This window comes from Pseudoalteromonas sp. KAN5 (assembly GCF_022846535.1).
GTDB classification, from domain to species: Bacteria; Pseudomonadota; Gammaproteobacteria; order Enterobacterales; family Alteromonadaceae; genus Pseudoalteromonas; species Pseudoalteromonas haloplanktis.
Map to the genome: position 1 here is coordinate 1,614,804 of NZ_AP025589.1, position 230,686 is coordinate 1,845,489.

Annotated in this window: 182 protein-coding genes, 18 tRNA genes, 3 rRNA genes and 4 pseudogenes (2 of these 207 only partly in view); 76 read left to right on the forward strand and 131 right to left on the reverse strand. The window is 40.9% G+C overall.

Translation table 11 applies throughout. The features are described 5' to 3' along the window. The 3 genes from carB to dapB form a co-directional block, all read right to left on the reverse strand. Window positions 1–919: the 5' end (the start) of a carbamoyl-phosphate synthase large subunit gene (gene carB, locus KAN5_RS07090; RefSeq protein WP_016709284.1), read on the reverse strand. 2,300 nt of this gene lie to the left of the window's left edge; 919 of the gene's 3,219 nt are visible here — the first part of the coding sequence; it begins with the start codon at window positions 917–919; its stop codon lies beyond the left edge, outside the window. A 16-nt stretch (window positions 920–935) separates the two neighbouring features. Continuing rightward, on the reverse strand, window positions 936–2,072 hold the full coding sequence (gene carA / locus KAN5_RS07095; RefSeq protein WP_016709283.1) for a glutamine-hydrolyzing carbamoyl-phosphate synthase small subunit: 1,137 nt from the start codon (window positions 2,070–2,072) through the stop codon (window positions 936–938). 207 nt (window positions 2,073–2,279) lie between these two features. Continuing rightward, a complete protein-coding gene (gene dapB, locus KAN5_RS07100; protein WP_016709282.1) occupies window positions 2,280–3,077 on the reverse strand; it encodes a 4-hydroxy-tetrahydrodipicolinate reductase in 798 nt (265 codons plus the stop codon). Between the two features lie 266 nt (window positions 3,078–3,343). Between dapB and KAN5_RS07105 the strand changes: the two genes are divergently transcribed. After that, window positions 3,344–4,657, forward strand: coding sequence for a Na+/H+ antiporter NhaC family protein (locus tag KAN5_RS07105; RefSeq protein ID WP_016709281.1), 1,314 nt, complete (start codon window positions 3,344–3,346; stop codon window positions 4,655–4,657). 95 nt (window positions 4,658–4,752) lie between these two features. Then, window positions 4,753–5,529: a nucleoside-binding outer membrane protein gene (locus tag KAN5_RS07110; protein ID WP_016709280.1), complete on the forward strand. Its 777-nt coding sequence runs from the start codon at window positions 4,753–4,755 to the stop codon at window positions 5,527–5,529. A 70-nt stretch (window positions 5,530–5,599) separates the two neighbouring features. Here KAN5_RS07110 and KAN5_RS07115 read toward each other — a convergent pair whose 3' ends face one another. Together KAN5_RS07115 and pssA are read right to left on the reverse strand one after the other, a co-directional pair. Then, entirely contained in the window at window positions 5,600–6,127 is a 528-nt protein-coding gene (locus tag KAN5_RS07115) for a GNAT family N-acetyltransferase (protein WP_244390815.1), read from the reverse strand. Window positions 6,128–6,228: 101 nt separating this feature from the next. After that, the gene (pssA, locus tag KAN5_RS07120) at window positions 6,229–7,554 is read right to left on the reverse strand and encodes a CDP-diacylglycerol--serine O-phosphatidyltransferase (RefSeq protein ID WP_016709278.1); all 1,326 of its coding nucleotides are present in this window, start codon (window positions 7,552–7,554) and stop codon (window positions 6,229–6,231) included. Window positions 7,555–7,843: 289 nt separating this feature from the next. Here pssA and trxB point away from each other — a divergent pair, with 289 nt between their 5' ends. The 5 genes from trxB (at window position 7,844) to infA (ending at window position 13,828) form a co-directional block, all read left to right on the forward strand. Further along, window positions 7,844–8,794 (forward strand): thioredoxin-disulfide reductase, encoded by a 951-nt coding sequence (gene trxB, locus KAN5_RS07125; RefSeq protein WP_016709277.1) that lies wholly within the window; start codon window positions 7,844–7,846, stop codon window positions 8,792–8,794. A gap of 334 nt (window positions 8,795–9,128) precedes the next feature. Next, window positions 9,129–11,942 carry a bifunctional aconitate hydratase 2/2-methylisocitrate dehydratase gene (locus KAN5_RS07130; RefSeq protein ID WP_080571543.1) on the forward strand — a complete coding sequence of 938 codons (2,814 nt, stop codon included), beginning with the start codon at window positions 9,129–9,131 and terminating at the stop codon, window positions 11,940–11,942. Between the two features lie 163 nt (window positions 11,943–12,105). Beyond that, window positions 12,106–12,822 (forward strand): leucyl/phenylalanyl-tRNA--protein transferase, encoded by a 717-nt coding sequence (aat, locus tag KAN5_RS07135; RefSeq protein ID WP_016709275.1) that lies wholly within the window; start codon window positions 12,106–12,108, stop codon window positions 12,820–12,822. Further along, window positions 12,815–13,519 carry an arginyltransferase gene (locus tag KAN5_RS07140; protein ID WP_016709274.1) on the forward strand — a complete coding sequence of 235 codons (705 nt, stop codon included), beginning with the start codon at window positions 12,815–12,817 and terminating at the stop codon, window positions 13,517–13,519. Before aat ends, KAN5_RS07140 begins: the two co-directional genes overlap by 8 nt. Window positions 13,520–13,609: 90 nt before the next feature. Then, window positions 13,610–13,828: a translation initiation factor IF-1 gene (gene infA, locus KAN5_RS07145; protein ID WP_002962494.1), complete on the forward strand. Its 219-nt coding sequence runs from the start codon at window positions 13,610–13,612 to the stop codon at window positions 13,826–13,828. Between the two features lie 174 nt (window positions 13,829–14,002). On the opposite strand, the gene clpA is transcribed toward infA, so the two are convergent. After that, on the reverse strand, window positions 14,003–16,267 hold the full coding sequence (clpA, locus tag KAN5_RS07150; RefSeq protein WP_016709273.1) for an ATP-dependent Clp protease ATP-binding subunit ClpA: 2,265 nt from the start codon (window positions 16,265–16,267) through the stop codon (window positions 14,003–14,005). 69 nt (window positions 16,268–16,336) lie between these two features. Further along, on the reverse strand, window positions 16,337–16,645 hold the full coding sequence (gene clpS / locus KAN5_RS07155) for an ATP-dependent Clp protease adapter ClpS (protein ID WP_171039010.1): 309 nt from the start codon (window positions 16,643–16,645) through the stop codon (window positions 16,337–16,339). Window positions 16,646–16,854: 209 nt separating this feature from the next. On the opposite strand from clpS, the gene cspD reads away from it, so the two are divergent. Both cspD and KAN5_RS07165 read left to right on the forward strand, forming a co-directional pair. Then, complete coding sequence (cspD, locus tag KAN5_RS07160; protein WP_016709271.1) at window positions 16,855–17,070, forward strand: cold shock domain-containing protein CspD; 216 nt, start codon at window positions 16,855–16,857, stop codon at window positions 17,068–17,070. A gap of 447 nt (window positions 17,071–17,517) precedes the next feature. Further along, window positions 17,518–19,740 carry an NADP-dependent isocitrate dehydrogenase gene (locus tag KAN5_RS07165; protein ID WP_016709270.1) on the forward strand — a complete coding sequence of 741 codons (2,223 nt, stop codon included), beginning with the start codon at window positions 17,518–17,520 and terminating at the stop codon, window positions 19,738–19,740. A 422-nt stretch (window positions 19,741–20,162) separates the two neighbouring features. On the opposite strand, the gene KAN5_RS07170 is transcribed toward KAN5_RS07165, so the two are convergent. From KAN5_RS07170 to KAN5_RS07180, 3 genes are all read right to left on the reverse strand, one after another. Next, entirely contained in the window at window positions 20,163–21,398 is a 1,236-nt protein-coding gene (locus KAN5_RS07170; RefSeq protein WP_016709268.1) for an amidohydrolase family protein, read from the reverse strand. A gap of 12 nt (window positions 21,399–21,410) precedes the next feature. Beyond that, window positions 21,411–22,793, reverse strand: a complete 1,383-nt coding sequence (locus tag KAN5_RS07175) for an amidohydrolase (protein WP_029216184.1) — start codon at window positions 22,791–22,793, stop codon at window positions 21,411–21,413. A 104-nt stretch (window positions 22,794–22,897) separates the two neighbouring features. Next, complete coding sequence (locus KAN5_RS07180; protein ID WP_016709266.1) at window positions 22,898–23,683, reverse strand: hypothetical protein; 786 nt, start codon at window positions 23,681–23,683, stop codon at window positions 22,898–22,900. 343 nt (window positions 23,684–24,026) lie between these two features. Here KAN5_RS07180 and KAN5_RS07185 point away from each other — a divergent pair, with 343 nt between their 5' ends. Further along, the gene (locus KAN5_RS07185; RefSeq protein WP_232321815.1) at window positions 24,027–24,398 is read left to right on the forward strand and encodes a DUF3718 domain-containing protein; all 372 of its coding nucleotides are present in this window, start codon (window positions 24,027–24,029) and stop codon (window positions 24,396–24,398) included. Window positions 24,399–24,468: 70 nt separating this feature from the next. Here the strand turns inward: KAN5_RS07185 and KAN5_RS07190 are convergent. Further along, a pseudogene (locus KAN5_RS07190) lies at window positions 24,469–25,163 on the reverse strand (DUF445 domain-containing protein). Window positions 25,164–25,293: 130 nt separating this feature from the next. Here KAN5_RS07190 and KAN5_RS07195 point away from each other — a divergent pair. Beyond that, window positions 25,294–26,154, forward strand: a complete 861-nt coding sequence (locus KAN5_RS07195) for a fructosamine kinase family protein (RefSeq protein ID WP_244390816.1) — start codon at window positions 25,294–25,296, stop codon at window positions 26,152–26,154. Window positions 26,155–26,337: 183 nt separating this feature from the next. Next, window positions 26,338–26,541 (forward strand): CPXCG motif-containing cysteine-rich protein, encoded by a 204-nt coding sequence (locus KAN5_RS07200; protein WP_016709262.1) that lies wholly within the window; start codon window positions 26,338–26,340, stop codon window positions 26,539–26,541. A 23-nt stretch (window positions 26,542–26,564) separates the two neighbouring features. Here KAN5_RS07200 and KAN5_RS07205 read toward each other — a convergent pair whose 3' ends face one another. Then, a complete protein-coding gene (locus KAN5_RS07205) occupies window positions 26,565–27,197 on the reverse strand; it encodes a riboflavin synthase subunit alpha (protein WP_244390817.1) in 633 nt (210 codons plus the stop codon). Between the two features lie 161 nt (window positions 27,198–27,358). Here KAN5_RS07205 and KAN5_RS07210 point away from each other — a divergent pair, with 161 nt between their 5' ends. The 5 genes from KAN5_RS07210 to KAN5_RS07230 all read left to right on the forward strand — a co-directional run bounded on the left by KAN5_RS07210 (window position 27,359) and on the right by KAN5_RS07230 (window position 30,197). Beyond that, window positions 27,359–28,714, forward strand: coding sequence for an MATE family efflux transporter (locus tag KAN5_RS07210; protein WP_016709260.1), 1,356 nt, complete (start codon window positions 27,359–27,361; stop codon window positions 28,712–28,714). Then, on the forward strand, window positions 28,692–29,759 hold the full coding sequence (locus tag KAN5_RS07215; protein WP_244390818.1) for a DUF3080 family protein: 1,068 nt from the start codon (window positions 28,692–28,694) through the stop codon (window positions 29,757–29,759). Before KAN5_RS07210 ends, KAN5_RS07215 begins: the two co-directional genes overlap by 23 nt. A gap of 109 nt (window positions 29,760–29,868) precedes the next feature. Next, window positions 29,869–29,945, forward strand: a tRNA-Val gene (locus tag KAN5_RS07220). A gap of 44 nt (window positions 29,946–29,989) precedes the next feature. Then, a tRNA-Val gene (locus KAN5_RS07225) sits at window positions 29,990–30,066 on the forward strand. A gap of 45 nt (window positions 30,067–30,111) precedes the next feature. Then, window positions 30,112–30,197: transfer RNA gene (locus tag KAN5_RS07230), tRNA-OTHER, on the forward strand. Between the two features lie 728 nt (window positions 30,198–30,925). Here KAN5_RS07230 and KAN5_RS07235 read toward each other — a convergent pair. Next, on the reverse strand, window positions 30,926–33,289 hold the full coding sequence (locus KAN5_RS07235) for an alkaline phosphatase D family protein (RefSeq protein ID WP_244390819.1): 2,364 nt from the start codon (window positions 33,287–33,289) through the stop codon (window positions 30,926–30,928). A 574-nt stretch (window positions 33,290–33,863) separates the two neighbouring features. Between KAN5_RS07235 and KAN5_RS07240 the strand changes: the two genes are divergently transcribed. From KAN5_RS07240 to KAN5_RS07250, 3 genes are read left to right on the forward strand one after another with little or no spacing between them, the layout of a single operon-like run. After that, entirely contained in the window at window positions 33,864–35,852 is a 1,989-nt protein-coding gene (locus tag KAN5_RS07240; RefSeq protein WP_244390820.1) for a methyl-accepting chemotaxis protein, read from the forward strand. 12 nt (window positions 35,853–35,864) lie between these two features. Beyond that, entirely contained in the window at window positions 35,865–36,887 is a 1,023-nt protein-coding gene (locus tag KAN5_RS07245; protein WP_244390821.1) for a VCBS repeat-containing protein, read from the forward strand. 4 nt (window positions 36,888–36,891) lie between these two features. Then, on the forward strand, window positions 36,892–37,794 hold the full coding sequence (locus KAN5_RS07250; protein WP_244390822.1) for a CRTAC1 family protein: 903 nt from the start codon (window positions 36,892–36,894) through the stop codon (window positions 37,792–37,794). A 52-nt stretch (window positions 37,795–37,846) separates the two neighbouring features. On the opposite strand, the gene KAN5_RS07255 is transcribed toward KAN5_RS07250, so the two are convergent. Continuing rightward, on the reverse strand, window positions 37,847–39,286 hold the full coding sequence (locus KAN5_RS07255; protein ID WP_244390823.1) for a sulfatase-like hydrolase/transferase: 1,440 nt from the start codon (window positions 39,284–39,286) through the stop codon (window positions 37,847–37,849). A 251-nt stretch (window positions 39,287–39,537) separates the two neighbouring features. Between KAN5_RS07255 and KAN5_RS07260 the strand changes: the two genes are divergently transcribed. Further along, the gene (locus tag KAN5_RS07260; protein ID WP_244390824.1) at window positions 39,538–40,998 is read left to right on the forward strand and encodes an AraC family transcriptional regulator; all 1,461 of its coding nucleotides are present in this window, start codon (window positions 39,538–39,540) and stop codon (window positions 40,996–40,998) included. A gap of 58 nt (window positions 40,999–41,056) precedes the next feature. Here the strand turns inward: KAN5_RS07260 and KAN5_RS07265 are convergent, their stop codons facing one another. The 13 genes from KAN5_RS07265 to KAN5_RS07325 all read right to left on the reverse strand — a co-directional run bounded on the left by KAN5_RS07265 (window position 41,057) and on the right by KAN5_RS07325 (window position 60,630). Further along, window positions 41,057–41,827, reverse strand: a complete 771-nt coding sequence (locus tag KAN5_RS07265; RefSeq protein WP_016709253.1) for a ThuA domain-containing protein — start codon at window positions 41,825–41,827, stop codon at window positions 41,057–41,059. Window positions 41,828–41,969: 142 nt separating this feature from the next. Continuing rightward, window positions 41,970–43,421, reverse strand: a complete 1,452-nt coding sequence (locus KAN5_RS07270) for a hypothetical protein (protein ID WP_016709252.1) — start codon at window positions 43,419–43,421, stop codon at window positions 41,970–41,972. A 7-nt stretch (window positions 43,422–43,428) separates the two neighbouring features. Then, window positions 43,429–44,811: a c-type cytochrome gene (locus tag KAN5_RS07275; protein WP_244390935.1), complete on the reverse strand. Its 1,383-nt coding sequence runs from the start codon at window positions 44,809–44,811 to the stop codon at window positions 43,429–43,431. Further along, the gene (locus KAN5_RS07280; protein ID WP_244390825.1) at window positions 44,777–46,663 is read right to left on the reverse strand and encodes a TonB-dependent receptor; all 1,887 of its coding nucleotides are present in this window, start codon (window positions 46,661–46,663) and stop codon (window positions 44,777–44,779) included. Before KAN5_RS07280 ends, KAN5_RS07275 begins: the two co-directional genes overlap by 35 nt. A gap of 77 nt (window positions 46,664–46,740) precedes the next feature. Continuing rightward, a complete protein-coding gene (locus tag KAN5_RS07285) occupies window positions 46,741–50,199 on the reverse strand; it encodes a TonB-dependent receptor (protein ID WP_244390826.1) in 3,459 nt (1,152 codons plus the stop codon). Between the two features lie 206 nt (window positions 50,200–50,405). Next, window positions 50,406–52,745 carry an alkaline phosphatase D family protein gene (locus tag KAN5_RS07290; RefSeq protein WP_016709248.1) on the reverse strand — a complete coding sequence of 780 codons (2,340 nt, stop codon included), beginning with the start codon at window positions 52,743–52,745 and terminating at the stop codon, window positions 50,406–50,408. Window positions 52,746–52,763: 18 nt separating this feature from the next. Next, entirely contained in the window at window positions 52,764–53,747 is a 984-nt protein-coding gene (locus tag KAN5_RS07295; RefSeq protein WP_016709247.1) for an aldose epimerase family protein, read from the reverse strand. A 2-nt stretch (window positions 53,748–53,749) separates the two neighbouring features. Beyond that, the gene (gene galE / locus KAN5_RS07300; RefSeq protein ID WP_016709246.1) at window positions 53,750–54,772 is read right to left on the reverse strand and encodes a UDP-glucose 4-epimerase GalE; all 1,023 of its coding nucleotides are present in this window, start codon (window positions 54,770–54,772) and stop codon (window positions 53,750–53,752) included. 11 nt (window positions 54,773–54,783) lie between these two features. Then, complete coding sequence (galK, locus tag KAN5_RS07305; protein ID WP_016709245.1) at window positions 54,784–55,938, reverse strand: galactokinase; 1,155 nt, start codon at window positions 55,936–55,938, stop codon at window positions 54,784–54,786. Continuing rightward, complete coding sequence (locus KAN5_RS07310; RefSeq protein WP_016709244.1) at window positions 55,935–56,990, reverse strand: UDP-glucose--hexose-1-phosphate uridylyltransferase; 1,056 nt, start codon at window positions 56,988–56,990, stop codon at window positions 55,935–55,937. Before KAN5_RS07310 ends, galK begins: the two co-directional genes overlap by 4 nt. An 11-nt stretch (window positions 56,991–57,001) precedes the next feature. Then, the gene (locus tag KAN5_RS07315; protein ID WP_138554838.1) at window positions 57,002–58,090 is read right to left on the reverse strand and encodes a family 43 glycosylhydrolase; all 1,089 of its coding nucleotides are present in this window, start codon (window positions 58,088–58,090) and stop codon (window positions 57,002–57,004) included. Between the two features lie 9 nt (window positions 58,091–58,099). Beyond that, a complete protein-coding gene (locus KAN5_RS07320; protein ID WP_244390827.1) occupies window positions 58,100–59,038 on the reverse strand; it encodes a sugar kinase in 939 nt (312 codons plus the stop codon). Further along, entirely contained in the window at window positions 59,035–60,630 is a 1,596-nt protein-coding gene (locus tag KAN5_RS07325) for an MFS transporter (RefSeq protein WP_016709241.1), read from the reverse strand. Before KAN5_RS07325 ends, KAN5_RS07320 begins: the two co-directional genes overlap by 4 nt. Window positions 60,631–60,950: 320 nt before the next feature. On the opposite strand from KAN5_RS07325, the gene KAN5_RS07330 reads away from it, so the two are divergent. The 4 genes from KAN5_RS07330 to KAN5_RS07345 all read left to right on the forward strand — a co-directional run bounded on the left by KAN5_RS07330 (window position 60,951) and on the right by KAN5_RS07345 (window position 65,292). Continuing rightward, window positions 60,951–63,287 carry a beta-galactosidase gene (locus KAN5_RS07330; protein ID WP_016709240.1) on the forward strand — a complete coding sequence of 779 codons (2,337 nt, stop codon included), beginning with the start codon at window positions 60,951–60,953 and terminating at the stop codon, window positions 63,285–63,287. A gap of 106 nt (window positions 63,288–63,393) precedes the next feature. Further along, window positions 63,394–64,008 carry a GntR family transcriptional regulator gene (locus KAN5_RS07335; RefSeq protein WP_244390828.1) on the forward strand — a complete coding sequence of 205 codons (615 nt, stop codon included), beginning with the start codon at window positions 63,394–63,396 and terminating at the stop codon, window positions 64,006–64,008. Window positions 64,009–64,745: 737 nt separating this feature from the next. Continuing rightward, the gene (locus KAN5_RS07340; protein WP_016709238.1) at window positions 64,746–64,988 is read left to right on the forward strand and encodes a type II toxin-antitoxin system Phd/YefM family antitoxin; all 243 of its coding nucleotides are present in this window, start codon (window positions 64,746–64,748) and stop codon (window positions 64,986–64,988) included. Between the two features lie 7 nt (window positions 64,989–64,995). Further along, a complete protein-coding gene (locus KAN5_RS07345) occupies window positions 64,996–65,292 on the forward strand; it encodes a type II toxin-antitoxin system RelE/ParE family toxin (RefSeq protein WP_016709237.1) in 297 nt (98 codons plus the stop codon). A 470-nt stretch (window positions 65,293–65,762) separates the two neighbouring features. On the opposite strand, the pseudogene KAN5_RS07350 reads toward KAN5_RS07345, so the two are convergent. Beyond that, window positions 65,763–66,875 (reverse strand): annotated as a pseudogene (locus tag KAN5_RS07350) (transposase). 225 nt (window positions 66,876–67,100) lie between these two features. On the opposite strand from KAN5_RS07350, the gene KAN5_RS07355 reads away from it, so the two are divergent. Next, window positions 67,101–68,570 (forward strand): arylsulfatase, encoded by a 1,470-nt coding sequence (locus KAN5_RS07355; RefSeq protein ID WP_244390936.1) that lies wholly within the window; start codon window positions 67,101–67,103, stop codon window positions 68,568–68,570. 326 nt (window positions 68,571–68,896) lie between these two features. Here KAN5_RS07355 and KAN5_RS07360 read toward each other — a convergent pair whose 3' ends face one another. The 4 genes from KAN5_RS07360 to KAN5_RS07375 all read right to left on the reverse strand — a co-directional run bounded on the left by KAN5_RS07360 (window position 68,897) and on the right by KAN5_RS07375 (window position 75,131). Further along, entirely contained in the window at window positions 68,897–69,616 is a 720-nt protein-coding gene (locus tag KAN5_RS07360; protein ID WP_244390829.1) for a SapC family protein, read from the reverse strand. Window positions 69,617–69,637: 21 nt separating this feature from the next. Continuing rightward, window positions 69,638–71,206 carry a tryptophan halogenase family protein gene (locus KAN5_RS07365; protein ID WP_244390830.1) on the reverse strand — a complete coding sequence of 523 codons (1,569 nt, stop codon included), beginning with the start codon at window positions 71,204–71,206 and terminating at the stop codon, window positions 69,638–69,640. A 76-nt stretch (window positions 71,207–71,282) separates the two neighbouring features. After that, window positions 71,283–74,054, reverse strand: coding sequence for a TonB-dependent receptor (locus KAN5_RS07370; RefSeq protein ID WP_244390831.1), 2,772 nt, complete (start codon window positions 74,052–74,054; stop codon window positions 71,283–71,285). 306 nt (window positions 74,055–74,360) lie between these two features. Then, window positions 74,361–75,131, reverse strand: a complete 771-nt coding sequence (locus tag KAN5_RS07375) for an IclR family transcriptional regulator C-terminal domain-containing protein (RefSeq protein WP_244390832.1) — start codon at window positions 75,129–75,131, stop codon at window positions 74,361–74,363. Between the two features lie 235 nt (window positions 75,132–75,366). Here KAN5_RS07375 and KAN5_RS07380 point away from each other — a divergent pair, with 235 nt between their 5' ends. The 3 genes from KAN5_RS07380 to KAN5_RS07390 all read left to right on the forward strand — a co-directional run bounded on the left by KAN5_RS07380 (window position 75,367) and on the right by KAN5_RS07390 (window position 79,761). Next, window positions 75,367–76,131 carry a phytanoyl-CoA dioxygenase family protein gene (locus KAN5_RS07380; protein ID WP_244390833.1) on the forward strand — a complete coding sequence of 255 codons (765 nt, stop codon included), beginning with the start codon at window positions 75,367–75,369 and terminating at the stop codon, window positions 76,129–76,131. A gap of 82 nt (window positions 76,132–76,213) precedes the next feature. Beyond that, the gene (locus KAN5_RS07385) at window positions 76,214–77,323 is read left to right on the forward strand and encodes a 6-bladed beta-propeller (RefSeq protein WP_244390834.1); all 1,110 of its coding nucleotides are present in this window, start codon (window positions 76,214–76,216) and stop codon (window positions 77,321–77,323) included. A gap of 86 nt (window positions 77,324–77,409) precedes the next feature. After that, window positions 77,410–79,761, forward strand: a complete 2,352-nt coding sequence (locus KAN5_RS07390) for a beta-galactosidase (RefSeq protein WP_244390835.1) — start codon at window positions 77,410–77,412, stop codon at window positions 79,759–79,761. A gap of 56 nt (window positions 79,762–79,817) precedes the next feature. Here the strand turns inward: KAN5_RS07390 and KAN5_RS07395 are convergent, their stop codons facing one another. Then, a complete protein-coding gene (locus KAN5_RS07395; protein WP_244390836.1) occupies window positions 79,818–80,636 on the reverse strand; it encodes a hypothetical protein in 819 nt (272 codons plus the stop codon). Window positions 80,637–80,741: 105 nt separating this feature from the next. Between KAN5_RS07395 and KAN5_RS07400 the strand changes: the two genes are divergently transcribed. After that, window positions 80,742–81,605, forward strand: a complete 864-nt coding sequence (locus KAN5_RS07400) for an AraC family transcriptional regulator (RefSeq protein WP_244390837.1) — start codon at window positions 80,742–80,744, stop codon at window positions 81,603–81,605. 6 nt (window positions 81,606–81,611) lie between these two features. Here the strand turns inward: KAN5_RS07400 and KAN5_RS07405 are convergent, their stop codons facing one another. The 10 genes from KAN5_RS07405 to KAN5_RS07450 form a co-directional block, all read right to left on the reverse strand. Continuing rightward, entirely contained in the window at window positions 81,612–82,889 is a 1,278-nt protein-coding gene (locus KAN5_RS07405; protein ID WP_244390838.1) for an FAD-dependent oxidoreductase, read from the reverse strand. 18 nt (window positions 82,890–82,907) lie between these two features. Next, window positions 82,908–83,216: a 2Fe-2S iron-sulfur cluster-binding protein gene (locus tag KAN5_RS07410; protein ID WP_244390839.1), complete on the reverse strand. Its 309-nt coding sequence runs from the start codon at window positions 83,214–83,216 to the stop codon at window positions 82,908–82,910. 40 nt (window positions 83,217–83,256) lie between these two features. Beyond that, window positions 83,257–84,429: a cytochrome P450 gene (locus KAN5_RS07415; protein WP_016709225.1), complete on the reverse strand. Its 1,173-nt coding sequence runs from the start codon at window positions 84,427–84,429 to the stop codon at window positions 83,257–83,259. Between the two features lie 202 nt (window positions 84,430–84,631). Beyond that, on the reverse strand, window positions 84,632–86,080 hold the full coding sequence (gene aldA / locus KAN5_RS07420; RefSeq protein WP_244390840.1) for an aldehyde dehydrogenase: 1,449 nt from the start codon (window positions 86,078–86,080) through the stop codon (window positions 84,632–84,634). 4 nt (window positions 86,081–86,084) lie between these two features. Continuing rightward, on the reverse strand, window positions 86,085–86,849 hold the full coding sequence (locus tag KAN5_RS07425) for an SDR family oxidoreductase (RefSeq protein WP_138554824.1): 765 nt from the start codon (window positions 86,847–86,849) through the stop codon (window positions 86,085–86,087). 11 nt (window positions 86,850–86,860) lie between these two features. Next, window positions 86,861–87,883 (reverse strand): alcohol dehydrogenase catalytic domain-containing protein, encoded by a 1,023-nt coding sequence (locus KAN5_RS07430; protein WP_016709222.1) that lies wholly within the window; start codon window positions 87,881–87,883, stop codon window positions 86,861–86,863. A gap of 10 nt (window positions 87,884–87,893) precedes the next feature. Continuing rightward, a complete protein-coding gene (locus tag KAN5_RS07435) occupies window positions 87,894–89,003 on the reverse strand; it encodes a mandelate racemase/muconate lactonizing enzyme family protein (RefSeq protein WP_244390841.1) in 1,110 nt (369 codons plus the stop codon). 176 nt (window positions 89,004–89,179) lie between these two features. Further along, window positions 89,180–90,166, reverse strand: coding sequence for an SMP-30/gluconolactonase/LRE family protein (locus tag KAN5_RS07440; protein ID WP_244390842.1), 987 nt, complete (start codon window positions 90,164–90,166; stop codon window positions 89,180–89,182). Further along, window positions 90,156–92,477 (reverse strand): agarase, encoded by a 2,322-nt coding sequence (locus KAN5_RS07445; RefSeq protein ID WP_244390843.1) that lies wholly within the window; start codon window positions 92,475–92,477, stop codon window positions 90,156–90,158. The genes KAN5_RS07440 and KAN5_RS07445 overlap by 11 nt, the downstream gene beginning before the upstream one ends. A 141-nt stretch (window positions 92,478–92,618) precedes the next feature. Further along, window positions 92,619–93,956, reverse strand: a complete 1,338-nt coding sequence (locus tag KAN5_RS07450; RefSeq protein ID WP_244390844.1) for an RICIN domain-containing protein — start codon at window positions 93,954–93,956, stop codon at window positions 92,619–92,621. Between the two features lie 594 nt (window positions 93,957–94,550). Between KAN5_RS07450 and nirB the strand changes: the two genes are divergently transcribed. The 4 genes from nirB (at window position 94,551) to KAN5_RS07470 (ending at window position 99,897) form a co-directional block, all read left to right on the forward strand. Further along, window positions 94,551–97,121, forward strand: coding sequence for a nitrite reductase large subunit NirB (nirB, locus tag KAN5_RS07455; RefSeq protein ID WP_244390845.1), 2,571 nt, complete (start codon window positions 94,551–94,553; stop codon window positions 97,119–97,121). Further along, on the forward strand, window positions 97,108–97,455 hold the full coding sequence (nirD, locus tag KAN5_RS07460; protein ID WP_016709215.1) for a nitrite reductase small subunit NirD: 348 nt from the start codon (window positions 97,108–97,110) through the stop codon (window positions 97,453–97,455). Before nirB ends, nirD begins: the two co-directional genes overlap by 14 nt. 23 nt (window positions 97,456–97,478) lie before the next feature. Then, entirely contained in the window at window positions 97,479–98,342 is an 864-nt protein-coding gene (cobA, locus tag KAN5_RS07465) for a uroporphyrinogen-III C-methyltransferase (RefSeq protein ID WP_016709214.1), read from the forward strand. Between the two features lie 283 nt (window positions 98,343–98,625). After that, window positions 98,626–99,897: a nitrate- and nitrite sensing domain-containing protein gene (locus KAN5_RS07470; protein WP_244390846.1), complete on the forward strand. Its 1,272-nt coding sequence runs from the start codon at window positions 98,626–98,628 to the stop codon at window positions 99,895–99,897. Between the two features lie 51 nt (window positions 99,898–99,948). On the opposite strand, the gene KAN5_RS07475 is transcribed toward KAN5_RS07470, so the two are convergent. From KAN5_RS07475 to gltB, 5 genes are all read right to left on the reverse strand, one after another. Next, window positions 99,949–100,632, reverse strand: a complete 684-nt coding sequence (locus KAN5_RS07475) for a response regulator (protein ID WP_244390847.1) — start codon at window positions 100,630–100,632, stop codon at window positions 99,949–99,951. A gap of 12 nt (window positions 100,633–100,644) precedes the next feature. After that, complete coding sequence (locus KAN5_RS07480) at window positions 100,645–100,842, reverse strand: hypothetical protein (protein ID WP_016709211.1); 198 nt, start codon at window positions 100,840–100,842, stop codon at window positions 100,645–100,647. A gap of 110 nt (window positions 100,843–100,952) precedes the next feature. Beyond that, window positions 100,953–103,133 carry a tetratricopeptide repeat protein gene (locus KAN5_RS07485; protein WP_244390848.1) on the reverse strand — a complete coding sequence of 727 codons (2,181 nt, stop codon included), beginning with the start codon at window positions 103,131–103,133 and terminating at the stop codon, window positions 100,953–100,955. A 385-nt stretch (window positions 103,134–103,518) separates the two neighbouring features. Then, window positions 103,519–104,934 carry an FAD-dependent oxidoreductase gene (locus KAN5_RS07490; protein ID WP_016709208.1) on the reverse strand — a complete coding sequence of 472 codons (1,416 nt, stop codon included), beginning with the start codon at window positions 104,932–104,934 and terminating at the stop codon, window positions 103,519–103,521. Window positions 104,935–104,943: 9 nt separating this feature from the next. Next, a complete protein-coding gene (gltB, locus tag KAN5_RS07495; protein ID WP_016709207.1) occupies window positions 104,944–109,401 on the reverse strand; it encodes a glutamate synthase large subunit in 4,458 nt (1,485 codons plus the stop codon). Window positions 109,402–110,183: 782 nt separating this feature from the next. Between gltB and KAN5_RS07500 the strand changes: the two genes are divergently transcribed. The 6 genes and pseudogenes from KAN5_RS07500 to KAN5_RS07525 all read left to right on the forward strand — a co-directional run bounded on the left by KAN5_RS07500 (window position 110,184) and on the right by KAN5_RS07525 (window position 117,439). Further along, window positions 110,184–111,437 carry an HlyD family efflux transporter periplasmic adaptor subunit gene (locus tag KAN5_RS07500; protein ID WP_244390849.1) on the forward strand — a complete coding sequence of 418 codons (1,254 nt, stop codon included), beginning with the start codon at window positions 110,184–110,186 and terminating at the stop codon, window positions 111,435–111,437. Between the two features lie 27 nt (window positions 111,438–111,464). After that, a complete protein-coding gene (locus KAN5_RS07505; RefSeq protein WP_016709205.1) occupies window positions 111,465–112,175 on the forward strand; it encodes an ABC transporter ATP-binding protein in 711 nt (236 codons plus the stop codon). 3 nt (window positions 112,176–112,178) lie between these two features. Continuing rightward, the gene (locus KAN5_RS07510) at window positions 112,179–113,492 is read left to right on the forward strand and encodes an ABC transporter permease (RefSeq protein WP_016709204.1); all 1,314 of its coding nucleotides are present in this window, start codon (window positions 112,179–112,181) and stop codon (window positions 113,490–113,492) included. A 9-nt stretch (window positions 113,493–113,501) separates the two neighbouring features. Then, window positions 113,502–114,707, forward strand: a complete 1,206-nt coding sequence (locus KAN5_RS07515; RefSeq protein ID WP_138555480.1) for an FtsX-like permease family protein — start codon at window positions 113,502–113,504, stop codon at window positions 114,705–114,707. 92 nt (window positions 114,708–114,799) lie between these two features. Further along, a pseudogene (locus KAN5_RS07520) lies at window positions 114,800–116,129 on the forward strand (sigma-54 dependent transcriptional regulator). After that, the gene (locus tag KAN5_RS07525) at window positions 116,129–117,439 is read left to right on the forward strand and encodes an ATP-binding protein (protein WP_244390850.1); all 1,311 of its coding nucleotides are present in this window, start codon (window positions 116,129–116,131) and stop codon (window positions 117,437–117,439) included. Before KAN5_RS07520 ends, KAN5_RS07525 begins: the two are co-directional and overlap by 1 nt. A 72-nt stretch (window positions 117,440–117,511) precedes the next feature. On the opposite strand, the gene KAN5_RS07530 is transcribed toward KAN5_RS07525, so the two are convergent. After that, the gene (locus tag KAN5_RS07530; protein ID WP_016709200.1) at window positions 117,512–117,850 is read right to left on the reverse strand and encodes a Grx4 family monothiol glutaredoxin; all 339 of its coding nucleotides are present in this window, start codon (window positions 117,848–117,850) and stop codon (window positions 117,512–117,514) included. A gap of 276 nt (window positions 117,851–118,126) precedes the next feature. On the opposite strand from KAN5_RS07530, the gene KAN5_RS07535 reads away from it, so the two are divergent. The 4 genes from KAN5_RS07535 to KAN5_RS07550 all read left to right on the forward strand — a co-directional run bounded on the left by KAN5_RS07535 (window position 118,127) and on the right by KAN5_RS07550 (window position 123,662). Next, on the forward strand, window positions 118,127–118,708 hold the full coding sequence (locus tag KAN5_RS07535; RefSeq protein WP_016709199.1) for a Fe-Mn family superoxide dismutase: 582 nt from the start codon (window positions 118,127–118,129) through the stop codon (window positions 118,706–118,708). Window positions 118,709–118,886: 178 nt separating this feature from the next. Beyond that, window positions 118,887–120,809, forward strand: a complete 1,923-nt coding sequence (locus tag KAN5_RS07540) for a PrkA family serine protein kinase (RefSeq protein ID WP_016709198.1) — start codon at window positions 118,887–118,889, stop codon at window positions 120,807–120,809. Window positions 120,810–120,839: 30 nt separating this feature from the next. Next, window positions 120,840–122,126 carry a YeaH/YhbH family protein gene (locus KAN5_RS07545; protein WP_016709197.1) on the forward strand — a complete coding sequence of 429 codons (1,287 nt, stop codon included), beginning with the start codon at window positions 120,840–120,842 and terminating at the stop codon, window positions 122,124–122,126. A gap of 21 nt (window positions 122,127–122,147) precedes the next feature. Then, window positions 122,148–123,662, forward strand: a complete 1,515-nt coding sequence (locus tag KAN5_RS07550; RefSeq protein ID WP_016709196.1) for a SpoVR family protein — start codon at window positions 122,148–122,150, stop codon at window positions 123,660–123,662. 53 nt (window positions 123,663–123,715) lie between these two features. Here the strand turns inward: KAN5_RS07550 and KAN5_RS07555 are convergent, their stop codons facing one another. Beyond that, window positions 123,716–124,687, reverse strand: a complete 972-nt coding sequence (locus tag KAN5_RS07555) for a diguanylate cyclase (protein WP_016709195.1) — start codon at window positions 124,685–124,687, stop codon at window positions 123,716–123,718. Between the two features lie 4 nt (window positions 124,688–124,691). Beyond that, entirely contained in the window at window positions 124,692–125,696 is a 1,005-nt protein-coding gene (locus tag KAN5_RS07560) for a response regulator (RefSeq protein WP_016709194.1), read from the reverse strand. A gap of 202 nt (window positions 125,697–125,898) precedes the next feature. On the opposite strand from KAN5_RS07560, the gene tpx reads away from it, so the two are divergent. Continuing rightward, window positions 125,899–126,480 (forward strand): thiol peroxidase, encoded by a 582-nt coding sequence (tpx, locus tag KAN5_RS07565; RefSeq protein WP_016709193.1) that lies wholly within the window; start codon window positions 125,899–125,901, stop codon window positions 126,478–126,480. Between the two features lie 69 nt (window positions 126,481–126,549). Here tpx and adk read toward each other — a convergent pair whose 3' ends face one another. The 8 genes from adk to KAN5_RS07605 form a co-directional block, all read right to left on the reverse strand. Next, a complete protein-coding gene (gene adk / locus KAN5_RS07570; protein WP_016709192.1) occupies window positions 126,550–127,194 on the reverse strand; it encodes an adenylate kinase in 645 nt (214 codons plus the stop codon). Between the two features lies 1 nt (window position 127,195). Beyond that, window positions 127,196–127,600: a hypothetical protein gene (locus KAN5_RS07575; protein WP_244390972.1), complete on the reverse strand. Its 405-nt coding sequence runs from the start codon at window positions 127,598–127,600 to the stop codon at window positions 127,196–127,198. Beyond that, window positions 127,540–128,886 carry an IS1182 family transposase gene (locus KAN5_RS07580; RefSeq protein ID WP_244389844.1) on the reverse strand — a complete coding sequence of 449 codons (1,347 nt, stop codon included), beginning with the start codon at window positions 128,884–128,886 and terminating at the stop codon, window positions 127,540–127,542. The genes KAN5_RS07575 and KAN5_RS07580 overlap by 61 nt, the downstream gene beginning before the upstream one ends. 122 nt (window positions 128,887–129,008) lie before the next feature. Continuing rightward, the gene (gene htpG, locus KAN5_RS07585) at window positions 129,009–130,922 is read right to left on the reverse strand and encodes a molecular chaperone HtpG (protein WP_016709191.1); all 1,914 of its coding nucleotides are present in this window, start codon (window positions 130,920–130,922) and stop codon (window positions 129,009–129,011) included. 132 nt (window positions 130,923–131,054) lie between these two features. Further along, window positions 131,055–131,771, reverse strand: a complete 717-nt coding sequence (locus tag KAN5_RS07590; protein WP_016709190.1) for an RluA family pseudouridine synthase — start codon at window positions 131,769–131,771, stop codon at window positions 131,055–131,057. Between the two features lie 529 nt (window positions 131,772–132,300). Continuing rightward, window positions 132,301–132,415: ribosomal RNA gene (gene rrf, locus KAN5_RS07595) — 5S ribosomal RNA — on the reverse strand. Between the two features lie 258 nt (window positions 132,416–132,673). Then, window positions 132,674–135,560: ribosomal RNA gene (locus KAN5_RS07600) — 23S ribosomal RNA — on the reverse strand. 295 nt (window positions 135,561–135,855) lie between these two features. Further along, window positions 135,856–137,395: ribosomal RNA gene (locus KAN5_RS07605) — 16S ribosomal RNA — on the reverse strand. The 16S, 23S and 5S rRNA genes sit together here, the layout of an rRNA operon. A 603-nt stretch (window positions 137,396–137,998) precedes the next feature. Here KAN5_RS07605 and KAN5_RS07610 point away from each other — a divergent pair. Then, window positions 137,999–139,420, forward strand: coding sequence for a sodium:alanine symporter family protein (locus KAN5_RS07610; RefSeq protein ID WP_016707673.1), 1,422 nt, complete (start codon window positions 137,999–138,001; stop codon window positions 139,418–139,420). Between the two features lie 59 nt (window positions 139,421–139,479). On the opposite strand, the gene KAN5_RS07615 is transcribed toward KAN5_RS07610, so the two are convergent. From KAN5_RS07615 to KAN5_RS07675, 13 genes are all read right to left on the reverse strand, one after another. Next, entirely contained in the window at window positions 139,480–139,920 is a 441-nt protein-coding gene (locus KAN5_RS07615; RefSeq protein ID WP_016707674.1) for a hypothetical protein, read from the reverse strand. Window positions 139,921–140,033: 113 nt separating this feature from the next. Beyond that, window positions 140,034–140,120, reverse strand: a tRNA-Leu gene (locus KAN5_RS07620). 37 nt (window positions 140,121–140,157) lie between these two features. Next, window positions 140,158–140,231 (reverse strand) — tRNA-Cys (locus tag KAN5_RS07625). Window positions 140,232–140,249: 18 nt separating this feature from the next. Continuing rightward, window positions 140,250–140,325: transfer RNA gene (locus tag KAN5_RS07630), tRNA-Gly, on the reverse strand. A 51-nt stretch (window positions 140,326–140,376) separates the two neighbouring features. Continuing rightward, window positions 140,377–140,463, reverse strand: a tRNA-Leu gene (locus KAN5_RS07635). 39 nt (window positions 140,464–140,502) lie between these two features. Beyond that, window positions 140,503–140,578, reverse strand: a tRNA-Gly gene (locus KAN5_RS07640). 96 nt (window positions 140,579–140,674) lie between these two features. After that, window positions 140,675–140,761: transfer RNA gene (locus KAN5_RS07645), tRNA-Leu, on the reverse strand. Window positions 140,762–140,797: 36 nt separating this feature from the next. Further along, window positions 140,798–140,871: transfer RNA gene (locus tag KAN5_RS07650), tRNA-Cys, on the reverse strand. Between the two features lie 30 nt (window positions 140,872–140,901). Beyond that, window positions 140,902–140,977: transfer RNA gene (locus KAN5_RS07655), tRNA-Gly, on the reverse strand. Between the two features lie 215 nt (window positions 140,978–141,192). Then, the gene (pgsA, locus tag KAN5_RS07660; protein WP_138555770.1) at window positions 141,193–141,738 is read right to left on the reverse strand and encodes a CDP-diacylglycerol--glycerol-3-phosphate 3-phosphatidyltransferase; all 546 of its coding nucleotides are present in this window, start codon (window positions 141,736–141,738) and stop codon (window positions 141,193–141,195) included. 42 nt (window positions 141,739–141,780) lie between these two features. Then, window positions 141,781–143,604, reverse strand: a complete 1,824-nt coding sequence (uvrC, locus tag KAN5_RS07665) for an excinuclease ABC subunit UvrC (protein ID WP_244390851.1) — start codon at window positions 143,602–143,604, stop codon at window positions 141,781–141,783. 9 nt (window positions 143,605–143,613) lie between these two features. After that, on the reverse strand, window positions 143,614–144,264 hold the full coding sequence (uvrY, locus tag KAN5_RS07670) for a UvrY/SirA/GacA family response regulator transcription factor (protein ID WP_016707677.1): 651 nt from the start codon (window positions 144,262–144,264) through the stop codon (window positions 143,614–143,616). 109 nt (window positions 144,265–144,373) lie between these two features. After that, on the reverse strand, window positions 144,374–145,525 hold the full coding sequence (locus KAN5_RS07675; RefSeq protein ID WP_138555768.1) for a dicarboxylate/amino acid:cation symporter: 1,152 nt from the start codon (window positions 145,523–145,525) through the stop codon (window positions 144,374–144,376). A 438-nt stretch (window positions 145,526–145,963) separates the two neighbouring features. Between KAN5_RS07675 and cysK the strand changes: the two genes are divergently transcribed. Both cysK and KAN5_RS07685 read left to right on the forward strand, forming a co-directional pair. Continuing rightward, window positions 145,964–146,932: a cysteine synthase A gene (cysK, locus tag KAN5_RS07680; RefSeq protein WP_016707680.1), complete on the forward strand. Its 969-nt coding sequence runs from the start codon at window positions 145,964–145,966 to the stop codon at window positions 146,930–146,932. A gap of 140 nt (window positions 146,933–147,072) precedes the next feature. After that, a complete protein-coding gene (locus KAN5_RS07685; protein WP_016707682.1) occupies window positions 147,073–147,513 on the forward strand; it encodes a hypothetical protein in 441 nt (146 codons plus the stop codon). A gap of 101 nt (window positions 147,514–147,614) precedes the next feature. Here KAN5_RS07685 and KAN5_RS07690 read toward each other — a convergent pair whose 3' ends face one another. Continuing rightward, window positions 147,615–149,891 carry an acyl-CoA dehydrogenase gene (locus KAN5_RS07690; RefSeq protein WP_244390852.1) on the reverse strand — a complete coding sequence of 759 codons (2,277 nt, stop codon included), beginning with the start codon at window positions 149,889–149,891 and terminating at the stop codon, window positions 147,615–147,617. A gap of 181 nt (window positions 149,892–150,072) precedes the next feature. On the opposite strand from KAN5_RS07690, the gene KAN5_RS07695 reads away from it, so the two are divergent. Continuing rightward, window positions 150,073–151,920, forward strand: a complete 1,848-nt coding sequence (locus KAN5_RS07695; RefSeq protein ID WP_244390853.1) for a M2 family metallopeptidase — start codon at window positions 150,073–150,075, stop codon at window positions 151,918–151,920. 85 nt (window positions 151,921–152,005) lie between these two features. Here KAN5_RS07695 and KAN5_RS07700 read toward each other — a convergent pair whose 3' ends face one another. From KAN5_RS07700 to KAN5_RS07760, 13 genes and pseudogenes are all read right to left on the reverse strand, one after another. Continuing rightward, on the reverse strand, window positions 152,006–152,800 hold the full coding sequence (locus KAN5_RS07700; protein WP_244390854.1) for a putative porin: 795 nt from the start codon (window positions 152,798–152,800) through the stop codon (window positions 152,006–152,008). 202 nt (window positions 152,801–153,002) lie between these two features. Beyond that, window positions 153,003–153,377 carry a PH domain-containing protein gene (locus KAN5_RS07705; protein WP_016707686.1) on the reverse strand — a complete coding sequence of 125 codons (375 nt, stop codon included), beginning with the start codon at window positions 153,375–153,377 and terminating at the stop codon, window positions 153,003–153,005. Continuing rightward, window positions 153,377–154,291 carry an ABC transporter ATP-binding protein gene (locus KAN5_RS07710; protein ID WP_244390855.1) on the reverse strand — a complete coding sequence of 305 codons (915 nt, stop codon included), beginning with the start codon at window positions 154,289–154,291 and terminating at the stop codon, window positions 153,377–153,379. Before KAN5_RS07710 ends, KAN5_RS07705 begins: the two co-directional genes overlap by 1 nt. Next, the gene (locus KAN5_RS07715) at window positions 154,288–155,106 is read right to left on the reverse strand and encodes an ABC transporter permease subunit (protein WP_016707688.1); all 819 of its coding nucleotides are present in this window, start codon (window positions 155,104–155,106) and stop codon (window positions 154,288–154,290) included. Before KAN5_RS07715 ends, KAN5_RS07710 begins: the two co-directional genes overlap by 4 nt. A 124-nt stretch (window positions 155,107–155,230) precedes the next feature. Further along, window positions 155,231–156,410: pseudogene (locus tag KAN5_RS07720) on the reverse strand (cystathionine beta-lyase). Window positions 156,411–156,456: 46 nt separating this feature from the next. Then, the gene (gene nudC, locus KAN5_RS07725; RefSeq protein WP_016707690.1) at window positions 156,457–157,380 is read right to left on the reverse strand and encodes an NAD(+) diphosphatase; all 924 of its coding nucleotides are present in this window, start codon (window positions 157,378–157,380) and stop codon (window positions 156,457–156,459) included. A 134-nt stretch (window positions 157,381–157,514) separates the two neighbouring features. Then, the gene (gene nagB, locus KAN5_RS07730; RefSeq protein ID WP_016707691.1) at window positions 157,515–158,309 is read right to left on the reverse strand and encodes a glucosamine-6-phosphate deaminase; all 795 of its coding nucleotides are present in this window, start codon (window positions 158,307–158,309) and stop codon (window positions 157,515–157,517) included. Window positions 158,310–158,522: 213 nt separating this feature from the next. After that, on the reverse strand, window positions 158,523–159,662 hold the full coding sequence (locus KAN5_RS07735) for a DUF5009 domain-containing protein (protein WP_244390856.1): 1,140 nt from the start codon (window positions 159,660–159,662) through the stop codon (window positions 158,523–158,525). Window positions 159,663–159,727: 65 nt separating this feature from the next. Beyond that, window positions 159,728–160,846, reverse strand: a complete 1,119-nt coding sequence (nagA, locus tag KAN5_RS07740; RefSeq protein WP_016707693.1) for an N-acetylglucosamine-6-phosphate deacetylase — start codon at window positions 160,844–160,846, stop codon at window positions 159,728–159,730. Beyond that, window positions 160,846–161,760, reverse strand: a complete 915-nt coding sequence (locus KAN5_RS07745) for a BadF/BadG/BcrA/BcrD ATPase family protein (protein WP_016707694.1) — start codon at window positions 161,758–161,760, stop codon at window positions 160,846–160,848. The genes nagA and KAN5_RS07745 overlap by 1 nt, the downstream gene beginning before the upstream one ends. A 381-nt stretch (window positions 161,761–162,141) precedes the next feature. Further along, entirely contained in the window at window positions 162,142–162,354 is a 213-nt protein-coding gene (locus KAN5_RS07750; RefSeq protein WP_016707695.1) for a helix-turn-helix transcriptional regulator, read from the reverse strand. A 1-nt stretch (window position 162,355) separates the two neighbouring features. Then, window positions 162,356–162,784: a hypothetical protein gene (locus KAN5_RS07755; RefSeq protein WP_138555760.1), complete on the reverse strand. Its 429-nt coding sequence runs from the start codon at window positions 162,782–162,784 to the stop codon at window positions 162,356–162,358. A gap of 125 nt (window positions 162,785–162,909) precedes the next feature. Beyond that, a complete protein-coding gene (locus tag KAN5_RS07760; protein WP_016707697.1) occupies window positions 162,910–163,416 on the reverse strand; it encodes an NYN domain-containing protein in 507 nt (168 codons plus the stop codon). A gap of 149 nt (window positions 163,417–163,565) precedes the next feature. Here KAN5_RS07760 and KAN5_RS07765 point away from each other — a divergent pair, with 149 nt between their 5' ends. Together KAN5_RS07765 and KAN5_RS07770 are read left to right on the forward strand one after the other, a co-directional pair. Further along, window positions 163,566–164,195 (forward strand): hypothetical protein, encoded by a 630-nt coding sequence (locus tag KAN5_RS07765; RefSeq protein WP_244390857.1) that lies wholly within the window; start codon window positions 163,566–163,568, stop codon window positions 164,193–164,195. Beyond that, the gene (locus KAN5_RS07770; protein WP_244390858.1) at window positions 164,192–164,938 is read left to right on the forward strand and encodes a DUF3307 domain-containing protein; all 747 of its coding nucleotides are present in this window, start codon (window positions 164,192–164,194) and stop codon (window positions 164,936–164,938) included. Before KAN5_RS07765 ends, KAN5_RS07770 begins: the two co-directional genes overlap by 4 nt. A 49-nt stretch (window positions 164,939–164,987) precedes the next feature. Here KAN5_RS07770 and KAN5_RS07775 read toward each other — a convergent pair whose 3' ends face one another. Then, on the reverse strand, window positions 164,988–166,394 hold the full coding sequence (locus tag KAN5_RS07775) for a DEAD/DEAH box helicase (protein WP_244390859.1): 1,407 nt from the start codon (window positions 166,392–166,394) through the stop codon (window positions 164,988–164,990). Window positions 166,395–166,524: 130 nt separating this feature from the next. Here KAN5_RS07775 and KAN5_RS07780 point away from each other — a divergent pair, with 130 nt between their 5' ends. Then, window positions 166,525–166,947, forward strand: coding sequence for a DUF1801 domain-containing protein (locus KAN5_RS07780; RefSeq protein ID WP_244390860.1), 423 nt, complete (start codon window positions 166,525–166,527; stop codon window positions 166,945–166,947). 43 nt (window positions 166,948–166,990) lie between these two features. Here the strand turns inward: KAN5_RS07780 and KAN5_RS07785 are convergent, their stop codons facing one another. Next, a complete protein-coding gene (locus KAN5_RS07785; RefSeq protein WP_138555756.1) occupies window positions 166,991–167,830 on the reverse strand; it encodes a 2OG-Fe(II) oxygenase family protein in 840 nt (279 codons plus the stop codon). 261 nt (window positions 167,831–168,091) lie between these two features. On the opposite strand from KAN5_RS07785, the gene KAN5_RS07790 reads away from it, so the two are divergent. Next, a complete protein-coding gene (locus KAN5_RS07790) occupies window positions 168,092–169,294 on the forward strand; it encodes a bifunctional alpha/beta hydrolase/OsmC family protein (RefSeq protein WP_244390861.1) in 1,203 nt (400 codons plus the stop codon). Window positions 169,295–169,357: 63 nt separating this feature from the next. On the opposite strand, the gene KAN5_RS07795 is transcribed toward KAN5_RS07790, so the two are convergent. From KAN5_RS07795 to KAN5_RS07805, 3 genes are all read right to left on the reverse strand, one after another. Further along, complete coding sequence (locus KAN5_RS07795; RefSeq protein WP_244390862.1) at window positions 169,358–170,077, reverse strand: hypothetical protein; 720 nt, start codon at window positions 170,075–170,077, stop codon at window positions 169,358–169,360. A gap of 80 nt (window positions 170,078–170,157) precedes the next feature. After that, a complete protein-coding gene (locus KAN5_RS07800) occupies window positions 170,158–171,342 on the reverse strand; it encodes a DUF2207 domain-containing protein (protein ID WP_244390863.1) in 1,185 nt (394 codons plus the stop codon). A gap of 33 nt (window positions 171,343–171,375) precedes the next feature. Then, window positions 171,376–172,110 (reverse strand): alpha/beta fold hydrolase, encoded by a 735-nt coding sequence (locus KAN5_RS07805; protein ID WP_244390864.1) that lies wholly within the window; start codon window positions 172,108–172,110, stop codon window positions 171,376–171,378. Window positions 172,111–172,278: 168 nt separating this feature from the next. On the opposite strand from KAN5_RS07805, the gene KAN5_RS07810 reads away from it, so the two are divergent. Then, complete coding sequence (locus KAN5_RS07810) at window positions 172,279–172,602, forward strand: hypothetical protein (protein WP_138555753.1); 324 nt, start codon at window positions 172,279–172,281, stop codon at window positions 172,600–172,602. A gap of 30 nt (window positions 172,603–172,632) precedes the next feature. Here KAN5_RS07810 and KAN5_RS07815 read toward each other — a convergent pair whose 3' ends face one another. The 3 genes from KAN5_RS07815 to aspS all read right to left on the reverse strand — a co-directional run bounded on the left by KAN5_RS07815 (window position 172,633) and on the right by aspS (window position 175,322). Beyond that, complete coding sequence (locus KAN5_RS07815) at window positions 172,633–173,223, reverse strand: pentapeptide repeat-containing protein (RefSeq protein ID WP_244390865.1); 591 nt, start codon at window positions 173,221–173,223, stop codon at window positions 172,633–172,635. Beyond that, window positions 173,223–173,432, reverse strand: coding sequence for a hypothetical protein (locus tag KAN5_RS07820; protein ID WP_016707706.1), 210 nt, complete (start codon window positions 173,430–173,432; stop codon window positions 173,223–173,225). Before KAN5_RS07820 ends, KAN5_RS07815 begins: the two co-directional genes overlap by 1 nt. A 111-nt stretch (window positions 173,433–173,543) precedes the next feature. Then, window positions 173,544–175,322, reverse strand: a complete 1,779-nt coding sequence (gene aspS / locus KAN5_RS07825) for an aspartate--tRNA ligase (RefSeq protein WP_016707707.1) — start codon at window positions 175,320–175,322, stop codon at window positions 173,544–173,546. 213 nt (window positions 175,323–175,535) lie between these two features. On the opposite strand from aspS, the gene KAN5_RS07830 reads away from it, so the two are divergent. Further along, window positions 175,536–176,384 carry a DUF72 domain-containing protein gene (locus tag KAN5_RS07830; protein WP_138555772.1) on the forward strand — a complete coding sequence of 283 codons (849 nt, stop codon included), beginning with the start codon at window positions 175,536–175,538 and terminating at the stop codon, window positions 176,382–176,384. A 23-nt stretch (window positions 176,385–176,407) separates the two neighbouring features. Then, window positions 176,408–176,926: a YgjP-like metallopeptidase domain-containing protein gene (locus tag KAN5_RS07835; RefSeq protein ID WP_244390866.1), complete on the forward strand. Its 519-nt coding sequence runs from the start codon at window positions 176,408–176,410 to the stop codon at window positions 176,924–176,926. Here KAN5_RS07835 and KAN5_RS07840 read toward each other — a convergent pair. The 4 genes from KAN5_RS07840 to KAN5_RS07855 all read right to left on the reverse strand — a co-directional run bounded on the left by KAN5_RS07840 (window position 176,923) and on the right by KAN5_RS07855 (window position 180,928). Next, window positions 176,923–177,474 (reverse strand): GGDEF domain-containing protein, encoded by a 552-nt coding sequence (locus KAN5_RS07840; protein WP_244390867.1) that lies wholly within the window; start codon window positions 177,472–177,474, stop codon window positions 176,923–176,925. The two genes, KAN5_RS07835 and KAN5_RS07840, sit on opposite strands and share 4 nt — an antisense overlap. A gap of 127 nt (window positions 177,475–177,601) precedes the next feature. After that, entirely contained in the window at window positions 177,602–178,693 is a 1,092-nt protein-coding gene (locus KAN5_RS07845; protein ID WP_244390868.1) for a hypothetical protein, read from the reverse strand. A gap of 194 nt (window positions 178,694–178,887) precedes the next feature. Beyond that, entirely contained in the window at window positions 178,888–179,901 is a 1,014-nt protein-coding gene (locus tag KAN5_RS07850; RefSeq protein ID WP_016707710.1) for a DUF5924 family protein, read from the reverse strand. Window positions 179,902–180,031: 130 nt separating this feature from the next. Next, complete coding sequence (locus tag KAN5_RS07855; RefSeq protein WP_244390869.1) at window positions 180,032–180,928, reverse strand: LysR family transcriptional regulator; 897 nt, start codon at window positions 180,926–180,928, stop codon at window positions 180,032–180,034. Between the two features lie 121 nt (window positions 180,929–181,049). On the opposite strand from KAN5_RS07855, the gene KAN5_RS07860 reads away from it, so the two are divergent. Then, on the forward strand, window positions 181,050–182,306 hold the full coding sequence (locus tag KAN5_RS07860) for an adenylosuccinate synthase (protein ID WP_016707712.1): 1,257 nt from the start codon (window positions 181,050–181,052) through the stop codon (window positions 182,304–182,306). 127 nt (window positions 182,307–182,433) lie between these two features. On the opposite strand, the gene KAN5_RS07865 is transcribed toward KAN5_RS07860, so the two are convergent. Further along, window positions 182,434–183,123 (reverse strand): DUF3334 family protein, encoded by a 690-nt coding sequence (locus tag KAN5_RS07865; RefSeq protein ID WP_244390870.1) that lies wholly within the window; start codon window positions 183,121–183,123, stop codon window positions 182,434–182,436. Between the two features lie 116 nt (window positions 183,124–183,239). Here KAN5_RS07865 and cmoA point away from each other — a divergent pair, with 116 nt between their 5' ends. From cmoA to KAN5_RS07890, 5 genes are all read left to right on the forward strand, one after another. Further along, complete coding sequence (cmoA, locus tag KAN5_RS07870; RefSeq protein ID WP_016707714.1) at window positions 183,240–183,965, forward strand: carboxy-S-adenosyl-L-methionine synthase CmoA; 726 nt, start codon at window positions 183,240–183,242, stop codon at window positions 183,963–183,965. Between the two features lie 15 nt (window positions 183,966–183,980). Next, window positions 183,981–184,949 (forward strand): tRNA 5-methoxyuridine(34)/uridine 5-oxyacetic acid(34) synthase CmoB, encoded by a 969-nt coding sequence (gene cmoB, locus KAN5_RS07875; protein ID WP_016707715.1) that lies wholly within the window; start codon window positions 183,981–183,983, stop codon window positions 184,947–184,949. 198 nt (window positions 184,950–185,147) lie between these two features. Next, window positions 185,148–186,203, forward strand: coding sequence for a phosphoribosylformylglycinamidine cyclo-ligase (purM, locus tag KAN5_RS07880; protein ID WP_016707716.1), 1,056 nt, complete (start codon window positions 185,148–185,150; stop codon window positions 186,201–186,203). Then, window positions 186,203–186,850, forward strand: coding sequence for a phosphoribosylglycinamide formyltransferase (gene purN, locus KAN5_RS07885; RefSeq protein WP_016707717.1), 648 nt, complete (start codon window positions 186,203–186,205; stop codon window positions 186,848–186,850). The genes purM and purN overlap by 1 nt, the downstream gene beginning before the upstream one ends. 55 nt (window positions 186,851–186,905) lie before the next feature. Next, on the forward strand, window positions 186,906–187,601 hold the full coding sequence (locus tag KAN5_RS07890; protein ID WP_244390937.1) for a DUF3108 domain-containing protein: 696 nt from the start codon (window positions 186,906–186,908) through the stop codon (window positions 187,599–187,601). 113 nt (window positions 187,602–187,714) lie between these two features. Here KAN5_RS07890 and KAN5_RS07895 read toward each other — a convergent pair whose 3' ends face one another. Next, window positions 187,715–188,479 carry a class II glutamine amidotransferase gene (locus KAN5_RS07895; protein ID WP_016707719.1) on the reverse strand — a complete coding sequence of 255 codons (765 nt, stop codon included), beginning with the start codon at window positions 188,477–188,479 and terminating at the stop codon, window positions 187,715–187,717. Window positions 188,480–188,785: 306 nt separating this feature from the next. On the opposite strand from KAN5_RS07895, the gene fadE reads away from it, so the two are divergent. Next, window positions 188,786–191,242, forward strand: a complete 2,457-nt coding sequence (fadE, locus tag KAN5_RS07900) for an acyl-CoA dehydrogenase FadE (protein ID WP_016707722.1) — start codon at window positions 188,786–188,788, stop codon at window positions 191,240–191,242. Between the two features lie 11 nt (window positions 191,243–191,253). On the opposite strand, the gene KAN5_RS07905 is transcribed toward fadE, so the two are convergent. Both KAN5_RS07905 and KAN5_RS07910 read right to left on the reverse strand, forming a co-directional pair. Next, window positions 191,254–192,369 (reverse strand): DUF6136 family protein, encoded by a 1,116-nt coding sequence (locus tag KAN5_RS07905; RefSeq protein WP_244390871.1) that lies wholly within the window; start codon window positions 192,367–192,369, stop codon window positions 191,254–191,256. Beyond that, window positions 192,366–192,956, reverse strand: coding sequence for an ATP-binding cassette domain-containing protein (locus KAN5_RS07910; RefSeq protein WP_016707724.1), 591 nt, complete (start codon window positions 192,954–192,956; stop codon window positions 192,366–192,368). The genes KAN5_RS07905 and KAN5_RS07910 overlap by 4 nt, the downstream gene beginning before the upstream one ends. Window positions 192,957–193,146: 190 nt before the next feature. Between KAN5_RS07910 and KAN5_RS07915 the strand changes: the two genes are divergently transcribed. Then, on the forward strand, window positions 193,147–195,093 hold the full coding sequence (locus KAN5_RS07915) for a S9 family peptidase (protein WP_244390872.1): 1,947 nt from the start codon (window positions 193,147–193,149) through the stop codon (window positions 195,091–195,093). 170 nt (window positions 195,094–195,263) lie between these two features. Here the strand turns inward: KAN5_RS07915 and KAN5_RS07920 are convergent. The 9 genes from KAN5_RS07920 to dnaQ all read right to left on the reverse strand — a co-directional run bounded on the left by KAN5_RS07920 (window position 195,264) and on the right by dnaQ (window position 198,216). Continuing rightward, window positions 195,264–195,340 (reverse strand) — tRNA-Asp (locus tag KAN5_RS07920). Between the two features lie 53 nt (window positions 195,341–195,393). Beyond that, window positions 195,394–195,470: transfer RNA gene (locus tag KAN5_RS07925), tRNA-Asp, on the reverse strand. A 37-nt stretch (window positions 195,471–195,507) separates the two neighbouring features. After that, a tRNA-Asp gene (locus KAN5_RS07930) sits at window positions 195,508–195,584 on the reverse strand. 37 nt (window positions 195,585–195,621) lie between these two features. Next, window positions 195,622–195,698, reverse strand: a tRNA-Asp gene (locus tag KAN5_RS07935). Between the two features lie 30 nt (window positions 195,699–195,728). Further along, window positions 195,729–195,805 (reverse strand) — tRNA-Asp (locus tag KAN5_RS07940). 41 nt (window positions 195,806–195,846) lie between these two features. Then, window positions 195,847–195,923: transfer RNA gene (locus KAN5_RS07945), tRNA-Asp, on the reverse strand. 27 nt (window positions 195,924–195,950) lie between these two features. After that, window positions 195,951–196,027: transfer RNA gene (locus tag KAN5_RS07950), tRNA-Asp, on the reverse strand. Window positions 196,028–196,126: 99 nt separating this feature from the next. Further along, the gene (locus tag KAN5_RS07955) at window positions 196,127–197,470 is read right to left on the reverse strand and encodes a TIGR03503 family protein (protein WP_244390938.1); all 1,344 of its coding nucleotides are present in this window, start codon (window positions 197,468–197,470) and stop codon (window positions 196,127–196,129) included. 41 nt (window positions 197,471–197,511) lie between these two features. Then, on the reverse strand, window positions 197,512–198,216 hold the full coding sequence (gene dnaQ, locus KAN5_RS07960; protein WP_016707727.1) for a DNA polymerase III subunit epsilon: 705 nt from the start codon (window positions 198,214–198,216) through the stop codon (window positions 197,512–197,514). Between the two features lie 68 nt (window positions 198,217–198,284). On the opposite strand from dnaQ, the gene rnhA reads away from it, so the two are divergent. Together rnhA and KAN5_RS07970 are read left to right on the forward strand one after the other, a co-directional pair. Beyond that, window positions 198,285–198,752, forward strand: coding sequence for a ribonuclease HI (gene rnhA / locus KAN5_RS07965; protein WP_244390873.1), 468 nt, complete (start codon window positions 198,285–198,287; stop codon window positions 198,750–198,752). A gap of 86 nt (window positions 198,753–198,838) precedes the next feature. Beyond that, on the forward strand, window positions 198,839–199,705 hold the full coding sequence (locus KAN5_RS07970; RefSeq protein WP_244390874.1) for an MBL fold metallo-hydrolase: 867 nt from the start codon (window positions 198,839–198,841) through the stop codon (window positions 199,703–199,705). Here KAN5_RS07970 and KAN5_RS07975 read toward each other — a convergent pair. Further along, window positions 199,676–200,434, reverse strand: coding sequence for a class I SAM-dependent methyltransferase (locus tag KAN5_RS07975; protein WP_244390875.1), 759 nt, complete (start codon window positions 200,432–200,434; stop codon window positions 199,676–199,678). The two genes, KAN5_RS07970 and KAN5_RS07975, sit on opposite strands and share 30 nt — an antisense overlap. 52 nt (window positions 200,435–200,486) lie before the next feature. Between KAN5_RS07975 and gloB the strand changes: the two genes are divergently transcribed. Both gloB and KAN5_RS07985 read left to right on the forward strand, forming a co-directional pair. Beyond that, window positions 200,487–201,272, forward strand: coding sequence for a hydroxyacylglutathione hydrolase (gene gloB, locus KAN5_RS07980; protein WP_244390876.1), 786 nt, complete (start codon window positions 200,487–200,489; stop codon window positions 201,270–201,272). Window positions 201,273–201,467: 195 nt separating this feature from the next. Further along, window positions 201,468–203,054, forward strand: a complete 1,587-nt coding sequence (locus tag KAN5_RS07985; protein WP_016707733.1) for a LysM peptidoglycan-binding domain-containing protein — start codon at window positions 201,468–201,470, stop codon at window positions 203,052–203,054. A gap of 53 nt (window positions 203,055–203,107) precedes the next feature. Here the strand turns inward: KAN5_RS07985 and KAN5_RS07990 are convergent, their stop codons facing one another. Genes KAN5_RS07990 through KAN5_RS08000 form a run of 3 tightly spaced genes read right to left on the reverse strand, consistent with a single transcriptional unit; the run spans window position 203,108 to window position 204,634 of the window. Beyond that, window positions 203,108–203,557: a flavodoxin gene (locus KAN5_RS07990; RefSeq protein ID WP_244390877.1), complete on the reverse strand. Its 450-nt coding sequence runs from the start codon at window positions 203,555–203,557 to the stop codon at window positions 203,108–203,110. After that, on the reverse strand, window positions 203,557–204,321 hold the full coding sequence (gene truC, locus KAN5_RS07995) for a tRNA pseudouridine(65) synthase TruC (protein ID WP_244390878.1): 765 nt from the start codon (window positions 204,319–204,321) through the stop codon (window positions 203,557–203,559). The genes KAN5_RS07990 and truC overlap by 1 nt, the downstream gene beginning before the upstream one ends. Continuing rightward, complete coding sequence (locus tag KAN5_RS08000; RefSeq protein ID WP_016707736.1) at window positions 204,314–204,634, reverse strand: YqcC family protein; 321 nt, start codon at window positions 204,632–204,634, stop codon at window positions 204,314–204,316. The genes truC and KAN5_RS08000 overlap by 8 nt, the downstream gene beginning before the upstream one ends. Before the next feature lie 102 nt (window positions 204,635–204,736). Here KAN5_RS08000 and KAN5_RS08005 point away from each other — a divergent pair, with 102 nt between their 5' ends. Continuing rightward, window positions 204,737–205,765, forward strand: a complete 1,029-nt coding sequence (locus KAN5_RS08005) for a DUF3549 family protein (RefSeq protein ID WP_016707737.1) — start codon at window positions 204,737–204,739, stop codon at window positions 205,763–205,765. Beyond that, complete coding sequence (locus KAN5_RS08010) at window positions 205,766–206,065, forward strand: DUF3301 domain-containing protein (protein ID WP_244390879.1); 300 nt, start codon at window positions 205,766–205,768, stop codon at window positions 206,063–206,065. 824 nt (window positions 206,066–206,889) lie between these two features. On the opposite strand, the gene KAN5_RS08015 is transcribed toward KAN5_RS08010, so the two are convergent. Next, window positions 206,890–207,531: a GNAT family N-acetyltransferase gene (locus tag KAN5_RS08015; protein WP_016707741.1), complete on the reverse strand. Its 642-nt coding sequence runs from the start codon at window positions 207,529–207,531 to the stop codon at window positions 206,890–206,892. A 154-nt stretch (window positions 207,532–207,685) separates the two neighbouring features. Here KAN5_RS08015 and KAN5_RS08020 point away from each other — a divergent pair, with 154 nt between their 5' ends. From KAN5_RS08020 to KAN5_RS08030, 3 genes are all read left to right on the forward strand, one after another. After that, entirely contained in the window at window positions 207,686–207,919 is a 234-nt protein-coding gene (locus KAN5_RS08020) for a DUF2789 domain-containing protein (RefSeq protein ID WP_016707742.1), read from the forward strand. 89 nt (window positions 207,920–208,008) lie between these two features. After that, complete coding sequence (locus KAN5_RS08025; protein WP_016707743.1) at window positions 208,009–208,278, forward strand: hypothetical protein; 270 nt, start codon at window positions 208,009–208,011, stop codon at window positions 208,276–208,278. Window positions 208,279–208,287: 9 nt separating this feature from the next. Beyond that, window positions 208,288–209,061, forward strand: coding sequence for a Zn-ribbon-containing protein (locus tag KAN5_RS08030; protein ID WP_244390880.1), 774 nt, complete (start codon window positions 208,288–208,290; stop codon window positions 209,059–209,061). A gap of 54 nt (window positions 209,062–209,115) precedes the next feature. Here KAN5_RS08030 and syd read toward each other — a convergent pair whose 3' ends face one another. Beyond that, complete coding sequence (gene syd, locus KAN5_RS08035) at window positions 209,116–209,655, reverse strand: SecY-interacting protein (protein ID WP_138555412.1); 540 nt, start codon at window positions 209,653–209,655, stop codon at window positions 209,116–209,118. A gap of 59 nt (window positions 209,656–209,714) precedes the next feature. Between syd and queF the strand changes: the two genes are divergently transcribed. Continuing rightward, window positions 209,715–210,560, forward strand: coding sequence for an NADPH-dependent 7-cyano-7-deazaguanine reductase QueF (gene queF / locus KAN5_RS08040; RefSeq protein WP_138555411.1), 846 nt, complete (start codon window positions 209,715–209,717; stop codon window positions 210,558–210,560). Window positions 210,561–210,604: 44 nt separating this feature from the next. On the opposite strand, the gene KAN5_RS08045 is transcribed toward queF, so the two are convergent. The 4 genes from KAN5_RS08045 to KAN5_RS08060 all read right to left on the reverse strand — a co-directional run bounded on the left by KAN5_RS08045 (window position 210,605) and on the right by KAN5_RS08060 (window position 217,737). Continuing rightward, complete coding sequence (locus KAN5_RS08045; RefSeq protein ID WP_244390939.1) at window positions 210,605–211,414, reverse strand: peptidylprolyl isomerase; 810 nt, start codon at window positions 211,412–211,414, stop codon at window positions 210,605–210,607. Window positions 211,415–211,494: 80 nt separating this feature from the next. Continuing rightward, complete coding sequence (locus KAN5_RS08050) at window positions 211,495–212,295, reverse strand: amino acid ABC transporter substrate-binding protein (protein ID WP_138973934.1); 801 nt, start codon at window positions 212,293–212,295, stop codon at window positions 211,495–211,497. A 34-nt stretch (window positions 212,296–212,329) separates the two neighbouring features. Then, window positions 212,330–216,022 carry a translocation/assembly module TamB domain-containing protein gene (locus tag KAN5_RS08055; protein WP_244390881.1) on the reverse strand — a complete coding sequence of 1,231 codons (3,693 nt, stop codon included), beginning with the start codon at window positions 216,020–216,022 and terminating at the stop codon, window positions 212,330–212,332. Continuing rightward, on the reverse strand, window positions 216,022–217,737 hold the full coding sequence (locus tag KAN5_RS08060; protein WP_244390940.1) for an autotransporter assembly complex family protein: 1,716 nt from the start codon (window positions 217,735–217,737) through the stop codon (window positions 216,022–216,024). Before KAN5_RS08060 ends, KAN5_RS08055 begins: the two co-directional genes overlap by 1 nt. 174 nt (window positions 217,738–217,911) lie before the next feature. On the opposite strand from KAN5_RS08060, the gene KAN5_RS08065 reads away from it, so the two are divergent. After that, window positions 217,912–218,247 carry a ribonuclease E inhibitor RraB gene (locus tag KAN5_RS08065; protein WP_244390882.1) on the forward strand — a complete coding sequence of 112 codons (336 nt, stop codon included), beginning with the start codon at window positions 217,912–217,914 and terminating at the stop codon, window positions 218,245–218,247. A gap of 26 nt (window positions 218,248–218,273) precedes the next feature. Here the strand turns inward: KAN5_RS08065 and KAN5_RS08070 are convergent, their stop codons facing one another. The 10 genes from KAN5_RS08070 to KAN5_RS08115 all read right to left on the reverse strand — a co-directional run bounded on the left by KAN5_RS08070 (window position 218,274) and on the right by KAN5_RS08115 (window position 230,175). Next, entirely contained in the window at window positions 218,274–220,031 is a 1,758-nt protein-coding gene (locus KAN5_RS08070; protein WP_244390883.1) for a DEAD/DEAH box helicase, read from the reverse strand. Window positions 220,032–220,107: 76 nt separating this feature from the next. After that, window positions 220,108–220,410, reverse strand: coding sequence for an H-NS family nucleoid-associated regulatory protein (locus KAN5_RS08075; protein WP_016707753.1), 303 nt, complete (start codon window positions 220,408–220,410; stop codon window positions 220,108–220,110). Window positions 220,411–220,639: 229 nt separating this feature from the next. Continuing rightward, a complete protein-coding gene (locus tag KAN5_RS08080; RefSeq protein ID WP_244390884.1) occupies window positions 220,640–221,410 on the reverse strand; it encodes a hypothetical protein in 771 nt (256 codons plus the stop codon). Between the two features lie 219 nt (window positions 221,411–221,629). Further along, entirely contained in the window at window positions 221,630–222,184 is a 555-nt protein-coding gene (locus KAN5_RS08085) for a DUF1439 domain-containing protein (RefSeq protein ID WP_016707755.1), read from the reverse strand. Window positions 222,185–222,279: 95 nt separating this feature from the next. Continuing rightward, the gene (locus KAN5_RS08090; RefSeq protein ID WP_244390885.1) at window positions 222,280–224,964 is read right to left on the reverse strand and encodes a DUF349 domain-containing protein; all 2,685 of its coding nucleotides are present in this window, start codon (window positions 224,962–224,964) and stop codon (window positions 222,280–222,282) included. Next, on the reverse strand, window positions 224,954–225,235 hold the full coding sequence (locus KAN5_RS08095) for a DUF1315 family protein (RefSeq protein WP_016707757.1): 282 nt from the start codon (window positions 225,233–225,235) through the stop codon (window positions 224,954–224,956). The genes KAN5_RS08090 and KAN5_RS08095 overlap by 11 nt, the downstream gene beginning before the upstream one ends. Before the next feature lies 1 nt (window position 225,236). Continuing rightward, on the reverse strand, window positions 225,237–225,563 hold the full coding sequence (locus KAN5_RS08100; protein ID WP_016707758.1) for a hypothetical protein: 327 nt from the start codon (window positions 225,561–225,563) through the stop codon (window positions 225,237–225,239). Window positions 225,564–225,706: 143 nt separating this feature from the next. Further along, window positions 225,707–227,218 (reverse strand): alanine/glycine:cation symporter family protein, encoded by a 1,512-nt coding sequence (locus tag KAN5_RS08105; RefSeq protein WP_016707759.1) that lies wholly within the window; start codon window positions 227,216–227,218, stop codon window positions 225,707–225,709. Between the two features lie 175 nt (window positions 227,219–227,393). After that, complete coding sequence (locus tag KAN5_RS08110) at window positions 227,394–228,524, reverse strand: M14-type cytosolic carboxypeptidase (RefSeq protein ID WP_244390886.1); 1,131 nt, start codon at window positions 228,522–228,524, stop codon at window positions 227,394–227,396. Between the two features lie 208 nt (window positions 228,525–228,732). Further along, window positions 228,733–230,175 carry a glyceraldehyde-3-phosphate dehydrogenase gene (locus KAN5_RS08115; RefSeq protein WP_016707761.1) on the reverse strand — a complete coding sequence of 481 codons (1,443 nt, stop codon included), beginning with the start codon at window positions 230,173–230,175 and terminating at the stop codon, window positions 228,733–228,735. A 176-nt stretch (window positions 230,176–230,351) separates the two neighbouring features. Between KAN5_RS08115 and KAN5_RS08120 the strand changes: the two genes are divergently transcribed. Beyond that, on the forward strand, window positions 230,352–230,686 hold the start of the coding sequence (locus KAN5_RS08120; protein WP_244390887.1) for a DUF2989 domain-containing protein. 466 nt of this gene lie beyond the right edge of the window; the window shows 335 of its 801 coding nt (coding positions 1–335); its start codon is at window positions 230,352–230,354; its stop codon lies beyond the right edge, outside the window.

A 230,686-nucleotide genomic window follows, 5' to 3' on the forward strand; every position in this document is an offset into this window, starting at 1 on the left:
AACGTGATACACGTGGGTTCATCTCGATGATAACCATACGACCATCAACTGGATTTACACCAAACTGTACGTTTGAACCACCGGTTTCAACACCAATTTCACGTAATACTGCCATAGAGGCATTACGCATGATTTGGTATTCTTTATCGGTTAGGGTTTGTGCTGGAGCAACCGTGATTGAGTCACCGGTATGCACGCCCATTGGGTCAAAGTTTTCAATAGAGCAAACGATGATACAGTTGTCTTTTTTGTCGCGAACAACTTCCATCTCGTATTCTTTCCAGCCAATTAATGATTCATCAATCAATAATTCGCTAGTTGGCGATAAGTCTAAACCGCGTTCACAAATCTCTTCGAACTCTTCTAAGTTATACGCAACACCACCACCGGTGCCGCCCATAGTGAAAGATGGACGAATAATACATGGTAAGCCAATACGCGTCATCGTGTCGCGGGCTTCTTCCATTGAGTGTGCGATTTCAGCACGTGGACATTCTAAGCCGATGTTTTTCATTGCAACATCGAAACGCTCACGGTTTTCTGCTTTGTCGATTGCATCCGCTGTTGCACCAATTAGCTCAACGCCATGCTTAGCCAATACACCATGCTTATCTAAATCAAGTGCACAGTTTAATGCCGTTTGACCACCCATGGTTGGTAATACTGCATCTGGCTTTTCTTTTTCAATAATTTTTTCAACAACTTCCCAGTGAATTGGTTCGATGTACGTCGCATCTGCCATTTCAGGGTCAGTCATAATTGTTGCTGGGTTTGAGTTAACTAAGATAACTCGATAGCCTTCTTCTCTTAGTGCTTTACACGCTTGAGCACCAGAGTAGTCAAATTCACAGGCTTGGCCGATAACAATCGGGCCTGCGCCTAGGATAAGAATGCTTTTTATGTCGGTACGTTTTGGCATTGTTACTCCGGTATAATTAGTTGTTACGTGCTTGCATCAAGTCGATGAAGTGGTCAAATAATGGCGCAGCATCGTGCGGGCCTGGGCTTGCTTCTGGGTGACCTTGGAAGCTAAACGCTGGCTTATCAGTACGATGAATACCTTGCAAAGTGCCGTCGAATAACGATTTATGCGTTGCACGCAGGTTTGCAGGTAAGGTTGCTTCATCAGCTGCAAAACCGTGGTTTTGTGCAGTGATCATAACGACATCGCGGTCTAAGTCTTTCACCGGGTGGTTACCACCGTGATGACCAAACTTCATTTTTACTGTTTTTGCACCTGAGGCAAGGGCTAACAATTGGTGACCTAAACAAATACCAAAAATTGGTGTATCTGTTTCTAAGAAGGTTTTAATTGCTTCAATTGCGTATGTACACGGCTCTGGGTCACCTGGGCCATTTGATAAAAAGATACCATCTGGATTAAGTGCTAACACGTCGGCTGCCGAGGTTTGTGCAGGTACAACGGTTAATTTACAACCACGGTCTACAAGCATACGTAAGATATTACGCTTTACACCGAAGTCGTAGGCAACAACATGAAACTTCTCATCTTCTGCGTTTAAGGTTTTAAACCCTTCACCCAGTGTCCAGCTTGATTCATTCCACTGGAAGCTTTCCTTGGTTGAGACTACTTTTGCTAAATCCATGCCTTTTAAGCCTGGGAAGGCTTGCGCAGCTGCGAGCGCTTTGTTTTCATCGATATCATCACCAGCAACGATACAACCGTTTTGAGCGCCTTTATCACGCAAAATACGAGTAAGCTTACGAGTGTCGATATCTGCAATACCTAAGATATTGCGTTGTTTTAAGTAATCATCTAACGATTGCTCGTTACGAAAATTACTTGCTAGCAGTGGCAAATCACGGATCACAAGGCCTTTCGCCCAAATGTGACTCGCTTCTTCGTCTTCGCTGTTAGTACCCGTATTACCGATATGTGGGTACGTCAAAGTTACGATTTGTTCCGCGTATGAAGGGTCGGTCAGAATTTCCTGATAACCAGTCATAGACGTATTGAATACTACTTCACCGACTGACATGCCGTCAGCGCCGATTGCAGTACCGCGAAACACTGTGCCGTCTTCTAGAACTAACAGAGCGGATTTAGTCAAGTTAACCTCCTAACAGTAAAAAACGGGAGTAAAGTCATTTGCTTTACTACCCGTTTATAGCGATTGGAAACACGCAATTATGAATTTTTGGCAAATTGGCGCTATTCTATAGTAATTTCGTATTTAGGTCTAACCCTATTTCAATAATTACTAAAAATAAGCGCTATTAGCAAAAAAAACCACCAAAGCGCCAAAAATGCAAGAAAACTACTTCAAGTCAAGCACATCTTGCATATCATAAAGTCCTGCAGGCTTATTTTTCAACCAGCCTGCAGCTCTTACTGCGCCTAATGCAAAGGTCATTCGAGAGCTTGCTTTATGAGTTAATTCAAGCCTTTCGCCAGAAGTTGCGAAATATGCAGTGTGTTCACCAACTATGTCGCCGCCTCTGAGCACCGAATAACCGATTTCATTTTGCGATTTTTCTGTTTCTATTTTGCTACGGTCAAACACCGCCACTTCATCGTGATCCCAGCCTTTTGCCTGTGCAATTGCTTCACCAATCGCTAAGGCAGTGCCCGATGGTGCATCGATTTTATGGCGATGATGCGCTTCAAAAATTTCAATATCTAGATCATCACCAAACTTAGTGGCGGCGGTTTGCACTAAATTCAACAATAAATTCACGCCCACGCTGTAGTTACGCGCGAACACAATTGGGATCTGCTTAGCAGCTGTTTGTAATGCCAACATATCATCGCTATCTAAGCCGGTTGTGCCTATAACCATTGGGATGTTTTGCGCGACAGCGGTTTTTAAATGTTCACGCATGCCTGCCCGAAGGGTAAAGTCAATCAGTACATCAATATTAGTTACACTGCGCTCATCACTAAAATTAATTGTGGCAGGTGCGGCACTATTTAATTGATTAACTGCAATATTTAATAACGGTGAACTACTACGTACATAAGCTGCACCTAGCTCGGCATGATTATTTTTATGTGCGGCTTCAACTAACGCCAAGCCCATTCTTCCGTTTGCGCCAAATACGCCAATTCGATTCATAGTTAATTAACCTTTGTTTTTATGTTGGCTAGATTTTATCTAAAACTCATGTAATAGTCAGGTAAGCCTATTAAAAATAATAATAACAGATACCCATAGACTTTAGCCATCTATACATTTAAACTTCTTTTTTGCGCCGATTTGGTCTTTGGCTTGCGGGCGCTGTTGAGCTACTTATCACTTTGATAAGGCAAACAACTAAATGCTGCTAAAAGAGGGATATTTTGGCTGTTTAGTTGTCTATGAGTTATCTAACGAGGAATATGATGCAGCCATCATTTAATAAAACTAATGCAAAGTTATCTTTGCTGCCGCTACTTACATTTGTTGCCTTATTTTTAGGCGCAGGTTTATACCTGCAATCACAAGGGGTTGATTACGCCTTTTATCAACTCCCTGCCCCTGTTGCGATTTTACCGGCGATCATGCTGGCGTTTATTCTCAATAAAAACACCATTAACCACAGTGTGGAAACCTTTATAAAAGGTGCTGGCCACAACAACATTATTACCATGTGCTTAATTTACTTGCTTGCAGGTGCTTTCTCTGCGGTGGCAGGTGCTACTGGCGGTGTCGATGCGGTTGTTAATGCCGGTTTATCTCTTATTCCACCAGCATTATTATTACCGGGTTTATTTTTAATTGCCGCAGTGGTATCCACCGCCATGGGAACGTCAATGGGTACTATCGGTGCAATTGGCCCAATTGCTTATGCGGTTTCCATTAAAACAGGTATTGATCCTGCGTTAATGGCAGGTACTATTGTATCTGGCGCCATGTTTGGTGATAACTTATCTATTATTTCCGACACCACAATTGCCGCAACCCGTACACAAGGCTGTGAAATGAAAGATAAATTTCGTGAGAATTTAAAAATTGCCTTGCCTGCAGCTGTCCTTACCATTGGTTTATTATTCTTTTTAACGCCTGCTGCACAAGCCGTTGAAACTAAAGACTATGATATTCTACTGGTACTGCCTTATGCCTTCATTTTAGTCCTGGCAGTCATGGGATTTAATGTATTTGTAGTGCTGTTCAGCGGTATAATATTTGCGGCACTGATGGGCTTTACCGGCAGTTATGAAGGCGCCAGCTTTGTAAAAGACATTTACAAAGGTTTTACGGATATGCAGGAAATCTTTTTACTGTCGATGTTTATTGGCGGCTTATCTGAATTTATTCGCATTAATGGCGGCTTAGATTACATAGCGCAAAAGATTCAAGCAATCACAAAAGTTATTGCCAAGTGGCATCGCAAAGTGGCTGACCAATTGGGTATTGCAGCTTTGGTAATGACTAGTAACTTATGTATTGCTAATAATACCGTGTCTATCATTGTTGCCGGCCCAATTGCTAAAAAGCTTGCTGATGATGGTGAGATCAGCGGTAAGCGCTCTGCCAGCTTACTGGATATATTTGCCTGTGTTACTCAAGGCTCTTTGCCGTATGGTGCACAAGCACTGCTATTGGGGGCGACCTTTAAAATTAGCCCGTGGCAAGTGTCTACTTCTTCGTACTACTGTTTTATATTAGCCTTTACCGCAATTGCAGTGATCTGTTTGCGTCGTAATAAGGCATAAACTGCCAATATTAGTTTAGCCAGATACGCTAACTTTCAGCGTATCTGCTATAATCTCGTTTTTGGATATATAACCTTTAAATTCGAGATAAAACATTGAAAAAAACCGTCGTCCTCGCTGCCATTTGCTTGGCAAGTAGCTCTAGCCAAGCGGCTAACTGGAGCAGTACTGCTTTACACCTTAACAATGGTGATTTTAAAAACCCATTTACAGGACAAGAATCAAACACCACGATCGCATCACTGCAACATGCATCAGCCTATGACTATGGGGATAACTTCTTCTTTATTGATTATATCAATGACGCCACTGATGATGGTTATCAAGATAAAGACTTTTACGGCGAATGGTATTCAACGCTCAGCCTGTCAAAAATTTCAGGCAACGACATGTCTTATGGCGCCATTATGGATATTGGCCTAACAGCGGGTTTTAACGCAGCCGGTGACTCAAAGGTATTAAAGTATTTACCCGGTGTAAAAATAAACTGGCAAGCGCCTGGTTTTACCTTTTTATCAACGCTTGTAACGGCCTATATTGATGATAACGATGGCGTAGCACGTGGTGGTGCACCGATTGAAACAAATAGCTGGATGCTTGATGTAGCATGGGGTTACCCGTTTTCGATTGGTTCGCAAAAATTTAATGTCACAGGCCACATTGAATACATTGCTGAGCGTGAAAATGAGTTTGGCGAAGATGTAAAAGCGTGGATATTAGCGCAGCCTATTATCACGTGGGATTTAGGTCATGCTATTAGTATGAAAGAAAATACCTTGCTCCTTGGCCTTGAGTGGCAATACTGGCATAACAAGCTAGGCACTGATACTACCGAGTCGGTACCACAGTTCCACGTTGAGTGGACGTTTTAACTAATTTGGGCAATAGTTAAAGCGCGATATACATTGTATTGCGCTTTTTGTTACTTACCACGAATACTGATCACGTTAGCTTTATTTCATAAACACCTAAACGTTGCTGCTTATTAGCCAGAAAATGTGATACCTCTTGGTGATAATATTTGAACTTCGCACCTGCGCGCTGCACTACTTTGATACTGGCTAAGTTTTCCTCTAAACAGCAAAACTCTACCACTTTTGCGTGGCTCGTATTTTTTATATAAGGTATTATTTTAGCAAGCACTTGAGTCATAACTGCTTGCCCACGTGCAAAATCAGCTAACCAGTAACCGCATTCAGCAACTTTAATGTCTGGATCAATGTGCTTAATACCAAACACACCGCTTAAGCGCTCCTGAGTATATATCGCAAACCACTGAGCGCCAGCTTTATTGCTGTGTAGTCGCTCAGCTATATACTGCTTGGTTGTATTAACATCTATTATGCCATCAACCCAAGGTAAAAATTGACTCAGATTTTCCCTACTCTCGACGATAACTAAGTAAAGTTCCTCAGCAAAACTAATAGCTAATGGCTTTAACGTTATTGAGTCTGAAATCACTAACTCCATTTAATCAACCTCAGCTACTTTTGCTAAACGCATATGTATCAGCGGAAACGGGTTTCCCTGACCATCTAATTCTGAGCGCCCTATTTGCTCAAACCCTTTACTTAAATAAAACGCTTAATAATAAAGTCGACTTTGACACGTTTGGCTTGACCTAACAATTTTTTAACCGCTGGCGGGTAATCATCCATGGTTTCTAAATCTTCAGCGCCATTTAAACGGCGGCAGTGCTGTAAAATCTCTGCTCTTTCGTTATCAATTGCTGGCATCAGGCTTTGCTCTGGATCTTCTAACAAAATACCGTTCTCGATATCTAAGCCCCATGCACGTGGATTTAAATTATGACCACTTAGTAAATGGTACTTTCGATCTGAGCAAATGCCTTTTAAATGAAATGAATTACTTTCGTGCTTCCATAAGTAGACATTTAAATTACCATTATTGATGTGACGTTTTTGCGATTTTAAAAATTTATACAAAATAGTCTCATACAAATAAGGCAGCGCACCTATTTTACTAAAGGGCTCACTCGGCGGCAGAAAAAAATCATTTGCGGTTTTATCACCAACAACAATAGTGACTTGTTTGCCTTGCTTAAGTAAGCGTCGTAAGGAGCGCATTAACGGTGCAGGAAAGTTAAAATAAGGCGTGTATAAAACCAGCTCTTGCTCTGTAGCATCAAACAATGACTTTATAAGTCGGTTTAATTCATTACTACGACGACCCAAACCTAAAAATAGTCTCACCCCAAGTGGCTGTGTATTGTCATCCATTGCATGAGCATAATTAGCTTGTTTTAATGAACGCATTAACTGCTTTTGCGCCAGCTTAATATCATTAAACTTGGTTAGTGGTCGTGTATCAATACGTGGAACGGCCTCTGAGCTTAACAACTCTTGTTCTATAAAATGAATAATAGAGTCGCACAGCGAAGCTTGCTTAACTAGAAAGTAGCGATCTAATCGATAACGATCTTGATATTGTAAATACACATTATTTAAACTCGCCCCGCTATAAAGCAAGGTATCGTCTATTACGAAGCCTTTTAAGTGTAATACACCAAATAATTCTTTGGCTTTTACTGGTACGCCAAATATTTTGACATTCGATTGGTACTTTTCTTGGTATTCACAATACAAACTGGCATTACCGTCAGATTTTGCAGCACCAATTAAGCCACGTTGAGCGCGATGAAAATCAACCAACACTTTCACTTCAAGTTCTGGCTTTGCCAATGACGCTTGGTGGAGTGCTTCAAGTATTTCACGCCCAGCTTCATCATCTTGTAAATACAGCGCAGTAATATAAATTCGTGTTTGTGCGCTCGCAATTAAAGCCAGTAATTGTGTGTGATACTGTTTTGCATTGGTTAAGACGTTAACGTCTTTTGAAGTCACCCCGAACGCGGGTTTTTCCTGCCAAAATAACATAGTTGCCTATTCACTTAGGTCACCCTTTTATAGGGTCACAAATCAAAATTAGTTAAAACATATCAAAAAAACTGAGCTTGGTCATGAATTAACGCTGCTAGTTAGACTAATAATGACTTAATAGTTCACATATCATACAGAACAGTCATTTTTCACAATTCTAGTACACAATATTTGACAGCTTTGCGATTTAGAAGAAAAAAATAATCGTCAGTTTTATTTACTTCCCCCTTGTTTCTCTTAAAATCGAGCGCATTAATACGCTATTAAAACGTTTAGGATAAAAAACATGAGTGAAGCAAAACATTGTAAGTTACTAATCTTAGGTTCTGGCCCTGCGGGTTACACTGCGGCTGTATACGCAGCACGTGCAAATCTAAACCCTGTATTGATCACAGGAATACAGCAAGGCGGTCAACTTACAACAACAACTGAAGTTGAAAACTGGCCTGGCGATGCTCATGGTTTAACAGGTCCTGCATTAATGGATCGTATGAAAGAGCACGCTGAGCGTTTTGAAACCGAAATTGTATTTGATCACATCAATAAAGTAGATGTATCAAAGCGCCCGTTCACGCTTACTGGTGATCAAGGCACTTATACCTGTGATGCATTAATCATCGCCACTGGTGCGTCTGCTAAATATTTAGGCCTAGAATCTGAAACAAACTTCCAAGGCCGTGGTGTTTCAGCCTGTGCAACCTGTGATGGCTTTTTCTATAAAGGTCAGAAAGTCGCCGTTGTTGGTGGCGGTAATACCGCAGTTGAAGAAGCGCTTTATTTATCTAACATTGCAGATGAAGTACATGTTATTCATCGTCGCGATAGTTTCCGCAGTGAAAAAATCTTAGCTGATCGTTTAGCTGAAAAAGCTGCGAACGGTAATGTAGTATTGCATTATAACCGCACACTAGACGAAGTACTTGGCGACCAAATGGGCGTTACAGGTATTCGCATTAAAGACGCAAACTCTGATGCTACTGAAGAACTTGATTTAGCTGGCGTGTTTATTGCTATCGGCCATAAACCAAATACCGATATGTTTGTAGGTCAGCTAGAAATGAAAGACGGCTACTTAGTGGTTGAGTCTGGTTTAAACGGTAATGCAACCCAAACAAGTGTGCCAGGTGTTTTTGCTGCTGGGGATGTGTCTGATCACATTTACCGTCAAGCAATTACCTCAGCGGGTACTGGTTGTATGGCTGCATTAGACGCTGAGCGGTTCTTAGATAATTTATAATTTTTGACTCTATTTTGAAGGCTGATTTATTCGGCCTTTTTTTATGCCTACAATTTATGCCTACAATAAAAAATCAACTAAACACTTCATAAAGTGTTGTGAACACGATACACATTCACAGTAATTATAGTGAAGATTCATTTTATATATACAATTAATGGTGTAAGTGCGATAGGATCTAAAGCCGTGCAATGAGTATCGTCAAAGTATAGCAAGTAAAACCAGCTATAATTATAGTTGGGCACATTAGGTTTGTTCATCTGGGCATTACTAGACACTACAAAATAAGTTAAAATGCTCAACTTCATATCAAGTAAAATACCGAGAGTTTTCTATGAGTTTGTATACACAATATATGGAAGAAATCCAAACCCGTAAAACGGAACTTGGATTAAACCCAAAACCAATCGATAGCGCTGAACTAGTATCTGAGTTAATTAGTCAAATTAAAGATACTAATAACGAGCACCGTAAAGATTCACTTCACTTCTTTATCTTTAATACCTTACCAGGTACAACGAGTGCTGCGGGCGTAAAAGCACAGTTTTTAAAAGAAATTATTTTGGGTGAAGAGCAAGTTGCAGAGATCACTCCTGAGTTTGCATTTGAGCTTCTTTCACACATGAAAGGCGGCCCATCAATTGAAATGCTTATTGATTTAGCATTTGGTGATGACGCAGCAATCGCAGCACAGGCTGCTGAAGTACTTAAAACCCAAGTATTCTTATACGATGCAGATATGGCTCGCATTAAAGCAGCATATGAAGCAGGTAGTGCGATTGCTAAAGAATTGCTAGACAGTTTCGCACAAGCTGAATTCTTCACAAAACTACCTGATATCGAAGAAAAAATCGATGTAGTAACCTATATTGCTGGTGAAGGTGATATCTCAACTGACTTACTGTCTCCAGGTAACCAAGCACATTCGCGTGCTGATCGTGAATTACATGGTAAGTGCATGATCACTGAAGAAGCACAGCAAGAAATTGTTGAGCTTCAAAAGAAACACCCTAACGCTAAAGTAATGCTTATTGCTGAAAAAGGCACTATGGGTGTAGGCTCATCACGTATGTCTGGTGTAAATAACGTAGCACTTTGGGCTGGTAAACAAGCAAGTCCTTACGTTCCTTTCATCAATATTGCACCGGTTGTTGCAGGTACTAATGGTATCGCACCAATCTTTTTGACCACTGTTGATGTAACGGGCGGTATCGGTCTTGACCTTAAAAACTGGGTTAAAAAAGTAGACGAAAATGGTAATACAGTGACCGATGAGAATGGCGACGCCGTTCTTGAAGAAGCGTATTCTGTTGCTACTGGTACTGTTTTAACAATCAATACTAAAGAGAAAAAGCTTTATAACGGTGATAAAGAACTGGTTGATGTATCATCTGCTTTCACACCTCAAAAAGTTGAGTTCATGAGAGCTGGCGGTTCTTACGCTGTGGTATTCGGTAAAAAACTACAAACGTTTGCTGCTGAAACACTGGGTATTGAGACACCACTTGTCTATGCACCTTCAAAAGAAATTTCACATGCAGGCCAAGGCCTAACAGCGGTTGAAAAAATCTTTAACCGTAATGCGGTAGGTGTTCTATCAGATACCCCACTTCACGCAGGCTCAAATGTTCGCGTTAAAGTGAACATCGTTGGTTCGCAAGATACAACTGGCCCAATGACAGCACAAGAATTAGAAGCGATGGCTGCTTCAACGATTTCACCACTTGTTGATGGTGCATATCAGTCTGGTTGTCATACAGCGTCGGTATGGGATAGCAAAGCACAAGCAAATATTCCAAAGCTAATGGCGTTCATGAATAAGTTCGGTCTTATTACAGCACGTGACCCGAAAGGCGTTTACCATGCCATGACTGATGTTATCCACAAAGTCTTGAACGATATTACCATCGACGACCGTGCCATCATCATCGGTGGTGACTCGCATACACGTATGTCAAAAGGTGTTGCCTTTGGTGCCGACTCGGGTACTGTTGCAGTTGCACTTGCAACCGGTGAATCTGCAATGCCAATTCCTGAGTCTGTTAAAGTGACGTTCAAGGGTAGCATGGCTAAGCACATGGATTTCCGTGATGTAGTGCATGCAACTCAAGCGCAAATGCTTAAGCAATTTGGTGGCGAAAACGTTTTCCAAGGTCGTATCATTGAAGTACACATTGGTACGCTAATGGCTGACCAAGCGTTTACCTTCACTGACTGGACTGCAGAGATGAAAGCGAAAGCATCAATCTGTATTTCGAATGACGAAACATTGATCAAGTCAATTGAACTTGCTAAATCACGCATCCAGATCATGATCAACAAAGGTATGGAAAACGAAGCACAAACGCTACAAGGTCTAATCGACTTAGCTGACAAGCGTATTGCCGGTATCCAATCTGGTGAAGAACCAGCGCTTTCTCCAGATGATAACGCTAAATACCACGCTGAAGTTGTCGTAGATTTAGACCAAATCGTTGAGCCAATGATTGCCGATCCAGATGTAAATAACGATGATGTATCTAAGCGTTATACGCACGATGTGATCCGCCCTGTTTCATTCTATAACGACAAACCAGTTGATTTAGGCTTTGTTGGTTCGTGTATGGTTCACAAAGGCGATATGAAAATTATTGCTCACATGCTACGTAATTTAGAGAAGAAAAACGGTTCTATCTCTTTCAAAGCGCCATTGGTTGTTGCACCACCAACATACAACATTGTTGATGAGCTTAAAGCTGAAGGCGACTGGGATATCCTAGCTAAGTACGCAGGTTTTGAATTTGACGATTCTAATCCTAAAACAGCAGCACGTACTAAGTATGAGAACATCTTATACCTAGAGCGCCCAGGTTGTAACTTATGTATGGGTAACCAAGAAAAAGCAGAACCTGGTGATACAGTTATCGCAACGTCAACACGCCTTTTCCAAGGCCGTGTAGTAGCCGATACGTCTGAGAAGAAAGGTGAGTCACTCCTGGGTTCTACACCACTAGTAGTACTTTCTACTGTTCTTGGTCGCTTCCCGACTCTTGAAGAGTACAAGTCGGCGGTTGAAGGTATCGACTTAACTGCATTCACACCCGTTGAAGAAGAGATGACAACTAAATTCAATGCTGGACAAGCAGTACCAGTAAAAGTTGTTAGCTAACTCGATTGAGTTAACGGTTTAAAAAAGCGCGTTTCAAAACGCGCTTTTTTTATGTCTTAAACTTCTCTCAAGGAGCTAAGCTAATTGTTTTTCATTTGTTGTTTGTGATTTTAAAGCAACAAGTTACAATTTATCTTACCGCGTAGTAATAAGAAACGGTGTTATGACAAAACAACTTTATCAATTATCTCAAGAACACGTTACTTTTCCACATCCTGAGCTTGCCTTAGATGAGCCCGATGGCTTACTTGCCATTGGTGGTTGTTTATCACTACCGCGACTAAAAAGCGCCTATAGCCAAGGTATCTTTCCTTGGTTTAGCGACTATGAGCCGATTATGTGGTGGTCACCGACTGAGCGTGGGATCATAGAGCTAGATGATTTTCACATTAGTAAAAGTTTGCGTAAGCATTTGCGTAAATTCCCCGTTAAAGTCACCGTTAACACCGCGTTTGATGAAGTCATTGAGTCATGCCAGCAGCAACGCATAGATGTTGAAGGCACGTGGATCACTGACGATATGCTTGATGCCTATAAACAAGCTCACATCGATGGTTTAGCCCATAGCGTTGAGATTTGGCGTAACGACCAACTGGTTGGGGGTTTGTACGGCCTCATGCAAACAGGCGTGTTCTGTGGCGAATCCATGTTTCATCATCAAACAAATTGCTCAAAATTAGCCATGTGGGCACTGGTTAATTGGTTAAAACGCCATCAGGCACATTTTATAGATTGTCAGCTTGAGAACCCTTATTTACTCTCTTTAGGTGAAAAAGTTCTACCACGCTCAGAATTTTTAACTAAGCTTAAAGAAGCAGAAAAATTTATTATTCCGGCATCAATGTGGCAACCTCAGGAGCTTATTGCTATTTATGACTGAACACTTACCTGCCCGTTTAGGATTAAGCCAACAATTTGATTGCAGCTACTTAGCTGACCGCCAAGAACAATTATTAGTGATTTTAGATCACAGTTGTTACAACCCCAGTAAATTTGAACAATTACTGGCTCTTGGTTTTCGCCGTAGTGGCGACCAAATATACCGCCCACACTGCCCTGCTTGTAGCGCATGTAAGTCTGTACGAGTATTAGCTCAGGAATTTTTACCGACAAAATCGCAAAAGCGTAAACTTAATAAAGCAAAAAAAACCTTTCGTGTGAAATATTCAGATCAACAACACCCTGAATACTTTCAGCTGTACAGTAAATACATTACCGAACGCCATCAAGATGGCTCAATGTTTCCACCCGATCAAAGTCAGTTTGACAGTTTTATACTTTGTCATTGGTTGCCGATCACTTTTATTGAATTATGGGATCAAAATAAATTGGTTGCAGTGGCTGTAACAGACTGTATGCACAATGCAATTTCTGCTATTTATAGTTTTTTTGACCCAGATTATGAACACTATAGTGTGGGCACAATTATGATTCTAGAGCAGATAAAATTTGCCAAGCATTACGAAAAAGAATTCGTCTATTTAGGCTACCAAATTGATGAATGTGTAAAAATGCGTTACAAAACTCAGTTCTTACCTGCCCAAAATAGGGTTGCTGAGCAGTGGTTGGCTATTTAATTTGCAAAAAAGCCTGCTGTGGCTTTACTTATTGGTGTATTTTGGGCAGAATCTGCATCGTTTAACTATTAAAGAGGTGTTACGCTAAACATGGCGAAAGAAGACGTAATCGAAATGCAAGGGACGGTCCTTGATACTTTACCAAATACAATGTTCCGAGTTGAGCTTGAAAATGGTCACGTAGTTGTGGCTCACATTTCAGGTAAAATGCGTAAAAACTATATCCGCATTTTAACCGGCGATAAAGTTACCGTAGAAATGACCCCATACGATTTATCAAAAGGTCGCATCGTATTCCGTGCTCGCTAAGTTAGTGCGTTAACGAAATATCAAGTTTTTAGCTAAGTTGTCTGAGTAACTTAGTTACTTTCTACACTAGCTTGAAGCGTTTATTAAATGTAATTGATAGCTATACTAACAATTACATTTAATAAACAAAAAGCCCAGCAATTGCTGGGCTTTTTGTTACCTGTCATACCATGCTTATGCGGGCGTTAAATTCGTTTCATAATCAAAACGTAACTTTTTATCTTTAATAGATACTTTCACTGTCCCCCCGTCGATAAGTTCACCAAATAAAATCTCGTTTGCTAATGGTTTTTTCAATTGCTCTTGGATCACACGTCCCATTGGTCGTGCACCCATGGCTTTATCGTAACCTGTGTCTGCTAGCCATTCTCGAGCCTTATTAGTCAGCTCCAAGTTAACCGATTTTTTATCTAGCTGTGCTTGAAGCTCTACAATAAATTTATCAACCACCAGTAATATCACATCGCGGTCAAGGTGATTAAACCAAATAATATTATCTAAGCGGTTCCTAAATTCAGGTGAGAACACCTTGTTGATCTCACTCATAGCATCATGAGAATGATCTTGTTCTGTGAAGCCGATTGACTTACGAACAGTCTCTTGTACACCAGCATTAGTGGTCATCACCACAACTACATTTCTAAAATCCGCTTTACGGCCATTGTTGTCAGTTAGCGTACCATGATCCATTACCTGCAATAAAATATTGTAGATATCAGAGTGGGCTTTTTCAATTTCATCTAATAGCACGACTGAATGTGGGTTTTTGATCACAGCTTCAGTTAATAGACCGCCTTGTTCAAACCCTACATAACCTGGAGGCGCACCAATTAAACGGCTTACGGCATGACGCTCAACATACTCAGACATATCAAAACGAATAAACTCAACACCCATACATTTAGCAAGTTGTTTGGTCACCTCGGTTTTACCTACCCCTGTAGGGCCTGCAAACAAGAACGAGCCAACCGGTTTATCTTCATTTGATAAGCCTGAACGCGATAAGCGAATAGCAGACGTGAGTGCATCAATCGATTGATCTTGGCCGAACACCAACATTTTAAGATTGCGATCAAGATTCTTAAGGGTTTCTTTATCACTAGATGACACGCTTTGCTGCGGAATACGCGCCATTTTAGCGACAATCAATTCTATATCAGCAACACCAATGGTTTTTTTACGTTTAGAAATCGGTTGCAGCCGTTGGCTTGCACCCGCTTCATCAATCACATCGATGGCTTTATCCGGTAGGTGACGTTCATTAATGTATTTAGCACTGAGTTCCGCAGCCGCTTTTAACGCTTTTTGTGTATAACGGATGCCGTGATGCTCTTCGTAACGTTCTTTTAAGCCATTAAGGATTTTTGTTGTGTCAGCCACGCTTGGCTCAAGTACATCAACCTTTTGAAAGCGACGTACTAAGGCACGATCTTTTTCAAAGATATTTTTGTATTCATTATAAGTAGTAGAGCCCATACAACGTAACTTACCACTGGATAATAGTGGTTTAAGTAAGTTAGATGCGTCCATAACGCCACCAGAGGCCGCGCCAGCACCAATGATGGTATGGATTTCATCAATAAATAAAATCGCGCTAGGTTGCGCCTGAAGCTCTTTTAGCAATGCCTTAAAGCGTTTTTCAAAATCGCCTCTGTATTTAGTACCCGCCAGTAATGCTCCCATATCTAATGAATACACCACAGCATCAGCAATCACCTCTGGCACTTGTTCATGAACAATACGATACGCTAAGCCTTCTGCGATGGCCGTTTTACCTACCCCTGCTTCACCTACTAATAACGGGTTGTTCTTTTTACGACGACACAAAACTTGCACCGTACGTTCAACTTCACTATCGCGCCCTACTAACGGATCGATATTGCCATCTCGGGCTAATACATTCAAATTAGAAGTAAAATTCTCTAATTTACTGGGCTCTTCACCTTGTACAGCTTGTGCTTCTTCGTGAATATCATCAGCATCTTCACCACCGATGTCATCATCCGCTTTAGAAATACCATGAGAAATGAAATTCACGATATCTAAACGAGAAATATCACTTTTCTTCAGTAAATACACCGCTTGGCTTTCTTGTTCAGAAAAAATAGCAACCAGTACATTTACGCCAGTTACTTCGTTCTTACCAGATGATTGCACATGAAATACTGCGCGTTGCAAAACTCGCTGAAAACCAAGTGTAGGCTGTGTTTCACGTTCTTCTTCTAAATCAGGAATAACCGGCGTCGTTTCATTAATAAAATCTGATAGCTCAGCTTTTAGTGCTGCCATATCAATGCCACAAGCATGGAGTGCTTCTCCCGCCGATGGATTGTCCAGCAGCGCAAGCAATAAGTGCTCTACTGTCATAAATTCATGGCGGCGTGTACGCGCTTCACGAAACGCTGCGTTTAAAGTTAGTTCTAAATCTTTGTTTAGCATTAGCAACCCCTTACTGAGATAAAATATACATACCGTTGTGATGGGTATTTCGATCACCCTACCTTGGTATTATTCCTGCTCACAACTACATAGCAGTGGATGCTCGTTATCCCGTGCGTAACGGTTAACTTGTTCAACTTTGGTATACGCTACATCGGCGCTGTAAACGCCACATATTGCGCGACCATTTTGATGAACTTGCAGCATCACATCTGTTGCTCTATCGCTATCCATATTAAAAAACGTTGTTAGTACTTCTACCACAAAGTCCATAGGCGTGTAATCATCATTATTTAAAATGACTTTATATTTTCGCGGTGGTTGCAGTTTTTGCTTCTCACTATCGCGAACCGTGTCTAAAACACCTGAATCTTTCATGCCACTCATAATTAAATATAGTCTTGTCTTTGGAACTCAAGCAAACTTGAATAAAAAAATAAATTAAATGTTAAAAAATAGTTTAAAACACTTGACTGATCGGCGAAATAAACTACAGTCAATTGTAGATTGATTAAACCTTAGTCAGTCTATCAAACTATACGGTTTAGAATAACTAAATTAGTCAACTTATAGAAGGATGTAGAAGTATGGCTTGTGGTAAAGTCAAATGGTTCAATAATGCCAAAGGTTTTGGTTTCATCGTAGAAGACGGCTGCGAGAATGATATATTCGCCCATTACTCAACGATTGTAATGGACGGTTATAAAACACTTAAAGCTGGTCAAGATGTAACATTCGAATTGCAGCAAGGCCCAAAAGGCATGCACGCGACTAACATAGCGCCTAATGAAGATTTAGTGTAGTTATTTAGAAGTTCGACTAAAGCGAGCGACCTGTAAAGATCCTCGCTTAATTCCTTTTTAATTTTTTGCAGCATTGTCAACACTTATCCTCACTTGTTGTGAGCAATTAAATGGTCAGTATGAACAAAAACTGTTCTTCCTCTTGAAATTCTTTTTTAATACCCCCATGTTTTATTTGTTATTAGCCCTTTTGTGCCAAGCTTGTTACACTCTTTGTGCTCAAAGCTAGCTACGAATGGCCCTTTAAGCGGTAAAAGTTAGGCTAATGGCTAATTTACTTAGCCTGCACATAACATAAAATTTTAATACAGTTCGTCAGGTGTGGTTATTGAATTACAGTATTAACACCTAACAGACTGATCATTGTCACGTCGTGTTCGCATGATGGCGATGATATTTCTTTGCATTGTTGAATATGGCTCTTATGCCTACTATCTAGGAATGATGATGACATCAAAAATTATCTATACTAAAACAGACGAAGCTCCGGCACTCGCAACTTACTCTTTGCTACCAATCATCCAAGCATATACTAATGCCGCTGGTGTTGAAGTTGAAACACGTGACATCTCTTTAGCTGGCCGTGTTATTGCTAACTTCCCTGAGTATTTAACACAGGAGCAACGCATTGGTGATGCACTGGCTGAACTTGGTGAGCTTGCTAAAACTCCTGAAGCTAACATCATCAAATTACCTAATATCAGTGCTTCAGTACCGCAACTTCGTGCTGTAATTAAAGAATTACAAGAAAAAGGCTATGCACTCCCTGATTACCCTGCAGAGCCAAAAACAGACGAAGAAAAAGCAATTCAAGCCACTTACGACAAAATTAAAGGTAGTGCAGTAAACCCTGTATTACGTGAAGGTAACTCTGACCGTCGTGCTCCGGGCTCTGTTAAAGAATATGCACGTAACAACCCACACTCAATGGGTGCTTGGAGCAAAGATTCTGCTTCAAATGTTGCTAGCATGAGCGAAGGCGATTTCTTTGGCTCTGAGCAATCGGTGACTGTTGATGCTGCAACTGATGTGCGTATTGAACATGTAGCTAGCACCGGCGATGTATCTGTACTTAAAGCAAGCACCCCACTACTTGCAGGTGAAGTAATTGATGCATCTTCAATTAGCGTTAAAAAGCTACAAGCTTTCTTAGCCGCTGAAATTGAAGCTGCAAAAGAAAAAGACGTGCTGTTTTCATTACACATGAAAGCAACCATGATGAAAGTATCTGATCCAATTATCTTTGGTCATGCTGTTAAAGTATTCTACCAAGACGTTTTCGCTAAGCACGGTGATTTATTCGCTGAGTTAGGTGTTGATGTAAATAATGGTCTTGGTGATGTTTACGCTAAAATTCAAACACTAGACGATGCTAAACGTGCTGAAATCGAAGCAGATATCCAAGCGGTATATGCGACACGCCCAGCTATCGCAATGGTTGATTCAGATCGTGGTATCACGAATTTACACGTTCCAAGTGATGTAATTATCGATGCGTCTATGCCTGCAGCCATCCGTTCAAGTGGTCAAATGTGGAATAGCGACGGTAAATTACAAGACACTAGCTTTGTCATTCCTGATCGTTGTTACTCAGGTGTTTACCAAGCAACTATCGACTTCTGTAAAGAGCACGGCGCATTTGATCCAACAACGATGGGTAGCGTACCTAACGTTGGTCTAATGGCGCAAAAAGCTGAAGAGTATGGTTCACACGACAAAACATTTGAAGCACCTGCTAACGGGGTAATTCGTGTTGTTGACAGTGCTGACAACGTATTACTACAACACAGTGTTGAGCAAGGTGATATCTGGCGCATGTGTCAGGTTAAAGATGCACCAATCCAAGATTGGGTTAAACTTGCAGTAAACCGCGCACGCGCAACTGGCAACCCTGCAGTTTTCTGGCTTGACGAGAATCGTGCACACGATGCGCAATTAATCAAAAAAGTGAACGCGTATTTACCAAACCATGATACTGATGGTCTTGATATCCAAATTTTAGCGCCAGTTGATGCAACTCTGTTTTCACTTGCGCGCATTAAAGAAGGTAAAGACACTATTTCTGTAACAGGTAACGTATTACGTGATTACCTCACTGACTTGTTCCCAATTCTTGAGCTTGGTACAAGTGCGAAAATGCTGTCAATCGTACCACTTATGAATGGTGGTGGTTTATTCGAAACTGGCGCAGGCGGTTCAGCGCCTAAGCACGTTCAACAGTTTGAAAAAGAAAACCACTTACGTTGGGACTCATTAGGTGAATTTTTAGCACTAGCGGCCTCTTTAGAGCACCTAGCTGTTAATACTGGTAACAACAAAGCACAAGTACTTGCTGATACTCTTGATAAAGCAACCGGTACTTTCCTTGCTGAAAACAAATCACCTTCACGTAAAGTAAAAGAAATTGATAACCGTGGTTCTCATTTCTTCCTTTCTTTATTCTGGGCACAAGAACTTGCTAAACAAAACGACGACAGTGAATTAAAAGCTCAATTCACTCAAATCGCCAGTGACTTAGAAAGCAACAAAGATCAAATCGTGAGTGAGCTAAATGACGCACAAGGTTCAGCTGTAAACATTGGTGGTTATTTCCAACCAAATGATGCGGCTGCATTCGAAGCAATGCGCCCTAGCACAACATTTAACGATATTTTAGCTAAACTAGTTTAATATCCGTTTAAATTTAAAGGCGCTTACTGTAGTAGTAAGCGCCTTTTTTGTGTCTGGGATAAAAACAGGACTGTACTTATAGCGCATAATAGCAATACTTTTTAATAACAAATAAAGTGTACTATCATTTGAAAAATAACTTTGCTTGTCACATGTTGGTGGCTATGTTGAATTTACTTCTCATTTTTTCTCTTTGTGTAATAAGATTTTCAGTGAATTACTCACAAAGAGTGTAATACCAATCGACTTAAATATTTAACCATTCTAGCGAGCTAAATAAAGCGCTAACTGCGTTATAAATTTTAAATTAATATTTGCTGTAAATGGGACGCGGGATTGCAGTACCCAAAATAAACCAAGTAATAAAATATTGAGTGGTGTAAAAAAGCCGCTACAGCGGCTTTTTATAAACTCACTAAACACTACTTAGTATATGCGCGCGGCATTTCTGAATCCGTTGTATAACGTTTGCGAAGTTTATCTTGACGAGCTTCAGTTGACACCTCTTCTCCATTGATGAACATTTTAGTTACATGGCTTTTAAAATCAAATGGGTCATCATTCCACATAACTAAATCTGCCGCTTTACCAACTGCAACACTTCCTGCATTAATGCCAAACACATCAGCAACGTTCGCAGTGATCGCTTTTAATGCTCCTTGTTGTGTCATTCCGTAAGATACTGCATTACCCGCATCAAAACGCAGTTGATAAACATTATGACTGGCATCACCCGCGATTGATAACAAGACCTTCACACCTGCTTTTTCAAGCTTGCCGGCATTGTCTAAACTAGCATGGAGCGAATCAAAACTACCAGGCAAACTTTCCATCGCGCTGACAATGACGGGGACACTCGCTTGTGCTAGCTGCTCTTTCACAACCACTGCATCCTGAGCACCCGCAATCACTAAATTAACTGAAAACTGCTGCTTAAGTTTGATTAACTCAATAATGTCAGCCGCACGAGACGCTGTGACTAATAAAGGCATTTCACCCGCTAACACCTTTGTGAGAACGATGTCTTCAGTACTTGGGGTCGCATCATCTTTTTTCTTTTTGCTTTTTTGTTGCTGCGCTTCGAGTTTATCAACAAGGTTTTTTAGTGCCATAGCACGTGAACCTTTGCTCTGCTCTCCTAAGTGCACCACCAATGCTGCATGTGTTTGTTTTTCGCTGGCAAACTCACCGCTTAAGTCAACAACACTGGCAAGGCCTGCAAAAATACTGTCGCCACCTTGTGGAGTGATCACATCACGGGTGATCCCCCCTTTGCGAGCATATGGGATCAAACTCGAGTGAGCATTGAATGCTAAGCTTGGGTCAAAATCGATGCTTGCTTTATCATCGCCACCATCACGTGATCCAGCAACAGCACCTACTTCAACTAAACCTAACTGATTCATACTCCCAATAAAGCCTGGCGTCACAATTTGACCCTTAGCGTCAATGATAGTGTCAGCGTCAACTTTAGCTGGATTGATCGCTGTAATTTTGCCCTCATCCATTATAATGCTGGCACCTTGTAACACGCCTTGCTCAGTAGAGGTATGTACGGTGGCATTAATGATTGCAATTGATTGCGCATCAACCGCTGTACTTGCTAATAAACCAGCAGCAACTAGCGAGAGCGAAAATGAATGTGTTAATTTTGTCATCCTAGTTACTCCTTATTTTTGACCTAACAGAAAATCACTTTGAGCTTGGTAAGTGTCATCATAGCGATCATATACTTTTGCACCATCAACAAAGACCTGTTCAGCTTTAGCATAAACACTAAATGGGTTTTGGTTCCAAATGACCACATCACCTTGCTTGCCCGCTTCAAGTGAACCTGTTTTGTCAGCAACACCTAATGCTTTTGCAGCATTTGAAGTGATCCATTTTATTGCATGCTGTTCAGAAATATTAAAGCCATTATCGTTAGCACGGTACATGACCTTGCCAGCTTCTTGGTTTAAGCGTTGAATAGTAGTATCAGAATCGGAGTGTACAACCGCACATGAATTTTTCACCGCATCAACAATTGCTACGTTTTCTTGTACCATATCGTAGGCTTCCATCTTAAAGCCCCACCAATCTGGCCACAGCGCAGCACATGAACCGTTATCTGCAAGCAGGTCAGCAATTTTATACGCTTCAATGCCGTGATGGAAAGTCCCTGCGTGATAACCAAACTCTTTTGATAGATCAATCATCATCGCCATTTCTTCTGCTTTGTAGCAATGATTATGGATCATGACTTCGCCTTCTAATACGCCACGTAATGTATCGTATTTAATATCGCGATGCGGAACTTCAGGGTTTTTACCTGCAGCGTAATCAGCGTCGTACTTATCCCACGCACGCTTATATTCAGTAGCACCAATCCACGCTGTGCGATAGCCTGCCATATTACCCATTCGCGTTGATGGTAATACCCCTTTACGGCCATAAACGCGTTTCGGATTTTCACCACAGGCCATTTTTAAACCATAAGGAGCATCAGGAAATTTCATTCCTTGCATAGTGTGTGCTGGTACATTTTTCAATGTCACACCACGGCCGCCAAATAAATTAGCTGAACCGGGTAAAATTTGTAATGAAGTAACCCCACCTTCACGGGCGCGGTTAAAACCGGGATCTTGTGGCCAGATTGAATGTTCAACCCACACTTCTGCAGTGTTCGGGCTAGTCATTTCATTACCGTCTTGGTGAGATTCAACTGACGGGCTAGGATAAGCACCTAAGTGTGAATGCACGTCGATTAAGCCTGGGGTTACCCATTTGCCTTGCGCGTCTATTGTAAGGTCGGCTTGTGCCGTAAGGTCTTTACCAACTTGTTGCACTTTACCGTCAACAAGCAATACGTCAGCTTCTTCTAAACGCTCGCCAGTACCAGTTAAAACCGTTGCATTGGTGATCAACGTTGTTGTTGATTTAAGTGCTTTGTAGGTACTTGGGTATGGGTTTTTATTAATTGTTACTTTTTCGTCTTGTGGGTCATTATCTTGGCAACCCGCTATAGCGACGCCAAGAGCAACAACCAGCAATGATGGAGCAAATTTTTGCATCATGTTAATCCCTGTTATTTTTTTATTACTGTATATAAATGTATTTTATAAAGCTAAAAAATAAGCCAAGTCTGCATTTATATAAGATGAATGTAATTTATATGTTATTTCTTAATATAATTGTTATACAACTGCTCAAGCGCCTCTTCGGTAGTAAGACTGGGATCTTTGCTAATAAAATGCTTAACAGTACGTGTGACAAAATCGGAGTTTTGTTTATGTAATTTTGAAAAATCTTTAATTAAACAGTTACCATCTTTAGCTGCTGTTACTTTATCGTGGCGGTGACGATACTGACTAAGCGCTTTATTAAAATCACCTTGATAATCTTCGACTAATATCTTGTAAAAATCGCTTTTTTGTACTTTCAATGAACTAACACAGTAGTTTAATGCCTCTTTAAAGTCAGTAAAGGTAACACCTTCAACATCAAACTCTGCGGTTTTTTCACGTACCGTCACTTTCGCTTCTTCAGTTGCATAACTAAAACCACTAAAGGCTAAACGCTCTGCGGCTTCTTTACCTAAAGCCATCCCCGCTTTAATACTGTGTGCAAATTCATCGCTCATATCGCTAAGTTCATTCTCGTGCCACATATTGTAAACACGCAATGGTTTTGCATATTTAGCATTGAGTTTACTTTTTAATTTAGTAAAGCGTTCGTCGATAGTCATTAAACGCTCATTATGTAATATCGCATGGCACTCATAACACGCCGCAATACTAATAAACTCTGCATCTTCACCTAAATCAATAATGCTTTGTAGCATATGCAATGGCGGGCAATGATCGCGCTCAGTCGCTTCACAACCGCAATAAAAACAACGATTAAAATTATGCTGTTCACAGGCGTAAGCTTGCTGGTAATAACTCGCCAATGTTTTACTCACAGAGTCTCCTAATAGGCTGATACTTTTTAAATCAAACGATCATAACAGGGATTCATAATATGTCAGCAATGCTGTCCAATAAAGTGTATTTACTCTAAAGTAAATATCATGTAAAACCAATGAAAACAGTTTGAAAAACAAACAAAATCAATAAAAAAAATGAAAAATAAATCCTTGAAAGTGTGTCTGGATACACACATTAATAACTTTATTATCAATTACTTACTATAAATGTAAGCTATTCACATATGCTGTTACATCTTGTCGATTTTCATTTACAGCTTTCATCAGAAATATAGCCAATAATACATTCGTCAACAAGACAACACTCAACAACTGGAGAATGATGATGAATACTTTAACGACAACATTTTGCACAACATTACTGTTAGGCACTGCAGCATTAACTGCAACTAATGCAGAAGCTGCACAATTTGTAGCGGCTGATAATACTCCCGGCACGCAGATTTGTATGGCTGTAGCGTCAAATAAGCCCATTAAACTTTATTTAGCCATGAAAGAATTTCGGATGAATAAAAGCAAAACAGCGAGCAAACTACAGTGTAATAATATGAGTATGGCTGAATTTACAGGCACATATGGCTTTGACAGAACAGCAAGTCGCTTAGGTATTGACGCCACTACGGGCACTTCAATACAAGATTTAGCTAAGTTAGAACAGCAAACAATTATGGTTATTGCAGGCTCTAAATAGCATGCTAAAAATGCAATTAATTTAAGCTGGCATGTAGTTGGCCAGCTTAAATTAACTATCTAAACATAAACTAAATAATTGCTGCCACAAGACCAAATAAACCACCAAAGACCCCCCCCAGACCACAAGCCAGCCTAAATGCTCTCTGATCATGGTTTGTATAATATCCTTCACCATTTTTGGGGTTAGTTCATCTAATCGATCATCAACAAGATCTGATACTGTTGTAAACAATGAGTCACTTGCTAGGCTTGTCTTTGCAAGTTTGTTATTGACCAGCATCTTAAATTCGTCTGTTTGGCTCATCATTATTAAGGAATCACGCATTTTTGCTATAAAAGAATCGCGCATTGGTTCCACAGCTGCACTGCCACCAAACATCGCTAACATACTGCCAAATTGAGACTGCTCTATCACTTCCAGCAGTGTGTCAAACGCTGGGTTTAAGTCAACGTCGTTGATCACAGGTTGTAGATCAATATCCATTGTTTTATTGCCAAGTAGCTGCGATATTTTTTGCTCTGAGAAAAACTCAGTTAAGATAAGGTTTTTAATTGCAACTTTAAACCCTGCGAACTTCAATTGGATCACACCCGAACCATACAATAACGGTACTTTTTCAAATAACATATGCACTGCGAGCAAGTTAGTTACTGCACCAGAAAGTGCAAATAAGCCGATCGATAGCACAATTGCTTGGTTAAACAAAAAACCTGTAATCACTAACACTGTGGCAATTACATTTGTAATAAGGCTTTTATTCATTCTTCCTCCACTTGAATTATTGTATAAAGCTATGCAGGTGCTGCTAAATTTGAATTTTACTCTCAAGAGTTTGTTTATTTAACTACTTTTTGCCATAGTTTAGTTATCTGTATAAAAGGTGAGCAATGCTATGTGGAATACGGTTAACGAACAAATCAGCCAAGCTATGCATTTTGACTTTAAACACACCAGTAAACGACAGTTGCAAAGTCCAAATAGCGATAAACTATTTCAAATAAGCGATGGTACTCATCAATATTTTGTCAAGGTCGCACACAGAAACGATTTGGAACGATTTGACAACGAAGCCCACAATTTAAAGTTACTCACCCAAGAGAGCCTATTTATGGTGCCAGATTGTATCACCACGGGATCGAATATTGAGTTTTCATTTATCGTCCTTGAATGGCTTGAACTGGATCAGCAACCACATACCAACTGGCATATAATGGGCAGCCATCTTGCCAGCTTGCACCTCAAACACCGTCAAGCTATGTTTGGTTTTGATCATGATAACTTTATTGGCCCAACTGCTCAGCCAAACCGCTGGCATAAAAAGTGGAATATATTTTTCGCTGAAGAGCGCATTGGCTGGCAACTACAATTATTACATGAAAAAGGCATTGAGTTAGTTGATAAAGACTATTTTATCGCATTTATAAAAGACATGTTACACAGTCATAATGTACAACCCTCATTACTACATGGTGATTTTTGGCGTGGCAATATGGGATTTATTCACAGTGTGCCAAGTATTTTTGACCCCAGTTGCTATTATGGTGATCGGGAGGTCGATATTGCAATGAGCGAGTTATTTGCCCCCCTGCCTGATGCATTTTACATAGCCTATAATAAGCACTACCCATTAACGCAAGGCTATGAGCTACGTAAGTTAGTTTATCAGCTTTACCCTATTTTAAATCATGCCAATATTTTTGCTGGTCACTATCTTACTGAAGCTAAACAACAAATAGATCGACTACTTAAATAAGGCTATTTTTATTGTCAAATTGATGTCATAAATAACTAAAGCAGACTATATTTAATGAGCGTCTAATAGTGGCCAGGGCTAGTTATTGTGGACGTTCGCGTACAACTGCGTAAAGCATAACAATTTATCCACCACTATAAATAGTCATGCTTTATAGCTCTGTTTTGTAAGGTTGGATCAATTATGCAAAATCATCTCTCACAACGGATCAGCTGTCCACATTGTGGTCACCATATTCATATTACCCTTGATGCCAGCGATGGCGATCAAGATTACTTTGAAGACTGCAGCGCATGCTGTAACCCAATCCACTTTAATATGCATATCGACTATGCCAATAGTAAGGTTGAGTTACATATAGACAGTGATGACGAACAAATTTTTTAAGCTAACTAGTACTGTGGTGACTGTTACTGTGATGACTGTAGTCGTAAATAATTTTCCACCGTGTTGATGATAGTGTAGGTTTGTTGATCAACTTCAATATTGAGTCCATCTCCTATTGCAACTTTGCCAATATTGGTGATTGCTAAAGTCTCTGGGATCAAATGTAACCAAAAACCTTGCTCGTCAACTTCACCCACCGTTAAACTGGCGCCATTAACACAGACAAACCCTTTATACAGCACGTACTTTTGCCACTTACTTGGTAAGCTTAGTTGTATTTTACAATTACCATCTGTGTGAATAATATTGTTCACTTGGGCAATACAATGAATATGACCAGAGACAATATGCCCGCCCAGTTCAGTACCCAATGTCATAGAACGCTCAAAGTTTACCATACAACCAGCATCAAGCTTTCCAAGATTCGTTAACTGTAATGTTTCATCAATCACATCAAAATAAACTTCTGCAAGGGCACTATCTGAAGTAAGTTGAACTTTAACAACCGTTAGACAACAACCATTAATGGCAATACTGGCACCTAACGCTAACTTCGTAACGTATTGTGGTGAAACTGCGAGCACTAAGCGCATAACACTGTGTTGATAGCTATTTGCAATTACCGTTGCTTGTGTTTGCACAATGCCTGTAAACATAACTTGAACCGCCCTTTAAACATGGATCTATCACTTCGCTTTAGTTTAACCGATCCCAAGGTTCAATACTGCAATGAATAACATCAACTTGCCGCTATAATTTTTTATTCTTCAATTTATCGATTACAATACCCGTCTCTTCTGTTTACGTAGCAAGTGATATGACTTTTTGTAGTTGGGAAGCCAAACGGCTAGTTTCTCTGGCAATCCCCGTTTTTTTAGCACAAGTAACCCTCGTTTTAATGTCTGTGGTTGACACCATCATGGCGGGACAAGTTAGTCCAACCGATTTAGCCGCCCTCTCTATTGCAACAGGTGTTTGGAATCCAGCAATGCTTGCTCTGCAAGGTATATTACTCGCCCTCACCGGTATTATTGCGCAATTTTCTGGCGCTGGCGATAAAACAGGCATCAGCCATTATTTTCAGCAAGGTTTGTATCTTGCCGGAGTATTAAGTGTACTGGGTTTATCAATCGCTTACTTTGCCGATATTATCATTTTAAAGCTTGATACCAGCCCAGCAATTGCCGCTATGGCCTATGACTATATTCATTTTGTTAAATGGGGAATTATTGGTTTTTTAGTATTTAGTGTATATCGCAATATTACCGAAGGTATGGGGATGACCAAGCCTGCTTTTTATATCAGCTTAATTGGCTTAGCTGTCAATATCCCTGCAAATTACATTTTTATTTATGGTAAGTTAGGTATGCCAGCCCTTGGTGGTGCAGGCTGTGGCATTGCCACGGCTTTGGTATTCAGCGCGATGGCTATTGCACAAGTAATATACTGCCAACTGAGTAAAAAAGTCGATGCTAAAACACTGTTAGCTAACTTTAAGACCCCCCAATTTAGTACTATGTGGACCATTACTAAAGTCGGTATCCCTATTTCACTCGCCACTTTTTTTGAAGTCACTTTATTTGCCTGCATACCGCTATTTATCGCTCATCTAGGTGCCGTTGCGGTTGCCGGGCATCAAATTGCAGCCAGTGTAACTACATTATTGTTTATGATGCCATTGAGCTTATCAATTGCTATTAGTATTCGGATCGGCAATTTATATGGCCAACATCACTTTGAGCAACTAAAAAAAGCAATTTCAACTAGTTACATTCTTGCCATGATCATTGCAGCGGTACTAGCAGCTATCACTTTTTTTGGTCGTGACATAATTAGCCAACTTTATACCGATGACGCTCAAGTAATAGCACTGGCAACATCCATTATGATTTTAGCGTGTATTTACCAACTCCCTGATGCGTTACAAGTGTCCGCGAATGGGATTTTAAGAGGGTTAAAACATACAGCGCCCATTTCGTACATTACCTTTATATCATACTGGTTAATTGGTTTTTCATTGGGTTTTATTTTAGCTCGCACCGATTGGATTGTACCAGCCATGGGCCCGCATGGTTTTTGGGTAGGAATTATTGTTGGCTTAAGTGTTGCGGCTATTTTGTTAATGTTAACTGTTGCAAATAGATTCAAATATGAGCCTCTCAAAAACGCGTAATCAACCAAACTGGCAAGATAACCAAGTCAAACGATTTGGTTATCTTGGCACTTTATTCGCTTGTTTGCTAATAAGTGCTTGTAGCGATAAACCAACAGATATTAATGAGCAGTATCAGCAGCGACTCGCCACAGCGCTGGACAAACCGCTGCCTGTCACCCCACCATTAAATAACCTTAAATTGACACCTGTTCATAACAACGTTAACCCAGCTACTGCACAGCAATTAAGTATCGTGCAGCTAGCGCAACTGTCTCATTGTAAACTTCACACCCTCATTGCTGAACATAATAGTCAACTAGGCAAAGTTGCCAGCTCAGCCGGCCAATTAACATATCAAATCCAGTTTATTCAATTAGCCCCAAGCTGCTTAGAGAAATTAAACTCTGAGTCAAAAAGCTACCAAGCCATTAAGCATGAACTTGCCAACAAAAAGCAACAACTATTAAAGCAATTCAACCACTTACTTTACAACGATCCTGAGTTAAAACGTACTTGGCAGCTTACTAGCTATGCACTGGATAACAACCTTGCAGGCCTTGTCGAAACAGAGCTTGCCCTACAAAACTTACTCACTTTAAAACAGCAAATAATACAACAACAATATACACAAATAGATAGCCAAGCACTGTACCCACAGCTCTCCCAGCTACGCCAATTTAACTTTAATCAAGCGTTAGTCAGTGCCGTGCGCCAGCAAACATACTTTAATCACAGCACCAGTCGATATTTAACCAGTATTGATCTTAGTGCACTCTGCAACCCGCTAAAAAATAAACGCCAAGCGCAAATCGTCAGTAACGTATTTAAAAAGTATTACCTGTCACAATTACAACCCTATCAAGCGCAACTATCAGGCGCTTTAGAGCGACTGATGCCGTTGTACCAAGCACTTTGGCTAAACTCTACAACTAATCAACCTGAGCTTAGGGCATTGCTGCAACAACAACCCAGTAACTTACTCACCGCATTCAAAGAATCTGCAAAAACACACGTTACTTGGTGGCAAAAGTTTTACAAAAAGTGTGAAATCAGCCCAATATGAATAAAAAAACGGCAAACAAACCAAAAATGTATAAACGAGCTTGATTCACTTAACCGCACGCTATATATTAGCGACCGTTGTTAAGCAATTAGCACCTTAAATTTATGATACGACCGTAGCTCAGTTGGTTAGAGCACTACCTTGACATGGTAGGGGTCGGTGGTTCGAATCCACTCGGTCGTACCAAATTATTACTACCTGTAATAAATTTAATTTAAGAATCCTATTGTACGACCGTAGCTCAGTTGGTTAGAGCGCTACCTTGACATGGTAGAGGTCGGTGGTTCGAATCCACTCGGTCGTACCAAATTTATTACTACCTGTAATAAATTTAATTTAAGAATCCTATTGTACGACCGTAGCTCAGTTGGTTAGAGCGCTACCTACTCTTTATGCCCCACGCCGATATCGGTGGTTCGAATCCACTCGGTCGTACCAATCCTTAAGAAAACCTAAAAAACACTAAAGAAAAAGTACTACCTACTCTCGATCACCCGGTCCAAAGGTCAGTGGTTCGAATCCACTCAGTCGTACCAATCCTTAAGAAAAAACTAAAAAACACTTAAGAAAAAGCACTACCTACTCTTGATCACCCGGTCCAAAGGTCGGTGGTTCGAATCCACTCAGTCGTACCAATCCTTAAGAAAAAGCACTACCTACTCTCGATCACCCGGTCCAAAGGTCAGTAGTTCGAATCCACTCAGTCGTACCAATCCTTAAGAAAAACCTAAAAAATACTTAAGAAAAAGTACTACCTACTCTCGATCACCCGGTCCAAAGGTCGGTGGTTCGAATCCACTCAGTCGTACCAATCCTTAAGAAAAGCTAAAAAACACTTAAGAAAAAGCACTACCAACTCTTGATCACCCGATCCAAGGGTCAGTGGTTCAAATCTACTCGGTCGTACCAATCCTTAAGAAAAACCTAAAAAACACTTAAGAAAAAGCACTACCTACTCTTGATCACCCGGTCCAAAGGTCGGTGGTTCGAATCCACTCAGTCGTACCAATCCTTAAGAAAACCTAAAAAACACTAAAGAAAAAGTACTACCTACTCTCGATCACCCGGTCCAAAGGTCAATAGTTGCCTTTAACCAAAAATGGACAAACTATTACAGTTGTCCATTTTGGTTTAGGAAATATCCTTATGATGCCATCAAGTTATACCTAATTGACTATATTGTTACCTTTATTCTCTTGCTGATGAATAGTGACAGGCCAGCCCGGGAACTGGTTACTTGCTTTACCATCGGTTATATCGACTAAAAACTTATAGGCATCCATTGTGTATGTGAGCTTGTCAGAATCGAAGGTAATAAAACCAAAGCCGCTGCCTTTTTCATGAGCCTTTACATAGCGGTTATTTGATTTTCCTACTTCAGGATTCCCTACCGCATAGACATAAATCTTATTACCGAAGGTATCATTATACTCGCCTGTTTCAGCAAGCCCATGTGCAGGGCGGTTTTGATAAGGCATATTCATTGAATCTGGCTTCCACCACCTTGGCCAACCGGCAGAAATAGCTGGCGTACAAAATGCCCAGTTACTATCCCTTTGTTGATTTACGCCATATTGAGATAAAGACCCTAAGTGGGTATCACCACAAATATGTAACGCCATAGAGTCACGCATTGCATCAATTGCACGATTTCGCGCAGATGCAGGCCAACCACTTGAATCGAAATCGTATTTTAAAAAGCGATCAGGTAACGGCTGATGAGTTGAGATGGCCGCAAATACCGTTTGGCTCAACACCGCTTTTAATTTATGCCCGCGCCAGTCTTTACCCCACGCTTTAAGAAATTGCTCCTGTCGACTGCCTAATAAATCTAAACCTGGCGGATTAAACACAGGATTATAAAAAAGTGGATCTTCATCTTGCCCTGTTTCGCCGACCGCAACATTTATGCGTTCAGGGCCACTTTTCCATTGTCTGTCGGCAAGAATCGCAAAACCGACACCGCCATATAGCATAGTGCCATAATACGAGCTAATACCATTAGTTGGCGTTGGATCATAAGGATCTGGATGATGGTTGAGAGTGGTTTTATGTACCATATTAATCACCCGTGCTGAATCAATGTAACCACCTAAAACACTCGCTGAAGGGTCTTTCGAAATGTTTTCCATTCTTGCACCACCCTCACCCCACAAATTGCCTTGGAGTACATCATGATCATCGGGCAAACAAATTGTCGGTTGATTACGCATGACCTCTTTGAAAGCCCAACCAAATTGATAGAACTTACGTAAGTAGTTCAAAATCGCCAAATCATCAGGCGTGCGAATTACACCAAACCCACCATGGCTTTCATAAATTTGATCGCCAGAAAAGAACACTAAATCGGGGTTTAGTTTTTCGACATTTTGCGCAACTGGCTGGTACGGAAAACCATAATCATTTTGACACGTGAGCGCAGCCATTCGTAATTTTTCACTTGCGGGGTTTGCTTTTATAACCCCTGAATATATATCTGGTGTGTGTGTACCGTCAGTATGTTTTTCACGATATACAACCCGAAAAGGCGTATCGTGTTTTTCATCCCAATTGGCTATACGAAAAGTCGCCAACCAGCCGTCATGATCTATGACTTGCGAATCAATAGCGATCCACTGATTATCACGCTGGATCTGTAGCTCTATTTGCTGATTATCATGCTCACCTATTGGCCCTGTATAAGCACTCAATTTCAGCACAAAACCTTCATGACTCAATGTATCGTTTAACGAATACATAGTCCAAAGTATTGGACCAAACACTTGTTCATCGACTACTGAAAATGCTTCACCTTGCATGGTCCAATTACTAAATTTATAACGTGCGCCTAATTTGTCTTCAGGTGCATTTTCAAATGTAACGGACGGAATCGAAAAATTACTAACCAGAGCCACATTACCTAATAACTCTGAAGCAGCCGCCAAATGGCTTAGAGTACCAATCACTTTACCTGACGACGCTAAACTAGCTGTTAACTCTAAAGCCATAGCGCCTGATTGAGGAGTGCCAGTCAGCGTCAAAGTAACAGCTTGATCCTCTATCGGAACCATTAAAGGCGTTGTGTTATTACCTAACACTAAATCATTGTTTTTAATACCAAGGTCATAACCCTGCTGTACAAAACAGTTACTACGGTATTCATTTAACTCACTTTTAGCACCAAGACGAATACCCGCGCCACCATCCTTATTGTTTGGCTCTAAGCGAGACACTTGCACCGACATTGTAAAAGCTTGGTCAAGATGCGCTATTTGGTGAGTGAGTGAATGAACACTTCGATTACCGCCTCTACTTCTACATTCAGCAGCACCATTAACAACCCGCCAATCCTCCATCGGATTAGCCCAATATTGTTTGCCAAGCCATACTCTATCATGTGTTTTATGCCAATTATCACGATGAGCTTGAGTGCCGCGAGTAACAGTTGAAGTAGCAGCTCCTAAATGCCGAGTACAACCAGATACCCCTGTAGCAACAACACCAGCTGCTAATATTTTGAGTACAGAACGACGAGATATATTTTTATTCATAGTTTTAATCCCACAAATTGAATATTGTTAACAGTAAACAAACTATATGCGTTTTTTTATAAAAGATCAGCATTTGTTTTCTAAAAAACGATTACACATTAATAAAAGTGACATGTGAGCATGAGCGCGTGTTGTTCTTTTAGGATAAAAATTTTTTGATCAAGTGGGAAGTGTGTAACCTTGTAGGCCAAGTAAGCTTCCGCGTTCAACTTATGTCCATGCAGAACCTTCAAGCAGCGCATATTTAGTGTTTATGTTGGTATTAAATTTATAGTTACCTTGCATCAATCAATGAAGGATTTTTACTGATAGCTTTCTTAATCTGCTGTAAATAAGCGCTGTATCTTCATCGCGTCGAGTTTACTTCTATCAGAACAACTGCAGTTCCAATTTCAAGAATGGTATTTATTCTCCACTTTCAGTTAATAAAAAGTTGCTATTTAATAACAAAAAAATGTAACCTTCATTAATTGTTAACAATTAACATTGGTGCATTGTGAGATTTCTAAATAACTATAAGATAAAAACTAGAATTTTAGCGCTGGTACTCATTCCCCTAGTAATTACCGGAATAATGTCTGCAGATAAAGTAAATTCATCGCTTGAGCAACGCCAAGCAATCAGCAAGTTGGATGCGATCCTCGATTACGCGCATGTAACTTACCCACTTATTGCGAATTTACTCGAAGAAGGCTTTTATACACGGCTGTATCTTGATACTCAATCTGACATGGCAAAATCTAAGCAACAAATGTTGATTCATCGCCAAAATGCGCTATTGCATAGCAAGCAATTTAATGAATTTATTAACGATAATCAGCAAACTATCAATCAATTCCTGACTTTACGGGCTCAAATCGAAAAAATAGAAAAACAATTAATAGAGCTCAACGTTGTCAGGGAGGTTGCAGATAATAAAAGTCATTTAAGCCGTGATTACATGACTGAGCTAGGCCGAGAAGTACATACTATGTATGAAATTAACACGCTAATTCGCAGTTTGTTAATGACCTTGAGTGAAATTGTAGTGATCGCAAGTAGTGATCAACAACTCGGTAAAATGTCTAATGCTTACTATTACTTAGTTGCTAGCAGTGTTGAGCGTTCGTTTCACGATAGCTTTATTAATACGGCTATCAACAGCCAACTTGATGTCTACATTTATGGAGAAATATTCAGAAGCGCGACTGCAATTCAAACTTACAACAGCTTATTTTATAATTTCGCAAGTCCATTCGCTCAGACTGTACTTAATGAAATGAGAAAAAGTCCGAGCTATTTAAAATCAGAAGAAGTAGCCCTAAAAGCACGCACAAACATCTATCAAACCGTCAATAAGCCTTTATATATAGGCACAACTAATTGGCCTACTACTGTAAAAAATATGGCGCAGTTACAACAACATGCTATTGAAAGAGTATTGAAAGAACTCATCGACACTAAAAACCAGCTAATCGAACAAGCGCAAAACAATCTTTATAGTAATATTAGTACCTTAGCCTTACTGATCCTATTACTGACTGTTATTTCGTGGTTTATTATTCGTAGCATTACCCAACCGCTATCTGAAATAGTTAGCCAAGTTAGTCAACTTGCCCGCTCAAAGGATCTCACTCATCAATTTAAACACCAGGGTAATGACGAATTAACTGAACTTACCAACGCATTTAATTTATTAATTACGGGGTTTCATAGCACCTTATCAAAAATAGCCAAAGAGTCGGTGCAAATAGCAAATAACTCGCAAACCATGCATAACACTATACAAAACAGTACATCCCTCAGTAATAATCAACAGTTAGCAACGCATAGTATTTCTGTAGCAATCAATCAAATGACCGCCACAATAAGTGAAGTGTCTGCAATGACGAATCGCACTCACCAAGCAATTGAACAGGCGCATTCAGTATCAACGCAAAGCTTAGCAAACTCAAACATCAGTCAAACGATGATGCAAACATTAACGACTGAATTGAGCGCTACCACAGACGTGGTAAATGAACTCGATGAACAAGCAAAACTGATCAGCAATATATTAAATGTGATTGAAGGCATTGCTGAGCAAACTAACTTACTTGCACTTAATGCAGCAATAGAAGCTGCACGTGCAGGGACGACAGGACGAGGCTTTGCCGTGGTAGCTGATGAGGTCAGAAACCTAGCAAGTCGGACCCAGCAATCGACACAACAAATTCAGAGCCAAATCAACTCACTGCAAAGTGGTGCAAGTACAGCAACGCATAGTATGTCGCAGCTGCAATCTCATTCAGCCCAAGCAATTGAAAGTGTGATCAACAATGCTCAGTCATTTACGCAATTAAAAGAGCAGCTTGATCAGGTTATGGATATGGCACTGCAAATAGCCACCGCAACTGAAGAGCAAACATCAGTTTCAAACTCAATAAACGAGCAAATAACCTTAATTAATAATGATGCGCAATCTGTAGCAAATACAACCCAGAGCAGCCAACAGACCGTTGATAGCTTAACACGTATCGTTGCAAACCTGGAAAGCTATATCAATGAATTTACCTTAGTCACACCACCCAAAAATAATTTATAAGGAGTAATATTAATGGATAACCTCGGCTTTAAACTCACGGCTATTACGGTCGCACTCGCTATGACAGCGTGCAGTCATAAAGAATCTAACGTATCGATGCCACAGCAAGTCGTATTTACAGATGTATCGGCTGAAGTGGGCTTAGATACAGATAAAAATTGGAAATACGGCGGCCCGTCACTCTCTGATCTAAATAACGACGGTTACTACGATTTATTGCTAACCAATCATGACTCTACGCCAGTTCAATTATTCTTATCAAATAGTGACTTTAGCTTTACCAAGCAAGCTGATATTTACCCACGTGTTGATTTACATGGCATGGCCAGTGGCGATTACGATAACGATGGTGATAACGACATTCTGCTTTCATTAGGAGGTGGCAACGGCCTTACCCCTCAACCGCAACGGTTATTACAAAACAATAATGGTCAATTTACTGATGTAACTGAGCAGGCTGGCTTATCAAAAATGGGCGCACGTGGCCGCTCGGTGCGTTGGGTTGATCTTGATAACGATGGCGACTTGGACTTTATACAAGTTAACGCCGAAAAGATGGTGACTGAGAATACCCCACGTAATATTTTGTTTGTGAATAACGGTAACGGCACATTTGAATATCACCGATCCCCAGTATTTGAAAACTTAAATAGTGAGCGTGTGTTAGTCACTGATTTTAACAACGATAATATCCCGGATATTATCGGTTTTAATGGCTATAGCCCTTTGGTTGTTCTACAAGGCAATAATGACCTTTCCTTCACCGATGTAACGTCTCACGTATTACCTGAAGGGCTTGAAACAACAGGAACGTTGACTCTCGCGCATGCAGATATCGATAACGATGGCGATATGGACTACTACCTAGCCAGAGGTAAGCTGCATTACAGCATTGCGAATAATAGCATCTCCTATAATAACGAACTAAAACGTTTAGACTTAAGAGACGAAGGTAATAAAAGCCATGACGGACTAAGCCTCACAACACAAGGGAGTTTGATTTTAAGTGATTTTTATCATTTTTCCCCGCGGTAAAAAAATGGCTGCCATGCCAGTATATTTAGGTGAACAACAAGTTCAAATTACAACGCCATCAGATGAGTACGTGATCAACCCAGAGCAAGCACAGGGCTTTGCCAAGTCTATTACTAAAACCGGTTGGTACATTGGTTATTTAGGCAATAACCAATGGCGTGTAGAATGGCACTTAGCTGATGACTTAGCCTGGGATGTCCGTGCTTCATTTAAAAATGTCTTAGATTATAAAACACAGTGGACACCGCAAAACCTTGCATTGCAGGATATTTTACTTCGTAACGACAATGGCCGTTTTGTTGATATATCGTCGCAATTGCCAACTGAAACCATTGATAATAACTGGGGAGTTGTGCCGGGTGACTTTAATAACGATACATTAGTCGACTTTGTTGTTTATCGATTTGGTCATTTAAAGCAGCGAGTTGCCGATCTTTTATTAATTAACCAAGGCAATAACAATTTTACTAGCCAGTTATTAAACTCAGCCACCAGCGAGTTAAATCAAGACTCTCATGGCGATATGGGCGCTGCATTTGATTATAACCATGACGGTAAACTCGATCTGCTAAGTGGTGATGATGACAACGGCAGTTGGCACTTATATAAAAACACCACGCCCATGGCAGATAAACACTTTAGCTTAATACGCGTTGGGTATTCACAAACAGGTATTGATCCATTGGGTGCAAAAATCCACATACGTACAGAGCAAGCAACGCAATATCAACTTGTGGGCTCACACAGTGCAAGCCATTCACAAAGCTTAATGAACATTGCCCATTTTGGCTTAGGTAATGATGCTAACATCAAAGAGATTAGTATCACTTGGCGTGATGGCAGCAATCAAGTATTGCGTAATCAACCCGCAGACCGTTTAATTGATATAGGAAATATAAAGTACTGATAAAAAAGCCCCTATTTTGGGGCTTTTTACTCGTTAACCAAATAACCTCAGGTTACTTAATAACATAATTTGCCGTTTGTTTTGCCTTTTCAATATTCTGCTTATTTAACTGCTCAAAAAACTTATCTATTTCTGCTTTGTATTCCCATGATTGCTGCAATACATTATTTGTATTGTGCTTATTCCACTCATTCCACAGCTTGGCTAATTTCGCTTGTTCAGCGGGTAACGTATCAACCAAGTTATGTTGCTCATACGGATCGGCTTTCATATCAAAAAAACTGCGGCCTACATCCGGTAGTGGTTGGTTCATATATTTATAATCAACAGTACGTACAGCATAAATATTAGGTGCCTCTTCTAAGCGCCAAAATAACGCCTGATGTGGGCTGCCTTGTTTAGTGCCTTGTAAAAATGGCAGTAAATTAACACCATCTAATTTCTTATTATCAGCACCCGCTAGTGCAACTGAGGTTGCAGCAATATCAAGTGACGATACTAAACCAGTAAACTCTTCGCCTTTAGGAATGACCCCTGGCCAATGTGCAATAAAAGGCACATGAATACCGCCTTCTAGTAAAGCCACTTTACCTCGTCTAAAAGGAGAGTTATCAGCCCAATCGCTGGTCGGTTGCCAACTTTCAGGGAATACGCCACCATTATCTGATAAAAAGATGATCAGGGTGTTGTCTAGTTGCGCGGTTTCTTTAAGTGCATCAACGACCATACCTATGCCTTCATCCATAACATCGATCATAGCGGCATATATACGTCGATCTTCATCTTCAATATGCTTATATTTTTCAATATATTCAGCGGGTGCTTGTAGTGGCGTGTGAGGCGCGTTGTAAGATAAATACATAAAAAATGGCGACTCTTGCTGTCGATGAATATACTTCACGGCATCACGGCTAAGCGCTGTCGTTAAGTATTCATCAAATTCGGCCACTTGAGTGTTACGCATCAGCGGCAGTGAATAACCATCTCCGCCAACCGTCACTTGATCAGGCATATAATTATGCCCGCCATCTAAAAAACCATAGAAATAGTCAAAGCCGCGATTATTGGGCTGAAAATGCGGTGCGCCACCCAAGTGCCACTTGCCAAATACTGCGGTGTGATAGCCGACATCCTGTAAACGATTAGCCAGTGTTTTTTCTGATAACGGCAGTCCCATGTATTTATCTTGAGGCATATAACTGACATTATTTTCCATACCAAAACGTGCTTGATACCGTCCTGTTAGCAGCCCGACCCGAGAAGGCCCACAGTATGGATGCGTTACATACGCGTTTTTGAAGCTAACACCATTATTAGCTAATGCATCAATATTTGGGGTTTTGATCTCTTTTGAACCAGTAAACCCTAAATCGCCATACCCTAAGTCATCGGCGAGGATCACCACGATATTTGGTTTCTCCTCGCCGTAACATAGATTACTGAATACACTAAACAGCAATAACCAATAGACAGACTTTAAATAAATTCGCATAGTGTCCCTTTATAACTGACATCTAGATTGATGTGAAAATGATGCCGACACTTTAAATTAGCTTTCGCCTTTACCGCATTCAATATCCTCTATAACGAGTTATAAAATCGTCTTTCCTATACAAATCAACACACTAAAATAAGTTAAATTTCATCACCCTCTACAAAAAGTAAATTGTTAACAAAACTTGACTTATAAGCCTCATTCCCACTATTGTTTTAGTTCTGCCCTATAAAAAATAAAAATTAGCGATGTATTACACAGAATTAAATTGGGATATATTTTTACGTACCGTGATCCCATTTGCAGCTGCCAACATTTTCATCATGGTACTCATTTATTTTACGCTTGTGCGCGAACGCATTGGTGCTGCCTACCCTTTTTATTGCGCTTTTATCGTCTGTTTTATTCTTTTTTTATGCGGACCGATTATTAATGTGATGCCACTTTATGAAGGAAAAAGGTGGTATGATTTTTTTAGAAATATTTTGCTCTTTAGTATTGGCACCCCCTGTTTACTTTTTGCATTATTAACGCAGGCTAAGTTGCAACTCCCCAAACCCTTATTAATAGCACCGGTTGTACTAGGGATTGCATGGTCGTGCTTTTTCCTCTGTGCAGCCCCTTTATATTTTTACAGTCCTAATGAGCTACCTTGGTTAGTTAAATTAGAAAACATAAACGCACAGCATATTTACTCATCTCAATTACTGTTGATCTGCTTGCAGTTGTTACTCCCTTGTATCCTACTATTACAAACAAACCTCAAAGCGTATGTTGCAACTCATGTTTATGGTGCGCTCACACTCAGTGTTTTTATGGGCATTGGTAACGCTTTTGAGCTGTGGGTTATTTACTATGTTGGGGCAAGTCTAAGTGCGCTAATTTGGAGCTGGGCGGTTTATAAAGATATTCAATTTACAAATAGTAAAATTAAACAACACACTGAACACCAAAATGCACTCGCTATAGCGCAATTTACAGCGGCTAATAATCGCCACTTTAGCCAATTTTACCCAGACAAATTAAACAAAGCGTATCCGCTTAAAGAGCGTGTAGCGCTACTTAAGATTATCTGTACTGCTAACCCACATTTAACAGCAACCAAGTTAGACGAGTTATTAGTTAAACTAAAAAGCTATTGCCACAATTCATTTAGCTGTTATCAGATAAGAGCAAAAGAAATCGCATTTATGATGTTTGATCGGGTTATTTTTCAGTGCGGGAATAGTAAAGTATTACTTGATGAGCTTGAAAGTATCGGCAATCGCCTTGATGATGCTAACACTATCGTCAATATTGATGCAGCCCTACATCACGTGATCACAGTATTAAACTACGCGCTTGATCAATTAAACAGTAACACTCCAGATCAACAACTTGTTGATAAAGTAAAAGCGTATATTCTTGAGCAATACCGCCATGATATCTCCATTGCAGATATTGTCAGCGCTGTGGGTGCGAGCCGCTCTCATACAATGAAGGTATTTAAACAGCTTACGGCAACAACGATTAATCAATACCTAGCTGATGTAAGAATAAACCAAGCCAAGTTGCTCTTGCTAACTAAAACAGTCACCGAAACAGCCTATGCGGTAGGGTTTAATAACTCAGCGTACTTTTCAACGGTATTTAAAAAACACACTGAGTTATCACCAAAAGAATACCAACAACACTGTCAATTGAAGTCGTCGATAACAACTTCAAAATGAGCTTATTTACTTATAAGTTCACTATCTCATAACTTATTTTGTCAGTTGATACTTTAGTTTAATTTTTCACCTTACCTGTCGCTGCCCACTCCACCCCACGACGCATAACGCTTATAAAGTGCTCATCTTCGAATGCTTCAATACCATGCCCTAACGTCGTGTGAAACACTCGACCTTGATGATAGTCAACAGTCATGTGCACAGGCTCATGACGTCCAAACCCATTAAATTCTTTATCGTCAAAGGCGCTTGCTAATACTGTTAAATTTTGTGCTGGACCTCGTAGTCGGTTGTATAACTCGTCTTTATTATGACTCCAGCTATTAGGAAGTGACTTTGTGATTGGGTGCGACTGCCGTAAAACGATTTCAAACGCATGCTGCTTGCCATGCCCACCGCCTTGCCCTTTTGAAGTATCACGCTTTAATTGTCCTTGTTCGTCAAAATATATGTAAGGGCCGTCTTTTTCATTACGACCACCCCAACCACCCAAGCCAATCATTCGGTTGTATTCAAGCCATTGTGGAAACGAATTGTTCGCAGCGTGAACAGACACAAAACCGCCACCATTTTTCATGAATGTTTCGAACGCCAATTTCGTTTGTTGTGGCCAAGGTGCAGCTTTCCAACCAAAGTTAGAAATAACTACATCATAATCAGCAAAGTTAGGTAAAAATGTTTCATCTGTGACCGGCTGTTCGAAATCTTGGTGGTTTCTTCCATCATTAGCAGGGAATTGCTCTAGTAACTTTCCACCATTCCACGTCTTTGCAGTTCGATATATATCAACCTCAAACTGACCTGTTTCCTCAAGATATATTTTCATCATATTCGATGTTTTCGGCCAAACGGAATGGTTATTTTGTCCGTCTATTAGCAACACTTTTATCGATGAAGTACTAGCGGAAAATGATGTACAACCGTACAAAAGCACTGTTAATAATATGATGAATAATTTGATCATGAGTTCCCTATTTAATAAGCTCATTTAATGTGTAATATACTTTTTCTACGCTAACACTACGGCCATTGACATCTTTCAGACCAGGGAAGTCAATTTGCACGACTTTATCTGCCATTAATGGCAGTTCAATATCAATCGACTTTTTGTCTTTGCTTAGTGTTATATTACTGACTGGTAATTGAGTTAAGTCTTTTTTTGGCGAGCCATAATTGCCCGAATAATGATAATGCCAAGATTGCGCCGACAAACTGTCTGATTTCACCGACGTTGCGTCCAGCTCATCAGTATATGTTAATTTGAAACCTGTTTTGGTGAGTTTAATCTCTAATAGTTCGAATGGGTTGGTGCCATCCCAAACCACTTTTTCTAAACCGAACGGTTTGCCACCTTGTGCGCCCCAACCTCTTGCGGTTTGCCCAATCCAAAGTTGGCCGTTAACATCAAATTCCGCACGAATATTTCCGCTTTGAAATCTATTCATAAAGTTAATAACCGCACCTTGGTATTTGCCATTCACTTTGTCTAACAAAACACGGAAAACGTTAGATTGCGTTTGGTCACCAATAAAAATTTGCCCCTCAAATGGCCCGAATTTTCCTTGGGTTGTATCCCACTCTGGGTTGCCAGGTGAGTTGGCTACTTCTATATGTGGTATCCAAACCACTGGTTTTTCACTCATTGCAGCCAACGTGTCTAACGATAGGTTTTTAACTTTTTCTTTAGTAAAACCATCAATTTCGATGAGAGATACGGGATGTCCATAAAACTTTCCTTCCTGTAACAAATGCATTTTTGAGGTTGGTACCCAGTCCCCTTGATTATCAGTAAAAAATATTTCGCCACTAGGACTCGCACCGATCCCCGCAGGAGAACGTAAGCCGTGCGCATAGGGGGAGTAACGACCCTTTTCATCTACTTTAAACGCAAATCCCCGATGTCCACCTGCGGTCCCCATCGCGCCCATAGTGAAAGCATCAGGGTTATTATGGCTCAAATTGAGAGTTCCAAATAAATTGCCTAAATTATCTTTTACAGGCCCAAAGGTAAATTCGTGGTAATTGTCGTGAAACTCCCAATCATTTGCCAAAGGTATGTAAGCATCAGCTTTATTATCGTTGTTAGTATCAATTAATCGCGTCAGTTCTGGTTTTTGCGCCACTAAAATTGATCCATCGTCATCAACCATTAATCCAGTTGGTTCGTGTAGGCCTTCGGCAAACTTTGACCATTGCCCTTGTTTAAGATACCAAACTTCACCGAAACGAGTAGCGACCCAAATAACGCCAGCACTATCACTGTCTAACCCTGTAACATGAAAACGAACATCTTTAGGTGTTTCTACGGTGACTATTGTGTAACCGTCAGGTGTATATTCATGTTTTGGTGCTTGCTGTGCATTAATCGATAAAGTAACTGACAGCGTTATTATCGGTGATAAAAGATTAGTTAATACTTTCATGCTGGTTTCACTTCTGAATTGAGGCTGTTAATTGAAAAGAGCCTTTACTGTTAGTAGTAATGACTGCTTTATCAGCAGTGACTTTGCCATTCTCGGATGACCAAATTAGCTTCTCAGAAGTTGGCAAACGTAAAATGACGGTTTTTTTTTGGGTGTTTGAATTGAACAAAAAACTTATTTTATTATTGTGTTTAACCATTGCAGTGACACTAAAATTCGTGTCGCCAATTGCATAGTTGAAGACAGGCTCTGAGTTAAGCAGTTGGTAGCCTTTATAACTGCAAACCTGGTTTTCAGCGGTTGTGTGCTCTATGCCTTGAGGTGATTTAAATATCCATTCACCCAATGGTAAACTTGGATCTTCACCCCGACCTGATATATTAGGGCCTATATTGAGCAAGTCTCCTTGCCATAATCCGTTGATAGAACAAGTTTTACTATTGAATGCGTAGTTCAACTTAGCTGGCGTCCCAACTGATATGCTCAAAGGCGGAAGCGAATGGATGCGTTTTCTAATAACGACAGTGTCTGACGTTGCTTTTATTTCAAACTTTTTGTCGTCCATGATTGTTTTAGCACGGCTCGAAACTGCAAATAGCTTAATGGTCATGTCTAAATTAGTAGCGATAACGGTTAAATTTCTTTGCCCCGGCTTAGTGTTTCCTGAGCGATAAGTAAGTTTTAAACGCTGTTTCCCTCGCTTAAGTCGCCAAGTTGGAAACCATGGCGTGCCGCCTTTTAAAACCTGTTTACCATTAATAAAGACTTCCATCTCATGAGGTGCCCCCCACTGTAACCAAAGCTGAGCGTCATTTTCCTTAGGGGCGTAAAAATCGCCTTCAAACTCAATAAAATAATGTTGCATTTCTGGTATTGCAAAGTCAGCAAGGTTGTTTACAAGCGGCCCTGACTTGATCAATTTGTCTTCAGTCACAACCTGATCATTTTCATTGTCTAATTGATAGAGCTTGTATTGAAGATCATCCCAGCCTTCTCGCTTTGACAATATATATGAAACAATTGAGCGAAGCTGAACCTCAGAGAATACATCAGCAAACCCTGGCATTCCGGCACTCATAAAACCGTTTTTTACATTGTTTAATATTTGTGTTGGTCGTTTTCCATGTACCCATTCGCCATCTTTTAAATTAAATCCACTTGCACCACTCAAATCTTTGTTGTGACAAGACGCGCAAACCTGTTCAAACAATACTTTCCCTTGTTGCAATACAACAGGGTTAATGCTGCTTTGAATCAGACTTTCATCAAGCTCGTCAGCACTGACTTCAACAGCAGTAAATATCATTAAAGCAACTATCAAGAATCGTTTAATCATATCGAATACACTCCATATTCTAAGATTTATCGAACGTCCATTGGACGTTTGCACCAAATTCAAGGTCTTGACCTGGTACACCAACGGCCACTTGATAGCTTTTATCGAAAATATTTTGTAAATAAACGTCTAATCTTATGTGTGAACGAATTTTCCATTGTGCTGTGACATCTATTTTGTTGTATGCATTCAAGTCGTAAACGCTATTTTCGCCTGTGTATTGGCTTGTTCCGATAGTTTCCCCAACATAATCAAAATTCAGCGAAGTGGTAACACTGTCACTTACTTGGTATTGAATACCTAACCCGCCCTGCCAATCTGGACGCCCCGTAAGAATTTCGTTTTCGCTGCTCTCAAGATCGATGTAAGTAAGATCGAAATCATATGAAAAGTCATCGTTCAACTGCCCTTGAACAATCAACTCAATACCTGAGCTGATGATTTTAGAGCGGTTTACTAGTGAGAATGTGGCGAAATCGAAATCGACAAGATCGGTATACTCATAGTTGAATACTGACAGACTAACGTTGGCTTTTTCTAATATAAACTCAATACCAATATCGTGGTTTGTTGCTTCTTCAGGGGTCAAATTAGGGTTACCGATCAAGTTATTGCTCAATGCATACAAACTTGGCAATTTAAAAGCAGTGCCGGTATTTGCAAACACGCGTACTTGCTCATTGAATTCATAATTTGCGCCTAACTTCCACGTCGTTTGATCCCCAAAATCTTTGGTGTTGTCGTATCGAATACCAGAGAAAACCGTGACTTTATCTAAGTGCCACTTAGCATCTACAAAGCCTGCAAGGTTTTCTCTGTCTATGTCATATTCAGTAGGCAGATCAAACACAACCATTTCTCCCATATCTGTAAAGGTATGCATTTGCGTACTGCCGTTGGTTTCACCCGATTCTGATTTAAAATCAATACCCACAGTGACCAGAGCATGGTTAAACTGCAATCCATTTAAAAATCGTAATTTATAGTACGAATAGTCGTTCTCAGAGTAGGTTGGTGGCGCTGAAAAATAAGGTGTTATACCTGGTGATTTTAAACTATCTGACGAGTTGAAAACTTCTGCCTGTAACGCTAACTGATGGTATTGGGTAATCTGTTGATTGTGACGTACACTACCTGAATATATTTGGCCTTGCTTGTCATCTTTTGTCGAGTCTTGGGCATACAAAATGCCGCCACTTTGGTCTGCAAGCGCTTTTTGTTGATAGTCGCTTAAACGAACACTAATCTTAGTTTCACTGTCGTTATTATACGTAATGACAGTGTGTGCATTCAGTTCAATGGACTCTTGCTCATCACCGGTAGCCGAGTTATCACTATTGATCGCTGTTACACCTATTGCTGTACTATCAAATGCTAACTTAACCATCGCTGTTTGTGAGCCATTATCAAAGGCGCCAGCAGAAACCAAAGTATTATTGGTATCAGCATCATAGGTAATAAAATTGATCACACCGGCAATGGCATCAGAACCATAAATTGACGATTGGGCGCCTTTGATCACTTCTACACGTTGAATCGAGTCTTTCGATAGCGTACCCAAATCAAAACTGCCGCCACGACTGTCCAAAGGGTTATTTACTTGCACCCCATCTATTTGAACAATAACGAAGTTTGTTTCAGCACCACGTAAAAAAATCTCTTGGCTTACGCCAGATTTTTGTACTCGAACACCAGGCACCAAGGTTAATACATCGAGAGCCGACAACCCTGCGATAGTGTCTATTTGGCTCTTTTCGAGTACGAATAGTGAACTCGGCATTTGATTCGCTTTTACGGGATAGAAATTACCGTAAACTTGTAGCTGCTCAATCTGAGCGTTAACCGACGCAACAAAGAAGAACGACATTATTGTCGCACACATCATTAATTTCGTTTGATAAAACATTACAACCCTGTTTATTTTTTATAACACAACCAAAGAGCCCGCAGTAATACTGCGGGCTCCATATTTAGGCTAAATCGTTAAAAATTAATACGGGTATTAAGTCTAAATGTACGCCCGGTATGATATTGATAAACCGTACGTGACTTAGTTGCTTCACCTTCAAGTGGGCTACCTTCATCAAAAGTAACACCGCCCGCTTGTAAGAATCGGCTAGTGAAGTACTGACGAACTCCTTCATCTGTTAAGTTAGCGACTTGGAAAGAAATACTGATATTATTATTCACTTTATAACTTGCTGAAAAATCAAGTGTTTGACGACCCTCTTCCCAAAGCGAACCATTCTCCCAAGAACGTTGTACTAACTGATCTGTAGTCCCTTGATAAGATAGGCGTAATTGGTGACCATTTTTCTCCCAGAAACCCGTTAAGTTGTAGCTGTGTTCAGGTGTATAAGCAACAGCAAGTGATGGCACTTTAACGTTGCTATCGATAGAAGAGACTTCTTGGTCATACTCTGAATCTTGATAAGTATAGTTAGCCTGTAAACCTAAACCAGACCAAATACCTGGTAGGTTGTCGTAGGTTTGCATGTATTGTAGCTCTAGACCTTTGATAGACGCACCTTTACCATTTTTAATACGGGTAGTATTAAATTTGGCACACATTTGCTCTAAATCACCTGAATACATCCAGTCTAACTCATAATCCTGGCCACCTTGGAACCGTTTAGGCATACAGCCTTCTAAACTATCTTGACCGGCAATCAGAACGAGATCGTTTGGATCATAGGTTTCGCCTTCTGTTAAACCTACGTCACGTAAATCATCCATGTAAGTAACGATTGTTTCTGACTCTTCAAAGTTAGTCATATCTTTATAAAATAACGTAGCCGCTAATAAACCTGACTTGTTAAAGTACCATTCATAAGATAAATCAAGGTTAAATGATTCAAGAGGATCTAGTTTAGGATTCGTCAATGTAATCGAGTTATTACGGTTTTCACCACCCCATTGTGTTTCTCTAACTTTAAAACCAGGGCGAAGAGAATCAATTTGTGGACGCGCCATGGTTTTTGAAGCAGCAAAACGGATAATAGTATCTTCGTTGTGTAAGTAGTTTAGATTTAAACTCGGTAAAAATAAATCATACTCATGCTCATCGGTAACAGCAAAAGAGCGCAAGCTTCTGTCTTCCGTTGGTAATAAATTACCTGCTTCATCATAAACACGTTCACCATAAATCCAGTGCTTTTCTGTAGACACATCAGAGTGACGCCATAACCACCATTCAGATTCATTTGGGTTCCCTTGAATTGCATTAGGATCATGACACGGACCTTGATCTGGGATCCTAACATCATCAGTCTTATCATTGGTTCCTAAGGTGTCATAACCCAAACCATCCGTTCTAGACCAACGACTTTCTTCATTATAATTCGTGCCATAAAACAAAGTTGCTGCGCACAGCGGTAAACTTGAATCACGAAGTTCAGCAAGCTTAAATGGGTCCATTAAACGGGCATTATTTGAAGGGTCAAACGCAAATTGCACACCTGATGCACCTTGAACTTCAACCGTTGTTTTGACATAACGAACACCGACATCACCAGTTATACGGCCATCTAGTAACTCAAAGTTAAGTTTTGTATAAAATGCAAGGTTGTCTAATTCTGTATTTCTTGTATTTGAGTCATCTGTTTCAAATGCAACTTCAGGGCTACCTAACGCAACTTCAAACGCCTTGAAAGCTGAAAAACTATTCCAGCCGTCAGTAACATTGTCGCGTCCATAACCAAGGCCCGCCATAAAATCATCAACAGGGAACTCATTGCCATCAGTAATCATGGCTCCGGTTATATCACGTAAGCCACTGCCTAACACGGCTGGTAAACCTGTATTTGGGTTTGTTATTACAACCCCTTCGCCTACATTGTTAAACGAACCCTGCTGTGCATCAACATACTTAGTGCGTTTAGACCATTTAGCACCAAACTCTAAAGAACGAAAGTTATCTGAATCTAAAACGTAGTCAAAATCTACATATAATGATTTTTGCTCATCTTCAACCGTATTTAAGGTTCTGCCCATATATGATAAATGCTGTGCATCTAATTCGTCCGGATTAAACCCTGTAGTACTGTAGTTATCCCACAGGCTTTCTGGGTCACCAAAGGTGTTATGTTCGCCATAGTCAATCAAACCAGTACCGGTTACTAAATTACACTGACCACTAGTGCAATCATAACCTACAGGCTCCATATCTTCTGGCGGTACATCTTTTAAGCTCCACGCACTAATATTGGCAAAATTTTGTAATGCCACATACACAGAGTTATTGGGGATTTGCTCAGTTTTAGAGTAACCAATACCCGCATCCATTGTTAGTGAATCACTGAAGTTATGCTTCATATCTAAAGAAAATATTTGATTGTTATTTTCAAAATCCCCTTCAGATTGTACCAAACCACCACTGCCAAAGCGGTTAACAAACTTAGTAAATGTATTGGTTTCTAAATCAATGGTACGCCAGTCTTGCTCAGGATCCGTAAACTCAGCAGTTACACCTGCCAAGCCAGGGTCTTCACCTTCAACCAAGTTTTTCGTCTCTACTGAGCGAGTATTAATGCCATGCATAGAGTTATTTATATCTTGCTTACCAACAATAGCATTAAAGTTAAATTCGGTATTTTCTGACGCTCGCCACTGTAAACCTAGATTAAAATTAACCCGATCATTTTGACTTTCATGATATTGATATTGAACTGTACGCGGTGTAATACCGGCAGCATTTTCAACTATATTACCATTTGTATCTTTCGCTAAAGGAGACTGTAAAGCATACCACTCTGTGGCTGAGTATTGATCTTTACGATAAGCATTGGTTTCTTTAACGGCTGTAACAACCACACCAAACGTATCATCAAAAAACTTACGAGAAAAAGTGCCCGACACCTTATAATTATCTTCTTCTGATAGGTCGTTATAACGGCCTTCAAGTGTCATGGTGTTTATTTCATAATTTAAATCAAGTGGCTTAGTGGTACTTAGGTTAATATTTGCACCTAACGCACCTTCTTCATGATCTGCACTTGGGGTTTTTACAACTTCGATTTTAGATAAGATATCTGAAGAGTACTGTGATAAATCGACACCTTGGCTATAACCTGTTGAGCCAAGCTGAACACCATTCATACTGATATTATTTTGTTGTGAATTCGCACCACGTACAGTCACTCGCGCACCTTCACCGTCAACTGTCTGCACTGAAACACCGGTTACACGTGATAGCGCATCGGCGATGTTTTGGTCAGTCGATTTACCGATATCTTCTGCGTTGATTGAATCAACAACATTTTCTGCAAAACGTTTATCGTTAATTGATTTTTTAACACTTGCCGCTAAGCCGCTAACTTCAATGATCTCAATATCATCTTCTGCTTCTGTTTTCTTTTCTTCTTGCTGGGCATAAGCAAAGTGTGTAGCAAATAAAGCGACGGTTAAAGCGCTTAATTTGAATGTCTTACTTTTGGTTGTCATGTGTGTGTTCCCCGTTGAAGGTTTATTATGTTGTTACGTTATTATTTTGTAAACAATAGTATGAACAACAAGTCATTGTCAACTGTATTTTGTTAACAATATATAATTTATTAATAAAAAAGTGAAACCGCAATTACGCTGTGTTTCACTTTTAAAAATCAATAAATATGAGTGCTATAAATTGTTAGTTAAACATCCTATGAATGTTAAAAGGGCTTTATATATGGCCAGCCAGCAAATTGCTTACCTGTTGCTGGGTTTGTGCTCCATTCCCAGCATTCTAATTGGTAATGCTTAGCCTGATGGTTCACTTTAATAATGCCGTACCCTTCACTTTTCAGTTCTCGGTCAGCTAAAAATTTACCCCATGTATTATTCTGACGTGCAAACTCTGTATGAGTTATTTTTGGGTTTGCAGCAGCAAGCACTCTCATTTTATTGCCGAAGGAATCGGTGAAATCGCCAGTATTCATATCGTTATTACGTTGATTAGTCAGTGCCACTTTAGGCTCAAACCAACGCTGCCAAAATGCAGCACTCGCAGGGCCTGCAAAAAATAAACTACCATCATCAAAACGATTAATACCTTGGTAAGCTAATAAACCTAGATGTTGATCCCCTGCAATGACTAAAGCATTTGCCTCGCTAACCAATTTAACTGCCCGAGTTCGACCATCAGCAGGATAACCATTTGAATCATAATCAATTAATGCCTCACCATTTTCATCAGTTTGTGGCGAGCCCCACATGGAGGCGGTAATACACACCTTAGGTTTACCAGGATGCATACTTTGCCACGCTTTTAAAAATGATTCTTGGCGTTGCCCTAATAACTCACCCGTTGTCGCAAGTTTGTTTACTTTATAATCTGGTGGTGTTTTAAATTTACGATCTTCAACAATGGCAAAACTAATGCCGCCGTATTCAAACGCAGCATAGGCCACTGGAATGTCGTATTTAATCGGAGTGGGATCATAAGGGTCTGGGTTATGGCCATGTTGAATACGATAAACCATTCTGACCAAGTCTTTATCCCATTTAAAACCGCCATCTTCTTCTTTAGGTAATTCTGAATTTTCGCCGCCATCACCCCATAAGTTACCTTGTAGTACATCATGGTCATCAGCCAAAATAATCGTTGGCTTATCTTTTATACTGTCAGCGAACGCCCAATACCATAAATACCACTTATATAAGGTATCGAGTTTTGCATCTGGTGTGTGACGCCCATAACGGGTTGGGTATGTTTCATAATATTGGTCACCACAAAACACAAACATATCAGGTTTGTGATAAGCCGCATTTTCCACTAACTCAGTGTGGGGAAATAAGATGTTATCTTTGGTATAGCGTCCAATCTCTCGCTCTTTAGCAATAAGTGGCGTGTAATGGGTGTTATCTAAACTTTTTGATGTCGGAATGATGCAAGAATACAGCGCGATGGTAAATTCTTTGCTGATTTGTGGATCTGCCGCGACGATACCTGAATACAAGGCAGTATCTGGTTTTTTGGGATCCACAACCCGGTATTTATAAGCATTTAGATAATCCCAGTTACTCAACCTAAACCTAGCCACAAAACCATCTTCAATCGGTGCAGTAGCTCCTAATTGCCATTGCTGCTGGCCTTCACGTTGGTATTCCAACCGTAGTTTTGCTAATACCTGTGTATCGACTGGCATCAGTTGGCAGGTTAACTTAAGTATATTTTTATTAACTGTGTACATACAACCCACAACAGGACCAAGGGTATTACTATTGTTCTGTGTTATTTTCGCACCACCGGTTTCAATATCACTAAACCCCCAACGCGCACCTGCAACTAATGGCTCTGATGAACTTAGTAAAGAGATGCCACCTTGTAACTGCTCTGCAGGCACTTTGTGTAATAGCGCAAAGCCGAGCTCTTGAGCAGTATCCGCATCAGTAGCAACTAAGCGTATATCAAAATGCTCGCTATCTATGGGATCTAAATGACAATCCAGTGTAATTTTAGCGCCATCTTGGTACTGTTTCAGGTTAAACAATTCTCGATTGATGGTTTCAAACTTTAGCGCTTTATTTTCATCATCAAACTGACGAAATGATAATTTACCACCGCTATCAAATGCAGCAATGATCCCGCCATTAACCCCACCAGCGCGTTGCGCCAATGCAGCGCCTTTAGCGGTTAATTCGCCTTTGCCAACACCCAACAAAAAGCCACAAAAGCCATTCTCACCTGGGGTTAGATTACGCACGGTGGCTTTAATGCGTCCGCTCTGTAGACTGTTATTAAGCTGGCGTGTTAATAATGATACCGTGCGGGCTTCAAAATCTTTCCCTTCACGAGTGCACTGTAATTCATTGCCAGCCCTTTGCCAGTCCTGCAAACGATTACCCCAAAACTGCTCACCCAACCATACTTGCGGTGTAAACTGTGCGTTATCCAAAGCCGATGTTGTAGCAAGATCACTACGGTACGAGGCAAAAAGTCCAGCACACCCGCTCAGTAGACTAGTGCCCACTAAGCCTGCAGATAGTTTTAAAAAACTTCTCCTTTTCATCGTTTTACTCGCTTATTCTTATTGTGTTGGTAGTTGAATATGAAATTCAATTTGATGTTGATATGGGCGCTCAGGGCCATACATTGAGCTTAAAAAATGATGGTGATTTACTGCATTAGGTAACTCATGAGGTTCAATACATAACCCAGCATAAGGTCCCATGGCTTTACCATTAATGTGGTTGTAATTACTAGGTAAGTAATAACCGGTATAAAATTGACTACCTGGGGCTGTTGAATAAACAGCAACTTGATAACCACTTTTAATATGGGCAATAGTGCCATGATGTTTTAATTTACCTTCTCCGGCAGGATCTAATAAATAATAATCGTCAAAACCGGTATCAGGCAGTTGCTTATCTAATTGTTTAGAGTGCGCAAAGTCGTAAACTGTAGAATAAACATTTGCAAATTCACCAGTGGGGATATTTTCGCTATCTTTGAGTAATCGTAACCGTGCAGGTAATTGAATATGATGATCAGTTATATCTAATTGCTGTTTAGAGCCCAAGTTCCAATAAATATGATTGGTTATGCTTATTGGCGTCAGTTGTGATGCAATACCTTGCATATCAATAGTCAATTTATTATCGATTAACTGATAGGTCACGGTAAACTCAACATTGCCTCGGTAACCTTCCTCGCCATCGATGCTGATATAACTAAATACGGCTCGATTATTAATATGATCAACATCAACAATCTGCCAATTCACATGGCTAAGCCCTTTATTACCACCATGTAAATGGTGTTGACCTTCATTGTTAGTCAACTTTACTGTGGAAAACTCATCTAAAAACTGGCTATTAGCAATGCGATTAGCCACTCGGCCAACGGTCGTACCTAAATAAGCAGGATTCGTTAACCAGTCTTGTTGCTGCTGATAGCTCAGTGCCAGATGCTCGCCATTTGGCGCCTCGATACTGTGAATAGCAGCACCAAAACTGCTCAAGGTCACCCGCAAACCATTAGCCTGCGTTAAAGTGATAGTCTGCACAGCCATACTTAACTCTGATAGCCTTGCGGGTTTTTACTTTGCCAATGCCATGTATCTTTCATCATATCAGCTAAAGTATATTCACATTGCCAATTGAGTATATTGGTTGCTTTACTAGCGTCAGCCCAAAAAGCAGGTAAGTCACCACTGCGTCTTGCTGCTATTTCAAATGGAATATCAACACCTGTATGGCGTATAAAGCTCTTCACAATAGCTAATACTGAAAATGGGCTGCCTGTGCCTAAATTAAATGCCTCGTACAATGGTTGTTGCTGAAGGCTTAACCATTGCAGTGCTTTAACATGCCCATTGGCTAAGTCACTCACATGGATATAATCACGCTCACAAGTGCCATCTTCAGTTGGGTAATCACCACCGAAAATAGATAGTTTGTCACGTTTTCCTACTGCAACCTGCGCTACAAATGGCATTAAGTTATTAGGAATACCTAAAGGGTCTTCACCAATTAAGCCACTTTGATCGGCACCAATTGGATTAAAGTAACGTAAACTTGCAACTTGTAACGAGCCTGCTTTTACAATGTCTTGCAGCATCTGCTCAATCATTACTTTGGTTTGACCGTAAGGGCTGGATGCGCGGCTCAATGGTAATTCTTCCGTATAAGGTGGCGTTGCATGCTCCCCATAAACCGTTGCTGATGAACTAAACACTAACTTATTGACCTTAAATTCAGCCATGCACTGGCACAAGTTAAGGGTTGAGATCAGATTATTCTGATAATAACTAAGCGGTTTTTGCATCGATTCGCCAACGGCTTTTAAACCAGCAAAATGAATAACAGCACTAAAGTTATGAGCGCTGAATGTTGCTTTAAGCTTAGTTTCATCCAATAAACTGGCATGAACAAACTCTACATTTTTTTGTGCTAGTGTCTGTACTCTGACTAATGATTCACGGCTTGAGTTACTTAAATCATCTATTACCACAACCTCAAAACCACTACGTAACAAGCTCAACACTGTGTGGCTGCCAATATAACCAGCGCCTCCGGTAACCAGTACTTTTTCCATTTTCATAATCCTTATGCTCTTATTACTGATACACCAGATGCTGGGAGGCTGGTATAAATACTTTCTTTTATACCCGTTTTTTGCTGATACTGAGATTCAATAGCTGCCGTTACTTCTGCCACCATAACGTTAGGTACAAATGCCACAACACAACCACCAAAACCACCACCGGTCATACGCACACCACCTTTATCACCAAGTACGTTATCGATAATTTCAACTAACGTGTCTATTTGCACTGTGGTGATCTCAAATAAGTCACGCATCGATGCATGGCTTTGTGCCATTAATTTACTTAATCGACCAATATCGTTATCAGTAAATGCTTGCATCGCAGCTAATGTACGCGCATTTTCATACACTATGTGCTCAACGCGCTTCGCAACTTGGGGGTCAAGCTGCGCCTTATTTGCTTCATATTCTTCAATTGAAACATGACGTAAGCTTGGCTTTGAAAACGCCTCGGCACCGGCATAGCATTGCTCACGGCGTAAGTTGTATTCGCTATCAACTAAACCACGTTTTACATTTGAATTGATCATCATGATGGTCATGCCTTCATTAATGCTCACTTCAATTAAGTCTAAAGACTGGCAATCAATTCCCAGCGCTTGACCTTGTTGACCGCACGCAGAAATAAGCTGATCCATAATGCCGCAGTTACAGCCTACAAAATTGTTCTCAGCCGCTTGACCAATTTTGGCGATCTCTTTACGTTCAATAAACAAATCGCATAAATGGTTAAACGCGTAAGCAATCCCCACTTCCAGTGCAGCCGATGAGCTAAGCCCTGCACCTTGCGGCACATTACCGGTAATACAAATATCGCAGCCCGTTAATTGATGCCCGCGTTTTTGTAATTCATCAACCACCCCGCGCACATAATTACTCCAGCTTTGAGTTTGATGATGAGCGAGTTCTTGGCCTACGCTAAAGCTGTCAACTTCATTATTACAATCAAGGGCTAATACATTTACAGTTGAATCAGTACGCGGGGCAACGGCAATATAAGTGGCGTATTCAATGGCACAAGGCAGTACAAAACCATCGTTATAATCGGTGTGTTCACCAATTAAATTTACACGACCTGGTGCCTTCACAACAAAGTCAGCATCACGCGTAAAGTGTTTTAAAAATGCGCTGCGCACAGTGCTTTCAATGTTCATGCATTCACCTCTTTATAATGCGTGAGTGATTGTTGTTTTAAAATAGTGGCCGCTTGTTCTGGCGTTATATCACGCTGTGCTTCAGCCATCATTTCATACCCCACCATAAATTTTTTCACCGTGGCAGAGCGCAACAATGGCGGGAAAAACTGACCATGCAGTTGCCAAAATGAGTCATCGTGATCATCATATGGCGCACCATGCCACCCCATTGAATAGGCGAATGAACATTGAAATAAATTATCGTATTTAACGGTAATTTGTTTGATCATCTCAGCGAGGCTGATCTGCTGCGCGCTTGTTAACTGAGTCATTCTTGTAATTGCAAAACGCGGTAATAATAGGGTTTCAAAAGGCCATGCAGCCCAATATGGCACAACCACTAGCCAGTCTTCATTAGCACAGACAACACGTTCATCTAATGCAAACTCGCGGTTGGCGTAATCCAATAATAAATTACTGCCATGTTGCTGATAGTACTTTTGTAAATTATGGTGTTTACGCTCAACTAAACTAGGGAGTTGATCTTGCGCCCAAATTTGTCCATGCGGGTGCGGATTTGAACACCCCATTACAGCGCCTTTATTCTCAAACACTTGAACCCAACGGTAGGTTTGCGAAAGCTCTGCACATTGCTGCTGCCAAGTATCTACTACATTAGTGATTTCACTGATCGAGAGCTCAGGCAGGGTTTTTGAATGATCCGGTGAAAAACAAATAACCCGTGCTGTACCGCGCTCTGTTTGCATGCTAAATAACGGATCACTTTTGCTTGCCTTTGGCACATCTTCACGCAGTGCAGCAAAGTCATTCGTAAATACAAAGGTTCCCTCATAATCTGGGTTTACTTCACCATTGATGCGCGTGTTACCTTTACATAAAAAGCAATTTTCGTCATAGGCCGGTTTTACTTCATGATCAACGCTTTCTTCTTGGCCTTGCCAAGGACGTTTAGCACGGTGCGGCGATACCAACACCGACTCGCCCAATAAGGGATTAAAACGACGATGTGGATGTTCTGTCGGATCAAATTGATTGTTTTGATTACTCATTACTGCAAACCTTAGTTACTATTTTGAAATGTGCCCGCATCAAGCACTTGTTTACGTGGTGTAAATCGGCAAATGTAGTTCCAGTTCCAGCTGGCATCGTATTTATGGCAAAGTCCCCAGCTTATTCCTGGCGCTGGGTTTTCATCAAAGCCTTTTACTGGGCGATATAAACCAATGGCCTCCGGGCCACCTTTGATATGTGCCATGATTTCAAAATTAATACCGTCTTTAGCAAATTGAATGGTATTTTTTTCAGGGCCATCGGTCGTTAGTAAGCTGGCAATACCGCCTCTAAAATTCCACACAACGACTTCGTGGCCACTGTTCGAGATAGGGTTGTATTCAGATTTAACATAGGGACCTAACACATTGTCAGCGATAGCAACGCCATGTTTTATTTCACGGCCACCAAAATTCATGCCCTCCCCTTGGGTTTCACCTTTGTAATACAGGTAAAATTTATTTTGGAAAAACACTAAGCACGGATCGTGCACTTTATGGCTATCAAAACTGCCTTTTTTGCTCACTGCAAAGCGGTTATCTTCGTCACCTGACCACACACCATCTTTACTTGGACTGACAATAGGCGCAGGAGACTTTTGCCATGGCCCATAAGGTGAGTCTGACTGTGCAATGGCAATATGCTCGTACTGGCGATTGCTATAAGGTGTTTCAACGGTTTGATACACTAAATAGTATTTTCCTAAATGAGCAAAAACTTCCGGCGTAAATACAGCTCTATCATCGTATTGACCAGCTTTACCACGGGCAATCGCTACGCCTTGCTCTTGCCACGTAATGCTATCTTTTGAAGTGGCATGCCATACTTCGGTCAAATCCCAAGGGAATACTTTTGCTTCTGGGTCATTTGCATTAAAACCTAACGTTTCACCTTCGCCTTTGGTGTACCAACAATGATAAACACCCTCAATATACAAAACTGATGATGGATCACGGCGGATCACGCCTTCTTGATAAGCAAAGTCACCTTTTAATGGTGTTACATCAAACTCTGTTAACCACTGTGGGCCTTTTTGATCATAGCCTCGTTCAATTGCTCGCAGGCTTGCTAAACTCAATTTTTGTTGATTATCAGACATATTTATTCCTTACTTTGCACTGCTTAAATTAAGCGCTTGGTAAACGTCAAAAGGTAAAATGGCACCTTGATGTTGCACCACCTGGGAAGCAACTTTATCAGCCATTTGTAAAGCGACTTGTGGTTCGTGCTGCGTCATTCTTGCGGCTAGATAGGTACCTGCAAACGAATCTCCTGCTGCTGTGCTATCAACTTGTTGTGGTGCAGGATTAAATGCACATTGCGCACTCAAGGTATTTTGGCAAAACACCTGCATGCCTTTACTACCGGCTTTAATCACCACTTCATCAATTGCAAACTGTTGGCAATAATCAACAATATCATTCGCATCGGTATGGCCGAATAAAGTGTAGTGATCATCAAGCCCAGGTAACACCACATCACTGATTTGGTAGGCGCGCTCTAACCACTCAATTGCATGCGCTTTTGATTGCCACATACGCGCACGGTAATTAGGATCAAACGCAATAATGCACCCTTGCGCTTTTAATTTAGTTAATAAATCAACTAACTGTTGCTTTGAATCATCCTCTAAAATGGCAAGGCTTATACCACTAAAAAATACCCAATCATTTTTGCCTAAACCAAAATCAAACGGTTGTTTGGCATATAACTCCATCATGTGTTTCGCAGCAGACTGATTACGCCAATAGTCAAAGCTACGCTCTCCATGCTGATCAGTCGAGATGGCATAGATACCCACATTATGGTCGGGAGTTTTGATCACCTGTTTGCTACTGATCCCTTCTTGCTGCCACTTTTTAAGCATATTAATGCTTAGAATATCCTCACCAACGGCGCTGAAAAGCTCACAATTTAATTGCTCTGCAAAACGTTTGGCATACACTAATGCGTTATAGGTATCTCCGGCAAAAGACTGCTGACATTCACTCACCCCTTTAGGCACAAGTTCAACCATGCATTCACCAATGGCTAATAAGGTACTCACGCGCCCTCCAATGCTTTTTTTGCTGATACACCCGCTAACTGCTCTTCAATTTCTTCTATCGATTTGTTTTTTGTCTCAGGCATAATTTTATAAAGCAATATAAAGCCAATTACACCGCTAATGCTGTAGAACAAAAAGATATTCGCCGCGCCAAAGTTATTTAATTGCCAAGGGAAAAACTGCTGTACTAAATAGCTCACAACACTGGCAATAAACGCAAACGTTGGAATGGCAACACCGCGAATACGGGTTGGGAATATTTCAGAAAAAATCACCCACATAATTGGGCCTATTGAAAAGTGAAACGCAGCAATAAAACCGGCAATACCAAATGATATAAGCGGCGCATTAATCGTTGCGGCACGTTGAATTAAATCACTTTCAAACCCTTGTAGTTGGGATGCTGAAAACACCGTGGCTAATGCTTGTTTAAACTCAACATCACTGTGATATACCTGACCAATCAACTGATCTAAGCCACTGACTGTATTTAAGCTCGAGAATTCCGCAATATGTTGCGCTGATAAACTATATTCAGCTTGGCTAAAGCCGATATAGCACATGAATAAACTCACGGTCGCCGTTGCTAAGCCACCAATGACTAAAGGTCTGCGGCCCAATTTATCTATTAATAAAATCGCCACAACAGTAAAAACAATACTCACTAAGCCAATTAACACTGCGTTTAAAAACGCCGCATCAGTGCCTATGCCTAGTTGCTCAAATACTGTTGGTGCGTAGAACATAATCGCATTTATGCCCGTTACTTGCTGAACCAGCGCAATAGTTAATGCAATAATCACCGCAGCACGAACGCGGCTATCAAGTAGCTGTTTAAAAGATGCTAAATAGCTGCTTGTGTCTGAGTAATCAATTAAACTTGTTTTTATAGTTTGCAGTTGCTCATCGGCCAACGTGCTATTTTTAGTTAATCGTAACAGTACCGCTTTTGCTCGAGTTTCGTTGCCTTTCATCACCAACCAACGCGGGCTTTGTGGAATAGTAAATAACAATAAAAACCAAAGTAGAGCCGGAATCACTTCTACCCCGAGCATCCAGCGCCATAAATTTTCTTGCATAGCGTAGGTGCTGACCCACTGATAACTACTTTGTGATAGCTCAACTAATAAATAGTTAGCAAAATAAGCTGCCGATAAACCCACCACAATATTTATTTGAATCATAGAAACCAGTTTGCCACGGTATTTAGCAGGCGATACTTCACCGATATACATGGCTGCAACAGATAAAGAGGTAAACGCTAAACCACCAATAAAACGCGCAATGACCAACGCTTCATAGCTCGGCGCTAAAACCGAAGATATCGCAGAGAAAATATAAATGAATGCAATGCCAATGAGTGTATTCTTACGACCAAACACATTGCATATATAACCGGTGATCAGCAGTGCAAATAACACCCCAAAACCAGGAGCACTGACGACTGTACCAATTTGTATATCCGTTAAGTTAAACTCAGCAGATACAAAACGTACCGTTCCTGAGATCAAAGCAGCATCTAAACCAAAGATAAAACCGCCAAAGGCGACGACCAAGGCAAAAAAGAACACATTACGGTTGCTACCATTCATACATCTTTATCCAATTTTGTTGTTATCATTGTGTGTATTAATTCAAAAATTAACAATTAAGGAAGCCCTTTAAAATTGTTAACAATTAACCATGAGTAATTCATTCGAGGTTATTTCATAATTAACTCGCATGCAACATATATTTTTAAAAAACTCTGTTTTCACACTGGGAAGCAAAATTTTTGTAAATCTTTAAAGTTTTTAATATCAATAATTTAAGTGTAGAAATGGACAATTACACAAATTGCACTTTGTTAACAATTTTCAATTTGTTTTTTTTCGTGTATGGTGTGTTAAATTGTTAAAAAGGTTGGACTATAATGAAATATAAAAAAAATCTAGCAGTAACAGCACTGGTACTCGCCCTCACAGGGTGTAATCAACAGACTAATAACGTGTCAGATCCCGTGGCAGCGAAAGCAACCAGCAGCAGCTCGACCCTGTTGCACTTATTAGATGATGCCCAGCATACGGCTGACACAGCGGTTAAAATAAAAACCAGCGGTGCTCAGGTCACTAATAACGATAATATTTTAAATATTGCGTTTAATTCAGAGCAAAACCTTTATTCAGGTGTCACCTTTATTCCCGATACGCCATGGGACTGGAGCCAGTTCAAAGATTTTAATATCGCATTTGAGCTTGCAAACCCTGGCCAGCATTCCGTACAAGTATACTTAGATATCTCTGACATTGACGGTGCCAACTACACCCGTACAGTCAATGTGCCTATTGGTGACTTTCATACATATTATGCAAAGCTAGATGGCCATGACCTAGCAACTCCTGATGGTGATGAAAGTGTAGAGCTTAACTTTACCTCAGGATTACGCTCGAACCCTGCTACCTGGCAGTCAGACGAAACTCAATTTATCTCAATGTGGGGTAAAAAGAACTTAAATCTGAAAGGCATCACCAAAATTTCATTGAGTGTACAAAGTGCACTGCATGATAAAGCGTTGCAAATTAAATCTATTGATTTACGTACGAACCCTGAGTTTGATACTCAATTTTTAACGCATATTGTTGATAAATTTGGCCAAAATGCTAAGCAAGATTTCGCTTATAAAGTACATTCAGTTGATGAGTTAATTACCGACAAACAACAAGAAGCCAAACAATTAATAGCACAACGACCGGCAGATCGCTCGCGCTTTGGTGGTTGGGCACAAGGGCCAAAACTAGAGGGCACGGGCTACTTTAGAACAGCAAAACACAATGGTAAATGGTCGTTAGTCGACCCAGATGGTTACCTTTATTTGGCAACCGGTTTAGATATTATTCGTCTTGCCAACTCAACTACATTAACAGGTTATGACTTTGATCAGTCTCTCTTTAAAAGCGCCAATGAATCGGGCTTAACACCTGAAGATTCCAAAGGGTTAAACCGAGTTAACAAAGAAGCACTACCAAGTCGCTTTGTCGCATCACAAGTACGTAAAGATTTGTTTGAATGGTTACCAAGTTATGATGAGCCAATGGGTAAGCACTATGGCTATCGTAAAAGCGCCCATTCAGGTCCACTTGCGCACGGCGAAACCTACAGCTTTTATTCTGCCAACCTTGAGCGTAAATACGGCCAAAATAATAGCGACTTTATGCAAAAGTGGCGCGAAGTTACTCTGCAACGCATGATAACCTGGGGCTTCACCTCACTAGGGAATTGGACAGATCCAAGTTACTACGATAATCAACAAGTGCCCTACTTTGCTAATGGCTGGATCATAGGTGACTTTAAAACCGTTTCAAGTGGTAATGATTTTTGGGGAGCAATGCCTGACGTATTTGACCCCCATTTTGCAGAGCGTGCAGATATTACCGTAGAGAACGTCGCAAAAGAGGTTAAAAACTCACCTTGGGCAGTGGGCGTGTTTATTGATAACGAAAAAAGCTTTGGTCGCCCTGACTCTGTACAGAGCCATTATGGGATTGTGATCAACACGCTGGGCAGAGACGCAGCAACAGTGCCGACAAAAGCTGAGTTTTCTCGCTTAATGAAGCAAAAATACACTGATATTAATCAACTCAATCAAGTGTGGCATTTAAATTTAGCCTCATGGGAGGAGTTTGATAAAGGCGTAAAAGTAGATGTTAAAAACAACGATCAACTTGCTGACTTTTCAATCATGTTAACCGCCTACGCCGACAAATACTTTAGTGTAGTTGATGCGGCAATGGATAAACATTTACCTAATCACTTGTATTTAGGCGCGCGTTTTCCTGATTGGGGCATGCCCATTGAAGTCGTTAGAGCATCAGCAAAGCATGTTGACGTGATCAGTTTTAATGCATACAAAGAAGGCATCAAGCCTAAAAAATGGGAATTCTTAAGTGAATTTGATAAGCCGACTATTATTGGTGAATTCCATGTTGGCGCATTAGACTCTGGCTTGTTCCACCCAGGGCTTATTCATGCCGCTGATCAACAAGACCGCGCAAAAATGTACACTGACTATATGCGTTCAGTCTTTGACAACCCATACTTTATTGGCGCTCATTGGTTCCAATACATAGACTCGCCTATTACTGGGCGTGCTTATGATGGAGAGAACTATAACGTTGGTTTCATTACAGTCACTGATCGCCCTTATACTGAAATGGTTGAAGCAGCAAAAACTGTGAATAATGAAATGTACGAGCGACGATTTAAGAAATAAAGCTTAAATAGTGGTCTATTGTAATGTGTTGACAATAGACCATTCGCTTTTTTTTATATACACTAAGTAAAGAAAAACAAAGCATAAAATAAACGTAGGAAAAAATATGGCCGCAACTAAACCAACAAAAATTTTATCTGTAAAAGATCAAATAGCTGAACAGCTACGTTCAGATATTATTTCTGGTGAGATGCCCCCACAAACTAAATTAAATGAAAAAGAATTAGCAGAACGTTTTGGCTTATCCCGTGGCCCTATTCGTGATGTAATACTGCAATTGACGAAAGAAGGTTTATTGATTTCACGAAATAACTGTGGAGCATCAGTAAACAGCGTACTTGATCCTAAACTGCAAAAGCTAATGATCAAACTACGCCGCAGCATTGAAGAATATGCGGTTACCGAGCTAAACGGCAGTTTAACCGAGCAGAATATCGCGGACTTAGAAGATATTCTCACAGCACTGCAAGATGCACTAGAACGTGAAGACTATACAGAAGTAACTAAAATCGATATTTCGTTTCACCAATACTTAATTTACCAAGCTGGTGGCGAAGAGCTGGTTAATATTTGGTACCCTTACGTTATGCGTATGCGTTTAAATTACAAGCGCATAACCTCAAGCTCTGAATGCGTTAACGAGCATCGCGCTATCCTTGAAGCCCTAAAAGCGCAAGACAGTGCAACTGCAATTAAAGCTATTAAACACAATATCAAATAAAGAAATAAATTTTATGCTTAACAAAGCCGCTGCAAAGCGGCTTTTTAGTTTGAAAACCAGCTAATACCCGAATCGAAAAACCTGCATAGCGCTCTATTATTTGCCGTATACAAAAGCTTGTCAGTCATTAAATCCAGAGCAAAAACGCCATTTAAGCATTAATCACAAAGAGTTTAAGGGGCGCTGCGCTTAAGAATAATAAAGATTCTAGACCCAAAAGTATTTGCGCGGCTAAGGACACTATTACCTAATAGCCAACGCCAATCAGTTAACAGTGGATGTATAGCACTGGATCCGCCGTAGAATAAGAATGTGCTCCTGGCGACAATGGCGCTATTTACAAAGGAATAGCCCGGCGCAGTTTAATGGAATTGGGTGTCAGCGAGCGACTAGCCATAGTATGTGGTATCACTAATACCAAGAGTAGGTACTTGAAAGCGAAGGCCCTTATAGAAGCTCAAAACAAAAGGAATTAATATTGCACTAGGCAATGACTACTTAGCTTCACAAGGTTTAGTGCCATTGAGAGATATTTGGATCAATATTCATTACGGGAAATGAACCACCCATTGCACTTCCTATAAGTAAAAAGCGCATGATGGATGGTGTGGAGGCTGGAGGAGACCTCCGGCTACCGGATTAGTTTACCTTTCGCTCAAATCGCACGATTTAATCAGATTGAACATTTAACACGATCGACTATAATCATATTGTAATTCCAAATTTGGAGAATACCCATGCACACGTTAACAGCAAATGACGCAAAACGTAACTTTGGTGAGTTACTTCTTAATGCCCAACGTACACCAATAAAGATCAGCAAAAACAGTAAAGACGCTGTAGTAGTCATGTCTATTAAAGATTACGAAGAACTAGAAGCGATGAAAGCTGACTACCTTAAACATTGCTTTGAATCTGCTAAACAAGATTTAGCACAAGATAACGTAGTTGATGGCGAAGACTTTTTACAGGCTTTGTAATTCAGTTATGCAGAAGAATAAATACAAATTAAGTAAATTAACTCAATCTCATTTGCGAAAAATCAAAAGCTACACCATTAATAATTTTTCTGAGAAGCAGTGGCGTATCTACAAAGATATATTGCTAACTGGATTTCAAATGCTTGCTGACAATCCAACTGTTGGTAAAGGTTGTGATGATATTTACTCCAACGGGTTCTACTTTCCTGTAGGTAAGCACATAACTTACTTTACCAAAGAAGATGGCTTCATTTTGATTGTAGCTGTACTCTCTCAATCACAACTGCCACAAAACCATTTGTAGTGGATAATTAATCCTAACACTTGAAGTTAGGGTTAAATTCTACATTGGTAAACAAATAGTTAACTTTGCCTAATGTTTTACAAATGCAAAAATACACCAAAGTGGTAGAGATCAGTAATATTGGACAAATCACAGACAGCTGTATATAACCCCATTTCTTTTTGGAGATTCACGTTATGAGATCACTTTTTTAACTATGATTTCTGAGCCAATGGGATCAAATTTTGACTTCATATATCATAATTTATCACTATCCGGTTACCACTCAACAAACTAAATTGACACCCACCTTTAATAATGAACTAAAAAATGAACAAGATATGTCCACATAAAATGTATTTACCGTCTAAAATTTATTCAAAATTACATCTACAATTCTCTCGGAAAGCTTTTATTCGACAATCCCTAAATTACTCACATACCAACCCTTGCCTTGAGACAATGTTTAACGCTTTAGTTGAGTATAAGGACTAGGCCAGTAGTTTTTCGCTATTGCTCACGTTACTACGCCGTTTTCTCTTCAGATTTTCACAGTAGCTTTCTTGTGCTGTCGCTCTACCCACTGCACCATGAAAAACGCGAGTAAATTGTGTGGTCAGTTTTAACCAGTTTTCGGGGGAAATATTTACACGTTCTAATAATGGCAAATGACTACTCTCTATATAGCCCCGTTTACCTTCCCTAACGCAGCGCCCAGTTAATTCAATAAGTTCAAGATATGATTTAAGCTCAAACGGGAGTCCTTTTAGCATTATTTGGCGGGACATACCTGCAAAGCGTAATAACTTTTTAGGTTGCTTACCTGTGATTGCGCTTTCAATACGTTTTTGTGCACTGGTGTAGATTGATTTTTCTGGGGTGTTATCTATTTTGGCGCGGATGGGGTTTAAATCGGCATACGCCATGCACGCTGCAAGTGATGCTTCATCTAGTAATGCTTGTGATTTAAAGCGGCCTTCCCACAAAGTTGTAGGGAACAACTTTGAACGCCTTTGGCGGCCCGAAGGGTGAGCGCAATGGAGGCAGCGAATAAAATCTACCCGTACAATTATCTTCTTTGTTCGCTCTTCGGGAATATTTTTCATTCAATAACCGCATAAACCAGCTGATACTTGATAGCCGCTCTCGGTATTGTTCAACTGTTTGATTAAAAAAGATGAGATCTACGTTACTTAATTTGTCACCTTGTAAATACTTATGCGTGAGTAATGTGCCTTTACACAGTTTATGCCAGCGAATAATAATTGCTTTATCATTTAACCTATTGGCTTTTTATCATCTACATACAGTACTAGATGGGTGTACTTCAGGCGTCCTGCCTTTCGCCCTTCTGGCTAGCTGCGCTGTTGTTAAATGTTACTGACATTTTGCTGGTTACTCATTACGGCGTAAGCACATACATCAATACAGAATATCTTTGCTAAAGCCAGTAACTTGTTTTCAACCCAGCCTCTGCGATGTTCATAAGACTTTCCTGTAAAGTAGTCTTCACCACATAGAAATGCTCGGCGGACACAACGTGAAATACAGTGATAATATTTTGTCTCTGCGAAGCTTATTTGACGCCTTCTAGCAATAGCCAAGCGACACCTTGATTGTTTTTTGCACTAATTAAAACTTAGTCTTTAGCTGTAATCAGTTTTATAAAATATTAGCTAAAATTATTTCCCCTGTGAGCAGTAGATTTTTATTACTTTTCATATACACTCAATTATAGTACAAGTTTTGTACAACCTCTCATATATTACATGGGACATATCAATAAAAGGAGATTAACAGTGTATATCAAACAGTTCATAACCCGCTCTATGTTATTCATACCTCTGATACTTTTTTCAATACTCTCACATGCGCAAGAGAAACCGAATATTTTGGTAATTTTTGGAGATGATATTGGCTGGTACAATGTAAGTGCTTATAACCTCGGTATGATGGGGTATCAAACACCTAATATTGATCGTTTAGCAAAAGAAGGCATCTTATTTACTGATGGTTATGGTCAACAAAGTTGTACTGCTGGACGTGCAGCATTTATCTTAGGCCAATCCCCAAAAAGAACAGGGTTATTAAAAATAGGTATGCCAGGCGACCCTGCAGGTATTAGTGAAAAAGACCCTACACTAGCTGAATTGCTAAAGCCTTTAGGCTACATGAATGGTCAGTTTGGTAAAAACCATCTAGGTGACAGAGATAAACACCTTCCTACTAACCATGGATTTGATGAGTTTTTTGGAAACTTATACCATCTTAATGCAGAGGAAGAGCCAGAAAATGCTGATTATCCAAAAGACCCTGAATTTAGGAAAAAATACGGCCCTCGCGGTGTGATCCGTTCAACTGCCGATGGCAAAATAGAAGATACAGGGGCGCTGCTTAAAAAACGTATGGAAACTGTGGATGAAGAGTTCTTAGCTGCAACTAAGGATTTCATTAACAGAGCTGTAAAAAAAGAAAAACCATTTTTTGTTTGGTTTAATACCTCACGCATGCATATTTTTACCCACCTGAAATCCGAATCCATAGGAAAAACAGGTAAGGGAATTTATGCCGATGGTATGGTTGAGCACGATGGTCATGTAGGTGAGCTTTTAGAGCAACTTGATAAATTAGGCGTTGCAGATAATACAATTGTTATTTACACAACAGATAACGGCGCAGAAAAATTTAGCTGGCCTGATGGGGGCACCAACCCTTTCAAAGGAGAGAAAGCAACAACATGGGAAGGTGGTATTCGAGTACCCATGATCGTGCGATGGCCTGGAAAAATAGCTGAAGGGAAAGTTTCAAACGAAATAGTCTCATTAGAAGACTGGGTACCTACCCTTATGGCCGCTGCAGGCGACTCGAATATAAAAGCAAAACTTAAACAAGGATATTCTGCTGGAGATAAAAAGTTTAAAGTACATCTTGATGGCTACAACTTTCTTCCTTACTTAACTGGGAAAGAAAAAGAAGGTCCTCGTAAAGAGTTTTTTGCGTGGGTTGATGATGGTTCCTTAGGTGAAGTAAGAATTAACGATTTCAAGTTTCATTTTTCAACAATGGAGCATGAAGGTGTGGACGCTTGGTTACTTCCTCAAACAATCCGTAAAGCGCCAATGATAATAAACTTGCGTGCTGACCCGTTTGAAGCAGCCCCAACTCAGTCTTCGTACTATGATGATTGGTTGGTTCGTCATATGTATTTAATAGGTCCAGCGGTTGATGCCGTAAAAAAACATATGGCAACCTATAAAGAGTTTCCACCACGAATGGAAGCTGGTAGCTTTGTTAAATAACAACCAAATGGGAGTAGTTAACTACTCCCTACCTACCAAAGGCATTAACTGTAGCTATTCTTTGCAGCTTTCATTACATACCTAAGCAAAATATGAACTAATAAATACTATGTAAATAGCATAACCGAAAAATCATGTTTCAGGTAGATACTAAATTAGCTGTTTGATAATTACTTTCCATAGAAGCATTTTTTGCTATGTGCTTAATATAATATGCAGAAAAATATCAGCCTGATTAAAATGGCGCCTTGCATTTTGCATAGTATTATTTCATTTTCCACGGGCGCTTTTCGCTCAAAACGGCCTCTAATCTAACATCTGCAATTTTAAGCTTCGCTCTGCCAGTTTAATAACTTCTGTATATGTCCTGTGGCGGCAATGATCATATAACAGGCTTGTAGATAACCCATTTCGTGTAATGACTTAAGTGCATCTGTGCTAAGTTCGGCCAATGCCTGTTCATTAATCGCGTATAAACCAGTATAGGTTTGCTTTTCTCCATGTTGAGTAAGGCTCAGTTGTACGGCTTCTATCAACTCATGTTGTAACAAGGTATTGATAAATGCATTGGTGCGCTTATTCCCGTGCATCAGTGTCATTAATTGCTCACACACACTATTTAAGTAGGCGCTGGGCTCTCCCTGCTCATCAAAAATTCGCTCACCGGTGTCGCTGTTTACTCGCGGATGTTCCTGGTCTATCAGAACAGCTAAATCGTTGTCTGTAGCCTCTGTAAGCGAATTATCACGCAGGCCTAATTTAAACGGTTGGCGCTTAATGTGCAGCGGTATATGCTGTGCTCGCCATTTACCTTGATGTAAAAACAAGTTCTGTCCGGCTGTAAACCCCGTTAAGGCAAACAATTCAAACTGACCTGTTTGGGAGTTTTTCATAAAATACACAGGGTAATCTAACACCAGCTGCTTAAGCTCATCTGCCACAATCGGAATATAGTTAATATTATCGCCAAACTCATGCCCGACCGACGTGTTTATAAACAGGTTTGCGTGTATTTTTTTATCCAATAAAGTTGCTTTTTTCATCATATAATTGCTCATTTAAACGCGCTAAATTGCCGCTAAACCAAACTGTTTTATTTGATCTAACAATGTCCGATTACCCGGTAATTTATTAACTAATAAGGCCGTATCTTTGCCATTTTTAATGACTAAACTGTGCGCTTTTTTAAGATAGTGTGGGTTATTACCATAATGTGTAGTCGCGGTTTTAAAGCCCATGCCATACAAAACATATTGGTAGCTTGCGGCGGGAAAAACCTCAACGGAATAGTCAAAATGGCTGTCATTAGGGACATGTGTTTGCCAAATTGCGAGGCTATCTTGCAAACTTTGAGGAATACTTTGAACGGCGCAATGTTGCAGCCAAAACTCGCTGTCGGTGCGTTTGCTGAGCATGTAATGCAGTTTTAAAAAGTCGATAATTCGCTGCCAACGGTAGCTAAAGGTACGATTCAAACGCGCCGCTGTGATATCCATAACTTGCCGGTTTGCTGGTAATTGCTCGGCAATGAAGTTAGCTGATATTTCGACCAACAGTAATGCAGATGCTTCCAATGGTTCTAAAAACCCCGCCGATAACCCAACTGCAACACAGTTTTTATGCCAAAATTTTTCTCTATGGCCTGGCTCAAAAGTAATTTTTTTAACTGCGAGAGAGGCTCTATCTTGCTGGGCTATATTTAAATAGTCACACAACTGGTTTTTTGCCTCTTGCTCACTGATATGACGGCTGGAATACACATGCCCTACTCCACGGCGCGTTTGTAGGCCAATGTCCCAAATCCAACCAGCGCTTTGTGCTGTAGAAATAGTATGAGAGCTGATGGGTTGATTTTCATCATAAGGAACATGCACAGCCAGTGCGCTGTCAGCAAACAATACATCTTTACATGATTTAAACCCGACTTTGAGATTATCACCCAGTAGTAATGATTTAAAACCGCTGCAATCAATAAATAGATCACCAGCCAACGTCGTGTTGTTGTCCAAACTCAATGAAGCTATATCACCATTTTTATGATTATTTACCGCTTCAATCGTACTGACTACATGCGTTACATTAAGTTTATTAACACAGTGGTTTTTTAAGAAAGTAGCAAATCGCCCTGCATCTAAATGATAGGCGTAATTGGCAACAGCACTGTATTGTGCGGTTGTAATTAATTTGGGTGCGAGATTATGTTCGCATAATGCCTGTTGGGGGCATACGTAATTGGCAAAGCTGGGTTGTAGTTGCCCATTTGGTTGCGTGTGTAAGTTAAGCCATGCAGAGGATAAATCTGTGTCATTAAAGCCTTGCGGCATCATCAGTGGATGGTAATAAAAGTCGTCTTCTTTACCTGTATGCCATTTTGCAAATTTTGCGCCTTGCTTAAACGACACATTACATTGGTTAATAAAATCGGCTTCATCAACGCCCATATTTTGTAATGTACGTCGCATGGTGGGCCAGGTCCCTTCTCCTACTCCCACAGTTGGGATATCTGATGATTCTACTAAGGTAATTTTATAATTAAGACTATGGTGTTTTTGTAAGTAAGCGGCGATGATCCCTGCACTCAACCAGCCTGCTGTTCCACCGCCAACAACCACAATTGATTGTAAGTGATTATTCATAGCAACCTCTTTATTGCTATAGAGCAAATCCAAAAAGAGCAAGGCAGTAGGTGCCTTGCTCATAATTAACGATCAGTTACCACTTAGCAGTAAAACCTATGCTATAACGTGGGCCGTATTGCTCAGCAGAGACGAGTTGCTCGCTAAAGCGACCATGACGACGAACGGTTTCATTAGTTAGATTCAGCGCATCAAAATTAATTGAATATGCCTCATTAATTGTATAATTGAAGTTAAAATCTAACTGACCGTATGCTTCAGTAAATGTTGGCTCTGTTCCTAATGAAAGTAAGAACTCGTCGCGCCAGTTATATGCAAGACGAACTTGAAAATCATCATTCTCATAAAAACCAACCAAATTACCAGAGTCACTCAAGCCCGCTAGAGCAATGGTTTGATCAAAGTTATACGGTTCAAACTCTTCGTCACTGTTAACTAAGGTATAATTAGCAACCACACCGAAGCCAGTATCTTCAATCATGTATTGACCGTTTAACTCCCAACCATCAACTTCACGATTTTGTAAGTTATCAGGTGTTGAAATATCAAATGTTACAATTGGATCTGACGGCTGACTCATACAAGCAGGGTTAGGTGTATCAGAACTATCTGGACAACCAGGACGCGGGTTTACACTTGGATCGCGCAGTGGCTCACCGTTTATATCATCTAATGTACCTTGTACTACACCTGCACCAATAAAGTTTTCAACAAACTTTTTAAAGTAGCCTACCGATGCATAACTGCCATCGTTACCATACCATTCAAAGGAGAAGTCAAAGTTATCGGACGTTATTGGTAATAAATTTGGGTTACCTTGTGAGGCATTGTATGGACCATCAGGGCGTGCATTTATCGTTGTAGACGGGAACATAGCACCAATGCCTGCACGGGCAAGCGTTCGGCTATATGAAAAACGTGCTTTGTAACCATTATCTAGATCAGCGCTTAAATCAAGATTAGGTAAAATACGTGTATATTCACCTTCCAGCTCTTGTGGTGTTGCTTCAGCTGCATATACAGGACGAAGTTCTTCAGCATGGCGATAATTCAGCGCGATAATTGCCGGTTTTACAGAATAACCAGTTACATCTGTGCTCTCATAACGAACACCCACATTCATATCGATAGGAATATTATTAAATTCGGTGTTTACATCTAACGAAACATAAAATGCAAGAGTTTGCTCTTGAACACCATTGGTTGAAATATCAGGCTCTCTAAATAACCCTTCACCTCTAACTATATCAACAAAGTCTTGAGCGCTATACCTTGGCATATATGGGAACAATTGGTCCGAGCCTGAAAACTCGTCAGCAAAGCCTGTCGCATCATCAAATGTCATGCCTAAATTATCTAATGGAATATCAACAAATGAAAATTGCTCAGACAAATAGGTATCAATCTGATAATCGGTATACATTGCGCCAAAATGAATTGCCGATATAGCCCCACTTTCTAAGTTTTCCCACATACCACTGGCATGATATTGCTTGATGTTATTTTCCATCTCATAACCACGGCGCTGGTATAAATCAGATACAATATTTTCTTGCGCGTATGCACCGCCGGGTAAAGTCGAATCATCAATGGTGATACTAGGTACTTCGGTAGAGAAATTAGCCCCTATCATGGCAACTGAGCCAGGAATGTTTTTCAGGTTGGCGATGGTTTCAGCCGTGTTACCATCAGGATTAGAATGTGATGTTGAATCGTGCGCGTCAAAACTTAATTTTAGTGAATCTGTTGCTTGCCAAGCTAAATTTAAGCCTAAAGAATCGTTTTCTTTTTTCTCGTATAATTCCCATGCCCAAAAATTCAATTCATCGTTTGGGTTGGTAATATCGACCACAGTACCATTTTGATCTGCCGTACCACCTGGATTATCAAACCAAAAAGACATTTTATTCGTTTCACTGATCTCTTCAAAGCGCGATAGAGTGTAATCAAGTGTGGCAACAATGTTATCGGTAGGTGCAAACTGTAACACTAATTGCGCATTATCACGGGTACGTTCAGTTTCAAAACGCTCCATTTCTGGTGTCCACGGCACCCAGTAAGTACCCGTAGGGTTGACTGAAGTATCAATAGCACTGCTATCAACGCCATCAGGGTTGGCGCGATTTTTCACCCAACCTTGTGATGTACCCACACGTTCACGACCACTTTCACGCTCAGAATGTGAAACAGACAACAGCACACCAAACATATCATCTGCAAATGTTTGGCTGATCATACCTGAGACTTCGGGTGTTACACCTGATTTTTCAGAGCTGGTATCATTAATTGCTTTTACATTTGCAAACGCTTTAAAGCCATCATAGTCAAACGGTTTGGCAGTGTTGATATCAATCGTGGCACCAATGCCACCAGATGCAACATTCGCTTTACCTGTTTTATAAACTGATACGCCTGAGACACTCTCTGCAGCAATCTCTCTAAAGTTAAAGCTACGTGAGACACCCTTTTCTTGAATGACTGAAGAGTTTGGCATCTGACGACCATTTAGCGTCACTAAGTTAAAGCTCGGACCAAAGCCACGCACTGTCACTTGGTTACCTTCATTGTTGGCTCTATCAATTGATACGCCACTGATACGCTGTAATGACTCGGCTAAATTTGTATCTGGTAATTTACCTATGTCTTCTGCTGAAATAGCATCAACTACCCCTGATGAATCCTGCTTGATGGATGCTGATTTACTCAATGCACTACGGATCCCCGTAACCTGAATAACTTCTACATCATTATTTATATCAGTTGTATTTTCTTGCTCTGCATAAGCCAGTGGTGTTGACACCAACATAGCGATACAAATTGCATTTAACTTAAATTTTGTATTTATCATTTTTACACCTAAATATTGTGTTTAGCCGACGTTGCCAATAATGATTTGATTTTGGTTAGCCTGAATTGTCATCAAAATATTGTTAACAATTGACTTTACAATAATAGAACACAGCTTGTTAAGTCAAATTAAATCGAACAAAAATTTTACAACTACGCTGACAACTTAAACTAACAGTACTGTATAGGTGATTTAAAAATGGGGAGTGAGTATTGGTAACTAACTAAATTAGCATGGTTTTTAATGGTGTTTCGAATGCAGGGGAATCAAGCGCAAACAATTTACTCGGTAAATTACCTCACCAGTTTAATTGTTTAGTAAAGCAGTGATCTTGCTTGCAGTACTTTTAAGCTCTGCGACCATTGCTTGGGCATTCACTGCTGATGTTAATTCTGCATCAAAAGATGAAATAGTCAGTGCAGCTATCAGTTTTGCTTGCGGTTTACCTATCAGCACAGAAAAATCATCGACACCGGTGATCAAAGGGTTACTCTGTACAAGGTGGCCTTGTGTACAAATAACATCGAGTTCATATTGCAACTGGCTTAGCGCTTTAGGTTTTAACGTACTATAACTTGCATCATGCTCAATCAACATGCCACGAACTTGCTCGTTACTATTTGCTAATAATAATTGACCCGCCGTTGATTTACTTAGCTTAAATAATGATCCTTCTGCAATGCTTAAATGCATTGCACTGTGACTGCGAGCTTGTACCACCGTCATAGCTTGGCTTTGATACAGCATAGTTAAATAGCATGACTGTCCCAAACTCACCGCTAAATCTTCCATATAAGGAATGGCGCATTGACGCACTTGATCAATCGGCGAAATAGACCGAGATAAATTATAAAGCTTTAAAGATAAACTATAACGCCCCGAAAATTCATCCCGTATTAAATAGCCCCGAGACTCTAAACCAACCAGCACTCGGTAAATTTCATTTGCACTACGACTAAGCCCAGTCGCTATTTCACTTTGTGAACAAGCACTGCCTTGCAGTACTAAAAACTCAAGTATATCGAGCCCCTTATCTAACGCAGGTACCGCGTATTTACTTTTTACTTTTGTGTTCATTATCCACCCAACCGTGCAAAAACAAGGCAATTCGCCATATTCATATATGAATATAAAAATAATTTTTCTAGCTCATAATATTTGAATTTATGTAGAAACAATTAGTTAATCATCATCACTATTATTTATATATGAATATCATATTTTTATATAAATTCAAGCTTGACCACTTCATAAATCCAACTCATTATTGTCAACAATTTACAACAAGTAGTCATTTACAGGACACCCACTTATGAACAACAGACAACTAACACCACAACAAATTGCTGACTTTCATCGAGACGGCTACGTTATTGCAAAAGGCTATTACGACGAACAAGAAATTGCCCGCTTACAGCACACCGCCTTTAATGATGATTCGCTATACGAGCGAGCATGGCATAAAAAAGATGCCGATGGTGCAGTAAGTAAAGTGTGTTTGTGGCAAAAAACCGGTGATGATTTTTACAGTATGTTTTCGCGTGGTCGTCGTTTAGTTGATGTATGTGAAAAGCTTATTGGTGAAGAGGTTTACCATACAAGTACTAAAATAATGATGAAAGAACCGTTTGTTGGCGGCGCTTGGGAGTGGCATCAAGACTTTGGTTACTGGCATCGCGATAACTACATGCTTTACCCGAAAGCCATTAGCTGTATGGTGGCCATTAATAAAGCGACTGTCGAAAATGGATGCTTACAAGTTTTAAAAGGCTCACATCATTTAGGCCGACTTGATCATAGTAAAACGGGGGATCAAAAAGGTGCCTGTTTAGAGTTTGTTGAAGAAGCAATGAAATACCATGAGCTGGTCAATGTAGAGCTTGAACCTGGTGATGTTCTGTTTTTCCACTGTAATTTATTACATAAATCAAACCAAAACCGTGCTGCAGAGCCGCGTTGGTCAATGATCTGCGCATTTAACGCAATCACTAATCAATCGTTTAAAGAAAACGAAGCTGTTTATTATCCATTAGAACCGGTTAACGACGATGCCATTTTGAATTGGAAACCCGCTTAACTGTTCATCCGTAATTCTAGCCAAACCAACTCATAGACTGTTAGCCCTTTTCTTGAGTTGGTTTTTTAATTTGGAAAAACCAATGCTTTGTAGCCTAACTGAAAAACAAAAACAGCAAATTGCGCACCCATTCCCTAAAAACGGCCAAGATCCCCATGGTAAAATAATTGGTCACGGCAAATTTAAATATAAAGTAGATGCGCATTGGGGCAAACTCGATCCTAAGCAGTACCCAATCGAAAACTGCCATGCCATGGTAATGGATTCACAAGGGCGTATTTTTATGATCACTGATAATACCCAAAATAATATTTTGGTGTATTCACAGCAAGGTGAACTACTCGATGCTTTTGGCACACTCTTTCCTGGCGGCCATGCTTTAAAAATTGTCAAAGAAGGTGAGCAAGAATTCTTATATGTTGTAGACAGTGGCTGGATTGTTAATCGTCATTGGGATGGTCACAGCAAAGAGCAATGGGATAGCCCGACTAATAATGTCATTCCACAAGCCGGATTTATTGCGAAAATGACTTTAGATGGCAAGCTTGTTTACACCATTGGCCACCCGCAAACATACGGTGCTTATACGCCACAGCAGCCCTTTCGCCCTACTGATATAGCCATAGCTCCAAATGGTGATTTATACGTTACTGATGGTTACGGTAGTGATTTTTTACTGCACTTTGATAAACACGGCCGGTATATCAAGCACTGGGGTGGGCATGATAACAGCGATGCTAACTACAACTTACATAATACCCATGGCATCGAGGTTGACTTACGTGATGCCACCAACCCGACTTTAATTGTCAGTTCACGTTTTGAACAGTGCTTAAAAGTGTTTTCTTTACAAGGTGAATACCTTTCAAAAATAAGCGCGAACGGCGCGTATATTGGTGGGCCAGTTTTTAAAGGTAAACTATTTTACGCTCCGGTGTGTTGGTCGCATATTGACGAGCGTAATGCCGATGACTCTGGTTTTATCAGTATTTTTGATCAATCAAATAAAATAGTGGCTAACTTGGGTGCGCCACAACCTGTATATATAGAAAACGAATTACAGCCAATGCAAACAGATTGGCAAATATTCAACCATGTACACTGTATTTGTGTTGATCAAGATGACAATCTTTATGTTGGCCAATGGAACTCGTCAAATAGTTATCCTATGAAGTTAATAAAACAGAATTAATGCAATAAAAGTGAATATGATCATTGTTTATTGTTAACAATGATCATATGTTATTCATTCTAGTTTACAACAGGATCAAAACTATTATGACAACAACTCACACTTCACTGACTGTTAACTTAATTGCGCTCAGTTTAGCCTGTATTTTTGCCAATGGGTGTAGCGATACAAATAAAACACCTGTGCAAGAGCGCGCAGCTAACACCCCACTGGATCCTTTCTATCAAGCTGAAACATTAACTAAACTGGTTGATTTTTCAAAGCAACAACAGCAAAGCTGGTTTTTCGATAAGCACACATCGCACCAATTCATTGAGTCTGCAAATAGTGATAAGTTAGCGTTAAGTTTTTCTGCAAAGGGAAATATTTCTGAACTAAAAATAGCCCCACCCAGTCCTTGGGATTTATCATCGTATAATAACTATAACGTGGCTTTTGACGTTGAAAATACCAGCGCCAGCTCAGTACACGTTTACCTCTCAATAGAAAACCCAGAAGGGCAACTACAAAGCCGCTCGGTTAGTTTACCGGCGAATTACTCAGGTACTGTCTATTTTCCTTTAGATGGTAAAGAAGCCCAAACCAATACTGGCATGTGGGGAGATGCACCACCTTGGCAAACAAATGATCGATTAATGGTGTGGCGCTCTTGGCGTGATGATGGCGGCGACTTTACAAAAATTAGTGCAATGAACCTCTTCACTATCGGTGTGTTAGAAGATAAGTCATTATTAATTGGTGATATTAAGCTCAGAAAAAACCCACCATCCGATCCCAATTGGATGGTCAATATAATTGATAAATATGGTCAATACACAAAACAAACCAATGCGTTAACTATCACCTCAGATGAGCAGCTTAAACGTTTGGCTGATATTGAATTAGCTGAACTTGAAAAATCCAAAGGCATGAGCGACCGCTCTCGATTTGGTGGTTATGCCAAAGGCCCTAAATTAGAGGCCACAGGCTATTTCAGAACTGAAAAAGTAGACGGTAAATGGTGGATGGTTGACCCTGAAGGCTACTTATTTTTCTCCCATGGCCCGGCCAATGTGCGCATGGCTAATCTTACCACCATTACCGGCGTAGACTTCAAAGATGATTCGGTCCGCAATCGCAGTAGCGATGAGATCACCCCTGAAGATTCGATGGGGATCATTAAAGTCTCAGATGACGCTCGCCAAAGCCGCTTTATTACCTCTGAGCTTCGTCATAATATGTTTCAATGGCTGCCCGATTACAATGAGCCACTTAGCGAGCACTACAGTTACCGACGCTCAACACATAAAGGGCCTGTTGCACATGGCGAAACATATAGTTTTTACCGTGCAAACTTACAACGTCGCTATGGCGAAACATCACCTAAATCATATTTAGCTAAATGGCATGAGGTAACACTTGATCGCATGAAGGATTGGGGTTTTACATCATTTGGCAACTGGGTCGATCCGGCATTTTACGATAAAGAATCAGTGCCCTATTTTGCCAATGGTTGGATTATCGGCGACTTTAAAACACTCTCTGGACATACTAATCACTGGGGACTGATGCCCGATTTTTATGATCCTGAGTTTAAAAAACGCGCAGAAATTACCATTGATGCCATAGCTAAAAGCATTAAATCATCACCTTGGTGTATAGGTATATTTATCGATAACGAAAAAAGTTGGGGCGAACGTGAAGGCAGCGTAGAAAAACGCTACGGCATCATACTCGATGCCCTATCAAAAGATGCACAGCAAAGCCCAGCTAAACACGCATTTGCAACACACCTTAAACAAAAGTACACCTCAATAAATGCACTAAATAAAGCATGGCAAAGCGATATTTCAAGTTGGGATGAACTTAATAATGGCGTTACGTTTACTACCTACACTGACGCACAAATAGCCGACATATCGAAAATGTTAGAAATGCTAGGCGAACAATACTTTAAAGTAGTCAATGGTACATTAGCTAAAAAGCTTCCTAATCATTTATACATGGGTGCTCGCATGGCTAACTGGGGCATGCCAGATGAAATTATTAAAGCGTCGGTAAAATACTCGGATGTATTGAGCTTTAATATTTACGAGGAAGGTATGCAAGATCATTACTGGCAATTTTTAGAAGACGTTGATCTACCGGTTGTAATTGGCGAATTCCATATTGGTACAGCTACCGACTCAGGCTTGTTTAACCCAGGTATTGTTCACGCTGCAAATCAAACAGACCGTGCTGCTATGTATAAAAATTACATGCAAAGCGTACTCGAAAAACCGTACATGGTTGGCGCTCATTGGTTCCAATATGTTGATGAACCAGTATCTGGGCGGGCATTTGATGGTGAAAACGCCAATATAGGCTTTGTTACCACCACTGACATCCCCTACCCTGAAATGATCGAAGCAGTAAAAGACGTTACCTCCACCATGTACGAAAATCGCTATGGTAAGTAGCTTTCCTCAATGAAGCTGAACTACATGACCGGCGTCTATTCATTAGCCGGTCATACCTACACAATTAAGTGTTTCATCAGATACTCTTTCATTCGCACATTAAGCTGCCACTGCTGTGTTAATGGTATCGTCGAATTAAGTTTATTAGGCATATAAGGCCAAGGTCCAAATTCCGGGCAAATATAAAATATTTGCTGCCCGCGTGCTTGTGCTAAATCAATAATCTGTTGCCACCACTTTACGTACAAGCTTAATGTTTCCTGCCATTGGGGGCTAAATGGGTCATTCACTTGTGCTGATTGAGTATGACCTACTCGAGCGTGAATATAATAACTGTGCTGTTGCGCGCGTTTTAGTGACCCTTGTTGTTCCTCTAGGTAACTTTCACTGACATTAGTCCAATGCGAAAAGTCAGCATTTAATTTTAGAGCTGGAAATTTTTGAAGATACGGCTCTGTAGCAAAGGCTGCAAAATTAAACCGTCCTCGGTGAGTCTCATGAGTAATTGTGATACCCAAAGTACGCTCTAACGCTAAAGCATCGTTGAGTAACAGGCTATTTTGTGCAACGCTATAAAAGTCTTTTCCGGTATGTGAGTTTATAAACACAGGGTTGAGTGTTGCTAAAAAACGTAATCGTGCATTAAATTTAGCACGATATTGTGCAAACGATTCAACCTTAGGTGCAAGCCATTGTTGCGCTACCACACTAAAATTATCTTCATTGGCGGCACGTTGAATGCCACTGATAAACTTTTCATCTGCTGGAAAGTTAATTTCTGCTCCAGCAAATCCAGCATCAAGTACCTTTGCTACAAATTCATCGGCTGCTGCCCCTTCACAACCCCAGTAAGGGCATAAAAACTTTAATTTCATAATAGTGCCTTTTATCTAAATTCAGTATGCACAGCTGTTACACAATCATTGCAGCAATAAATAATGCACGCTAAACTCAATTATAATTTGTTAACAATAAACTATATGCCAAAGCCAACAATCTATTGTGAACCGTTTTCTATTAAAGACGGCTACGAGTTTGAAATTCATCACGTTAGTTATCTTCAGCACGATGCTTACTCGTGTTTTATGCACTTTCATCAAGTGCATGAATTTATATTTTTTGAACGCATCGATGGCACTTATTTTTACCATCAAGGTGAATCAACATTAGCTGATTATGAAGCCGTGTTTACCCCCGCCATGGAAACCCATGACTTTGAGCTCAAACCTCGCTCTAAATCTTGGTACATAGTGCAATTTATGCCTGAACGCCTAAACGATCCGGCTTTAAGTGAATTTACTGAGCTGCTTAAAACCGGTTTACATTTAAGCTTTAGTATTGAAATACAAAAAAGAATTCATAAATTACTCGCGTGGATGCTGAGTGAGTTTAACGAAAACCCTAAAAGTAAAACCTGTACTCAACTATTTAATAGCTTAATTACGATGGTGTGCGAATACGGTAAAAGCAGCTTATCGGCGCAGCAAAAACCATTAAGCGGCTCAGCCAGCTTTAAAAAGCTGACACCAATAATTAATGAACTTAAAACAAACCACGGCTTAACCCTGTCACTTGAGCAAGCCGCGAGACTTTGCCATTTATCGCCGTCGTATTTTTCGCGGGTATTTAAAAAGCACTTTAGAGTGCCTTATTCTGATCACCTTATGCAGCACAAGCTATACAGCGCTGCACGCCTACTAGGACAAACAGATGTATCGGTGACCGAAATAGCGTACGATTTAAACTTTTCCAGCCCGTCATATTTTATTAAGCAATTTAAGCATCACTTCAAAGTGACCCCCTACCAATATCGGCAACAATATCGCCAGCAATTACAGCCCTAAAGCCAGCTACTCACTTAGTAATAATGTTTTTGTAAGTGCCGTTGTGGTGTCTTTTAATACCTGTTTATTAACCTGTAAATTTTGTTTAATTGCTTGCATACCCAGTACATAGGCTTTGCTATTGTTAACCGCTTCAACACATAACAATTGCTCAGCATTGAAGTACCACACCGAAAATTGTGTCGGCGAATCTTCACGAACAATTAATTCGTCATATCCGTGTGACAAACCAACAATTTGCAATTTGTACTCATATTGATCTGACCAAAACCAAGGCACCGCAGGAGCTAACGGCGCTTTATTCGTTAGACACTGCGCCACAGATTTAGCTTGATCAACGGCATTTTGTACTGACTCTAAGCGGATCCAACGTTGATAAATTTTGCTAAAGTGCGTTGTACAATCACCAATTGCGAAAATATCAGGGTGAGACGTTTGGCAAACATCATTCACTTTAATGCCTTGCTCAATCGTCAAGAGCGCATCACTGGCCAATTGCGTATTTAACCTAACGCCGACCCCGACTAAAATAAAATCTGCGGGATAATGGGTACCATCGCTACACACAACCAAGTGTTTATTACCTTGGTGCCCTATTTCGACAACGTCTTTGCCTGTGTGTAGAGCTACGCCTTTACCTAGGTGCAGCTGGGTTAAAAAGTCAGACATCACACTTGATGTAACACGTGATAATATTTTGTCTTGTTTTTCAATCACGGTTACATCAGCGCCTAATGCAACAAACGATGACGCTGATTCAAGCCCAATATAACCGCCACCAATAATGACAACCTGTTTGTTTGTACTGTTATTTAAAGCAGCTTTAATCGCTTTGGCATCCGCAAACGTTCGCATTGCAAAATACTGGGGGTTACCCGCCTCATCAAGGGTATCGCTCAATCCAGATATGGGCGGAATAAAAGCAGAGCACCCCGTTGCTAGCACCAATTTATCAAACGTAAGACGACTACCATCATCTAAGGTAATTACGTTTGCTTGCGTATCAATGGCTGTCACCGTTTGCCCTAGTCGCAGTACTAACTTGTTATCTGTGTAGGCTTTTTCAGCTTTAAGCGGTGTTGATAATGTGTCACTTGCTTGCAATGTTTTTTTAGACAATGGCGGCCTGTGATAAGGTAACTCTGGATCACTATCTATTAAGGTAATACTGCCAAGCCAGCCTTGCTGGCGTAAATTAAACGCAAGGTTCACACCTGCGTGACTAGCGCCTATTATCACTATATTTAAATCAAGTGAATGCGTTGGTGAGTGTATATTTTGCATAATAAATCACTCAACTATCTAGTTAGCAACAACAAAGGTCATGCCATCGAGATCTTCAGAAACTTCAATTTGACAACATAAACGACTAAATTCAGTCACATTATCATCAAGTTCTAGCATGTCGCTTTCAATTTCATCTGGTGCGCCTATTTTTTCAAAATCATCAGGCGCAACGTAAATATGACATGTTGCGCATGAGCATACGCCGCCACAGTCACCATCAATACCTGCAACGCCATTCGCGGCAGCTAACTCCATTAATGAGCCGCTGCTTCCTTCGACCTCAACAGCGCCATTGGTTTTTGTCATAAAAATTACTTTAGCCATCGTTCTACCCTCTTATTTTTTGCACTTGCTACAGTGTTCGTTACTTTGCTTTTATACTGACTTGTAGGCGGTTAAAGCCTACCTTGCGTGAAAACTCACCGAGCTTTTCAATGTTTTCATCGGCTTTGATTATGTCTATGCTGGCTACTTTACTTGCCAGTGATAACACTAGTTGACGTAATAATTGTCGTGCATGAGTGGCCCCTAAACAGTTGTGATGACTAAAGCCAAAACTCACATGAGGGTTTACTTTTCGATCAAAATCAACGTTATTAGGGTTTTTAAACACGCTTTCATCGCGATTTGCCGATGCCCAACATAGTGATATTCGGCTATCCGCTTTTATTGCATGCTCACAGACTTGGGTATCTTCGGTTGCAACACGCCCCATCTGTGTCAATGGTGAGAAGTAACGAATAAGCTCTTCAACAGCACGATTGATGATTTCAGGCTCATCATGAATACGCTGTAAGTCACTGATATTTTCACTAAAGTAAGCAATTGAATTAGTGATGGCATTAATTACCGTATCGCGGCCACCAGCAAAGGTTAGGATCATGACGCCTTTAACTTGCTCTTTCGTCATGTTTTGACCATTCACTTGCGCGGCAAGTAATACTGAGTACAAGTCATCACTAGGGTTAGCAATGGCTTTATCTATTTCATGATCAATATAGTCATAGAGAATATTAGCTTTATCGCCATCTAGATCACTGTCTTCACTGCGAAATACATGAGTGCCCCAATCAATCCAGGTTTGCGCTTTATCCATCGTGGTATTTAATAACAACGTCAGCGCTTTCGATTGCAGGGGCAATGCAAACTCACTCACAATATCCAGTGATTGCGCACGCAATGCATAGTCAATAGTGTCATCAATGATTTGCTGTAAACTAGCTTGATACGCATCGTCTAACGGGCGTTTAAACCATGGGTTTAATAACTCACGAAAGCCACCATGCTCTGGCGGGTCGACTTCAAAAGGAATTTGCCGTGTTTCACGAATTGCCACTTCAGATGGAATAACAATCCGCCCAGGTTTAGCACCTGACTGAAACACCGTACAATTATGCGCGGCTTTTCGTACATCTTTTAAACCTAAGAGCATATTTACGGGATCATTCTGATCGTCCATTTGCCCAATGCCCGATGCATTACGTTGCTCTTTGAATGCATCAGGAAAATCACTCACACCTGTAACTTTTGCTGTCATGCTGAAATACCTTACGACCAAAAATGTAAATTTAATGCACCATACTAGTCCGATATTTTTGGCTTAAATACGCAAAATAGATTAAAAAATGGTAGTTTCATGTCCTTTTTAGCATGACGTTAATTAACTCACAGGCACAAAAAAGCCGATGCGTTTGCATCGGCTTTAGGTGGGCAAATGTGAGAGAATCCACCCCGCCTAATTACTGCTCATTTAAATAAACGGTTTTCTTCTCAAGATATTGTTCTAAACCGTATTGGCCATCTTCACCGCCCATACCGCTTAGCTTCCAGCCATTGTGGAAACCTTGATGTTGTTCACCTAAACCACGGTTAACATACACTTCACCCACTTCCATTTCTGCAATTGAGCGATGAATGTATTCCATAGATTTAGTGTATAAGTACGCTGAGAGTCCATATTCACTGTCGTTGGTATAAGCAATGGCTTCATCAATGCTGTTGATTTTGATGATTGGTAATACCGGCCCAAAAGTTTCTTCGTGCACTAAAATGTTGTCTTGCTCAACATCAACCAGTACCGTTGGCTCATACCAATTGCCGCCTTCAAACCCTGCTACTGTGGCAACTTTACCACCAGTTACAAGCTTAGCGCCTTGTGCAATGCCTTTTTCAACAATTGAGTGAATATTATTAATTTCACTTTGATTGGCCTTAGGCCCCATATCTGAACTTGGGTCCATTGGATCGCCTACTTTAAGGGCTTGCACTTTTGGAATGAATTTTTCTATAAAGCTATCGTAGACATCGCTGTGCACATATAAGCGCTCGGCACAGGTACATACTTGACCACAGTTAGCAAAACGCGCTATCACAGCGTCAGCAACGGCTTTATCAAGATCAGCATCTTCCATCACAATAAACGGTGCTTTACCGCCAAGTTCAAGCATCACTGGGGTTAAGTTTTTACCGCTTGCTTGATGAATAATTTGCCCTGCACGGGTACTACCGGTCATGGTGATTAGCTTTGTCAGCGGGCTTTCACATAAGTGTTGGCCAACGACTGAGCCTGTCCCATTAACAATGTTGATCACACCTGGCGGAATACCTGCTTGATTGGCAATTTCACCCAATTCCATCGTAGCTAATGGTGTTTCTTGGGTTGGCTTAATGACTATTGAGTTACCAGTAATAAGCGCAGGACCAATTTTACGCCCCGCTAATGCCAACGGGAAGTTCCATGCTGTGATTGCCACAACCACACCACGGGGAACTTTATGAATGTAGATTTTTTCGTTTTCGTGATCAGAAGGAATGATATCTCCTTTGATCGTCAACGCATTATCACAGGCATATTCAATAAATGTGGCTGTAACATTGGCTTCCATACGCGCAACATCAATTAACTTGCCTTGCTCTTGGACTAATAGCTCAGCAAGGCGCTCGTTATTATCACGAATACCTTGGGCAAAACGGCGTAAAATTGTAGCGCGTTCACGCGGTGTTTTTTGTGCCCACTGAGTTTGTGCTACCGTGGCCGTTTCAAGCGCAAGTTGTGCGTCTTCAACACTGCCTTTAGGAATGACACCCACTTGCTCGCCGGTACTGGGTGAGAGCACGCTGATGGTGTCGCTATTTGATGAGCTAATATACTCACCATTTATAAAGTTTACGTTGTTTTTTATTGTCATGGTTTTATCGTCCCATCCAGCCGCCATCAACTAATAGAACACTACCGTTCATGTAGTTTGAGGCATCTGATGCTAAAAATACGGTTGGCCCTTTAAAGTCATCAGGTGTTCCCCAACGACCTTGTGGTATACGATCTAGAATCGATTTTGCACGCTCAGGATCATTTCTTAATGCTTCGGTATTATCAGTGGCAATATACCCCGGTGCAATGGCATTCACATTAACACCTTTACTGGCCCACTCGTTAGCAAGTGCTTTGGTTAATTGACCAATCGCTCCTTTACTTGCTGCATAACCAGGTACGGTGATCCCGCCCTGAAAGGTTAATAATGACGCAGTAAAGATAATTTTACCTTGCCCACGAGCCACCATTTCCTTACCTAATTCACGGCTTAAAATAAATTGTGAGTTTAAGTTAATCTCAATGATTTTATCCCAATATTCATCACTGTGCTCTACCGCCGGATCACGTAAAATTGAGCCTGCGTTATTGACTAGAATATCAATTTTAGGGTGATCTTTTTTCACATCATTAATAAAAGCATATAAGCTCTCACGATTAGAAAAATCACATTGGTAAGCATAAAACATTTGCCCACGAGCAAGCACTTGCGTTTCAACATCTGATCCTGATTTTGCTAAACTCGCTGATACGCCAATTACATCAGCGCCGGCTTCAGCCAATGCCAGTGCCATTGCTTTACCAATACCACGGCTACAACCTGTGACTAATGCTGTTTTACCTTTAAGACTAAATTTATCTAACATGTTATTTTCCATTACTTAATTTGGCAAGAAACAAGGGCTTTCATACCCGTAGGGTTATTGTCCATGCTAGCAAACGCTGAGCTAATATCAGCCAGTTCACTGACCGAAGTAATAAATGGTTCTAAATCAATTTTGCCGCTAGCAACTAAATCAATCGCCATTTCAAAATCTGCATCTTCATAAACACGTGCGCCAACAAGTTCTAGTTCACGCCAAAAGAATTGGAACAAATCAACTGGCGGCTTTTGAGAATGGATAGCAACCATACAAATGCGGCCACGTACTGCTGCAATTTGGGTCATAGCTTCAACGGCAGGTTGCACACCCGATACTTCAAAAACAACATCAGCGCCTTTGCCATCACTCCATTTAGACACATACTCTTGCAAGTCTTGCTCTAGTGGGTTGATGGTTTCAATATCAAAACGCGCAGAAAACTTACGACGCTCGTTATTTACTTCAGAGATCAACACGTCAGCACCGACGCTTTTAGCAACCAAGGCCACGAGTTGACCAATTGGACCGCCACCGATCACTACTGCTTTTTCACCGGCTTTTAAGCGTGAACGCGAAATATCATGACAGGCAACAGATAAAGGCTCAATTAATGCGCCTTGCTCAAGTGTTACGTTGTCAGGTAGTTTATGAATAGTACGCGCTTTTACTGTCCATGAATTTTGAAACGCGCCAACTGAATCAATGCCCATAAATTTCAGGTTATGACATACATGGCTATGACCGGCATTACATGCAGGACAATCACCACAGTAATCAAGTGGGCGTACAACGACACGATCACCCACTTTTAAGTTAGTCACATTGCTACCAAGCTCTGCAACCACACCTGAAATTTCATGACCTATGGTATGCGGTGGGTTAACGCGCTGATCCATTACGCCATGATAAATATGCATGTCGGTACCACAGATACCAACAAAACCAACATCTAAACGTACTTCATCTGCTTGTGGCTTTACTTGTTTTCCTTCGACGATGCGAAATGATTTATTGCCAATATATTCTGCTGCTTGCATGGTAAATACCTTATGATTGCTTAACTAAATGAGGCTTAACTAATTGCGCGTCAAACTCGACACCGGTACCAATTAAATCTGGTGCACAGGCTTCGCCGTTATCAAGTTGTAATGGTCGCGTGGTGTATTCATCTATCGGGAATGAGTGTACTTCTAAGAATCCCGCATGAGGTTGTGAAGCCAATAGCGATACATGTAATTCATGCATACCGTGGCTACAAATCGGCAAGTTGTGGGTATACGCTAAACTAGCAACATGTAACCACCCTGTGATACCGCCGATATTTGAGGCATCAGGTTGTAAAAAGCCAAGTTTTGCTTGATCAATCGCATAACCAAATTCATATAACGTATGTAGGTTTTCACCCATAGCTAAAGGAATTGAGGTCGCTTGCGCAATCCGTGCAAACCCTTTGTAATCATCTGGAATTGTTGGCTCTTCAAACCAGGTTATATCAAACTGCTCAATGGCTTTTGCAAAACGGATTGCATGTTCTACATTCATCGAGTAATTAGCATCAACCATTAACGTTTTATCAGCACCAATTAGCTCACGAACGGCGGCCACTCGTGCCACATCTTCTTTATAATCTGGTTTGCCTACTTTAATTTTTACCGCATTAAAACCACGGTCTAAGTAACCTTGAATATTCTTAAGGAGCTTTTGCTGATCAAAGTTAAGATCTATACCACCGGCATAACACGCTGTTTTATCTCTGTGTCCACCAGCAACTTGCCAAAGTGGTGCTGATAAGCGCTTACATTTGATATCCCACAAAGCAATATCTACAGCTGAGATTGCAAAGCTTAATAAACCACCGCGGCCTACGTAATGTAGATCCCACTGTAGCTTATCCCAAATTGACATAATTGCTGATGAATCAGCCCCGATCAAACCAGGTTTAATTTCGTCATTTAATAACGAATAAATAGCGCGGCCACCTTTACCGCCGGTATAGGTGTAACCCATACCTTCGTAACCGTCTTTGGTCATTATACGCACTGCGATAACTTCAAAATGAGTATGATCACCGTGTTTAGCATCACTTAACACCTCAGCGAGAGGAATTTGGTAATACTCTACTTTTATATTTTTTATTGCTCGCAATGAATCTCTCATCTAGCCACCAGTTTAGTTTACAAGATACTGTCTATTGTTAACAATTTACAACAACATAAATTTATTGTAAAGGTAATATAGTTAATAAAATGAAAATAACTTTGCCGCAGACGTGCAGCTAAGAGTGGACTAGCAAGTTAAGCTGCAACCGCTTAACTTGCTAGTGATCTAAACGATTATTGAAGATCAGTGTTTAAAGAAAATGACAATAAATGTGTATGAGCGGTTATATACACACGGTTTTTTTGGGCATTAAATGCTAAGTTTGCGCTGATGGTAGGCAATGATACTTTGGCTAATAGCTGAGCGTTTTCATCAAACAACCAAAGCCCACCAGGCCCTGTTGCAAATATAATCCCACTGGGATGAATTTTTAATCCATCCGGTAGACCATGGCTGTTATCTGCCACTGCCGGCAATTGATAAAATAACGCTTTATTTTTAACAGTGCCATCTTGGTTTAATTGATATCGATACCAAGCGGGTTTATCAGGATTTGATGCCGCCACATACAGTGTTTTTTCATCCCCAGACAACGCAACCCCATTTGGGTAAATTAATTGCTTATCAAGCACATTAAGTTGGCCTTTTGCATTCAATGAATATACCCCTTGGAAGCTTAGCTCTTTAGCGGGATCATCAAGCTGCTTAGCCAGTCCATAAGGGGGATCACTAAAAAATAGAGTACCTTGCTGATTAAAAATACCATCGTTTGGGCTGTTGAGCTGTTGCCCTTGATAACGACTCACTAATTCGCGATAGTTTGTTTTAGGATCATTAACCGACGATGCCATAGTGACAATTTTTCGTGAGCGTGATTGTAATAACACCAACTCATTGTCGTTATTCAGGACTAGGCCATTTGAGTAACCGCTATCGGCTAAATAAAGGTGCACACCTTGCTCAGGCTGATAGCGATAGACTCGGTGGGTGGGAATATCTGAAAACAACAAATACCCGCCCTCTTCAACCCATACGGGCCCTTCAAGCCACTCAAAGCCGGTAGCCAGTGTTTCGATTGGTGCATCTAAATTTAAAACCTGCAACGCCCTGTTATCGTAGATTTCATACGGGCCTTGTTTTATCACTGGCTCTGCATCTACAGCGGTGCTAATAAGCACAGCTGTAAGCACTACCCAAGCCTGAATATAACTAGTTAGCATTATTTGTATACCTGCGTTGATAAAGTTGCTGATTAACTTCTTTAGCAGCATTAACAAGGGGCATGTAAGGAATATCTGCCACATTAACAAAGCCAACGTTATAATTTTCGCCATCATAGGCACGCCCTGTTAATGGCGAATCTATATATTGAAACCAATGCGCCCCGACAAAATATGGATTATCGATCACGCTATACATATATTGTTGGTATTTAACACCGCGGTCGTGTTGCGACTCGGCATGAATAAGCCCTGGGTTTAATAGCCCAGAATCTAACGCCCCATTATGAAATTCACCAATAATGCTTGGCTTATCAATGTCTGCTAAAAAGTGCCAAAAATCATCATTGAGCCCTTCTCGGTAGTAGTTATAGCTAACCACATCAGCATGAGCAGCTGCTGCGTTACGAATTTCTGGCGTCATGCCCCAGTCAGCAAAACGAGCTCCCATATAGAGATGGTTTGGTAAGTGTTTTGCTGTTGCTTGCTCTACCACGGCAAAATATTGGTTAGCATAATGAAATAGCATAGTGGAAAAATCAGCTTCGACTTGCTTGTTGATATTTTTGACTGTAATGCCACTAGAAAACTCATGCCACGATGCAATATTGCTGTTCCAGCTAGCATTCAAAGCAGCTATATCTTGGTACTTATCTTTCATCAGTTTTACGAATTCAGCTTTAGTAGGGCTTTGTGTTTCGTCTACAGATAATGTGTTGATCACTAATCCATATTGCGAATTAACTGAGCCCATCATGCCCCAGCTTTTTTCATTATCAATAAAAACACCAACACACCATGGACTATTGTTCACTTGCGCTGCCACGGTTGCTAAGGTGATATCCGCGCGCTTAATAAAAACAGGATCAAATGGATCAGGTAACGGGCTCCAGTAATCATTACCACTACTTACTGTTTTAAAATCACCGATGATCCAAGCATTGGCAAAGTAAGGGAGTCGGTTTTGCTGATAGTAATCATCATCAAGCCAGTTACCAAAAGAGGTGAATCCCCACGACAACATACGATCTGTCGTGGTATCGCGCCATTTTTTCATTAATGCTTGCTCATCACGTGTTTGGTATTTGCGTTGTAAGTTTGCTCGATAAAAACTAAATGTTTCACCTTTTTTAACTGCCCCACTATGCACTTCACGGCGATAACCATAATTGTCGGCAAGAGGATCATCACTGTCAGGTAACCAATTAAACATGTTAGCGCGCAGCTCTGAGCTGATATAACGTGATGGCCACGCAGCTTTTGGTGCCGTATTTAAGCCGATTGAATCCTCAGGAGTCAGATCACCCGCCGCCCTTTGCTTAATGTACTTTTGGTCAAAGTCGTAACCTGTAATTGTGGTGGTATTCGCTAAGCGTACATTGGCAATACCAGTCGAAAAGAACAAGTATCCTTGCGGGTCAACTAAACTCCATTTACCTTGGTACTTTTCGGTTCTGAAGTAGCCGGTTGCTTCAAGTTTTGGTCCCGCTTGCCAACCACTAAACGTTGAGCGCCCCTCAACAGGTGACTTTTTCAGTTGTCTTTGCTCTTGCGCTGAGATTGCAAGTAATTGCTCTGTGGATGAAACTTTGTTGCTAAAATCACGCTTGGCATTTTGGCCAAACTCATCCACCAAGCCTACTAGGTATTCGGTGTCAAAGTTGGTTGGCTTTATTAGCCTTACATTATCGATTAGTAATTGCTTATCCGCTAACAAGCCTTTTGTGCCAAACGTCACCTTGGTTACTTTACTAACATCAATGTTCTTTTCACCCCCTCGGTACAATACCGGGGTATAACTACTATGCCAACTAGGCGGGTTGGAGCGTATACCCGACTCTGTATTTAAATCGGCCCCTTTTAACTCAATATAATAAGTATTATTTGATTCAGCTGGCACCACTACACTGCGACTTTGTGCTCTACCATTATCATCCACTGTTTTTATATATAACTGGGTAGACGCCTTATCAGGGTTTTCTATATCAAGTGCAAAAGCAAAGTTGCCTAACGCTTGCCAATTCCACGTTGAGCTATTTACAAATTCAATATCGCTTTCGTGATGAGTTTTGGCTGCAAATATAACCTGTAACTTATGATTACCTTGCTGTTCAATTAGCTTAGTCGTGGCATTGTGATGCTGTAAAAAAGACTGGTATTCAGGTTTTTCGAAATCCCACAGCATGTGCTCTTTTTTTGTTGTGTCGACTGCGGGCGTGTTTTCTTCGAGTTGATTATTAGTACAACCTGACAACATAGTGCCTAGCAGTAGTACTGATGAGATATAAACATTCTTGTGTGTTTTTTTCATAGCAAGCCTATTCTTTTATTATGAAAGAACCGCTTTTGCAATAAAAGCGGTTAGGTACTATGTAGAATAATTACACAACACAAAGTAAAATAACAATTAATTGTTAACAATTTTACATTTGTAAAAAATATATGCTGCTTTTTACTCAATCAGCTGAAAACGTTGATTATCGCCGTTATAACACTGCCACTGCACAACTGACGCGCCATTGGTTTGTAATTTACCTGCTATATCAATACATTTATTACTTAAGCTTGATCTAAGCTCAAAGTAGCCATCTCCTGTATTGTTCAGTGTAAAACGTTGATTGGCTTTTGTGTGATCACACACCCACTGTTCAACCCCAGCACCATTTGAGGTACTTGAATTTGCAATTTGCATACACAAGCCAGTTAATTGTGAACTGATAGCATATTCGTTATTTGCGAGTTCAACGAGCTCAAATGCTTGGTTCTCGTTATTAGAATTACAATTCCATTGCTGATAAGTACTGCCGTTATTCATTGCACCGTTTTTAATATCGATACACTTTTGACTGTGTTTTGCTTTAATTTGCGCGCCACTAGTAACAGTGCTTGTATTTGCTGCATTAACGGGTTTATACACGCGCACCCAATCAACGTACATTTTATTTTTACTGTCATCGGCTAGGTCTGCATCAGTTGCAATATTACCCGCTTCTGAGCGCCAATCATGATCTTCAGTATCAATAATAATATAAGCAGATTGATCCATATTATGTGTGTTCTTATTTAACGTAGCCCCAGTGTAGTCTTTGTCTTTCATGACTACTTGTGCCCAAGAACCATCTGGCGTTTGCTGGCCATCAATATAAAATGTGACATCTGTTGGACTTTTCCAATACACACCAAAGCGATGAAAGCCTTCTCGCCAGTATGTTCCCCAGCTTGGCGTATTATGGGTTTGGTCATTATAATCACTGATTATTTGATTTGTTTGTTGATCGCGAATAAAAACATGGAAGTTCGTCGACATATTTCTAGCAAACCATTCATCACGCGCACCACCGTATACTTCTAGTACATCAATTTCGCGTTCATCATTATCGCTTAGCAACCAAAAATTTGAAGATAACTCTAGGTTACTCACCTTAATACTGGCTTCTAAAAATATTGGGAAAGTGACTTTAGTTTTTGAAGTGATCACCCCTGCATTGACTTGATCAGTACCTGCACGACGTGAAGCACTAATAATTAAATTACCATCCGAGACCCAAGACTCATCACGTTGCCAATAGGTCAAGCCTGGACCTGTCCAGCTATTAAAGTAGGTATCGTTCCATTTACTGGTAAATGCCGCCGGCTTCCCTGTGTAATTAAAAGAGTCTGAGTAGGCTTCTTGTAACTGCCAGACTTTACCATTGTCAGGCGCGACTGGTAGTGGAATTGCATCCCAATCGTTGGCCATTAAATTTGTAGATGTTAAAACACAGCCGATCAACAAAAGGTTATTTTTCATTTTTGCCTCTTAAAAGTTAGATGTTGTCATTTTGGTCACACAATGTGACCAATACAGACTAGTACAAATAAAAAACAAAATAAACACTTTGTTAACAAAAAACCATTAACATTAATCAATTGTTGGTACTCATGCTTTAACAGTGTGCAGTGTAAATAAGTTAACTCCATAGTAATACAGGTAATCGCACAAGACTTGTTGTTGCATTTAATACAACCTTCTGAACACCTGTAAGAATGAGCTCTTGCAGCTGTATTTACATAACTGGTTAAAACATAAAGATTGAATCTATTAATAGCCACGTCAGTTATTACGTTGCTGGCAGGACCATTATTTAGCGCAACTGCACCCTTTCAGTGCCCAGCTTGCACCAGCAATAAACGTTTCAGTGATCAGCTGATAAAGAAAAAACACAAAATTTATAAAAAACATTAAGTTATAAATATGGCAATAATATTGCTTAGTTAGACACATAACAATAAAACTGCTTTTGCAGTAATGGCAACGAAGCCCGCGCACACTAACCGAAAGGTTTACTGTGTCGGGCTTTTTTTATTGCCAAAATTTAAACCGTCAGCTTGAAGGAAAAGACAAATGCCACAGAAAATTCTCGTTATTGGCAATGGCATGGTGGGGCACCATTTTGTTGAGCAAATGCGTAGTTACGATGAACATGCGCAGATCACGGTATTATGTGGTGAAGCTAACCTTGCCTACGATCGGGTCTATTTATCCAGTGTTTTTAATGGTAAAACAGCCGCCGATTTAGCGTTAACAACCCATGAAAACTACCAAAATCTTAATATTACTGTCCATACTAGCCAGTGGGTAGAACACATTGATGTGACGCAAAAGCAGCTCGTAACAGCTGATGGCACACACTTCGATTATGATAAATTAGTTTTGGCAACTGGCTCATACCCTTTTGTGCCGCCCATTAAAGGTAATGACCAATCTCACTGTTTAGTATACCGCACCCTTGAAGACTTAGAAAAAATCAAAGCCTGTGCTAATGATAGCAAAGTAGGTGTGGTGATTGGTGGCGGTTTACTTGGATTAGAAGCTGCAAATGCGTTAAAACAATTAGGCTTAGATACGCATGTAGTTGAGTTTGCACCGCAATTAATGGCGGTACAACTTGACCAACAAGGCGGTAAATTACTAAGAAATAAAATTGCAGAACTCGGTGTTAGTGTACACACAGGTAAAGCTACCAGTGAAATTGTAGCTGGTGAGCAATGTCGTTACCGCTTAAATTTTGCAGATGGCAGCCACTTAGAAACCGATTTAGTGCTGTTCTCTGCAGGTATTCGCCCATACGATAACCTAGGTAATAAAGCTGGACTTACTTTAGGTGAGCGCGGCGGGATCGTAATTAATAATGCATGTCAAACATCAGATAAAGATATTTTTGCGATTGGTGAATGTGCGCTATGGGATAAGAAATTATTTGGTTTAGTCGCCCCTGGCTACAATATGGCACGAGTTGCAGCAAGTCAGCTGTCAGGTGGCGACCTTCAATTTAACGGCGCCGATATGAGCACTAAGCTTAAATTGTTGGGTGTTGAAGTAGGCTCAATTGGTGATGCCCATGGTATAACCGCTAATGCGAAAGAATTGATATATCAAGATCCAATTCGTGATTGCTATAAAAAAATAGTCCTCAACGAAGCTGGTGATAAGTTACTAGGCGCAGTGTTAGTAGGTGACACCAGCGATTATGACACGTTATTACAGTACATGCTCAATGATATGACGCTGCCTGAACACCCAGAGTGCCTTATTTTACCAGATAGCGCAGGTGCCCCAACACTCTCAAGCAGTGCGTTACCCGATTCCGCAACGATCTGTTCATGTCACAATGTCTGTAAAAGTGACATCATCACCGCCATCGATAATGGCGCAAACGAACTTAGCGCAGTAAAAACTTGTACTAAAGCAAGCACTGGTTGTGGTGGCTGTACCGCACTACTTAAATCGGTTGTGGATGCCGAACTTGCAGAGCGTGGTGTTGAAGTAAATAACCATCTGTGCGAACACTTTGCTTATTCTCGTCAAGAGCTATTACACCTTGTAAAAGTAGAGAAAATAAAAACATTTGCTGAGTTGCTTAAACGCCATGGTGAAGGCCATGGTTGTGAGATCTGTAAGCCTGCTGTGGGGTCAATTTTAGCATCAACATGGAATGACTATATCTTAGAGGAGCAGCATGTTGGCTTACAAGATACTAACGATACTTATTTAGCTAATATGCAAAAAGATGGTTCTTATTCCGTTGTGCCACGAATCGCTGGCGGTGAAGTAACGGCTGATAAGCTGATAGTACTTGGTGAAGTTGCTAAAGAGTTTAACTTATATTGTAAAGTGACAGGTGGGCAACGTATTGATTTATTTGGTGCGCGTCTTGAACAATTGCCAGTAATTTGGGAAAAACTGATAGCCGCAGGGTTTGAAACCGGCCACGCTTACGGTAAATCATTGCGTACTGTAAAATCCTGTGTCGGTAGCACTTGGTGTCGCTATGGTGTGCAAGACAGTGTTGGCCAAGCCATTGCAATTGAAGATCGCTATAAAGGTCTACGCTCGCCACATAAAATAAAAATGGCCGTATCAGGCTGTACCCGTGAATGTGCTGAAGCGCAAAGCAAAGATATTGGTATTATTGCCACCGAAAATGGTTGGAACCTTTATGTATGTGGTAATGGCGGTATGCGTCCACGCCACGCAGACTTATTTGCGACCGATTTAGACACACCCACTTTGATTGCCTATATCGACCGTATTTTAATGTTTTACGTTAATACTGCAGACAAGCTACAACGTACGTCTGTATGGCTTGAAAACCTCGACGGCGGATTAGATTACCTACGCCAAGTTGTAATTGAAGACAGCTTAGGTATTTGTGCTGAACTTGAGCAACAAATGGCGTATATCACTGACACCTATGCATGTGAGTGGCTACGTACCATTGAAGATCCAAATGCAGTTAAGCGTTTCCGTCAATTCGTCAATAGCCCGGATGCCGATGAAAATATTGTGTTTGTTCAAGAACGCAATCAGATCCGCCCCGCGACTGAAGCTGAGAAAAGCACACTTAAATATACGCAGCAACGCCCAATCGCAGTAACAGAAATTACACAGGAGCAAGAAGATGTCTTGGTATAATATTGGTACATTAAATGATTTAGTATTAAATAGTGGTATCTGCGCACAAGTTAATAATCAACAAGTTGCCGTATTTTATATTCCTGATGATGAGCAATCAGTTTTTGCTATTAGTAACTTTGACCCCATCGGCAAAGCAAATGTGTTAGCGAGGGGAATTGTTGGCTCACTACAAAAGAACTTAGTAGTCGCTTCGCCATTGTATAAACAGCATTTTTGCCTAAAAACCGGTCAATGCTTAGAAGCAGAAACAATTCGGGTACCTGTCTATCAAACTAAAGTAGAGCAGGATCAAGTATTTATTAGCTGTCAACCGGTGTTGGCAGCCAGTTAAGCCTGTTAAAAAGTGAGATAATTATGAGTGTATTTTCATACTTTTCAAGCATAGAAAATAACTGGCTTGATAACATTTTTACCCGCAATACTGCAAGCCAAAGTCGTAAAGGTAAAACGGGACACGTGTACTTAATTGGCGCCGGCCCTGGCGATCCTGAGCTTATTACCGTCAAGGCACAGCGAATCTTAGAAACTGCCGATGTCGTCTTATATGATTGGTTGGTAGCCGATGAACTGATCACCTCACTGCCTGCCAGCTGTAAACGCGTATTTGTTGGTAAACGTGCTGGTAAACACTCAATGACACAGCCGCAAATTTGCCAACAACTCGTTAAATATGCGCAACAAGGCTTAACCGTAGTGCGCTTAAAAGGGGGCGATCCGAGTATTTTTGCACGTAGCTGTGAAGAAGCTGACGCACTGCAACAGGCTGCAATCAAGTTTGCGATTATACCGGGTGTCACTACCGCATGTGCAACCTCTGCTTATACCGGAATTCCACTAACTAAGCGTAATGTTGCGGCCAGTATTACCTTTATGACGGCCCAATTTAGCGACCCTAAAAAGCAACCTAACTGGCAAAAATACCGTTATATACCCAATGGCGATAATTCCACATTAGTCGTATATATGGGATTAAATAGATTAGAGCAGTTAGTCTCTGGGCTTATTGCTGTTGGTTGGCCAAAAGACACCCCTATTGCACTGATTGAACAAGCAACCACCTTAGAGCAACGAGTGAATACTTCAACATTGGATAAAGCCTATAAGATCCCCTCTTCAGAAGCGATCCACGGCCCTACACTAATTATTATCGGTGAGGTAATTGATCACACTATGCCAATTAGCCCTGAGTTACTTAATGTTACAGCCTATGGAGTTTAACAACCAATAAACACTAATCATACGCGCGCTTGCTCTCAACCTACGGGAGTAAAATACTGAGCAAGCGCACTTTCTGTAAGCATCGTTGCAGTGCATTCTTTGCACCAAAATACATCATTTTAGTCTAGCGGCTCAATTTAGCATCATTCAACCCCTTGCAACAAAACTATAAGAGCATGTTATTAAACAGTTTTAATTTAAACTTTGGTAAATTTCGGGTTTGTTTTTAACTGGAATGAAGGTTGCTACTGTCAGCATAAATAACAACACAAAAAAACTATTTATGGCTCACAATAATTCGCTCACTAAAAAATTTCTATTAGCCGCTAAATACGAAGAGATCCACGCGCTAGAACAGTTACAAAAAAGTTGTTACAACCTAATAAAGCTCGGTCAATTTGTCCATCAGCTACAAAAAGAGCGAGCAATGAGTAATATTTATCTCGCCTCAAACAGAACGCTCTTTGCACAACAACTACAACAACAAATAAAACACTCCGATATTTTACAACACGCTTTATTTGAATCACTCGCGCAAACTTATTTATGTACCAAACCCGGCGTAGGTAATAGCCGCCTATATAATTTAATAACTATCAGCCTGCAATCGCTGGACACACTGCATTCCTTACGTGACAAAGTTGCCAAACAAGCGCTCAGTGCTAGCCAGTCAACACAGTCTTTTACGCAAATAATCACCAGCTTATTAAATGTCTTTTTAGAAACCGCTGATGGCGCCAGTGATCCGGTGATCACCCGCATCTTAGTTGCTTATTTTAACTTTATACAAGGTAAAGAGTATGCCGGCCAAGAACGTGCTTATGGGGCAATGGCGTTTGCCAGTAATAAGTTTGATGCTGAACAAAAAGCACTATTAAGTCATTTTCAACAAAACCAACAAACCAGCTTTGATTTTTTTCGTCAATATGCGGATGAGCAACTTACTCTAAGCTACAAGCTTCTACTACAGGATGAGTCAAGCCAAGAAATAGAAAAACTACGCACTATGCTGCACCAGTTAGATCCAAGCAAGAATCAAGAATTGTCACAGCTTAGTGAAGTCTGGTTTGACATAGCAACCGCCAGAATTGATATTATGCATCAAATAGAACAACAAATTTCTAAGCGTTTAATATCGGCAGCAAAAGAGCGGATAGTTGAAGCGAAGCAAAGTTTAGATACCCATCAAGGCACGCTAGCTATTCTTACTAAGGACAGTCCCGATTTCAGTGTGCTCACCACAGCTACACTTTTATCAGCTGAGTTAAATAGCTTTGCAAATACCAATGTAGCAGCACAGAAACTCGCAGCAAATAAAACCATGTACGATTTAATTGCCGAACAAAGTCAGCATATAAAACAAATAAATAATGCACTTAGCGAAGCCAGAAAAGTTATCAATGAGCAAAAAACCATTAACCAAGCTAAATTCATACTTATTGAACAATTAAAATTGACCGAGGCCCAAGCACATAAAAAATTACAAAAACAAGCTATGGATAACCATGTCAGTTTACATCAAGTTGCAGAGCAAATAATTACGCTAGTGGATTAGCCAAAGACAGTACAATTAGCGATTGGTCACATATAGTTCAGGTATTTTCGCTTAGCTTATTTGCTGCTTATCAAAACGATAGCCAGCTCCATATACAGAGCCGACTATCTTAGGAGAGAAGTTTAAATTTTTTATTTTTTTACGAATATTTTTTATATGGCTATCAATTACGCGATCTGCAATATCAAAATTACTTGGCTGTAAGTGCTCCAGAATATGTTGTCTAGAAAAAACACGATTCGGTGCATGATACAAAAGTGAGAAGAGATCAAATTCAACTTTAGTGAGAATTAACTGTTGCCCTTTAATTCTCACTGTCAAGTTATCTGTATTTACTTCGATGAGTTCTTCCATATGTACTTGCGATTCATGTGCACTACAACGGCGCAAAATCGCTTTCACACGCATTACTAACTCAGCGCCACTAAAGGGCTTACAAACATAATCATCCGCCCCTAGTTCCAGTCCCCTCAGACGATCGGCTTCTGCAACTTTAGCTGTTACCATAATAATAGGCACCATCGAAAACTGTCTAATTTGTTTTAAGCACTCGACCCCATCTTGGTTTGGCAACATAACATCCATAATGATAGTGTCTGGTGTATTTAACTTAACCCAAGCTACAACAGAAGCGCCATCCATAATGTGAGTTGTTTTAAACCCAGACGCTTTAAAAAATAATATTACTTGATGTGCGATATCGGCATCATCTTCGACTATCAAAACGTGTTGCATGTAAAAGCCCATTTATTTTTGTTGTAACATTTTTAACTGTTTTTTTATTGAGAACTTCAAAGTAGATGATAATGTTTCGTCGAGTAATAACATAGCCAAAATCTCTGGTATATCGTCACTGCTGGAGATCTCTGAAAGCAAATCATGATCACATGGGCTTATCAGCTCTATAAAACTGAGTTGTGGTGAGATAGCTTGTGTAAAAGACATAGTGTGTGCCTTATCCATTTTATATTTACACCAAATACCATTTGGTACTGGGCTTTAATGGTGCTATTAAAGCTCAACAATATGGAGGAAATATGGATAATCACTATCATTTACAGTAATTTGCTCTTTTCAACTGGCAGTAATATTGTAATTGCAAGCCCACCAAATTCACTGGCTTGCGCATTAATTTGCCCACCGTGTAAAGACACTATTTTGTGGCTAATGGCCAAGCCCAGTCCTGAACCACCTAAATCACGACTCCTTGATTTATCGCAACGGTATAATCGCTCAAAAATATTAACGAAGTCCGCTTCAGAAACACCAGGGCTTGAGTCACTTAAACATAACTTTAAATAGCCACTTTCTATTTGCGAAGTAAACATCACCTTACCTGGGGTATCTGTATAATTCACTGTATTACGCGCCAGATTATGAATAACTTGATTTAATCTATCACTGTCAAGCTCAATAGTAATTGTTTTATCAATACTAACGTGTTGACTAAACTCTAGCCCCGCAGCTGTGACTAGCGTTGCAATATCATCAGCAAAGTGACTTACCAGCTCATACGCATTGTATTTTTTTGTGTGTAATACAAAGCTACCACTGTCTGATTGCGCAAGTTCATAAATATCGGTAATGAGCTGATTCAAGCGGTCTAATCTTTGATGTAAAATCTTGTAAGTCGTATCTGGGTTTTCAACTAAATTATGCTCTAATGACTCTATATTTAATTTTAAAACAGTTAACGGTGTGCGTAATTCATGCGACACATCTGCCAATAATTGTTCCTTAAGTTGTATCGAATTATTGAGCACTTGTGCTTCTTTTTCGCTCATTTTCTTTTTCTGTTGATAAAGAATGTAAGTAACCACCAACCCAATCAACATTATTAATGCGATAGTACCTATTATGAGTAGATATTGTTGATTTTTAATCTCGTTGATCTTGTGTTGATTTTTAATCTCAGCGAGCTCAATTTGAGTAGTTTGATATTGCGTTTGAGCTGCATAACCTAAAGCTTTGGACTTAGCATCCTGTTCGAGTTGCTCTTCTAGCATAGTATAGGACTGCTGCTTCATGGCAAAAGCATCAGCAAACTTATTGAGCTCACTATATGCTTGAGATAATAAGTTGAACTTCATCATTTGTACTTCAAAAGTGGATTCGTTTGTCGATATGCCCTCTAAAACTTTAACCGCTCGCTGCTGCTCCTGTGTACCAAGTAAAGCCTTTGCATATAAAAGTGAAAACTCTTGATGTAACGCTTTATCTTCCACAGCATCCAAGCTAGCCATGACACTTTTGAATAAGTTAATCGCTGTTGCATACTGATGTTTAAGTAATTGGAGTTCAGCTTGATTACCTTTTACCCAAGCTATATTTCTCGGGCTATCCAGTTCTGTAAATAAATCCAAAGCGTGTTGTAAATAACTTGGCGCTTCGTCATAGCGCTTGAGTGCCATAAGTTGACGGCTGATCTGAACTAAATCATAACCCGCGTAGTTAAACATTTGATTTTCTAGATCATACTGATAGGCTTTTTTATACGCATCTAAACTTTTTTCGTGCTCTTTTAACGTCGCATAGCTATCACCAATACTATAATGTAACTGCGCATACCAAGTATTTGGGTTTTCAGCTTGTGTAGTAACATAAGCTAATAATTCTAACTGCAGTTTTAGTGCTTTTTCTGGTAGTTTTAAATCATTATAAATACCTGCTTCAGCATTAAAAGCGGCCATTGTAACTGGCGTATTATCAGCCAGCTTTGCGGCTTCTTTGGCTTTTTCAACAGCGATCAGTGCCTCGCTAAATTGACCGTTCGCTTTAAGTGAAAATGAGTAAAAACGGAGGGTGTGGCTGAGCATACGGTAGTCTTTTGTTAACTCAAACATCGCAATCGCATTTTTAAAGTGATTCTGAGCAGAATTAAACTGCCCTAAATTAATCGCTAAATCGCCTCTCGTAATATACAACTTGCCACGATACTCGTTACTATCATAGCTTTTCAATAGCGCTTCTAATTTGTCTAAATCACGCTCGACTTCATCAAATTGTCCTAATTTATTATTCGCTAGAGCAACTTTGTGTAGTACATATGCACGCTGTTCTTCAGTCAATGATTCTGCTAAAAGCGCTTTCCCCTGAGTTACTGTATCTGTTTTCTTTTGTTGTTGCTCTATCCCTTGCACAAAACGCTCAAACGCTGCAGTGCCTAAAGGATCCGCCCAAGAGTGAAAAGAAAGTGAGAGTATTACCAATAAGAAGACGATTAATAGATGCTGCATTATTTTTATTCTAATTTTAAGTGATGCGAATTAATGCAAAATACAATGCTTTTACACTATATCCAGCCATTTATTATTCTTAATTTTACACTTATTGATTATATTAAACAGATAAAAGTAGCTGACATTATTTCATGATTAATAAGGGATTAATACCAATCGACTTAAATATTTAACCATTCTAGCGGGCTAAATAAAGCGCTAACTGCGTTATAAATTTTTCAAGTAGAACAACTACATGTCAAAATTTATGCCTTGTTATCACTCCATTTATCTGTCGCTATAAATGGTCAGTAACTTAACACGATTGGTATAAAGCTATTACTGAAGCCATAAAAAAAGCAAGCCAATTGGCTTGCTTTTTACATTTATAAACATGAAAGAATTAGACTTTTAAGTAGTCCATGATCCCTTCCGCGGCGTTACGCCCTTCAAAGATTGCGGTTACCACTAGATCAGAGCCACGCACAATATCACCGCCAGCAAAGATTTTAGGGTTGGTTGTTTGATGTGTAAACTCACCTTGCTCTGGTGCGTTAATTCCGCCCCAGTGGTTAATCTCTACATCATATTTTTCTAACCAGTCCATTTTGTGTGGTTTGAAACCAAATGCCATAAGTACTTGGTCGGCTTCAATGATATGCTCAGAGCCCGCAACTATCTCAGCACGACTACGGCCGTTTTCATCTGGCTCACCCATTTGGGTTTTAACCATTTTTACGCCCGCAACATGGCCAGCATCATTTAATACGATACCGGTTGGCTGCACGTTAAAGGTAAATTCAACACCTTCTTCTTTGGCGTTTTTAACTTCACGTTTAGAGCCTGGCATGTTTTCTTCATCACGACGATACGCACAAGTTACTTTAGTGGCACCTTGACGAATTGAGGTCCGGACGCAGTCCATCGCGGTATCACCACCACCGAGTACAACTACCTTTTGGTTTGCCATATCAATATAAGCTTGATTTGACTCGTCATAGCCCATTACGCGGTTTGTGTTACCGATTAAAAACGGTAATGCATCATGAACACCTGGTGCATCTTCGTTTTCAAGGCCCGCACGCATACTTTGATAAGTCCCCACTCCCAAAAATACTGCGTCGTATTCTGCCAATATTTCATCCATCGTAATATCAACACCCACTTCAGTATTAAGTTTAAACTCAACACCCATTTCAGTGAAAATTTCACGACGTTTTTGCATTACTTCTTTTTCAAGTTTGAATGATGGAATACCAAAGGTTAATAGACCACCAATTTCCGGGTGACGATCAAATACCACAGGTTTTACACCATTGCGTACCAAAATATCAGCACAACCTAGGCCCGCAGGCCCTGCACCAATAATGGCGACTTTTTTGTCTGTCCATACCACATAAGACATATCAGGCTTCCAGCCCATTTTAAATGCTGTATCGGTGATGTATTTTTCAATATTACCAATCGTTACTGCACCAAACTCTTCGTCTAATGTACATGAACCTTCACATAAACGGTCTTGCGGACAGACACGGCCACACACTTCAGGCAAGCTGTTCGTTCTATGTGATAACTCCGCCGCTTCAAGGATACGGCCAGTACGAATCAACTTTAACCACTGTGGGATATAGTTATGTACTGGGCATTTCCATTCACAATATGGGTTACCACAATCAAGACAACGATCCGCTTGCGAGTTTACTTGATTCTCTGAAAAGGGTTCGTAAATTTCAACAAATGACTTTTTACGTGCTGAAATCGGCTTTTTGCGGGGATCAACCCGCTGCACGTCTATAAATTGATATACATTCTCGCTCATACTACCCCCTTACTGTGCTTGAACACGAAGTTCAGCACTACTGCGAGCGCGATGCCCGAGTAAACTTTTTACATCACTTGATTTTGGCTTAACTAATTTGAATTTTGGTAAATAGCTTTCAAACTTAGCTAAAATGCTTTCTGCACGGCTTGAACCTGTAAGTTCTAAGTGCTCAGCAATAAGCCCACGTAGGTGCTCTTGGTGTGACGCTAACTCATCTAATAACACCACTTCAACTAACTCTGGATTAATGCGTTTTTCAAAATCATTGCGCTCATCCAAAATGTAGGCAAAACCACCAGTCATACCTGCACCAAAGTTCACACCGACATTACCCAGCACACACACTACGCCGCCAGTCATGTATTCACAGCCATTATCACCAACACCTTCAACAACTGCTTGTACGCCTGAGTTACGAACAGCAAAGCGCTCACCCGCACAACCTGCAGCAAATAATTTGCCGCCAGTTGCACCATATAAACAAGTATTACCTGCGATGGTTGCTTTATGGCTCTTAAATGATGAACCCAATGGTGGGCGGATCACCAACTTGCCACCAGCCATGCCTTTACCAACGTAATCGTTCGCATCACCAACAAGGGTCATTTCAAGACCACCAGCATTCCATACTCCGAATGATTGCCCTGCTGTACCATGTAGTTCAATTGATACAGGATCTGCGGCCATGCCTTGGTTACCATGCTTATCAGCAATATAGCCAGAGAGCATTGCGCCCACTGAGCGGTCGGTATTACAAATACGGCTCACCAGTGAGATACCACTACTTTCATCAATTGCTTGCTGTGCTTTAGCTAATAACGTTTCGTTTAACTTACCTAAGTAATGCGACGAATTTGGCGCGCTGCAATACAAGGTTTCACCCGTTGGATTATTTGGCTGAGCAATCACTGACGATAAGTCAATTTTTTGCTGCTTAGCCGTTTTGCCTTCAATGGCTTCAAGTAAATCAAGACGACCAATTAAGTCGGTTAATCGAGCTACACCTAAGCTTGCCATGATCTCACGTGCTTCTTGAGCGATGAACTTAAAGTAGTTCATCGCCATCTCAGGAAGACCATGATAGTGCTTCTGACGTAATGTATCGTCTTGTGTTGCAACACCGGTTGCACAGTTATTTAAATGACAGATACGTAGATATTTACAGCCAAGTGCCACCATAGGTCCGGTACCAAAACCAAAGCTTTCAGCACCTAAAATCGCCGCTTTTATGATATCGAGACCGGTTTTTAAACCACCGTCTGTTTGCAAGCGAATACGATGGCGTAAGCCGTTTTCAACCAGTGCTTGCTGTGTTTCAGCAAGGCCAAGTTCCCACGGACTACCTGCGTATTTAACAGAGGTTAATGGGCTTGCACCTGTACCACCGTCATAGCCTGAAATCGTAATTAGATCGGCATAGGCTTTAGCAACACCGGTTGCGATTGTACCTACACCAGGCTCTGAAACCAGTTTCACTGAGATCAACGCTTTAGGATTAACTTGTTTTAAATCGAAAATTAGCTGAGCTAAATCTTCAATCGAATAAATATCGTGATGCGGTGGTGGTGAAATCAAGGTTACACCCGGTACCGAATAACGCAGCTTGGCAATATACGGCGTGACTTTTTCACCCGGTAATTGGCCGCCTTCTCCCGGTTTTGCACCTTGCGCTACTTTGATTTGAATTACGTCTGCACTACGAAGGTAATGCGGAGTTACACCGAATCGACCCGACGCAACTTGCTTGATACGCGAGTTTTTCTCAGTACCATAGCGTAGTTTATCTTCACCACCCTCACCGGAGTTTGAGCAACCGCCTAAACGGTTCATCGCAATTGCTAGTGCTTCGTGCGCCTCTGGTGATAATGCACCAATACTCATTGCTGCAGAGTCAAAACGCTTATATAGCTCAGTTGCAGGTTCAACGTCATCAATGCTGATACCTTCCGCGGGCAGTTTCAGTGCTAACATGTCACGCAATGTAGCGATTGGGCGTTTATTAACCAAATCAGCATATACGCTGTAATCACTGTATTCACCTGAGCGAACTGCTTTTTGCAGTGTTTGAATAACATCAGGGTTATACGCGTGATATTCACCACCGTGAACATATTTTAATAACCCGCCATGGCTCAGTAATTTACGCTTACTAAAAGCCAAGGTATGTAGCTTACGCTGGTCGTCATCAAAATCGGTAAAGCATGCGCCTTTAATACGGCTTGCAACACCATTAAAGCAGGTATCAACAATCGCATCAGATAAACCAACCGCCTCAAATAACATTGAACAACGATACGATGCCACGGTACTAATACCCATTTTTGACATGATCTTGTACAAGCCTTTATTGATGGCATTACGATAAGCAAGCGTAACTTCACAATAGCTTTTGTTAATCACTTTTGAATCACTCATTGCAACCAGTGATTCATAAGCTAAGTATGGGTAAATTGCTGTTGCACCGAAGCCAATTAAGACGGCAAATTGATGCGCATCACGCACACTACCGGTTTCAATAATGATGTTTGATTCACAACGTAAGTTATTATCAACAAGGCGTTTTTGTACAGCACCTACCGCCATAGCAGCAGGAATTGGTAATCTATCTTCGCTAAAGTTACGGTCGCTTAGAAACAGCATGACACAGCCACCAGCGGCTTTTTCTTGTGCTTCATCACAAATACGGGTTACCGCATCTGCCAAACCTTCTTCTTTACTGTACGTGATATCAATTTTACAGTAGCTGTAGTGCGCTTGGTCAGCACTAAGTAACTGTTGCATATCAGCATACATTAAAATTGGCGTATCAAACTGTAGGCGTTTTGCGTGGCCCGTAGTCTCATTAAATACGTTTTGTTCACTACCAATACACGTCGCTAATGACATAACATGGTTTTCACGTAGTGGGTCGATTGGTGGATTCGTTACTTGCGCAAACTTTTGGCGGAAGTAATCAAACAACGAGCGATTGCCCTCAGAAAGCACTGCAAATGGCGTATCATCACCCATTGAGCCTGTGGCTTCTTGGCCAATTTCACCCATTACACGAATAACGCTATCAAGCTCTTCATTAGTGTAACCAAACATTTTTTGGTATTTAAGCAATGTTTCATTATCAAATGAACGGTTGCCTGCATCTTGCTCTGATAACTGTTCAAATGGGGTTAAACGTTTAACATTGGCCTCAAGCCATGCTTTATAAGGATGGCGTGATTTTAAATCTTGGTCAATTTCATCTGAATGCCAAATTTTACCTTGTTGAGTATCAATAACTAATAACTCACCAGGACCCACACGGCCTTTTTCAACGACTTCATCAGCGGTGTAATCCCAAATACCCACCTCTGATGCTAATGTAATAAAACCATCTTGAGTGATCACATAACGCGCAGGACGTAAACCATTACGGTCTAAGTTACACGCTGCAAAGCGACCATCTGACATAACAATGCCCGCTGGACCATCCCAAGGCTCCATGTGCATTGAGTTAAAATCATAAAACGCGCGTAGGTCATCATCCATAGCACGGTTTTTCTGCCATGCAGGCGGCACAAGCATACGCATAGCGCGGAATAAATCCATGCCACCGGCTAAAAATAGCTCAAGCATATTATCAAGACTTGATGAATCCGAACCGGTTTCATTTACAAAAGGCGCGGCAGATTGTAAATCTGGAATAAGCGGCGATGCGAATTTATAAGAGCGCGCGCGTGCCCACTGACGGTTACCTTGAATTGTGTTGATCTCACCATTGTGCGCTAAATAACGGAACGGTTGAGCCAAAGGCCAACGTGGTTGCGTATTAGTTGAGAAACGTTGGTGGAAAACACATATTGCACTAGTCATGCGGATATCTGCTAAATCTAAGTAGAAGTTAGGCAGATCCACAGGCATCATTAAGCCTTTGTAGATAGTCACAAGACCCGATAAGCTAGCAATGTAAAAGCCTTCATCGCTGCTCAAACGTTTTTCAGCACGACGACGCGCAACATACAAGCGACGTTCTAAATCTTTTGGACGCCAGCCTTCAGGTGCATTTACAAAAATTTGCTCAAAACCTGGCAATTGCTTTTTCGCAATAGGTCCTAGGCACGATGGATCTGTAGGTACAACACGCCAACCTTGAATATTGAGGGTTTCTTTTTCGAGTTCTTCACTCAATATATCTTTTGCTGTTTGCGCAAGTACTGGATCTGAATTTAAGAAAATCATACCTACGGCATAATTTTTACCCAAGTGCCAATTATTCTCGCTGGCGATTGCACGAAAAAAGCTATCTGGTTTTTGTAATAATAAACCACAGCCATCGCCTGTTTTACCGTCGGCAGAAATACCACCACGGTGTTCCATACGGTCTAAGCCCGTGATCGCTGTACGAATTAAGCGATGACTTGCTTGACCATTGACTTGGGCAATTAAGCCAAAGCCACAATTATCTTTTTCTAATTTTGAGTCGTATAACATAGACCCCTCCCCTTGCTACAACAGCTAGCTATGAATGACCTTTTTGACGGTGTGCTAGCAGACAGTCAAAACTATCGCCAATTATACATAGAGTCAATAGCATTTTGAATACATATTCACATTCTTGAATATTTCTCACTACAAAACAATCTTTTTATTTCATCTTAATTTTTAACAATTAGCGGTAATTCAGCCATTATTTTTTTATGACACTGGTGTCATATTTAACAAGTTGTAAAAAAGCCCCCACAGCAATGCTGCAGTTTACGTCAACGTAAACACACTCAAAAGTGAATATTTATTCATTAAACTGCGTTATGTGCATTTTATCTATATTGTTATTTATTATCGTTTTCTGTATGCGTGAATCGTTATCCACAATCAACTTAGAGTAAAAGCTTAAACTAACTTGTTTTTAATCCCCGTTGAGAATTAGCAAAGTAATGCATAACTATCAATAAAAATAAGCATAATTGCATAAATTACCCATTCCAGTTTTATGTAATCAATGAGTCGCTTTCCCTAAACGGAAAGCGATTGAGAATAACTGTCCGCCGCGGACACTTGATCTGTCCACGGACACATTTATTTCTCGATAAAAACATAAGTAATTGAAAAATAATGAATTGATTATTGGCACGATATTCGAATAAACAGTACAAGTTAATTACAGGACACTCTTTATGTTTATTCTCAGTCTATTTTTAGTTTCACCTATCACTGTATTTGCAGTGACTTTGATGATCACTTATTTCGAAGATAAACATATTTAAGGATCACCCATGATAAAAGATACCAGTGCACAAGATACTAGCGTGACACCTAAACGCAGTTATAAAAAGCCCATCACCCTTGTTGTACTAACACTGGCCATTATTGCTTTGTGTGCCCAAGCGTTTATGGGTAGTAACTCAGGCAGTATTTCTGTTGATCGGGCTTCATTACAGATCGCAACAGTTAATATGAGCCGTCTAGTTCGTGATGTTGCTGCCAGCGGTAAAATTGTCGCTGCAACCGCCCCTAAAGTGTATAGCCCACAACGTGGCTACGTTGATTTACTGGTAAAAGCTGGGGATCAAGTTAACCAAGGTGATACTATCGCGCTAGTCGAAAGCCCAGAATTGACCAACGAATTAAAACAACAACTATCTGTATTAGCACGTCTTGATGGCGAGTTACAGCGTAAGCATTTAGAAGCGCGTCGCCAAAAACTTAGCCTAACAAAGACATTAGATCTTGCCCAAGTAGAACTTAATGCAGCAGACAGAGAAAACCGCCGTGCTAAGCTTTCTATCGAAAAAAACTTGATCAGCCAGATTGATTTAGAAAAAGCAGTCGATGACCTCGCTCGTGCCAAACTTTCTTATAAACACGCTCAACAAGAAGTGACACTTGCAAAAGATACCCTTGCATTTGAGCTCAAAGCAGCAGAGCGTGATCTTGCTCGTCAACAATTGATTGTGGATGACTTAAACCGCCAAGTTAGCAACTTAACAATTAAAGCCAGCGTCAACGGTATTGTTGGTAACTTACTGGTGCAACAAAAAGAAGCTGTAACGCAAAGTCAACCTTTGATGACTTTGGTTGATTTAAGTAACTTTGAAGCACAACTGCAAGTACCTGAAAGTTATGCCAATGAGCTAGGACTCGGAATGGAAGTTGAGCTAACACTTGGGGCAAAAAAAGTGACCGGTGTGTTATCGGCAATTTCACCTGAAGTTAATAATCGTGAAGTGACCACTCGAGTGCGCTTTGATAAAGAGCTCGAAGGTATTCGCCAAAACCAACGCTTAACGGCACGGATTTTATTAGAAAACCGTGATGACGTATTGCAAGTAAAACGCGGGGCATTCATGCAGCAAGGTGGTACACAAGCTTACAAAGTCATCGGCGATACCGCGCAACTGGTAAAAATCACAACCGGTGCAAGCAGTATCAACGCAATAGAATTGCTACAAGGTGTCAGCCCCGGTGATCAACTGATCATATCCAGTTACGACAACTTTAAACAAGCACCAACATTATTACTTAGATAAGAACAACTATATTACAAGGAGCAACTCATGCTTAAGATGAATAACATCAGCAAGCTGTACCAAACAGAAATGGTACAAACTCATGCATTACGTGACTTTAATTTACACGTAGAAGAAGGCGAGTTCATTGCAGTAACCGGTCCTAGCGGCTCAGGAAAAACCACCTTTTTAAACATCGCAGGTATGTTAGAGCCTTTTAGTAGTGGTCAATATCTACTTGATGGCATTGATGTCGGTAAACTCAATGACAATCAACGCGCCGACGTTCGTAACCAAAAAATTGGCTTTATTTTCCAAGGTTTTAACCTTATTCCTGATTTAAATTTATACGAGAATATTGAAGTACCACTGCGCTATAGAGGCATTAAAGCCAATGAGCGTAAACGCCGCATAGAGCAATGTTTAGAGCAGGTAGGTTTAGCCTCACGTGCCAAGCACTTGCCGCAGCAATTATCAGGTGGTCAACAACAACGAGTCGCGATTGCTCGCGCCCTTGCTGGTAAGCCGCGCTTTTTACTTGCCGATGAACCAACCGGTAACCTCGACAGCCTAATGGCCCGTCAAGTGATGGAGTTACTTGAGCAAATTAATCGTGACGGCGCGACCATCATTATGGTGACCCATGATCCAGAACTTGCACGTCGCGCACCGCGTAACATTCAGGTAGTCGATGGGCAACTAGCCGACTTTACCTTATACCAAGGGGCACAAACCCTTAAAAATGTGGCTGGGGTGTAACTTATGCTATTACATTACCTCGATTTAAGTTGGCGTAGTTTTAAGCGCACCCCGTTAGTGAGCTTTTTAATGGTGCTGGCGATTGCCATCGGGATTGGTGTAACCATGACCAGTTTAAGCGTTTATCACATGATGTCGGCGGATCCTATTCCACATAAAAGCAGTCAACTGTTTAGTGTGCAACTGCAAATAATGGATGACGGTCATACGTGGTGGACAGACGACAATCTCCCCATGCAACTGACCTATCAAGATGCTACCAATTTATATCGTGCTAATACTGAAGGTAAACGTTTAAGTATGCTACGCAGTGGCTTTTCTGTGTACACCGACTCAGACACTGTTAAGCCTTTTAGTAAAAGTGCACGAATGACTACCCCTGAATTTTTTGAGATGTTTCAACTTGAGTTCTTGTACGGTAATAAGTGGTCACAACAGCAAGAAGAAAACGCCGCCCCTGTCGTAGTAATAAGTGAAGAACTGAATGAAAGACTATTCGCTGGTAAAAACTCTGTCGGCAAGATTCTTTACCTTGATAACGAAAGTTATGAAGTCATCGGCGTCACAAAAAGTTGGCCATTAGTGGTTAAATACTACGATTTAAATAATGGCGTTTTTAACGAACCTGAAAGCATGTTCTTACCATTTAGCCTTGTAGAAGCAAGAGAATTTGGCAACTGGGGGAACACCAATGGCTGGAAACATGAAGACGTTAGAAGCTTTAAAGCTAAGTTACAATCAGAAATGGTGTGGGTTCAATTTTGGGTAGAACTAAACGATGCACAACAAAAGCAAGAATACGAAAACTTTTTAATGGCTTACATGGAAGAACAACAAAAGCATGGCCGTTTCAATCGTAAAGAGCTTACTTATAGCTTACGAGATGTTAACCAATGGATGCAGTACAACAAAGTCGTCAGTGAAGACAACAAAATCTTAGTTGCCTTGAGCTTCATGTTTTTAGCTGTTTGTTTAGCTAATATCCTTGGCTTACTATTAGCTAAATTTTTGCGCAGAGCACCAGAGGTAGGTGTCCGCCGTGCACTAGGTGCCAGTAAACGACAAGTCTTTTTACAACACCTTGTTGAAGTGGCTATGCTTGGTTGTTTTGGTGGCTTAGTCGGTATAGTACTTGCTCAATTAGGGCTCTGGGGTGTTCGTCAAAGCTATGATTACTATTCAGCAATCGCCACAATGGATTTCACCATGTTACTCAGTGCACCTGTTATTGCAATTACAACATGTATTGTAGCGGGGCTTTACCCTGCGTGGTTAGTCTGTAAAACCAACCCGACAATTTACCTCAAGAGCCAATAGGAGCACATTATGTTAGAAATAAAACCAATTTTTCACGCACTATGCCGCTCAAAAATAGGTGCCATATTGTTATTACTGCAAATAGCTATTACCACCGCGATTGTTAGTAATGCCGCATTTATAATCGAAGATAAAGTCAGCTACTTAAGCCAGGAAACCGGCTATCCTGAAGACGAAATATTTTCGTTTCATGTAATGTTGTTTGGTAATGATGTCGAAAGTCACCAGCAATTTGAGCTAGACGAAACGATGTTACGTGGACTACCCAACGTAATTGATGCAGCCTATATTAGTAATACACCACTTTCTGGTAGCGGCAGTTCGTCTGACTTTAGTATTAACCCTGCCCCAGAACCTGGGCTTTCCGCCAGAACAGCATATTTTTTTACCGATGACCATGCGCTAAACACATTAGGACTTGAACTTGCATCTGGACGTAATTTTAACGAAAGTGAAGTCATTGTTACTGATAATAATGAGCAACGCGCCAATGTGACCATTATTACCCAAACATTAGCCGATGAGTTATTTTCTGATACTGACGCTTTGGGAAAAACAGTCTATTTAGGCGATATCGCCCTTAAAATAGTGGGTATTATCAAAAAAGCAAAAGGCCCTTGGATGAAAGATAGCCGCCCTGATAATGTCGCTTTGATCCCTTATATTAATCCAAATATTTCGGGCAACTTTATTGTTCGAACCGATGTTAAGCAACGTGCACAACTGGCCAGTACAATTGAAGATGAAATGCTAAAAAGTTATGACAAGCGTGTGATTATTCGCGTACGAGGCTTAGATGAAGCCAAAGAAAATTACATGGCGCAAGATACGTTAATGATGCGTATGCTAATTGTATTAATCACTATTTTAGTATTAGTCACCGCGCTGGGGATTTTTGGTTTAACTTTATTTAATATCAGCAAACGCACCAAGCAAATCGGTACTCGCCGTGCATTAGGCGCTAGAAAGTCAGCCATCATTAACTACTTTTTAGTGGAAAATGCGATGATTTGCACTGCAGGCCTAATACTCGGTGTAATAGCTGCACTATTGCTCGGGCAACTTTTAATGCAGCACTTTTCAATTGCTGCACTACCACCTAGCTATATTGCCGGCACCGCACTTATGGTGTTTGTAATGAGCTTACTTGCGGTATTTGGCCCAGCAAAACGTGCCGCCAACATATCACCAAGTATTGCCACACGAAGCATATAAAGCATTTCCTAAGCTATGCTACACTGAGATAATTCGGTGTAGCATTTTCATAAAACCATTATCTAATAAAAATAAACAGCGATTAAATTCACATGGAAAAAATACTTATTGTCGATGACAATCCCGCTATTTTAGAAGCCTTGTCATTACTATTAGAAATTCATGACTATCAGGTGGTCACGGCAAAAACCCCCGCTTGAAGCGTTACAAATAGTGCAATATCAACGTATCTCACTCGTTATCCAAGATATGAATTTTAGTAATGACACCACCTCAGGTGAAGAAGGCAAGGTGTTATTTTACCAATTACGAAAACTTAACCCACTCTTACCGATTATTTTGATCACCGCGTGGACAGAACTTGCAACAGCAGTTGAACTGGTTAAAGCCGGTGCCGCCGATTATTTACCCAAGCCTTGGGACGATAGCAAATTACTGATCTGTGTAAATAACCTAATCGAGCTTGGCCATACAAAACAACAAAATGCCACTTATGCTCGCCACCAGCAAGAACGCACAGCCAGTTTAGCCGATGCCGATTTAGTTGGTTTGGTTTATCAAAGTACCGCAATGGAAAAAGTGCTCAATATGGCAATCCAAGTGGCAAAATCAGATGTATCTGTGCTGATCACTGGCGCAAATGGGAGTGGCAAAGAGCGCATTGCACAGATTATCCAAGCTAACTCTCATTTAAAGCATGCGCCATTTTTAACCATTAATGCCGGTGCCCTGCCCCAGGATTTAATTGAAGCTGAGTTATTCGGTGCTGAAGCTGGGGCGTACACTGGTATCACCAAACAACGAATTGGCCGCTTTGAAGCCGCCGATGGCGGCACACTATTTTTAGATGAAATAGGTAACTTACCGTTATCTGGACAAATGAAGTTATTACGCGTTTTGCAAACCGGTGAGTTTGAGCGACTCGGCTCAACAAAAACACAACAAGTAAATGTTCGGGTTATTTCCGCCACCAATGAAGACTTAAAAGCGGCTATTCGTGCCGGACGCTTTCGTGAAGATTTATATTATCGTCTCAATGTCATTGAGCTCAATTTACCAAATTTAGCACAGCGCCCTGACGATATTTTAACACTTGCCAAACATTTTCTAGGTGATCGAGAGCTATCAATTGCGATCGAACAAGGTTTACTTGCACACCCATGGCCTGGCAATGTTCGTGAGCTTGAAAATGCCTGTAAACGTGTTGCGGTACTCAAACCAGATGGTGATATTACCCTTGATGATTTCGCCCTGCAATCGCTCACTAGCCACGCTCAGCCGACAAAACAAGAACCCACAAAATTAGCTTTAGAAGAAGCAATGCGTGAGCATCAAGGTGTTATCGCCAAAGTAGCTCGCCAGTTTGGTTTAAGTCGTCAGGCATTGTACCGACGTTTACAAAAATTTGAGATCGATTATTGATGCAAAGCAATAAATTCTTTTTATCTATCACCACCAAGCTTATGTTGTTATGTAACATATCAGCCATTATTCCGGTTTGGATAATCAGTTGGTTAACACAGTTAGACTGGCTTTTAATTGGTGTAAATACACTTTTGACTGTGCTGATAGCCAGTTATGTGTCATTTCGGCTCTGTCGCTCCACAGTGCAAGGTATGCACTCGTTAGAAACAGGGTTACTTAACCTTAAAGATGGTGAACTAACCACTCAACTTGCCTATAACAACAATGATGAATTAGGCCGATTGTGTCAGCTGTATAATCAAAGTGCAAAGCAACTACGCCAAGAAAAACAATGGATTTATCAACGCGAGTTAATGCTTGATAAAGTGCTGCAAAGTTCACCGCAAGCCGTCCTTTTAAAAAATGATAAAGGCTTTATTGTTTACAGTAACTACAGTGCTCGGGATCTTTTTAACGCGACAACGGCCCTTGAAGGCAATCAATTTGAGCAATTACTTACGAATGCTCACCCACAATTAAGCCAAGCATTACAGCGTGGTAGTGATGGTTTATTTACTCTAGAAGCAGAGAATCAAGAAGCCCAAGCATGGCATTTATCAACAGGTAAATTATTGCTAAATAATCAATATCATTATTTATATGTATTTAAACAATTGACTCGAGAACTCAGTCGTCAAGAAGTTGAGGTGTGGAAAAAAGTCATTCGTATTATTAGTCATGAGCTCAATAACTCGCTTGGCCCCATGTCATCAATGTTACACAGCGGCCAGTTACTCAGTGAAAACCTGAACGAACCAAGGCTTAAGCGGGTTTTTGAAACCATCTCAGAGCGTATCAAACACCTTAATGAGTTTGTTCAAGGCTATGGTAAGTTTGCAAAATTACCAACACCACAAGTCATTACACTTGATTGGCCCGTATTACTGGAACAATTACAGCGCCAATGGCAGTTTATACTCGAAATAAACAAAGATGTAACCACGCTTGCTGATCCAACTCAAATAGAACAGTTATTGATCAACTTACTCAAAAATGCCCACGAATCTGGCTCTGCCCCCGAGCAGGTGAGTGTCTGTATTTCACAAGATACCAAAGGTACCCATATCAGCGTAAGTGATCAAGGTAAAGGTATGAGTGAGCAAGTAATGGCAAATGCTTTGATCCCGTTTTATTCAACCAAAGTAACGGGTAGCGGCTTAGGACTTGCGTTATGCCGTGAAATAGTTGAAGCACACCATGGCCAAATTAGCTTACATAATCGTAACAGTGGCGGGCTTAATGTCCATGTAATTTTGCCTAGTGTGTGAACAGTCTTATAAAATGCCACAAAAAAGCCGCTACTAAGCGGCTTTTCACTAAATTAGCATAAAGCACAAAAATTATTCGGCATCAGCTTCTTTATATTTGGCTGCAGTTTCTGTGATCAGTGGTTGTAATTCACCACGTTGAAACATTTCAATAATGATATCACAGCCACCAATTAACTCACCTTCCACCCACAACTGAGGGAATGTTGGCCAATTAGCGTAAGCAGGAAGTTCGGCACGGATATCTGGGTTGAGTAAAATGTCAACATAAGCAAACGGCTCACCGCATGACATAAGTGCTTGAGACGCTTGTGAAGAAAAACCACAATTTGGTAGTTTAGGCGAGCCTTTCATATAAAGGATAATTGGATTTTCAGAAATCTGTTGTTTAATTTTATCAATGGTTTCCATCTACAACCTCAAAAGTGACGATAGCTGAACATATCAAGGCTTGAAAAATTTTCATTTAGCCTCATATATGTGTCTTAAAGTGGGCAAATATAGCCGCAATCTAAATAGTCTTGCATTTGCACTGCTGTTTAGCATTGCTGTTTGCTAAAACTTGAGTAAAATACTCAACAATTATAGTAACACTATAATCCCATTTGGTATAGGCAACTACTCTGTTTGAACAGGTATTACCTATTACTATTTGGACTATCAACCAAAAGAAGATGGAGATAAAAAATGGCATTTGAACTACCGTCACTACCATATGCAATTAACGCACTTGAGCCACATATTTCACAAGAAACACTCGAGTTTCACCACGGCAAACACCACAATACATACGTTGTAAAACTTAACGGTTTAGTAGGTGGTACTGAATTCGAAAATAAAACACTTGAAGAAGTAGTTTGCTCTTCAGAAGGTGGTGTATTTAACAATGCAGCACAGATCTGGAACCACACTTTCTACTGGAACAGCTTATCTCCAAATGGCGGTGGCGCAGCAACGGGCGCGGTTGCAGATGCTATCAATGCTAAATGGGGTTCGTTTGAAGCATTCCAAGCAGCTTTTGATGACAAAGCAGTTAACAACTTCGGTTCAAGCTGGACTTGGTTAGTTAAATTAGCAGATGGTTCTTTAGACATCGTTAATACGTCTAACGCTGCAACACCACTAACACAAGAAGGTGTAACACCGATCCTAACAGTGGATCTGTGGGAACATGCTTACTACATCGATTTCCGTAACGTTCGTCCAGATTACTTAAAAGCTTTCTGGTCGCTTGTTAACTGGGAATTCGCGAACGCTAACTTCGCATAATTAATTGCTCGATTCGAGCAAGCTTAATTTAAAAGACGCTACGGCGTCTTTTTTATTTTCTAACATAAATTTTTAATTTTATTGCACAAAAATCTAAATTCATGACTAAGCTTTAAATAACCTTTGCTACTTTTTAAATTTGTAAGCACCTAGTTTAAGCAGGTTTTTGGAGGTCTCCATGAGTATTTTTGAGCATTACCAAGCACGATACGAAGCGGCACAAGAAGAAGAGTACAGTATCGCTGAGTTCTTAGAAATTTGTAAAACTGATAAATCGGCTTACGCCAGTGCACCTGAACGATTATTAACTGCCATTGGCGAACCCGAAATGATCGACACATCCAAAGATGCCCGATTAAGTCGGTTATTTTCAAATCGAGTAGTTGCCCGCTACCCCGCTTTTAATGACTTTTACGGTATGGAGGATGCCATTGAGCAAATCGTATCCTACCTAAAACATGCGGCACAAGGCCTTGAAGAGTGCAAACAAGTGCTCTACTTACTTGGCCCCGTTGGTGGTGGCAAGTCTTCCATTGCCGAAAAGCTTAAGTATTTAATGCAACAAGTGCCTATTTATTCAATTAAAGGGTCGCCTGTTAATGACCACCCACTGTCGTTATTTGATCCAAATGAAGACGCAGAACTGATGGAAAAAGAATACGGCATTAAACCCCGTTATTTAAAAACCATCATGTCGCCGTGGGCCACTAAACGCTTATCTGAGTTTAATGGTGATATTAGCCAATTCAAGGTAGTTAAACGCTATCCCTCTATCTTGAACCAAATAGCCATCGCAAAAACTGAGCCAGGGGATGAAAACAATCAAGATATTTCTGCACTGGTTGGTAAAGTAGATATTCGCAAATTAGAGCACTACGCTCAAAATGATGCGGATGCGTATGCTTATTCAGGTTCATTATGCCTTGCTAATCAAGGTTTAATGGAGTTTGTTGAAATGTTTAAAGCACCAATCAAAGTCTTACATCCATTATTAACAGCCACCCAAGAAGGCAACTATAATGGCACAGAAGGGATCAGCGCACTGCCCTTCAGCGGGATGATTTTGGCCCACTCAAATGAATCAGAGTGGCAAACGTTTAAAAACAACAAAAACAATGAAGCATTTTTAGACCGAGTATATATCGTCAAAGTACCTTATTGCTTACGCGTTTCAGAAGAAGTGAAAATTTACGATAAACTATTAGAACACAGTGAATTATATAATGCCCCGTGTGCTCCTGGAACACTGGAAACATTGGCAAAATTCACTACTTTGTCGCGCTTAAAAGATCCAGAAAATTCCAGTATCTACTCAAAAATGCGGGTCTATGATGGTGAAAGCTTAAAAGACACCGATCCAAAAGCAAAGTCTTACCAAGAGTATCGTGATTACGCTGGTGTTGATGAGGGCATGACTGGGCTTTCAACCCGCTTTGCGTTTAAAATTTTATCCCGTGTATTTAACTTTGATACCCTTGAAGTTGCCGCTAACCCAGTGCATTTGTTCTACGTGTTAGAACAGCAAATTGAGCGCGAACAATTCTCAGCCGACGTGGAAGAACGTTATTTGAGTCATTTAAAAGGCTATTTAATTCCGCAATATGTCGAGTTTATTGGTAAAGAATTACAAACTGCGTACTTAGAGTCTTACTCTGAGTACGGGCAAAACATTTTTGACCGTTACGTCACTTATGCCGACTTTTGGATCCAAGACCAAGAGTATCGCGATCCGGATACTGGCCAACTATTTAACCGTGAGGCACTCAATGCTGAACTTGAAAAAATTGAAAAGCCAGCGGGTATTTCAAATCCAAAAGATTTCCGCAATGAAATAGTCAACTTTGTACTTCGAGCGCGAGCGCACAACAACGGAAAAAACCCTCTGTGGACCAGCTACGAAAAACTACGCACTGTGATTGAGAAAAAAATGTTCTCAAACACAGAAGATCTATTGCCGGTTATTTCTTTCAACGCGAAAACATCCGCAGAAGATCAGAAAAAACACGAGGATTTTGTTAATCGCATGGTAGAAAAAGGCTATACCCAAAAACAAGTACGTTTGTTATCTGAGTGGTATTTACGAGTGCGTAAATCACAATAACAATCAAACTGAAGTATTTTAGGGGGCTTTATGGCGCATTTTATAGACCGTCGCCTGAACGGTAAGAATAAGAGCACGTTAAATCGTCAACGTTTTATCAGGCGCTATAAAAAACAAATAAAAGAGGCGGTATCCGATGCGATAAATAAGCGTAGCGTCACTGATACCAGTAGTGGAGAAAGTATCACAATCCCACAGCGGGATATCAGTGAGCCAACTTTTCATCAAGGAAAAGGCGGTAACCGTGAACAAATACATCCGGGGAATGATCAATTTTCCACCGGGGATAAAATTAAACGCCCGCAAGGGGGGCAAGGCAGTGGTGGCGCGGGCGAAGGTGAAGCGAGTGATTCCGGTGAAGGCCAGGATGATTTTGTATTCTCAATATCTAAAGACGAGTACTTAGATTTACTGTTTGAAGATTTAGAGCTGCCTAATTTACAACAGAACCAGTTAGATAAGCTGGTGCAAATGAAGACCCATCGCGCTGGTTTTTGCAGTGATGGCATGCCAAGTAACATTGATATAGTGCGCTCTTTACAAGGTTCATTGGCAAGGCGTGTAGCAATGACTGCCGGTAAAAAGCGGCAATTGGCTGAATTACAGATGCAACTAGCTTTATTAATGGCTGAGGGCAAACCAGATATCGCCGCCATTGCTTTACTTGAGCAAGAAATTGCTGCATTACAAAAGCGTATAGACGCAGTTCCGTTTATTGACAACTACGACCTGCGTTTTCGTAATTATGAAAAGCAGCCACACCCAACGAGTAAAGCAGTGATGTTTTGTATTATGGATGTCTCAGGCTCAATGGACCAAGCAACTAAAGATATGGCAAAGCGCTTTTATATATTGCTTTATCAATTTTTAACGCGCAGTTACAAAGATATTGAAGTGGTGTATATCCGCCATCACACCCAAGCTAAAGAAGTGGATGAGCAAGAGTTTTTCTATTCTCAAGAAACAGGTGGCACAATTGTATCTAGTGCACTTAAACTAATGCATGAAATCATACAAGAGCGCTATAACGCAGGTGAGTGGAATGTCTATGCTGCGCAAGCGTCTGATGGCGACAATTGGGCTGATGACTCACCGCAATGCGGTGAAATTTTGCGTAACAAGCTCTTAAAAGATGTGCGTTACTACGCCTACATTGAGATCACTACCCGAGCTCATCAAAGTCTATGGCGTGAATACCAAAATATTTGTCAAACTCATGACAATTTTGCTATCCAACACATTCGTAATGTTGAGGATATTTACCCTATTTTCCGTGAGCTATTTAAAAAGAGTCGTCAACACCAAGGTGCAGCATAAGTTGCACAGCGAGGTATTTATATGACCGATAAACGAATGAGTGATGGGCCAGATTGGACATTTGAGTTACTGCAACAATACCAAGACGAAATAGCCCGTGTGGCCGAGCATTATCGTCTCGATACCTACGTTAATCAAATCGAGGTGATCACCGCAGAACAAATGATGGATGCCTATTCTAGCGTTGGTATGCCTATTGGTTACAGCCACTGGTCTTATGGTAAAAAGTTTATTCAAACAGAACAAAACTACAAACGCGGGCAAATGGGTTTAGCGTATGAGATTGTTATTAATTCAGATCCCTGTATTGCTTATTTAATGGAAGAAAACACCCTGCCTATGCAGGCACTGGTTATGGCACATGCATGTTATGGCCATAACTCATTTTTTAAAGGGAATTACTTATTTAAAACGTGGACCGATGCCAGTTCAATTATTGATTACTTGTTATTTGCAAAAAACTACATTGCTCGTTGTGAAGAAAAGTATGGCATTGATGAGGTCGAAAACCTCCTAGACTCATGTCATGCCCTTATGAACTATGGCGTTGATCGTTATAAGCGTCCTCAACAAATATCTTTATTTGAAGAGCAAAAGCGCCAGCAAGAGCGTGAGGATTACCTGCAATCGCAAGTAAACGAACTTTGGCGTACTATTCCATCACATCAACAAGAAACTAAAAAGCGCGAGCGGCACTTTCCCTCTGAACCGCAAGAAAACATACTTTATTTTATTGAAAAAAATGCCCCATTACTCGAATCTTGGCAACGAGAAGTAATCCGTATTGTACGGAAAATTTCCCAATATTTTTATCCGCAAAAACAAACCCAAGTGATGAATGAAGGCTGGGCGACATTTTGGCATTATACAATTTTGAACCACTTATACGATGAAGGAAAACTCACCGATTCATTTATGCTGGAGTTTTTACAAAGCCATACTAATGTAGTTTACCAACCCCCTTATAATAGCAATTATTACTCAGGTATTAACCCTTATGCATTGGGCTTTAATATGATGGTAGATATTCGCCGTATCTGCGAAAACCCAACCGAGGAAGATAGACGATGGTTTCCTGACTATGCAGGTAGTAATTGGCTAGATACCTTGCATTTTGCGATGGAAAACTTTAAAGATGAGAGTTTCATCAGCCAATTTCTATCGCCTAAATTAATCCGTGATTTTAAGCTGTTCACTATTATCGATCACGAAAAAGATCCAAACTTACACATTGGTGCTATACATGATGAAAACGGCTATCACGCCGTACGAACGGCACTTTCGGCACAATATAACTTAAGTAATCATGAGCCTAACATTCAAGTGTTCGATGTAGATATTAGGGGAGATCGTTCTTTAACCTTACGCTATGTGCCACACCAAAATATCCCACTAGCAAAGTCTCATGATGAGGTATTAAAACACCTTTACAGACTGTGGGGGTTTAAAGTAAAGCTTGAGCAAGAGTTGCCCACCGGTGAAATCACGACTCTTGGACAGTGCCCATCAGATGATTCTCGTCATACTACGCTGTAATATTCAAGCAACCGAGTGATAAAGAAAATGACGCTGTTGCGTCATTTTTTGTATTACGATTCATTTAAATCCTGATAAGCAGTGACACAATTTCTACCATTTTCTTTGGAAAAATAAAGTGCTTTATCTGCCGCTTCAATCCATTTTTCATATCGCTCAAAATGCGTTTGAAAACATGCAAAACCAATACTCACTGTCATTTTAATTTGCTGTCCATCAAAGTAAATAGAGGAATTTTCAACCAGGCTACGTAGGCGCTCTGCAAATATTTCAGCACCTTGGCGATCTGTATCTAGTAAGGTCACTGCAAATTCTTCGCCGCCGTAGCGCCCTGCAATATCAGTTTCACGCAATGTCTTACGCAATAAATCGGCTATGTTGCGAAGTGCTTCGTCACCACAGCGATGGCCGTATTCATCATTTACTTTTTTAAAGTGGTCGATATCAAACATTAATAGTGTACTGCAACCAGCACTGCGTTTTATACGTAGAAACTCTTGGCGAAGGGTGTTCTCCCAATGACCGCGATTAGCTAGTTGTGTCAGCGCATCAGTTCGACTTACTTGTTCCAATTTACGATTAACTTCTTCCAGCTCTTTTTTATTAACAGCTACATCAGTAACATCATAAATTATGATGCAAATGTGCCCTACTTCACCCATCGTATTAGAAAGCGGAATAAACGTTGCGTTTTGATACATGTGATCGGCTTTGCCGGTAATTGGTCGATAGTTTTTAAAACGAAAAATATAGGGCTGCTGCTCCCAAATCGTAAATGAGCGGTTTTTTAAAATAAACACTGACTCAGATTTACTACGAAACCATTTTTCGTCTATTGATGGAAATAAATCAAACAGATCTTTATCTTTCACTGCACTGGGTAACATACCGGAATGGTTTTCCATAAAGCCATTCCAAATACACACTTTATAATCTCTGTCTAGCACCACTAAACCAATATCGACGGTGTTAAACATATCCATTAACCAATGGATCTCATTCATATTAAAATCAGCAGCAGGCATAGTGTTAGTCTTCTAATAGGTAAGCAACTTTGTACTTCAACGTTTTTAGTGAATCTTCTGTAAACAACAGCATTAGATCACAATTTATATTGTGGTCTTCAATACCATAGCTAATTTCTATGGCTAAAGTACGTTGCCAACGTGATTTATTTGCTTTCACTAAATCAGCTACATCACAATGTTGTCCAAGTACAACTGGGTGCCCTTGACTAAACGTCATATCTAATTGACGCGATAAACCAGTTAAAATTGCACCGATAAGAATGTTACTAATGTCCATTAGTAACTCCAGCTCAACTTTATTATTAAGCTCACCTTGATAATCCATTAAGGACGCGATTTCTTTAAAGCTTGAATCATTCAGTAATAACAAGGCTTCACCAGAAACCCCACCGCCAATAAAACCTTGGCACACGCCAGAAGTCGACGCATTCGCGTCAATTGAGCGCAGTGCCATATCTAATTCATTGACTTCAAGAATATTAACATTCGGAATAGGCAACTCAACAAATACATTCAGTAAACGAGCAAGTAGATCTCCTGCTTGACCCATAGCAATATTTGTAAGTTCTTGATAGATATCTCTCACATCAGGGTCAACTTGCTCCCCTAAACGATGTGATAGCCGTTCACGCATGGCTTTATCTTTAATGCCATGATGTTCGATAATTTCAGCGAGTTTTTGTGCATCACAGGGCTTTTGAATAAAATCTATCGCACCAAGTTCAATCACTCGTTGATGCGCATTCGGCTGAATATCGCCGGAGACCACCACAGTTAAAACGTTTAAGCCTTGCTTTTGGATTGCTTGCAGTACTTCATAGCCATCCATTTGTGGCATATTTAAATCGAGAAATAGAATTTCAGGACTTAACGCTTTAATCTGCTCAATACAGTGCACCCCATCCTCAGCAAACTCAACTTTAATATCCCAATCATCGGGCAACGAACGAGCTAACTGACGGCGCGCAAGCTTAGAATCATCACAAATAAGAACCGATGTTGACATAGTCTCTCTCTGATCGCTTACATTGGCCGCATATATCAAGCCAATGTGCTTTTATTTTTATTAGTAAGGTACAAACTTATCACTGCATCATGTTAATCAATGTAACCATGCATTACAATTTTAAATTGCACTAAACACTTGGTGTCTATAGGTGATTATAATACACTCACGCTAATTGCGTTAATTCTAAAGGAAATACCTTATGCTTCGTTCGCTTACTTTTGCTTTTAGTGCCTTTTGTTCGATGGCTTTTGCTACGGATATGACCGAAAACACCTTAGATGCTGGCAAAGTATCAGTGCAGTCAAAACCAATCACGTTATTAGGGCAAGGTGTAAGCCTTGGTGATAAAGCGCCAGACTTCAAAGTAGTTGATGGCTCATTTACACCCATCACATTAGCGGATTATCAAGGTAAGGCTATTTTAATAAGCGTCGTGCCTAGCCTGGATACTGGGGTGTGTAGCATTCAAACCAAACATTTTAACGAAAAAGTGGCTTCGCAATTTCCAAATATCGCCATGCTTACTATCAGTGCTGATTTACCCTTTGCACAAAAACGTTTCTGCAAAGCTGAGAACATAGATAAAGTTACAACACTATCTGATTCAGTATGGCGTGACTTTGGTCAAAATTATGGACTGATCATTAAGGACATGGGACTCCTGACTCGTGCTGTCTTTGTTTTGGACGCCAGTCATAAGGTCGTTTATAAACAGTTAGTCGCTGATTTATCGACTGAGCCTAACTATGATCCAGTTATTAGTGCTTTAAATTCATTATAACTTTGCAAATCGTACTCATAAAAAAACCGCCAATCGGCGGTTTTTTTAATTAACCTAAATGATGGTTAATTAGCCTAATAATTCAGCAAGTTGCTGATTAACAGCTTCAACAGCTTGTGTACCGTCTAATTTATGGTATTGGGTATTACCCGCTTTCGCTTCTGCTTGGTAATAATCAACCAATGGCATTGTTTGTTCATGGTAAATACCTAAACGCTTACGTACTGTTTCTTCTGTATCATCTGCGCGGATAATTAGGTCTTCACCCGTTACATCGTCTTTACCTTCCACTTTTGGTGGGTTGTAAACAACGTGATAAACACGACCAGAACCAGGATGTACACGACGTCCACCCATACGATCAACTATAATTTCATCAGCAACATCAAACTCAATAACGTGATCAACTACTACGCCATTTTCTTTCATTGCATCAGCTTGTGGAATGGTGCGTGGGAAGCCATCAAGTAAAAAACCTTTCTCACAATCTGCTTTAGTAATACGTTCCTTAACTAGACCAATGATGATGTCATCAGAAATTAGCTGACCTGCATCCATTACTTTCTTTGCTTCTAAACCCAGTGGCGTGCCTTCTTTAATTGCAGCACGCAACATATCACCAGTAGAGATCTGTGGAATACCGTACTTGTCCATCAAAAACTGAGCTTGAGTGCCTTTACCCGCACCCGGCGCGCCCAAAAGAATAATGCGCATATCATTGTCCTCGGTTGATACTGTTCACTATAAACATCAGCAAATCAGTATAATTTATTTTAAAGCCTGAATTCTTCCATAAGCGCCGCCGATACTCAAGCAACTTATACCAATTGACTAGATTGAAATTATAAAAAAAGGAACCTAAGTTCCTTTCAGATTGACGATAAACCCTGCTTTTTTTGCGGGGTTTATTATTTTTGAGCAGCCGAAGGCTGCGATCGCGATATTTTTCTGTTGTTATTATTATTCTTTGCGTTTTAGTGCTGATGTGAATTTTCTTGAATTTACCGCCGTATGACGGGGTCTTAGAGGGATTTTGAGATTTATTACGCTCATATTGAGCTAGGCCGCCTTCATTAACGCCATTTTCTTCATATTCTGACAGGCTGCTGCCAATAAGCATTGCGCACTGACATTCTTTATTCCTCTGTATCTACAATAACGGTGCCCGTGATGTTGTTTTGCATCCGCGAAACTTCTTTCGACTGTTTCACCTCGTCGTTTGTATCGTTTTTTACCCCATTCGCTCAGCCGTATTTCATTTGCTGCCTCTACACTTGCTTGCCACACATGCCGTGTAATTACTTTGATATGGTTTTTACTGTTTGTGCATCGCGACCGCACTGGACAGTCTTTACATGTCTGCGGGGTTGAGTGGTATTGCCGATATCCTAGTCGGTTTGTGGTGTTATAAATCAGTATTTCGCCTTGTGGGCATGTGTATGTATCGGTGTCTACGTCGTAGCTGTATTCTCGCTTTGCGAAATAGCCTTTCTTTTTGTTTGGCCGTCGATAACCCAAGACACCAATGAGTTGTCGTTCTTCTAAATTATGGCACACTGCGGCTGTAAAGTACCCTGCATCTAACCCAACCGCGATGGGGTTGAGTTCAAACGTATCAAGTACGCGGTCTAAGCGTTGTATGATGGGTTGACTGTCATGCACATTACCTGCTGTGGCATGTGTATCAACGATAATTCCGTGTTTGCCATCCACAACCCTATGGTCTAAATAGAAAAATCCTTTTGGCTTTTCATCACGCACCATAAACCCACTGTCTGGGTCAGTTCGGCTTACTTTGGTTGGTTTTGTACAAGGCTCCTTTTCCTCATACTTCAGGCGCTTTTTTCCTTCGGCTTTCCTGTCTTTTATCACGGCTTCATTAAGCTGCTCAACATACACTGAGGGGCTGACTTTTAAGTCTTCAATGTCATAACGGCGTTTATTGGCATTGGCTTTTAAATGGGTGCTGTCTGCAAATAAACTATGCCCACCAATGAGCCCTTGCTTCATCGCTTGACGAACTATATTGTCGAAAATCGATTGATAAATACCGCTGTCTTTAAAGCGTTTTACACGGTTTTGGCTCAGTGTCGAATGATGGATAACGTCATCGGTGAGCCCTAAACCTAAGAACCAGCGGTATGCAACATTCACTTGCACTTCTTTAATAAGGCGGCGCTCACTTTGAATACCAAACAAGTAACCTAAGAATAGGTATTTAAAAAAGCGGACAGGGTCTACGGCTGGTCGGCCATTATTTTTGCAATATAAGTGGGCGACTTCATCACGTATGAATTCAAAGTCGATAGCTAAGTCTACGAGTCGTACTAAGTGGTCTTGTGGAACAAGTTGGTCAATTGCGACCATTTCTAATTCATGTTGTTGCGGGGTTTTATCTCTAAGCATAATGAACTCTCCAAATTCACTCTGCTTATTAGATCAAAGGGCTCGATCTGTGTCTAGCCCTTTTTCAACAATCTGAAAGGAACCTAAGTTCCTTTTTTATAAAAATGTGACTGTTTGAGTAATTACTTGCTCAAGTCTAGCATTAATTTATTTAGACGAGTCACAAAACCTGCAGGGTCTTTTAATGTCCCACGCTCTGCAAGCAATGCTTGATCAAGTAGTACATGTGACCATTGAGCAAATTTATCTTCATCTTGCTCAACATTTAAGTGCTTAACAAGTTGATGCTCAGGGTTAAGCTCAAAAATAGGTTTAGCTTCAGGAGCTGCTTGGCCAACAGACTCCATTAGCTTTTGCATTTGTGAGCTCATATCGTTGTCATCTGCAACCACACATGCTGGAGAGTCTGTTAGACGATGCGTAAAGCGTACGTCTTTAACACTCTCACCAAGCACTGTCTTAATACGGTCAACTAAGCCTGCAACTTCTTTTTCAGACTCTTCTTGCGCCTTTTTAGTCTCTTCATCGTCAAGATTACCTAAATCTAAATCACCACGAGTAATTGACTTAAATGGCTTTTCAGCAAATTCTGTTAAGTGGCTCATCATCCACTCATCAACACGGTCGCTCATCAACAGTACTTCGATACCTTTCTTGCGGAAGATCTCTAAGTGTGGAGAGCTTTTCGCTGCAGTGAATGAATCAGCAACAACGTAGTAAATCGCATCTTGCCCTTCGTTCATACGCTCAACGTATTGCTCTAATGAAACATTTTGTGCCTTCTCATCGGTGTGTGTTGAAGAGAAACGCAGTAATTTAGCAATCGCTTCTTTGTTAGCGGCATCTTCAGCAGGACCCTCTTTGATCACTTGACCAAACTCGTTCCAAAATACTTGGTAGTCATCAGCCTTATTTTTTGCCATACGCTCAAGCAGCTTTAAAGTACGTGATGTACAACCTTTACGGATTGCTTGGGTTACTTTGTTATCTTGTAAGATTTCACGCGATACATTAAGTGGTAAGTCATTAGAATCAAGTAAACCTTTCACAAAACGTAAATAGCTAGGCATAAATTGCTCAGCGTCATCCATTACAAACACGCGTTGCACATACAGCTTTAAACCACTTTGACGGTCACGATTCCATAAATCAAAAGGGGCTTTTTTAGGAATATACAGTAGACTTGTGTATTCAGTTTTACCTTCAACTTTATTGTGGGCCCAGCTAAGTGGATCTTCCCAGTCATGACTTACATGCTTGTAAAATTCTTTATATTCTTCATCAGATAGCTCTGATTTATCACGTGTCCACAATGCAGTGGCGCGGTTAATGCTCTCCCACTCACCTGGGACTGCTGGAATTTTCTCGCCATCTTCACCTTCAGATTCAGGCACTTCTGGTTTAAACATTTGTACCGGCGTAGAAATATGATCCGAGTATTTAGTCACAATACTACGCAAGCGCCAATCATCAGCAAATTCTTTTTCGTCTTCACGCAGATGTAATATGATGTCTGTACCACGCCCAGCTTTTTCAATTTCTTCTAGCGTGTATTCGCCTTCACCTTGTGATTGCCACTCAACACCTTTTTCTTCACCAGCTTTACGTGTACGCACAGTCACTAGATCTGCAACGATAAATGCAGAATAAAAACCAACACCGAATTGACCAATTAGTTGCGAATCTTTGCTTTGATCACCTGTTAAGTTTTTGAAGAACTCAGCAGTACCTGACTTAGCAATCGTCCCTAATGAACTGATCACTTCATCACGGGTCATGCCAATACCATTATCAGAAATAGTCACAGTGTTAGCTTCTTTATCTGCACTAATGCGTACACGTAGATCCGCATCACCTTGGTAAAGATCACCATTCGAAAGTGCTAAAAAGCGTAATTTATCTGCCGCGTCTGAGGCATTAGACACAAGCTCACGTAAAAATATTTCTTTATTCGAATACAGTGAGTGAATCATTAAGTTTAGTAATTGTTTAACTTCTGTTTGAAAGCCTAATGTTTCTTTTTGTGCTGCAGTCATTTATATATCTCCAATTTGCAAAGTGTCTGCGTTATGCACTTAATATGGGGCGCGGTTTGTTAACTTCAAGTCAAATGAGCAAAAAAGTAACCTACAGATGGAGAAATATGAAAGTTTGATCGTTTATTGTTGCTATGAAAATGGCTGTGAGCAATGAAAATGTATGTTCTTTAAGCTTTGCGGGTGCACAAAAAACAGATCACTGGCATGCAATTGCAAACGCTCAGCCAATTGTTCGCTAGATTCGTTTTTATATAGATCACAACCAAGTATTGGGTGCCCAATACTATGACTATGAATACGTAATTGGTGTGTACGCCCCGTAACAGGGGTAAATTGTACTAACGTCCTCTGCGGTGATGTTAAGCGCTTTAATACACTATAGTCACTAACTGCAACTTTACCCATCACGTTACAAATTTTTACTAATGGAAAGAGTGATTTATCCTTAGCTATCGCAGCATTAATCTGGCCTGCGTCATTTAATAACCAACCATCAAGTATCGCTATATAGTGCTTTTTAATTGTCCCAGCTTGAAACTGCTTATTTAGGTGCTTAGTTGATTCTGGATTAAGGCCAACAACCATTATGCCTGAGGTGCCAAAATCTAATCTATGAATTAACTTAGCTGTTGGGAATGCAGCAGTAATATCAGGTTGACCATGCACTAACCTATAGTGAACAGAATCCCAATTAGCCGGATTCTTACCGGACAAACTCAATAACCCACTAGGTTTATTGATCACTAAAATATCATCGTCTTGATATAAGATTTCCACATGCTCACGGCAAACCGGTGCAATAAACTCATCAACGACCATTTTAGGTTTCGAACTACAATCAGACATTTAATTCCTTGACGTGGGTTGTTCTAGATGGAAATTTATAACGCAGTTAGCACTAAAATTTAGCGATAAGTGAGAAAAGTTTTGATTACACTATTTTAAAGCTTATTTAAATATATGAAAGAAAAAGCTCTGGCTTAGTCGTGGCGTTCTTTTCTCCGTGGGTGTCAGAGACTCAACTCACGCTACGGTGTCCAGGTTGACACTGTGCGGCTGATAGCTGACGGCTTAACGCTGACAGCTGTACTTTATTCCAGACAACAAAAAACCCGTTACATCGCTGTAACGGGTTTCTCTTATTTGGAGCCTGGGATGACGTAGTGCCTACAGCGGTAGAGAGCCACATAGCAAATGCTACGCTCTCATTGTCTGTGGCTTTATTTATCCATGAGTATCAGATACTCAACTCACGCTACGGTATCCAGGTTGACACTGTGCGGCTGATAGCTGACGGCTTAACGCTGAAAGCTATACTTTATCCCAGACAACAAAAAACCCGTTACATTGCTGTAACGGGTTTCTCTTATTTGGAGCCTGGCGATGACCTACTTTCACATAGCAAATGCTACACTATCATCGGCGCTGTTTCGTTTCACTACTGAGTTCGGCATGGGGTCAGGTGGGTCCAAAACGCTATTGTCACCAAGCAAATTTGGTGTCAGTTCGTATTACTACGCACTAACTAAAATTTGGAAAATGGCTGATAATTGTTTTCTGACGGCTGAAAGCTTATGGCTTACGGCTGTCAGTAAATCTACTTTAGTTGTCGCGATAAATCACGACCTACAATCTTAACTTCTGCGCTTAAACAGTCACATAAAAATCTGTCTGGAACAGATTTTAACGCACTTGTGCGGCTTTAGTCATTTACATGGACGTAAATGATAAAACGCGTTTGGCGTTGTATGGTTAAGCCTCACGGGTAATTAGTACAAGTTAGCTTAACATGTCACCATGCTTCCACATCTTGCCTATCAACGTTGTAGTCTTCAACGGCCCTTCAGAGACTTTAAAAGTCTAGTGAGAACTCATCTCGAGGCCTGCTTCGCGCTTAGATGCTTTCAGCGCTTATCAGTTCCGAACGTAGCTACCGGGCAATGCCATTGGCATGACAACCCGAACACCAGCGGTTCGTTCACTCCGGTCCTCTCGTACTAGGAGCAACCCCTCTCAATTCTCAAACGCCCACGGCAGATAGGGACCGAACTGTCTCACGACGTTCTAAACCCAGCTCGCGTACCACTTTAAATGGCGAACAGCCATACCCTTGGGACCGACTTCAGCCCCAGGATGTGATGAGCCGACATCGAGGTGCCAAACACCGCCGTCGATATGAACTCTTGGGCGGTATCAGCCTGTTATCCCCGGAGTACCTTTTATCCGTTGAGCGATGGCCCTTCCATTCAGAACCACCGGATCACTATGACCTACTTTCGTACCTGCTCGACGTGTCTGTCTCGCAGTTAAGCTGGCTTCTACCATTACACTAACCGTACGATGTCCGACCGTACTTAGCCAACCTTCGTGCTCCTCCGTTACTCTTTGGGAGGAGACCGCCCCAGTCAAACTACCCACCAGGCACTGTCCGTAACCCCGATTCAGGGGCCAACGTTAGAACATCAAAACTACAAGGGTGGTATTTCAAGGACGACTCCAACAAGACTAGCGTCTCATCTTCAAAGTCTCCCACCTATCCTACACATGTAGGTTCAATGTTCAGTGCCAAGCTGTAGTAAAGGTTCACGGGGTCTTTCCGTCTAGCCGCGGGTACACAGCATCTTCACTGCGATTTCAATTTCACTGAGTCTCGGGTGGAGACAGCGTGGCCATGGTTACACCATTCGTGCAGGTCGGAACTTACCCGACAAGGAATTTCGCTACCTTAGGACCGTTATAGTTACGGCCGCCGTTTACCGGGGCTTCGATCAAGAGCTTTGTCCGAAAACTAACCCCATCAATTAACCTTCCGGCACCGGGCAGGTGTCACACCGTATACGTCATCTTGCGATTTTGCACAGTGCTGTGTTTTTAATAAACAGTCCCAGCCACCTGGTCACTGCGGCTCCCGTCCGCTTAGAGAGTAAATCTCATCACAGATAGGAGCGTACCTTCTCCCGAAGTTACGGTACGATTTTGCCTAGTTCCTTCACCCGAGTTCTCTCAAGCGCCTTAGTATTCTCTACCTGACCACCTGTGTCGGTTTGGGGTACGATTCGGTATAATCTGAAGCTTAGAGGCTTTTCCTGGAAGTATGGCATCAGCAACTTCACCACCTTAGTGGCTCGTCTCGTGTCTCAGTCTTAGCAACCCGGATTTTCCTAAGTCACCAACCTACTCACTTTCACATGGACTACCAACGCCATGCTTGCTTAGCCTGCTCCGTCCCCCCATCGCAATTATACCAAGTACGGGAATATTAACCCGTTTCCCATCGACTACGCCTTTCGGCCTCGCCTTAGGGGTCGACTTACCCTACCCTGATTAACATGGGATAGGAACCCTTGGTCTTCCGGCGTGCGGGTTTTTCACCCGCATTATCGTTACTCATGTCAGCATTCGCACTTCTGATACCTCCAGCAACCCTCCCGGGTCACCTTCAACGGCTTACAGAACGCTCCCCTACCACTCAAAATAAATTTTGAATCCGCAGCTTCGGTGCATAGTTTAGCCCCGTTACATCTTCCGCGCAGACCGACTCGACCAGTGAGCTATTACGCTTTCTTTAAAGGATGGCTGCTTCTAAGCCAACCTCCTGGCTGTCTGGGCCTTTCCACATCGTTTCCCACTTAACTATGACTTTGGGACCTTAGCTGGCGGTCTGGGTTGTTTCCCTCTTCACGACGGACGTTAGCACCCGCCGTGTGTCTCCCGGATAGTACTTTACGGTATTCGGAGTTTGCAAAGGGTTGGTAAGTCGGGATGACCCCCTAGCCTTAACAGTGCTCTACCCCCGTAAGTATTCGTCCGAGGCTCTACCTAAATAGATTTCGGGGAGAACCAGCTATCTCCCGGTTTGATTAGCCTTTCACTCCTAGCCACAGGTCATCCCCTAACTTTTCAACGTTAGTGGGTTCGGTCCTCCAGTTGATGTTACTCAACCTTCAACCTGCCCATGGCTAGATCACCGGGTTTCGGGTCTATACCTTGCAACTATTCGCCCAGTTAAGACTCGGTTTCCCTACGGCTACCCTAATCGGTTAACCTCGCTACAAAATATAAGTCGCTGACCCATTATACAAAAGGTACGCAGTCACAGAACTAGTCTGCTCCTACTGCTTGTACGTACACGGTTTCAGGTTCTATTTCACTCCCCTCACAGGGGTTCTTTTCGCCTTTCCCTCACGGTACTGGTTCACTATCGGTCAGTTGGGAGTATTTAGCCTTAGATGATGGTCCACCTATATTCAGTCAAAGTTTCACGTGCTCCGACCTACTCGATTTCACTTAAAATGCATTTTCATGTACGGGACTATCACCCTGTATCGTGGCACTTTCCAGAGCCTTCCATTAACACATTATAAGCTTAAGGGCTGTTCCGGTTTCGCTCGCCGCTACTTCCGGAATCTCGGTTGATTTCTTTTCCTACGGGTACTTAGATGTTTCAGTTCTCCGCGTTCGCCTCGTTAACCTATGTATTCAGTTAACGATACCTGCAAGCAGGTGGGTTTCCCCATTCGGAAATCTTAGTCTCAAGTGCTTTTTACTAGCTCGACTAAGCTTATCGCAAGTTAATACGTCCTTCATCGCCTCCAACTGCCAAGGCATCCACCGTGTACGCTTAGTCACTTAACCATACAACCCAAACGGGTCTTTGTTTTGTGACAGTTTAACTTCGCCAGAAGTTAATATTGAATACTAAAGTAGATACCAATCAATCATTTCAAAGAAACAATTAAATGGCACTGAATGATACTGCTATCATTCTTTTTTACTTTTGAAAACTCTGTATAAATAACAATGTTATTCATACGAATTTTATTATCAGCTTTTCCAAATTTTTAAAGAGCATATTAATTAATAAACCTTGCGGCTTACTAACTAACAATCATCTGTGTGGACACTTCGAACAAATAAGTTCTAAATCGTATAAGGAGGTGATCCAGCCCCAGGTTCCCCTAGGGCTACCTTGTTACGACTTCACCCCAGTCATGAATCACTCCGTGGTAAACGTCCTCCCGAGGGTTAGACTATCTACTTCTGGAGCAACCCACTCCCATGGTGTGACGGGCGGTGTGTACAAGGCCCGGGAACGTATTCACCGCGTCATTCTGATACGCGATTACTAGCGATTCCGACTTCATGGAGTCGAGTTGCAGACTCCAATCCGGACTACGACGCACTTTAAGTGATTCGCTTACTCTCGCGAGTTCGCTGCACTCTGTATGCGCCATTGTAGCACGTGTGTAGCCCTACACGTAAGGGCCATGATGACTTGACGTCGTCCCCACCTTCCTCCGGTTTATCACCGGCAGTCTCCTTAGAGTTCTCAGCATGACCTGCTAGCAACTAAGGATAGGGGTTGCGCTCGTTGCGGGACTTAACCCAACATCTCACAACACGAGCTGACGACAGCCATGCAGCACCTGTATCAGAGTTCCCGAAGGCACCAAACCATCTCTGGTAAGTTCTCTGTATGTCAAGTGTAGGTAAGGTTCTTCGCGTTGCATCGAATTAAACCACATGCTCCACCGCTTGTGCGGGCCCCCGTCAATTCATTTGAGTTTTAACCTTGCGGCCGTACTCCCCAGGCGGTCTACTTAATGCGTTAGCTTTGAAAAACAGTTCCGAGGAACCGAGCTTCTAGTAGACATCGTTTACGGCGTGGACTACCAGGGTATCTAATCCTGTTTGCTCCCCACGCTTTCGTACATGAGCGTCAGTGTTGACCCAGGTGGCTGCCTTCGCCATCGGTATTCCTTCAGATCTCTACGCATTTCACCGCTACACCTGAAATTCTACCACCCTCTATCACACTCTAGTTTGCCAGTTCGAAATGCAGTTCCCAGGTTGAGCCCAGGGCTTTCACATCTCGCTTAACAAACCGCCTGCGTACGCTTTACGCCCAGTAATTCCGATTAACGCTCGCACCCTCCGTATTACCGCGGCTGCTGGCACGGAGTTAGCCGGTGCTTCTTCTGTAAGTAACGTCACAGCTAAGTGCTATTAACACTCAACCTTTCCTCCTTACTGAAAGTGCTTTACAACCCGAAGGCCTTCTTCACACACGCGGCATGGCTGCATCAGGCTTGCGCCCATTGTGCAATATTCCCCACTGCTGCCTCCCGTAGGAGTCTGGGCCGTGTCTCAGTCCCAGTGTGGCTGATCATCCTCTCAAACCAGCTAGGGATCGTTGCCTTGGTAAGCCATTACCTTACCAACTAGCTAATCCCACTTGGGCTAATCTTTTGGCGTGAGGCCCGAAGGTCCCCCACTTTGGTCCGTAGACATCATGCGGTATTAGCAGTCGTTTCCAACTGTTGTCCCCCACCAAAAGGCATATTCCCAAGCATTACTCACCCGTCCGCCGCTCGTCATCTTCTAGCAAGCTAGAAATGTTACCGCTCGACTTGCATGTGTTAGGCCTGCCGCCAGCGTTCAATCTGAGCCATGATCAAACTCTTCAATTAAAAGTTTTTATGTTCCGTAGAACAGCTCAATGAATTCTGAATTATTTAATATCTTTCGATATTGAATTGACTGTGCTGCAATAAATAAATTTATTGCTGTTGGTCACTCAGTTTCAATTGAGACTCTAAATTTTGTGCCTTACTACCTAAGCAGTTCGACTGTTAGAACTCAATCTGCACGAGTGCCCACACAGATGATTGCTTTATATTGTTAAAGAACGTTGCGATTAAAGCACTTGGCTTTATCTCGCTAGGGCTGCGCATATTACGCCTTCCTATTTTTTTGTCAACACTTAATTTTAAACTTTCTAAAAAATCTAAACTCAAGTTTTACTCGACTTACTGATTAGCTGCTGCCTCGCTAAGCGTTGCCTGCTCTGCCGTCTCAGTGGGGTCGCATTATAGGGCGCCGCGAATTTTACGCAAGCGTTTTTATCGCTAATTTTGCATTTAATTTTCGCCCTCACGTTACACAAAAGATAGTTACATGTTATCCACAAAACGTTGTGGACAAATCAGCTTTTTTCTTGATTCACTAAACTATCGATTGTACTTATGGTAAGTTGCCCGCTGTTTTATAAACTCGTTCATTAGGCATATAACATGATAGATATAATAAATAGTATAAGTGGACTATTATGGGGTCACATACTCGTCTACTTATTAATAGCAGCCGGACTCTTCTTTACCATTAAACTTAAATTCATTCAGTTTGTTCAATTTCCTCACATGATCAAGGTCATGTTCAATTCTCGCCAATGTGATAAAAACGGCATTTCTTCTTTTCAGGCATTTTGTACTTCTCTCGCAGCGCGGGTCGGCACTGGTAATATGGCCGGTGTTGCTGTCGCACTTTACCTAGGTGGTGCAGGTGCTATTTTTTGGATGTGGTTAATTGCATTAATAGGTATGGCAACCAGTTTTGCAGAAAGTACCTTAGCACAAGCCTATAAAACACGAGATGAGCATGGTAATTTTCGTGGTGGTCCCGCTTACTATATGCAGTATGGTTTAGGTAAACGCTGGATGGGAGTGATATTTTCTCTGTGCTTAATTCTAGCGTTTGGCTTAGTATTTAATGCAGTGCAATCAAATTCTATTGCCGCCGCATTTAAAGTTGCTTTTGATATTCCAAACTATGTGGTGGGATTAGTACTTGTAGTTGGCTCTGGCATTATCATATTTGGGGGTTTAAAAACCATCTCACGCTTTGCTGAAATGGTTGTGCCTTTTATGGCATTAGCTTATTTGCTCGTCGCATTATATGTATGTGCTACAAACGCCGCAGAGCTGCCTACAGTTTTTATGCGTATTATTAATAGTGCATTTGGAATAGAGCAAGCTGGCGCAGGTGCGATTGGCTACGGTGTGATGCAAGCGATGATTCAAGGGATCAAGCGCGGCCTATTTTCAAATGAAGCAGGTATGGGTAGTGCCGCGAATGCTGCTGCGACTGCAACGCCTAATCCTCCTCACCCCGCCTCACAAGGTTATGTACAAATGCTGGGGGTATTTATTGATACGGTAGTGATCTGTAGTGCAACTGCTGCGTTGATATTACTCTCAGACCAGCTTGTCGCTGACTCAGGTGTTACGGGGATTGCCTTAACACAAGCCGCACTTGAGGAGCACGTTGGTAGTTGGGGCGCGGTGTTTGTAGCGATTGCTATATTGTTCTTTGCTTTCACTTCGATTGTAGCCAACTATTCATACGCTGAAACCAACCTACTATTTTTAGAGCACAATCATGAATATGGGATGCTTATCTTCCGCATAATAGTACTAGCAATGGTGATGTTTGGTTCAGTAAGTGAATTAGGACTCATTTGGACGCTTGCGGATATATCAATGGGATTAATGGCAATAGTGAATGTAATAGCACTATTTATGTTATCTGGTGTGGTGATCTGGCTTGCTAACGATTATTCCGCGCAACGTAAATCAGGTAAGCTACCTACGTTTGACCCAACTCAGAATCAACAACTTGACCAGACTATCCCTAAAGGCATTTGGCATAAAGACTAACAACTTTAAGTGATAACCAAGGGAGCCTTTGTGCTCCCTTTTTAATGTCTTGGTTTCTTTTAATTTTTGTTATCTACAACCAGCATAAAAATTGCCACTGCCTTATCTACTTGCTGTGGGTCAAACTTAGCTTCTAGCTCTTGCTTGAGCTGCTGTTGTAATTGCTGCTTAAGGGCTGACTTCTGCGCCATTGACATAAGTTCTGAAGAGCGAGTTTGGTACTCTTGTATTGCTGTAATCGCCTTTTGCAATGCCAGGTTATCTATATTAGCCATAGAGAGTGAGGACAGCTTCTCTTTGCCTGATGCAATTTTATCTTGAGTATGTTCAACCATTTGGCTTACTTGCGTGACTAATGTACTGACCTCACTGATTTTAAGGACATCGTTTACAGTAGATAAAACAATCGCTATTGGTATTAAAACCAATGAAAGCGCTAGACATACACCAAATACAGCCCCTACCCAAAATTGGTTAAGACCCTGTTTAAAGTTCTCCATACAAAAATACTCTTAAACGTGCTGATAGAATAAATGTATAGCATTAAATTTAGAATAGGAATTAATTTTTAGGATTTATCTTAAGAGGATTTATTCTAATGAAAGAGATAAAGTGGTGCCCGAGGCCGGACTTGAACCGGCACGACTTGTTAGTCGAGGGATTTTAAATCCCTTGTGTCTACCAATTCCACCACTCGGGCATCGAGTTTGCTAATTAAAGCGTGTGGAGTAATTATTTGGAGGCGGAACCCGGAGTCGAACCGGGGTAAACGGATTTGCAATCCGGTGCATGGCCACTCTGCCATTCCGCCTAAACATATCAAATAATTTGGAGCGGCACACGAGGCTCGAACTCGTGACCTCGACCTTGGCAAGGTCGCGCTCTACCAACTGAGCTAGTGCCGCATTTATTAAGTGTTTATCAAAACTTTAATTATCTTGGTAAATAATTAAAAGTGGTGCCCGAGGCCGGACTTGAACCGGCACGACTTGTTAGTCGAGGGATTTTAAATCCCTTGTGTCTACCAATTCCACCACTCGGGCATCGAGTTTGCTATTTAAAGCAAGTGGATAAAACTAATATGGAGCGGCACACGAGGCTCGAACTCGTGACCTCGACCTTGGCAAGGTCGCGCTCTACCAACTGAGCTAGTGCCGCATCATATTAATTCTATTATTAGCATAAATAATTAAAACATCTTTATGTCATATCTTTTTTATAGATTACACTTGGCGATGTAATCAAACCACAAAGTGGTGCCCGAGGCCGGACTTGAACCGGCACGACTTGTTAGTCGAGGGATTTTAAATCCCTTGTGTCTACCAATTCCACCACTCGGGCATCGAGTTTGCTATCTAAAGCATGTGGAGCGTTGAATGGAGGCGGAACCCGGAGTCGAACCGAGGTGGACGGATTTGCAATCCGCTGCATGGCCACTCTGCCATTCCGCCCCAAAACCGGGGTTAGCCTTTAAGATAAACTGGAGCGGCACACGAGGCTCGAACTCGTGACCTCGACCTTGGCAAGGTCGCGCTCTACCAACTGAGCTAGTGCCGCTTAATACTTGTAAGCTATTATTATATCAGTGCAACAATGTCGCTTCATAACATTCTAACAACTTAACCAGTGCTACTTGGTTTATCTAAGGGGCTATGCCCTCTCAACACGGACGCATTCTACAGAGATTATTAAACGCGTCAATACAAAAAATGCTAGTTTTGAACTGTTTGATTATTTTTTATCTAAAACGGTGCGTTATTAGACGTTTACAATCAATTTTTAGTCAATTCTCCCCATGCTGCCATCAAATATTGCAGCATTGAACTCAAGGTTAAGAAGGTAGCAATGTACAATAAGGCATAACTTAAATACATCATCCAAGTATCGTACTGCCAAATCAAACCAATAATGGCTAACATTTGTGCTGCCGTTTTTACTTTACCCATATTTGATACGGCGACATTACCTCTTTTGCCCTGCTCGGCCATCCATTCGCGCAAAGCTGAAATCACAATCTCACGACTAATAATGATTAATGCAGGAATAGTCATATACATTGATTGATAATAACTAGACAGTGCAACTAATGCAGCACAGACCATAACTTTATCTGCTACAGGATCGAGGAATGCACCAAAAGGTGTTGATTGTTCAAGTTTACGAGCTAAATAACCATCAAGAATATCGGTTATTGATGCCAACCAAAAAATAAAGGCAGCCGCAAAGAAAGCCCATGAATAAGGCAAATAAAATATCACCAAAAAAATGGGGATAAGAAAAAGTCTAAATGTTGTGAGTGTGTTTGGAATATTCCACATAACTACTTGAGGATGTCTTTTTTGCTATATTCGCATGAAGGGCTAGCCCTTGTCATGCAAATGGTTAAATATCTTCTCAGCCATGTCAGAGCTGATCCCAGGTACTTGCTTCAATTGATCTATATTAGCAGCTTTTACTCCCTGCATGCCCCCTAAAAATTTTAATAATGTTTGGCGTCGCGTTGAGCCAACCCCACTTATTTCTTCTAATAATGATTGTGTACGTTGTTTTTGCCGCTTATTACGATGCCCTGCAATTGCGAATCTATGCGATTCGTCACGAATGTGCTGGATTAAATGCAGTGCTGGAGCATCGGAGTCCATTGGGATTGTTTTACGTCCACCATCTATTAATAACGTTTCCAGCCCAGGTTTTCGGCTGGTGCCTTTTGCAACACCAACTAGTAATGGCATTTTTGCATGAGGCCAAGTAGAAAAATACTGCTCAGCCCGTGATAACTGCCCTTTACCACCATCGATAAAAATCACATCGGGAATTTTATTTTCATCCACTAACTTGTTGTAACGTTTATTTAATGCAAACTCCATTGCAGCGTAATCATCACCACCAGTGATACCTGTCACATTAAAGCGACGATATTCTTTATTGTTAGGCCCTTGGGAATCAAACACCACACAGCTGGCCACAGTATTCTCACCCATGGTATGACTAATATCAAAGCACTCCATACGGCTAATATCATCAAGGCCTAACGTTGCTTTTAGTTGAGCATAGCGTTTATTAATTGAATCTTGAGTGCTTTGCTTCACGGTAATACTATTAAGTGCATTTTTATTTGCAAGTTGTAAGTATTGCGCACGCTCACCGCGTGTGACGGTTTTTAAAGTGACTTTTCTCTCACTTATTTGACTTAACGCCTCACCCAGCACATCTGCTTCATCAATCGCAAAGGGCAAAATCACTTCTTTTGCTATGCGCCCTGTTGCACCTGGCGCTAAATAATACTGACCAAGGAATGATGCTAGTATTTCTTGCTGTTGTGAATCTTTTGGGACTTTAGGAAAGTAGGTTTTACTGCCCAGCACTTTATGATCACGGATCATCAATAAATGAATCCCATTTAGGCCATTGAGGTGAGCAAAGCCCACCACATCCATTTCAGCATAATTGCCTGAGATTGACTGCTGCTCTTGCATTTTACGCAGCAACATTATTTGGTCGCGTATTTTCGCCGCCAGTTCAAACTGTAACGCTTGGCTAGCAGCTTCCATTTTAGTAATGAGAGAGGCGATAACTTCATGTGATTTACCAGCTAAAAACTTTCTCACAAAATCGACTTGCTGGCTATATTCATCATCGCTAACTTCGCCAGTGCATGGTGCTGAGCAGCGCTTTAATTGAAATTGCAAACATGGCCGGCTACGAGCACGATAATAGGCATCTTCACATTGGCGAACTGGAAATATTTTTTGCATTAATCGCAAGCTTTCAGAAACAGCGCCTGCACTTGGAAATGGGCCAAAATACTCGCCTTTTACTTTGCGACTACCACGGTGAAACGCCAATCTAGGATGTTTGTGTGCCGTTAATAAAATATAAGGATAGGATTTATCATCGCGTAATAAAATGTTGTAGCGAGGCTGGTATTTTTTTATTAGATTATTTTCAAGCAGTAAAGCTTCAGTCTCGGTGTTAGTGAGCGTGATATCAATACCACTAATATTACTAACCAGTGCACGCGTTTTACCATCGGTGACATTGCTTCGAAAATAGCTGCTGACACGTTTCTTCAGGTTTTTCGCTTTACCGACGTAAATAACATTGTTGTCGCTATCAAGCATCCGGTAAACGCCAGGATCGCTTGATAGTGTCTTTAGAAAGTGTACGTGATCAAATTCTGCCATGGGGCAAGACTAATGAGCGCTATCGATGTCAATCATCTTATGGCGAATAGCTAAATGGGTAAGTTCTACATCACCACCAACATTGAGCTTTTCAAACATTCTATAGCGATAACTATTCACTGTTTTAGAACTTAGATTAAGGCGCTCAGCTATATCTTGTACCTTTTCACCTTTAGTGATCATTAGCATAATTTGTAGCTCACGCTCAGATAAACTTTGAAATGGGCTTTCATCTGTGCGACCTGTGACTTGCGCTAAAGCAATTTGTTGCGCAATTTCTGGAGCAATATAGCGTTGTCCTGCATTTACGGCTCGAATAGCGTTCACCATTTCGTCAGAGCCAGCTCCTTTGGTTAAATAACCATGGGCACCAATTTGCATGACTTTGCTTGGGAATGGATCTTCACAGTGCACTGTTAACACAATGATTTTCACATCTGGGCAATAGCGGCAAATCTTTTTAGTCGCTTCTAATCCGCCAATACCTGGCATATTCATGTCCATTAGCACAATATCAGGCGAGTGTTGGCGGCAAAATTGCACAGCCTCTTCACCTGTTTTAGCTTCACCAATTACTTTAAACCCACGAACATCATCTAAAATACGTTTGATACCCGTTCGTACGAGTTCATGGTCATCAACTAAAAGTACGTTAATCAATGGGACACCCTCATATAACCTAACAGCATGTCATTGTGACAACTTAATACAGCACACTAACACAGAAAATCTGAAACGATAACTCTAATATCGTCTCAGATAACTAAATTTAAGATGATGCTTTTTCACTAAAGCGGTCTACCCACAATGCTATAACGCCATCGCCGGTAACATTACACGCGGTGCCAAAGCTGTCTTGTGCCAGATAAAGTGCGATCATCAACGCCACAGCTCCTTCGTTAAACCCTAGCATACTGGTTAACAAACCTAATGCCGACATCACGGCACCGCCTGGAGCTCCCGGTGCTGCAATCATCACAACACCTAACATCATTATAAATGGCAACATACCAAATAGTGAAGGTACATCCATGTTAGGTGATAAAAACATCACCGCCATAGCACAGGTAACAATAGTAATAGTTGAACCTGACAAATGTATAGTGGCGCACAGTGGTACAGTAAAATTAGCAACATCTTCTTTTACATTGTTTGCCTTGCTCGAACGCAGCGATACAGGAATTGTCGCCGCACTAGACATGGTGCCTAAGGCCGTGAAATAAGCTGGCAGCATATTTTTAATTAATTCAACAGGATTACGCTTTAATAGTACGCCGGTGCCGATATAAAGAATACTTAGCCAAACCCAGTGCATAATAAGTGCCGCAATTAACACGATACCGAATGTTTGCAAGGTATCAACAACAGTGCCTGCGACCGTCATTTCAGCAAATACACCTGCGATATAAAAAGGTAAGGCTGGAATGATCACTTTTGCTAATAAGCCGTCAATCACGTCACGACCTTGATCTGATACTTTTCTCAGCGTTTCTAGTTGCAACTGGCTCATACCAATACCAAACACGAATGCTGTCGCAAGTGCAGTCATCACACCCATCAGAGGGGGGATCTCTAAATCAATAAAACTGGCTACTTCAGTGGCGACTTCCGCTTCAAAGGTTAAGCCGCCATCGAACAGCGGAATAATCGCACTAACAGCCAAGACTGCTAGCGTGCCAGCAATAACCGTTGAACCATAAGCAAAGCCAACGGTTTTGCCAAGTAAGTGACCCGAACCTTTTGGTAAACCCGCGATACCCGAAGCAATAAAGAACAAAATAATCAACGGAATCGTGAAAGTGATCAACTGGCCAATTATTTCTTTTATTGTGTATAGGAGTTCAACTCCAGTCAGTGGAACATACAGACCCACTAAAATACCGCCCAATATGCCGGCAATTAATTTTAATATTAATGTCATTGTGATCACTTTATAAATTTTGGTGGATGTGGTTTTAACATGTTTTTAATTACTTGTATCATAAAACCGTTAAATAGCGGCTTGTTTGCACAAAATACCATCACTTTTATCATTTAACACCCAGCCTAATTATCTCGCCGTAAGAATATAAACTCATCACTTCGCAGCGGTCAAAATAAGTGTCGATTAGCTATCTTTAAGCAACATGACCTAACGCATACTCATTTTCTTTTGCTCAGGTTTACTAGCAACCGGATGGTGACTTGACTAAACCTATAGAACTAAGCTGTTTTTATTTCATTCAATTATAAGTCGAATAGATATATCTTATAGCCAAACTTTACTTTAGTTTTTTTAATACAGCAGTAAAGTGTCATTATTACAGATCGATTACTTAAAATCGGTCCCGATTGAATAAATTGCACCTAAGGGAACATTATGTCTACAATTTTTGAAGATAACTCACTCAGTATTGGTAATACACCATTAGTAAAGCTAAACCGTGTAACTACTGGTAATATTTTTGCTAAAGTTGAATCTCGTAACCCTAGTTTTAGTGTTAAATGCCGTATCGGTGCATCAATGATCTGGGAAGCTGAAAAATCAGGCCAACTCACTAAAGATAAAGAATTGATTGAGCCAACGTCAGGGAACACAGGTATTGCACTTGCATTTGTAGCGGCTTCTCGTGGTTACAAACTAACCCTAACAATGCCAAATACCATGAGTCTTGAGCGTCGTAAATTGCTAAAAGCACTCGGTGCGAATTTAGTATTAACAGATGGGGCGAAAGGCATGAATGGCGCAATTGAAAAAGCAAAAGAAATTCAAGCCAGTGATCCTGAAAAATTCATTTTATTACAACAATTTGAAAACCCAGCAAATCCAAAAATTCACTTTGAAACAACAGGTCCTGAAATCTTCGAAGCAACTGACGGTAACGTTGATTTCTTCGTCGCTGGCGTTGGTACTGGTGGCACAATTACCGGGGTTAGCCGTTATTTGAAACTTGAAAAAGGCCTTGATGTTAAATCAATCGCTGTAGAGCCGACAAACTCACCTGTTATCAGCCAAACCTTAGCGGGGGAAGAAATTAAGCCTGGTCCCCATAAAATTCAAGGGATTGGTGCAGGTTTCATCCCGGGTAACTTAGATCTCAGTGTCATCGATGGTGCTGAACTTGTTTCAAACGAAGAAGCCATTGAAATGGCTCACAAGCTTATGAAAGATGAAGGTATCTTAGTTGGTATTTCATCAGGCGCTGCGGTTGTAGCAGCCAAGCGTATTGCTGAGTTGCCTGAGAACGCAGGTAAAAATGTCGTGGTTATCTTGCCAAGTGCAACTGAACGTTATTTATCAAGCCCACTTTTTGCTGAAGAGTTTTCTGAGCAAGAACTTGTTCAATAACATTATTGCTTTTATAAAAGGATGCAAAATGCATCCTTTTTTATTATTTATTGCCTTAACCGCACTAATTTTTATCGTAAACTTTACATCTGCCACATTTCATCACACACTAAATCATCACTAATAAGTCTATTTATCTAATGAAATTATTTTTAACTCTATTTGCTGCTACATTTTTATTGTTAGTAAGTGGCTGCGGCAATGACGATACACCAAGAGGTGAGAAAAACACGCCAGGAAATAGTGCTGCCCTGTTCTTTGATACACTTTATAACGAACAAGATCTTACTAAAGCCAGTACGATGGCCACCCCAAGAATGGCGCGGATCATGATGTCATATGGTACATCCAAGCAGTTTGCTCGTAATTTAGTCAACTTACAATACGATAGCGTGGTGATTGAAGTTGATATGACAAATATGAGCTTAAGAGAGCAATACGGTGAGACAGCTAATATCAACTTGATTTTTACTGGCCAGTTTAATGGCAATAAAGTCGATGATATGCGCAGCGTAAAAATGGTCCGTAAAAAAGGCAATTGGTATGTTGATAAAATTAATGCCGATCCCTTTGCACGTTAAAAAGTAGTAATTACCAAAACTAGCTTAGCGCTGGTTAATTAACAAAAAGCCTTGCAGATGCAAGGCTTTCTTTATTTCGGCGTAAATCAATTACCCTAAAGTTATAATTCACCCGCTTTATAATTATCGACTGCAATGGCTTGCTTACGTAAATTATTAGCTCCGTGCAGTTTTTCTGCTTGTTCATCAGTGATCAACTGCTTTTTACGTGCACTGTTAATAGCAGTTTCAATATCATGGTTACGATTAAGCGTGCCCTCACGTTGCCATTTTTTCAATCGTTTGAATGCCGCGCTTGTATCATGCATGGCTATAAAGGCATTTTCCATCACCCCTGTACCTGCATTTTCGTCCACATGACATAAATGGGTTAGACGATTTCTAAATACCCCGGGTTGAGTCATATGCTCACAGATTTCTTGTGCAATCTCATCACTCGGCCTTTGGTAGTGGTTACCAAGCGGAAATACGATACGTTTAAGTATGAAATTAACAACTGGGTTGGAGAAGTTTTTAAAGAAGCCGTCAAATGCTTGGCCTATTTCAAACAGTGATAGCTCCACCGCATATTTAACAAAAGGCAGGTCAGCCTGTTGACGTCCTTCATCTTCAAAACGTTTAAGAACACAAGATGCCAAATACAAATGACTTAACACATCACCTAAACGCGCTGAAATCATCTCCTTGCGTTTAAGCTCGCCACCAAGCACTAACATAGCTACATCAGTACTAAACGCAAGCCCACGGCTCATTCTTCCAAGTTGCTTATAATAGCGTGCTGTAGCACCACATACCGGCGATTTTGCAAAATAGCTACGGGTTAGGCCGTGTACAAATGCCATACCCGCGTTAGTAGCTGCAAAGATAATATGTTGCAACAACAGTGCATCGAACTCTTTTAATGCTAAATCATCATCTTCCATTGCCGCAGCTTCCATTTCTTTGAGTACAAATGGATGGCAACGTGTTGCACCTTGACCAAAAATCATCAAATTACGGGTTAAAATATTTGCCCCTTCAACTGTGATTGAGACCGGAATACCCATGTAGCCATGGGCTAAATAGTTATTTGGTCCAACTTGTATTCCTTTGCCTGAATGAATATCCATTGCATCATTCATCACTGTACGACCCATTTCGGTCATATGGTATTTAGCAATAGCCGTGACCACAGACGGGCTTAATTTAAGGTCGATTGCGCCTGCAGTCATTAAACGACATGATTCTAAACTATAAGTAAGCCCGCCAATACGTGCCAGTGCTTCTTGTACGCCTTCAAACTGACCAATAGATACACCAAATTGTTGGCGAACTGTGGCATACGCAGATGTCATTCGAGCACATAAGTGACCTGTTGCACTGCTAAGCGCAGGTAATGAAATACCACGCCCTGCACTTAAGCATTCGACCAACATGCGCCAGCCTCGCCCAGCACCTTGTTGACCACCAATGATCCAATCAAGCGGAATGAATACATCTTTTCCGTACGTTGTACCATTCATAAACGCCATATTAAGAGGAAAGTGACGCTCTCCGGTTTCAACGCCTGGGTGATCTGTGGGGATCAGCGCACAGGTAATACCAAGTTCTTTTTGTTTACCTAGTAAGCCATCCGGATCATACATTTTAAAAGCAAGACCAAGAACTGTCGCCACAGGGGCAAGTGTAATATAACGCTTTGACCAATTTAAGCGCAGGCCCAACACTTCTTTACCTTCAAACTCACCTTTACAGACCACACCAGAATCAGGAATACTGCCTGCATCTGAACCGGCTTCTGGGCCTGTAAGTGCAAAACAAGGCACATCTTGACCATTAGCTAAACTGGGTAACCAACGTTGCTGCTGTTCTTTGGTACCATAATGTAATAACAATTCACCCGGGCCTAAGCTGTTAGGTACCATAACGGTTACAGCGGCGGTTAAGCTTTTAGTCGCAATTTTAGCAACTATGGTCGAGTTTGCGATTGCTGAGAACTGCCGACCACCAAATTTTTCTGGAATAATCATCGCAAAGAAACCCTGCGTTTTTAAGTAATCCCATACCTCTTTTGGCAAGTCTTTATCTTTTTGCACTATTTGATAGTCATCAAGCATTGCTAATAGTGTTTCGACTTCGTTGTCTAAAAATGCTCGTTCTTTCTCACTAAGTTCGGGTTTTGGGTAACTATGTAATAGCTGCCAATCAGGATTACCACTAAACAGTTCTCCATCCCACCACACATCTCCGGCTTCCATCGCCTCTCGCTCAGTTTGCGAAAGCGGCGGAAGTACTTTTTTAAACATTTTAAATGTCGGGCGGCTAACTAAATTTAAGCGAATATCTTTGACCGCAAAAATAACGATGACGACCACCAGTAACAAGATAAATACTGACATGAAAACTATCCTTATTAATTAATGAAATGCATTGGCTTAATTATGACCGATCCTTTAATAAATACAATGTCACTGTAAACTTGCATTGCCCTGCATAGTAACACCAATTCTTGATATAGTTTGCCTAACATAGAGACGCTGCTATTATCCTATGCGATAAATAACAAATATAAGGGTCAACATGACTACTCCACATTTTAAGCGCAGTCTGAGCGCGATAATGGTTGCCAGTACATTGGCATTAACTGGCTGTAACCAAGAAGCAAATAACACTCCAGCACAAGCTGCTACTGGCCCAGCACCGGTAACTGCAAACGATGCACAAGCTTTTTTAGATGCCACAGAGCAAGAGCTCAGCGCGCTATACTTAGAATCCAGCCGAGCAGAATGGATTTACGCAAACTTTATTACACATGATACCTCGGCACTATCAGCAGAAGTAAACCGTAAAATGACCGCCGCGGTGGTTCGTCTAGCAAACGAAGCAGCGCGGTTTGACTCACTTGAGCTTGATTACGATGCTCGTCGTAAGCTCGATAAATTAAAATTAGCCCTCACTTTACCTGCTCCACAAGATGCCGAAAAAACAGCAAAATTATCACAGCTTGTGGCTGAACTTGGCGGTATGTACGGTAAAGGAAAATACTGTAAAGACGACGGTAGCTGTTTAAGCCTTGGTGATATGACAGCAACAATGGCCACCAGTCGTGATTACAACGAGCTGCTCGATTTATGGCAGGGCTGGCGCCAGGTTTCAAAGCCAATGCGACCACTGTATGAGCAGCAAGTTGTGTTAACCAATGAAGGTGCTAAAGAGCTTGGTTATGCTGACACAGGCGCAATGTGGCGTAGTAAATACGATATGCCAGCGGATGACTTTGCAACAGAGCTTGATCGTATCTGGGGCCAAGTAAAACCACTGTATGACTCGCTGCATTGTCATGTTCGTGCCAAGTTGGGTGAAAAGTATGGCGAAGATAAAGTACCACAAGATCAACCAATTCCTGCACATTTATTAGGTAATATGTGGGCACAAACATGGGGCAATATTTACGATGTCGTTGCGCCTGAAAATGCCGATCCTGGCTATGACGTCACCGCATTACTCGCCGAGCATAACTACGATGAACTAAAAATGGTGCAAGGCGCTGAGAAATTTTTTACATCAATGGGCTTTGCACCTCTACCTGAGACTTTTTATGAACGTTCGTTATTCACCAAGCCTGCTGATCGTGATGTTCAATGCCACGCCTCTGCGTGGAATATAGACAGCAAAGACGATCTGCGCATAAAAATGTGTATTCAGCGTACTGGCGAAGAATTCTCAGTTATTCACCATGAGTTAGGTCACAACTTTTATCAACGCGCTTACAATACCCAACCGCTTTATTATCAAGAAAGTGCTAACGACGGTTTCCACGAAGCCATTGGCGATACCATTGCACTTTCGGTAACGCCTGGTTACTTAAAAGAAATTGGTTTATTAGAGCAAGTTCCTGATGAATCAAAAGACATTGGCTTACTGATGAAAATGGCGCTGGATAAAGTCGCGTTTATACCATTTGGTTTACTTGTGGATCAATGGCGTTGGCAGGTATTCTCTGGTGCGGTAACGCCTGAAAACTACAATAAGGCGTGGTGGGAGCTACGTGAAAAATACCAAGGTGTAAAAGCACCTATTGCACGAAGCGAAGCTGACTTTGATCCCGGTGCAAAATACCATGTGCCTGGCAATACACCGTATACACGTTACTTCTTAGCGCATATTTTACAGTTTGATTTCCACCGTAGTTTATGTGAAATTGCTGGTAATAAAGAAGCCATTCATCGCTGTTCAGTATATAACTCTAAAGAAGCCGGTGAAAAACTCAATGCGATGCTAGAAATGGGTTCAAGCCGCCCTTGGCAAGAAGCATTAGCCACCGTAACAGGTAAACCTGAAATGGATGCCACTGCCCTACTTGATTACTTTGCACCACTGCAAAAATACCTTGATGAGCAAAATAAAGACCGTCAATGTGGTTGGTAAGTAAACTAGTTAAATAGCAAAAATGCAAAAGCCCGCTCAATTGAGCGGGCTTTTTTAGTATTGCAGTACTAAATTTACAGTTTGATTAGAACTGTAAGCTTACATTTGCAAAGTAAGCGTCATAACCAGAATCATCCCAGTTATTACCGTAACCTGCTTTTAAACCAACATTTTTGTTGAAGAAATGTTGAGCACCAAACGTGTAATCATCGTTTTTGTTAAATGTAACAAACGCTGATGTTGCTTTAGTGAAGTAGTAGTTAGATTCTAACTCCCATGAAGATGAGCGATTATCATCATCTGATACAGTACCTTCAACAGTTAGGAAGTTACCTTGCTTAAGATCCATGAAGTATTTAGCGTTCACGGCGCGGTAATCAAACTCGTCATCAGATGTTACGGTGAAACCGATGTAATCTGTGCTGTTTAACTGGTGGTTGTATGCTAAATCAAATAAAACACGATTTTCGCCATCTTCAACATCTTCAAATGTTGCTTTTAAAAGAAGATTAGGATTAAAGAAGTAACCTGCAGACAGTTTAATTACATCAGTGCTTGAACCAGCGTCAATGTCATTATTGCTGTACTCTGCACCTAGAACAAAATCTTGTAAGAAATATTCACCACCAATGGTAGCAACATCGCTAGAATCATTATCTGTGTATTTACCATAAACATTAGTTTGCTTATTGATGTACTCGAATTGATCGTAAGGACCTAAAGTCGCTTTCGGAGAAAAGTAATACGTTGAATCAACGCTTATTGTGTCGTTGCCATCTGTGTCCTTATATTCTAAATGGCTGATTGACTGATAATTGTCCGCAGCAGTCGCGGCGCTTGAAAGAAGAATACTCGAAATAATAACTGCTAACTTTTTCATAAAAAGATTTCCCTATTTTACATTGTTGATTGCTACATGTTTTAACCGATTGGCTAAGACGGGGACATGCTAACGCGAACAAACTGAATGGAAACTTAACTAAGTAATTGTATTAATTATGAAAATGTAAAATTTTGTAGGTTATTGTAAAAATAATGTGGCCATTATTGAAACAATCGCCACAATCCATTTATTCTAATATTTACAGTGCATATTGACTAATGATGCGATAAACATCATTGATGTTATCACCGGATTTGAAATCTTTACTAATTGGAGTTGGATCCGACCCTACCCAGATTTTTAGCTCCGCATCTAAATCAAAGTGCCCAGCACTTTCTTTACTAAACTTAGTAATTTTTGAATATGCGATACTGATCATTTCCATTTTTGAGCCTGTTACTCCCTGCTTGTCGAGTAAAATTAAGCGCTTATTAGTAAAAATAAACATATCGCGCACAACTTTATAGGCTTTTTCTACTTGCTCTCCCTCAATCAAGGTATTCGCTAGTACTTTTTCTAAATCACCGTCATCAACTTCGCTGGCATTGCCCATTAATCCACTTAATAAACCCATTATACTGTCTCCTGTTTAAAAATTTGATTCTCTAATGTGTGTCCATTTACTAATTGACGATATCGCCACCCTTGCTGATAACAATATTGTAATAGCGTTATATCAAAGGGTGTGGCTGCTTTTTGATACTCAACAACATATTCTTTCGCTTGGCTCATATAGACCTTAGATACCCCTGCCAATGCCTGAATTTTTGCTTCAACATCAGCATATTGCTCATTTAATAACAAGGTAATAAAGCCAGTTTGCTGTTCATTGCTATTATTTTGCTTGGGGTGCTCGGTGAGCTTTCCTTTATCAAGGTGCAGTACATGTGAACATAACCGTTCTAGCTCGGTCAGATCGTGTGAGCTTAAAATAAACGTCGCCTCAGAACTTAATTCTGAAACTAATTGACGTATTTCACGAGCATGAATGGGATCAAGCCCTGCGGTGGCTTCATCCAGCATCACAATTTGCGGTTTACCGATCAGTGCCTGCCCTATTGTGACCCGCTTGCGCATACCATGCGATAAATCATCGGCGCGTTGCTTCGCTGCTTCCGCTAAGCCTACAAGCTCCAAAACACGGATTGCTTCAGCTTGACTTTGTTTACTTGAAAGCCCTTGCAACTGGCCATAAAACGCGAGTTGATGAGAAATACTAAAACGGGGATCAAGTTGCGCATCTTGCGGCAGCGCACTGAGTTTGCCAAATAACTCACTGCTGCCAGGGTTATAGCCTAAAATGCTGAGCGTGCCTTTAGTTGGTAATATATAACCACATAACAGGCTAAACAATGTGGTTTTACCTGCCCCATTAGGTCCGACTAACGCAACTGGCGCACCTTTTTGAATCTCAAAACTCACATTATCAAGTGCTAATTTACTGCCGAACTGCTTAGTTAAAGCTGTTGCCTGTATTAATGTGCTCATAAGGAACTCCTTGCAAAAATACGCTGGGCTAGGGCTAACATAACCACAGTTTGAATAACGGGAATACCTAAACTATTAAACAATCCTGCATTCTGCCCCGCCATTTGATCTAACTGTACTCCAGGAAAAATATAATCAAGCATGGCCATTGCGGGAATTTGCCAACTCAATAGACCAACAACAATATTTCCGCCAGCAAAAAATAACACGGCCAGCACCACGGTTAAACGTGCCGAACGCGCAAAGGTATTTAATAAAGTCATCAGTGCTATAAAGGGTAAAACGGCTATTAAAAGGTAACAGAACAACATGAAACTGCGACTAAGCCCCGTCATTAATAATGCCGGCTCACGAAATGCCATTACCGCGACAGCCGCTACTAAGGTCACAATTAACAGCGCGGCCAAAATAAACACTTGCCCTAAAAACCGACCAAATAGCATTTCGTTACGGGTCGCTCTTAGAGATAAAAATCTAAGCGTGCCTCGCTGCTTATCACCAACGAGTTGGTCACTGCATAAAAATAAGCAAAAACTGGGGAAACTGTATAATGCAATTAACCAATACATGGCAAGCTCAGCCTCAGGCCAATCGAGCAATTTACTTAATCCTATAGCACCAAACACTTGCTGTGCTAATTCGGCTATCTCGGGAGAGCTGATCAAACTTACCGCTTGACCAATTGGATAACGTAAAATGAGTAACCAACAAATTGCAAAAGCAGCAACAGCCAGCAAGCCACGTTTAGTCAAAAATAACCTTACCAATTCAAACTGGGCAATGTTTAATAATCGCTGTGGGTGTAATTGTGACACAGGTATTCCTATTTAATTGATATACAGCTTACACTAAGTGCAAACGTGTTGAATTACTAGCAAAAAAAAAGCCCACCGAATGGTGAGCTCTGTAACAATAGATTAAAATGTAACAAGCAAACGCTTATAAATGTTGTTTATATACGTCCAATGCCTGTGTTAAATCAGTAATAAGATCATCAACATCTTCAAGACCAATATGTAGGCGGATCACCGGGCCCAACTGCCATCCTGTCGCTGAGCGTAGACCTTTCATCGTTAAATTAGCGGTCACTAAACTCTCAAATCCCCCCCCATGAAAAGCCCATTTTAAAATGCTCTAGACTATCTAAAAAAGCATCAATCGCCTCTTGATTACCTTCTTTCATTACAAATGAAAATAAGCCATTGCTGCCATCAAAGTCACGTTTGAAAAACTCATGGCCTGGGCAACTCTCAAAAGCGGGGTGACGAATATGATCAACTAATGGATGCTGCTCTAACCAGCTTGCCACTTCAATTGCGGCTTTCTCATGCTGCTTTAAACGCACTGCCATAGTACGTAACCCCCGAAGTGCTAAATAAGCATCATCCGCAGAGGTACACTGACCAAGTAAGTAAGATTGCTCCCGTAATCTTGGCCAATATTTTTTATTTGCAACCGCAACGCCCATCATCACGTCAGAATGACCAACAATATATTTAGTCGCCGCTTGAATGCTAATATCAACACCGTGCTCTAATGGGCGATAATGCAAGCCATTACCGTAGGTATTATCAAGCATGGTCATCACGCCGTGTTCATTAGCAACGGCAACCATTGCCGGTACATCTTGTACTTCCATGGTGATAGAGCCTGGTGATTCTAAAAATAACACCTTGGTATTTTCTTTGATCAGCGTTTTAATATCTGCGCCAATTGTTGGTGGATAATAGGTAGTTTCAACACCAAAGCCAGCTAAAATTTTATCGCAAAAATCACGGGTTGGTTCATAAGCATTATCAACCATTAAAATATGATCGCCAGCTTTCACAAAAGCCAGTAATGCACTACTAATTGCCGCTGCTCCGCATGGGTACAATGCGCAGCCTTCTCCGCCTTCCAATTCAGTAATTGCTTCTTGCAGTGCAAAATGTGTAGTAGTACCACGGCGCCCATAAAATAACGTTTTATCACCCCGTTTTTTTGCCGCATCCTTAAGCTCAGCCACAGAGTCAAACACAATGGTTGACGCACGTTGTACAACAGGGTTAACAACGCCATGAGTATAGGCTTTTTTACGTCCAGCACTGACTAACTGCGTATTTTTATTACTTGTCGTCATGATTAATCCTTAAAAATATGTCATCAAAACTTGCATTAAAAAATGCTTAGTCGTTTAAATTACACCAGTGGTCAATTAGATACCGTGATATAGAGTCGGTGCGAGGTAACTTTAGATGGGTACCTTCGTCATGCCAATTACCAAAGCTTTTTATTTCTTCTCGGCTAAACCACTGGGCATCATCAAGCTCGTCTTTATCAACGTGAATATCTTCAGTGACGGCTTCCGCTATAAAACCTAGCATAATTGATGAAGGGAACGGCCAAGGTTGTGAGGCAATATAACGAACATTGCCAACGACAATACCAGCCTCTTCCATCACTTCCCGTGCAACCGCTTGTTCAAGGCTTTCACCGGGGTCAACAAAACCCGCTAAAGATGAATACATACCCGGCGCCCATACAGCTTGGCGACCCAATAAACAGCGCTCAATACCATCGGCGAAAGTACGCGTTACCACCATGATCACCGCAGGATCTGTGCGTGGAAATGTTTGGTGTTTACATTGCTCGTTGCTACATAAACGCGAGTGGCCTGCTTCGACAAGCATATTTTTGCTGCCGCATCGTCCGCAAAAACAATGTGTTGCATGCCAGTAGCACAAACCTCGCGCGAGGGCTGCCATTGAGCCTTGTTCAAGCGCAACATTCACCCCATAACGGCGAATATCAACAAACTCAGCATTGCCAATCAACTGTGTGACTAGCGCATCATCTAATTGGCTAACATCAAGTGCAAAATGACTCGTTTGCTGCTCATCTAAACCTAAGAATATCGCCTCAGATAAATCTAAATTACGCACCGTTGCGAAGCTCAAAAATGTCACTACATAACTATTACTATCAAATAAGGTTTGACTGTTTTTCACCAATAGCCAGCGGCTTTGCTCATTGACTTGAGCTGCTAACCAATTTGGCTCTTTACGTAAATTTGATGCTCGATTTAACGACATTGCGGAGTAATTAAGCATGCTCGTCCTTTTTATTATTTAGATGGCTAAAACTACCACAACACTCGGCCAAACCCAATTGTTAGCCACTGATAAAAAGGCAAAAAAAAAGCCCTTACGGACTTTTTTGAACACACAATAAATTCTTTTTACAATTACAATGTAGCTAAATGAGCCTGTAATTTTTGATTTTCTGCTTCGATATGCTGATAAAACTCTAAATCGTCAAGTTTACTTGCTGCTGCTTTATCAATCACAATCACAGCATCTTTATGCAGCTGAAGCGCAGATGCCGGACATTTAGCCATTAATGGCCCTTCAATCATGGCATGAACTGCATCGGCTTTATTTTCACCGGTAGCAAGTAAAACAACTTTTTTCGCTTCTAAAATTGTGCCAATACCCATGGTTATTGATAAATGGGGTTGATATTCATCCGCGGCAAAAAAACGCGCATTATCATCAACAGTTGCTTTAGTTAGCGTTTTTACGCGAGTACGTGAACACAGCCCTGATGAAGGTTCATTAAAGCCAATATGACCATTACGGCCAATGCCTAATAATTGCACATCAACGCCACCCGCTGCGGCTATCTTATTTTCATATTCTTTACATGCAGTGATTGGATTTACTGCATCGCCAGGTGGTACAAAGGTATTCTCTTTATTGATATCAACATGATTAAATAGTTGCTCGTTCATAAAATAGCGGTAACTTTGTGGGTGCTCACCCGTTAAACCTAAGTACTCGTCCAAGTTAAACGTTGTCGCTTGTGAGAATGAAATATCACCCGCTTTATTTTTAGCAATTAATAGTTGGTATAACGCAACTGGCGTAGAGCCTGTTGCTAAACCGAGCACTGACGTTGGTTTTTTTTGTAATTGGGCTGCGAAAATATTTGCGCCATATGCAGCTACTGCTGCTGCATCATTTAAAATTACTATTTGCATATTTGTTTGCTCAGTTATTAAATTAGTTGATGAAAAAATGGGATCTAAGTCCCAATTCCACGTGCAATCGAATTGGGCCTTAGATCAAACCAAACAGGGATACACTGTTTGGCCAATACCATTATGACAACGCTGTCATTATTACCATTTCATTTTAGTTTGTAAAGTAAAAGTGAATAAAAAAATTATTTTTACTGTTTTTAGTTGTGCGTTTTATACGCTAACAAATATTTTACGCTTATACATCCAGTGTAAAACAAGGATTTGTACTAGTAACAAAGCAGTAACGCTAAGCAATGGTTGCCAAAGCTCAGGAACTGCATTAATAAAGCCACCGAATACACTACGACTAATAAAAGCCCAATCGACTAAACTAGACGCTAGATAGATGATAATTGAATTTGCGCCAATTATAACGAATGGGTAAGCTAGTTTTTGACCATTTAAAATATCAACTAAAGCATAGAATACAGCAAGTAATATAGCGCTCCAACCTACAGTGACAAGTACAAAAGAGCTCGTCCATAACTCTTTATTAACCGGGAATTGAAGATCCCACAACCAACCAAGGCAGACACTAATTACGCCGGCAATAAATAAGATCCCTGCTGTTTTCCATTCGCCAATTTGCTGTGCTCTGCTAACAAGTTGCCCTGCAAACACACCAATCATGGCATTTATAATGGCAGGAAAGCTCGATAATACGCCCTCAGGATCGACAGGTCGATTTTGATAGCTAATACCGGGTAAAAAGTGTGTATCAAACCACGCATTCCAACTGCCTTGCGCACTCAAATCCCCTGCTATACCACCGGGCACTGGGATAAAACACAGTAGAATCCAATAACCAATTAATAAACCGATGGCAGTAAATACTTGGGTGCGAATACTGGTATGCCACACTAACATGGCACAAAAAAACCATGCGATAGCAATGCGCCCAAGTACACTGGTGTAGCGAATTTCATCTAACGCTAAAGGAATACCAGTTCCCCACCCGTGGTTGTACATTATTCCTAATAAACATAATAACAGTAAACGCTTAACCGCTTTACGGTAGTAAACTTTGCGCTCATCCCATGATAGGTGATCAATACGCTTTGGTGCGAGCCCCATCGCCACGCCCGATAAAAAGATAAATAATGGAAAAATTAAATCGTAAAATGTAAAACCATGCCAAGCACTATGTACAGTATGTGCTTCAAAAATTTTCCAGCCTGTCCAGCCTGTTAAGACAAATAAAGCGGCAAAAATAGATTGCCCCCCCAAAATCCAAAACATATCCATACCACGTAAAGCATCCAGTGATGCTAGACGCTTTTTAACCGGTTTTTCGCTGTGTGTTGTTGTCATTTTATTTTACTCTTAAAACAAAAAAAGCCCCGCGATACAACGGCGGGGTTTTTTCCAGGGAAACGTTAGATTGCAATTCCAGCAATATAAGTTGCTTTGACATACTGCTGTTCATCGAGCACGACAAAGTCAGCATCAAAGCCATCAAGTAAACGTCCCTTGTTCTTGAGGTTCAAATATTGTGCCGGATACAATGCAGCCATCCGTAAGCTTTCGCTTAGGCTAACATCTAAAGTATTAACGGTGTTGCGCACAGCGCTTGCCATATCTAAAACACTGCCCGCTAATTCGCCAGTGCTTGAATTTAATCTATCTCCGGTACGAATTACTTTTCGCCCATCAAAGAAATCAAATTCCATATCATCAGTGCCCACAGGTGGCATTGCATCCGTAACCAACATAATTTTGCCACGTTGCTTTGTACGAATTGCTAACTGCGCAGATAGAGGGTGCACATGGTGGCCATCAACAATCAATCCACACCAACTGTTGTCATGCCAAAGTGCGGCACCAACAACACCTGGCTCGCGCGATGTAAATGGCGACATAGCATTGTATAAATGCGTAAAGCCATCAGCGCCGGCATTAAGTGCAGCGATAGTTGTTTGATAATCGGCATTTGTATGACCGAGTGATACTTTCACACCACACGCAACTAAACGCTCAACATCGGCAATACTGACGTTTTCTGGCGCCAAGGTGACCATTTTGATGCCTAAATCTTGACGAGCATAAATGGCAAACTCTTGCTCGCTGATCGGGCGAATAAATTGTTCACTATGAGTGCCTTTTTTTGGAAAAGATAAATGCGGGCCTTCAAAGTGAATACCTAATACTCCCGGAACACCTTCACTGATAGCTTGCGCCGTTGCATCTGCGGCGGCTTGCATGATTTCAACTTTATCTGTAATTAACGTTGGCATCAGTGCAGTTGTACCAAATTTCCCATGTGCTTTTGCGATACGGTCTAAGCAATCAGTGTTTTGCTGTGCGTTGAAAAATGCTCCACCACCGCCATTGACTTGAACGTCAATAAAACCGGGAGCAACAAGACCATTTAGCTCTATTACTGACTCAGTAGTTGTTTCTTCAAGCTTAAATACACCATTTTCAACACTAAATAATGCGTTATCAACAAAGTTTTCTGCGGTAAATAGGCGCGTAGCGCGATAGAAGGTTTTCATTACAAGGCTACCTTTTGATCTTGTTCAAGTACCGATTGCTGGGCAAAGTAAATAGCCCCCATTTCTGGCGGTTGTTTTGGGATTTCGACCAGTTTTGCAATTTCAGGATCAAGCCATTTATTTAATGGCTCAGCAAGACCACCAATCATAGATAAACGTGGTGGATTATTTTCTAATAAACGATGTGCTAATTGACTCACGTAGGCTGCGCCATCTTTTACGATAGCCAATGCAATCACGTCACCTTGGTGCGCCGCATCAAAAACATAGCGAGCAAGCTTAGCATAACTGCTGGACGGCTGCCCTGCCATTTGCTCTGCTATATCCATTGCATTTATTGCATTAAAATGATTCTTTATTACTGGAGTCAAAGCTGTTTGCGGACCTAAACCATCTAGCTCAACTAGCACCGCTTTAATAGCCTCAAGCCCCATCCAAGCGCCGCTCCCTTTATCGCCTAAAGCAAAACCGTGACCACCATAGTTCACCGATTGCCCTTTGACATGTGAAAAGCCACATGAGCCAGTGCCCGTAATAATAACGGCCCCATCACCGCCTTCATGAGCGCCGATGCATGCCGTATGTAAGTCTGTAGTTAAAAACATTTGTTTAAATGGATGTTCCCATTCTGTTATTTTTTCATACAAACTTGGTAAATTAACGCCTGCTAACCCTAAGCCAGCATAGATTTGGTGAATAGTTTCTAACTGTAAACCGGCATCACGCATAGCCAGTTGTGTAGATACCATTATTGACTCTAATGTGCGCTCTAACCCATGTAATGGATTCGCGGGGCCACCTAGACCAGTTCCTAATACCCCATGTTGTGTAGAGTATATAGTTGCACGGCACTTAGTTCCGCCACCATCGATACCAATAAACAATTGGTCCTCATTCGCACTCTTAGCCATCATTTAACGACCTCTAACCTTCGTTTAATATTTGTATTAATCGCACCTTTTTTTATTATCTTAATGCGATTCACCCTCAACCCATGTTGAATTAATGTTACACAACAAATGACAGCGTTGTCATTATATTTTTTATAAAAATTCACATATATCCCATATTTATCTCTAATTGACTGAATTAAATAAATAATTAAAATCCACTAAATTAGTAGCAACTATTTTTCAACATAAAGAATAAAGCTTAAAAGTGACATAATTACCTAAATCAATACCTAAAATAATGATTTAGCCATTTATTTTAAAGGGACAAATAAATGGCTAATGGCTTAAAATACGCTGTGTAATGTTGTACCAGTTTACCTAAAACAATAATTTAGTAAAGAATCACTGCTTATATTGGAATATTTTTTCTAGAGGCTGATTAAAAACAACCGCTATTTTAAAAGCAACCTCCAACGACGGGGAATATCTTGCAGCTTCAATTGCAGCTATGGTTTGGCGTGTAACCCCCACAGCATCTGCTAATTGTTGCTGTGTCATTTCATCATGTTGAAATCTCAATGTACGGATTGAATTGCTAATTGCTAACTTTGCCATTTTAACCCCTTTGCAATAGCCATACTTCCACAGCCCCTCCAATGATTTCACTCAGTAATGCAGCAATCACCAACTGGTGTACAGGACTCATAGGTATTGGATATACAGTATTGACTAATAAAGCAAATACAGCATTAACCACGCCTAATTGTAAAATAAACAAGCTCACACTTTTAGCCTTTAGTGCAATAGCCTGCTCTCGTTCATCTTTCGCCCGATTTGCATACTTGCTGTTAAATGCAGCCAAAATACTATGCATGACAACAAGCATAACCACCGTTTGAATCACAAGTTTTATCAACAAACCACTGGCAAGTGATGGATCCATTTGCGCTTCTGGAGTCATCGACAGCACAGCTTGCAGATAGTTAAACAAGACAACAAATGTAATAGCCACTTCTAGTAATCGTGATTTTTGTGTGTAACTCATATCCCCTCCAACAATGTAAAGTAAAGCCAACTCAATGTTAAAAATAATTAACATCAATAACTATAGCTTCACACAGCAACCACGTCAAAAATATTTAACATGAAGTTAAGAATTCTATACTTACATTACAATAATAAAGTGTCATCAATGCAGTAAAAATGCTCTGCGCTTTGTTTCAATGCTTCTGCAGTCAGTTTATCAGCGCCGTACACATCGGCAGGTACATTATAATTATGCTGCAAGTGGCCAAGTAACAGCGCAAAATCACCATCTCCGGAGAGTAAAACTACGCGGTCTAAATTTTTCCCCTGCTCTAGCATATCAATTGTAATTCCTACATCCCAGTCCCCCTTTGCACTGCCGTCCTTACGTTGAATAAATGGCTTTAGTTTCACCTCAAAACCAATCGCCCGCAGAATATTCTGAAACTGAGATTGCTTTTCATCACCTCGATAAATAGCATACGCAATCGCACATTCTATATCGTAGTCACGGCTGATCTGTGCCCAAAACGCATTGTAATCAAAGTTTTTGCGGTAACTTTCACGACAGGTGTAATAAATATTTTGTACATCAACAAAAATACCTACCTTAGGTTTTGAGCTTGCTAAACTGTGTGTTTCTTGCTTCATGCATTATTCCTTTTGATTATCACCCTACTGTAACATACCTATGTCCACTTAAGACCTTGCATTTATCGCGTAAGTAACCTAAATTAGTTACATAGCATTATGTAACCAGTATTGGTTACATTTTTATATGTAACTAAGTTAGGACATTTATGATTGCGGTGATCAGCGGTGATGTGATCAAATCACAACATATTCCCAAGCATGACTACGATGCAATGCTCTATCAGCTCGATCAAAGCTTGCGTGCAATTACTGAAGGTAACCAGAATCAGAGCATTATTTATCGAGGCGATGCATTTCAACTGCAAGTAAACCAACCTGAGCACGTTTGCAGTATTGCTACTTTATTGTATTTACATTTAAAGGCGAGCGGCTATGAAATTCGCCAAAGCTTAGCAATTGGTGAAATAGATAACGCCAGAGCGGATATTAAAACAGCTACCGGCTCTGCATTTACTTTATCGGGTCGCAGCCTTGATGAAATGCATAATCAACGTTTCATATTTAATAGCATTATTGATCCCGCTGATGAAGGATTAACACTTAATCTTGCTTTTGCTGATGCGCTACTGACTAAAATGACACAAAAACAAGCAAACGCGCTCTACGTATATTTAACTATGCAAAATAACCAACATAGTGAACTAGCTAAGCATTTAAAAACAAGCCGTGAAAATGTCACTAAGTTACTTAATCTTGCGCACTATCAATTAATCGAGCGATTTTTACTGTACGCCGAAAAAACCATCATACAAAGCCTCGCAGGAGCAGCGCAGTGAGTTTTACCGTGTTATTAAGCGCCTTAATAATCGGCCATCTATTGGCTGATTTTTACTGGCAGCCGATGAGTTGGGTCAACAATCGTAATACCCGCCATTTTCGGGCTAAAAAACTATACTTGCATGTGTTAGTACATGGCATAACCGCAGCTGCAATTATCACGTGGTGGGAGTTTAGTTTTGGCTGGCAAGATATTCTACGTATTAGTAGCGCAACGGCTATTATCATTGTGACACACTATCTCATTGATTTAGCAAAGTCGTATTCAAGCAAAGGCGTCGTGCCTTTTATCGTTGATCAACTTGCTCATTTACTCGTCATACTCATACTGACTATGTGGTTAAGTGATAATAGTGAGTTTTTTACAATTGTATGGCAATGGCTGATTACTCCCAGTACCTTATGGCTGCTATGCGGCTATTTACTGGTTTTGAATCCAAGCGCGGTATTTATTCGAATGATGTTGGAGCGACTAACGGCAGGGTTTAGCACTACGGGCAGTTTACCCGCCGCAGGGCAAAGTATCGACATGCTTGAACGCGTATTAATGCTGACATTTATTTTGCTGGACCAATTTGCAGGAGTGGTTTTTTTACTCGCGGCAAAATCTGTATTTCGCTTTGGTGATTTAAGTGCCAGTAAAGACAAAAAACTCACTGAGTATGTAATGCTAGGCACTTTGTTAAGCGTCACCGTTACTTTATTCATTGGTTTAGCGGTTAATGCACTCATCGCAATATAAAAAACGCGCATAAATCGCGCGCTTTTATCTTTAGCTTATCAAGGTAATTTTACGAATTACCTTGTGAACCAACATTGTTTGGACGACGACGGCGTTGGCCAGAACCACTCACTGATTGCCGTTTAGCCCACGGGTTTTGCGCTTGCTCACCAGTGGCTTTATTCGCATCAGGTTTTTTACCTGAGCCACCACGACGTGGGCCCGTGCCGCTACCATTGCTATTTGGTTTTTTACTGTCCGATTTAGGCTTGTTAAAAGGCTGCTTTTTCTTAGGCTTTTTAGCTGGTAACGGACGAGCATCTAATGCACGCTCTGCGACTGGGTTAACAGGCTCAAAACCGTCTTCTTCGGCACGTGGAATTAGCTCACCAATAAAACGCTCAATACCGTATAAATCAACCGCATCTTCAGTTGTTACAAATGAAATCGCATGGCCTGATGCACCCGCACGACCTGTACGACCAATACGGTGAACATAATCTTCATATACATTAGGTAAGTCGTAGTTCACAACATGTGGTAATTCAACAATGTCTAAACCACGAGCAACAATGTCAGTTGCCACTAGCACACGAACTTCACCACTTTTAAAACCGTCAAGCGCTTTAACACGTGCGCCTTGTGACTTGTTACCATGAATAGCCGCGCCGACGATATCATCACGCTCTAATTGTTTAACTAAACGGTTAGCGCCGTGCTTTGTACGACTAAAAACCAACACTTGTTGCCAATCATTACTACGGATCAAATGACTTAATAAAGCTGTTTTACGCGCTTTATCTACGGCGTAAACACACTGGCTAACACTTTTTGCGGTGGTATTTTTTGCTGCCACTGAAATCTCAACGGGATCATTGATCAAGCCTTTCGCTAATGCACGAATTTCATCTGAGAAAGTAGCAGAAAACATGAGATTTTGACGTTTAGTTGGTAACTTACTAATAATACGCTTTATATCGTGAATAAAACCCATATCAAGCATACGGTCCGCTTCATCTAGCACTAATACTTCGAGGTTATCGAATTTCAACGCATTTTGATTATGTAAGTCAATCAAGCGACCAGGTGTTGCAACTAGAATATCTACACCTTTACGAAGCATCTGCATTTGCGGATTTATTTTCACACCACCATAAACAACAAATGAGCTGATATTAGAGTGTTTCGCGTACTCTTCAACATTTTCGCTCACTTGTAATGCCAGCTCACGAGTTGGTGTTAAAATTAACGCGCGCACTTGGTTGCTCTTCGCTTTTTGTCCTTTAGATAAAGATTCAATAAGCGGTAATGTAAAACCCGCTGTTTTACCTGTACCAGTTTGTGCTGCGGCCATTACATCACGACCTTCAATGATAGCTGGAATGGCTTGAGCTTGAATTGGTGTTGGCGTTTCATAGCCCTTTTCTAAAACCGCATTAACTAAAGACTGTGATAAACCTAACCCATCAAAACTCATATAAACTCTCTTTTAAATAAGGCCAAAGTGGCCAGTTGCGCGCATTATACCGATCGTGACCAATAATGCATTGAATATTAACTCTGCACTTTATATGCTAACTTGTTGTGTAGTGACACAGGAGTCAACAATGGCAATAAAAACACAAGTAAATCAAATAACATTACAAGAATGTCTTGCAAACACCGACCCTAAACGCTTAGAAGATGCAAACCAGTTAATCGCACTGTTTGAAAAAATAACACAGGAGCCTGCGATTGTGTGGGGCAAAGATATTATCGGCTTTGGCTATTACCAATACAAATACGATTCAGGCCAAAGTGGTGAATGGCCGTTGACTGGCTTTTCGCCGCGCAAGACAAAGTTATCTATTTATATAATGCCCGGCTTCGAACATAATGAAATTGTGACGTTACTTAATCGGTTAGGGAAACACACAAAAGGGAAAAGTTGCCTATATATTAATAACTTAAAAAATATAGATTTAGCCGTACTTGAACAACTCATCGCTTTGTCTGTTAAAATCATGAAAGTAAAATATTCCGAAAAATAAAAAAAGCGACTTAAAGCCGCTTTCATATCTCTAAGTAGAACAATTACTTAACACCCAGCTCACGCAAGCGCTCTTGTAAGTAACTATCTGCGGTATAACGCTCAGAAAGCACAACATCAGGTCGCGGGTGTAAAAATAACGGTAACGAAATACGCGATTTAGTTGACGCTTTACCCGTAGGATTAATGACTCGGTGAATGGTTGATGGAAAATAGCCACCCGATGCTTCTTGCAACATGTCGCCGATATTAATAATTAAGCTACCAAAATCACATGGCACATCTAACCAACCACCGTCAGTTTTTTGCACTTGCAAACCCGGCTCGTTTGACGCTGGTAAAACCGTCAGCAAATTAATGTCACCGTGCGCAGCGGCACGAATTGCCCCAGGCTCTTCATCACCTGTCATTGGTGGGTAATGCAAGATACGCAGCAATGTCTGCTCAGAGTTAGCAATCATGTCTTTTAAGTCGATTGAAAACTTAGCACGCACATCGGCTGGCGCTTCTGCTTGTACCCAGCTCAAAAGCGTAGCAGCAAAATCATTAGCTAAACGATAATATTCTCGAATATCTGCTTCTAATTCTGCTGGCACACGACCTTTTGGATAAACATGAAAGTATTCTTTAATGTCTTTTACTGTAAAGCCTTTTGCAACTTCCGATACTGATGGCGGGAAATAACCATCTTGGGTGTCTTTAGAAAATAAAAACGCATGTTTTTGCTCAGAATTAAAAAAATCCTGCCAATTTTTATAAATTGATTCAACTAAAGACTGCGGTATTGGGTGGTTTTTTAATACACCAAAGCCAGTATTTCTAAGAGACTCAACAAATTGAGCTGCCGCATCACTCGCTTTATAATCAACGGTAGGTAGTTGCATGTTCGTATCCAATGAATTAAGTTGTCAAAAGCCTTTGCTAATCATAGCAGTTGCTTCATTGTTGCGCTGCGCGAGCATAATAAAATAGCCTAAAAAACATAAGGACTTATGTCCTCTCTAGATTAGTGACAAACCAAGCTTTGATACAGATCAACATTCGTTTATTCTGCAAAATGATAAAATCAAATTGAAATCAAACCGTTATTAAAATGGTCTACTCTTAAATAATCTCCTCTTTCTATCAACAGTAAGGCACATTTCATGCGACAAAAGGTAACATTTAAAAGTGGTGAATTAGCCCTTGCCGGACAATTAGAGTCACCCGCCAGTGAGGTTAAATTTTACGCCCTATTCGCCCACTGCTTTACCTGCGGTAAAGATATTGCCGCTGCCAGTAGAATTAGCCGCGCTCTCACTCAACAAGGCATTGCGGTATTACGCTTTGATTTTACAGGCCTTGGTAACAGTGATGGTGATTTTGCTAACAGCAACTTTTCATCAAATATCCAAGATTTAATCGCAGCCGCGGATCATCTGCGCGAGCATTTTAAAGCCCCCCAGTTATTAATTGGCCACAGCTTAGGTGGCGCGGCGGTACTTGCAGCTGCTGAACATATTTCTGAAGTACAAGCCATTACCACCATTGGCGCTCCATCAGATGCCCAGCACGTTGCTCACAACTTTGCCGCTCATTTAGACGAGATCAACAATAAAGGGGAAGCAAAAGTCAACTTAGCTGGTCGCGAGTTTACAATTAAAAAGCAATTTGTAGACGACATTGCTAATTATGACCGTAGTCATATCAGCAAGTTAAAACGTGCATTATTAGTAATGCATTCCCCAATCGACGCCACTGTAAATATTTCAGAAGCCGAAAAAATATATGCATCGGCTAAACACCCAAAAAGCTTTATTAGCCTCGATAACGCCGATCATTTACTTACCAACAAAAACGATGCCGATTACGCAGCAGACGTTATAGCGTCATGGGCAAAACGTTATGTGGATTTCGATAACAGCCAATACACAGCTAAACTTAATAATGGCAATGTATTAGTGGAAGAAAAAGATCATGTGTTTACTCAGCATGTCAGCACCAAAGATCACACTTGGCTTGCAGATGAACCCATTAAAGTCGGCGGCAGTAATTTAGGACCCGATCCGTATCATCACTTATTGGCAGGCCTTGGCGCATGCACCGCGATGACTTTACGTATGTATGCAAGCCGTAAAAACTTGCCACTAGATCACGTCAAGGTAGAGTTGGACCACACTCGAGACTATCACAATGATTGCGATAACTGCGAGCAAACGGATATGCTTGAAGCCATCACGCGAAAAATCACCCTAGTGGGTGATTTAACAAACGAACAACGTCAGCGATTACTTGAAATCGCCGACAAATGCCCGGTTCATAAAACGCTACATAATAATCCATTGATCGTCAGTGAGTTGCTAGGTTAACAGCAAACTTCCTACTTGGGCATTTGATTTATAAACCTAAAATTTAGTGTTGCTATCATTTGCCTACCAACCCCCACCGCCACCTCCACCGCCACCGCCGCCAGAAAAACCGCCACCAGTGGAGAAGCCTGAACTCGACATAGAGGATGAAACACTTGAGCTCCCTAAAGCTGAATAACTCATACCATCTACACTATTAAGAAATTCAGTCTGATCAGAAAAACTACCTGAAAACCACAACGGTGTATATCTATAAGGGTTAGGGGATCCAGAAACTTTCTTCTTTTTGCGTCTTTTTTGTTTTCTAAATTGCCCTCTTTTAAGCCTCAGAACTTCATCAAATCGAGTACACCATTCATCATCTAAATCAAGCGAAATTGCATAAGGTAAAAATTGCTCATATTCAGTTTCAGTGAGCAAGAGATCGTCTTCAGGCTGTTTTTTAGCGGATATATATTTTCGTATTTGCATTGAACTCACCAGTAACGGCTTCCCGTATTGGGAGGGGCCGCGATTTAAAGATAATGCAGTTATACTAAGTAACAATAAAAAAGCCATCGAGATCGACAACAAAGGTAAAAAACTACAAAGAAGCCACATCCAAGGAAGCCATGTAATGCATATAAGTAAGCCCTTTTTTTCCCACTGTGGCTCAACATTCTCATCAGTGCCCTCAAAAATACTTTCGTAAATGGCCAACCATATAATGCCCACAGGAGCAGTCATAAGAATAACAAGCGGTCCCCACAGAATATCAGTCCAATCTGAAACGCCAAATATCAATTGTAAGCCAACAAATACCGACGACAAAGCAACAGTAAAAAGTGTGTATTTAATATTCCACGTGAAAATACTTGTCGCTTTTAAATCTTTGCTAATCGCACTAGAAAAAAGTTTAAAGAGTTCTCGATTTTTCTTTCTATTTTCACGGCTAACTTGGTAACTCCCCCCTGCTTAATAACCCAATCGAGAATACATTGTTCATTTTTTGGTAAAGAGGTGTTTGGTAGGTTTGTCTTAAGTGATAATGTTAATGTATGGGTATAAAATGAGCCTTCTTTGATACCACTATCATCGGGCAGGTATTCATATTTTAGGTCTAGATAGCCTTTAATAGCTAAGTGAGTGCTGGCAGAAGTTAAATCTCTCATTGTACTATTTGAAAAAATTGCGTGGTTTAATATGTAATTAATTATTGCAGGACTTATCTCGCTGGGCACATCTATAGTATCTGAAGTTTTGATATTTTCATCTGGATAAATGCCAACCTTACGCCAAGACCAATAAACAAAACTGCCCACTGTAGCCACAAACGTGATTAACAAAATCCACTCTAAAAGATCCAGTAAGAATATAAAATAAAATACCGAAGGTTGATCGGTTATACCTTTAGGCAGTGCGAGAACAATTGTCATCCCTTGCCCAAGACCTAACTCTTGCGTCGGCGTAAATCTAAATTGATTTTGTTCTGGATTTTCAACAATGTAATTTTCTTCTTTCTCTTTGTAAAAGCCGGTATAGGCTTTGTATTTCAAAGCTTTTGTTTGTTCAGGCAGGTTAACTACAACCGTTGACTTATCTATTGAAGTTGCCCATTGATGAGGAATGGCATTAAAATATAATTCATCATAATTTTGAAAAAATCGAATTTCATCTGATAGTTGATAAGTAATAACAAAGCTTGCAGGTCCATAATCTAACTCTTTTTCGGGATCACCTACTTTTATAATTGCCTTCCCATTTGAAATGGTTGCTTGGTAAGGTGTTGATGTATTATTTAACTGAGCACTTAGCATTTTGAAGCCAGCTAAGTATTCACCGCCATAACGCCCCTTAAGTAACAATGGGATCCGTCTAAAAATACCATGCTTAAATATGTAACCACCTGCTGTTATATCAAACTGCTCCGTGATAATAAGATTGCCATCGGGTTTTACATCAATTGTTACATGTAGTCCCGTTGTTGAATCAGCCTCCCTTGCCTCGACATAGGGCATAAACGTAACTAAAAGTAAAAAAATTATGCTTCCCTGCAAAAAACACTTCATTGTTAATTCACTCCTTATAAACTACTTATCTATTCATTGCTCAGCCAAAAACTCACTTAAATGTCTTTTCATCTTATTGAGTAACTCGATAGGGCCAGCATCGAACATATCATTGTGTCGTGCATTAGTTAAAAAAACCTGCTTCACAGGGAAACGGGTAAGTTCGTCTTTTTTATATAAAACTCCCGTATCAGCTGGATAATCACTGCCGCGCAATGTCAGCACAAGTATATTTCTATTACGTGGCAATAACATACGGCGATGATCTAAGGTGATCACTGCACTCACTTCGTTTGGGTAGATTGCCGCGTAAAGCGCTGAGATATCACCGCCATTGGAATGACCAAATAACGTTAACTGGCTAAAGTCATACGCTGGGTAGCGAACGTTCAACTCATTCACTAAGAATTTGAGGGTCACGACACCTCGGTGCCAATTTTCCATGCGCGTTGCCATATAAGGCTGGTTAGGATCCAGTGCAGGATCGCCTTTTAATTCATGAGCAACGGCAATGGTTAAATAGCCTCTGCTGGTAAAAATATCAGCAGCAAATTGATAGTCAGTATGAGAGATACCATAACCGGCGTTAATGAAAACCACTGGGCATTTGTTTTGTTCACTGCAACTTAATCCATTACTTGGCAATGCGATATTTATCGCAATAGCACGGTCGCGGTTTTTATCAACGATCACCTCATTATTGGCATAGCTCAGGGTACTTAAGCTAAATAAAACAAATACTACGAGGGATTGTAAAGTGTGGAACATCGTATGATCTTTATAATTTTTATTTAATTTACAATGAGTTTAATTTTTTTAGTGTAATTTGTATATGACTTAGGCTCAGGTAAAACCCCTTACTTTCAGCAAAGTTAAAATTAATTAAAAATATATGCGATAATGACGGTAATATTTACGTTTATCTAGAAAGTAGCCATGAAATCATATAGCAGCATTGAACAACGCATCGACATCTTACAAAGCCGAATTGAAGCTTACAAAGACGAAATCGCGGTATTACAAGCCGAGCCAAAAAATAATAACGAACGTATTATTTTTAAATTTATTGAAACCGGTAGCACGGGGAAAACCAAAGATTTCGTTCGTGAATTAGGGATTAAATCACCACGCGATAGCCTGTATTCATCAGGTGATGTATCAAAACTTATCAAAGAAGGTGCAAGTGATATTACCCCTGCACTACTCGAAATTGCCAGAGCACTTGCCAGTGCACGAAACAAAAATGGCCCTGCCTGCTAATTTTGCGCAAGATTAGCCGTGAAATAACGGCTAATCTACCAACTCGATATCTAACCCCGTTAATAAGTTTAACGCTTCAAGCCGCTCAAACTTGGCATTACTCACTTCATTATTTTTTATATCAATATTAAACTGACTCGCACCAACAAAATTAGCTTTATTAAGGTTAGTTTGATGAAATAGGCTATCTCTAAAATCTGTGCCAGTAAAATCACTCGCGGCCAAGTTAGCATGTCTAAAATCAACATTTTTAGCAAAACAGTCTGTCATCGTTAAGGCTTTTAGCTGCGATTCAAAAAAAGAGCTATGACTTAACTCACAGCTTTTAAAGCTGACAGACGAGGTTAATGCCAATTGCGGCCAATTAACCTGCCCCCAAACAATGCTGTTTAACTTGCAACTTTTAAAACTCACCTCTTCTAGTGAGCTGTAGTTCCAACTTAAGTCACTCAAGTTGCAATTCATAAACTCGCAATCAATAAAGCGGCAACTACTAAATTGGCTTTGACTAAAATCGCATTCTATAAACAGGCATTGTTCAAACTCTATGTCGCTAAAGCGCTGCGATGTAGCCGTACAGTTTGCAAATTGCTGATCGTAATAATCGTTTTGTGAAAACATCAAACCGCTTCTTTAGCTAAATCACTCTTAAGTGCCAAAACAGCTATAAAAATAAGCCCAAGCACAGGTACTAAGCCTAAAAACCCACCTATCACGGCAACAATAATAGGCGTTGTTGTTTTACGTTTTCCCAAAAAGTAACTAACAAGCGCAAATACAGGCACCAAAACTAAGATGATTGTTCCCAAAAGCGTCGCATCAATAGACATATTATTCCTTTATTATTTTATTTAACTGATAAATTAAAACACAAAAAAACCCTTAGGCATACACCTAAGGGTTTTTTAAATCAATTGCAAAATTAAGTGCTAATTAATCACTTATTCTGCTGACTTTTCTGCTTTTTCAACAACACTGATAGCAAGCTCAGTTAGCGAATCCGCATTAGCCTTGCTTGGTGCATCTGTCAGTAAACACGACGCTTGTGTTGTTTTAGGGAATGCAATTACGTCACGAATATTATCGGTGCCGCAAAGTAGCATAACCAAACGGTCTAGGCCAAATGCTAAACCTGCATGAGGTGGCGTGCCGTATTTAAGAGCATCTAGTAAGAAACCGAATTTATCTTGCTGCTCTTGTGCTTCAATTCCTAATATTCTAAATGCAGCTTCTTGCATATCAGCATTATGGATACGTACAGAGCCACCACCTACTTCGTAGCCGTTTAATACCATGTCGTATGCATCTGAAATAGCCGCTGCAGGGTTCGCTTCAAGCTCACTTGCACTGATCTCTTTTGGTGCTGTAAATGGGTGATGTACTGCGTGTAATGTGCCTTCGTCATCTTCTTCAAACATTGGGAAGTCAACAACCCAAAGTGGTGCCCAGCTATCAAGGTTAGTGATTTCTAAATCAACACCGATCTTAAGACGTAATGCGCCCATCGCTTCATTTACTGTGTTGCGTTTGTCTGCACCAAATAAAATGATGTCACCCGTTTGTGCATTAGTACGCGCTAGTAGCTCATTGATCACTTCTTCATTTAAGAATTTAGCGATAGGTGATTGTACGCCTTCAGCGCCTGCATCGCGGTCGTTTACTTTCATCCATGCCAGACCCTTCGCACCGTAAATACCAATAAACTTAGTGTAGTCATCTAGTTGCTTACGAGAAAGCGCGGCACCGCCTGGCACAGTTAATACCGCAACGCGGCCTTTTTCGTCATTGGCAGGGCCAGAGAATACTTTAAACTCAACGTCTTTTACTAAATCAGCAACGTCAATAAGCTCCATCGGGTTACGTAAGTCAGGCTTGTCCGAACCAAAACGGCTCATTGCCTCTGCGTAAGGCATCACTGGGAAATCACCTAAATCAACGTTTAATAATGACTGCCACATTTCACGGATCATTTTCTCAGTCATACCACGTACTTGATCTGAGCTCATGAATGAAGTCTCTAAATCGATTTGGGTAAACTCTGGTTGACGATCCGCACGTAAATCTTCATCACGGAAACATTTAACGATTTGGTAGTAACGGTCAAAGCCCGACATCATCAACAATTGTTTAAACAACTGTGGAGACTGCGGTAAAGCGTAAAAGCTACCTTTGTGAACACGACTCGGTACTAAGTAATCACGTGCGCCTTCTGGGGTTGCTTTAGTTAGTACTGGTGTTTCAATATCTAAGAAACCGTTTTCATCTAAAAAACGACGAACAAAGCTGCTCGCTTTAGCACGTAACTTAATACGATCACTCATTTCTAGGCGGCGAAGGTCTAGATAACGGTATTTTAAGCGACGTTCTTCAGAGTTCACTTGGTTAAAATCAAGTGGTAATGGCTCTGAACGGTTGATGATAGTTAAGCTAGTGCCTAAAATCTCAACTTCACCGGTGGCCATGTCTTTATTGATTTGGCTTTCTGGGCGAGCACGTACAACACCTTTAAGCTGAACACAGAACTCTTGACGTAATTTATTAGCTGTATCCATTAAGCCTTCAACTTCAGGATCGAATACAACTTGCACTAAACCTTCTCTATCGCGTAAATCGACAAAAATTAACCCACCAAGGTCACGACGTTTATTGATCCAACCACATAATTCAACTTCTTGATCTACGTGAGTTTTATTTAGCTGTCCGCAGTATATAGAGCGCATAGTATTCCTGTCAGTGTAAGACTAATAGCCGCTTTCCCTAAGAATTTGACGTTTTTGGGGAGATAAAGCCACTATTTATAAATCATTTTAGGGGAAGCATTATACCCAAGTTACTTGAAAATGCGAGCCTCGCAGCGTCCTGTTAGCATTCAATTTTCAGTCATTCTAGATATTTGTTACACTAACAAAAACACACTATCAGTTAACCATTTTATGTTGTATTTAGGGTGTCCGCAGTGGTCAAGTACCGCGTGGAAAGGTAATTTATTATCAAGTCACTGCAAAAATGCCGAGATGCTCCACGAGTACGCTCAGGTGTTTAACTCCGTTGAGGGCAATACCAGTTTCTATGCTGATCCCAGCGTAGACTCATTAAACCGCTGGCGTGGGGCTGTTAATAGTGACTTTAAATTTACGTTTAAATTTCACCGACGCTTTAGTCATGAATTGCAACTGACAAATGTAGATGATGAACTGACTGCTTGGTTTAACTTGTTTGAACCATTATTGCCCCATATTGGGCAGATCATGTTACAGCTTCCCAGTAGTTTTAGTCCGCAGCAATTGCCATTATTAGCGCAGTTTATTACAAAACTGCCCACAGGTTTGAGTTATGGCGTGGAAGTACGCCATCCTGAGTTTTTCAAAAAAGGGGCGGCGGAAATTGCGTTAAATCAGCTATTAATCGCAAATAATATTAACCGTATTGCCATGGATACCCGTGCCCTGTTTGCTGTCAAAGCTAATACAGCGGCGCTCATTGATGCCCAGCAAAAAAAGCCGCATCTACCCGTACATGCAATTGCAACAGGCAGTCAACCTATGGCTCGCTTTGTGATTGCCGATTTAGAGCACGATTATAAAAGCTATTACCAACCTTGGCTTAAAAAAGTAAAACAATGGCTTGATGAAGGCAAACACCCGTATGTATTTTTTCATACCGCAGATAACCGCCAAGCCCCATTGTTAGCGCGGGCATTTTGTGAAGATTTAGGTTACGATCACCCAGTGCTCAGCCCTTTTATTGGCGAAAAGGAAGCCAGCCAAGCGAGTCTTTTTTAATTTATTAACGACAGAAGTATTAAATGAGTGATTTTAAACGCTACTTTACTGGCTACCCAGAGCAAATTGTCAGCCAAGTTATACAGCTTATTGATAATGATAAACACGGCGCGTATTTAACTAAAAAATACCCGCATGCCCATACCATCACCAATGACAAGTCGTTGTACACATACGCCACCGAACTTAAAAAACGCTATTTAAAAAACGCGCCGCCGTTTGGCCGCGCCGCATTTAAAAAACAAGGCGACATGGTGACTAACGCACTAGGCACACACACCTATCGTATGCAGGGAAAAACCCGCAAACACGATTTAGCCATAAATAGTGATTTACTGTGCGCACCAGAAGAATTACTAAAAGCTTTAGTCGTCCACGAGCTCGCCCACTTTAAAGAAAAAGACCATAACAAAAGCTTTTATCAGTTATGTTGTCACATGGAGCCAAACTACCACCAGCTAGAGCTCGATTTACGAATATTTTGCGTGTTAGTGGCACAAGGCAGCAACCCTTATTTAGACTTCAACAGAAAGCATCATTAAGCAGCACAAAAAAGTGAAGATTCTGTTTTAGCTCTACCATTTCCCTTTGCCAAATAAAGTAAATTATCACATTGGGAAATAACAGCATCTAATTCAGCTGTCCCTGTTAATTGAATGACTCCGGCTGAAAAACTAGCAGAAAAAATAAATGACGTGCTATTCCACTGATTATGCGCTTCAAAAGTAACTCTAATTTCGTCAAGTAGTGCCTGTGCCTCTATTTTATCTACAGTATTCAGCACCAATAAAAACTCTTCTCCACCAAATCGACAAAGCCTATCTGTTTTTCGTATTCGGTTTTGTACTATCGTGCTAAAAGTCTCCAATACCTCATCTCCCGTCCCATGACCATAGGTATCATTGATTTTTTTAAAATGATCTAAATCTATGAGGCAAATACACATAGATGTATTGACAGGCATTAATTTATTAATCCACGTATACATCGCTCTACGATTCATCGCACCGGTTAATGTGTCTGTTTCTGCTAACTTTTTAGTAAAGCGCTGACGCTGCCAAAGCCAAATTATTAATAAAACTAATAACAATACAACCAAGTTTAAAATAATTAATCGTAAGTTTTGCGTTTTTAGCTGTAAGTTCTGCTTTTCATGCTCAGCTTTTATTCGCTCAAGTACAAGTAGCTCAACATCCCTTTGTAGATAATTACCAAGTTTATCTAGAGACGAGTTTAAAGAGTGAAGGATCAGTTTTTTTTTCTGCCAATAAACTAATAGACGATGCCCGCACCGCAAGCTCAGATTCACCGATCAATTGATAAGATAAACGCTCTAACTCAGCAATATCTCGAAAATCAGCATCTCTAAATTTTTCTTGATGAGACTGCACATACTTTTCTAAACGTTTAATTGAAATAAGTACGTTATTACGCTCGTTATTAAGTGCATACAGTAGAGTTTGTATTGCAATACTTCTTACCGTTTCAGTTAAAACTTTAGAATCGAAACTAAGTGAAGCACTTGATAGAATGTCTGCTGCAAGATTTAGATCCTCATCTTTTTGTCTGTGTATTAGCACGCCCGCTTTTGCAAGAAGCGCATATAACTTTGCCGAATTAGATAAGTTTTTAGTTTCTACTTTCTGTATGAAATTATTTGATATTGCTAATGCTTTTTCGTATTCACCTACCTGCGCCAATACAAATGCAAACTGAAAATGTGGCTCAGGGTAATCTATGCTCTCTAGGTAATGCGCATTTATTGAAAAAAGTTGTTGTATATACTCATCTGCTCGCTCATACGCCCCCATTAAATAAAAACTAGATATGACTCTTCTGAGTACAAATTCTTTTGAATAAAAAAAATCCCCTTTAGAATCTTCAAAAGTTGGCAGCTCAGGTAATGCATATAAATACTCTATTAAAGCGGCAATGGTTTCTCCTGCACGAAATGATAACGACTGACCTAAGGCCGCAGAAACTTGAGCTGCGGCTTGCTTTTCTCCTCTGTCGATTAGTTCTGCTTTTAAAAGCCTGATCGAGTCAAGCGGCGTATCACCGTAAACGGTGAAATAGCTAGATTTTTGCGCCGCATAGAGCGTGGGATCTATCGTTAATAATGCCTCCCAGTCCTGCTCAGTAATTTTATAGGCAACTTTAACACCTGCCCTCTTCGCTAATTCTTTTCGTTTATTAAAAACCTGATAGTTAAAAATTTTACTTTGTAATGTCGGACTTTGTAACATACCCATTTTACTTGCACTTTCTATGAAGTTTTTTTCTGATATTTGATTAGTAAAAAACCGCATAGAGAGTTCAACATAGTCGTAAAAGCTATCTTTATTTGTTTGTGAAAAAACACTTTGGCTTGCGATTAAAAGCAAGCCTGCAAGTGAGCTTTTTAAAAGTTTATAATACATTATTATTTTTGTTTCCTTGTAAAATCATAAACTAGGAAGAGAGTGAAAGTAACTAATCCCAACAGTCTAAAGTTTGATATAGCCTATTTAGTAACTGTAAATTTAGTTAGACCAATCAATTGTCCTGACTCAGTGACAACGTGTACTTGCCACTTACCAACAGAGTTTGCAGGAAAGTTGACTTTGTGCGTCCATGCTCTATAGCCTTGATCTCGGCCACCACTGATGTTTAATGCAATGCGATCCACTATTTCACGGTTATGGATCCACACATGAAATATTTTTTCGTTTAATCCTCTTGGTGCTTTAACCGCAGTCCAACTATACAGGCCTTGTTGATGTAATGAGTTAGCGTCAAGGTGCTTAATACTGCCTACGGGTTTACGCTGCTCAACATCAACTTGATGCGACAAAGTGATGTCTGTTAAACGAAGCGCTGCGGGAGGTACCCAACTACGTAGCTGCCATAAACCAGCACTTAGCATACACAGCAGTAACACTAATAATGGAAACCGCCACCATCGAGCGTTAGGCATTAAATTACCTAAACTCGGCAAGGTGAAAATAATCGCTGTGATCAAAGCTATCCCTAAACTCTGGCTTGTAGTGAGATTAAGTAAAATTGGCAAAGTAACTAAAATAACTACAAACAGCGCAAAGTTATGAAATACTGTAAACAGAATGCTGTGCTTGGCTAACTTCTTATAATAAAGAGGATCGACAACCGATATAAACGCGCAAAGTATAATTAAGGATGTAAAAACAGCTTGTGGATGGTTCCACGAAGTCACAGCTAAAAAAAACGGCAAAGCAAAAAACAAACTTTCTTGCTGCACCATTTGCAGGGCAAAACGCATAAAGTTAGGAGATACTGCCACGCCAAAGCGCTGCTCCACTTTATCACGCAACCAGTTATCAACTATCAACCACCCCCAACTAACAAGTAATAGTATGGCTATAATTTGCGAGTATGACTCTTTACGCTCAACCAACACATAACTTGCCACCCCACTACAAAATGCGAAAACCGCCAATAAACCTGGCCGCTGTTGCATCATAATTATAAATTTTGTAATTAAATTTTTAAAATAGCTCATTAAATAGAGGGTCCGCATAGGTCTGAATAATTGCAGTATTAAAACTGCCAGCGCAGCATCTTAATATATGCATACACGCTTTACACTTTGTAGTTGCAAAAAATTAATCGTTAGCAATGAGCAACTATGTCTATTTTTCTTGGTAGCTACGTGAGATCTCTTCATTAACCCAGTACAGTAATTGTTTTATTGCTTTTGAGAGCACCTGATTTTGCCGCACAATATAGCCTAAGCTCGTGGTTGGAAATTGTGGTAACGCGGTGACTGTCGTGGTTAAGTTTGCTTTACTACGTAGTGAAAATTCTGGCACGATAGCGACACCAAATCCGGCTTCAGCCCAATCAATTTGCGCATCCACACTGCCCACTTCCATTACTCGGTAATCAGGTAAATTTAACGACGGTAATGCACTATCGAGTAACTCTCGCGTTCGCGTATCGTGGCCGAGTAAAATTAATGTGGGTGGCTCGGTTAGCGTTATAGTGTTGTTATTTTTAGCTTGCTGCCATAACTGTAAATGATTACCCAGCGCACACCATTTTATTTGCTGTAGCTGGGTAAAGTGCAGCGGCTCACTTTCTTTTTGGGCAATAACAAACCCTAAATCAGCTTCGGCATTTTTCACCAACGCCGATGCTTGTGAAGACGTCGTATTGAGCAAAGTAAAATCAATACCTGGAAACTGACGTTTAAACAGCTGAAACGGCTCAATCAATAATAACCGAGAAATAATATCACTGGCCGCAATCGTCAAGGTGCCTTGGCGTAGCTCATTAATCGCATTTAAATCAGATTGGCACACCTGTAATTCCCACAAGGTTTTTTGCCCAGACTGCAATAGCCGTAAACCTGCTTGCGTTAAACTAAACGGATTACGCTCGATCAGTTTTACCCGTGTCATTTTTTCTAGTTGCTTAATATGCAAACTAACATTGGGCTGTGTCATATGCAGCGCATTGGCGGTTTTACCAAAATGTTTTAGTTCCGCCAATGTAACAAAGGTTTTTAACCAATGAATATCTAACATCTTGATGTCCTTGATCACCCAAATTGATATGAAATTCTTATCAGGATAATAATTATAATTAATTTCTCTTATTTAGATAGTGGGCATACCATATTCATTCAATCAATTTGGAGAGTAAATTATGCCGTCAATTGTTGTTGTAGGTGCAAACTGGGGTGATGAAGGCAAAGGCCGCATTGTCGATTTTTTAGCAGAGAACGCATCAGCAAGCATTCGCTTTCAAGGTGGTAACAACGCCGGTCATACCGTGGTGAATGAGTTTGGTACCTTTAAATTACATCAATTACCAAGCGGTATTTTTAACCCAGATTGTATTGCCGTATTAGGCCCCGGTATGGTGATAAGCCCTGGTGCATTAAGCGAAGAAATCGCTGAAGTAAAAGCCGCTGGTGTTGAGGTAAAGCTGTGTATTTCTGATCGTGCAACCCTGTGCTTGCCGTTACACGCCCTAGAAGACACACTTGAAGAACAACGTTTAGGTGATGCTGCGTACGGTTCGACGCGTCAAGGTATTGCGCCAGCATACGGCGACCGCGTCATGAAAAAAGGCATTTTAGTGGGTTGGTTAAATCAACCAGAAGTTTTATTAGAGCGCATTCAATTTATGCTCGATTGGAAAATGCCACAGCTCAAAGCCCTTTACCCAAGTTGTGATTATTCACAAACGGCTGAACAAATAACTCAATGGCTATTAGACGTCACTGCTCCGTGGCGTGCATTTATCTGTAATGTTACAGAGCCTTTAAAAGCGCTGCAAAAGCAAGATGCCAACTTATTATTTGAAGCGCAACTAGGCGCTGGCCGGGATTTAGTCTATGGCGAATACCCGTATACTACATCATCAAACGTAACTGCCGCCTATGCAGGAATTGGCAGCGGTTTACCTGCGCTGCGTCCTGAACGTGTTATTGCTGTGGCTAAATCGTTTAGTTCATCTGTGGGTACAGGCACACTCGTTACCGCCATGGCAGAGCAAGATAACTTTCGCGAAAGCGCCAATGAATACGGCGCCGTAACAGGCCGCCCTCGTGATATGGGTTATTTTGATGCGATTGCAACCCGTAATGGGGTTGAGCTACAAGCAGCCACTGAAATTGCTTTAACCAAAATTGATTGCCTATCTGGCATGACAGATTTAAAAATCTGTATTGGTTATGCAGGCGATCACAGCGAAAACCCTATTTGGCCACAAACAGCCGCTTTAACGCCAATATATGAAAGTATGCCAGCGTGGCATGAAGATATTACCGGTTGTCGTACCTTTGACAGTCTACCTGCGGCCGCTCAACACTATGTTGAACGCATCGAAGCACTGATGGGCGTGCCTGTGAGCATGGTATCTGTAGGCCCTGAGCGTGAGCAAATGATTATCCGCTAATTATGTAATTGGGTTTCATTTAGAAACCCATATTCCTAAAGACTTGGATTCAAGTTACTTAAACCAAAAAGCGCAAGAGACACTTGCGCTTTTATTGTTTTACTTAAAGCTGTAAAGCTCCGTAGCTTTATAAACCAAGCTCAGCCATAAAATCATCGTCTGCATCGCTTGCGTTAGCCGCCTCTTCTGCCGCTTTTTGTTTCTCGGCTTTATGCTTTGCTTCGTTTTCAATAATATCGTCAGGGTCCACCGCTTCACTAATATCAAAGTCATGTAGTTTAATGAACTCAGTTTTATCCATCGCTAATTCTAAATAAAAAATATTTTGTTTACCGGTGGTAAAGGTCACACGACGTGCCTGTGGTCTGTCCATCGTCGTATCAACCGATATTTGTACTTGCTTATTAATAGCCATCATTTTCGGCTGGTTTTGCGTGATTGAGGTATGTAGCTGATCGCGCACTTTTGAGGTGAAATCACCCACGATCTGATTCATCAATTCACCAAGCACATTTGATACGTCGTCTGATAGGTGACTGTGTGCCAGCTCTTCTTCAGGCATCCCCATGCTGCGCATATAATCGTGATAAATTTCCATTGCTGCTTGCGAAGTAAAGTTAGTAATAACTAGCCCTGTAAAGCCACCATCAAACAATACAAAGCAACCGATATCAGGTCGCATACAGGTACGTGTTATCTTTTGTACCATGGCTGAATAACTAATATCGTTACCACTTGCTGATGATAAAACGCCTGTTACTGAATGACACAGCGTTGCCAAAATGTCGTCCGTACTAATTACTTTACTTTTGCTCATAAACTTCTCTTTTTATACTTGTTATTCATTATTCTAGCCAAGCTACTGAAATTATCACTGACTATCCAGCATAAAATGCTAAAATAGCCCTATTATTTTTTAAAGAGACTGTTTGTGTGACTGTAAAAGACAGTATTTATGCCACAGAGCAAGCGGTTAAAGATTTTAGCTTTGACCAACATGTAGTAGAAGTTTTCCCTGATATGATCCAGCGTTCAGTGCCGGGTTACGCCACCATTGTCAGCACCATGGGTAAGTTAGCAGGCGAATACGCTCAGAGTAATTCAAACCTGTATGATTTAGGCTGCTCGCTTGGCGCAGTAACGTTAAGTATGCGTCGTAATATCCGCACCGACAACTGCCATATTATTGCCGTGGATAACTCACAAGCCATGGTTGAGCGCTGTAAGTTGCATTTACAGGGATTTCGCTCAGAGGTGCCGGTTACAGTAACCCTTGGCGATATTAACGAACTCGCTATTGAAAACGCATCCGTGGTTGCGATGAACTTTACTTTGCAGTTTATCCCTCCAGCACAGCGCCAAGCTGTACTTGAAAAAATTTACGCCAATTTAAAGCCCGGCGGTGTACTGCTATTGAGTGAAAAAATCAAAGGTGAAAACGAGCAATGCGACAACTTGCTGATTGATTTACATCATGATTTTAAACGTCACAATGGCTATTCAGAACTTGAAATCAGCCAAAAGCGTACCGCGATTGAAAATGTTATGCGCCCAGATACATTAAACACTCATCTTAATCGCCTTACTAATATTGGCTTCAGTCAAACTCAAGTGTGGTATCAGTGTTTTAACTTTTGCTCGTTGGTAGCAATTAAGTAATTTAGGAAATATTCAATGTCTTTATGGTTTAACCAATTTTACGCCGCTATCGCACAAAGCCCGTTGAGTCATTGGCTGGAAACATTGCCAAGCCAATTAAAGCACTGGCAAAGCGAAGCTAGTCACGGTGACTTACCTAAATGGCAAAAGGTTTTAAAAAACTTGCCAGAAGTAACCACTAATCATGTAAATATCACTGATAAAGTAGAAATTGGCGCTGCTGGCGAAATGTCTGAAGGCGAGCAAAAGCAAACCATTCATTTATTAAAACGCATGATGCCGTGGCGAAAGGGTCCGTTTAGTGTACACGGAATTGAAATAGATACTGAGTGGCGTAGTGATTGGAAGTGGGATCGTTTACTGCCGCATATTGAGCCCCTTAAAGGCCGTACCGTATTAGATATTGGCTGTGGCTCTGGCTATCACTTATGGCGTATGCGCGGTGAAGGGGCTGAGTTTGTAGTGGGGATTGACCCATCAGATTTATTTTTATGCCAATTCCAAGCTATCAAACATTTTAACCCAGACGAAAATGTTCACTTATTACCGCTTGGTGTTGAAGCCCTGCCTGAATTGAAGGCGTTTGATACAGTATTTTCAATGGGCGTGCTTTATCATCGCCGTTCACCCATTGATTTTTTAGCGCAATTAAAGGCACAACTTCGCCCAGGCGGTGAGCTCGTGCTTGAAACACTGGTGATTGAAGGCGATGAAAACACAGTATTAGTGCCTACTGACCGCTATGCAAAAATGCGCAACGTGTGGTTTATTCCAAGCACGAGCGCATTAAAGCTGTGGATGGAGCGCGTTGGGTTTAAAGATGTACAAGTAAAAGACTGTGCAATTACCACGCTTGAAGAACAACGTAAATCAGATTGGATGGAAAATGAGTCACTCGTCGACTTTTTAGATCCAAACGATATAAGTAAAACGATTGAAGGCTACCCTGCACCACTGCGTGCAATTTTAACGGCTAAAGCCTAACAACAGCTTAAAAGTGGTGAAAGTGCCTATACTTGCTACTTTCACCCCATCACTTGAAACTTTACTTATACGGACAACTGTCCTTGTGAATATTGTTAAAGTTATTTTTGAACTAGCCGCGCACCTGCAATTGTTGTAAAATACGCGCGTTTCTAAGCATACACATGCAAAACCATGCAACTTTTTTGAGGAAATCCTGTGAGCGAACAAAAACAGTCTCTAAGTTATAAAGACGCGGGCGTAGATATCGATGCCGGTAACGCACTAGTTGAGCGTATTAAAGGCGTAGTTAAAAAAACCCGTCGTCCTGAAGTTATGGGCGGAATTGGTGGCTTTGGCGCACTTTGTGAAATCCCAGCTGGTTATAAGCAACCAGTATTAGTTGCAGGCACTGACGGTGTAGGTACTAAGCTACGTTTAGCTATCGATTTGAAAAAGCATGATACCGTGGGTATCGATTTAGTTGCTATGTGTGTAAATGACCTTATCGTTCAAGGCGCTGAACCATTATTTTTCCTAGATTATTATGCAACGGGCAAGCTCGATGTTGATACTGCGGCTGACGTAGTAACCGGTATCGGCAAAGGCTGTGAGATCTCTGGCTGTGCATTAATTGGTGGTGAAACTGCTGAAATGCCAGGTATGTATGAAGGTGAAGATTACGACATGGCTGGTTTTTGTACTGGCGTAGTTGAAAAAGCAAATATCATCGATGGCACTAAAGTAGCTGCGGGTGATCAACTAATCGCACTTGCATCTAGCGGTCCACATTCAAATGGTTTTTCTTTAATTCGTAAAGTACTTGAAGTATCAAATGCAGATACTAGCGCTGAATTTGAAGACGGTAAAACCTTAGGCGACACACTACTTGAGCCAACGCGTATTTACGTTAAACCGCTTCTTGAATTATTCAAGCAAGTTGACGTACATGCGCTTTCGCATATCACAGGTGGCGGCTTTTGGGAAAACATCCCACGCGTTTTACCTGAATCTGCAAAAGCGGTAGTTAAAGGTGATAGCTGGCAGTGGCCTGGTATTTTCAACTGGCTACAAGAAAACGGTAATATCACAACTCATGAAATGTACCGCACATTCAACTGTGGCGTAGGCATGGTTTTAGTTGTTCCAGCCGATAAACTTGAGCAAAGCTTAAGCATCTTAAAAGATCTTGGCGAAAACGCATGGCACCTTGGTGAAATCCACGATGCTAAAGCGGGCGAAGAGCAAGTAGAAATCCTAGGCGGCCGTGATTAATGGCCCCTTCTCGTCTAGTAGTCTTAATTTCAGGCAGTGGCTCAAATTTACAAGCCATTATAGATGCCTGTAATAATGGCGAGATAAACGCAAACATAGCGGCTGTGATCAGCAATAAAGCAGACGCTTATGGCCTAGAACGAGCAAAAAAGGCGGGCATTGCAACAGCGGTGCTCAGCCATAAAGATTTTGACTCACGCGAAGCCTATGATGCGCAATTAATGAACGTTATTGATTCTTTTACACCAAATCTAGTTGTATTAGCTGGGTTTATGCGTATTCTTACTCCTAGCTTAGTGCAAAAATTTAAAGGAAAAATGTTGAACATTCATCCTTCTTTGTTGCCTAAGTATCAGGGGCTGAATACCCACCAAAGAGCAATTGATGCAAAAGACGACGTTCATGGCGTAAGTGTGCACTTTGTCACTGAAGAATTAGACGGCGGACCGGTTATTCTTCAAGCCAAAGTTCCGGTGCTGGCAGATGATACTGCCGAGACACTTGCACAACGAGTGCACGCGCAAGAGCATATAATCTACCCTTTGGTGGTCAAATGGTTCAGTGAACAACGACTTACGATGGAAGCAGATTATGCAGTTCTTGACAAAAAACAACTTCCTGCACACGGCGCGCACTACCCAGAATAAAAAACAAAGTGCCTTGCTATTTTGTGCAGGCACTTTATTACTTCCTACTGGTTTAATGGCCGGTGAACTCACTCAATTTGAAGCTAACTATGATATTTTGCGCAAAGGTGAAAGTCATGGCCAAGGTGTTCGCACATTAAAAAAATTAGCGGATAACAGCTACCAAGTTAGCTACCACAGTGATATTGAGTGGATGATCTTCTCAGACTCACGCAAAGAAACATCAAACTTCACGTATACTGATGAAAAAGTAACCCCTGTCAGCTACAGTATGATCCGCACCGGCACCGGTCCAGATAAAGAATATACACTGCAATTTGATAACGCTAAAAAACAAATTAGTAGCAGCGAGAGCAAATACCCACTCGAGTGTCAGTGGACAGATCAATTCCAAGACTCTATTTCATACCAAGTACAAGTTCGTGAAGAGTTAAAAATGGGTAAAACCAGTTTTTCATACCCACTGGTAGACAAAAAAGGGAATTGTCGCGACTATAATTTTGAAGTCGTTGGTAAAGAAATGATTTCATTACCAATCGGTAATATTGAAGCGATTAAAGTAAAACGTCTTTACGATAACGACAAACGCCAAGCATTAGCCTGGTTTGCCCCTGAAATGGACTACATGCTAGTCAGAATGTGGAAAGGCGAAAAAGGCATGGAACAGTTTGAAGTGCAGCTTAAGTCATTCACAGTTACCAGCCCTGTTGCAGTTCCAGAAGCCGTAAAAAGCGAAATTGCCCCAGAGTAAATTTGTTTCCTAGATAAAATGAAAGGCCCAAGTATGACATTCATAACTTGGGCTTTTCGTTTTATGACTTATGACTAATCCACACTTTAAAACTGACGGCTGACGGCTGACGGCTAAATTAACTCACCCATTTTAAACAGTGCAAATTCACCAGGCTCCATTTTTTGCCAACGTTCGTCGTTGGTCAGTGGTCGAGTTGCAATTACAGTCACCACATCATTCGGCGTGGTTTCTTGTTGAAAATCCACCACCATATCTGCATCAATTAGCGTTGCTTTACCAAACGGCGCACGACGGGTGATCCAATGTAAGTTATTAGTACAATACGCCAGTACATATACACCATCGGTAAGAAGCATGTTAAATACGCCCTTTTCTCGCAACGTGTGAGCAAGCTTCGCTGCATAACGAAAAACCGAAGCCATATTTGCTGGGCGCTTTGGGTATTTTTCGCGAATTTTGTCCAGCAACCAACAAAAAGCCAGCTCACTGTCAGTGTTACCTACCGGTCGGTAATACTCAGGTTTTAAATCATGGTAATTCGAAAGTTGACCATTATGAGCATAGGTCAGCTCCCGGCCCCATAATTCGCGAGTAAACGGGTGGGTGTTTTCAAGGCACACACGGCCTCGGTTACCTTGGCGAATATGGCTTATTACCGATACACTTTTTATGGGATACGCCTTTACTAATTTAGCTATCTCTGACTGACAGCTCGGCTCAGGATCTTTAAAGGTACGACAGCCCTTACCTTCATAAAAAGTAATGCCCCAGCCATCTTTATGAGGGCCCGTGTTACCACCGCGCTCTAACAACCCTGAAAAACTAAAACAAATATCCGTAGGCACATTCGCCGACATGCCAAGCAACTCACACATAAAATAAATTAACCTTTAGACTATTCTTATACTTTTAAAATATGGCTTCTAAAAAGAGTAAACCCGTAACCTAGGCTGTAGCTGCATTGTTAAACATAAGCTGCAGCAAGGCAAGTAAGAAAAACTAAAATACATTGCGTATAATTTTCTTAAAAACCGTACAGACTAATTGTGACTTTAGCAGTATGCTGAAGTATACAGCGTGTAAATTTAAGCCTCTGATATTTTTACTAAGCTACTTGATAATTATTCGCTCTAGCGCTACTCTAACCAAAGGTGGTCTGACCTCTATTAAGGATTAAATACATGACACTCATATTTGTACTTGGTTTAATCGTGCTGCTTAGCATCGCGAGTTACCACAGAGCGAGTTGGAATACAGCCTTAGGCGTTTCCATCGCAACACTTGTTATTGGTACCTTTGCAGGTGCTTTTGGCGCAATTAGCTGGTTGATCTTTTTGATCATCGCAGTGCCACTGTCTGTTACTGGTATTCGCCAGCAATACATTATTAAACCTATTTTTGCAGCGTTTAAGAAAGTAACACCAACCATGTCTGAAACTGAAAAATCAGCGATTGATGCCGGTACGACCTGGTGGGAAGCTGATTTATTCTGTGGTCGCCCTGATTGGAATAAGCTACACCAATACCCTATGCCAAAACTGACTATCGAAGAGCAAGCCTTTATCGATGGCCCTGTTGAAACTGTGTGTAGCATGCTCGATGATTGGCAAGCAACTCACGAGCTGACAGATTTACCACAAGATGTATGGCAATACTTAAAAGATAATAAATTCTTTGCCATGATCATCAAAAAAGAATACGGCGGCTTACAATTTTCTGCGTTCGCACAATCATGTGTGCTGCAAAAGCTAACCAGTAAATCTACTTTGCTTTCATCAATTGTTGGTGTGCCTAATTCATTAGGTCCAGGTGAATTACTGCAGCACTATGGTACAAAAGAGCAAAAAGATCATTACCTTCCGCGTCTTGCAAGTGGTCAAGAGATCCCATGCTTTGCCTTAACTTCGCCAGAAGCGGGCTCTGATGCCAGCGCCATCCCTGATTACGGGGTTGTCTGTAAAGGTATGTGGGAAGGGGAAGAGGTTGTTGGTATTAGCCTTACGTGGAACAAGCGTTACATCACCCTTGCACCTGTAGCAACTGTACTTGGTCTAGCGTTTAAAATGCAAGATCCAGACGGCCTACTAGGAGACACTAAAGAGCTTGGTATTACCTGTGCATTGATCCCAACAGATATGCCAGGTATTGAGATTGGCCGTCGCCACTTTCCGTTGAATGTGCCGTTTCAAAATGGCCCTACCCGCGGTAAAGATATTTTCGTACCGCTTGATTACATTATTGGTGGCCCAGAAATGGCAGGCCAAGGCTGGCGCATGCTGGTTGAGTGTTTATCGGTTGGTCGTGCAATTACGTTACCGTCAAACTCTGTGGGTGGTATTAAAACTATCGCGCTTGCCAGTGGTTCATACAGCCGTATTCGTCGTCAGTTCCGTTTACCTATTGGGCAAATGGAAGGTGTTGAAGAGTCACTTGCAAAGCTGGCTGGTTACGCTTACAGCTCAGACGCAGCGGTAAGCATGTCTACCGGTGCGGTTGACTTAGGAGAAAAGCCGTCAGTGGTATCTGCGATTATAAAATATCACTTAACGGAGCAAATGCGTGATTCTACTATCCATGCGATGGATATTCACGGTGGTAAAGGCATCATGCTTGGCCCAAATAACTATTTAGGTCGTGGCTATCAAGGTGCGCCTATTGCCATTACTGTTGAAGGCGCCAACATCTTGACCCGTAATATGATTATTTATGGTCAAGGGGCTATTCGCTGTCATCCGTTTGTATTAACTGAGTTAGGTGCTTGTGAAATTGACGATCGTGAAGAAGCGCTTGCAGTATTCGATAAAGCCTTAATGGGTCACATTGGCTTTACCATCTCAAACTTAGTTCGCACTAAGTGGATGAGCTTTACCGGTGCTCGCTTTGCAAGCACACCATTTAAAGATGAAACAGCCGAGTTTTACCGCACCGCTGCACGCTTTAGTGCATCCCTTGCATTGATGTCTGACATCAGCATGGCAGTATTTGGTGGTTCCCTAAAACGTAAAGAACGCATTTCAGCACGCTTAGGTGACTTATTAAGCTACTTATACTTAGTGTCTGCTACGCTTAAACGTTATAACGATGAAGGTCGCAAAAAAGAAGACTTAGCGCTTGTTCAATGGAGCTGCCAAGATCACCTTTATCACTGCCAGCGTGCTTTAGCTGATTTAATTAATAATATGCCATCAGCACCGTTACGCGCAGCATTAAAACTTATGCTATTCCCATTTGGTCGTCCGGTACGTAAACCAACTGACAAACTTGAGCACAAACTAGCGCAAATTCTACAAGTGCCTAGTGAAACTCGTAATCGCTTAGCAAGTTATGTCTATTTGACGAATGAGCCTCTTAACTTAGTTGGTCGCCAAGAGCAAACGCTTAAAGATGTGCTAGCCGTTGAGCCACTATTTGACAAGGTATGCCGTGAAAAAGGCGTTAAGCTGCCTTTCTTCCAACTTGATAAAGTCGCACAAATGGGCCTTGATGCTGGTATTTTAACTCAGGCCGAAGCTGATAAATTGGCAAGTGTTGAAAAAGCGCGCTTAGATGCGATTAACGTGGACGATTTTGATCCTGCGGATTTACTTGCAGGTAATGCAGCACGAAAAAGCACTAACAATGAGGCTGATGCCGCTTGAACTCTTATGAATTAAGCAATTAAAGCAAGCAACAAGCCTGTGATAACCATCCAAGCCAGCGCATAATGCGCTGGTTTTTTTTGCGCGATATATAATTGTACAGCGCACCAAACAACACCCAGACTTAATAACAACCACCCTATTTTAGCTACGAATAACAGGTAACTGAGTAGTGTGATAAAAAAGAATAAACAGCTTGGGATAAATTGGCTGATAAAAAACCACCGCTGCTGGTTGTTTGCTTGAAAGAACAGCGAATACTTATCATGTAACTTGCCACAATCAAATTGCAGTGAGCTGGTAAACAACACTATAAAAGCAAGGACTAGTACACTAAATATAGCCGCTAAGTCAGCACGCTCATGGAGTAAAGTTGTCATGGCCATGAACACGCACAACAATAAAGCCACTCGCCATACTAATACCCAGCAGTGCTGAATAAAAAAGCTTAACCAAAAAGTAAAGAGTGAATTGACCGATAGCCGATCGTTTAACAAAAATACTGGCAGTAACATGCTCAGCGCAAATAATACAATAAAGCTACTATGATAAACCAACGACGTTATATTAATGGGTAACAATACTAAAACAGCCGTAAACCCTAAGCCATATATTAATGCTCGTGGCTTATACAAACACAGTACGCCTAAGCCAAATTGCAGCAACATGAAAAGTATAAAATGTGGTGCTCTTAGCCATTGTGTAAAAGTTAAATCCAGCGCAATAACAGCACTTGCTAACAACCAAGCATTACTTAACAGTAATAGCTTTATATCCATACACGCAAGCCAAGTTGACCTTACAATAGTATGTTGAAAGAGTCGTTGTTGACTATTCTTAATGGCTGACTTCATTGCACTGAGCATCACGCTTTGCAGCAAAAGATACAACCACGCCATTTGCGCACCATATTGCGGCGCTTCACTACTGTCGATAATTTTGCCCAGCCCTAAAAATAACAGCAAAATCATACCGAGCATGGCTGAACCAAGTACCACTAAAAATAATAAGCCAAAATTTTTAAGTTGCTGCAGTAATTGAGTCAGCTCAATTTTATAGGCCTGGTAGCGATAGTCCATAAAGGCACGGTATTGTGCAATAGTAGAGCTAATAACAAGCTTACTCATAATGGCATGCACTCAAAACCATGTTCAATAAACGGTGCGGGTTCATGGCAAGTGATAATAATTTGCCCATGCGCTTTATCAACTAAATATTTATCCAACAAATCAAGTAAGTATTGAATACTCGTTTGATCAAGTGCTGCACTGGGTTCATCTAATAATAAATACGGTGCATCCCGCATTAAGGCTAAAATTAATTGGCACTTTTTCTGATTACCAGATGACAATGCATCAAAACGCGTATTTAAAAATTCAGTAAAGTTAAAACCGTCAATCAGCCCCATCGGCCAATGACAACTAAGCGCTTTAGCAGATAAATTAATAATTTGTTTTGCGGTTAAAAACTCTGGCAGTGCAATGCGGTCACTCGCAATTGCGACCTGTTTATAAGGTTCTGACAACACTTTTCCTGAGAATAATACTTGCCCACGTTGTGCTTGCTCAAGGCCTGCAAGCATCATGAGTAGCGTAGTTTTACCTTGGCCGTTCGGCGCTTCTATGCATACTCTCGGTGCTGTAAAGCTGATACTGTAATCTTTATATAGAATGTTATCTGCAAATTGCTTATGTAAACCAATGACTTCAATCATCACTTTCCTTTTATATGAGAGAGCCTTTTAAATGACAAGCATTGTAACATGGGCTGTATTTTTGATGGTACAAGCTTTGTAACACTTTATTGCCGTTAAAATGGGCCAAAAACTTGCGTTTAAATAATGTTCGGGCAACACTAAAATCGGTAAAGAGCTCATTAAATAACAATAAACCAAGGAATGTACTATGAATAACCGATTAAAACTCGCCACACTCGCCTGTGCGATCAGTATTGCTTTGAGTGGTTGCAGCCAATCAAGCAACCCAACTACACACACTGAGGTGCAGTCACAACAAGTTCAGCAAGTTAAAACCTATAACGCAAAAACCTTTTTTGATACCACTTCTATTATGGGTAGCAGCTTTTCGCCAACAGGTGATAAAGTTTTAGTTAGTAGCGATGAAAGCGGCATCTACAGCTTGTATGAAGTCGATGTCAAAACAGGTAATAAAACTCGCTTAACTAATTTTGCAGACAGCACCTACCCTATCCGCTATTTTCCCAATGATGAGCGCGTACTGTTTACTAAAGATTCAGGGGGTAACGAGCGTTATCATGTTTATGTGCAAGAGCTTGACGGCACGGTAAAAGACTTAACTCCAGGCGATGAAACTCGCGCAAGCTTTGCAGGTTTTACCAAAGATGGCAGCCAATTTTTTATCACCAGCAACCAGCGCGATGCTAAGTTTATGGACTTATACCGCGTTGATAGTAAGACCTATAAAATTGAACCTGTTTATCAAAACACCCTAGGTTTAGATGTGGGGGCAATTAGCCCTAATGGGCGTTACATCGCGCTTTCTAAAAGCAACACCAATAAAGACAGCGACACATTTATTCTTGATACCTTTAAAAAGACCCTTAAGCCACAGTTAATTTCAAAACATGACACACCGGCTCAATATACACCTGAGACCTTCTCTGTCGATAGCAAATATTTATATTACTCTACAGACGCTAAAGGAGAGTTTTCTCAGGTATGGCGTTATGACTTAGCCTCAGGTGAACATAGTGCTGCGCTAAAGGATGATTGGGATGTTAGTTTTATTTATTTTTCTAAATCAGGGCGCTATCAAGTCAGTGGTATCAATGCCGATGCCAGTACCAAAGTAACCGTTATAAACACGCAAACAGGCAAGGAAATCGCTATGCCTCAGTTACCCGCCGGTAACTTACGTGGTGTTAGCTTTGCTGCAGATGAAAGAACAATGGCGTTTTACTTAAACTCAGACACCTCACCAAGCAATTTATTTGTTTGGCAAGTGGGAAGTAATGAAGCGAAACAACTTACAAACACATTAAGTGAAGATATAAATCAAAACGATTTAGTTGCGAGCACCATCGTGCGTTTTAAAAGTTTTGATGGCCTAGAAATACCAGGCGTTTTGTATAAACCAAAACAAGCCAGCAGTACTAATAAAGTGCCTGCACTTATTTGGGTGCATGGTGGCCCTGGTGGGCAAAGCCGTACCGGTTACAGTGCTATGCAACAGCACCTAGTTAATCACGGCTATGCAATTTTTGCTGTTAACAATCGTGGTAGCTCAGGCTATGGTAAAACCTTTTTTCATTTGGATGATAAAAAACACGGCACAGACGATTTACAAGACATTGTTTACGGTAAAAAACACTTACAAAGTTTAGATTGGGTTGATGCGGATAAGATCGGTATTATGGGTGGCAGCTACGGCGGCTTTATGACAGCGGCAGCGCTTGCCTTTGAGCCAGAAGAGTTTAAAGTCGGCATTAATATTTTTGGCGTTACCAACTGGGTACGCACACTCAATTCAATTCCGCCATGGTGGGAAAGCTTTAAAAAAGCGTTATACGATGAAATGGGCGATCCAGCAACAGATGGTGAACGTCATCGTGCAATCTCACCATTATTCCACGCCAAAAACATCACCAAACCTTTAATGGTTATTCAAGGTGCTAACGATCCCCGCGTATTGCAAGTTGAAAGCGACGAGCTAGTTGCTGCGGTAAAAGCCAATGGTGTGCCCGTAGAGTACGTATTGTTTGACGATGAAGGCCACGGCTTTACCAAAAAAGAAAACCGTATTAGTGCCTCCAATGCTTACTTAAACTTTTTAGATACTTACCTAAAAGAGCGCTTCGGCCCACAAAGTTAAACGAAAAAAGTGATAAGAGCCTGTGTTTTACTAAAATAAAGTGCGGGCTTTTTTATGCCTACCTAAAGCTGATAGCTGATAGCTGATAGCTGATAGCTGATAGAAAAAGTCTAATTATTTAAAATGGTTGTAAAGATATTTTATAATCTTGCTATTGGGGAAATAACAAGTGGCGGAGTGGACGGGACTCGAACCCGCGACCCCCGGCGTGACAGGCCGGTATTCTAACCAACTGAACTACCACTCCGCAGTGGTATGTGCATGGGGTAATGCACTAACTAATTTATTACTGATATCAAGTGGCGGAGTGGACGGGACTCGAACCCGCGACCCCCGGCGTGACAGGCCGGTATTCTAACCAACTGAACTACCACTCCGCAGAGATATCATAATACTTGTTATTACTTAATTTGTTGGCGGAGTGGACGGGACTCGAACCCGCGACCCCCGGCGTGACAGGCCGGTATTCTAACCAACTGAACTACCACTCCAGCATACAAATTTTGTAATATAACAGTGTTTAAATAGTGGCGGAGTGGACGGGACTCGAACCCGCGACCCCCGGCGTGACAGGCCGGTATTCTAACCAACTGAACTACCACTCCAGCGCGTATTTAAACTGTTATTTTTCTTATTGGCGGAGTGGACGGGACTCGAACCCGCGACCCCCGGCGTGACAGGCCGGTATTCTAACCAACTGAACTACCACTCCATAATAAGAAGATGTTTTACAACCATATGTTGTGTAAGCATTGGCGGAGTGGACGGGACTCGAACCCGCGACCCCCGGCGTGACAGGCCGGTATTCTAACCAACTGAACTACCACTCCAGCATCTACTTACAAATTGTCGAAAATTGGCGGAGTGGACGGGACTCGAACCCGCGACCCCCGGCGTGACAGGCCGGTATTCTAACCAACTGAACTACCACTCCGCATTTTCGTTTTCTGCTTAGGTCTCCCTTTGCAGCGGCGTGAATAATACGAATCAGCCCCTACTTCGTCAAGGGCTTTTTTGTTTTTTTACAGGTTTTTTAGTCATCTGACATCGAAAGGTTTAAAATTTCACCTGATTTGTCACTTTTTGAGCCATTTTTGCCAACTTCATTTTTTTCGCCTGCATCTGGCTCTTTATCAGTTGCTGTTTTTTTCTGCAAAAATGGTAGCTTAATTTTTGGTATGAGTGACTTTTTCTGAACAAAGACACGAATAGCTAACCAACCAATTAACAAAATCAGAAGATTTCCACCCACAATTAAGCTTATCAAAGTTATTGTTGCCATTGCTTCAGCTTCTTTTGCCGCTTTTTGTATTGCTTGTTGCTCAGCCTCGCTGATAATGGGTGCTGCTAATTCAGGCACCACTTCAATTGGTCGCTCAATTTCAAACTTATAGGTGGGGAGTGTTGCCATAAATTCACGGCCATTAATATTAGTGCCAAAAACAGACAACTCAACACTGTATCTTCCCCAATCATAATTTTTAATTGCTAATTCACGAGTTAAGCTGGTATTAGCTTCAAGGGTAAACATTTGTTCTTCATTATTGGGGTAATAGATTTTACCTTGGATCAAAACCGTCTCTGGTTGCACTATTTGCTTATCAAGGGTAATCGTTAATTGATGCTCTTCGATGTCATCCTCAGCAAGTGCAATGCTATAGCTAAAAGGAGGCTCTTTAACTTCTAAAATATCTTGTATGACAGTGCGCTTTAATAATGGGGTTTCAATATAAAGCTCGGGCTGCCACTGCCCTGCGGGGAAAACTAATTTAAATTCGCCAGTAAAAATACCGTCTTTGGGGCGTTCATCAAAACCACGCCCATCATCTTTGAATTCTGCAACATTGTGAGTACCCGCACCAAAATTAGCAAAATTACTGTTATTAGTACTTATAAAATCAACATTTAAGCTCACTACATCACGAAACAGGCCGGTGTTTATTGGTTGCCCATCATTTAATATTTGTCCCGTAATTTTAACTGTCTCACCACGAAACAGTAACGAAGGCAACGGCTCCACTTGCAGCTCTACTTCGCCTAACACCACAATTCTACTCTTCGGTAAAATACTACCTACTACTTGCCATGGTCCCGGCATTGGCTTCTTAATGGTGATCAAGTCATAGCTGATTTCATCAAACCACTGTAAATTGTCATCTTTTCTTGCTGACGTAGCATAGTATTTACTGCCGTCAGGTTTAACTAAAACGACCGCTGGTGCCCCTGGTTTGCGAAAAAACAGCAAGGTGATTTCATCAACCTTATAGTCGATACGAAAACGATTTTCCAATAATGGAATTTCATTTTGCTGCCCATCACGCTGCAATAAGGTTATTTTATCTTCGCTTGTTGCACGACTGGTGCTTGGTAACATCATTACCAAGCACACAGCTAACAGTATGCTTTTCATGTTTTGCCTTATTCGGCACGCCATAAACATTGGCTACCGACTAGATTTAATCGTTCTTCATGAGCCAGTTGCTCATCACTACTGGCATGTAATACAACCAATGGTGGACGGTTTGGATTTAAACGACGCAACTCTTTTTGCTGTTGCTCGCTGCCTTGACTTTTATGTTGATTAAGATTGAGCTTTACTTGCCCACCCGTCATGGCTAAATAAACGTCGGCTAAGATCTCAGAATCCAGTAACGCGCCGTGTAAGGTACGTTTAGTGTTATCTACATCATAACGACGACATAACGCATCAAGGTTGTTCTTTTGACCTGGATGCAAGTCACGCGCCATAGTGAGAGTGTCGAGAACTTGGCAGTAATCATGCGTTTTTTGGTAGCCTTGATTAAGTAACGCAAATTCATTATCTATATGCCCAACATCAAACGGCGCATTATGAATGACGAGCTCCGCCCCTTTAATATAGTCGAGAAACTCTTGAGCAATCTGATGAAATAACGGTTTATCACGTAAAAACTCGTTAGTGATACCGTGAACATCAATAGCTTCTTCTTCACTTTTACGTTGCGGATTAATATAAACGTGAAAGTTATTGCCAGTTAAACGGCGATTAACTAATTCCACGCAGCCGATTTCAATAATACGATGCCCTTGTTTAGGGTCGATGCCGGTGGTTTCTGTATCTAAAACTATTTGTCTACGTGCCATATCGAATTTAACCTGACTCTGGTATCTTTCTATAATTACTTTATTGTACATAAGATCAAGGGAAAACAGTGCAAAAAACCGTAGAGATTTACACCGATGGTTCATGTTTAGGTAACCCAGGACCCGGCGGTTATGGTATTTTTATGCTTTATAATGGCCACGAAAAAAAATTAAGCCAAGGTTACACCCTCACCACCAATAACCGCATGGAAATGCTCGCAGCTATTGTTGCACTTGAAAGTTTAAACCGTCCTTGTGAGATAAACCTCACCACTGACAGCCAATATGTAAAGCAAGGCATTGAATCTTGGCTTACAAACTGGAAAAAGCGCGGCTGGAAAACAGCAGCCAAAAAACCAGTTAAAAATGTCGATTTATGGAAACGCCTTGACGAAGCTTGCGCCCGTCATACCATCACATGGAAATGGGTAAAAGGTCACAGTGGCAATAAATACAATGAAATTGTTGATGATTTAGCACGAGATGCCGCCAGTAGTAAAAATTTACTTGAAGACACAGGCTATAAACCAGAATAACCTAATTTAAAAAATTCACCGCAAAGCATTTAACAACTTGGTTATATGATATAAGATTTAGCTATATCATATAATGGAGTTGTTTAATGTCTATTTTAGTCGAGTCTTTTTTTCATCAACAAAGTGCGACTTTTACTTATTTAGTCTGTTGCCAAACAACTAAATCTGCCATGTTGATCGATGCTCCTGCTGACTTTGACGCTGCAAGTGGCACATTAAGTTTTCAAACTGCTGATGACATTATTAGTCATATAAATGATAACCGACTCGTGCTGGAATGGATTTTGGAAAGCCACGCTCATGCCGATCACATCACCGCCGCCAGTTATATCAAGCAACAGCTCGCCTCATATCATCCGTGTAAATTAGCAACAAGCGAAAAAATAATACAAGTACAAGAACATTTTAGTCGTTTATATGCTATTGATATGCCATGTGATGGTAGGCCATTTGAACAGCTTTTTAGCGATAGTGATAATTTTAAGCTTGGTGAATTTAATGTAACCGTGTTGGCAACACCCGGTCATACACCAGACAGTGTATGTTATTTAATTGATGGCAACTTATTTGTTGGCGATACGTTTTTTATGCCTGATAGTGGCACTGCCCGCTGTGATTTCCCTGGCGGCAGCGCAAAAGAACTTTACCAGTCATTACAACGTATTTTAGCGCTACCTGATGAAACAGTTTTATGGATGTGTCACGACTACCAACCAAATGGCCGTCCACTTGCAAACAAAACATCAGTGAGAGAGCAACGCGTCAGCAATATTCATTTACAAAAAATCTCTGAGAAAGATTACATAACAACCCGTAATGAACGTGATGCAACACTTGATGTACCTAAGTTATTGCACCCTGCGATACAAATGAATATTCGCGCGGGACAATTACCGCCAGCCCACTCAAACAATCAGCATTATTTAACTATCCCGCTCACGGTGTTGCTTTGATGTTTGCCGTAACCCAGCACCTTTGACTGGCGCAAATTGAGGCCGAGCGTGCCATTTGGGTTTGATTGGTGTTAGAGGGGCTACTCGCTTGCGAGCCACGAGCAGATAGACACTTCCCATCGGTTTTAAATATTGTTTAGTGAAGCGTCGCCATGGCGCAAATCGTGACAAACGATTTCCCCGAGCAAGGGATGAATAAATAAAACGCTCATCACTAACAATTTCAAAACCAAGTAAATTAAGCCAATCTTTCACCCGTGCAGGGGTAAAAAAGCGCCCTGTCCAAGGTAACTTTTGGCCACTAAAAGGCAGTAATTGCGCCAAGCCGCACAAGCTAAATGGATTAAAACCGGTGATCACCATATAACCACCAGGGATCAAAGTGCGATGCGCTTCACGTAATATATGATGTGGATCAGAGTGATATTCTAAGCAATGACTTAAAATACATGCATCAACACTGTGCTCGTAAAAAGGGAGTTCATCAATATCTGCAATCACACCCGTAAATGGCCCTGATTCTGCGACACACACTTGATGTTTTATGGTGCTTTTACTGGTATTGAGTTCACCACTGAGATTTCCTAGTTTTAGCATGTGATAACCAAACATACGTGGTAACCACTTATCTATTTTACGTTCTATATCACTACGTAAATAGTCACCATGAGGAAACTCTTGCCACGACAGTGGTTTGGGTCCTTCTTGAAAACTAAGGGCTGGTTTCATACGCTGAGCTCGTTATACTATCTAATATCGTCACTTTATAGAGCAAAGTCACATGGTGCAAGTCAAAGCAATTAAAGCCTTTTCAGATAATTATATTTGGTGTATCAGCAAGCCAGACAGCTCTGCTGCTTGGGTGGTTGATCCAGGCCAAGCAGAGCCCGTACTAAAATATTTAACTCAGGCAGGCTTAACGCTTGAGGGAATTTTAATTACTCACCATCATTACGACCATACTGATGGCGTGAATAGTTTACGAGAGGAATTTGCCGACATTGAAGTCTACGGGCCTGTTAATAGTCCATTTAAAGGGATCACCAAAACACTCACTGAAGGTGATGTGATCACTGTCCTTGATACTGAGTTTACAGTTATCACCACCCCAGGGCATACCTTGGATCATATTTGCTATATCAATCCTGCGCTTGCTTTTACTGGTGATACATTATTTAGTGGAGGCTGTGGGCGCTTATTTGAGGGCACCGCAGAGCAAATGCAGTGCTCTTTTGATAAATTAAAAAGACTACCACTGGCGTGCGAAATTTATTGTACCCATGAATACACGCAAGCAAATTTGGCCTTTGCATTGGCCGTTGAACCTAACAACCGCGATTTAATTGCGTATGCGCAGTGGGTCGATGAGCAACGCAAAAATAATAAAATCACTTTGCCAAGCACGCTCGCGTTAGAATTAAAAATCAACCCTTTTATGCGCAGTGATATAGCAGGGATCGTGCAACACTTACCCGACCAATATAATTCATTTACAAAAAACACATTACAAAATAATGAACCTTGGCAAAACTTTGCAGGTCTTAGGGCTTGGAAAGATCATTTTTAGTGTAATAAACCTGAACGTTAGACAAACCGTAGGTAAAAAATTATTAACTAACGTTCAAGTTAATAAGTCTAAATATATTATTTAGTTAACTAATAAACTACAGCATTATTGCATATTTAAAACGGTCATAAAGTGGTAATACGTACTCATTACGGGTAGTATTCGCCGAGTTTTTTACCTGATGTATTGGTATTTATGAATAAATCTCCTCTCGTTTTAACCTTGGCATTGGTGCTAAGTGGTTGTCAAACATTGACATCAACACAATCCGACGACGCAATAGCCAATCAAGCCCGCCAATCGCAGCTTGAAGGTGCAAGCCCTAGCGAAATCAGTGAAGCACTGATGATCAATGCGCAATACTTGCAAGTGAATGAAGTAGATGAAGCACCACCAGTTTTTGATGATGTATGGGAGCGCATTCGTTACCAATTATCAATTGATGTGCCACAAAATCGCCCTGTGGTTGCTGAGCGTAATTATTATGCAAAGCACCAAGCTTACTTAGATCGCATTTCAAAACGTGCTGAGCCTTACCTACATTTTATTGTAGAAGAGGTTGAAAAGCGTAATATGCCGATTGAGATTGCACTACTTCCGATTGTAGAAAGTGCCTTTGATCCATTTGGCTATTCAAATCGCAGTGCATCGGGTATTTGGCAATTTATGCCGCAAACTGGTGAGCGTTTTGATTTAAAGCAAAACTGGTGGTACGACGGTCGTCGCGACATTGTGCAATCAACCCGTGCCGCATTAGATTACTTATCTTATTTACATAAAACCTTAGATGGTGATTGGCTTAACGCGATTGCTGCTTATAACTCAGGTGAAGGTCGTTTATTACGAGCGATAAAAAAGAATCGCAAAAAACATTTACCAACCGATTTTTGGTCGCTTGATTTGCCAAGCGAAACCACCGCCTATGTACCTAGATTACTCGCTCTGTCCGATCTATTGAATCGCGCCGATGAATTTGGCTTAACATGGAACCCAATTATCAATGCACAAGTTGTCGAAGCCGTTGATATTGGTTCACAAATTGATCTGGCATTAGCAGCTCAAATGGCAGATATCAGCTTGACTGAACTTTACCGTTTAAACCCAGGCTTTAATCGCTGGGCAACCGATCCAAATGGGCCACATTTTTTATTATTACCGGTAGATAAAGTTGAGCAATTTCAAAGTACGCTTGCAAAAACAGCGCTTAAAGATCGCCTTCGTTGGCAACAATATATTGTTGCCAACGGCGATAGCTTATCGGTAATAGCGAAAAAGTTTGCCACCAGTACCAGTGCAATTAAATCTCTCAACAAACTAAAGTCAAATACCATACGTGTTGGCCAACAATTGTTAGTACCATTGAGTGATGGTGCAATTAATAGCGAACACTTACCTGAGCAAGTCCGTCTAGCGGCGAACAAAAACAGCCAAAAAAAGCTCTCTCACACGGTGAAAAGCGGTGATACCTTATGGGATATTAGCCGAGAGTATGACGTGACCATTAATGAACTGGCAAAATGGAACAAACTTAAAAAGAACAGTGTATTACGCTTAGGACAAAAGTTAACAGTTTATAAAACAGCAAGCAATCCACAAACCGCTTTGATCAGCAGCAACCGTACAATCACTTATAAAGTACGTCGTGGTGACTCGCTCGCACGCATTGCCGATAAATTTAACTTAAGCGTTAACGATATTATTAAGTGGAATAACCTCGCAGGTCAAAAGTACTTACAGCCTGGGCAAAAGTTAAAACTTAAAGTAGATGTAAAAAGCACCTAAGTACAAATAATACAAGCAATAAAAAAGAGCGTATACGCTCTTTTTTATTGTCCTTATTCTGGAATTTTAGTAAGCCACTGCTTTAACCATGGTTCTGTCACAGGCCAAGGCTCAAAGTCTTCACATGCATCAATCTCTAAACGATGGCCCACAGGCTTTGCCTGTAAATCCCGAAATAACTCGTCAAAACTGCGCCCTGCACCACAAAAGGTATCGCCATAACTACGATCACCCATCGCTATAATCCCGTAAGGCTTACCTGTCAACATAGGAAATTGACTATTAAGCTGGGCATATAACGGTGCTAAATTATCAGGAATATCGCCCTGCCCCGTTGTAGAGGTGATCACTAAAATATGACTGGCCGACTTTATATCATCAAGAGTTGGCGAGCTTATCAGCTTAGCTTGATGCTCAGATTGCTCAATCGTGTCAATAACCTCGTCACTTAAACGCTCAGCACCGCCATAGACACTGCCTACAAATATACTAATAGTTGCCATTAATAATCCTTTTCTGTATTTGGCCAGCCAAGTTGTTGGCAAATAGCGAGCATTGCTTCACCTAGTGGCGCTTTAATATTGATCGATTGCTGCGTATAAGGGTGCACAAAATTAAGTTCAGTTGCAAATAACATTAATCGGCGCAGTGCAAAGTGCTTTCTAAAAAACTGGTTATGTTGATTATCACCATGATTTACATCACCAATTATAGGCAGTGATAAATGTTTTAAGTGCCTACGAATTTGATGTTTACGCCCTGTTTTAGGAAAACACTCCACCAACGAATATCGCACTGTTGGGTACTTTCCAATTGGGATAGCTAAGGTAGCTTGATGCAAACAGTTAAACTGAGTTTGTGCCTCTTGTGCAGCTTTATTTTGATCAGCAAACTTATCTGCAATTTTATCCAGCTCTTCTTTAAGTGGCTTATCTAAAAATACCGACTCAGGTGCAAAACCACGTACAAGTGCCAAATAACGTTTAGAAATTTGGTTATCGATAAATAACTGATTAATATCCCGCGCAGCTTCTGAACTTAGTGCAAACAGTAATACACCTGAGGTAGGTCTATCTAAACGGTGCACAGGAAACACATGCTGACCTATTTGATCACGCAACATTTGCATCGCAAATTGTGTTTCGTGCTTATCTAAAAATGAGCGGTGTACAAGTAAACCGGAAGGCTTATTAATCGCTATATAGTTTTCATCGCGATACAAAATATCAAGCTCACCAAACTCAATTGGTTCAGGGCGTTCATTCATCTGATTGTCCAAATACACTGTCTAATTCTTGCAATAGTTTTATCACGTGTGCTCCACCCTCTTTATTTGCAAACATTAGTTCAGCCATTGGCGCAATTGCAAAATTACTTGGTAGAGGTAGCTTATGCGTAACCAGTGCATCCATTTTCTCAATAAATACGAATTGCAGCCATTGCTCAAACGCCATTGTGTCGTGGCAAAACGGCATTGTTGAGTTTAATGCTTGTGCATCTATAGGCTGTTCTTGCCAGAGCTGATGTTGTCGTAATAAGACTTCAAGTTGCGTTAGATACGCTTGTAACTGTTGATACATAACCACCTGCTGTTATAAATATTGACTAATTATACCCTGTTCCCTCATTGCCTGCTATGGCGTATAATTTACCGAATTTTGCAGTAAAACCAGTGGATCACTATGACCGAGCAAATCGCAACTTTAGGGCAACTACTTGATAACGCAGGCACCACATGGCGCGCGTTTGATATTGGCAGACACATAACTAAACTAGATAAAAAGCAGTTCTTAGCGATAGAGCAAGCCCAAATACCTTATCCTTTTCCACTGGCAGGCCATGCATGGTTAGCAATTCAATTTTGGGATAGCAAAGCCAGTAGTGAGCCATTTGTTTGGTTCTTAAAATTTCCGGTTGATGAGCAAAGTAAGTTAGTTTGCGCAAGCCGTGACCATTTTGCCAATATGGTCATTGAAGCCATTGGTAATGATTTAACCGGCAGCCAAGCTGATGGTAAGCTTGATAATAACCCTTACGTATTTACACCTAATGCCAATAAATTAGCCGCTTTTAATGCACAATTAAAAGTGCTGTTAAAACAACCAGCTTCACAATATTACGAATACAGCCAATTATATTTTAGTGGCAAACTCGGATTTGATAACTGGCAAAGTGTTGCAGTACAAGGCATTGCTGATTTTGCCGTGCGCTTAGATGATGATAAAAACCTAGCTGCGTTACAAAATGCTTGGCCGCAACTACCAGCAGAGGTACTACAACCATTAAGCGCCATGCTTGAACATGTTGAAATCCCCCCCGTGTTAAGCGAGCTACTATTAAGTTACGCGAAACAAGCCATTGCGCAAAAAGATACATTAGCGCTGTGCTGTGCCTTACGAGCAATGTCAAAAGCGCAAGCGCAACCATTGACCGCTCAACTCGTAGATGCACTTTTGCAATCAGACCTAGCCACCGATGCAGATGTGCTGCAAACAATCGCAGGCCGATGTTTTAACTTACTCTGCGATCCAGAGCGGTTACATATTTTTATGGATAACTGCGCCCACCAGCAACAAATTGCAGAACTTTTCCCAAGTATTTTCGCAGATCTAGTTGCAATACCCAGTATTCGCCCGCACTTACTAGGTCTACTACGTAAAGAAAATCGCAGCGAAACCCTCGCCCGCGCAATTGGAAGGTTATTCTCTTAAATGGCAAGTTTGTGGACATTCATTATCATTGGTGCGGTTATTTATCTATTTTGGCTTAATCGTAAAGTAGCTGAAGCCGCGAACGCTCACGCCAAACGACAAAGTGAGCAACTGCAAGTACAGTTAATGAGTGTTGCCTGTATTAAACGCCGCTTTGGCTTGTTAAAAAGCGGCAAACCAGGAATTAAGAGCGAGTTTATTTTTGAATTTTCCAGTGATGGTGAAAGTGTCTACCAAGGCGTACTCTTGATGGAAAATGAAATGCTAAAAAACGTAGTTGTGCCGCCGCATAAGATCTAGTTAGAAAGTTAGAAATAGCTTTGCGAGAGGCTGTTATACCAATCGTGTTAAGTTACTGACCATTTATAGCGACAGATAAATGACGTGATAACAAGGCATAAATTTTGACATGTAGTTGTTCTACATGAAAAATTTATAACGCAGTTAGCACTTTATTTAGCTCGCTAGAATGGTTAAATATTTAAGTCGATTGGTATTATATGTCAACTTAAAAAACTAAGGCGTAACATATAGTTACGCCCCAATCTGACTTCATCCATAATAAGGCATCCATACCTATGCCGAAGCACCCATTTTTATCTTTCCCCTGAACGGGTATATATCCAAATACACCCTCACATTGCATCTATGCAATATCCTACACGTCCTAGTGTTATCCTCTTGCCAGCTTGGCCGTCCTACGGTTCCAACCGCTCCTATTACTTCCTGTAATATAATCCTTTAGGTTATCCTTATCATTAGCTCCGCTAATGTGCCGCATCCTGGCGGTGTCCTTGTTCGTCCTTGCGTCCATGTAAATTGTCCATTGGCTTCCTGCTAAGCTTCATGCTTAATTGCCATAATCCATTTCCTTGGCAGCAGCTCATTCATTGAGTCTGTGTCGTCTTGACAAAGTAAAGTTTAAAGCAAAGTAGCCATAGCGGTAGTTGTAAATAACAATAATTTTCATGTCATAATTTTGCAAAAATAACATACCCGATAAAAAACAATGAGTTAAACATTTAGGAACACGATTAATGAAAGAATAAACGGCTAAAGCGTACGACAATGTAAGATATCTCTCACAGTGATATTTCCAAAACGGCGCTTAGACAGAATCAATGTCACTCAGCTGATTTAAACAGCAGTTCACCTTGTACATTATTAAACGTAAGGCGTTGTAAAGAGCTAAATCCCTCGCTGGCAAAAAATGCAGTATGCTTATTTTGGGTAACAAAAACCGCGATTCCTGAAGCTCTCTCATTACTTTGCACTAAATCATTTAAGCCGCGTAATAAATAGCGGCCTATACCTTGTCCCTGAAAATGTGGATCAACAGCGATAAATGCTAAAAAGTAATAATTGCCTTGACCGCTGAGCGCATTACGGATTGTTTGTTCTTTTTCAATCAATTGATTAGTTTGTAAGTAACCTGCACTGAGCATTAATTTTAGGCGCCAATGCCAATAACGCTGGGCTTGTAATTGACTATCTGACTCAAACACGCACGCGACTGCTTTTAATCTATCTTGTTTATACAAACCAATTAATGGCTGTTTCTCCTGCCAGAATGTATTGAGCTCTTCACGGATCAACGCACGTAATTTCTTTTCGTACGCGGCTATATTCGATTCACTGTAATTAAGTAAGGGCTGTAAGAGCGGATCATCGTGATAGGCTTGGTAAATTAAACTCGCTGCGATACTGATGTCTTCTGCAGCAATATACTGCACACGCAATGCTTCACTTTCAGTCTCTACGGTCATGGCTCGTCCTTACTTTTTATTTTGATTTTTTCTGTCGCTACAGCTATAGGTATATTCCTATCTGGGTTAAAAGGCAAATTCAGCGGGTGTTAAACTCAAACAACCCATCATAAAGTTCTATTACTGTTTCACAGTTATCACCAAGGAGCATGACATGGATACCACTAAACACGATATCAATACACTTTTCAAACAACTGGGCTTGGCAAGTTCAGAAAAAGAAATTGATAGTTTTATTGCTGCTCATACCTTACCTGATACCACGTTATTGCAAGACGCTCCATTTTGGGATCAAGCACAACGCCATTTTATTGCAGAATCATTAGCAGAGGATGGTGATTGGAGTGAAGTGATTGATGAACTAGACGTGCGATTACGCCAACAGTAAAAGTACTTGGCTGTAGCCTGTCACCTGTTATTATACCCAGCGCAGCACATGTCAGTGCTGTGCCTTATTTAAAAGAGTTTAAAAATAGAATGAATGCCGTTGTTTTTGATGCTATCAAAGCCCTTCTTGACGAAGGCAAAACCCCTACTGTCGCTTTAACTAAAAGTAAACTAACCCAACCGATCCCATTACCTGTTATTATTGCTGCGGTTAGCCAATATAAAAATAATCCAGATTCAATTCATAATTTGGCCAAATCAGCCTCGGTTACGGTTGAGGCTGGCAGTGATATAAGTCAGCTTGATCGTATTGAACAAAAACTTGATCACTTACTCGCTTTACTCGAAAATAAAAACTAGAGAACTTACATGTTTGTTGTTGATTTAACGTTTGATTGTTACCAAGACACGACCCTTGAAAATGCCGAGCAAGCAATAAACCGCTTAGTGAATGCATTGCGCTTTAACGGCCAAATAATGGGTGAAGAGTTTCCAACTGTATTAAAAGATGGCTACTTCGTGACCCGTGTTATGTGTCCGACTGATGATGCAATGCACCCTCTTAACAACAGCCCGTTTGTTAAACACAGTATTGATAAACTTCACGATGCCGGATTACTGGCTCCGAAAGTCAAAGTAATTGGTCAAGACATTCACTCTAATGGCGCTGATCAGTGTCATGAACCTTCGAGTTATATTTTATACACCACTTATGTCCATACATGCAGTCCATTGTACTGTGGTGATGACTTTTTACCGGTGCCATTATTTCGTATTCCTGCAATAGCGAATGGTGACTATAAAACCTTAATTAAGTGGCAAGAAGATTGGCAGGCATGTGATCAAATTCAAATCAATGGGGCCACACGTTGTGAATTTCCTGCTTTAGAGGAAATATCAAACCTTGATAGCGATCTTTCCCGCCGTGGTAAAGACATTGCCAAACGAGTGAGCTTTTTAACTAAGAAACCGGTGTATTATTATTTATACCGAGTGGGCGGCAAAGATAAAGCCTCAGAGCTTGAACGTAAATGTCCAAGCTGCAATGGCGACTGGAAATTAGCTGAATCATGGTTTGGCCTATTTGATTTTCGCTGTGAACCATGTGGCTTAGTGTCGAATGTATCATGGGATTTTCAATAACAAATCGCTCTAATTAAATGCTGCGCGGGAGCAATTTCAGCGCAGCATAAACGCTTAAACAGTAAGTGCTGATATAAAAGAGCCTAGATCCGTGCTAAGCACATGATGAGGCTTTTTACCCACATACTCTAAACACACCTCACCTGTGTCTAACAACACCGACACCAATAAATCTTCTTGATCGGTCAAGCCAATAAATACTGTGGGCGGCTGTTTTAATTTGCGCTTCATCAACACATGACCGGTTATATTTTGTTGCAGTAAATCAAAATCCTCATCGCTCCACGCTTGCAGTAGCTCAACATCATGACCATCTATACTGGCTGTTATACACCCGCCAAAAAACGCACCATAATATTGTTGCAGCGCTTGTGGAAATTCAACCTCTAGGGCATTAGCTAGATCAGTTAAAGTGCCATTTGGTGTGCGAGCGACCGCTTGCCATTGGATCAACCCTTGTTCATCTGGGTTGCCTACTTCGCACGGACTTGGCCAATCGCTGTCGTGTTCAATCTGTGGCAATTTGCCTGTTTGATCTTGCTGCTTGCTGGCAAAGCGTTGGTGAAGTTGTTGTAACTGGGTAACAATAGACATGCTGTGAAACTCATAAGCTTTAGGTATAATAGCGCTATTGTAACTACAAAAGACTTAACATGACAGATTACAGCAACGCACCAGAATTAAAAGGCAGTGTGCTTGGTCAATCAACTGAGTATGTTGATACGTATACACCAAGCTTACTTTTTCCGATCGCACGAAAACTTAATCGCGACGATTTAAACATTGATGAACGCGCCCTCCCTTTTAAAGGCCAAGATATTTGGACCGGCTATGAGTTGTCGTGGTTAAACGCAAAAGGAAAACCTGTCGTTGCTGTAGCAAGCTTTGTGTTTCCATGTCAGAGCAGCCATATTATTGAGTCTAAATCTTTCAAACTGTACTTAAACAGCTTTAACCAAACGCGTTTTGATTCAGTTGATGATGTAGCCGCTATTTTGACCGCCGATTTATCAGCCGCAGTGGCAATGCCTATCACCGTCAATTTATATAGCCCAGCAGATTATAACTGTTTACCTTGCACACCCTTGCCGGGTGAGTGTATCGATGAGTTAGACATTGAAGTAACCGACTATCAGCTTGGCGCACACAGTTTAACAACGGCGAGCAGCAATACTGTCACTGAAACACTGCACAGTCATTTATTAAAATCGAACTGCTTGATCACCTCACAGCCGGACTGGGCTAGTATCATTATTCGCTATACGGGTGAGCAACTATGTAAGGAATCGCTATTACGCTATTTGATCTCATTTCGTACTCATAACGAATTTCATGAGCAATGCGTAGAGCGTATTTATTGTGATTTAATGGCGCAATTGAACATCAGTGAACTTGAAGTGTACGCACGTTACACCCGCCGTGGTGGACTAGACATCAACCCGTACCGTTCAACTTCTCACGATAGTGTGCCATTTGCGGTGAAAATAAACCGCCAATGATCTATCTAGTCAAACCCCGAGTCATTCGGGGTTATCTACACTGGCTAACTTTCAACTCTTTTAGTCGGTATAGGCATACCGCACACATCAACATAATTAGGCGTTTCAACAAACCATGTTTCTGAGCGGTTTTGTCGTGCTTTGATCAAGGCTAAAAATGCAGTCGAGTCAGTGCGCATCACCTTAAACTGGCTATTATCTTGTTTACTGATATCAGCTAACACGTGTATATCGGTAATAGGGTTACTAGTCGTGCGAGATAGACGATTAAAATGCTCCATCCCCTCCAGCACGCGGCCAAATACAGTAATATTTCTATCTAAATAACGCGGGCCTTGTCCTATAGTGACATAAAATTCAGTACCACCACTGTTAATGTCGTTATCTCGCGCCATTGCAAATATCCCATTACAATGCACTTGCCAAGTTTGCGTTTGCATCTCATTTTGCGCCACCGCAAAGCCATTTAAAAATCCAGTAATTGGGGCATAGCCATCATGGTGATCAAGCTCGGTGATCTCCAAAAGGCTTGAAGTCGTTAAATAAAATTCAGCAGCTATGGCTTTAGCGGCATCTTTGACTGGTTTTTTACCGCTTTCATCACCTCCTTGCGCTACAAAGCCTTCCACAACGCGATAAACATTTAAACCTTTGTAAAAGCCTTCGCGGGCTAGTTGTTTGATATTCTGCGTGTGTTTTGGTGCCAGTTGCGGGTTAAGCTCGATATAAGCAGCGCCGGTTGGCAGGGCTATTTTGATAATATTATCAGCCTCCACTAACCGCCATTGCTCAGCAGTTGCTTGATTAACAATTTGTGCAGCTGTGAGCTGATTATCAGCTTGTGCCATACTCATTTGGCTAGAGAGTAGAACACCGCCAATGAAATATAATTTTTTAAACATGGCACACCTATTTGTATTGTTATAGTGCGAGGTTATTTAGTTAAGCTGTTTTTATCAAGCCAAAACTGAGCTTGATGAATTGGCGCACTGCGCGGCAGTAAAGGGTTTGTAAGTTCAATAATACGGCGGTTTTTTAAGTCAGCTTGTGCAATCGTAGCGGCAAAATATTCATAAAATAGCGCGTCAAAAGAACCATCAGCAATTGCCGCTAGTAGACCTTCTTGCAATAATTTATGCAGCGTTTGATTATCATTGGCTACAAAAAAATAAACTGCAGATGGATAACGAATAGCAATATGCGGCTCGTGAATAATATCGTCACCATGATTTTTGGGTAAATCAAAGATATCGTACGGCAACGCATCAATGCGCCCTGTTCGGAGCATTTCGATAGGCTCTGCCCCCATACCATATATTAATGTAGGCAACTCATTACGTTTAAAAATGGCAGTATCTGGCCAATCTTCCCGTAAACCGAATACAAATGAGCGTAATTGTCTAGAGTGGTTTACCTGTGCAAACATATCTTTATGGCTAACATGTACTAAAGGGATACGATAACCCAATAAGCCTTTATCAATTGGGATCAAAACGGCCTTGGCTTGCTTTTCCCAATCAGGGCTCGTTACTCCCCAAAAGACATCAATACCATTTTTATCTCCTAAAAGCCTAATAGCTCTGCTTTGCGAAGGAATATTTTGCACTTCTGTTGGCACCAGAGTCACTGCTGACTTACTCAATGCCAATGCCAGCAATGCACGTGGATATGGGTGCCCGTCAGCAGAGTAGCGCACACTAAGCTCAGTGTTTGCCAAACAAGTAAAAGAAGTCAAAAAGCAAATCCATTTGATCAACGTAATGTTATCCTTAATCCAGATCGAATTTATAGAGAATATCCACGTTCTGATACAAACCACTGGTAATTTCAATATAAAGTTGTGACAGTAATTGATAACGTACCGCAACTTCACTTAAGGAGTCAAAAATACCCACACTGTATTTAACTTGAATACCCGGTGCCACATAACCAGAAATTTCTACTTTGGTTTCGTCACCACTGCCTTTAGAGCTCAAGCTAACATCCGACAAGCCGAACGTTTCACCCACTTTAGATACCACCCCTTCACTGCGACTCACCCCTTGTGCTAATAATAATTGAGTTAGCATTGCATCAGTTGAACTGTCACCTTCGTCTAATGGTTGACCATTTAATAAATAAGCTAGAGACTCGGCTTGATCCATTGCCGGCTCAGAGAACACCTTTAATGCAGGTTGCTCGATATTACCCGTTAAGGTAATGCCAGCAATGACATCATTGGCGGTATTATCTGGGTTTCGGATCGCTTTAATATTTAAATACGGTTTATCTATCGGACCACTAAAACCAATTTGACCAGTACGGATGATCAGGTCTTGTCCAAAAGAGCGGTAAGTACCTTCACGTAAGTTCAACTCGCCGGTGGCAATCATTGGCGTTTGCTGATCCATCTTAATCGACAAGTCACCTTCAATTTTAGACTCCAACCCAAATGAGTCAATGCGCACATCATTTTCAACAATCAACTTAAGACTTATGTCGTAATCAAACGGTACGGCTTGAGTTTGCTCTGCTTGTTTGTCGATAATAATTTCATCATCGCTCACTTGCACAGCCCCTTCTGGAAGCTCTTCAATCTCTATCCGACCATAAGGCACAACCACTTGCCCCGCTAACTTAAAAGCATTATCAGCCAAACCAATTTTTAAATCCGGTGATACTTTAAATGTTACACCTTGCTGAGCTCGGACATAAAACTGCTCACCAACTACGGCTAAATTCACCGCAGGTTGTGCGCCTTGCCAATCAATATCCCCCTCCAAGGCTAACTTACCGCCTTGTGCATCGTTTAATTTGCCATCAAGGGTGGCTTTAGTTTTGTCAAAAGTAATGCTGATATTTGAATCTACAATCGCAACTGGCAGCTGCTCACCTTGTAAATTTACATCTATAACTTCCAGCTCACCATTAAGCAACGGTGCGCTCAACGTACCTGCTAAGGCTATTTGGCCACTAATGCTGCCTTTTAATTGCTCAAGCGTACCAATAAAAGGTTGCAAGTCAGTTAATAAAATCTTGTCAATCACCAGCTGTCCACTTAGTAACTGTTGCCCGGCTAAGTCCTCAGCATCGATATCTGCATTGATATCACCAAGCACTGTGGAGCTCAACCGCGCTTGCAAGTTAGCATCACGGGGATCTGCAATTGCATTTAACGTGAATGTGTCTATTGGTAAGCGATACCGCTTTTCCTCGTTAATAAGGATTGCAGCCAAATCATGAGAGTTAATTGTCGCAGATAAACTTTGTAATTGGCTCGCTTGCCAATTCGCTTTGACCTGCCCTGCAAATCCACCTTCGGTAATAATGTTATCGGGCAATAAATGTTTAATTTCAGTTAAATCAAAATTCTCTAACTTGGCATTAAGCTGACCAAGCTGCGCTGTTTGATTAAGCCGGTCGATACACAGCTTACTGTTTTGACTTTGCCAACAATGCTGCTGTACGGAAAAATCACCCGTATCGATGTTAAATTTAATCGCAACCGCAGGCTTCGTAGTAAAATCAATCACGTTATCGCTTAGCAGCACATTACTTAGGCTACCTTGCCACACGTTTTTAGCAAACTTACCCGCAACTTCAAGTTCAGCTTTACCCTGTACAGCGTTTAAATCAAGCTGTAGTTGATGATCATCTTTATCTCCAGCCGCTGCAATCGTAAAGCTGTTAATTTGCTGACCTGCTACATTGGCATCTGTTACTTTTAAGCTCACGTTAGTTTGCCAATCAGCGGCATAATTAAAGTCTGTCTTTAACGCTAAGTTTGCAATCTGAATATCAGCAAAACTTAAATCACGTAAGCCAACATCTAAGTTTACAATGGGTTGTAAACGCGCGCCTGATATTGCAAGCTTTCCTTCACCCACACCAGTAAATGGCAAGTTCTTTTGTTCTGGTTTATTTAAGTGAAGTAACCCCTTAATTTTCCATTGTTCAGCAATATTCCCTGATAAAGCTAGCTTATTTTCCCCACTGACAAGTTCAAATTTCTCAATACTGGCATGTAATGAGTTATTTAAATCAAAATCTGAAACAAAGCTAAATGGAATATCATCAACCGTACCGCCAAGTTGAGTATCTATCATTTTTAACTGCCACTGCTGCTGTGACGCATTAAATACCCCATTAAATTGCCCTGACAGATCACTGCTTACAGTATCAGTTAAGTACTGTGCTTTTAAATTTGCTAGCTTTCCTGAAAATTGACTCTCGATACCGTTTTCCCAGCTCGCTGACGCAGTTAGCGTCGCTTTACTTTCGTTTGCCATTAACGACAATTGTTCAACATTGATATGCGTTAAGCCGCCTTTTAGCGCACTTTCCAATCGCACTTTAGGGTATGCTGCAAGTTGACTTTGTGCCATCAACTGTAATGTATAGTCATCGGCATTGCCTTTACCTGTTAACTGCACGTCATTTATTTTTAATTGATTACTCTCTACTTCAAGTAGCCACTGCTCAATATTTGCATTGATTGAAAAAGGAAAATTAGTGGTTTTTAAATCGGCATTTATTTTTGCAGTTAGTGGGTATTGTCCTTCGGTGATCACGTCTAGTTGTAAATTACGTAAATCTCCAGCAACCGCCAAAGCGACTTGATGCTCAGGATTATTCAAAGTAAGTGCTGCGGTGACGGGAGTGTCATCAGCTAAATTTGCTGTTAATTGGCTTGCCAAGTGCCATTGTAAATAGTCTGCACTGAATGATGGTAGCTGCAGTTCACTTTTGTTTATCGCAAAAGAGCCTTTAATATCACTAATTTCGTGACTTTGTTCGCCTTGTACCAGCGTTACTTTCGAGATCAAAAGTTGTTCGAGTTTGGCGGCAAGTGGCGAACTAAAATGAATATCGGGCAAAGCCGCAAGTGCCGTTAATGGCTCACTAGGTGGTGCTTGAGTTTCTTTAAGTAACACATCGACCTGTGCAATTTTTAATGAGCTTAAAGTAACGAGCGACTGTTGAGCGAACGCTGCCAAAACAAATTTTTTCACTGATACATTTGCACTGGCATGATCAAGTTCAAAGGATGCAATTGCAATGCGTTTGATTGAAACGCCAATAGGCAAGCTAATCTCATCGCTCGCACTCGTAGCGGGTTGTTCTTCTACCCTTGCCTCTTCTTCAGTCTCAGCTTGTGTTTGAGTTGGCTGTGGTAACTTCAACGATATTGCCTGCGCGCTCATATTTTCAATGCATATACCTTCACAGCCCCACCAATAAAGATCGAGTTTCAAGTTTTTCGCATTAAAATCTAAGCCATCACTTTGAAAGCGTACATCAAATGAGTCGTTATATAAAAAGCGGCCATTTTTAATGTCGATGCGTAAGCCATCAACTAACTTCGTTGCCGTGTACGCAATTAATTGATTGCCTGGCGCTGTAAATAATAAACAAAATACCAGCACCAGTAGCGAAGTAAAAAACAGTGTCAGTGCGGTGGTAATTTTTTTCATTTTTGACATTAAATTTCAGGCCCTATAGTAATACTAAGTCGCGTGCTTTTACTTTCTTTGGTAAGCCCCCACGCGTGATCAATTCGAACTGGGCCCACTGGGGTTAAATAACGAATACCAAAACCTGCGCCTACTTCAACCCGATCGGTAAAGTCATTGGTCGCTGTACCGCTGTCAACAAATAAAGCAGCTCGCCAACTTTCTGCAAACTGGTAATTATATTCAACCGTACCAGTGATTAAATATTTACCACCAATTAGACGACCTTTTTCATCCTCTGGAGAAATTGACTGATAGGCAAAACCACGTACACTTTGGTCACCACCGGCGTAAAAACGCAATGAAAATGGGACATTATCAATGTCATCTACTAACATGGCGCCAACATTTGCCTTTAAAAACAATAAATGGCGATCAAGATAAGTTTGCAACCAGGCATTTTGAAGCTGTACTCTGACAATATTAGTCGTAGAAAACATGTCTTTTAAACCAAATTCTGCAGATAATAACCATTGATAGCCCGATGTTGGTGTTGTGCCTCCTTCGGTTTCTTTTTTAGCATAGCTGATGCCGGGCATTAACATTTTAGAACTTTGTTCTTCATCGCCAATGCGATAAGTCTCTCTATCACGGCGTAAAAATACAGTACGAACCCAATCATCATCTGTTAGCCATTGTCGTTGCAATTGCCCGGTCAGAATTTTACTGTACACATCGTTGGTTAACTCATCTTCGAGTTTGTAACCGGCTGAAAAACGCCATAAGTCATCATTAGGGTCGTCTACAGGTACCGTGTAACCAAGTGAAATATCTTGCTGTCGCTGTGATACATTTAAATTACTTTCAAGATAATGACCATTTTCAGTGATCCACGGTTTAGTCCACTTAAAACGCACTTTCGGCCCTAGATCAGTACTATAACCGCCCCCCACTTCGTAACTATTGGCAGGTTTGTGCAGTACATCAACCTTTATTGGTACTTGTTTATTAGCACGATTAGGTATATCTGCGTAAACGCGTACACTGGCAAAATACGGCGTGGTAGATAACGCTAAATTGTACTCTGATACTAAAGTAGCCCTATAAGCTTCGCCTTGTTTAAATTTAGCTAAAGAACGAATGTATTTCTCAGCTGGGGTTTGTTCCCCTAACACAAGATCACCAAATTGATAACGAACACCGGTATCTATCGCTAAAATCACCTCAGCACTATTATTCTTTAAAGAAATAGCCAGCTGATGTGTTTGCCATTTCACATCAAAGTACCCTAGCTCAAGCAGTTGTCCTTCAATTTTTTTACGTGCAGCATCGTAATGACTGTGATTTAAAATATCACCTTGCTTTAGCTTAATACTATTTATCGTTTGCTTAAGCAATAAATCATCCTCACCTTCGCCCTGCACTGTTATGCGCACGTCGGCAATACGCGTCACGGGGCCACGTTCGATGGTTGCAATCAATGTTTGCGATTCACTATTATAATTAAGCTTAATAACAGGCTTATAATAACCCAGTGCTTTTAAACTGCTGGCAACTTGCTTCTTTGCATGGCTTAACAAGGTGCTCGTAGCTGTTTCACCTTCAAGTTGCTTTAAGTACAGCGCAACATTTTTTTCCAGATCGCCCTTAATGCCATTTATTTCATAGCTACTTACAACGTGTGCGGCTGCAAATACATTTAATGAAAACAATAAAAATAAACCAACTGTTATGCGCGTTAATATCCAGCTAGGCAAGTAATTTCCTTACTTAAAAACGATTTATCAATAATGACAGAAATAGTACCATATTGATGCTACTTCACGCAGTAACTCAAATGTGAAAATTAGTACGCTTATTTGCTTTATTTTGGTTACAATAGCCATTACTAATTTGAAATGATTTTATTGAGTTTTTAAATGCACTTTCCTGATGATGACAATGGCCAACTTTTAGCTGAAATCGCAGCTGCAGGTATAAATTTAGCCCAAATGCACACTATTGACTTCTATATTTTGTTCGAGCAAAAAGTAGATGCCGAAAAATTTTCCGCAGCTATAGTAGAAGATGAGCTGGCACCCACCACTGAATTAGTACAATGCAAAGATACTGGTATTTGGGAAGTCGTTACTCAGGTACAAATGGTGCCCGATCACACCCTGCTAGGCCAAACTGAACAATATTTAGAGGGCATTGCCAATGGCTATAATGGCTACGGTGATGGCTGGGGATTAATGGAAAGCGACGACGCTTAATAGCTAACAGCTAAAATCAGTTAAGTTTAACGACTTAACTGATTTGCCTTTCTAAAATTTCCTTGGTAATCAAATAATTTATCTGCAACTTTCCAACCGTATTTTTTACTCTTTCTAGCAATAACAAAGTCCGGTGCGACCAACTGTAATTGCGCTGCAATCACTTGCTGTGCTGATTTATACTCGACTGGTGTTTGCCCTTGGGCTGTACGCTTAGCAAATTGCTTATTAAACGCATAACGCGCCGCAGGTTTAGCAAAGTCATAGACTTCATCACAACTAGCGCCATCTTCGTCATAATACGTAATTTTGATTATCTGCTCATTACTTGCAAGACTATTCACACTTAAACCACTACAACGCAATACTAAGGCATCTTTTAAGTTAAGTGCAGCGCGCAGTTTATCATCGGGATCGGCCATCACTTCATGACAGGTTTGGCACTGACGAGCAGCAATATCATTTTCAGCACCACAGGCTTCACATTCTTTAAAACGAAACCGATAATCACACTGCTCTTTTAAGCCATCATCATCTTCGAGCAAGCCTTTGCAACGACGGCCAAAATGTTCAGTAACTTTACCTTGACTATCTGTTTTTCCCCAGAAAATATTGGCAAAACCACAGCCAGGGCACTGAACTTGGACAGGTACGTTATCACTGTCACCCTTTTTACTCCCTACCTCTGGATAAAACAGATCAAAGCCATTTCCCGCATAATCAATGACTAAGCAATCGGTTTTTCCTTCACTTAAACGCAAGCCACGACCAACGATTTGTTGATATAAGCTCACTGACTCCGTTGGTCGTAAAATAGCGATAAAGTCTACATGAGGTGCATCAAAACCGGTTGTCAACACCGATACATTAACAAGGTATTTTAGCTTCCGCTGTTTGAACGCCATAATGATCTGATCGCGTTCCGCATTTGGTGTATCACCGGTGATCAAAGCCGCTTGTTGAGCGGGTAAATATCCATAAACTTCATTTGCATGTAGCACAGTCGCTGCAAAAATCATGATCCCCTGGCGTTGCTCACTGTACTCAATAACTTGCTGTATAATGGCTTTAGTAGCCCGACTATTTTTTGCTAGTAACTGGTTCATGTCATCACCGGTGTAACGCCCAAATGAATCACTTTGTAAAGCAGAAAAGTCATAGTGGCTGATCGCCGCATCCACTTCCCGCGGTGGGGTCAGGTAGTGGTGTTTAATCATATAACGCAGAGGTAGTTCAAAAATACACTCTTGAAATGGGCTGCTTTTGTCACCTCGAACAAAGCCATGATAATGACGATGGTACACCCAACCGATCCCCATTCGATAAGGCGTCGCTGTTAAACCCAGTATCTTTAACTGCGGGTTATGGGCTTTTAATGCCAAAATCACTTTCTCATATTGGCTATCTTTGTCCCCACTGACACGATGACACTCATCAATGATCACTAACGAATAGTGTGCATTTAGTTGCTCAATATTGCGCGACAAAGATTGAATACTCGCAAACGTTACCTGCTGCATTAACGATTTTTGTTTTAAACCTGCCGAAAAAATACTCGCTTCAAGACCAAAACTGCAATATTTCTCAGCATTTTGCTCCACAAGCTCTTTCACATGCGCAAGAACTAAAATCTTTTGTTTGGCAATACGTGCTAATTCAGCAATAACTAGACTCTTACCTGCACCGGTAGGTAATACTATTAGAGCGGGCTCTGAGGTTGTTCGAAAATAAGCAACGGTGCGATCAACCGCTTCTTGTTGATAAGGGCGTAATACATACGTCATGATGGCAACTTAGAGGAGCAAACGAAATGGAGAGTAACTCTCTCCAAAGTAAGGGGCGCTCACGGCCCCTCAGCGATTAAGCCAGGTGTTTAGTCAAATCAACACCTTGGAATGCTTTAGGACGTTTACCACGGCCCGTCCATTCAACCGTTTCACCTTCAAATTCAATACGGTACTTTGGCATTACTTTTGTGCGCTTATCATTTACACCCTCTTGAAGATCTTCAAGAGTTAAACCTTTCGCTTTTAACAGGTCCAGTACTTCCTGCTTCGCTTGCTGCTGCTGCGTATATTTTGCGATAGCGTCTGCTAATAAAGCTTGTGCTTTTTCTAAGTCAGCAAGACTCGCTGATTTGATAAACGCCTTAATTTCTTTCATTTTCTACTCACTAAATTGTAAAGAGTTAAAATTAGATATAATTCTACTAGATTATAAGCCTATTTTTTAAAAGAGGCCAAGTCGATTAATCAATTTAATGGTTTAATTTATTCTTTTCAAGTTAAGGGATGTTAATATACTTGTTTACTAATTAAAGTAACCGCGTTTATTCATAATCATAAAATAATTTAACTAGGTAATAAAATGTAGCTATTAATTATTTTTACTACTACATTGCCATTATTAGCGCTTTAAACTGTTTAGCTAAACTAACTTCGTTGATGTTTTTCGTAAGACTGAGCTGATAAGATTGCTCATCAGTTGCCCAGCCTAAACTCGTATACACGTTATCAACTTCGTCTTTTAATACATAAAGGATGGCTGGGTAACTATTTACATAATAATTCACCGCATCTGCATCCATATATACTCCACCATTATGAGAGAAGTCTCTCACTTGTATAATAACGGTGCCAAACATATCACTTTTGACTATTTGAGTTAATTGGTCCCAGCCACTGCCTGCAATAAAATTTCCACCAACCATGCTGCTGATAACAGTAAATTCGTGTTGTTTCAAAATACTTTCTAAGCCGACTGAGTCGCCGGAAAATTGCTGCGACAAGTTAGTTTGATCCGCAATTGATTGTGCAGCCATAATTTCAGGTTTTAAATTACGCTGAAATAGTGTATGGCCATTTTTGTGCTCAGCAATTACTTTTTCAATATCTTTTATCTGAGATGTGTCCACTAACGCATAACCATTCGCTTTAGTCTCTAAAGCTAGTCGTAAATAGTCTGCATTTTCAGCTGCATTACTTTTATCACTCTCGTGCAATGCAATGGGTGTTTTGGTAAAAGAAAACAGCTGCACGCCCTGCTGTTGCGTTGCATGCTCTTCAAGAAAAGGATTTGCATTAAAATCAGACTCATTCGCTAACGTGACAATCGAGAATAGAGCTGTTATAACACCACTGAATACAATGATAAATTTTTTCATAATAGCCTCTTTATCCATAAAGAAAACAATAAGGGGTTGATTAACTAACACTCAGTATAGTTGATTAGATACACTACTTGTACCTATATAATAAATTAATTATTTAATTTACATCACGGTGTGCAGTTATAAACAGCTTAAGGTTTAATCATAACCTTATAGATACAAAAAAGCCCTGACACGTTCATTCAGGGCTGCAACTATTTAAAGAATATCGGCTTAAATGCTAGGTACTAATTTAATTGCACCCTGCTCTACTTTCATATCTAAAGGCAGCTTGCTTAATAACGCAACCTTAGGATCATTCATATTTAATTTATAAACTGGATTAACAGCTAAAAACCCGTTAATTACTTTCATTGCTTCATCATCAAGTACCGCTAAGTTGCCCTTAAACCCACCAGCGTCTATTGTTGAATCAAGCAGTTTTACATTACGTAAAAATACCGCTTTCTTTTCACTATCATAAAAAGGCGCCCCTTCTATCTGCAATTTTAAGCGTACAGGGTATTTAAGCGCGAAGGCATTTACAACAGCACTTGAATCAGCACCAAGTACCACCACATCTCGGTTATCAGGACCAACATTCACACTTAAATCATTCACATCAAATTGCACAGGTAATCCCATCAAGCTCACTTTTTCACTGAGCTTAGGTAATTGTTGATTCAATACTGTCTCAATTTCACTGCTAGTAAATGAATAGACAGAAACACCATTAGTGGTATTACATGCAGCCAATAATAAACAGCCAATCAATAAAATATACTTCATTATTTTTCCTTTACCGTATGCAAAATATTCACGTCAAACCCTAAATAAAAGCCGCACAATGGCGGCTTTATTATTTAATTTATTAGGGTCTAGTTTTAAGCACCAAAAATGACTTTTAAGCGTGCTAGTGTGTCACTCTCAACTGAACCTTGGCTGAGTGCCAACAGTTGTTTTAAGTAATAATGTAAGTCCGCTTGTTCACCGCGATGTTTATCATCAAGCATAGCAACTTGCTCAGCCATGCGTGATATACCTTCTGGGCTGCTAACATTAGCCAAAATTTCCATTCGTACTAATAGTTGTGCAGCGCTTAGCTGCGTATCAGCACTCGTTTGCCATTGTGCAGGAACTGCTTGTTGGTCTTGCAGTGCAGTAAATAAAGCGGCGAAATCAGCTTGTGCAGCTTGCTCTGTAACAGCCGCAAGTTTATCGTCAATATTGGCTAATAACTTTTCAATGCGATTATTTAATTCTTTGTTCGTTTCAAGTACAACTACTTTAGTACGTAAATCCAGCAATTGCGCTTTTTGATTTACGACAGGTAATGCATCTTCCAGTTCAACGAGTTGAGCGATTATAATAGCATTGTCGGCAGCTTGTTGCTCTTTATGCTGGGCAAACTCTTCACTGCGTTTAGCAAAGGTGACATCGTTAAATTGGCGGAATTTTTGCCATAATGCATTTTCAGCTTTCACACCAGCAAAACCAATACGTTGCCATTGCTGTTGTAATTCTTTTAACTGCTGACATGCACTCGCTAAGTCATCACTTTGCGCTAGCTGTTGCGCTTGCTCTACTAGCGAATTTTTTGCTGCCGCATTGCCTTTGTGAAAAGTATTTAGAGTATTAAATACGTGTTGCTGCTGCGCCTTATATTGCGTTTGTAATGCGCGGTATACTTTCGGCTCAACGTTGCCTGCATTACGCCAAGCTTTATTTATCCGGTTGTACTGGCTTTCGAACTCTTTCCAATCAAAAGCATCAATTGTGGTATCACTTTCATTCAATAACGTCATTTGCTCAATAATAGCTTCACGCTCAAGTTTGGTTGCTTCGCGTTGCTGTTCAAGCTCGGCAAAATAGTCGCGACAAGGGGCAAATAATAGCTCGATTTTGTCATCAAACTCTTTTCCTTGTGCTTGCTCTTGTTCAGTATCTAAACGACCAAGCTCATTCCAACGACGGCGTAATGTTTTCACTTCAGTTGCGCGGGATTTCGCATCCGTGCAAGGTTGCTCAAGTAAGACTGTGATCTCAGCCAACAATTCCTCACGTTTCGGTGCAGAGGCATATTTTTGCCAATCACGGGCATTATCTAATTGCTGCTCAAGATCTGTTTTAATCTTTTCAAGGCTTTGCTGACTGTTTGGAGTTAGGGTGTCATACAACTCAATAAAGCCTTTAAACACACCAAATGCAACGTTAAAACGACCTTGTTCAATTAAGCGTTTTACATCACGCCCTTTACGAGCAGCAAGTTGTTGGTTTTTAGTTAGCTTATCACTGATAGGCGCTACGGCTGTATTCCAACGTTCTTTCTGCTGTGCAAGCTGGCCTTTAAAAGGCCCCTGCAAAGTCTTTGGCAATTGTGCCAATGGTGCTTTAGCAGCTTTATACGCTTGATTAAAATGGCGTTCAGCATCATCGTAACTTGCTTGCTCAATGCCATCGGTACTGATATTACTCAGTTCGGTTAATGCAGCTTTGAATGCACTGATCGCTTCGCTAAGCTCTGGCAATTTAGCGACTTGCCTAAATAAACTCGTTAGTCGCGTGGTTATTTGCTGTTGTTGGGCATTATCTGGTAATTCACTTTGCGCCAAGCTGTCTTGTGCCTGCGCCACTTTTGCATCTAACCAATCTTGCTGTATTTGCTCGGGCGTTTCTAAACCAAGTTGCAATGCATTTTCAATTTCATCACTGAGCGCTTCTAAATTTGCCAGTGCTAGCAGCTGACGTTGTTGCAGGGCTAAACGTTGCTGTTGCTGATCATGTTCAGCTTGTAATTGACTCACTAGTTCATTTAACTTATCAGTCAAGACTGTGTATTTAGTGGCAACGGTGTCACGTTGCTCTGGGCTTAACCAACTCAGTTCCAGCCCTTGCCATTGATCCATTAATTCAGCGTATTGTTGAGTCACTACGATAAAGTCTTGCTTTTCACGCAGTGCATTAAGCTTTGCTAAAATAACACGGGTGTCATTTTGCACTTGTAATGGCATTTCAATGGCTAGACGCTCGTTTTCAATATGTGTTTCAAGTGTTGCTTTGGCGTCACCCTGTGCATGCTTAACTAAGCTTTTCACCAGTTGATGCGTTATTACTTGCTCCACAAGATGCACTTGCAGCTCTGCTGAACCTTCTTTAAATGCCTTTTCAACTAGCTTTGGATTGGCTAAGCGTTTTAACAACTTTGCCCTTACTTGCAGTTCTTTCTCTGCAAACGCCAATTTTTCAAGGGTTTTTACTGGCGCAAACCGTTCAATATATTCATTTTTAATTTGGCTCGACAGTTTACTTTCATCACTCAGAACGGCATTTGATATATGTTGTTCTGCCAGTTCTTTTAAGCTTTGATCTTGCTTATATGCTTGCCACCACAGTACTAAGTCATTAACTTTAGTCAGTGCTTTTTTACGGATTTCTGCTGAGCTGTCTTCAAGTGCTAATGCATTTAAAATAGTCGCATCTCGCTCTACATCAAGCTTTTCAATGGCCTCTAAACGTACTTGCTGCTTGGGGTGTTTCCACTTTGGGGTAAAAAGGTGTTTAAAGATCATGTTCACTAAACCTTGCTATTTCGTTGTCTGCGGTGAATTCTTTTTGCAATTGTGCTTTGGTTTTTTGCACCATTTCACCATTAGAACCAATGGTAAATTGCTCATTTGTTTGCGCAACTTTAGCTTGGTAAAGCATCACTAATTGCACGGTCTGCTGTTTTTGCTCGTCACTGAGTACAGTGCCATCAGGCCATTTTCCTGTTGCCGCACCATACTGTAAGCGTTCGAATAATTCTGGGGTAATTGTTTTTACAAGATTGTCGATGTTCATGTCATTTTTTCTTTTTCAGCATCACTAAAATAACGCGATTTATTAAATACCAAATACAGCCAATACCAATGGCTGCGGCGCATGCGTACCAGGTTGGCGTTTCGGGTTCTGGGTGCAAAAAGTATAAGCTAAAGAAGCCACCTAAAAATATGATCAACGCAAAAAAAGAGTGATTCATAAACATTTGCTGTTTTTGAATACGCTTTTCGCGCGCTAGCTGTTGACGTTGCTCGTCATCAAGCTGAGCTACATTATTATCACAGTGTGGGCACTGTTTATGTTTATCTGATATTGACTTATTACAACTAGGACAACTAACAATCGCCATATCTTTCTCCATACTTCGCATAAAAATCTACGCATAAAAAAGGCGCCTTGCGGCGCCCTTTATTGTACGTGTTTTATTTGTCGTTGTCTTTTTTCAATTGCACCCAATCGGTGTGAATTAAAAAACGGCTTTAATTACCTAACTTAGTCTTTAGACTCTGTCGCTTTAGCTTGTTCAGCAAGGCGCTTTTCCCAGAAAGTCGCGTTTTTGATGCCTAGCTTAACAGGGTCAAAGGTAATTGGCCCCCCACTTTTCTTTTGATCTTCATAGTCACGTAAACATAATAGTGCGGGTCTTGCGACAAAAAATATTGCTAAGATCCCGACAATATTGATCCACGCCATTAAGCCGACACCAATGTCACCAATATTCCAAATGTAACCAGAGCTGTTCACCATACCATATGAAACCATAAACATAATTACTAGCTTGACAATAACCAGTGGAATACTGCCTTTAAAATAACGATTTAAATAAGCAACGTTAGTTTCTGCAATGTAGTAGTAAGCCAAAATTGTCGTAAACGCGAAGAAAAATAATGCGATACCAACAAACGCTTCCCCAAAACCACCAAACACGCTAAATAAGGCCATTTGGGTAAAAGCAGCTGAGCCAACCTCTGTCGCAGCATCGACATTTTGAACAATAAATTGCCCTGCAGGTAATTCACCCACCACGTTGTATTGCTGAGTGATTAAAATCATTAGCGCAGTTGCTGTACAAACAAAAAGTGTATCAACGTACACAGAAAAAGCTTGCACTAAACCTTGTTGAGCTGGGTGGTCAACCTCTGCCGCAGCGGCAGCATGGGGGCCTGTACCTTGGCCTGCTTCGTTAGAATAAATCCCGCGTTTTACACCCCAACCAATCGCAGCACCAAAGCCTGCCTGGGCAGTGAATGCATCAGAGATAATTAATGAAAAGATCCCCGGTACTTTATCGATATTTAAAAATACCACGATCAACGCCAGTATGATGTAGCCTAATGCCATAAATGGCACCACAACTTGAGTAAAGTTGGCTATACGTTTAATCCCGCCAAAAATAATGAACGCTAGCACAATTAAGATAATAGCCAATGCAACCAGTTTAAAACTGCCGACATCACCGAAGCTAGTTGTCACCATAGTGCCACTACCAAATACTTGCGTAAACGCATTGCCGACAGCATTTGCTTGTACGCCTGGTAAGAACACCCCACACGCAATAATTGCTGCCACAGCAAATAAAACCGCTAGCCACTTTTGTTCTAAACAGCGGTCGAAATAATAAGCCGGGCCACCACGGTACTGACCATCTTCTTCAGTTTTATATATTTGTCCTAGTGTTGATTCTGCATACGCGGTGCTGGCACCTAAAAAAGCCACGATCCACATCCAAAAAATAGCGCCTGGGCCACCAAAGCCAATGGCCGCAGCCACCCCAGCAATATTACCAACCCCTACTCGCCCTGATAATGATACTGCCAGCGCCTGAAAAGACGAAATACCCGTATCTGAAGTATTCGGGCTAAACAGCAACTTACACATTTCTTTGAAATGCCTAACTTGCGCAAAGCGGGTTAAAATAGAATAGAATAGGCCTGCGCCTAAACATAAGTAAATAAGTGCATTACTCCAAACCACGCCATTAACAGCGCTTACAAAAGCTTCCATGGATATCCTCTATTATTTTTTTATTATTGTTTAACGATACTCTGCTATCTGAGTCAGAATCCGCAACCTTGTCCTGTTGATACGATCAATCTTAGCCTAAACATGGCAAAATTATTATCAATTTTATGTTTGCTTTGGCAAATGATAAGGGCATCACTATGATGCCCTTTTTATATTAGCGTAACTTATCAACCACGTTGACAATGGCAGCCAACGTATCTTGACCAAACTGATATGAGCGACGATCTGACCAGCCATAATCTGGATCAGGAAGTCCGTCATTATCTTTAAACGGCATTTCTACAGTATAAGCAAGCGCCTTAAACTCTTCTGCAACAGCAGACGAGCCAACAGTTAGGTTTGCTTTACCTGGTTCATCTTTGGGATAACCATGCACATCTTGAAACTCAGGAGTCACTACGTGTAACGCTGCTTTAAAACTGTCTTCTAATTCTTTTAAGCGCGCATCGTAACTGGGTATACCTTCACTGCCTGCAACAAAGTTATATGGAATAGCTTCATCACCATGAATATCCAAATGCATATCAACACCCGTTTCACGCATCTTATTTAGTACTAAATACACTTCAGGGCTATTTTCCATGCTTGGTGTTTGCCATTCACGGTTTAAATTCACGCCTTTGGCGTTAGTACGTAAGTGCCCACGCACACTACCATCAGGATTCATGTTAGGTACAATGTAGAAAACTGCTTTTGATAACAAGGCCGCAGCATGCGGATCTTCATCATCTAATAATTTATGCAATACGCCTTCAACGAACCATTCAGCCATTGTCTCACCTGGATGCTGGCGCGCAGTGATCCAAATTGTCTTTTTATTCTCGTCGCTTTCACCACCAATGCGCAGCACGCTCATATCACGGCCATCAAGCGTTTCACCTAAGGTTTCTAACTGACACGCTTCTTGGCTTTGCGCCCAAGTAATTAAATCTAAATGACGCTCGTAACTGTATGGTGCAAAGTAAGCAAAATACACCGTGCCACATTCTGGTTCTATTTCAAATGACAACGTGCCATCAGCATAGTTTGAAGGAACTCGAAACCATGTTTGGCGATCATACGATGCAACCGCTTGATAACCATCCCAACCATCTGGGTAAGCTGAGTTTTCAAGGTTATTGATATGCAGTTTATGATTTTGAAAAGGTGTCGTTTCTAGACGAAAATGAAACCACTGAAAAAAATCAGATAAATGATCTTTATTGATTTCTAGTTGAATATTAAGTGGATCGGTTGCGGCAATGACTTTGATATTGCCACTGTCAAAATTACTGGTGATTTTCATTTTATTAAACCTATCTATGAAAAGTTAATCGCTCACCTTTCGCTTGTTAGTGAGAAATTAAGGAACGTACCAATGTAATGGACGCATTGTTATTAAAATGTAGCAAACTAGACACAGCCTACCACATGGCTTTGGTTTTGAAAAAACATTCACGACTAAAAAAGCCAGCAAATGCTGGCTTTTTGTAAAGATTTTAAGCTATGACCTATTAACGCGGTAAGCTTGGGAATGAGACCTCAGCCATGTCACGCATACAGCGCACAACCTGACAGCTGTAACCAAACTCATTATCATACCAAACGTAAAGTACGACACGATTACCGTCAACAATGGTCGCTTGTGAATCAACCACACCCGCATAACGACTTCCCACTAAATCGGTTGATACGATTTCAGTAGAGGCTGTGTAATCAATCTGATCACGTAACTCAGAATGCAGAGCAGCATGGCGTAAGAATGAGTTTAATTCTTCAACCGTAGTGCCTGTAGCAAGGTTAAGATTTAAAATAGCTAAAGATACATTTGGTGTAGGAACACGGATTGCGTTCCCCGTTAATTTACCTTCAAGCTCTGGCAATGCTTTTGAAACAGCTTTTGCTGCGCCAGTTTCAGTAATAACCATATTAAGCGCTGCAGCACGACCACGACGATCTGCTTTATGATAGTTATCAATTAAGTTTTGATCATTGGTGTACGAGTGTACTGTTTCTACGTGACCGTTGTTAATACCAAACTTATCATTCAATGCTTTTAATGTTGGCGTAATTGCATTTGTTGTACAACTTGCAGCACAAACAATTTTATCTTCAGGCAGAATATCGTGGTTATTAACACCGTATACGATGTTTTTGATATTACCTTTTGCCGGTGCCGTTAATAAGACCTTCGCTGCGCCTTTTGATTTTAGGTGTAAACCAAGCCCTGCTTCATCTTTCCAGATACCGGTATTATCAACAATAAGTGCGTTTTCGATACCATACGAGGTGTAATCAATCTCATCTGGTGAATTAGCATAGATAACTTGAATGTAGCTACCGTTTGCTTTAATTGCATTGCGCTCTTTATCAATGGTGATTGACCCATTGAATGGACCATGAATTGAGTCGCGACGTAATAAGCTCGCACGCTTTTCAAGATCGCCATCTTTACCACCACGTACAACAATCGCACGTAAACGTAAATCAGCATAAGGACCTGACTTTTCAATTAACAAACGTGCTAATAAACGACCAATACGGCCAAAGCCGTAGAGCACAACATCACGTGGCTCTTTTGCTTGTGAGTTGATAATTTCAGCTAATTCGTCGTTTAAATACGCTTCAATAGAACGACCATTTGCCGCATCGTTAAATAAATAACCGTAAGCAAGTTTACCGATATCAATACGTGCAGAGTTTAAATCCATTTTGCTGATAGCTTCTAAAAACGGGAAGCTTTCGCGTAAACGTAATTTAGTGCCTTCAAATTGTGCCACTGTTTTGTGAGACTTGATGATATCAATAGTACTAGCATTAACGAGAGGACGGCCATATACAGCGATTTCAATACCGCGATTACGATACAGCTTACCGATGATAGGTTGCATGCTTTCAGCGTAATCTTGGCGTTCTTGCCAACTATTTGTGTATTCTAACTCGTGAGATGAGGTCATGTTTTTTACCTAATTAAACAATTTTTGAACGGATAGCCTTAAGACATATTGTGTTTTGAGAGCAATACGCCTCAGTGGGCAGCGCTATTCTAATTTAAACTAACTTTATTCTCCACTGTTACAGAGCAATTCATTAAGCTAGAATAATAAAGAAATTATTAAGGTGGGGTTAAGGAATGTTACTTAGGGTAAGTGTTTTACTAAGTTTATTAGCGTTAACTGGGTGCGAACAACCGTTAACACTTACTAAAGTGTGTGAGGATACACCGGGGTTATGTAATGATTTAAATACAGACAGTCACTGTAAAGCGCTCCGCGCTGAGGTGATCATGGCCCGCTATCATGAATATAAACAACCAACAGATGATAACAAGTACCTATTATTGAAAGGGTTTGAAAAATACGATCAGTGTGTCTCGCTAGCAGCAAAAATTGAGCATATCAAATTAAAAACAAAGACCACATCTCGTGTAGAAGCACACTTAACCAGCATCAAAGAAATGACACGGCT

Coding starts and splice junctions, on each gene's coding strand:
- nagB (WP_016707691.1), bottom strand. CDS start 158,309: ATGCAAATAGTAATTTTAAATGATGCAGCAGCAGTAGCTGCATATGGC.
- KAN5_RS07310 (WP_016709244.1), bottom strand. CDS start 56,990: ATGAGTAATCAAAACAATCAATTTGATCCGACAGAACATCCACATCGT.
- KAN5_RS07710 (WP_244390855.1), bottom strand. CDS start 154,291: ATGAGCACATTAATACAGGCAACAGCTTTAACTAAGCAGTTCGGCAGT.
- KAN5_RS07500 (WP_244390849.1), top strand. CDS start 110,184: ATGATAAAAGATACCAGTGCACAAGATACTAGCGTGACACCTAAACGC.
- KAN5_RS07470 (WP_244390846.1), top strand. CDS start 98,626: ATGGCTCACAATAATTCGCTCACTAAAAAATTTCTATTAGCCGCTAAA.
- KAN5_RS07830 (WP_138555772.1), top strand. CDS start 175,536: ATGTTGTATTTAGGGTGTCCGCAGTGGTCAAGTACCGCGTGGAAAGGT.
- KAN5_RS07775 (WP_244390859.1), bottom strand. CDS start 166,394: ATGAGTTTTGATGGGTTAGGTTTATCACAGTCTTTAGTTAATGCGGTT.
- galK (WP_016709245.1), bottom strand. CDS start 55,938: ATGAACATTGAAAGCACTGTGCGCAGCGCATTTTTAAAACACTTTACG.
- KAN5_RS07975 (WP_244390875.1), bottom strand. CDS start 200,434: ATGAAACCAGCCCTTAGTTTTCAAGAAGGACCCAAACCACTGTCGTGG.
- KAN5_RS08085 (WP_016707755.1), bottom strand. CDS start 222,184: ATGAAGTATATTTTATTGATTGGCTGTTTATTATTGGCTGCATGTAAT.
- KAN5_RS08080 (WP_244390884.1), bottom strand. CDS start 221,410: ATGAAAAAATTTATCATTGTATTCAGTGGTGTTATAACAGCTCTATTC.
- KAN5_RS07415 (WP_016709225.1), bottom strand. CDS start 84,429: ATGACAGCAAAAGTTACAGGTGTGAGTGATTTTCCTGATGCATTCAAA.
- KAN5_RS07895 (WP_016707719.1), bottom strand. CDS start 188,479: ATGTGTGAGTTGCTTGGCATGTCGGCGAATGTGCCTACGGATATTTGT.
- KAN5_RS07835 (WP_244390866.1), top strand. CDS start 176,408: ATGAGTGATTTTAAACGCTACTTTACTGGCTACCCAGAGCAAATTGTC.
- KAN5_RS07805 (WP_244390864.1), bottom strand. CDS start 172,110: ATGTTCCACACTTTACAATCCCTCGTAGTATTTGTTTTATTTAGCTTA.
- KAN5_RS07515 (WP_138555480.1), top strand. CDS start 113,502: ATGTTAGAAATAAAACCAATTTTTCACGCACTATGCCGCTCAAAAATA.
- KAN5_RS07480 (WP_016709211.1), bottom strand. CDS start 100,842: ATGTCTTTTACACAAGCTATCTCACCACAACTCAGTTTTATAGAGCTG.
- KAN5_RS07295 (WP_016709247.1), bottom strand. CDS start 53,747: ATGGCTGTGCAGACTATCACTTTAACGCAGGCTAATGGTTTGCGGGTG.
- KAN5_RS07365 (WP_244390830.1), bottom strand. CDS start 71,206: ATGAATAATCACTTACAATCAATTGTGGTTGTTGGCGGTGGAACAGCA.
- KAN5_RS07545 (WP_016709197.1), top strand. CDS start 120,840: ATGGCGCATTTTATAGACCGTCGCCTGAACGGTAAGAATAAGAGCACG.
- KAN5_RS07215 (WP_244390818.1), top strand. CDS start 28,692: ATGAGCCTCTCAAAAACGCGTAATCAACCAAACTGGCAAGATAACCAA.
- KAN5_RS07845 (WP_244390868.1), bottom strand. CDS start 178,693: ATGCGGTTTTTTACTAATCAAATATCAGAAAAAAACTTCATAGAAAGT.
- KAN5_RS07475 (WP_244390847.1), bottom strand. CDS start 100,632: ATGCAACACGTTTTGATAGTCGAAGATGATGCCGATATCGCACATCAA.
- KAN5_RS07955 (WP_244390938.1), bottom strand. CDS start 197,470: ATGATGTTACCAAGCACCAGTCGTGCAACAAGCGAAGATAAAATAACC.
- aldA (WP_244390840.1), bottom strand. CDS start 86,080: ATGACAATAAAAAACAACGTAAACTTTATAAATGGTGAGTATATTAGC.
- purN (WP_016707717.1), top strand. CDS start 186,203: ATGGCCCCTTCTCGTCTAGTAGTCTTAATTTCAGGCAGTGGCTCAAAT.
- cmoB (WP_016707715.1), top strand. CDS start 183,981: ATGTCTTTATGGTTTAACCAATTTTACGCCGCTATCGCACAAAGCCCG.
- clpA (WP_016709273.1), bottom strand. CDS start 16,267: ATGCTAAACAAAGATTTAGAACTAACTTTAAACGCAGCGTTTCGTGAA.
- KAN5_RS07335 (WP_244390828.1), top strand. CDS start 63,394: ATGGCCGCAACTAAACCAACAAAAATTTTATCTGTAAAAGATCAAATA.
- KAN5_RS07315 (WP_138554838.1), bottom strand. CDS start 58,090: ATGTCTGATAATCAACAAAAATTGAGTTTAGCAAGCCTGCGAGCAATT.
- KAN5_RS07285 (WP_244390826.1), bottom strand. CDS start 50,199: ATGACAACCAAAAGTAAGACATTCAAATTAAGCGCTTTAACCGTCGCT.
- gloB (WP_244390876.1), top strand. CDS start 200,487: ATGGTGCAAGTCAAAGCAATTAAAGCCTTTTCAGATAATTATATTTGG.
- KAN5_RS07550 (WP_016709196.1), top strand. CDS start 122,148: ATGACCGATAAACGAATGAGTGATGGGCCAGATTGGACATTTGAGTTA.
- KAN5_RS07195 (WP_244390816.1), top strand. CDS start 25,294: ATGTGGAATACGGTTAACGAACAAATCAGCCAAGCTATGCATTTTGAC.
- KAN5_RS07385 (WP_244390834.1), top strand. CDS start 76,214: ATGCTTTGTAGCCTAACTGAAAAACAAAAACAGCAAATTGCGCACCCA.
- KAN5_RS07560 (WP_016709194.1), bottom strand. CDS start 125,696: ATGTCAACATCGGTTCTTATTTGTGATGATTCTAAGCTTGCGCGCCGT.
- KAN5_RS07530 (WP_016709200.1), bottom strand. CDS start 117,850: ATGGAAACCATTGATAAAATTAAACAACAGATTTCTGAAAATCCAATT.
- KAN5_RS07370 (WP_244390831.1), bottom strand. CDS start 74,054: ATGATAAATACAAAATTTAAGTTAAATGCAATTTGTATCGCTATGTTG.
- KAN5_RS07675 (WP_138555768.1), bottom strand. CDS start 145,525: ATGACATTAATATTAAAATTAATTGCCGGCATATTGGGCGGTATTTTA.
- infA (WP_002962494.1), top strand. CDS start 13,610: ATGGCGAAAGAAGACGTAATCGAAATGCAAGGGACGGTCCTTGATACT.
- KAN5_RS07265 (WP_016709253.1), bottom strand. CDS start 41,827: ATGATGAAAATATATCTTGAGGAAACAGGTCAGTTTGAGGTTGATATA.
- KAN5_RS07410 (WP_244390839.1), bottom strand. CDS start 83,216: ATGGCTAAAGTAATTTTTATGACAAAAACCAATGGCGCTGTTGAGGTC.
- KAN5_RS07685 (WP_016707682.1), top strand. CDS start 147,073: ATGAAATTATTTTTAACTCTATTTGCTGCTACATTTTTATTGTTAGTA.
- queF (WP_138555411.1), top strand. CDS start 209,715: ATGACAGATTACAGCAACGCACCAGAATTAAAAGGCAGTGTGCTTGGT.
- KAN5_RS07170 (WP_016709268.1), bottom strand. CDS start 21,398: ATGACAAAATTAACACATTCATTTTCGCTCTCGCTAGTTGCTGCTGGT.
- KAN5_RS07760 (WP_016707697.1), bottom strand. CDS start 163,416: ATGAAGCAAGAAACACACAGTTTAGCAAGCTCAAAACCTAAGGTAGGT.
- pgsA (WP_138555770.1), bottom strand. CDS start 141,738: ATGTGGAATATTCCAAACACACTCACAACATTTAGACTTTTTCTTATC.
- KAN5_RS07910 (WP_016707724.1), bottom strand. CDS start 192,956: ATGATTGAAGTCATTGGTTTACATAAGCAATTTGCAGATAACATTCTA.
- KAN5_RS07590 (WP_016709190.1), bottom strand. CDS start 131,771: ATGTCTGATTGTAGTTCGAAACCTAAAATGGTCGTTGATGAGTTTATT.
- KAN5_RS08030 (WP_244390880.1), top strand. CDS start 208,288: ATGTTTGTTGTTGATTTAACGTTTGATTGTTACCAAGACACGACCCTT.
- KAN5_RS07580 (WP_244389844.1), bottom strand. CDS start 128,886: ATGCTTAGAGATAAAACCCCGCAACAACATGAATTAGAAATGGTCGCA.
- KAN5_RS07435 (WP_244390841.1), bottom strand. CDS start 89,003: ATGAGAGATTCATTGCGAGCAATAAAAAATATAAAAGTAGAGTATTAC.
- KAN5_RS07890 (WP_244390937.1), top strand. CDS start 186,906: ATGGCCGGTGAACTCACTCAATTTGAAGCTAACTATGATATTTTGCGC.
- KAN5_RS07245 (WP_244390821.1), top strand. CDS start 35,865: ATGGATAACCTCGGCTTTAAACTCACGGCTATTACGGTCGCACTCGCT.
- KAN5_RS07450 (WP_244390844.1), bottom strand. CDS start 93,956: ATGAAAAATAACCTTTTGTTGATCGGCTGTGTTTTAACATCTACAAAT.
- KAN5_RS07745 (WP_016707694.1), bottom strand. CDS start 161,760: ATGATGGCTAAGAGTGCGAATGAGGACCAATTGTTTATTGGTATCGAT.
- KAN5_RS08020 (WP_016707742.1), top strand. CDS start 207,686: ATGGATACCACTAAACACGATATCAATACACTTTTCAAACAACTGGGC.
- dapB (WP_016709282.1), bottom strand. CDS start 3,077: ATGAATCGAATTGGCGTATTTGGCGCAAACGGAAGAATGGGCTTGGCG.
- KAN5_RS07325 (WP_016709241.1), bottom strand. CDS start 60,630: ATGAATGGTAGCAACCGTAATGTGTTCTTTTTTGCCTTGGTCGTCGCC.
- KAN5_RS07105 (WP_016709281.1), top strand. CDS start 3,344: ATGCAGCCATCATTTAATAAAACTAATGCAAAGTTATCTTTGCTGCCG.
- KAN5_RS07490 (WP_016709208.1), bottom strand. CDS start 104,934: ATGAGCGAGAATGTATATCAATTTATAGACGTGCAGCGGGTTGATCCC.
- KAN5_RS07915 (WP_244390872.1), top strand. CDS start 193,147: ATGAATAACCGATTAAAACTCGCCACACTCGCCTGTGCGATCAGTATT.
- KAN5_RS07820 (WP_016707706.1), bottom strand. CDS start 173,432: ATGTCTATTGATGCGACGCTTTTGGGAACAATCATCTTAGTTTTGGTG.
- KAN5_RS07850 (WP_016707710.1), bottom strand. CDS start 179,901: ATGAGCTATTTTAAAAATTTAATTACAAAATTTATAATTATGATGCAA.
- dnaQ (WP_016707727.1), bottom strand. CDS start 198,216: ATGGCACGTAGACAAATAGTTTTAGATACAGAAACCACCGGCATCGAC.
- KAN5_RS07140 (WP_016709274.1), top strand. CDS start 12,815: ATGACTGAACACTTACCTGCCCGTTTAGGATTAAGCCAACAATTTGAT.
- htpG (WP_016709191.1), bottom strand. CDS start 130,922: ATGACTGCAGCACAAAAAGAAACATTAGGCTTTCAAACAGAAGTTAAA.
- truC (WP_244390878.1), bottom strand. CDS start 204,321: ATGAATGAACGCCCTGAACCAATTGAGTTTGGTGAGCTTGATATTTTG.
- KAN5_RS07290 (WP_016709248.1), bottom strand. CDS start 52,745: ATGAAAAGGAGAAGTTTTTTAAAACTATCTGCAGGCTTAGTGGGCACT.
- KAN5_RS07250 (WP_244390822.1), top strand. CDS start 36,892: ATGGCTGCCATGCCAGTATATTTAGGTGAACAACAAGTTCAAATTACA.
- KAN5_RS07780 (WP_244390860.1), top strand. CDS start 166,525: ATGGCAATAAAAACACAAGTAAATCAAATAACATTACAAGAATGTCTT.
- nagA (WP_016707693.1), bottom strand. CDS start 160,846: ATGAAAACCTTCTATCGCGCTACGCGCCTATTTACCGCAGAAAACTTT.
- KAN5_RS08000 (WP_016707736.1), bottom strand. CDS start 204,634: ATGTATCAACAGTTACAAGCGTATCTAACGCAACTTGAAGTCTTATTA.
- aspS (WP_016707707.1), bottom strand. CDS start 175,322: ATGCGCTCTATATACTGCGGACAGCTAAATAAAACTCACGTAGATCAA.
- cspD (WP_016709271.1), top strand. CDS start 16,855: ATGGCTTGTGGTAAAGTCAAATGGTTCAATAATGCCAAAGGTTTTGGT.
- KAN5_RS07750 (WP_016707695.1), bottom strand. CDS start 162,354: ATGGCAAAGTTAGCAATTAGCAATTCAATCCGTACATTGAGATTTCAA.
- KAN5_RS07185 (WP_232321815.1), top strand. CDS start 24,027: ATGATGATGAATACTTTAACGACAACATTTTGCACAACATTACTGTTA.
- KAN5_RS08005 (WP_016707737.1), top strand. CDS start 204,737: ATGACCGAGCAAATCGCAACTTTAGGGCAACTACTTGATAACGCAGGC.
- KAN5_RS07210 (WP_016709260.1), top strand. CDS start 27,359: ATGACTTTTTGTAGTTGGGAAGCCAAACGGCTAGTTTCTCTGGCAATC.
- KAN5_RS07575 (WP_244390972.1), bottom strand. CDS start 127,600: ATGCTTATTGGCAGCAGCCTGTCAGAATATGAAGAAAATGGCGTTAAT.
- KAN5_RS07690 (WP_244390852.1), bottom strand. CDS start 149,891: ATGTCAGTATTTATCTTGTTACTGGTGGTCGTCATCGTTATTTTTGCG.
- KAN5_RS07375 (WP_244390832.1), bottom strand. CDS start 75,131: ATGAACACAAAAGTAAAAAGTAAATACGCGGTACCTGCGTTAGATAAG.
- KAN5_RS07610 (WP_016707673.1), top strand. CDS start 137,999: ATGATAGATATAATAAATAGTATAAGTGGACTATTATGGGGTCACATA.
- KAN5_RS07785 (WP_138555756.1), bottom strand. CDS start 167,830: ATGCAACTACCTACCGTTGATTATAAAGCGAGTGATGCGGCAGCTCAA.
- KAN5_RS07765 (WP_244390857.1), top strand. CDS start 163,566: ATGATTGCGGTGATCAGCGGTGATGTGATCAAATCACAACATATTCCC.
- KAN5_RS07405 (WP_244390838.1), bottom strand. CDS start 82,889: ATGCAAAATATACACTCACCAACGCATTCACTTGATTTAAATATAGTG.
- KAN5_RS07905 (WP_244390871.1), bottom strand. CDS start 192,369: ATGAGTAAGCTTGTTATTAGCTCTACTATTGCACAATACCGTGCCTTT.
- KAN5_RS08045 (WP_244390939.1), bottom strand. CDS start 211,414: ATGAGTATGGCACAAGCTGATAATCAGCTCACAGCTGCACAAATTGTT.
- nirD (WP_016709215.1), top strand. CDS start 97,108: ATGTCTTGGTATAATATTGGTACATTAAATGATTTAGTATTAAATAGT.
- KAN5_RS07400 (WP_244390837.1), top strand. CDS start 80,742: ATGCCAAAGCCAACAATCTATTGTGAACCGTTTTCTATTAAAGACGGC.
- KAN5_RS07810 (WP_138555753.1), top strand. CDS start 172,279: ATGAAATCATATAGCAGCATTGAACAACGCATCGACATCTTACAAAGC.
- KAN5_RS08115 (WP_016707761.1), bottom strand. CDS start 230,175: ATGACCTCATCTCACGAGTTAGAATACACAAATAGTTGGCAAGAACGC.
- KAN5_RS07800 (WP_244390863.1), bottom strand. CDS start 171,342: ATGAAGTGTTTTTTGCAGGGAAGCATAATTTTTTTACTTTTAGTTACG.
- KAN5_RS07240 (WP_244390820.1), top strand. CDS start 33,864: ATGTCTGCAGATAAAGTAAATTCATCGCTTGAGCAACGCCAAGCAATC.
- cysK (WP_016707680.1), top strand. CDS start 145,964: ATGTCTACAATTTTTGAAGATAACTCACTCAGTATTGGTAATACACCA.
- tpx (WP_016709193.1), top strand. CDS start 125,899: ATGCTTCGTTCGCTTACTTTTGCTTTTAGTGCCTTTTGTTCGATGGCT.
- KAN5_RS07175 (WP_029216184.1), bottom strand. CDS start 22,793: ATGCAAAAATTTGCTCCATCATTGCTGGTTGTTGCTCTTGGCGTCGCT.
- KAN5_RS07115 (WP_244390815.1), bottom strand. CDS start 6,127: ATGGAGTTAGTGATTTCAGACTCAATAACGTTAAAGCCATTAGCTATT.
- fadE (WP_016707722.1), top strand. CDS start 188,786: ATGACACTCATATTTGTACTTGGTTTAATCGTGCTGCTTAGCATCGCG.
- KAN5_RS07205 (WP_244390817.1), bottom strand. CDS start 27,197: ATGTTTACAGGCATTGTGCAAACACAAGCAACGGTAATTGCAAATAGC.
- KAN5_RS07990 (WP_244390877.1), bottom strand. CDS start 203,557: ATGGCAACTATTAGTATATTTGTAGGCAGTGTCTATGGCGGTGCTGAG.
- KAN5_RS07395 (WP_244390836.1), bottom strand. CDS start 80,636: ATGAAATTAAAGTTTTTATGCCCTTACTGGGGTTGTGAAGGGGCAGCA.
- clpS (WP_171039010.1), bottom strand. CDS start 16,645: ATGAAAGATTCAGGTGTTTTAGACACGGTTCGCGATAGTGAGAAGCAA.
- KAN5_RS07445 (WP_244390843.1), bottom strand. CDS start 92,477: ATGAAAAAAACACACAAGAATGTTTATATCTCATCAGTACTACTGCTA.
- KAN5_RS07700 (WP_244390854.1), bottom strand. CDS start 152,800: ATGAAAAAGTTAGCAGTTATTATTTCGAGTATTCTTCTTTCAAGCGCC.
- KAN5_RS08055 (WP_244390881.1), bottom strand. CDS start 216,022: ATGTCAAAAATGAAAAAAATTACCACCGCACTGACACTGTTTTTTACT.
- nirB (WP_244390845.1), top strand. CDS start 94,551: ATGCCACAGAAAATTCTCGTTATTGGCAATGGCATGGTGGGGCACCAT.
- KAN5_RS07705 (WP_016707686.1), bottom strand. CDS start 153,377: ATGGGTTTATTAAGTGGATTAATGGGCAATGCCAGCGAAGTTGATGAC.
- KAN5_RS07555 (WP_016709195.1), bottom strand. CDS start 124,687: ATGCCTGCTGCTGATTTTAATATGAATGAGATCCATTGGTTAATGGAT.
- galE (WP_016709246.1), bottom strand. CDS start 54,772: ATGGAAAAAGTACTGGTTACCGGAGGCGCTGGTTATATTGGCAGCCAC.
- KAN5_RS07345 (WP_016709237.1), top strand. CDS start 64,996: ATGCAGAAGAATAAATACAAATTAAGTAAATTAACTCAATCTCATTTG.
- cobA (WP_016709214.1), top strand. CDS start 97,479: ATGAGTGTATTTTCATACTTTTCAAGCATAGAAAATAACTGGCTTGAT.
- aat (WP_016709275.1), top strand. CDS start 12,106: ATGACAAAACAACTTTATCAATTATCTCAAGAACACGTTACTTTTCCA.
- KAN5_RS07280 (WP_244390825.1), bottom strand. CDS start 46,663: ATGTTTTATCAAACGAAATTAATGATGTGTGCGACAATAATGTCGTTC.
- KAN5_RS07970 (WP_244390874.1), top strand. CDS start 198,839: ATGTCTATTTTAGTCGAGTCTTTTTTTCATCAACAAAGTGCGACTTTT.
- KAN5_RS07485 (WP_244390848.1), bottom strand. CDS start 103,133: ATGCAGCATCTATTAATCGTCTTCTTATTGGTAATACTCTCACTTTCT.
- KAN5_RS07695 (WP_244390853.1), top strand. CDS start 150,073: ATGACTACTCCACATTTTAAGCGCAGTCTGAGCGCGATAATGGTTGCC.
- KAN5_RS07130 (WP_080571543.1), top strand. CDS start 9,129: ATGAGTTTGTATACACAATATATGGAAGAAATCCAAACCCGTAAAACG.
- KAN5_RS08095 (WP_016707757.1), bottom strand. CDS start 225,235: ATGAACATCGACAATCTTGTAAAAACAATTACCCCAGAATTATTCGAA.
- KAN5_RS07330 (WP_016709240.1), top strand. CDS start 60,951: ATGAAATATAAAAAAAATCTAGCAGTAACAGCACTGGTACTCGCCCTC.
- KAN5_RS07525 (WP_244390850.1), top strand. CDS start 116,129: ATGCAAAGCAATAAATTCTTTTTATCTATCACCACCAAGCTTATGTTG.
- KAN5_RS07355 (WP_244390936.1), top strand. CDS start 67,101: ATGTTATTCATACCTCTGATACTTTTTTCAATACTCTCACATGCGCAA.
- KAN5_RS07790 (WP_244390861.1), top strand. CDS start 168,092: ATGCGACAAAAGGTAACATTTAAAAGTGGTGAATTAGCCCTTGCCGGA.
- adk (WP_016709192.1), bottom strand. CDS start 127,194: ATGCGCATTATTCTTTTGGGCGCGCCGGGTGCGGGTAAAGGCACTCAA.
- KAN5_RS07735 (WP_244390856.1), bottom strand. CDS start 159,662: ATGACAACAACACACAGCGAAAAACCGGTTAAAAAGCGTCTAGCATCA.
- KAN5_RS08015 (WP_016707741.1), bottom strand. CDS start 207,531: ATGACCGTAGAGACTGAAAGTGAAGCATTGCGTGTGCAGTATATTGCT.
- KAN5_RS07540 (WP_016709198.1), top strand. CDS start 118,887: ATGAGTATTTTTGAGCATTACCAAGCACGATACGAAGCGGCACAAGAA.
- KAN5_RS07425 (WP_138554824.1), bottom strand. CDS start 86,849: ATGTTAGATAAATTTAGTCTTAAAGGTAAAACAGCATTAGTCACAGGT.
- KAN5_RS07165 (WP_016709270.1), top strand. CDS start 17,518: ATGACATCAAAAATTATCTATACTAAAACAGACGAAGCTCCGGCACTC.
- KAN5_RS07615 (WP_016707674.1), bottom strand. CDS start 139,920: ATGGAGAACTTTAAACAGGGTCTTAACCAATTTTGGGTAGGGGCTGTA.
- trxB (WP_016709277.1), top strand. CDS start 7,844: ATGAGTGAAGCAAAACATTGTAAGTTACTAATCTTAGGTTCTGGCCCT.
- KAN5_RS07430 (WP_016709222.1), bottom strand. CDS start 87,883: ATGCAAGCAGCAGAATATATTGGCAATAAATCATTTCGCATCGTCGAA.
- KAN5_RS07270 (WP_016709252.1), bottom strand. CDS start 43,421: ATGAAAGTATTAACTAATCTTTTATCACCGATAATAACGCTGTCAGTT.
- KAN5_RS07865 (WP_244390870.1), bottom strand. CDS start 183,123: ATGAGCAAAAGTAAAGTAATTAGTACGGACGACATTTTGGCAACGCTG.
- KAN5_RS07360 (WP_244390829.1), bottom strand. CDS start 69,616: ATGATGAAAAAAGCAACTTTATTGGATAAAAAAATACACGCAAACCTG.
- KAN5_RS07390 (WP_244390835.1), top strand. CDS start 77,410: ATGACAACAACTCACACTTCACTGACTGTTAACTTAATTGCGCTCAGT.
- uvrC (WP_244390851.1), bottom strand. CDS start 143,604: ATGGCAGAATTTGATCACGTACACTTTCTAAAGACACTATCAAGCGAT.
- KAN5_RS07985 (WP_016707733.1), top strand. CDS start 201,468: ATGAATAAATCTCCTCTCGTTTTAACCTTGGCATTGGTGCTAAGTGGT.
- KAN5_RS07255 (WP_244390823.1), bottom strand. CDS start 39,286: ATGCGAATTTATTTAAAGTCTGTCTATTGGTTATTGCTGTTTAGTGTA.
- KAN5_RS08065 (WP_244390882.1), top strand. CDS start 217,912: ATGCACTTTCCTGATGATGACAATGGCCAACTTTTAGCTGAAATCGCA.
- syd (WP_138555412.1), bottom strand. CDS start 209,655: ATGTCTATTGTTACCCAGTTACAACAACTTCACCAACGCTTTGCCAGC.
- KAN5_RS07235 (WP_244390819.1), bottom strand. CDS start 33,289: ATGAATAAAAATATATCTCGTCGTTCTGTACTCAAAATATTAGCAGCT.
- gltB (WP_016709207.1), bottom strand. CDS start 109,401: ATGTTATACGACTCAAAATTAGAAAAAGATAATTGTGGCTTTGGCTTA.
- KAN5_RS07200 (WP_016709262.1), top strand. CDS start 26,338: ATGCAAAATCATCTCTCACAACGGATCAGCTGTCCACATTGTGGTCAC.
- KAN5_RS08105 (WP_016707759.1), bottom strand. CDS start 227,218: ATGGAAGCTTTTGTAAGCGCTGTTAATGGCGTGGTTTGGAGTAATGCA.
- KAN5_RS08070 (WP_244390883.1), bottom strand. CDS start 220,031: ATGACGTATGTATTACGCCCTTATCAACAAGAAGCGGTTGATCGCACC.
- KAN5_RS07860 (WP_016707712.1), top strand. CDS start 181,050: ATGCCGTCAATTGTTGTTGTAGGTGCAAACTGGGGTGATGAAGGCAAA.
- KAN5_RS07755 (WP_138555760.1), bottom strand. CDS start 162,784: ATGAGTTACACACAAAAATCACGATTACTAGAAGTGGCTATTACATTT.
- KAN5_RS07815 (WP_244390865.1), bottom strand. CDS start 173,223: ATGTTTTCACAAAACGATTATTACGATCAGCAATTTGCAAACTGTACG.
- KAN5_RS07855 (WP_244390869.1), bottom strand. CDS start 180,928: ATGTTAGATATTCATTGGTTAAAAACCTTTGTTACATTGGCGGAACTA.
- KAN5_RS07510 (WP_016709204.1), top strand. CDS start 112,179: ATGCTATTACATTACCTCGATTTAAGTTGGCGTAGTTTTAAGCGCACC.
- KAN5_RS07440 (WP_244390842.1), bottom strand. CDS start 90,166: ATGCTAACTAGTTATATTCAGGCTTGGGTAGTGCTTACAGCTGTGCTT.
- KAN5_RS08010 (WP_244390879.1), top strand. CDS start 205,766: ATGGCAAGTTTGTGGACATTCATTATCATTGGTGCGGTTATTTATCTA.
- KAN5_RS07380 (WP_244390833.1), top strand. CDS start 75,367: ATGAACAACAGACAACTAACACCACAACAAATTGCTGACTTTCATCGA.
- KAN5_RS08025 (WP_016707743.1), top strand. CDS start 208,009: ATGAATGCCGTTGTTTTTGATGCTATCAAAGCCCTTCTTGACGAAGGC.
- KAN5_RS08090 (WP_244390885.1), bottom strand. CDS start 224,964: ATGATCTTTAAACACCTTTTTACCCCAAAGTGGAAACACCCCAAGCAG.
- KAN5_RS07260 (WP_244390824.1), top strand. CDS start 39,538: ATGTATTACACAGAATTAAATTGGGATATATTTTTACGTACCGTGATC.
- KAN5_RS08100 (WP_016707758.1), bottom strand. CDS start 225,563: ATGGCGATTGTTAGTTGTCCTAGTTGTAATAAGTCAATATCAGATAAA.
- KAN5_RS08110 (WP_244390886.1), bottom strand. CDS start 228,524: ATGAAAATCACCAGTAATTTTGACAGTGGCAATATCAAAGTCATTGCC.
- KAN5_RS07340 (WP_016709238.1), top strand. CDS start 64,746: ATGCACACGTTAACAGCAAATGACGCAAAACGTAACTTTGGTGAGTTA.
- KAN5_RS08075 (WP_016707753.1), bottom strand. CDS start 220,410: ATGAAAGAAATTAAGGCGTTTATCAAATCAGCGAGTCTTGCTGACTTA.
- KAN5_RS07505 (WP_016709205.1), top strand. CDS start 111,465: ATGCTTAAGATGAATAACATCAGCAAGCTGTACCAAACAGAAATGGTA.
- nudC (WP_016707690.1), bottom strand. CDS start 157,380: ATGCTTAATTACTCCGCAATGTCGTTAAATCGAGCATCAAATTTACGT.
- pssA (WP_016709278.1), bottom strand. CDS start 7,554: ATGTTATTTTGGCAGGAAAAACCCGCGTTCGGGGTGACTTCAAAAGAC.
- KAN5_RS07535 (WP_016709199.1), top strand. CDS start 118,127: ATGGCATTTGAACTACCGTCACTACCATATGCAATTAACGCACTTGAG.